This is a genomic window from Ancylomarina longa (assembly GCF_003996985.1).
Classification (GTDB): Bacteria; Bacteroidota; Bacteroidia; order Bacteroidales; family Marinifilaceae; genus Ancylomarina_A; species Ancylomarina_A longa.
The window spans coordinates 1-230,686 of sequence record NZ_RJJX01000003.1 but is presented as its reverse complement, the minus strand read 5'-3'; the positions used below and the strand labels follow the sequence as shown (position 1 = coordinate 230,686).

Below are 230,686 nucleotides of genomic sequence, written 5' to 3'. Positions count from 1 at the left end.
ATAAAAACCTGTGCTCCGCCATATCTTGAAAGCTGTTCATGAGGAATGGTTCCTTTGTAAACAGGCACCTTAATTAAATTTTTCTTAGCAGCGTCAATACCTTTTGCAATAGCGGTAGTAACCTCATTTGCTTTACCAAGTCCCCAACCTACTAATCCATTTTCATTTCCTACAACAACAATTGCAGAAAAACTAAAGGTTCTACCACCTTTTGTTACTTTAGTAACACGATTAATTGCAACAAGCCTATCTTTAAGCTCTGCATCGCTAGTTTTAATATTTTTGATATCTGCCATAATTATTAAAATTCAAGGCCACCTTTACGAGCAGCATCCGCTAAAGATTTAATTCTACCATGGTATAGATAACCATTTCTATCGAATACAACACCAGTAATACCCGCAGCTTTTGCTTTTTCAGCAATTGCTTGTCCTACTAGTTCAGCTTGTTCTAATTTGGTCACTTTTTTCTCAGTAATATCCTTTACCAATGAAGTAGTTGCAACCAAAGTTTTTCCTGATATATCATCGATCAACTGTACTGAAATCTGCTTATTTGAACGAAAAACTGACATTCTTGGTCTTTCGGCAGTTCCAGAAATAGACTTACGAATTCTTCTTTTAATTCTAAGTCTTCTTTCTTGCTTAGTTAAAGCCATAATTTACTATTTTAAGAAATTATTTACCCGCAGATTTACCAGCTTTTCTTCGAAGCTGTTCACCAACAAATTTAACACCTTTACCCTTGTATGGTTCTGGTTTTCTAAATGATCTAATTTTAGCGGCAACCTGTCCTACTAATTGCTTATCGCAACTCTCTAGTGTTATAATAGGATTTGCACGCTTCTCAGTTACTGCAGTAACTTTCACCTCTGGAGCAATTTCCAAATGGATCAAGTGAGAATATCCAAGAGCTAACTCCAAAAGTTGTCCTTTAGAAGTAGCACGGTATCCAACACCTACAAGTTCTTGCTTAATAGTGTAACCTTCAGAAACACCGATTACCATGTTATTCATCAAAGAACGATACAAACCATGCAAGGCTTTATGTCTTTTCTGTTCAGATGGTCTTTCCAATACAACTGTATTAGCTTCTACAGAAATTTTAATATCTGCATCAACTTGTTGTGTTAATTCACCCTTAGGTCCTTTAACTATTACTGAATTATCATTATTCACCGTTACGCTTACTCCGGCAGGCAAATTGATAGGTAATTTTCCAATTCGTGACATTTCTAATCCTCCTTAATTAATAAACGTAACACAATATTTCACCACCAACATGCTTCTGACGAGCTTCTTTATCGGTCATAACACCTTGAGAAGTTGAAAGAATTGCAATACCTAAACCGTTAAGTACTCTCGGTAATTCAGCAGCACCGCAATATTTTCTTAAACCAGGTTTACTTACCCTTTTAAGATTTTTAATTGCAGAAATTTTTGATTCTGGGTGATACTTCAAGGCAATTTTAATTACTCCTTGAAGACCGTCATCTACAAATTTGTAGTTAAGGATATACCCTTTATCCTTAAGAATTTTTGTCATTTCCTTTTTCACGTTTGATGCTGGCAGCTCAACTACTTTGTGATTTGCCATAATCGCATTTCTTAAACGTGTAAGAAAATCTGCTATTGGATCTGTCATTTTATAAAAAAATTAAATTGATCCCGATTGCTCGGGACAATATTTAAAGAAATTTGTTCTTTTTCACCAAATTTGGTTACCAACTTGCCTTTTTCACTCCAGGAATAAGACCAGAAGAAGCCATCTCACGAAAAGTGATACGGCTAATACCGAATTGTCTCATATATCCCTTTGGGCGACCAGTAAGTTTACATCTATTGTGTAAACGCACAGGTGATGAGTTTTTTGGCAAACGACTAAGAGCGATATAATCACCTTCCTCTTTAAGCTTAGCTCTTTTAGCAGCGTATTTCTCAACTAATTTCTGACGCTTTACTTCGCGAGCTTTCATTGATTCTTTAGCCATCGTCTTATTTTTTTAAATTTTTAAATGGTAATCCAAATTGCTTTAATAAAGCATAAGCTTCTTCATCAGTATTTGCAGTGGTTACAAAAGTAATATTCATTCCCATTATTTTGTTGATTTCGTCCAAAACAATTTCAGGAAAAATAATTTGCTCTTCAATACCTAATGTATAGTTACCTCTACCATCAAGTTTACTGCTGATTCCTTTAAAGTCGCGAATACGTGGTAACGCTACACGAACTAATTTTTCAAGAAATTCGTACATACGTTCACGACGCAATGTAACTGTTGTTCCAATTGCCATGCCCTTACGCAGCTTAAAGTTCGAAACATCCTTTGTTGAAAGAGTTTGAATAGCTTTCTGTCCGGTAATAGCAGTTAGTTCGTTAACAGAAAATTCGCTAATTTTCTTATCAGCGATTGCCTGGCCAACACCTTGGTTAATTACAATTTTTGTAAGTTTAGGTGCCTGCATTACAGTCTTGTAGTTAAATTCCTTCATTAAAGCAGGAACAACTTCCTCTGTATATTGTTTTTTAAGAGTCGGTATATAGCTCATTACTTAATCTCCTCCCCTGACGTTTTTGAGTATCTAACTAATTTATTGTTATCGCCCATTCGTCTGCCAATACGAGCAGCTTTTCCTGTTGAAGGATCCTTCACATTTAAATTAGAAATGTGAATTGGGGCCTCTTTTTTAACGATACCTCCTTGAGGATTCTCAGCATTAGGTTTTGTATGTTTTGAAATCATGTTTACACCTTCAACGATAGCTCGTTGTTTGTCAACAAGGATTTCTAATACTTTACCTTCCATACCTTTTGATTCCCCAGCATTTACAATTACGGTATCACCCTTTTTAATATGTAACTTCATTGTTCTAGGTTTCAAAGATTATAAAACTTCTGGTGCTAGAGAAACTATTTTCATATTAGTATCTCTTAATTCTCTTGCAACAGGTCCAAAAATACGGGTTCCTCTCATTTCACCAGTGGTGTTCAACAATACACACGCATTATCATCAAAGCGAATATAAGATCCATCTGGTCTTCTAATCTCTTTTTTGGTGCGAACAACTACTGCTGTTGTTACTGTTCCTTTTTTCAATTCGGAACTAGGGATCGCGTTTTTAACGGTAACCACAATTTTATCACCAATTGAAGCATAACGTTTTTTGGTACCGCCTAACACACGAATACAAAGAACTTCTTTGGCTCCGCTGTTATCTGCTACTAATAGTCTACTTTCTGTTTGTATCATGATTACTTAGCTCTTTCTATTACTTCAACTAATCTCCAACTCTTATTTTTACTTAAAGGTCGGGTTTCCATGATTTTTACGGTATCACCTTCATTACAGGTATTTTCTTCATCGTGAGCAGTGAATTTATTGGTTTTGTTCACAAATTTACCGTAAATCGGGTGTTTTTCTTTTGTGTGAACCGCAACAGTAATGGATTTTTCCATTTTGTTACTAACCACAATCCCGATACGTTCTTTTCTTAGATTTCTTTCCATCACTTAAATTACTTTTCAGTTAATTGCCTTTGACGTAACTCAGTCATAAGTTTGGCAATGTTACGTCTGCTTTCCTTGATTTGCAAAGGATTCTCCAAAGGTGAAATAGCGTGATTTAATCTGAAGCGAGTCAATGCAGTTCTTTCTACATCCAACTTTTCTACTATTTCCGGTGTTGTTAACTCTTTAATTTCTGAATTCTTCATGATTAATCATTTGAATTTTCAACATAATCACGTCTTACGACAAACTTTGTAGTAACAGGTAACTTTTGAGCAGCAAGACGCAATGCTTCTTTCGCAACCTCGTAAGGTACTCCCTCACATTCGAATAACATTCTTCCTGGTGTAACAGGAGCAACGAATCCTTCTGGAGAACCCTTACCTTTACCCATACGAACCTCTGCAGGTTTCTTAGTGATTGGTTTATCCGGGAAAATACGTATCCAGATTTGACCTTGTCTTTGCATATATCGGGTCACTGCCACACGAGCAGCTTCAATTTGGCGACCAGTAATCCATTTTGATTCAAGTGCCTTGATTCCAAAAGATCCGAATGCCAATTCAGTACCACGACCGGCATTTCCTTTCATTCGTCCCTTTTGTTGTCTTCTAAATTTTGTCCTTTTTGGTTGTAACATCGTACTAATTATTTAGAATTTAAAGACTACTTCTTTTTTCTTCTATTAAAACCACCTTTACCTTTAGGGCCTCTGCTATCACGCATTCCTGCGTTTGGAGTAAGATCGGGTTTACCATAAATTTCTCCTTTACAGATCCATACTTTAATACCAATTAAACCATAAGTTGTCAAAGCTTCTGCCTGACAATAATCGATATCAGCTCTTAAGGTATGAAGAGGTGTACGTCCTTCTTTATACATTTCAGAACGTGCCATTTCGGCTCCATTCAAACGGCCAGAAATCTGAACTTTAATTCCTTCGGCACCCATTCTCATAGTAGAAGCAATAGCCATCTTGATTGCTCTTCGATAGGCGATACGTCCTTCGATTTGACGAGCAATATTATTAGCAACGATTACAGAGTCCAATTCAGGACGCTTAATTTCAAAGATGTTAATTTGTACTTCTTTGTCAGTAATCTTTTTTAACTCTTCTTTCAACTTATCTACTTCCTGACCACCTTTACCGATAATAATTCCCGGACGAGCAGTATTGATAGTAATAGTGATTAATTTAAGAGTTCTTTCGATAATGATTTTAGAAATACTTGCCTTAGCTAAACGAGCATTTAGGTACTTTCTAATTTTGGTATCTTCAACAAGCTTATCGCCGTAGTTTTTTCCGCCAAACCAGTTAGAATCCCATCCTTTGATGATTCCTAGTCTATTACCTATTGGATTTACTTTTTGTCCCATTCTAACTATTCTTTAGTATTATCGGCTTCAGCAGTTTTGCTACCCAATAATATAGTTACATGATTTGATCTCTTTCTAATTCTATGTGCTCTCCCTTGAGGAGCTGGTCTAAGACGCTTAAGGATTCTTGCTGAATCAACGCAAATTTCTTTGACGTACAATTCGCTATCCTCAATTCTTTGCCCTTCATTTTTTGCTTGCCAATTGGCTATAGCAGAAAGCAATAGTTTTTCTACGCGATTTGATGCCTCTTTCGGACTGAAACGAAGCACATCTAAAGCTCGATTCACCTCCATACCTCTTACCATATCGGCAACAAGTCTCATTTTGCGAGGCGAAGTAGGAACGTTTTTCAAGCTAGCAAAAGCTTTGCTCTTTTTTTCCTCCTTTATCTGGTTTGCTCTTATTCTTTTTCTTGCACCCATTTTTACAAATTCAAAATGTTAATTAAAACCTTTAACATGCTTATCGTTTTCGTTTGTCAGCATGTCCTCTAAAAGTACGAGTTGGCGCAAATTCACCTAATTTATGACCTACCATGTTTTCAGTTACATAAACAGGAATGAATTTGTTTCCGTTGTGAACGGCAATCGTGTGACCTACGAAATCAGGAGAAATCATAGAACGTCTGGACCAGGTTTTCATTACTGATTTTTTCCCTGATTCATTTTGCTCCAATACTCTTTTCTCCAATTTGAAATCGATAAAAGGGCCTTTTTTTAATGAACGACTCATAACAATCTAATTAATCAAATTACTTTTTCCTTCTTTCAACAATATACTTATTCGAAGCTTTCTTCTTAGCTCTGGTTTTGAAACCTTTAGCTAAAAGACCAGTTCTGGAACGTGGATGTCCACCTGAAGATTTACCTTCACCACCACCCATTGGGTGATCTACTGGGTTCATAACAACACCACGAACACGAGGTCTTCTTCCTAACCAACGAGTACGACCAGCTTTACCACTTCTCTCCAACGCATGGTCGGTATTAGAAACAGTTCCGATTGTAGCTTTACAGGTTACAAGAATCATTCGAACTTCTCCCGAAGGTAATTTGATCATTGCATATTTTCCTTCTCGTGAAACGAGTTGGGCATATGCTCCAGCGCTACGAGCCATCACAGCACCTTGAGAGGGTCTTAATTCAATATTATGAATTATTGTACCTAATGGGATATCAGATAATGGCATTGAATTTCCGATTTCAGGAGCTACTTTTTCTCCAGAAAGCAAAGTTTGTCCAACTTCCAATCCAATAGGTGCGATAATGTAACGTTTCTCCCCGTCAGCATACACCAGTAATGCGATGCGTGCAGTACGGTTTGGATCGTACTCAATCGAAACTACTGTGGCAGGAACACCATCTTTGTCTCTTTTGAAATCAATAACTCGATATCTTCTTTTGTGACCACCACCTATATATCTCATTGTCATCTTACCGGTGTTATTTCTACCACCAGTTTTTTTCATTGGTCTTAACAATGATTTCTCAGGTTTGTCTGTAGTTACCTGCTCAAAGGTATTTAAGATCTTATTTCTTTGACCAGGAGTTACAGGTTTTAATTTACGTACAGCCATTTTCTATTTAAATATTGCTATAAAAATCTATATTATCACCTTCAACTAAAGTAACGATCGCTTTTTTGAAAGAAGCAGTTCTACCTTCAATCATACCTGCTTTGGTTTGACGGCTTTTCTTTTTACCTTGATAATTCATGGTATTAACCGCTGCTACCTTAACATTGTACATTGATTCAACTGCTGCCTTTATTTCGATCTTTGTCGCTCTACGAGACACAACAAAACCAAAGCGATTCAATTTTTCGCTTAGCTCAGTCATTTTCTCAGTTACGATTGGCTTAATTAAAATATCCATTTTTTTAAACTTAGTTTAGTTTAAACATTTCATCGAGCCCTTTGATCGAACTCTCTACAAATAACAATGTTGAAGCTTTCATTATGTCATAAGTTGCAAGATCTGAAACACGTACAACCTCAACATTCTTCAAATTACGAGAAGACAAATATATGTTTTTATTATCTTCAGATAAAACCAAAAGAATCTTTTTATCAGACACTTTAAGTTTATTCTGCAAATCTGTAAAACTTTTTGTCTTTGGAGCTTCGAAATTGAAATCTTCAACTACCATTAAAGCATCATTCTGAGCTTTGATTGTTAAAGCAGATTTACGAGCCAACTGCTTTAGTTTCTTATTCAATTTGAAACCGTAGTTTCTTGGACGTGGACCGAATACTCGTCCTCCTCCTCTGAATACAGGCGACTTAATGCTACCGGCACGAGCTGTACCAGTACCCTTTTGTTTCTTAATCTTGGCAGTACTTCCAGAAATCTCAGCTCTTTCTTTCGATTTGTGAGTTCCCTGACGTTGATTTGCCAGATATTGTTTAACGTCTAGGTAAATAGCATGTTCGTTTGGTTCAACTCCAAAAACTGAGTCATTCAACTCTAGTTTTCTGCCTGTATCTTCTCCAGATGTATTTAAAATAGCTAATTCCATTACTTTTCAATAATTACGTATGAACCTTTAGACCCTGGAAGAGATCCTTTAACTAATAATAAATTGTTCTCAGGGATTACCTTAAGAACCTGAAGGTTTTGAACCTTCACAGTGTCTCCACCTGTGCGTCCAGCCATTCTCATGCCTTTAAATACGCGAGCTGGATACGATGCAGCACCAATAGAACCGGGAGCACGCAAACGGTTATGTTGACCGTGTGTCGCTCCACCTACTCCGCCAAACCCATGACGTTTAACTACCCCTTGAAAACCTTTACCTTTTGAAATTCCGCTTACATCTACATATGCAGACTCTTCGAAAATATCAACGGTTACGGCATCTCCTAATTTGTACTCAGCTTCGAATTCAGAGAATTCAACAAGCTTTTTCTTTGGGGTTGTGTTTGCCTTTTTAAAGTGCCCATCTAGCGCCTTAGTTGTTCGCTTTTCCTTTTTTTCATCAAAAGCCAACTGAAGTGCTTCGTAACCATCAGTATCAATAGTTTTGATCTGAGTTACCACACATGGACCTGCCTCAATGACAGTGCATGGAATATTTTTTCCCTCGGCACTGTAAACGGAAGTCATTCCGATTTTTTTTCCAATTAATCCTGGCATTTCTCTTTACTTTTTAAATAAATCTAACAGTTTATCAAACTTTGATTTCAACTTCTACACCACTAGGCAATTCTAGTTTCATCAATGCGTCAATTGTATTTGCAGTAGAACTGTAAATATCAATCAAACGTTTAAATGAAGATAGTTGAAACTGTTCTCTTGATTTCTTGTTCACAAAAGTAGAACGAAGAACAGTAAAAATTCTTCTGTGTGTTGGAAGTGGAATAGGACCGCTAACAACAGCACCTGTAGCCTTAACTGTCTTAACGATCTTCTCAGCCGATTTATCAACCAAATTGTGATCGTAAGATTTCAGTTTAATTCTAATTTTTTGGCTCATCTTATTTAGATATTATACGATGATATAATTATAATAATTCAACTTTACCCTTGGCAGTTTCAACCACTTCCTTAGCAATACCTTTTGGCACCTCTGCAAAATGAGAGAATTCCATTGAAGAGTTTGCACGACCGGAAGATAGGGTTCTCAAAACAGTAACATAACCAAATTGTTCGGACAATGGTACTTTAGCATTCACAACTCTTGCTCCATGCTTAGATTCCATACCTTCAACCTGCCCCCTACGTTTGTTCAAATCGCCGATAATATCTCCCATATATTCCTCTGGAGTAACTACCTCAATTTTCATGATAGGCTCAAGAAGAACTGGAGAAGCTTTAGCACAAGCGTGTTTGAAACCAAGTTTAGCAGCAAGCTCAAACGACAATTGATCTGAGTCAACTGGATGGAAAGATCCATCAAAAAGTGTCACTTTCAAACGGTCAACTGTATAACCGGCGAGTACACCATTTTTCATAGCTTCGATAAATCCTTTCTGAACAGAAGGAACATATTCCTTAGGGATATTACCACCTTTGATTTTATCAATAAATTGTAATCCATCACCTTCAAAATCATCATCTACAGGACCGATTACAAATTGAATATCAGCAAATTTACCACGACCACCAGATTGCTTTTTAAACACTTCTCTGTGTTCAATGTCAGCGGTAATAGCTTCTTTATATGCTACTTGTGGTGCACCTTGATTACATTCCACCTTAAATTCACGTTTCAAACGGTCAATGATAATATCAAGGTGAAGTTCACCCATTCCAGAAATTACAGTTTGTCCGGAATCTTCATCGGTTTTAACCTGAAAGGTTGGATCCTCCTCAGCCAATTTGGCTAAAGCCATACCCATTCTATCCAAATCTTTCTGAGTCAAAGGCTCAACAGCAATTCCAATTACTGGATCTGGAAAATCCATTGATTCAAGCTCAATAGGAGTTTCTTTCTGACAAAGAGTATCCCCTGTGCGAATATCTTTGAATCCAACACAAGCGCAAATATCACCAGCCTCAACACGATCAATAGCATTCTGCTTATTGGAGTGCATTTGGTAGATACGAGAAATACGCTCTTTGTGACCAGTTCTCACATTGTACACGTAAGAACCTGCATCAATAGCACCAGAATACAAACGAGCAAAAGCTAATCGACCAACAAATGGATCAGTAGCAATCTTAAACGCCAATGCTGCTAAGGGCTCTTCTACACTTGGTTTGCGATGAACATCCTCATCAGTACCTGGGATTTTACCCACAATGTCTTCAACATCTAATGGTGATGGTAAGAAAGCGATTACAGCATCCAACAAACGTTGAACACCTTTATTTTTAAATGCAGAACCACAAAGCATAGGAACAATATCCATTGCAATAGTAGCCTTACGTATAACGTCAATCATTTCCTGCTCAGTAATTGATTCAGGATCTTCAAAGAAACGTTCAAGTAATTCCTCATCCTGCTCGGCTACAGCTTCAACCAATTTTTCTCTCCACTCTTTAGCCTCAGCAACCAAATGATCTGGAATCTCTTCCAAGGTATAATTGGTTCCATTCTCATCATCATACCATACAACAGCTTTCATTGCAATCAAATCGACTACACCTCGAAAACTATCTTCAGATCCAATAGGAATTTGGACAGGAACAGGATTAGCTCCTAATTTTTCTCTTACCTCACGAACGGCTTTGAAAAAATCTGCACCAGAACGGTCCATCTTATTTACAAAACCCATGCGTGGAACTTTATATTTATCCGCTTGTCTCCAAACAGTTTCAGATTGAGCTTCAACACCACCCACTGCACAAAAGGTTGCAACAGCACCATCCAAAACACGCAATGAACGCTCTACCTCAACAGTAAAGTCAACGTGACCCGGGGTGTCAATAATATTAATCTGATATTTTTCATCATCGTAATTCCAGAAACAAGTTGTTGCAGCTGAAGTAATTGTAATACCTCTTTCCTGCTCTTGCTCCATCCAGTCCATTGTAGCAGCACCATCATGTACCTCACCAATTTTGTGAGAAACTCCGGTATAATACAAAATACGTTCCGTAGTTGTAGTTTTACCGGCGTCGATATGAGCCATAATACCAATGTTTCTGGTAAAATTCAAATCTCTCTTTGCCATTTTCTTCGTCCTCTAATTGCTTAACAATTATTAAAATCTAAAGTGAGCAAAAGCACGGTTTGCTTCAGCCATTCTATGAGTATCCTCTTTCTTCTTGTAAGCTCCACCTTCCTCATTAAAGCCAGCAATAATCTCTGCAGACAATTTCTCTGCCATTGATTTACCGGATCTTTTACGTGCAAAAAGTATCATATTCTTAATAGAAACAGATACTTTTCTTTCTGGACGAATTTCCATTGGAACCTGAAATGTAGCACCTCCTACACGACGACTTTTCACCTCCACCGCAGGAGTGATGTTCTCTAATGCTTTTTTCCAGATCTCAAGAGGAGATTTCTCTAATTTCTCAGTTTTTGCCTTAACGATTTCCAAAGCGTCGTAAAACACCTTAAAGGCAAGATTCTTCTTACCGTCAACCATCAAGTCATTCACAAATCTTGTCACCAAAACATCATTAAATTTTGGGTCTGGTAACAAAATCCTTTTTTTAGGTCTTGATTTTCTCATTTTTTTTAGTTTACGAGTCAATTCGTATGTTAGCTGCCCAAATGCGTCTTCAACAGTCTCACGACTATTTACTCAACCTAGTGGGAAAAACACATAAACTATAACTCCTACAGTTACAAACTAGATTTCAATTACTTTTTCTTTGGTCTCTTTGTACCATACTTTGAACGTCTCTGCATACGTCCCTCAACACCTGAAGCATCTAAAGCACCACGAACTAAGTGATATCTTACACCTGGAAGGTCTTTCACACGTCCACCTCTAATTAATACAATAGAGTGCTCCTGCAAATTGTGGCCTTCTCCTGGAATATAAGCATTCACTTCTTTTCCGTTAGTCAATCTAACACGTGCTACCTTACGCATAGCTGAGTTAGGCTTCTTAGGTGTAGTTGTATACACACGAACACAAACCCCTCTTCTTTGAGGACAAGAATCCAATGCCGGAGCCTTGCTTTTCTCTTGAAGCTTGATTCTTCCTTTTCTAACTAACTGTTGAATTGTAGGCATATTAACAATTACTTTTTTAATTAAATATATTTTAACAAATTGGTTTGCAAAGGTATTATTTATTTTATAAAAACCATAGCTACACTATCGTATTTTATAAAAATCCCCTTTAAATCAGCGCACAAAGGTATGAAAAGCCTTTAAATAAGACAAGTTCTTACTAGCCAAAAAATTAAGCAATTTCTAATATTTCTTCCAAACCACCATTACTCGCAGTAAAACAGAGGATAAAAGTAAAAATACAACCAAAAAATAACCTTATCAATTCTTTTTGTTCATTTAAGAGTTTAATGTGTATTGTATCTTATAAAAAAGTTAATTAATTTGGGAGTCCTTAAAGCCAATAACAGGATACCAATTTCTTGTTATTAGAAAATTGTTTATAAACCCCAAAAAAAATACCATTATGAAAGTGTACCCTTCAAATGAGATTAAAAACATCGCCCTCATTGGCAACGCGGGCTCGGGTAAAACTACCCTTGCTGAATCGATGTTGTATGAAGGCGGTGTTATTACAAGACGTGGAAACGTGGAAGATAATAACACCGCTTCTGATTATAACCCAGTAGAACACGAATATGGTAATTCCGTATTTTCAACTGTGTTGTACACAGAATACCTAGGTAAAAAAATCAATTTTGTAGATACTCCGGGAGCCGACGACTTTTCTGGTGGAGTTATTTCTGCATTAAACGTGGTTGATACCGGGCTAATGGTTATTAATGCACAGCAAGGTGTAGAAGTTGGAACTGAAATCATTGGAAGAAGAGCTGCAGCCTTGAACAAGCCATTAATTTTTGTGGTCAATCAACTTGATCATGATAAAGCAAATTTCGAACATACAATAGAATCGGCGAAGGTTAATTTTGGTCATAAAATTTGCATCGTTCAATACCCCGTAAACGTTGGCGTAAATTTTAATGCGGTGGTTGATGTTTTAAAAATGAAAATGTATCAGTGGGGAGCCGAAGGTGGTGAACCAGAAATATTAGCCATTCCTGATACTGAAATTGAGAAGGCAAATGAACTTCATAATGAACTTGTAGAGTCTGCTGCAGAGAACGATGAAAACCTAATGGAATTGTACTTTGATAAAGGTACATTAACAGAAGATGAAATGAGGGAAGGGATTAAAAAAGGCATGATTGTCTGTGATCTATTTCCTGTTTTTTGTGTTTCAGCTAAAAAAGAAATGGGTGTTCGAAGACTAATGGAATTCATTGGAAATATAGTTCCTTTTGTTACTGAAATGCCTGCGATTCCAACTATTAGTGGACGTGTAGCTAAATGCGACTCTAATGCTGCAACATCTCTTTTTATTTTTAAAACTTCCATAGAACCACATATTGGAGAAGTTAATTATTTCAAAGTTATCTCTGGTAAAATTAAGGAGGGTGATGATTTAATTAATGTTAATAACAGCACAAAAGAAAGATTATCTCAGCTTTATCTAGTAGCAGGCAGGAATCGGGAACGAGTACCAGAATTGGTAGCGGGAGACATCGGGGCTACCGTAAAATTAAAAAATACAAAGAACAATCACACACTTAACGATAAGGATTGTGATTTCACCTACAAGGATATTGAATTTCCTGAACCTAAATTTAGAACTGCTGTTAAAGCAAAGGAAGAATCTGACGATGAAAGGCTAGGCGAAGTTCTTCATAGAATGCATGAAGAAGACCCAACAATTCTCATTGAATATTCTAAAGAATTAAAGCAACTGATATTACATGGACAAGGAGAATTTCATCTAAACACGCTTAAATGGAGACTACTTCACAATGATAAATTAGAAATCGAATTCCTGACTCCGAAAATTCAGTATCGGGAAACAATTACCAAGCAAGCACAGGCTAATTATCGACACAAAAAACAGTCAGGAGGTGCAGGCCAATTTGGAGAAGTGCATATAATAATTGAACCATATGAGGAAGATATGCCATCTCCAACGTTTTACAACGTTAATGGCAAGGAACTAAAAGTAAATCTAAGAGGTACCGAAGTAATCGAACTTGATTGGGGTGGTAAACTTGTATTTTGCAATTGTATTGTTGGTGGTGCTATTGATGCGCGTTTTTTACCTGCAATTTTGAAAGGCGTTATGGAAAAAATGGATGAGGGTCCACTTACCGGATCCTATGCAAGAGATATCCGAGTTGTAGTATATGACGGTAAGATGCACGCTGTGGATTCCAATGAAATTTCATTTAGATTAGCCGGTCGTCATGCTTTTAGCAATGCCTTTAAAAATGCAGGGCCAAAGATTCTTGAGCCTATATATGATATAGAAATACTTGTTCCTGAAGATCGTATGGGAGATGTAATGAGTGATTTACAAACCCGTCGCGCCATGATTATGGGTATGGAAGCAGAGAAAGGATTCCAAAAAATTCTAGCAAAGGTTCCTTTGAAAGAAATGAATAGATATTCCACATCTTTAAGTTCTTTAACTGGTGGACGAGCACAATTCTCTATGAAATTTGCCTCCTATGAAAAAGTACCAGGTGATGTTCAAGAGGAATTATTGGCTGCTTACGAAGAAGAAACAGCAGAAGCTTAGCATTTAACCTATTTGCAATATAGAAACCGCCTTATTAGAGGCGGTTTCTATATTTTACCTCAATTTAAATCCATTATAGAAATTCGTATTGTTTACGGACTATTGGAAATCCCACAAATCTCATTTCATCTTTATTTTTTAATCTGATGAAATATTTTAGAAAGCAGTATCTAATATTTTTTGATTGAAATAAATACTATCTTATTTTCGAATCAACATAAAAGATCCCTTTTTGGTATATTTTTTTGTAGGTTCCTCCCGACCAGTTGCAGTAATCACATAAAAATAAGTACCTGGAGTTGCCCATTTTCCATTAATCTTACCATTCCATCCTTCATTAGGATTTTTCCATTCAAAAATAACTCTACCCCATCGATTAAAAACTATGGCATGAAATTTATTTAATGATTGAGATTTAATGCGCCAAACATCGTTTTGACCATCTCCATTTGGTGTAAAAACATTTGGCACCTGAACCAAAGAAGTATCAACAACTATAGGTGTTGAAATTGTAAATTCATCCTTACATACATCTGGACCTTTATCAGATTTCACAACTAATTTGATAAAATAATTACCAGGATGCAAATAAATGTATTTTTCCGGATTTTTCTCTAGAATAATACCATCCACCAACAAGCTATCTTCCAAGGGAACTTCTGTCGGAATATCTTCAAAATCTTTATATAAAAACCATTCGTAATCCGTTGCGTTTAAGGCTTCATAATTTATAGTTACTTCTAAGGGAGCCTCCCCTTTTTCAGGTGTTACAGAAAACATAGATTCAGCAACATAGGTTTCACTTAAAATAGACGGAGAAATAAACACACAACCATACTGATCAATGACTGTAATACTAAATGTTTTTTCCCCTTCAAAAGCTTTTAAGTCAATAAAATCCTCTAACGAACCAGAATAATTATTCAACGCTTTTCGTTGAATCTCTTCTCCATTTCTTGTAAGCGAAAATACAATCTTATCCTCTACAGGCACATCCATTGGTGTTGTAGAAGGAATATCCAAATATTGCAATTTCACCGGAGCAAAAGTGGACGTAAAATGAATCCCAATACAATCCATCAGACTTAAATTAAATACAGGATTTGAATTTACATTATTTAGCACCCATACTTGATCCTCATGAGATTCGCTCGCGTTATCAATTACTACCCTATATAATCCATCATTGAGATTCGTAAGTATTGATTGAGTCTGATTATTTTCAACCAAAACGGGGATGGTAAAATCAGAAGTACTACTATCCCATTTTGCCCAGGTAAAAGTCCAACCAGATGTTCCATCAGATGATTCCGCTTTTAATTCACCTGCACCAGCTCCCATATTATCACAAAACACATAAATAGAATCCTGAGCAGTATTTGTATATTGCGTTACTGATTTAAAATCAGCATTTGAAGCAGATATTTGTGAAAACCCAGGAACTGCCCAAACAGTAATTATCGCAAAAAGTAATCCGCGTAAACTTATTATAGAATAAAATAAATCTAACTTGAATCTCATCTTCATATAGGTATATTTTAAGGATATTTCTTGATTTACAATATTAAAAAAATTAAGCCGTTTTCTAAGCTCGAATCAATTATCTTACGAGTTTATTCTTAAAAAGAATCGAAATTTAAGCTTCATGTACTATTTTTGACACTTAAAATTAATGGTAATGATAGATAAAATAGAATATTTAAATGAGTTAAATTCAGTACAGAAAGAAGCCGTTGAAAATATTTATGGCCCTTCACTTGTTATTGCTGGTGCTGGATCCGGGAAGACAAGGGTGCTAACCTATCGAATAGCTCATCTACTACAACAAGGAGTTCGCCCCTATTCTATTCTTGCCTTGACATTTACCAATAAGGCAGCTAGGGAAATGAAAGATCGAATTGCTGCGATCGTTGGTTCCAAGCAAGCACATAATCTCTGGATGGGAACCTTCCATTCCACTTTTGCTAAAATTTTACGTTATGAGGCGGAACACCTTGGATTCGATTCTAATTTCACCATTTACGATGCTCAGGATTCCCGAAATTTATTTCGAAGTATTATCAAAGAAATGCAGCTGGATGATAAAGTTTATAAACCAAATGAAGTCCAGAATAGAATTTCCTCAGCAAAAAATAATTTGGTAACTGCAAATGCATATGCCCAAAATGCTCAAATTCAGAAAATAGATGCTAGTGTTCGTCGTCCCAGAATATTTGAAATATATAAAAAATATAGCCAAAGATGCCGACAAGCTAATGCAATGGATTTTGATGATTTACTCTTACAAACCAATCTGTTATTTAAAACAAAACCGGAAATTCTGGCAAAATATCAGGATAAATTCAAGTATATTTTGGTTGATGAGTATCAGGATACTAATTATTCCCAATACTTAATTGTAAAAAAACTAGCTGAAAATCATAAAAACGTGTGCGTAGTTGGGGATGATGCACAGAGTATATATTCGTTTCGAGGTGCAAAAATTGAAAACATACTAAACTTCAGAAATGATTATCCTAATTATAAACTATACAAACTAGAACAAAATTACAGATCCACACAAAACATTGTTAATGCTGCCAATAGTATCATCCATAAAAATAAAGGTCAAATTAAAAAAATTTCCTTTTCGGATAAGGAATTTGGTGATAAAATAAAAATAATAAAAGCATTAACGGATCACGAAGAAGGATATATAATTTCAAACGACATCTTCGAAACCAGGATGCGCGAACATATAAATTATAAGGGGTTTGCCATTCTTTATCGAACCAATGCACAATCTAGAATATTCGAGGAATCTCTTCGTAAACTGAATCTCCCCTACAAAATTTATGGTGGTTTATCCTTTTATCAACGTAAGGAAATAAAAGACCTATTGGCCTATTACAGGATGACTACCAACCCCTATGACGAAGAAGCAATCAAAAGGGTGATTAATTATCCGAAAAGGGGAATTGGAGCGACAACCATAAATAAATTACAAGAAGCAGCTACTCAAAATGATAGCAGCATGTGGGAAGTTATTACTGAATTAACCCACAGACCCTATGGTTTAAATACAGGAACAATTTCAAAATTGATGAAATTTACAAACCTAATTTCTGGTTTTCAGTCACAGCTGGATAAATTAACTGCTTTCGATCTGGCTAAGCATATCGCAGAATCTACCGGTATCATTAGAGAACTTTATAACGACAGGTCACCGGAAGGGGTATCCCGGCATGAAAACATTCAGGAATTACTAAACGGTATTCAGGAATTCACCCAAAATGCATTGGAGGAAGGTCAGGAACTACAACTAAACAATTATTTAGAGGATGTAGCTTTATTAACCGATCAGGATAATGAAAAGGACGAAGATCGTGATAAAATAAGTTTGATGACTATTCACGCTGCTAAAGGCCTTGAGTTCCCCTACCTGTATATTGTTGGTTTAGAGGAAGAATTATTCCCTTCTCAAATGGCAACAGGTACCCTACCTGAATTAGAGGAAGAAAGACGATTATTTTATGTTGCACTTACCCGCGCAGAGCAAAAAATTACCCTTTCCTTCGCAAAATCCAGATACAAATGGGGTAATATGAGTTATCCCCGCCCAAGTAGATTTATTGGTGAAATTGATGAATCCTATGTGGATTTCACCTACGATCAAGCTCCAGAATTTGCAAATAATGGAAATGAATATACATCAAGTGAAACAGAATATGAAACTCCTGATGAACCAAGTCGTTTTCAAAAAAAGAGGAGTTTTTCCACTAAACCAAAACTTAAACAGGCAGGAGCTCGTATCAAAAGAAACAATCCTTTAAGTGATGATCCTAATTTTGAGCCTTCCAACCCAGCCTTAATTCAATCAGGAATGGTGGTAGAGCATCAAAGATTTGGAAAAGGCAAAGTATTACAAATTGAAGGAAGTGCACCAAACATTAAAGCAACCGTATTTTTTCAAACTGTTGGACAAAAACAACTTCTTTTAAAATTTGCAAAACTTAAAATTATAGGATAAATCATTAACAATTTGTATTGAAGAAAGAAAACACATACATTTGCAGTGAGTTCTAAGGCTTTCTGAATTTGCCGTTTACCTTAAGGCTATTCATTAAAATTTCTTTTGTTCTTCATAGTAATAACCAATAAGATCTTAGTCTCTCCAAATTATTAATATTTAAACTTTTCAATTTCGTTAAGGTAACCGACTGCTGATAATCTGACAGATGTGAGATTTATTTGTCTTTATGAAATTTGATATTACCAGAATAAACAACATTTAAATAGATGGATTATAATTCAAACAGGAAACAACTTGTACTTCCTGAATATGGACGAAATGTTCAGAAGATGGTTGACTTTGCAATGACCGTTGAAGACAAGGAGGAAAGAAATCGTGTGGCTAAAAGTATTATCGCTATAATGGGTAATATGTACCCTCATCTTAGAGATGTTAGTGATTTCAGACACAAATTATGGGATCATCTTGCAATCATGTCAGATTTTAGCCTTGACATAGATTCTCCATACGAGGCACCTACAAAAGAAAAACTTGCCGAAAAGCCTGAATTATTGCCTTACAGTAACCAGAGGATCAAGTATCGTCACTACGGGCGTACCATTGAATTATTGTTGGAAAAAGCAATAGAAATTGAAGAACAAAAGGAAAAAGACGCTCTCATCCAAATGATTGCCAATCATATGAAAAAATCATATGCTACATGGAATAAGGATAGTGTACCTGACGAAAAAATATTTAAGGATATTGTTGAATTATCCAAAGGGAAACTTCAAATACCTGAAGAACTTAAATTAAGGGAAAGCCGAGAGAAGGATTACTCACAAAAAAATAAAAAAAGAAAACCTTCCCGACCCGATAATCGGAAATTCAGTAAAAGTAAATAATTTCAAAAAACCGGTTTTATACCGGTTTTTTTTGTGCAAATCCAGTAGGTCACATGCTTTTTTGATTATATTTTATACTTATCTTTAAGTTCTCATTCACACCAAAACATTTAACAAATGAGCACATTCGAAATTATAGGAGGTCAACCATTAAAGGGTGAACTCACACCTCAAGGAGCAAAAAACGAAGCTTTACAAATTCTTTGCGCTACCCTGTTAACAGAAGAAAAAGTAACCATTCACAATATCCCTAACATTCTTGATGTTAATAAATTAATAGAATTATTATCTAATTTAGGAGTGAGTGTTTCTCAAGAATCTAAAAACTCCTACACCTTCGAAGCAAAGGATATTCAGTTAGAATATCTCAATTCAGCTGAATTTGCCCGCAAAGGATCTTCCTTACGAGGTTCAATAATGATAATTGGTCCCCTATTGGCTCGTTTTGGAAAAGGATACATTCCTCGTCCAGGTGGAGATAAAATTGGTCGCCGCAGATTAGACACCCATTTTATTGGGTTTGAAAAATTAGGAGCCAAATTTCATTTCAATCCGGGTGAGAATTTTTACCGAGTAGAAGCCGATCAACTAAAAGGAGCTTATATGCTGCTTGACGAAGCTTCTGTAACCGGAACTGCAAATATAATTATGGCTGCCGTTTTGGCGCAAGGTACTACGACCATCTATAATGCAGCATGCGAACCATATATACAGCAATTGTGTCGAATGCTTATCCGTATGGGAGCAAAAATCTCTGGAATTGGCTCCAATCTACTGGAAATTAAAGGAGTAAGTTCACTTACTGGGTGTGAACACCGCATCCTTCCAGATATGATTGAAATAGGTAGTTTCATAGGTTTGGCTGCAATGACCAGATCTGAAATTACGATAAAAGACGTTGCCTTTAAAGAATTAGGAATGATTCCGGATGCATTCCGCCGTTTGGGTATAAAAATAGAACTTCATGGGGATGATATTTTTATTCCTAAACAAGATAAGTATCAAATTGAGACTTTTATCGATGGCTCCATTCTTACAATAGCCGATGCGCCTTGGCCAGGTTTAACACCAGATCTTTTGAGTGTATTTCTGGTGGTAGCAACTCAAGCAAAAGGCAGCGTTTTAATTCATCAGAAAATGTTCGAAAGCCGATTGTTTTTTACGGATAAATTAATTGATATGGGTGCTCAAATCATTTTATGTGATCCACATCGTGCTACTGTAATTGGACTAAATCAGGAACAGCGACTTCGTGCTACAACTATGGTATCACCCGATATTAGAGCTGGTGTTGCACTGCTGATCGCAGCATTATCAGCCGATGGAACAAGTACGATTCACAATATTGATCAAATCGATAGAGGTTATGAAAATATTGATCTGCGATTAAATGCAATCGGTGCTAATATCAAAAGAATCAACCTTTAACTATTTATTAACATTTTAAATAAACAGAACTTTATAATTTAGACCTAAATTAAAATCGTAAAAATTAAAAAGTATGAAACGATTAAAATACACTCTAATATTCTTCTCCATTTTCATGTCCATATCCGTTTTTGCAGCTACAAATCCTGCAATTAAAGGAACCGATATGAAAGAAGGTTTTGAAGTAGGGAATAGACTCCCAAATATAAGTGCAAAATCAATGTACGGAAAAACTCTAGAACTAAATGCACTAAAAGGGAAAGTAGTTTTAGTGGATTTCTGGGCTTCCTGGTGTCCTCCTTGTAGAGCTGAAAACCCCAGAATGGTTAATGCCTACAATAAATTTAAAGATGAAAATTTTAAAAATGGAAATGGATTTACCATTTTCAGCTTCTCTCTGGATACAAAATTAGCCAATTGGAAAGCTGCAATTACAAAAGACAAACTTATCTGGAATAATCATGTAAGTGAATTACAAGGATGGCATTCCCCTACCTCGAACAGATTTGGGATTAATTCAATTCCAGCAAATTTTCTGATTGATGGTGATGGCATTATTCTAGCGAAAAATCTACGTGGTGAAAAATTGGAATTGGTACTTCAATACTATGTGAAAAAATAATTGCATCCCAAATAATATAAATAGGGCTGTTGAAAAAGGAAATTCCTTTTACAACAGTCCTACTATTTTTTGATCTATCTATCAATTTACTAAGACTATATTTCTATTAATTGACACATTCATCTGAAAAAATGAAAAATTTACAGTTCCAAATTCTATCTTTGTGCCAATTTGTCGTAAACCAACCTATTGGCAGGTTATTTGCAAACAAATGCCAAGAATAATATAAAAATGAAAAAATCATTGAAAGATGACAAAAGATACAAGCAAATCTAAAAAAGAAAAATTGAAAGAAAAAGATTTAGAAACTACTGCTGAGAAAGTTGTTGAGGATACAAAAACGCAGGAAGAGCCACAAACAGAAGAAAAAAAAGACAAGAAAAAAAACAAAAAATCAGCAAAAGAAAAAAAGGCTGACGAAATGGAAGAGCTTGGAAATAAACTTCAGGATATTAGTGATAAATACATTCGCTTATCGGCTGAATTTGATAACTACCGCAAAAGAACTTTGAAAGAGAAAATGGAGTTAACAAAATCTGCTGGAGAAAAAATTTTAATTAATGTTTTGCCGGTAATTGACAACTTTGAACGAGCACTCGTTTCTATTGATGATACGAAAGATGTTGAGGCAATAAAGGAAGGTATCCATTTAATATATAACAACTTTAAGGATTTTGTCACCCAAAATGGAGTGAAGGAAATCGAAACTGTAAATAAAGAATTTGATACTGACATTCATGAAGCTATCACCAAAATCCCTGCTCCATCAGAGGATTTAAAAGGAAAAGTTGTGGACTGCGTTGAAAAAGGATATTACCTAAACGACAAAGTGATACGTTTCTCGAAAGTTGTTGTTGGAGAATAAGAAAACCTATATCAAAATCTAAGCTGGAAAAAGATGTCGAAAAGAGATTATTACGAGGTGTTGGGCGTTTCCAAAACTTCCTCAGAAGCCGAAATAAAAAAAGCATATCGCAAGAAAGCAATTCAATTCCATCCGGATAAAAACCCGGGGGATAAACAGGCCGAAGAAAATTTTAAGGAAGCTGCAGAAGCCTACGAAATATTAAGTCATCCTGAAAAACGTCAACGTTACGATCAGTATGGTCACGCAGGTGTTGGAGGTGCTGCCGGTGGTGGATTTGGTGGTGCAGGCATGAGTATGGAAGACATATTCTCTCACTTCGGAGATATTTTCGGAGGTGGTGGATCTTTCTTTGGTGGCGGATTTGGCGGCGGTGGACGTAGTTCCAGAAGAGTAAACCGAGGAAGCAATTTGAGAGTGAAAGTAAAATTGACGCTAAAAGAAATTGCCGAAGGAGTTGAAAAGAAAATTAAAGTCAAAAAATACGTAGAGTGTAAATCCTGTAATGGTTCTGGTGCAAAAGATGGCTCATCTTTCTCTACCTGCTCATCTTGTAATGGTTCCGGTCATGTTACCCGAATTCAAAATACCATTTTAGGACAAATGCAAACCAGTTCAACCTGTCCTACTTGTAATGGAGAAGGAAAGATTATCACCAATAAATGTACAAGCTGTGCTGGAGAAGGTATCGTTCGCGATGAAGAAGTGATCACCATTAATATTCCTGCCGGAGTTGCCGAGGGAATGCAATTATCGGTTAGTGGAAGAGGAAATGCAGCTCGCCGTGGTGGTGTAAATGGGGATTTATTAATTCTGATACAAGAAGAAGAACATCCGGAATTAGTTCGAGACGAGAACGATCTTTTATATAATTTATTCATTAGTATTCCTGATTCTATATTAGGAACTGCAGTGGAAATCCCTACCATTGAAAGCAAGGTTAAAGTAAAGATAGACAATGGAACACAACCTGGTAAAATTCTTCGTTTACGAGGAAAAGGTTTGCCTGATGTGAATGGCTATGGCAGAGGAGATTTATTAGTGAAAATAAATGTTTGGATTCCCAATAATGTGTCAAAAGAGGAGAAAAAAATCCTCGAAAAGCTACAAGCTTCAGAGTCCTTTACACCAAAACCAAGCATTCATGATAAGAGTTTTTTTAAAAAAGTTCGTAACTTTTTCGACTAGATATTAATTGCATAAAACATTAGAAAGCTGTCTCCATATTATAATTGGAGACAGCTTTTTTTATGCCTTTTTCGAAAAGAGGAAACAATATCCCTAAAATTTATATATCTGTATATTATCTAGCTAACAATTTCCATTAAGCATTTAATTAACAACAATAATCTGCACCTACACTTCTTTTCAAATTTACGTTAATGCACTAAATTGCAAAACACATCCTAACAAACACATCGATAAAAACTAAAACAATATCCTGTTCATTCGTCTTTACATCGATTTTTTATGTTGAGATTCTCAAAATTCCGTACTTTAGAGCTACTAAATTTAAAGTGTCCCTAACCAAAACTATTTTCCATGACATTTTTCGAGACAAAAGAGGTGGTAAAGCAATATGCAGGACATACCGCTCTGAATAAAGTAAGTATTTCTGTGCCAAAGGGAAGTATCTTTGGCCTATTAGGACCAAATGGTGCTGGAAAAACCACTCTCATTCGAATCATTAATCAAATTACCGGTCCCGATTCTGGCGAAGTTTTTTATAACGGTAAACCTTTAAGTACAAATGATATTCAACGTATAGGTTACCTTCCCGAGGAAAGAGGTCTTTATAAAAAAATGAAAACCGGAGATCAAGCCGTTTATCTTGCTCAGCTTAAAGGAATGAGTAAGAAGGAGGCAACAAAAAAACTAAAAGTATGGTTTGATAAATTCGACATACTCCCTTGGTGGGATAAAAAAGTAGAAGAGCTTTCCAAAGGGATGCAGCAAAAAATACAATTTATAGTCACCATCCTGCACGAACCTGAATTATTGATATTCGATGAGCCTTTTAGTGGTTTTGATCCGATCAACACTAATTTGCTGAAAAAAGAAATCCTGAACCTTCGCGATAAAGGTGCAACTATCATTTTTTCTACTCATAATATGGGTTCCGTTGAAGAGATATGTGATCATATCGCCTTAATCAATAAATCTGAGAAAATACTCGACGGTCCTGTCGATCAAATTAAGAAAAGATACAGAACCAATACTTATAAACTAAGCTATACCGGAGAATTTGACAAACTAGATCAAATTCTCAATTCTGATTTTGAAATTGTAGATCGCGAAAAAGGAATTGAATGCAACACTCTAAAAATCAAACTTCATAATGGCTCTAGTTCCAACGACCTTTTAGGTCTGCTTTTACCATATCTCAATATCGTATCATTTGCGGAGATCATTCCTAGTATGAATGATATTTTTATCAGAGTAGTAAAAGAGAGTAAAAAATTCTAACCCAAACGCCTATTTATCATGAATAAAATTTTCATTATCATACAACGTGAGTACCTTTCTCGTGTTAAGAAAAGATCCTTTTTAATTCTTACTTTTTTAACTCCTTTATTGATTGCCGGAATCTATGCCTTTATGATCTGGATGATCATGAAAGATGATACAGAAAAAAGAACGATAGCTGTAATCAATAACTCCGAATTAGTTAAACCTGTAAAAAGTGAAAATTTCACGACCTTTAAATATCTTCAGAACGTCTCATTCGAAGAGGCTAAAAAAAATATGACTGCGAATGGGTACTATGCTCTATTGGTTATTCCGAAGGATATTTTAAAGAGTCAAACAGCCGAATTATTTTCTTACAAACAGGTAACTATCGAGGTAAAATCAGATGTTGGCGGACAAATTCGCGATCATATCGAAAAAATTAAACGCTCTAAGATTATTGTAGAATCGAATATACCTGATTTAGAGCAAAAGCTTGCTGCTACGCGAACTCCTATATCGATGCGGACCATAAAGTTTGGAGAAGGAGGACAAGTTAAAGAAAGCTCAACCGAAATTGCGATGGCAATTGGATTTATTTCCAGTTTCATCATTTACATGTTTATATTCCTATATGGAGTTCAGGTAATGCGTGGTGTAATTGAAGAAAAAACAAACCGCATCGTAGAGGTTATCATTTCCTCTGTAAAGCCTTTTCAATTGATGATGGGGAAAATCATTGGTGTTGCCATGGTCGGACTAACACAATTCATCATGTGGGTAGTACTTAGTGGAATTATTATAACTATCGGAACGGCAATAATTCTTCCTGGTATTGATCTGGATACTTTGCAGCAAGCAAAAACATTATCGGAATTACCACAAGGTGCAGGTTCCTTAAATCCAGACCAATTTAAAATGGCACAAGAACTATTAGGAACCTTTGATTTACCATATGTTGCAGGAATTCTAGGTGCTTTTATTTTCTTTTTTCTAGGCGGATATCTACTATATTCAGCCTTATTTGCTGCAGTAGGTAGTGCTGTTGATAATGAAACAGAAACTCAGCAATTTATGCTACCAATAACCATTCCCTTGATTTTGGCAATGTATATTGGTTTTGCCGTTGCTAAAAATCCGGAAGGCAGTTTGGCTTTTTGGGGCTCTATCATTCCATTGACCTCTCCTATTGTTATGCTGGTGAGGATTCCGTATGGAGTACCAATATGGGAATTGCTTCTTTCTATGGGAACACTTATCGGTACTTTCCTATTTGTTACATGGATTGCAGCCAAAATCTATAGAGTCGGAATCCTAATGTATGGGAAAAAAGTTTCCTACAAAGAAATCTGGAAATGGTTAAGATATCACAACTAAATAAAAAAAAAGTAGATATTAAAAATGCCTCTCTTACGGAGGCATTTTTAATATTTAGTTAGTCCAATTATGGTTTGGCAATATTTTTGAAAGACATCTTTATCAATGGAACTAGAACAAGTAATACAGGAGGAAAGTTTTTACTATCTTCGATTTTTAATAGCATGTTCCATTATTAGGAATATTTCATAGGGAAATAACATTCACTCAAACCTTTAACTAATACAAATGCAAGCAAAACGGATCGCCGTAATAGATTTAGGAACCAATACTTTCAACTTATTGGTTGCAGAATGGACTGGAGAGAGGAAACCTAAAATCCTACATCGATCAAAATATCCAACGAAGATAGGTAAGGGAGGAATTACCAAGCATAAAATAACTGAAAAAGCAATATTGCGAGCAAGACATGCTTTTGAGGAAATCACCTGTATCACCAAGGAGTTTGAAGTTAGCCAATATCTTGCTTATGCAACTTCTGCAATTCGCTCTGCAGAAAATGGTGCTGAATTTGTCCAGATTATAGAACAGGAATTCCATATTGAGGTGGATATAATTTCTGGTGATCGGGAAGCTGAATTGATTTATACTGGAACCAGAAATGCTTTGGAATTGAATCACGAGCCCATTGCCATACTGGATATTGGCGGAGGTAGTAATGAAATCATAATTGCCAATAATGAAAAAATATTTTGGGAGAAAAGTTATCCTCTGGGAATGACTCGATTGTTGGAACAATTTGTTCCTTCTGATCCTATATTGAAAACAGAGCTCCTATCTATTGAAGCTTATTTAAAAGAGCAACTTTACGATTTATTTGATGCTCTGGAGCTGCATAATGTGAAAACCTTAATTGGTTCGTCTGGGTCGTTTGACACTTTAAAACAGATTTTAATTGCAGGTGGTCAACCTCTGAATGGCTCACCTGATACACAATTTGAAATTAAGCTGAAGGACTTCTTTAGATTACATCAAAATTTTCTTGCTTCTACACTTGAGGAAAGAAAAGCTATGCCTGGCATGGATCCAGTTCGGGTGGAGTTAATGGTTATTGCCAGTATTTTTATTCACTATCTGGTAAAAGATGCTGGATTTAGTAAATTGTACCAGTCCTCTTTCGCGTTAAAAGAAGGAGCATTATTCGATTATATCGAACAGCACATAAATACCGATACACAAAACAATTCAATTGAAGTAAAAAAATAAAAATGTCCAAAATTCTAATCATCGACGATGAGCGAAGCATTCGCAATACCCTAAAAGATATTTTAAGCTATGAAAAATATGAAATCAGCTTGGCTGAAAATGGCCTTGAAGGTATCGAACTAGCTAAAAATGATGAATTTGATGTCATTTTATGCGATATTAAAATGCCCCAAATGGATGGAATTGAGGTTTTGGAAAAGATACAGGAGCTCGCTATTGACACCCCCGTAATCATGATATCCGGACACGGAAATATCGACACTGCTGTGGATGCCATCAAAAAAGGTGCTTTTGATTTTTTAGAAAAACCACTGGATTTGAATCGCATATTGATTACAATCCGTAATGCTATGGATAAATCGAAGCTGATTATCGAAACAAAAGTTCTGAAAAGAAAGGTGAGTAAGAAATACGAGATGATTGGCGAGTCGGAAGCAATTGAACGAGTGAACCAAATGATAGATAAGGTTGCGCCTACCGATGCTCGTGTTTTAATTACAGGATCGAATGGTACAGGCAAAGAATTGGTTGCTCACAGAATTCATGAGCAAAGTAATCACTGTAAAGGTCCGTTTATTGAGGTTAACTGTGCAGCTATACCTTCAGAGCTGATAGAAAGTGAGCTTTTTGGTCATGAAAAAGGTTCCTTCACCTCAGCACATAAACAACGCAAAGGCAAATTTGAGCTGGCAGATGGTGGCACACTATTTCTGGATGAAATTGGCGATATGAGTCTATCGGCACAAGCGAAAGTATTGCGTGCATTACAGGAAAACAGGATAACTCGTGTTGGTGGCGACAAGGAAATACAGGTAAATGTTCGGGTCATCGCGGCAACAAATAAAAATCTTTCCGAAGAAATAAAGCAAAATAAATTCCGCGAGGATTTGTATCATCGCCTGAGTGTTATTTTAATTGAGGTTCCTTCTCTTAACGACAGGATTGAGGATATTCCTCTCTTGGCAAATCATTTTGTGGAAATGATATGCGGAGAAATGGGCTTGCCAGCTAAAAATATAAATCAGGATGCAATACGTGAGCTTCAAAAAATTAACTATACTGGAAATATACGCGAATTCAGAAATATCATCGAAAGATTGATAATACTAGGTCAAGAAAGCATTAGTGTTACAGATGTGAAATCTTACACCAATTCATCCAATTAAATATGAGAACAGAATCTGATTTTATTGGGCAAAGAAAAATATCCAAAGAAGCGCTTTGGGGAATCCATTCGCTTCGTGCCAAAGAAAATTTCCCTGACACAACTCCCTTTCATAAAGAATGGTATCAGGCAGTTGGAACTGTGAAGCAAGCGTGCTATCAAACCTATTTGGGATTTTTAAAGGCGATGCAGGATAAATTTCCCGATCAGACAGTTTCCTTTCAATTGCTCGATTCAGATTTGATGCGATTACTAGTCGATGTAGCGCAGGAAATCAGCAATGGAAAGCATTTTGAACATTTTATTGTATCTGCCATTCAAGGGGGAGCAGGAACCAGTATCAATATGAATGTAAATGAAATTATTTGTAATCGTGCTTTGCAACTATCGGGCAAATCATGTGGGGATTACGAGGCTATAGATCCCTTCGAGCATGCCAATGTTTTCCAATCCACCAATGACGTAATCCCCACATCACTTAAAGTGGCAATTATGCAATTGTTACAAGATTTGGAAACATCTATTAACAGCTCGCGGATGCTGGTTGAAAAAACCGAAAGTAAATTCCGAAATGTTCTTCGCCAGGGATATACACAAATGCAAGCAGCAGTTCCCTCCTCCTACGACAAGTTATTTAGCACCTACAATAATGCTTTGTCGAGAGACTGGTGGCGAATTTCGAAATGCTTTGAAAGAATTAAGGAAGTTAATTTAGGAGGTGGAGCAATTGGAACAGGATTATCTATTCCTCGCTTTTTTATCATGGAAGTAGTACCAAATCTGCAAAAATTAAGCGGATTACCTGTCACCAGATCCGAAAATCTAAGCGATGCTACCGCTAATCAAGATGGATTTGTGGAGGTACATGCTATTTTAAAAGCACATGCTGTAAATCTGGAAAAGATGGTAACTGATCTTCGATTACTTGGTTCTGATTTATTTGTGAACAGAGAGGTACAGCTTCCTCAGAAACAAGTTGGCAGCTCTATTATGCCTGGTAAGGTAAATCCTGTGATTCCGGAATTTATCATTAGTGTCGCACATCAGGTTTATGCCAATGATATGCTGATCAGTAATCTTGCCGGTCAGGGGTGTTTAGAATTAAATGCTTATATCCCCTCTATTGGAAATGCCATACTCTCCAGCATTAAATTATTAATTGCAGCGAACAAATCACTAGGGGAACATTTGTTTAAAGAATTGACAATAACCCCAAATCCGGTGGAGGAAACCATACTGAAAAATCCTTCTGTAGCAACTGCTCTTTCTCCCTATATTGGTTATCATCAAGCATCAAAACTAGCCAAAGAGATGAAAGTGTACCAAATTTCGATTGTGGAAGCAAATGCGAAATTGAAGCTAATCCAAGAACAAAACCTATTACAACTATTACAGCCCGAAGAATTACTAAAACTAGGATTCCGCATAGGAGAAACACTATAACTGATTAAAAATGCCTAGAGAAAGACGCCCACATATTGGAATTTTTGGAAGAAGAAACAACGGAAAAAGTACGCTGATAAATTATTTGGCCGGACAGGATATTGCCATCGTTTCTGATGTTGCAGGAACCACTACAGATCCGGTGAAAAAATCTTTAGAGATAACTGGTTTTGGACCTGTAATCCTTATAGATACAGCTGGAATTGACGACACGGGTGAGCTTGGAAAAAAACGAATACTAAAAACTACACAAGCGATAAAAACCATTGATTTAGCAATTTTAGTAATCACAAAAAATAATTATGGGACATTTGAACAAAGCTTAATCGATCAGTTTAAATTTTACGATATTCCCTTCCTTTTTATTCACAATAAAGAAGATTTAGAAGTTCTTCAGGTAAAAACCAAGAGTTTATTAGAAAATCAGGGTAGCAAACAGATTCTCCGTTTTTCCTGTCAGGATGCAAATATAGAGCCAATCGTTCAGGCTATAAAAACTTCTATACCAGAATCAGCATTTACCACTCCATCACTTTTGGGAGGATTAATTTCTTATGGCGATATTGTCCTTCTCATAACACCGATTGACGTTGAAGCGCCAGAGGGTAGATTAATTTTACCACAAGTCCAGACAATTAGAGACATTTTAGATAACGATGCTGTTTGTATTGTACTTAAAGAAAGAGAAGTCGATGGCTTTTTACGTAATACCGGCATCAAACCTAAATTAGTAGTAACCGATAGTCAAGTATTCCTAAAAGCTGATGCTTCTATTCCTTCGGATATCCCACTCACAAGTTTTAGTATTATGCTGGCTCATTTCAAGGGAAACTTTTCCGCCTATTTAAATGGCACTCCAAAAATTTCAGCATTACGAGATGGAGATAAAATCCTATTATTGGAAAGCTGCACCCATCATACCTCTTGCGATGATATTGGAAGAGTGAAGATTCCCCGCTGGATTTCCAATTTCACTGGTAAACAACTGGAATTTGTGGTAATTGCCGGTCTGGATGAAATACCTGGTGCCATTAACGATTATGCGCTTCTGATTCAATGTGGTGGCTGCATGATTACGCCAAAACAGATTAAGAACCGACTACAACCAGCAATTGATGCAGGAATTGCTGTGACTAATTACGGAATGGCAATCGCCTATGTGCAGGGCATCTATGAGCGAGCTGTTGCACCTTTTGCCAAAATAGAAGATTCTTCTTTAGATTATCTGTAAGACATTAACATGTTTTTTTATTAAAAATTTAGCCGGAATTTAAACATATATATATTCCTACAAAATATATATTTCCAAGTAAAAAAAGTTGTCATTCAAATTAAAAACATCCTGAATATCCTTCAAAACACGACTGCTAATAGAATTAATTTAAACGCTCAACAAAATATAATATCTGCCCGGACAATCGCATTTAAAAAATATAAGCATGTAATATTTCGGTGCACTGCATCTTTTGACATAAAATATTAAGCTATAAATATTGCGTAAAGCTATTGCCTATTAATAAATAAAAAAGCAGTACAGATTTACGCGTTACAACAATATTGTTATTTGATGAATTAAAGATATGGAACATCGAAATATTAAAGGAATAAAATAAATTTGTTTGCTCTGAGCGAAACCCTTGATTTTATTAGTCCCGAGGCAAGTTTATGCATCCCATTGACAATTTTACCTGCCCCTCAGCAGTTTGATGGCTCCACTTGGTAACTTTATGCCTTCCCCAGGGAGTTATAGGTCTATAAATAGTAATATATTAACCTCAATTGGCAAATTGACATACCATAATGCTAATATATTACAATTAACACAATGAAATATATAAAAACCTAAGGGTTTATAAGGAGTTCGTATGATTCAAATAAAACTTTTATCGATTTTTCAGCTCCAGGAGACAGGGCAATTTCAATAAAAAAATATAAGTATGTAATATTTCGATGGACTGCATCTTTTGATATAAAATATTAAGCTATCAATATTGCGCAATGTTGTTGCCTATTAACAAATAAAAAAGCATTACAGATTCACTCATAAACAATATCTTTGTTTAATGAATTGAAAATGTGAAATATCTAAATATTAAAGGCCATAAAATTTAAATGCGTTTACCGTGTAATATCTGCTTCAAGCTAATGTATTTTGTAATTTACACTCCGTTCTTTAAGGTAATCGAATATGAAATCGTAGCAGCCTTCCTGTTCCCCAACAAACTCGGGTGGATTTATTCCTTTACGGGAGAACTTGCCTTGTAGTAAAAGATTTGCCACAGCGGTGCAGGTGTAACCCGTAGTTCTTGCCATTGAAGTCATACCTGTTGCCTCATCAAATTCATCATACAAATCATATACAAATCGCTTGCTTAATCCACTTTTAGAGCCTTCTACCTCTATCCTCATCACAGTAAATTCCCTTTCGCCTGGTTTCAATTTCCATTGCGAGAATAAAAGTTTGGAAGTAAGATCAATTGGCTTGATTGTCCTTCCATTTACCTCTATCTCTTGATCCGAAAAGTAACCCGTATCGCGTAAAACGCGCAAATATTCTATCGTTCCCGGATAACGGAGTGTTTTTTCTATCATATTGGGGACTTTCATGGTTCGAATCAAGCTACGTAAACCATCGGAATTCCATGCTTCCAAAGTTCCTACCTCATCAAAAGATACCAATTCTGGATCGGACAGAGCCTCACGAGTTACCAATTTTCCGCCGAGCACATATCTGGCCGGACGTGTATATTCTTCGATCACATCAATGGGAGAAAAAACGGCTTTATATTCCCATGGCCATTCTCTTTTTAATGGCAAGCCACCAACCAGACATTTAAAATTTTCCACCTCCATTTTATGGTGATGATAGCCCAAAATAATATTCCCCATACCTGGAGCTACCCCACAATCGGTAACAATGCACACTCCATTATTTTTAGCCAAATCATCCAACTCAAAAGAATCCTCAGGGAAAAAGGAAATATCAACCATATTTTTACCGGCCTCTATTACCTCACGTACCGTAGAAAAACCCATGAATCCGGGTACTGCACCAATAACCAAATCGGCATCAGCAACCAGCTTACGAATAGCTCCTTCCTCGTTCAGATTCGCTTTTTTAAGCTTGATATTGGGGTAAGCTTTTAGACTTTCCAATGCTTTACCATTCTGATCAATAGAAGTTACATCAAAAGATTTACTTAAATCAATAGCAATGGTTTTTCCAACCAATCCTGCTCCTAGTACAATGATTTTTTTCATATTTTAAATTTTATCATAACAGACTGGTGATGCCTAAGAATATAAAGGTGCAGTCTGCTTTATAATGAACATGTCGCTATAATTTACAAAGAGTTTCAGAAACAATCGCATGATTTTTCAATTTTGACGAATTGCTTTGGCGAGAATCAAAATGCATTGCTATAATTATTATCTTTACTAAGCTTATCATGATAAGCACATCACCATTACAACCCTTAAGTTGTTTGAAAAATATACCTATCCATGAAAAAACGATTAATTCTTTGCCTTGCTTTTACTTTATTGATCTACCTATCCCATGCCCAGAATCGAGATTTTGTGCTAAAAGGTCAGATTGAGGGAATTCAGAAGGAAATACTTTATCTGTATAAGGATACAGGAGAAAATCGAGAATTAATGGATTCCGTTATCACTCAGAATGGAGCATTCCAATTCTTCGGGAAAATAGCTCAATCTATTGCCGTAGAATTACAGCTGTCGAAATTTCGGAGAACCCGCTTTTTTATATCACCAGGAGAAATGAATCTGCTTTTACCATTGAATCAACTCAAGTACGGATTTGTCACTGGCATTTTACATGGCTCCAAAGCACAAGACAGATTTGAAGATTATCAATCGAAACTCCATCAAAATCAACTTCACCTTCATAAAATTTCAAAAGAACTGGAACTGCCTGAAGTTAAAGGTGATTCTATTCAAACTGCTAATTTTCTATCTCAATACAAAAAATTAGATAGCTTTAAGCAAACATATTTTTATAAATATGCATCTTCTCCAGTTATTCCGTATTTAATTTATCAGGATTTTTTCAAATCAAAATGTAGTATTACTGACATTAAGGATTACCTAACAACCTTAAATATTGCTAATCCAAAAGGTTTGTATGTGCGCAACCTTAATAAACGAGTGCGTATGATAGAGCAACTTAGAGTAGGAGCACAGTTTCCAAATATAAATGCCCGAACTCTCAACGACGATGTGTTTTCTCTTCAGGAAGAGAAAGGGAATACCATCCTGCTCTATTTTTGGAGAGCATGGACAGAGGAGAATAATCAGAAATACCTTGAGGAACTAAAGAAACTGACAATCGCCTTTCCTAAACTTAGGATCGTGAGTATCATTCGCAATTCTTCCTTTAACAGGATACCTATTCCGGAAACGGATTTGAATGAACGCTGGAAGCCAAAACCAATGCATCTTTTAAATATTACAGAAATAGAAAGTTTGGATAAGAGTCTGGAAATAGTTCGCTATTTGGATCGTCGCTTTCATGTTTTTATAATAGATCCGGAGGGAAAAATAGAATATCATCAAGATCATTTTGACCCTAAATTGTTGCAATCCGAATTATCCAAACAGCTTTCAAATAAGAGATAGTTATTATTCTGAAACGATTAATTATATTTATTGCTCTAACTATTAAAAACGAATATTAAGATATATGCCCGATAAATTACTGAAAACCAAAGCCAATTTTGGCACTCTACCTGTATTTTTGACTGCTATTTCTACCATATTAGGAGCTATTTTATTCCTTCGGTTTGGTTGGGCAGTGGGAAATGTGGGCTTTATTGGTGTAATTGGTATTATTATTCTAGGACATTTAATTACCATTCCTACTGCGATGGCTGTTGCCGAAATTGCAACCAATCAAAAAGTATTGGGCGGTGGAGCCTATTATATCATCTCCCGATCTTTTGGCCTTAACATTGGTGCTGCTATTGGCATTACCCTTTATTTGTCACAAGCTATTTCTGTCGCCTTTTACGTGATCGCCTTTGCCGAGGCATTCGATCCATTAATTCAATGGATTGCTACCCATTGGGGATGGTTGATTTATGACAAAAGATTGATTAGTATTCCCACGATGGCACTTCTATCGGCTTTGTTTTTATATCGCGGTGCCAATTTGGGAATGAAGGCCTTATATGTTGTTGTTGCAATATTGGGATTGTCTTTAGTCTTCTTCTTTATGGGATCTCCTGTTGATGCTCCTACCTCACTGGTTATGGATGCCAAAATCGCTAACCCGAAAGGATTTTTCTATGTTTTCACCATTATATTTCCTGCGTTTACAGGATTGGCAGCAGGACTTGGCTTATCCGGTGACCTAAAGAATCCGCGGAAATCCATCCCCAGAGGAACCATTTGGGCTACCATTGTTGGATTGCTTATCTATCTGTTGGCTGCATACAAATTCACCATCTCTGCCAATCCGGAAGACTTAGCAAGCAACCAGTTAATCATGAGTAAAATTGCGGTGTGGGGACCGATCATTCCTATTGGTCTGGCTGCGGCGGCTATTTCTTCTGCTTTGGGATCTATTATGGTTGCACCTCGTACGTTGCAAGCAATTGGTATCGACGACATCTTTCCGCAGCAAGGATTGAATAAATGGTTGAAAAGTGAAAGTAAGAAAAATAATGAACCAATAAATGCATCAGTCATCTCTATTGCCATAGCTTTCTTTTTTGTTATTATCGGTGATGTGGATTTTGTTGCCCAGATTATTTCAATGTTCTTCATGGTGACTTATGGTGCTATATGTTTGATTTCCTTTCTGGAACACTTTGCTGCAGATCCCTCCTACCGCCCTTTGTTCCGATCTAAATGGTATTTTTCCCTAACAGGAGCAATCCTTTCCTTTTGGATCATGTTTCAAATGAACATGAGCTACGCCATTTTGTCGCTTTTAATTATGGGCGGAATCTACTATGGAATTAATGTCTCCACAAAAGAGCCACGCGGTTTGGCAAAATTATTCCGGGGAGTAGTTTTTCAGTTGAGCCGACACTTACAGATATTTGCACAGCGTGCAGAAAAGGGAGACAGAGAAATTAGCTGGCGTCCATTTGCAATCTGCATCTCCCAGGACTCCTTTAAAAGAAGATCAGCTTTTGATTTGCTCCGATGGATCTCCTATAAATATGGTTTTGGAACCTACATCCATTTTCTCGAAGGATATTTAAGCGAGGAAACGAATCTGGAGTCGAAGCAAATAATGAATCGGTTGATAAATCTTGCTTCAGGGAGTAAAAACAGAGTTTATCTGGATACCATTATTAGTCCCTCCATGACTTCGGCCATAGCCCAGGTGATGCAATTATCCGGAATATCCGGACACGGGTACAATTCCATTTTATTCGAGTTTTCGAATACAGAACCTGAACGCCTCAACTATGTAATCGACAATTATAATTTACTGGAATCTACTCATTTCGATGTATGCATTCTCAATACTTCCTATAAGGGCTTTGGTTATCATCGCGAAATACATGTTTGGATTGGTGTTGGTGATTTAGAAAATGCCAACCTCATGATTCTGCTTGCTTATATTATTCAGGGACATCCGGATTGGAAAAAAGGCACAATAAAGATATTCGCAATTTATCCTACCTCAGAATTGGATAAGCAAAGAGATAAATTACTGGCATTAATAAAATCAGGCAGGTTACCAATTTCACCCAAAAATATAGAATTGATTAGTGCAGACCATGCAAATAGAAAACAAGTTATCATGCAAAATTCTATAGATGCTGATCTAAGTATCTTAGGATTTAATCATGAAGATATTGATAAAGAGGGAATCGATTTATTTACTGGATTTAAAGATATGGGCAATATTCTTTTTGTGAGTTCCTATAAGGAGATTAATATTAAATAATGCAAGATTTTATAACAATAACAGATGACTTAGGAAGAGAGGTGACCATCCCCTTTCCTCCCAAAAGAATTCTCTCGACGGTTCCCTCTACTACAGAATTTTTATTCGATTTAGGTTTAGAGGGGAAAATTATTTCGCGAACACGCTTTTGCAAGTATCCTAAAGGAAAAATCGAAAAACTCCCCAATATTGGTGGGCCTAAAGATTTGTATCTCGATAAAATCAGATTGCTTGATCCGGATTTGATTCTTGCCAATAAAGAGGAAAATAACAAAACTCAAATAGAGGCTTTGATGGAAGAATTTCCCGTGTATGTTTGCAAAGTGGGCAACTTTGAGGAAGCATTGCAGAATATCCTCAATACCGGCAAAATTACCGGAAGTGAAACAAAAGCTTTCGAAATAGCCAATCAAATTCGAGCAGGATTTGCAAAAATTCCGAAAATAGATCAGCCGTTGAAAGTCTTGTATCTAATTTGGAAAAATCCATACATGACCGTCGGAACAGATACATTTATAAACTCTTTGCTCGAAAAATGTGGACTTCTAAATATAATTTCTGATACAGAAAAAAGATATCCAAAGCTAAGCCCTGAAGAAATTCAAGACCTACATCCTGATGTAGTACTACTTTCGTCGGAACCATTCCCATTTAGCGCATCTCACCAATCAGAAATACAGAAGTTATTGCCAAATGCAAAAATAGAATTAGTGGATGGGGAAATGTTTTCGTGGTATGAATCGCACTTGCTAAAAGCAAGCAACTACCTTACAGAACTAATTCACAAATTGATTAAAAATTCATAAATATCGTTCTAATTGTTTTCACTCATGCCGTTTGGGCTCCTACTTTCTCCTACAGTCGAGAAAGTAGGCAAAGAGTCCGCCGACCCCAGCATTACCCACATGCGATTTGAATCCTAATCGGCAAAAACTCCCTACGGTCAAATCCTTGTGAGTAAATCATATAATCTTGGCACTGATAAGGCATGCTTGGGGCTTAAATTATAGTCTTGGGCATAAATCAACTCACCTTGGGACTAACAAACCCGCCTTGGACGGGGCTTGTAGCATTATTGCTTATTTTTTCCTGCTAAAGTAAGCTCTCGAATACAATCCTGCTTTTTTTTCATCTTTCCGGAAAGCATACTTACCGTAAGCACAAATTTCGTCAAGCAATTACTTTAAAATAAATACAAACTCTGTCGCGCATATCCTTGGCAGGGCTAACACAAGTGTAAAATACAAACGATTTATTCTTACCCACACAAACACTCCTTAGTACCTGTACAAATAAAGTCTAATAACACGTAGTACACTCTATTGACAAAGCTCGCTCCAACCATATCTCGATAAGAACTACAAACTTTCAAAGAAAAAACTAATGCGTTTTCCTTGTTTCCCAATTAAACAATCGGATATTTCTTTCTACTTTTGCTTTGTACCTAAAATTTTTTGAATGGAACGTATTGCTATATTTCCGGGGTCTTTCGACCCATTTACTGTTGGTCACGAATCTATTGTTACCCGGGCTTTGCCTTTGTTTGATAAGATTATTATATCCATAGGTTATAATGCCGAGAAAAAACAATTTTTTCCTATTGAGAAAAGAATACAATGGATTAAGGAAGCTTTTCACCACAACCCTAAGATTGAAGTGGAAACCTTTGGCGGACTTACGGTAAAATATTGCCAATCGAAGCATGCGAGCTTTATTCTACGTGGTTTAAGAACAGCTGCAGACTTCGAGTATGAAAGAGCAATTGCCCAAATCAATAAAAAATTGGCGCATGATCTGGAATCTATTTTCCTATTGACAACTCCGGAGCATACTATGATTACCTCAACCATTGTTCGTGATATTATTCGACATGGTGGCGACGCCTCCCAATTTCTTCCAATAGTAACAGATCCCAATGCCTATCAACTAAAGCCCTCAAATAATGAATAAACTCCCCAGAATTGTCAAAATTTTAATTGTATTTGCGATAGTAGCTGCCCTATGGATGATTCTTGCTCCCAATTACTTACGCACAAGCTTGGTATACTGGTATGCCAATATCGACGATTATAAAATTTTTGAAAATAATTCGGTAAACGTAAAGGATGGCAAAGACTGGGAAGAATCGGATTCTTACAATCACTATCAATTAGATTCTGTTGATCGAGCCTATTTAGAAAATCACGAAACAGTTGCCTATCTGATTATTCAAAATGGGGAAATTTTATACGAAGAATATTGGGACGGATATAACAGCACATCGCATTCCAATATTTTTTCGGCTACTAAAAGCATTGTTAGCTTATTAATTGGAATTGCTATTGATGAAGGAAAAATTGGTTCGGTAGATGATCGTATTGGAAAATATATCCCTGAATTTTCTGGAGATAATAGAGGAAAAATATCCATCCGAAACCTTTTAACCATGAGTTCTGGTTTAGATTGGGATGAGGCATATAGCAGTCCTTTTTCCATTACCACAAAAGCTTATTACGGCAAAAAATTACGGGAAGTAGCTACCCAACAACACCTCGCTGAAAAACCCGGAGCCCGATTTCATTATCAGAGCGGAAATACCCAATTGCTTTCCTTTATTGTTGAAGCAGCTACCGGGGAAACCATTTCTAAATATGCCGAAGAAAAACTTTGGAAACCTCTCCAGGCGACTCAAACAGCCCTGTGGAGTGTGGATAAAAAAGATGGAGATGAAAAAGCATTTTGTTGTTTTAACACCAACGCCAGAGATGCCGCTCGTTTTGGGCAACTGGTACTGAATCATGGCAATTGGAATGGGAAACAACTGATATCCGAAAGCTACCTTAAAGAAGCCACTAAAGCTGCCTCCTATCTTTTAAACGAAGAACAAACCAAACCTTTAGACTTTTATGGATTTCAATATTGGATTCTTCCTTATAAGAATATGAATATCCCTTATATGCGTGGTCACCTAGGACAATATATTTACAGTATTGCGGAGAAAAATGCGGTAGTAGTACGTTTTGGTAAATTAAAAGACAAACAAAAGGCGGGTCAGATTACGATGGATATTCCCAAGTATGTTGATATCGCATTAAAAATACTTCAATAGTATAAACCTCAAGTTATATCCGAATGAGAATTCTTATTTTCCTGACAGTAATTTTTGCTAATATCAACATTTCTATTGCTCAAAATGTTAAGATCATTGGAAGTGCACCAACTTATGCCGGTGCTCATCTTACAATCATGTATCATGAAGATGCATTTACTTTCACGCCAAAAAAGATGCTCGATTTTACGGTAAATGATGACGGAAAATTTGAAATTCAACTACAATTAGATAACACTAAATTGGTTTTTATTCCTTTGGGGATATACAAAGGATTTCTGTATTTGGAGCCTGAAAAAGAATATGAATTAAAGTTCCCGCCCAGAAAAGATTTAAGTCCGGCACAAAAATTAAACCCTTACTTTGAGCCCGACGAGTTAATGCTTGGTGTTGCGAATGCAGGTTCAAATGAATTAAACATGCTGATTCGCAAGTTGGACGACAGCATGGATACTTTTATCAATCAGAAATTTGGGTTTATTTATCGCAAAAAAGAAAGATCTGCAGGAATTGCATTTATCCAACAATTAAAATCAGAATATAAATCTGAAAAAAATGTATTTTTTCAGGATTACTTGCATTATCGAATAGGATTTCTGGAGTTTTTGGCTAATCCAAATGCCTTCAACTTTATAGAAGAAAAATATTTTAACCATAAAGAAATCCAATTAAATAATCCAGCTTACCTGAGCCTCTACAAAAAGCAATATGGTAATTTCCTGAATGGATATTTTAATCAGAAAGAAATCACTGCCTTAAACCGGGCGATGAAAACGAAACCTTCTTTTCCGATAATATCAGCCTTAATGGCAAAATATCCTGCCTATGCAAATATGCAGTTTCGGGAAATGATTATTGCTACCTCAATATTTGATTCCTATAGCCGCAAATTTATCGGACGAGAAAAAACACTGGAGATTTTAAAGGATATTAAAAATTCAAGCATGATAGAATACAATCAAAATCTATGCGCTAATTATATTGCAACAATAACACATCTTCAAAAAAATTATCCTGCTCCCGATTTCTCTATTGGCAATTACAAATTGGCAAATTACAAAGGGAAATACTTGTATCTTAATTTCTGTAACACCCAAAGTTTTCCATGCGTGCAGGATTTTAAGGAAATAACTAAACTGAAAGATCGCTTTGGAGCACAAATTGAATTTCTAAGTATTGCATGCGATTGGGATGTGACTCATTACTATGATTTTGTTTCTAAAAACAAATATAGCTGGCCAATTATCTATCTTGGCAATCAGCAACAATTAATACAAAAATATAATGTGAAGGCCTTTCCAACCTATATTCTTATAGATCCAAAAGGAAACATTGTAAAAGCTCCGGCTGCAGGGCCTAAAGAAAATATCCAATTAGAATTTATCAGAATTGCCCGAGATGCAGCACGGAAAGCTTTGAAGAACTGATTTTATTTACAGTACTCCTCTGTACTAATTACATGTGCAAAAGGATACGATAAAGCGGACATAAAAGAGGCGTGAACTTTTGATGCTTCAACTTTAGTACCTTTAAAATCCATATCAATTGTTGCACAAGCATCTTCTATCAAAGTACATTTATACCCCAAATCAAAAGCAGCTCGGACAGTTGTGTCAATACACATATGACTCATCGAACCACAAATAACTAGTTCATCAATCCCATTCTCCCGGAGATGATTCTGCAAAGTTGTTTCCCGAAAACTATTAGGATAATTTTTCTTTACAATTATCTCCCCTTCAAATGGTTTAACCATCTCATGTATTTCAACACCCAAAGATTCCGGAATAAAAAATGGAGCATTCAGATCTAATGCAATGTGCTGAATATGGAAAATTGACAGCTTTTCTTTTCTGCACTTCTGTAAAATCATATTAGCATTTTGCCCGGCTGCTTCCATGCCAACTAACTCCATTTTTCCATTTGAGAAATAATCATTTTGAATATCCACTAATACCAATGCTTTACTCATAACATACAATTTTTAATTTGGAAAAACTCAAATTACATGAGCATCCACGTTTAATTGAATAAAATTTACAATACAAAATTCGATTAAAAAGAGCTTATAATTCTTACCAAAATAAAATTATAAACTACCATTCTGATAATCTTGTCGATAAATTAAAGGTGTTAGTCCGGTTTGATGTTTGAAAAATCGATTTAAATGATTTGCTTCGGAGAAATTCAATTTTTCGGATATCTCACTAATGGAAAGTTCAGAATAGATAAGTAAATTTTCGATTTCGAAGAGTAATCGATCTTTTATCAACTGACTGCTTGTAAGATTAAATTGTATTTTAACTGCCTTATTCAATGTTATCCTACTGATTCCCATCAACTCAGCATAATCCTCTGTTCTTTGTTTCTCGCATATGTATTTTTCCAACAATTGCTTGAATTGATATGCGTAGTTATTTATTTGAGTTTTAGTGTCCAATTGATAATGTAAAGCATAATCACGATTAATTCGGATAAGCAAAAAATAGAGCAAGGAACGAATCAGGTGTTCACTATCACATTTATAATCCAACAGCTCTTCTTTAATTTCCTGATTGATTCTTTTTACTTTATCAAACAGCACATCATTAGCATTTAATGCCAAGGGTGTTTGCAATTGGTAGAAATACTGCAAGCGAAAAGTGAAGAGTTTATCGGAAAAGAAATCATTTAAAAAGTCCTCTTGAAAAATGAGATATTCCGCATGAATATCGTTAGAATTTAGAAACCATTGCCGCCGCTGAAATGGAGAAATGAAAATAATTAAACGATCCTTTAAATTAATATGTTTTTGATCTAATATCATATATCCATTTGCCTTTGAGAATATTAATATCTCAAAATAATCCGTATTATGCATCTCACCAGTTGCATAATCAGATGGAAAATGATCGTAGGTTCCCATATTCATCGATAACTCTACACCACAGGCTTTTCTTTTGAAATGGAAAGTTTTCATAACAATATGCTACAAATTAATTTTCATTTATCACCTCCAGGATAGAAGTGTAGGTATTCGACTTTAACACATCTAAATTATCGGACGAAAGCCATTTTACCTCCTGAATATCTTCTTCGGTTTGCGGAACTAATTTTTCCGAGCCATTATAAGCCATCTCGTACCAATAGGTTCTTTTCAAAACAAACCTGCCTTTCATCCAATAGGTATGATAGGTGGAATTCAGTTCTTTTAGGATTTTTAGATCGGAAATACCACACTCCTCCTCTACTTCGCGAACGGCAGCTTCTTCAACAGATTCTCCTTTTTCCACCTTGCCTTTTGGTAAATCCCATTTTTCTAATCGATAAATTGCCAATACTTGTTTATCTGAATTAAAAACTTTTCCTCCTGCTGCTTCGATATATTTAAAACACGATTTAAAGTGTTCAAATAATTGTTCCTGGTCCTCGCCAACAATAAAAATCGCTTCCATCTGCTCGTCTTCGTCGAACTGAAGAATAAGCCCCTCCAAAGAGTCTCCCTCCATCCAGGCATATACCATTCCGTGGAAATTAAGACTTTCACTCTTATCCCCTAAAAAAATAAGTCGATCTTTAAAAAATACTTTATACATTTGCGATAGATTTTTACAAGGTGTAGGAAAACATAATGGTTTGAATCCCCGTGTTTTAAATTCTATTAACAATCCATAAATCCATTGAAAGAATGCAAAATACAGCTAAACAAGTCGCTGAATATTTGTTGCAAATAAAAGCAATAAAACTAGAACCAACAAACCCGTTTACCTGGGCTTCGGGATGGAAATCACCAATTTATTGTGATAATCGTAAAACGCTTTCCTACCCTGAAGTAAGAACCTATATCAAAAAAGCATTTGCTGAAACAGTAAAAGAAAAATATCCGGAGGTAGAGGTAATTGCAGGTGTTGCAACCGGTGCCATAGCGCAAGGAGCCTTGGTTGCAGAGGAAATGAACCTTCCAATGGTGTACATTCGTTCCTCGGCAAAGACTCATGGAATGACCAATCTGATCGAAGGTGAAATAAAAGCCGGACAAAAGGTAGTGGTAATTGAAGATTTAATTTCTACTGGTGGAAGTAGTCTCAAAGCTGTTCAGGCTTTAAGAGAAGCAGGTTGCGAAGTTTTAGGAATGGTAGCTATTTTCACTTATGGTTTTAAAACTGCTCAAGATAATTTCACTAAAGCTAATTGTAAATTGGATACTTTAAGCGATTATAATATCATGATTGACCGCGCTCAAGAAATTGGATACGTAAAATCTGGAGATGTTGATCAATTAAAAAAATGGAGAAAAGATCCGGGAAACTGGAGTTTGTAAGCTCATTTTCTCATTAAAATAAATTAATAAAAAGAGAGTATTCGTAGTAGAATACCCTCTTTTATATTCTACAAGAAGAAAGTTAAATGGCAACAACAAAAATAATTAGCGAGGTAAAAAAGATTCCGCATACCGTTGGAAATGTGTATGATTTCCTTTCAGATTTCAGGAAAATTGCAAAAGTATTTGAGATGGCTGCGGACAATCCTCAAATTCAGGAGCAGATTGAAGCACAAACTAAGAAAAAACTAAACATTAAAGAGCATATCGAGCATTGGGATGCAACCGAAGACAATTGCACTTTCGTGATCAAAGGCTTTGGAGAAGCGGGACTACAGTTCGTTGAAAAAGAACAGAACAAGACATTAAAAATGACTGGTTATGGTAGAACTCCTTTCGAATTTTATATTTGGATTCAATTGGTTGAAAAAGACGCTTATGACACCAGAATAAAATTAACGGTACATGCCGAATTAAATCCGATGATGAAAATGATGCTTAAAAAGAAATTGGAAAAAGGAATCGACCAGTTGGCTGAGGGACTTACACAAATTCCATATCATATGATTCAAAATCTGGAATAATATTAAAAATGAATCAAAAACTGTTGAAAAATACAACAGCTTTTTTTGTTGCTTATCAATAATTCAATACTTTTGTTTTTGAATGATCTTAGATAAAAAACATAAAATACTTGCATGGTTCTTGTCATTGGCCTTTATCCTGCCAATTTTAATCAAGAGTCAACATATGATGTTCCCCAACCATGAACATCATTCTATTTTTGATCATTCCGATAGCTTTACGGAAGTCTGTCAAATTCAGATTTTCGATTATTTCTTCTTCACTACTGCAGAAATAATTAGTGTACCTCCTGTTGCAGAATTTGAATATCATATTTATAGAACAAAGTCTCCTTTAAATTCATGCTATGAGAGAGCATATGGATACAGTCTGAGAGCACCTCCTATTCATTTTTTTAATAAAGTTGTTTAAAAATTCAGAGTAATTTATACCATAATTTTAGCTATACATCAAAATTAGCTTTTCTTCTAAAATCAACCCATTACTCTCGAAAATCCTAATAATTTTAAACAACATCAATCACAAACCAATCTTTTTTAAGAAGATTTTGGCGGCTTATTTTGAATAAGTAAAATTAATTGACGACAAGCTTGTAAACTTCTACCTCTTATGGCTTTAGATGTATTAAGCGCAGGCAATTCAATTTTTTCCGGCTTCGAAATTGTGCTTATAATTTATTGCAGAAGAAATCTCAATCTGCTATTCAAGACTTAATAATGGAGGATTTATGCAAAAAATCCGTCTTCTTATAAATTGGATTGTCCTATATCATTTAACATCTCATTATTTTACAAGTTTAAGACAATATAGTAGCAACATGATACGATATATATTGGCAATACTATTATTATTGCCGCAATTTACTTACGGACTAAATGAAACTAAAAACAATAAATTAAGTGGTTGCATTACAGATTTTGATAATGGTGCTTCTCTTCCGGGGGTAAGTATTTTTATTCCTGAATTGCAGAAAGGTACCGCAAGTACAGCAAATGGAAAATATCTTTTAGAAAATCTACCTAAAGGGAGAATTACAGTACAGTTTTCTTTTGTTGGATACGAAACGGTTATTAAAACCATCGATATTAAGAAAACACAATCGAAAATGAATATTCGTATGCCTTTTACTTCAGTAACTACGCAAGATGTAGTCGTTTCTGGTGGTTTTCCTTCGGCACAACACGAAAATTCAATCAAAATCTCTGTTCTGCCTAAAGCTGAATTAAAACTATTGTCTTCTCCATCAATGGGTGAAAAACTTGCAAGTATTCCCGGAGTGGACATTATTTCCAGAAGTCCGGGAGTAAGCACCCCGGTTATTCGTGGCTTATCTTTAAATAATATCATATTTCTAAATAACGGAGTACGATTGGAAAATTTCCAGTTTTCGCCAGACCATCCTTTTTTAGTAAACGATCAGGGCGCGGATCATATCGAAGTAATTAAAGGACCCGCCTCCTTGCTATACGGATCGGATGCCATGGGTGGTGTTATTAATATTTTACGCGAAAAACCAGCTTCGGCAAATACACTAAATGCGGATTTCACAAATGAATATCATAGTGTGACGCATGGATATAGTACGAATGTAGGGGTGAAATCCTCACAAAAAGAAAGATTTTGGATGATACGTGTAAATCAGCAATCGCATAAGGATTATAAAGATGGAGAAGGAAACTATATTCCTAATACACGATTTAATTCCAAAGGCTTACAATTGGGACTAGGAATAATTAAGGACTTTGGTAGTTTTAAATTATACTACGACTATTTAAGTCCCAAACTTGGTATGACGAATGGCAAATCTATTGGATTGGTAAATACAGAAAATAGAAAAAGCCATGCATGGTATCAGGATTTAACACAACAGATGATTTCATCCAGAAACCGTTTATTCTTGGGAGATTATAAACTGGAATTAAATGCAGCATATCAATTTAATCAACGCAGGTTAAATGGTGATCCCAAATCTGAAATTTTTCGATTGGTAGATATGGATTTAAAAACATTTACATACGATGCTAAATTGTATTTTCCATGCACAATGGGTTCTGATTTTCTAATTGGTTTGCAAGGTATGCACCAATCTAATACCAATCAGGATGCTCCGAATCATATTATACCCGATGCACAAATAGATGATTTTTCAGTATTCTCTTTAATTAAGAAGAAAATCAACAAAGTAGCGCTTCAATTTGGATTACGGTATGATCATCGTAAGCTATATGTGCCGGAACAAGAAGCCGGAGGACATACGCATTCATCATCACAAACTGGATCCGAAGAGAGAATTGTTTCGATTAATCGAAATTTCAACAACTTAAATACCTCGTTAGGAGCTACTTTTAATTTATCGGAAAGTTTACTTTTACGCACCAATTTTGCTACCGGGTATAGGGCTCCAAATTTGGCAGAGCTTTCCCAGCATGGTTTACATGGAAATCGTTTTGAGGAAGGTAATGCTAATCTCGATCCACAAAAAAGTCTGGAATCCGATTTGGGAATTCATTATCATACACACAATCATAATATTGACCTATCCTGGTTCTATAATAAAGTCTATAATTACATCAATTTAGCACCTAGCAATGAACCAGCTCCCGAAGGAAGTGGATTTGTATATAAATACGGGCAGCAAGATGCAAAATTGTATGGAGGGGAAATAGCTGTTAATATCGCTCCCTTACCTTACTTAAAATTCCATACCGATTTTGCTATGGTAATTGCCAAACAGGATGATGGAGAAAGATTACCATTTATTCCGCAACACAAGCTTAATACTTCACTTCGTCTATTTGGTAAAGGAAACAATATTTTCCATGCCCCATTCTTGAAATTGTCATGGAAACATGCCTTCGATCAAAACAATCCGGCACAATTCGAGACAAAAACTAAAGCCTATGATTTAATTGGAATTCAACTTGGTTCTGACTTTAAATTGGGTAAATATCAGGCAAATTTATTGCTTAGCGCCGATAATTTATTCAACGAAGAATATATAGATCATCTGTCAAGTCTGAAACCATTGAATTATTACAATCCCGGAAGAAATATTAATGTGAAATTAGGATTTAGATTTTAAATTGAGAGAGGTGAGTTAAAATAAGAAGCTCACCTCTTTAAAATTATAAATTCTTTCTTGATCTCCGACCAAAATTCTTAGTTGACCCAGTGCGGAAATACCTGCAATTTCTCCAATAAACAATCCATTATCATCCTTAAATTGATGTGTTTCGTTTATCCAATACAAAGATTGCAAGTAATTTTCTTCCAAAAGATTTGTTTTGCCATCCACGAGCTGATAATATCTTGTTTCGATACATACTAACAGTTTCCCTAATTCAACTTCTATATCGTATTCTTGATTTGTGAGCAACTTTAAGGATATGGGATTGGGAGCATCAGAATAAAAGTTTTCCTGATTTATATTTAAACCAATCCCACAAATACTATGATTTAATGTAGCTCCCATAATTGAATGTTCGATTAAAATACCAGCGATTTTCTTATTCCCTACATAAATATCATTCGGCCATTTTATGGATACATTTGGCAGATAATATTTCAAATAATCTGCAACTCCAAGGGAAATGAGCATCGAAATTTTAAATTGTTGATCGATGGGCAGAAAATCTGGCATTAGAATAATACTAATGGTAAGGTTTTTGCCACTTTCACTTTCCCATACATTTGTGTGCTGTCCTCGGCCTTTTGTCTGATTTAATGCCAAAACGACAGTACCAGCTGACGAATTATTAGTTTTCATCAATTCCATGGCAAAACTATTAGTGGAATGTAGCTCGTTTTTACGAACAATTAAGTGGGGCATAAATAGTTTTCGTCTCATGAAATTTGCTTTAAGCTTTAAGTAGGAGACAAAAATAGTAAGATTGAAGCATAGGTAGAAGACATATTCATAAATTAAAGCAAAAAATGCTCTAAATTCTGAAGCAAATCAGAAAACAGATTTAATAGGAATAAAAAAAAATTATCTTTGTAATTAAAATATAAATATGACAAAAAAGAAGGAAAATACATCAGAAGTTCTTGTTGATACCATTATAGAAGGGTTAAAGGAGAAAAAAGCTGTTGATATTGTCAAAATTGATTTACGAAACATTGAAAGTGCTGTTTGTAAATATTTTATCATTTGTAATGGTACTTCTAATACTCATGTTTCTGCTTTGGCCGATTCGGTTGAAGATTACGTTAGAGAGCAGATTAATGAGAAAATATGGAAAAAGGAAGGTCAACAAAATGCACAGTGGATCCTTTTAGATTATGCAGATGTAGTTCTTCATATTTTCCAGCAAGAGTATAGAGATTTTTACCGTCTTGAAAGTTTATGGGCTGATGCCACTGTTACACCAATACAGGAAGCATAGCTAATTCAATAACCTTTAACTTATAAGAATGACTGAAAATAAAGACCAAAATAATAATCCTTTCTCAAAAGGGAAAAATGGCAATAATTTACTTAAATCACCCAAATTTAACGCTTACTGGATTTATGGCTTGATTGCCGTAGCATTCATCGCCTTAAATCTTCTGAATATCGGACAAAATCCGAAGGAGACAAGCTGGCAGACTGTTAAAAACAAGATGATTAAAAATCAGGACGTTGAAAGAATCGTTGTGGTTAGAAATTTGCTTGAAGTAAATGTGTATTTAAAAAGTGAAAGTCTTGATAAATATCCTGATCTTTTTGAAAGTAGCTTTGACTCCCCTTCAAAATCAGGACCGCATTATACTTTTCCAATTGGTTCAATTGAGCAATTCGCAAATCAATTGGAGTCCGCTCAGTCTAACATCTCTGATCTGAATAGGATTGAACCTGAATATACGACACAGCAAAACTATTTTTCTGATTTTCTGGGTTGGATTCTTCCTTTTGCATTAATCATTGGGATATGGTTCTATGTATTCCGCAGAATGAGTAAAGGTTCAGGAGGTAGCGGAGGAGCTGGTAACATCTTCAATGTTGGTAAATCTAAAGCTAAAGTTTTTGATAAAGAATCTAATATCAATATAAACTTTAAAGATGTAGCTGGTCTGGCTGAAGCGAAAGAGGAAGTAGAAGAAATTGTAGAATTCCTAAAACATCCTCAACGATACACTAAATTGGGCGGTAAAATACCGAAAGGTGCATTGCTTGTAGGCCCTCCGGGAACAGGTAAAACATTATTGGCAAAAGCTGTTGCCGGCGAGGCTAATGTACCTTTCTTTAGCATGTCAGGATCAGACTTTGTGGAAATGTTTGTTGGTGTTGGAGCTAGCCGCGTTCGTGATTTATTCAAGCAGGCCAAAGAAAAATCACCTTGTATAGTTTTCATCGATGAGATTGATGCCATTGGTAGAGCTCGTGGTAAGAATCCAAACATGGGTTCGAACGATGAACGTGAAAACACTCTCAATCAACTGCTCACAGAAATGGACGGTTTCGACACGAATTCTGGTGTTATCATTCTAGCTGCTACCAACCGTGCAGATATTTTGGATAGAGCCTTGATGCGTGCAGGTAGATTCGATCGTCAGATTCATGTAGAATTACCTGATTTAAATGAGCGTAGAGAAATATTCGAAGTGCATTTACGTCCTCTAAAATTAGATCCAAAAATTGATCCTGCATTTTTGGCAAAACAAACTCCGGGATTTTCAGGAGCTGACATTGCCAATGTATGTAACGAATCAGCATTGATTGCTGCTCGAAGGAAAAAAGATCTAATCGAAAAACAAGATTTTCTGGATGCTATTGATAGAATTGTAGGTGGATTAGAAAAGAAAAATAAAATCATCTCCGTTGACGAGAAAAAAACAATTGCATTTCATGAAGCAGGGCATGCTACTATTTCCTGGCTTCTGGAATATGCTCACCCTTTGGTGAAAGTTACGATTGTTCCTCGCGGAAAAGCATTGGGAGCAGCATGGTATCTTCCTGAAGAAAGGAGTATCACTACCAAAGAACAGATGTTGGATGAGATGTGTTCCACCTTAGGAGGCAGAGCAGCTGAGGAATTAACATTTGAGAAAATATCTACAGGAGCACAAAACGATTTGGAAAAAGTAACCAAACAAGCAATTGCAATGGTTTCGATATTTGGTATGAGCGATAAGATTGGGAATGTAAGCTATTACGATTCAACTGGTCAATCGGATTATTCTTTCTCTAAACCATATAGTGAAAAAACTGCTGAATTGATCGATAAAGAAGTTAAAATTCTAATCGATGCAAGTTACAAAAGAGCCAAACAAGTACTTCTTGAGAATAAAGAAGGACATAGAAAACTAGCTGAATTGTTACTGGAACGCGAAGTTATTTTTAGTGAAGATCTGGAAGCAATTTTTGGAAAAAGAAAATTTGGATCTCCTAAGCTCGAAGAAGAAATTAAACAAATTCCTAAGAAAGAGGAATCAAAGGAAGAAAATGACACCGAAAGTAAAGCTGTATAATTAGCTTGAAGTCAAATTATAAATAAGCCAAATTTCAGCTACCAAACTGTTATTTGGCTTATTCCTTTTTAACAAAAAAATGAAATTTAATTTCAAATCACAGGAGAGTTTAAATCCCATGTAGTGCTTCTACTCTAAGCTCACAAAATAAGTCCCCAAAAAATACTATTTTTGTTGCGCCTATACTTACGCATAGAAGCTGAAATTCTATTTCAGTAATAACTAATAATTTATTTCGAGTGGGGAACTTTGTCAAACGAACATTTTTTGGAGCTATATTCGCAGTTGTGCTCATTGCGGGAATCACTTTACATACCATAGGATTTTTAATCGTCTTTCTTGCAATTACACTGTTAGGAACATTTGAATTTTATCAATTGGTTCGCAAAGCTAATTGTTCTCCTCAGATTATTCCCGGAATGATAGCTGCCACAATACTATTTGTGGCCTGTTACCTTAATGCCAGATTCCATCAAAATATACTCTTTTTACTATTCACGCTTTCGGTTGTGAGTATCCCAATTATTGAATTGTATCGGAAGAAGGAAACTCCTTTTACGAATATCGCCTTTACCATTATGGGATTGGCATATATTGCACTTCCCTTTTCTCTATTCAGTTATATGACTTATCCTTTTAGTGATAACCGTTTCCATTCTGAAATTGTCTTGGGTATTTTCCTTATGGTTTGGGCAAATGATTCGGGTGCCTATTTGGTAGGCGTTAATTTTGGAAAGCATAGATTATTTGAAAGGATATCTCCTAAAAAATCATGGGAAGGAAGCATAGGAGGAGCCATTGTAAGTCTTATAGTTGCATATATCTGTTCCATTTTCTGTTTCGATTTAAGTCTGTGGGAATGGTTATTTATGGGTGCTATTGTTGTTGTTTTTGGATCATTAGGAGATTTGATAGAATCGCTACTCAAAAGAAGCATTCAAATAAAAGATTCGGGAAATATACTTCCAGGACATGGTGGTATTCTCGATCGTTTTGATGCTATCCTACTAGTTTCCCCTGTTGTTTTTGTGTTTCTACAGATAATCCATGAATATTTTCGCTAATTTTGGTCTAAATTTTAATTTAAGAATATGACAATTCACAAGGAAGGATACGGAATTATTAGGACTTTTTTCTTAATTCTGGCAATACTGGATGTAATACTTTATTTTGCATTTGGCACTGGACTTCTTTTAAATATATTACTCTTTCTTAGTTTGGCATTTTTTCTGCTAATCGTTTCTTTTTTTAGAGTACCTAAGCGAGTACCTGTTGTTGGAGATAATCTTGTTATGGCTCCTGCAGATGGTAAAGTTGTGGTAATAGAAGAAACTGTGGAATTAGAATATCTCAAGGACAGAAGAATACAGGTTTCTATCTTTATGTCGCCATTAAATGTGCATATTAACTGGTATCCCATTAATGGTGTTATTAAGTATTTTAAGCATCACAGTGGATTATTTCTAAAAGCATGGTTGCCAAAATCATCTACCGATAACGAAAGAACCACTATAGTAATAGAAAAAGACAGCAAAACTACCATCTTAATGCGCCAAATTGCCGGTGCTGTTGCTCGCCGCATTGTTTCCTATGCCAAAGAAGGCGAATCGGTAAATCAATGCCAGCAGGAAGGATTTATTAAATTTGGTTCCAGAGTGGATTTATATTTACCATTGGATACCAAAATAGAGGTGGAATTAAATCAGGAGGTGACCGGTTCGCAAACCATCATTGGGAGATTAAACGAATAGCTTACTTCAAACTTGCCGACTTAAAAATTTGTAACTTCATGCTACAATTTTAAAGCACAAGTCATGGCACACAATCTCCGAATTACTTTAACAGCGCTTTTATGTGTTTGTGGATATACTATAGCCGCACAACAAAACAATGTTCCTAACTATTTAAGTACTGATCTTACTTTTGTTTGGGAAAGTAAACCTATTCTCGAAATTCCGGAATCGGTATTTTACGACGCCGAAAATCAATGCCTTTACGTTTCAAATATTAAAGGATCTCCATCAAATCAGGATGGAAATGGTTACCTCTCCAAATTAAATCTACAAGGCAAAATTATACAACAAAAATGGGTTAGCGGCATGGATGCTCCCAAAGGAATAGCCAAATACAACAATTACCTTTATGTAAGTGATATTAATGATTTGGTAGTAATTGATATTACCAAACAGAAAATTGTAAAAAAATATCACGGCAAAGAAGCTAAATTTTTAAACGATGTAACAGTAGATCCCCAAAAGGGAATTGTGTACGTTTCGGATATGATGCAAAATTGTATCTATCGATTAAAGGATGATAAGTTTGAGAAATATCTGGATAGTGAACAACTAAATCATGTAAATGGTTTATTTTTTGAAGATGATTTCCTTTATGCTGGTGTGATGAATCAGATTCTAAAAATTGATCCGAAAAGCAAACAAATTAACACCCTTGTTGATGATACCGGAAATATTGATGGATTAATCGGTATCAATAAAAACGAATGGATCATTTCTGATTGGACAGGAAATGTACAACGCATTCAATCCGGTAAGATTACAAAATTACTAAGTACTGCCGATCAGCAAATAAACGCCGCCGATCTAGGCTATATTCCCGATCAAAAAATCATTTTAGTCCCGACCTTTCACAATAATAGAATTGTTGCATATCAAATAAAATAAGAAATGAATTTAAATATTAAAGATCAACTTTTTATCGTCTGTGGTGCTACTTCGGGCTTCGGACTGGCTACTTTAAAAAACTTAGTGGCTGATGAAGCCAAGGTAATTACAATAGCACGCGGAGAAGAAAAATTATTAGAATTACAGAAGCAATATCCAGCTTTGATAGAACCATTTTGTGCAGATATTACGAAATCAGAAAATATAGCGCTACTCCATAAGAAAATTGGAGACAGAAAATTATATGGTGTTTTTATCAATGCGGGAGGACCGCCAGCAATGAAAACCCTGGAGACTAAATTGGAAGATTGGGACAATGCCTACGCTCAATTATTACGCTGGAAGGTAGAAATTACACAAGCCTTGGTTCCCTTAATGATAAAGGAAAATTATGGTAGAATGGTATTTTTGGAGAGTTCATCGGTGAAACAGCCAATTGAGAATTTAGTGTTGAGCACTTCTCTTCGCCTGTCGGTTGTTGGATTTGTAAAAACCCTATCACAAGAAATTGCGGAAAGCGGCGTTTGTTTGAATATTCTAGCTCCAGGCTATCACGAAACACCAGCAATTAAACGCCTATTGGAGAAAAAAGCAGAACAGGATAAAATTTCTCCGGAACAAGCCAAAGCCAATATTGCATCCGGAATACGAATGAAGAAAATGGGAAATCCTGAGGATTTAGGACAACTGGCCGCATGGTTGCTCTCCCCGGCTTCGGGATATATCAGCGGACAAACCATTAGTGTGGATGGAGGTCAGATTTTGGGAATACATGGATAAGTAAAAATAAAAAAGAGTAGAAAGCGATGGAGATCCTCTGCTTTCTACTCGTTATTCTGTTTCGCTGATATATGTGAAGAAAATAGCCTGAAATTTTATCTTATCTCTATATCAGAACCTTTTGAATTGAATACAATAATTCCTGTTGTTTTAATGTAATTCTCCTGATCCACTCCCCAATATCCTAATGATTCAGCAGCTGATTTTAATCGTTGGTACCGATAGGAATCTTTACGTAATTTTTTACGCATAGCAGGACTCATATATTCCAAATTCATCTCTAGGGCACAAGTATCCTTTTGATTGGTAATAACCAAAGACTTCCGGTCTTCCTTTTTCGGGTTTTCCATATAATTCTGATAGGCAATCAGCTTATTTATATTGTTTTGATAATGTACCAACTGTAAACTATCTATCTCAAATTCCTGATCGCCGGTAGCAGAAAAAGTATGTAATATATACTTACCATTCCCCTTAAGAATTTTCCCATAATTAAAGTCAGAATCATTAATATCAGGGAACAATAAATAAATTTGCTTTTCAGCTAAATCGATAGAATCGCCAAGGATAGGATGCAACACTACCACATTTTTTTGTGCGTAACTATTTATAGATAAAATAATCACCGCAAGGATTAATAATAACTTGTACATCGTTATGCTTTTAAAAGGATAAAAAAAATCGAATGGGAAATAAATTTTCTTCAATTTAAAATAACTATACTAAACATACAATTTTACTTCTTTTTAAATCATACTAATAAATAAAAATACATTTAGAACAGCAACAATTCCCCCTAAGGTGTATAAAATGATTTTCGTTGAAGTGGTATTCTTATATTTGCCCATTACCTTTCCCGAAGAGGTAAGATAAACCTGCATAAAAATGGTGAAGGGCAGCTGTATACTAAGTATCATCTGAGAAATGATCAATCCTTGAAATGGATTTGTGATCAGAAATATAATTCCCAATGCCAATAAAAGAGAGATAGCCACCCCAATACGGGAGTGATTGTCCTTAATATCGTAAGGCTCGTTGTACATGCCTGCAAATATACTACCACCGGCCATTCCCGAAGTAATAGTAGAAGCAATACCCGCGAAAAGTAAGGCTACTGCAAATATAATAGCTGCATGTCCCCCGACAAGCGGTTCCAATAATTTCTGAGCTTGTTCCAATTCCGATACCGAAGTGTGAAATTTAAAGAAGGTTGCTGCCGCCAAAATGATCATCGCACTATTGATTGCCCAACCAATAAGCATGGAGAACAGCGTATCTAAAAACTCATAATTGAGCTGTTTCTTAATCACCTCATCATCCTCACGATTCCACTGCCTGCTTTGTATAATTTCGGAATGCAGGAATAGGTTGTGAGGCATTACTACTGCACCCAGAACACTCATAATTACGATCATTGATCCTTTTGGAAAGGAAGGTGTAACCCAGCCAATCATTGCAGAACTCCATTCCACATCCACAAAGGATAGTTCATATAAAAAGGCCAATCCAATGATGGAAACAAAGGCGATAATCCATTTTTCAATCAAACGATACGAATTGGTAAACAACATAATGAAAACAAAAATGGTCACCAGTATAGCACCTACCCTAACCGGAATTTCAAACATCATATCTAGTGCAATTGCTCCCCCCAGTATTTCTGCCAGAGAAGTGGAAACCGAAGCAAACATTGCCGAGGATAACAAAAACTTAGAATAGACCGGTTTTAAATGCTTTACCGCAGCTTCAGAAAGACAAAGTCCCGTAGCAATTCCCAGGTGAGCTACATTGTGCTGCAGGAGTATCAGCATGATAGTAGATAGCGTTACCATCCACAAAAGTGCGTATCCATAATCGGCACCGGCAGCCAAATTTGATGCCCAATTACCAGGATCAATAAAACCTACTGTTACTAATAAACCAGGACCGATGAATTTAATGATATCTAAACCACCATATCGGGGTTTATAGCCTTTTCGGTCAACATTCTTAAATATTCGAAACATATTATGCTTGAATTGAACAATCTAGGATTGGTTAATTTTAATTTGATGCTGTAAAATTAAGTTTATTTTAAACTATTGGAGCAGAAGTTGGATGAAAATACCCACGAAAATTGAAATACGATAAGGCTGTTGCACAAACAATCTCCTCAAAAAAAGTCAAAACAAGCTAGTCGGCATCGCAGTTGCTCCTTTTTGTGCAAAAAATGACAAGTTATCATCGTAGTTGCTCTTTTTTGTACAAAAAATGGCTAGTCGGCATCCTAGTTGGCTCTTTTCGTACAAAAAATGACTAGTTGCCATCGCAGTTGCCCCTTTTTGTGCAAAAAATGACAAGTTATCATCGTAGTTGGCTTTTTTTGCACAAAAAATGGCTAGTCGGCATCGCAGTTGTAATTTTTGCACTTTATCACTGGGTATAATCGCGGAACTGTGTTACTTCTAAAGGAAAAATGCAAAGATGATGCGAATCCTATATGAAAAGTGAAAGGAGATCGACCCTATTTGACCAATCTTCCTCACCTCCTGCAGCTAATCACTTATCCTATTAAATTTGATTTAACCCGATAGTGTTCTTTTCGTAATCTTTTCACACTCAAAATTTTTATACTTTGTTCTCCAGTTAGCTCATTAATTTTCTTTACAGCTAGTTTACTCTTCTTTTGATGTTCCGGAAAATGACAGGATTTATATTTCTTTCCACTGTCGCAATAACACTTATCATTTCGTTCCACTCTAATATAGTAGAACTTTTCCTCCTCTTTGGAGTCCATCAATTTTAAAAAGCGATTTAATAGTCGTTTCATAGTTTTAGAATTAATAGTGTGCGGAAGATAGATTCGACTATTGCGCAGGATAGAAAAAATCTTTTTTATACTTTATGATACCATCTTGCAGAATTAATCTACAGGATTTTTCATAGCTGATATATATAATAAAATTCTTAAATTCCTTTATGCAATAGATTAGGAATCAATATTCGAACCTTAATGTACAAGTAATCTAGCATGGAAACAATTGAAATAATGTATGGGCAGAAAATGGCGGTAAAATTATTACTTAATTATTATCGCCAATAGAGTATATCATTACTGGATTACAAGTTTAATGTATCTCCAATTCGAGCTGGCATTTACTCTCCAGATTATTAGCAGCATCCAACAGATTCTTAAAAAAGAGATCCATATCTGCTTCCAAAAGTTCTCCATTGGTAATCACCAGGCGGATAGCCAGACTTTTTCGAATATATCCGTAGTTGACAATTGATTTCCCACTCTTTCGTAATTGTTCCCTCAAATCGAGATTAAATTGATTTAAATCGGTCTTGAATTTTGGCACATAACGGAAGCAAACTGCAAAGGATTGACGCGGTACCAGCATTTCCAACTGAGGATGATCGCTAATCTTTTTGGCTGCATAAATTGCCATATTAATTAGGTTATCGATTCGTTTCTGATAGTTTTTCAATCCGAAATATTTCCAGGCAAACCACAATTTTACAGCATCTACTTTTCGACCACATTGAATCGATTTTTTACCAAGATCCTCTATCTCATCAATATCATGAAAAATATAATCGGCATTAATATCAGTAATATTATGCTGAAGCGTTCCTCTTTTTTTCACCAATAAAGCGGAACATATCAAAGGGATATTCATCAATTTATGAGGATTCCATGCAAAAGAATCCGTCCTTTCAATACCTTTCATTAAAGCCTTATACTGATCGCTTAATATTAAAGAACCACCAAATGAACCATCGGCATGAAGCCAAAGCTTGTATTTTTTACAAATAGCGGCAATTTCATCTAATGGATCGTAGGCACCTAATAGCGTAGTAGCACAAGTTGCCGCCACGAAGAATGGCTTTTCATTTCTCGCTATGGTCTCGAGAATGTTTTTCTCCAATTCTGCAGGAATCATTTTCCCGGTTACATCGGATTTAACTTTAACAACATTTTTAGAGCCAATTCCCAAAACATTAGCAGCAGTATCAAAAGAATAATGCGCCTGTTCGTTCACAAAAGCTTTTAGTTTCACCTTGCGGTCGTAACCCTCGAAACGACTGTCGGGCAGAATTCTGTTACGAGCCGAAAACATAGCAATCAAATTGGCATTACTCCCTCCGGTAACAAATATACCATCACCATCGGAATAGCCAGTATAGCTATTCATCAGCGCAATCATTTCCTTCTCGATGCTGGTTGCCACCGGGGCAACCTCGTAGGTGTACATCGAAGTATTTGCCAAAGTGCTAAATATTTCGCCTATAAAAGCAGGGAAATTGAAGCCGGAATATAGCTGATTTAAAAATTGCTTGTTTCCCGTATGAACCGAATACTCCAAATATTTATCTAACAAATCGAGAAATTCATTTTCCGATACTCCCGCAGTATCTACTGTGAAATGAATAATTTTATCTAAGTCGGCAGGAGTTCTAAACTTTACGATAGGAGCGTCTTGGTCTTTATTAGCAGCTATATAGTTCTTTATTTTCACCAAGGCTTCGCTAAGAATGTCGGATTCTTTCATGATTATATATTGTATTGTTTTTTATAGTAGAAAGATAAGTATTTTGGTACACAGAGAGGAGCATATCATGAGGAAATCAAGTCTATCTATATGGTCCTAGAAATTGGAAAACATCCCTTAATATTTAAAATCTTTACCACCATCATGCTCAATAGTTACTCCCAAAGCCAGAACCAGACGATTCACAAAATTAAAATAGGCCACCACCAAACTGGCATCGAGAATAGCCTGGTCGCTACAACCTGCTTCGCTAAGCGGAATCGTAATATCAGTTTCAACAGCCTTTTCAGGATATTTTGTAAGAATATCGGCATATTGACACAGCTTCTTATCCCTGGCAGAAAGATCGAGTTTATTAAAATCTGATTTTAGAATTTTTATTTTTTCCTCATTTTTCCAATAATGATTTAAGGCCTCAGCATGATGGATTTGGCAATAGGAACACTGATTTGCTACGGATACAATTACAGCCATCATTTCGCGTTGAGAACGGGTTAATTCCGATTTACTAAACATGATCTCTAGGTATAGTTCCATATGTTTTACGATGCTTTCGGGTCGTAAACTTTGAATCATGTGCACATCAGCAAGCTTGCCCCTTTTTGCAATTAATTCATCGTATATTTCTTTCAGCCTACCATTTGCTTCGGGATACGGAATAACTTTAATTCTACTCATTTTATTTTTGATATAGATTTAGAATAAAATCCTGAATTGAAAGGAATAAGTTTGTCTAATAGCATTACTTTAAAAATAAAGAAGCCCGTAGCAAGAGGTGAAAAACAACTTACTCCGGGCAAACCAATCCTAACGAAATTCTATTTTTTATTTCGTTTACCCAATTCCAGAAAATTGTCAGAATTGCGATAGCCTGCAGTCTGAGAGGAAAAGCTACCATCAGAATTAAAAAATAGAAAGCTTGGATAGGCACTAACCCTATATTTTCCAGCTAATACGCTTCCTTCACCATGCTCTGCATCCAGAGAAACGTTAATAAAAGAGGCATTGTAAAAAGCCGCAACATCCGCATCAGTAAAAACATTAGCTTTCATCCTACGACAATAACCACACCAACTGGTAGATATATCTAAAAAAATTGGTTTGTTTTCCTGCTTTGCCAATTCTACAGCCTGCTCCCACGAACCTGTGAAAAATGTAATCCCCGAATTGCCCGCAGTATCCGATTCCTTGTCTGCGTATTTTGCAGCAACAAATATCAATAGAATGATACCTGCTGCAAGAATTGCTAATTTTTTCATATCGCAATATTTATTGTTTAAGTATTTATTTTAATATTCTGCTTTCACAGTCACTTCTACTGTTTTAGCAACATTTGTCGAGGGTTTTCCCTTTACAAATGAGATTCCATAATCAACAAGTGTAAGGTTGAACTTACTATCTACGGTCACTTGATTCCCTTTCACTGTAACCGTACCCTTTTCCTTTATTTTTTGACTTACTCCCTTAATAGTTAAATCCCCTTCAACCATGGCTGGATAAATTCCGTCTTTCGTAAAGTCAATCTCATTAAGATTGGTGATTTGTGCTTTTAGTTTTGCCTTCGGAAATTTTTTAGTGTTTAAAAAGTTACCGCTGTTGAAATGCTTTTGCATCAATGCTTTTTCAAATTCGAAACCCTGCATGGGAACCGAAAAAACAACTACTCCACTTTCCGGATCAATTGTACCAACTGCTGCGTAGTTATTAGCTTCGATATCTTCGACAGAAGTATGAGAATAAAACTTAAAATGTGTTTTGTAGCTAACCAATTTTTCTGCCTGTAAGGCTAGAGTGGAAAAGATAAAAATCACTACCAATCCGCTAAATAATATGCTGTTTTTTTTCATTTTCGTATTTTTTATAAGTGTTATATATTTTTATTTAATTAAATCACATTTTTCAAGGATTGCATTTTCGTAAAGTTCTAAATCGGGATCGAAAGAAACTCCGGAACGTATCACCCCTTTAATGGTATGTATTTCTCCCATCTTAACACTGGTAACATGAGGGTTGGTGTCTGTAGTAAAAGCGCAGCGAACTCCTGCTTCATCCGATTTATTTTGAAGCAAAATAACTTTTTGACCTTTAAAATCTTCGCTTATTTTCTTTACGGTTCCTGTTATTTCCAAGACTTTAGAATCTCCATCTTCGGCAAGATATTTCTCATCTGCAGCATCGGAACTCTTTAGATATTCAACAACCAATTCGGTACTACTCAAACTATAATCTGTGGAAGTTTCCTGTACATTTCGGTGTGGCATATTAAAGAGATAAAGCATAACTCCGCCACCTGTGAGCAAACCAACAACGATCAGGATTGCTGCAATTTTTATGATTTTTTTCTTTTTTGGATTCATGATATAATGCTTGAATAAATTTTTAATTCACCCAAACAGTCGTATCATTTTTGAATCCTGACAAAAAAGATTAAAAAAAATGAAAAGAAGATAATTTTATTTAGAATTAGGAGAGAGATGCTTTTCGAAAATGTCAATTAACTCCCTTTTTGTAATACTCCCTTTGTGCGAAAAAAGAATTTCCCCTCGACGATATAATACCAAATAGGGAACACTATTCATCTTTAATTCTTTCATCAGTTGTTTACTGGCATCCGAATTAATTTTTAGGATTTTTAGTTTCTTATGATAATTCACTTTTAAACTATCTATCATCGGCATCATCTTGCGACAAGGGCCACACCAGGGAGCGTAAAAATCAATAAACACAAGCGAATCCGATTCTATCCATCTTTCAAATGCTTCCTTTTTCATTTGATGATCTAAATCGGGTTTAGCATCAGGAGATTTTTCTACATTCAGATTTTTCAGATTCCACTCCATAATGCCATGCTCCAGATTAAACACTTGCAGATACGCATTATCCTTTAATATTCTGGCAGCTCTATTGCTTCGATATCCTGTATTGCAGTATAAATAAATGGGCTGATCTTTGGGAAGTAAAAGAAGTTTCCTTTTGAAATTCAATGCATAATAATTAAGCTGTCCGGCATTCTGTATATGTCCATTCTTATATTCATTCAACGTACGAACATCAAGCAATATGGCCTGTTCTTTCTGGATTTGTTTCTCAAATTCAAGTGCATCCAGTTGATTAATACCTTCCTTTTGCCCACAGGCAGAAAAAAATAAAAGAATAGGAATAAATAGTGTTATTGCTTTGTGCATCATTTTATAATTTAACTGCTGTAAGCTTATTTAAATCAGAGGTATTTCTCAATCAACAAAGGCTGTTCCCATTTAGTATAGAATTCCATTATTACCCCTTGTATTGGAAAATAGAAATTGGATATACCTATTTCTTGCTATTAGCCAATACGGAGGAGTAGAGAGAAACACAAAAGGGTACGAAAAAAGTAAGTAAAACTCTGTCTACCCTAATTTCGCGATAATGTTCGAAACTAAACAATAGTGGGTTATTAATCATATTTAAAATTACACCAACTAATAGGGCAACTTTAACGGCTCTCCTCAGGCTATCTTTTTCCCTGGCCAATTCGATGTATTTTATGACCTTAGTTCGCATAATTCTGATCTAATTTATCGGTAATTTTCTTCTTAAGGCTCTCTAACCCTTCTAAATTCTTCGGATTTTCACCCATTTTTGAAATTCCTTTTTCGATGATGATACTTTCCTTCTCGTAATTAGCACATGCCGAACACATCATCTTATGCAATTGGAGTTGGATTTTTTCCTTGCGTGATAATTTCAAGTGAAATCTTTTTTCCATTAACTCCGTTGCTTTATAACAAGATAGAAGAAAAAAATGCATGAGTCTTTTCATAGAAATAGTTTGTTTCGTTCATTAATTATGCTGGTACCAATTGATCTCAACACAATTTCGAACTTGTAATTTTGCTCTGTGAACAATTTGCCAAAAATTGGTCGTACTTAAATCTAATTCCTGACAGATTTCAGCACCTTTCTTTTCAGAGAGATATTTTAATTGAAGACAATGATTCCAGACTTCAGGCAAAGCATGCATACATTCTTGTAATACTTTTTGGAAATCATCATCATCCAATAACTGCTCCTCTTCCTCGAACCAATTTTTCGGACGCTTCTCCTTTTTCCAATCTCCATCTTCATCAAAGAAACCAGAAAACAGATTGTTATCAAGAGTTATCGGTTGACTATTCTTCTTTCGGTAATAATCAATTATTTTGTGATTTAAAATGGCAAAAAGCCAGGTTTTTGGAGCGCTATTTCCTTTAAAAGATTGAAGTCTTTCGGCTGCAGCAAGGAATGTTTCCTGTACCAAATCTTCAGCCGTTACAGCAGAACTTGTTTTATAAAAAGCCCATTGGTATAAATCATCTGTAAAATCATTAACCCAGGTTTTTAATTCCTCTTGCTTCATACCTTGTTTATTAAAGCCATCTTATCGGCCATATGTGTATAAATTAATCCTCAAAATATCTTAATTCCATTCAGAAATATTAATGACAACAAGATGGTGTTTGTACTGCTTGTCCTGTTTGCATTGGAGGAACAACTAATTTTTTCGCCGGTGGACTTAAATATGGAATTCCGAGACTCAATCCTCGAAGGATAAACAAAATTCCGATGAATACGATAGCATAAGGAATTAATCTGGTGATTTTTTTTCTCAACTCCAGGGTAATCATATTTCCGACTAAAGAAACGGCAAGCAACATAGGAATAGTTCCCAAACCGAAAACAAACATAAAAAGACTTCCACTTACAGAGGAACCAGTAGCTATTGCCCCAGCTATTGCAAAATAAACCAAACCACAGGGTAATAATCCATTCAATAAACCAATGAGGAACAAGGAGGTGTAACTACGTTGTGTAAATAGTTTGCCAAGTGATACTTTCACTTTCCCGACATAGGAAAATACACCTTTACTGGAATTAAATCTATTTTTGTAAATAGAGGGTGTAATTACACTAAGGATCATGATGGCACCCATAATGACAGACACCCATTGTTGAAAGCCACTCATCACCATACCTCTGCCCAGCAATCCGAAAAATGCACCCATGATAGCATAAGTAATCGCCCTTCCTACATTATACAAAACACCACCTGATATTCTTGCAAGCCAGGAATTAGTTTTCAATGGGATTGCTATGGCAATTGGCCCACACATTCCCACACAATGAAAGCTCCCTAATAGTCCTAATGTTAATGCTGAAAGATAAACCATCCTCTTTGTTTTCTATTGCTAACTATCTGCTATTTATTTCGCCAAATATATTCCCTCTTCTTTATAGTAAGGGATATTCTTATAAACCCAATCAATTTTTACTGTATATCTGCCTTGATGCATATTCTTTGAATCCACAGTTTGAATTCCATTTTCATCAAGAGCAATTTTATACTGCAAATCCTGATTGGAATCAGCAGGGCGATAAAAGATGATATTTCCCTCTATATTGCTGCGCATTCCTTCGGGAAATTGAATTTGTATTTTTCCTGCCTCCTGACTTACAGTTACCGGAACCTTTAATTCCTTCGAGTTTTTTATTTTATCAATCTGATCCTGATATTTCACCTCCTTTGGATAGTAATTTTTAGATACCAGATTAATATTTTGTGTGGTACTAAAACCTACAAATCCTAGTATGCCAATAACATATATCGATGCTACAAATCCCAACTTTGTTCCCCAATTTAATTTTTTCATTTCCTCTCCATTAAGATCACTAATTTATTTATTCGGGCCAACAAAAGTAAGTTGGACATCCTCAATTAAATCTTCTCCAGCAAAAACTCCAATTGTGATTGGAATATTGTCACTGGAGACTTCATTTTCAGATAGAATTGCAAAAAATACACCTTCCTGAATAGAACTTGCCGCAGCTTTCGATTCCTCACCTATAAGCTCAATTTGCCCCTCATGATTTAGGATTTTAAAGTGAATAGGTATTTCGTGTGTGGTTTTATTAACCACCTTAAAGTTATACATATTACTAATGTATCCTTCCTTTTGATTTTGATACATCAAACCCGGAGTTCGCAAGATAATCGCTTCCAATTCAGATCTGGACGCGAACAAACCAATCACAGCACTAATCAGGGTACAGAGTACCATGGTATAGGCAATTTTCCGAATTGGCCAGTTCTTCTTCTTCCCTTCGGCAATATTTTTTTCAGAGTCGTAACGAATTAATCCTTTCGGACTACCAATCCAATCCATCACAGAATTACACTCATCAATACAGGCAGAACAATTGATACATTCCAGCTGTGTTCCGTTGCGAATATCTATTCCTGTCGGGCAAACGTCAACACATTGATAGCAATCAATACAATCCCCTTTTTCATCTGCTTTTCTATCTTCTCCTGCTTCCAAAGAAGCTCGTTCCTCACCTCTCTTATAATCGTAAGCTACAAGAATCGTATTGGAATCCAACAGCACCCCTTGCAATCTGCCATATGGACAGATCATAGAGCATACCTGCTCTCTCAATTTGGTGAAAACAAAAAGCATCACTCCCGAAAATAGTACGGCAACAGTAAAACCAGCACTATGTTGTGCTATCGGATCCTTCATTATTTTCCATAATTCATCTACTCCAATAATATAGGATAAAAATATATTGGTGATCAAAAAACATATAGCATAGAAGAGGATTAACTTTACACTTTTCTTCCAGAACTTATTAAAATTTAAAGATTGAGCATCTAATTTACGCTGTTGCTGTGGTGTTCCTTCAATCAAATATTCGATTTTACGAAAAATAAATTCTAAGAATACAGTTTGAGGACAAGCCCAACCACACCATATTCGTCCATAACTCACCGTGAAAAACACTATAAATACAAAAAGCGTAATCATAGAGTAGAGAAAAATATGGAAATCCTGAGGCCAAAACCTAACCCCAAACAAAATGAATTTTCGCTCTAATATATTAAGCAATAAAAATGGCTCCCCATTCAATTTTAAAAAAGGCAAACCAAATAGTATTAAGAGCAATGTGTAACTCACAATATTTCTATACTTATATAGTTTTCCTTTTGGTTTTTGGGCATATACCCACCTTCGTTTTCCTGTTTCTTTTAGCGTTGCTAACTGATCACGATAGGTTATGGGATTTTCTGGAGCCATGTTTTTTTCTTCAATTCTTGTATGGAAGAAAGATTCAGAACTTGTCATCCTCCTTGACCATTACAATAATGGTATTTTAATTAATTGAATAATCCTGCAAATTAATTTAGTGTTTTATTCTACTAACTCACCTTGAGGAGCTTTCCCATTTGGTGGATTGCTACCTTGAAGACTTAAAACGTAACTAGTCACCTGCAACATTTGTTCCGGGGAAAGTTGATGTTGCCATGCTAGCATTCCTTTCAACGGTTTTCCGACTTTAATAATGTGATATACTTCTGCCACACCTCCTCCATTCAACCAATATTTATCAGTTAAATTCGGACCAATAGCATTACCCTCCCCAGCTTTTCCGTGGCAAGCAATACAGTTTTTGCTATATATTACTTTACCTGCATCCAAACTGGCAGCATCACTTAATATGGACAAGTTATTTTCGTCGAATGCCTGCTTTGGCTTATTCGCTTCCGCCAATGCCATTTCTTTATTGTATTCATCTATTTGTAAATCATCTCCAAAAACATGATAACGAAACATGTAAACGGCAGCAAAAATAATACTTAGATAGAATAAATAGCGCCACCATGTAGGCATTGGATTGTTCAATTCCCGAATACCATCGTAATCATGATCACTCATGAGATGTTCATTTTCTTCAAGAAATTTATCTTTATTATCCATTTTTATCAATTTAGGGTCAATGATTATTATTCCTATTTGAAGAGGATGTACCTTCCTCCTCTTCCAGAGCATAACTTGCCATCTTTGTGAAGAAAGCTTTATTACTTTTTTTGTATGCCCACCATATCATGCCCACGAAAAACAGGAAAAATATTAGTAAAGAGATACTAGGAAAAAAGCCTACATCTGAGATGCCTTGTAAATAATGACTAACTAATTTCATTGTGTTCTATTTTTACTTTTCAAATATTAATTATTCTCAATTTAACTCTAAATCCTATTCTGGGTTATTCTTTCTAATCCTAGGATTTAGAGCTTAATTTTCAAATTAAAATGCTCCTACAAAGCACAATTATTTCTTTGTTGAAATATCTTTACCCAAGCGTTTTAAATAGGCAATTACAGCAATAATTTCTTTATCACTAGTAACATCTACACCTGATTTTTTCAAATCTTCGGTAATTTCAATAGCTTGTTTTTTCAAATCATCATTAGCTATCTTATCATAGTTTGCAGGGTATGGTTCCTTGTCATAAGGAACACCAAGTGCAGTCATAGCACGAATCTTTGCTGGAGTGGATGAAATATCCAAATCATCCTTTATCAACCATGGATAGGCAGGCATAATGGATTGTGCATTCATTTTTTGCGGATCCAAAAGATGGTTGTAATGCCAGACGTTGGTCTTATACATTTTACCTCCGGGAACACCCTCGCGAGCTAAATCAGGACCAGTTCTTTTTGAGCCCCAAAGATGTGGATGATCGTAAACAAATTCACCTGCCTTGGAGTACTCTCCGTAGCGCTCTGTTTCAGAACGGAAGGGACGAACCATTTGAGAATGACAAGTATTACAGCCTTCCCGGATATATATATCTCTTCCTTGAAGTTCAAGCGGAGTATATGGTTTCACACTATCAATAGTTGGAATATTCGACTTTATTAAATAGGTTGGAATAATTTCGAATGCTCCACCAATTAAAATGGCAACAGTTGCTAATATCATAAATTGAACCGGTCTTCTTTCCAACCAACGATGCAATCCTTCTCCAGATTCTCTTTTAGGATTACTGTGAAGTGCAGGAGCCGAAGCTTTCTCGTTATCTACAAAACTTCCTTTCGTTGCCGTTTTTAGCAAATTATAAACCATTAGGAATAAACCTATAAAATACAAAGCACCGCCAAGTACCCTTGCGTGATACATGGGAACTATTTGAGTTACTGTTTCTAAAAAGTTAGGATAAGCTAAAAATCCATCTGATGTAAATTCTTTCCACATTAATGTTTGAACCACCGCACCCCAATAAAGAGGCAATGCATAGAATATCATACCCAAAGTACCTAGCCAAAAGTGAGTGTTGGCTAATTTTTCGGAATAAAGCTTTGTTTTCCACATTTTAGGGAATAGATAATACAACATCCCGAATGTCAAAAATCCATTCCATCCCAATGCCCCAATATGAACGTGTGCAATCGTCCAGTCGGTATAGTGAGTCAAAGAATTAACCCATTTTAAAGACATCATTGGACCTTCAAAGGTAGACATACCGTAAGCTGTAACTGCAACAACCATGAATTTTAGGGTTGCACTGTCACGAACTTTATCCCATGCTCCGCGGAGTGTTAATAAACCATTAAACATTCCTCCCCACGAAGGAGCAATCAGCATAATAGAGAAAGCAACACCTAAGGATTGAGCCCAATCTGGCAATGCAGTATAAAGCAAATGATGAGGACCTGCCCAGATATAAAGAAAAATCAAAGCCCAAAAGTGAATAATCGATAATCGGTAAGAATAAATAGGGCGATTCGCAGCTTTAGGTAAAAAATAATACATTAAACCCAAATAAGGAGTAGTAAGGAAAAATGCGACTGCATTATGTCCATACCACCATTGAACTAATGCATCTTGAACTCCTGCATATACCGGGTAACTGTGCATCCAGCTATAAGGTAACTCTATCGAATTACCAATATGAAGAACGGCAACCGTCACAAAAGTTGCAATATAGAACCAAATGGAAACGTATAGATGATCTGCCCTTCTTCTGAGAATAGTTCCAAACATATTCCAACCAAAGATCACCCAGATAATTGTTATGGCGATATCAATAGGCCATTCCAATTCCGCATATTCTTTACTGGTTGTGATTCCCAACACAAAAGTTATTGCGGCTGAAACAATAATTGCTTGCCATCCCCAAAAATGTACCCAGCTAAGCTTATCGCTAAACATGCGAGTTTTTAACAAGCGCTGCAAGGAATAATATACAGCAGTAAAAATTCCATTCCCTACAAATGCAAAGATTACAGCATTGGTATGTATAGGACGGATACGACCAAAAGTGGTGTAAGCCAATTTAAAATTAAAAATAGGCAAGGCAAGCTGAAGTGCTGCCAAAAGCCCTACCAACATTCCAACTACGCCCCAAAGTATGGTAGCATACGCGAAATATTTTACGATTTTATTATCGTACGAAAAATGTTGTGTTTCCATTAAATTAAGATTTATGGTTCTTCTTTGCAGTTATTTTATTCTCTTTGGTTTCCTTATTTTCTTCTTCCTGATCATCAAATAATATTCTTACCGAAGGAGAATAGGAATCATCATATTGTCCTTTCTTAACAGCCCACAGAAAAGCAATTAGAAACCCACTTGCTACCAACATGCTAATACCAATCAAAACAAACAATACACTCATCTTATTTAGTTTAGTTGAACTGATTTTTTTACTGATGGATAGATATCTCTTCCCTTCAGTTCTGGTTCTGTAATATTTTCTTTTTTATTTTCCTCTATCTGTCGAAACAAAACATTGGTGCTAAAACTTGTAAATACTACAATCGAAATAGAGCTTATTGGCATTAGTAATGCTGCAACAATCGGGGATAAGACACCCTGCACAGCAAAATACAGTCCAACAAGATTATATAGAAACGAAAGAAGAAAGCTAATTTTTACAATTAGTACACTCTTTCTGGAAATAGAGAGAAAGCGTTGCAATTTTGCAAAACTTGATGATTCCAAAATTGCATCGCAAGCAGGTGAAAAATGATACACATCATCCGCAATCGAAATACCAACGTTACTACATTTTAATGCACCGGCATCATTCAAACCATCACCAATCATCAGTACTCTTTTATTTTGATTCTGTAGCTGAAGAATATAATTCAGCTTATCCTGCGGCGATTGTCTAAATCGAATATTATTCGAATTAGGAAACAATTGTAATAGATTTTCCTTTTCCGACTCATTATCTCCTGTAAGAACGTGAAGGTCATACCTCGACTGAAGACTCCCAATCAATTTATTCAATCCTTCGCGATATTGATTACTGAGGCTAAAATATCCCTTCAGTTTATCATCCACAGCCAAATAGACCTCAGTACTTAAAGACTGACTTGCATTGTCATTTCCAAAAATATATTTTGCAGATCCTAATTTTATTTGTCGTCCGTTTACTATACCAGAAATACCAAGAGATGCTATTTCCTCAAACCCCTCGACTTTTGCAGGAATAATTTGATGGAAATGATCATACAAACTTGCACTTAAAATATGAGTCGAATGTCTGGTTAATGACTTTACTGCGATTCTTTCCTCCATGGAAAGTGCATCTCCAATAAATTGTATTTTTACTTTATCCGATTGAGTAATAGTTCCTGTTTTATCAAACACAATTGTGGTAATCGAATTTAATTTTTCACTGACGAAAGCATTTTTCAAATAGAATCCTAATCGTCCCATTAGTCTCATGGTGTTGCCAAATGCAAATGGAGCCGAAAGTGCTAATGCACAAGGACAAGCAACAATAAGAACCGAAGTGAAGGAGAAAATTGCTTTAGAGGAATCATAAATCAGCCAATAAATTCCAGCAAAAAGACTAATTGCAACAATTGATATTGTGAAATATTTACTGATTTGATCAATTATAGAATTCAACTTGGAATCCTTTTGGTTTTTATAATCAAATTGATTCCATAGTTGTGTTAGCCGACCTTGAACAACCTCTTTTTCTATCGTCAGCTCAATGGCACTTCCTAATTGTTTTCCCCCGGCAAAAATCGGATCTCCAGGCAATTTACTTACCGGGGTAGATTCTCCGGTTACAAAACTATAATCTACCTGAGCTTCCCCTTTTGTCAAAATACTATCAACGGGGATTAATTCCTGATTTCGAATCAAGATAATGTCACCCTTTTGTAATTTATCGAGAGGAGTACTAATCTCCTTACCATTTTCCATTTTGCTTACTGCAACCGGAAAATAGGATCGATAATCCCTTTCAAAAGAAAGTGCTTGATAGGTTCTGTTTTGGTACCATTTACCAATGAGCAAAAAGAAAATAAGACCAGCAAGCGAATCCATATATCCTGGTCCACTACTAGAAAAGATTTCATAGCCACTCTGAATAAACAAGGTGAGAATTCCCAAACTAATAGGAACATCGATATTAACAAAGCGATGCTTTATTGCTTTAAAAGCTGATATTAAATAATCATTACCGCTGTAAAAAAATACGGGTAGAATCAGCAGGAAATTCATTATCCCAAAAAATTCCTTAAAATGATTTTCCAGAAATTCATGCCCCGGCACATATTCCGGTAAGCTTAAAAGCATAATATTACCAAAACAAAATCCTGCAATCCCAATCTTATAAAGGAGATTTTTGTTGGTGTTTTGATTTTGTTTTTCCTGCAATTTATCTAATGTGATTTCAGGAATATAATGAATCGAAGAAAGGAGTTCTGCCAATTCTCTTATACTTATTTGATCTGCGTTAAAGGTAATGGCAACTTCCTTTTTTATGAAGTTAACTATTGACTTTAAAACGCCTTTATTTAAAATATTTAAATGTTCCAATAACCAGATACAGGAGCTACAATGAATAGCCGGAATATAAAAAGTAACCTTCCTTATCTGTCCTTCCGAAAACTCATACAGTGGTTCAGCGATTTCGGGATCATCCAAAAAGGTGAATTTCCCCTTAAATTGCTGAGTATCGATCCTAATCCCTGGATTGGTGTCAAAATTATAATAAGAGCACAAGTCATTTTCATGCAGAATTTGATAAACAGTAGAACATCCATTGCAACAAAAGGGTTCGTCATTCCACATTACCGGATGGGAACCACAGTCGTCGCCACAGTGCACACAGATGTTATTTTTTGTTTCTTCCTGCATTTTTTTCATCTTGCCTACCCGAAAATATTAAATATTAGTTGGTTATGAAAGATTCAACTCTGGTATATATTCTTGTAGCAATTACAGCTATTCATTTTTTGTTTGGTATAGATTATCTTCTTTATAAATTGGAAGGTGGCTCTAAACCGCCAAAAAAGAATAAGGATAATACCAACTAATTGTTTACTCCTTGTTTTGAGCTAATCGTGGAATTTTAATCATCTGAAATAGCACAAAGAAAATCACTCCCCAAATAACAAATACGCCACCAATATAACTAACCATTATCCAGATGGGAGCATTCGCTCTTGTTCCCCACATCGCTCTTTCATCTAATGGATTGACCGGAATAGTAGGAACTCCCAGGCTCACAATTTGTGATTTCTCCAAATTCCCATAAAAAGCATCATCAGTGAGTTTTACTAAAAGATCGACATGCCCTTCGCGATCGCCCGGTAGATCGTAAGGGAAAACAGTCTCCACCTTACCATTATCATCGGTATAAGCATCCTCCCTGGAGATATCTAAATAGCCAAAGTTTCGTTTCACTAAAAAACTCATTTCAATTCCATGCAATCCAACACGTTTCCCTTTTTTAGTCATTCCGGTTAGATGAGCAAGTATATACTTGCTACTGTCCTGAATTTCCAAATCTAGTTTTACATCTGTCACCTCTGGATTTTTCACTTCTGCAAGTTTTTCACTTCTTCTATTACTCTTATCAAAAGATCTTAAATAAGTTATTACCATCCATTTGTGTTCGTCATTTAACGTTTTTTCAAATGTTGGCATGGCGCCATTACCCTTATTTATTTTATAATAAATTTCACCATCAGTTTGAACTAGAAAATCCTGAGAACCAATATCCGTAGGTGAAATAGGCACGAGGTGAATCATGTTTCCCTTGCCAGGATCTCCATGACAAGTTTTACAGTTAATATTAAAAATTTTCTTCCCGGAACTAATGTTTTTCACATTAGCATCATAAGGATTATGCTTTTTCTTAGCGGAGGAAGGCACACCCCAATCTTCTGCCTGAACCGTAAAATTCGATAAGCTTAAAATCAGAATTAGACAAGTAAGTAATTGATATATATTTTTCATTGTTTAATTATTCTTGATTAGTCTTCAATTTTCACTTCAATTCCTCTCTGTTCTGCAATTTCACAAATGGGAACTACCGGGAATATTTTCGCCAAAACAGTAATGATTAGCAAGGCTAAAGCAAAACTTAGAACCGTAACGGCTATTTCAATACCGGTTGGAAAATAATGAACAAAATTTTCCGGAACATTTTGAATTGGAAGATGAGGGTGTAATAGCGTTGGGATTACGATCACATATCTTTTAATCCAAGCCGAAGCCAAAACAAATATAGAAATCAACATCAAGGGAAGTGGCTTTCGGAATTTTTTCATGAGAAGAAGAATAATAGGAATAACATTCCCTAATAGTTGCGAACACCAAAATAGAACAGCCCAATGTCCTGTAAATAATTCTTTCAAATGCACATCATCTCCGGTTTTCATTTTATATCCGGGAACTAAAAATTCATTCAGGTTAAAGTAAAGATATACAAGGCAAACAGCTACCATCAATTTCCCCATATAATCGAACTGAACATCAGTAATATAATCCTGAAGTTTATAGTTGATTCTAAAAAAGTACATTGCCATTACCAATGCAGCTGCCCCGGCAACGAATGCACCGGCAACAAAGTAGGGTCCAAAAATGGTAGTATCCCAACCATTACGCAAAGTAGCTGCAAACAACCATGATGTAACGGTGTGAATAGCCAAACCAACAGGAACAATCAATACCATTAATGTCTTAATCATGCGGTGAAGATGCTTGTGCTGACTTGGGGTATTAATATATCCCAAAGACAAGACGTTATAAATCTTTTTCATGATAGGTGAAGCTTTCTTCAGCTCATTTTTACAAATGGCTAAATCAGGAATCATTGGTAATATCAATAATAAAAGACTTATCATGAGATAGGTTGTAACTACTGTTATATCCCAAAGTATTGGCGACTGAAAACGACCATGAATAATAACATTGGCAACTCTGTCAGGCCTACCCATATCCATAATGATTACCAATCCGGAAACAGCAACAAAAGCTACAGCTATCATTTCCGATATTCGTGAAATAGGCGTAATCCAATCGATTCGTAATAATCCCAAAATGGAGGAGATTAACATACCCACTAAACTAACAGCAACAAAGAATACAAAATTGGCGATATACAGTCCCCAGGAAACATAGTCCCGCATCCCGGTAACACCTAAACCATCTCTTAACTGAACAATATAGGCCCAGCCACAAACGGCTATTACTGTGACTAAAAAAACAATCCAAAGCTCTAATCCTTTGTGGTTTTGCAATGGATGTAGAATGTCTTTTTTTATTTTTTCAAATGAAAGTGTAGTTTCTTCCTGTTTTGGTAAGTCATTCATATGATTATTCTATTTAGGGCAAACAATTATCTATTTAATTTTCAGTATTTTTTCTAATCTGTATAAAAATTTTAATGCAGATTTTCTTCATTTAATAAGTCGCCATTAAATTTAAATGCACGATTTTTCGGAGGTAAATAGTAAACCCTGGGTTTTGTTCCTAATTCCGGCATTAAAGTATATCCGGCATTTTCCTCAATCAATTTGGAAAAACGAACAGTTTCATGAGTAGTTCCATTGGTAACTGCATCTTCATTTCTATCACCAAAATAATATACTCCGTTAGGACAGGAAGACACACAAGAAGGAAGTTTATTCACGCGCAATCTATCGGCACTAAACAAACATTTACTCACAGTTCCTTTTTTCTGTGGTACATTCGCTTCAATATTGTAGGTAAGATCCTTATATTTTTCAGCATCTTTAGGCTCAGTCCACTGGAAAATACGAGCAGAATAAGGACAAGCAGCAATACAGAACCTGCAACCGATACATCTTTCATTGTCTATCAAAACAATACCATCCTGACGTTTAAACGTTGCATCTACAGGACAGACTTTTGTACATGGAGGATTGTCGCAATGCTGGCAAGGTTTAGGCATGAAGTAAGGTGCAGTATATTCAGCATCCTGCATTTGCAATACATTAATATGATGCTGATCGGGTCTAAGCTGATGATGATTTTGACAGGCAGCCATACATTTTCTGGCATTACGACATTTACTAAGATCAATTACCATCACAAACGACTTCCCAGGAATACCTTCACGTCCACGTTTTTGCAATTCATTCAAAGGAGCAGTTACCGTTGGTCGTAATTGATTTTTATCTACCTGAACCAATTGTCCGTCTTGTGTAAGTAAATTCACCATTTCTGCTGGTTCTTTAGCAGCCGCTTTAGCTGCTCCCAACAATGAAAAACTACTTACCACACCAGCTGCGCCAACCGTAACGCCCAAGTTCTTCAGGAATTTTCGTCGACCATTTTTTGATGAATCTTCTTTCATTATGATATTAAGTTAGTTTTTTATTTCTCCTATGTTTTTATTCCTACAGATATGTGGAATAATAGAATCGAAAATTTTATCTGAAACCATTCTAAATAGAATTCTCTTTTCTCCCTGTTTAGAGTTGTTTAGTCCTATTTATTTAGATGCAATTATGTTCTGTTGAAAATTATCGGTAAAATCAAATATAAAGAAATAATTCGAATTGCAAGACATGATGCATTAGAGTCTGTAATGCTTTGATTTAATTGCGCTTTCACTAATAAAAGGATTAAAGAATCTTAAAACCCTGAAAACATGAAATTTATATATAAATCGGAGACAAATAATCATTTTGAGCTATCCTACAAGATTTCCGAAAACGATTTCACAACTCCTGATTAATAATCTTGCTGTATATCCCATAAAATCAATGATTAATGCTTTTAATATTCTACTTAAATTGAATTTTTAATAAATTGACATTTAATTACTTATAGATTTTTTGAATTACTATATAAAATCTTTCTATGAGGAATTTACCTGTCTACCTAAGAGAATTCTTACTTTTGATCCAGCAAATGCACTATAGATGGGAGATGAAGATATTTATTAATACTCTTTACTTGGAGAGAAGAAAGGAATACTCTAAATTAGTTTTGTTCATCAACATTTCATAAGTTAATACAACAAAATATCTTTTGATTCCTCATTTTAAATATTACGTGAATAAAGGCAATCAGAATGTAATCATTTGAAGTAATTGTAACATGAGTAACAATCAAATAAGATCAAAAAACCTATTTCGTGTTATATGGCAATTCTATTTAGAAGGGTTCAAAAATCAAAAAGAATGGAGTCGCCAAGTATGGTTAGTAATTTTAATAAAATTATTTATCCTGTTTTTTGTAATGAAATTATTTTTCTTCCCGAATTTTTTAAAATCAAAATACAATAACGATCAGGAGCGTAGTGAATATGTGATTGATCAATTAACTAATCCTAAAAATCAATAATATGGTAGAACATTTTGATCTGTCTCTGGTAGATTGGTCCAGAGCACAATTTGCTTTAACAGCATTGTATCATTGGATATTTGTTCCGTTGACACTTGGTTTGGCATTTATTATTGCCATAATGGAAACCATTTACTATAAAACAGGTGATTCACAATGGAAAAAGATTACTAAGTTTTGGATGACTCTATTCGGGATTAATTTTGCCATTGGAGTGGCAACCGGAATTATTCTTGAATTTGAATTTGGTACCAACTGGTCCAATTATTCCTGGTTTGTAGGAGATATATTTGGTGCTCCACTTGCTGTAGAGGGAATTATGGCCTTTTTCATGGAGTCAACATTTATTGCTGTCATGTTCTTTGGTTGGAATAAAGTGAGTAAACGATTTCATTTAGTTTCAACATGGTTAGTAGCAATAGGTTCTAATTTATCGGGCTTATGGATTTTAGTAGCGAACGGATGGATGCAAAATCCAATTGGCATGAAATTTAATCCGGACACAGCAAGAAATGAAATGATGAACTTCTGGGATATTTTATTCTCCCCAACGGCTGTAAACAAATTTCTTCACACACTTTCCTCATCCTACACTTTAGCTGCCGTTTTTGTACTAGGGATAAGTGCCTGGTATTTGCTAAAGAAAACAAACATAGCTTTCGCTAAGAAAAGTATCATTATAGCTGCTGTTTTTGGACTGACAAGTTCATTATATACTGTTTTAACCGGTGATAATTCGGCTCGGGAAATCGTGAGAAATCAACCCATGAAATTTGCCGCTATAGAAGGACTATATGATGGTTCCGCCGGAGCAGGACTAGTTGCATTTGGAGTGATGACCGAAAGCCCGAATGGGAAGCACAAAAATATGAAAGATTTTAATTTTAAAATCGAAATCCCTAATATGCTTTCCTATATGGCATATTTAGATGGTAAAGCTTTTGTTCCTGGCATAAATGATATAATTAATGGATTTACCGATAATGATGGCATAGTTCATCCTTCGGTAAATGAAAAAATAGCCATAGGACAAAAAGCAATTGCTGCCTTAAGGACTTTTAAAATAGCAAAAAAAGCAGGAGATCTAACGTTGGCGGAACAAGCTCAAAAAGATTTGGAGGCAAACTTTAAGTATTTCGGTTATGGCTATTTTAATGATCCTTACGATACCGTTCCTCCAATCTCCATGTCCTTTTACAGTTTTCATACAATGGTAGGTTTGGGGATGTGGTTTATTCTTCTTTTTATCCTCAGTTTGGTTTATATATACAAAAACCAAATTGCTACTAAAAAATGGTTTCTTCGGGCTGCAATTTGGAGTATTCCGCTAGCTTATATTGCTTCGGAATGTGGCTGGATCGTTGCTGAAATGGGTCGCCAGCCCTGGGTTATACAAGATTTGATGCCTACACTTACTGCCGTTTCCAACATTGATGCGATTTCTGTTAAAATTACATTCTTTTTATTCTTGTTTGTATTTACGGGATTGCTGATTGCTGAACTCAAGATCATGCTAAAACAAATTAAAAACGGACCAAACCACGGAGGAAAATAATCATGTTTGAAAATTTATCACATTTGGCGTTACAACAATATTGGTGGATTATCGATTCGCTATTAGGAAGTTTTCTGGTTTTTCTACTCTTCGTTCAAGGTGGGCAAACCTTAATCTATCGTCTCGGCAAGACGAAAATGGAGAGAACAATGATTGTTAATTCCTTAGGAAGAAAATGGGAATTCACATTTACTACATTAGTAACATTTGGAGGAGCCATGTTTGCTTCATTCCCTCTATTTTACTCGACTTCATTTGGTGGTGCTTATTGGGTGTGGATGGCTATTTTATTTTGCTTTATCATTCAGGCAGTATCCTATGAATTTAGGAGTAAACCTTCAAATGTTTGGGGAGCAAAAACATTTGAAGTCTTTTTATTTATTAATGGTCTATTGGGAACTATCTTATTAGGAACAGCTGTAGGCACATTCTTTAATGGTGCAGAATTTACCGTTAATGATATGAACCAATCGCAGTGGGCTACCTCTTTTGGCGGATTAGAAGCAGTATTAAACATTAGTAATGTGGCTTTGGGTTTAACGGTATTCTTTTTGGCTAGACTATTAGCTAGTTTATACTTTATGAATAACATTCGGGAGGAGAATATATATGCTCGTTCCAAAAAGCAATTACTATATTCCGGAATTCCATTTTTGATCGTGTTCCTATTCTTTGTGATTCGTTTATTGTTGATGAAAGGATTTGCAGTGGATCCAAATACAGGTTTTATTTCGATGGAACCTTATAAGTACTTGCACAATTTATTGGCTATGCCAATTGTTGCAATTTTATTCTTAGGTGGAGTTGTAGGTGTTCTCTTTGGATTAATAAAAAGCTATCTGTCTGAAAAATATACCAAAGGAATTTGGTTTGCAGGAGGCGGAACCATAATGGTTGTATTTTCGCTTTTCTTAATCGCGGGTTTTAATAACACTGCCTTTTATCCATCTGTTGCAGATCTGCAATCTTCCTTAACTATTCAAAACGCATCGTCCTCTCATTATTCGTTAACTGCAATGAGTTATGTGTCCTTGATGGTGCCTTTTGTTCTTGCATATATTATATATGTTTGGAGAGCAATAAACAATAAACCAATAGACTTGGAAGAAATGAAGTCTGAAGAACATTTGTACTAAACTAAAATTTAAGATCATGTATATATCATCAATCATATGGCTATTAACATGGCCTGCACTGATTTTCATCAGCTATAAACTTGTCCGACTGAGTTTGAAAAAGTTCTCAGATCAGCTAGAGAAATAATAATCTTATTCACTCTAATTTCGTTTATATAGAACTATATCGCGAAAATAAATTGGCATCTCCTGGAGATGCCAATTCTCTTTTGGTAAGATTCTATAGTGTCATTTAAAAGTGTATTTTTGTGCCAATTAAATATCAAGCAGTAATATTAGTCAGCCTAAATTGTTTTTCATGAGTGAACTGGGAAATATAAAACCATTGAATGAATGGTTTAAGAAATTGGATACAACTCCTGTTGTAATCAGTGGACCGTGTAGTGCAGAATCAGAAGAACAAATGATTGCAACAGCGAAAGAGTTAAAAAAAATAGAACAAGTAAAAATCTTTCGTGCTGGTATCTGGAAACCACGAACTCGTCCGAATACATTCGAAGGAAGAGGATTAGACGCTTTGCAATGGCTGAATGAAGTGAAGCAAGAAACAGGTTTACTAACTACCGTTGAAGTAGCTTCACCCAAACATGTTGAAATGTGCCTAAGGCACAATGTTGATATTTTGTGGATTGGAGCCAGAACCACTTCTAATCCTTTCTCGGTACAGGAAATTGCAAGCGCTTTACAGGGAATGAATATCCCGGTAATGGTGAAAAATCCAATTAATCCTGATATTAATTTATGGATTGGAGCTCTTGAAAGAATTAATAAAGCCGGAATTACCCGATTGGCTGCTATTCACCGCGGATTTTATCCTTTTGAGAAGACCATGTTCCGAAATATTCCGAAATGGGAAATTCCAATTGAATTAAAATCTCGTTTTCACAATTTACCTATCCTTTGTGATCCTAGTCATATAGCAGGAAAACGAAAATATATTGCGGAAATGGCTCAAAAGGCGATAGATTTAAATATGGATGGATTAATGATTGAAAGCCATATTTGTCCGGAAGAGGCCTTAAGTGATTCTGAACAGCAATTAACACCCGCGGACTTAGATCAAGTATTAAGAGGCTTGGTTTGCAGATTGAATTGTGTGGAGGACGCAGAAGTGGATCGTCTCGAAAATTTCAGAGATCAAATTGATTCGGTAGATGCTCAATTGATTGAACTCCTTGCTCAGCGCATGAAAATTGTCGAAGAAATCGGAGAATACAAACATGAAAAGAACATGAAAATTCTTCAACTTCAAAGATGGGAAAAGGTTCGGGAGAGAGGAATTGAATTAGGAAAAACGCTTGGTATCTCGGAGAGCTTTATGGTTCAGCTTTTAAGAATGATTCATAAGGAGTCAATTCTGAAACAAAATGAAGTAATGAACAGAAAGTAAACTTTCCACTATTTAAAGGGATAGCTCATTTTTAAACAATATTTTCTTCTATCCTTACGTCCTTTTCAGTTGCCTCAAAATCAGCTATCCTCATTTTATTATTTCAATTTCCACAAATAAAAAGAGACTGCTTCTATCCCATTTAGACCTATCACCGACCTATCTGACAATTAATTATTCTGTTTGTTTCTGCGAAAGCAATCCTGAAATAGATGTGTCCGGCCAAAAGCTTCTTTTGTCTCTGAAAAGTATCCATACCGAGATAGCAAATTAGTTTCCGTCCTGTTTTATCCCTTATTGGGAATTATTCTATATTACTTTAATATATAACTATTGTTAATACTACGATTGTATCTTCAATTATTCTGTTTAATTTAATGGCTCTAAAATTAATTTTAATACAGAAAATGAAAAAACTAACTATTATTATTCTATGCCTATCCCTATACAGCTCCTCACTGTTGGCGAAAAATTTCAAATACGGAAAGATTTCCAAAGAAGAAATGGAGCTTCAAACATGTCCTTATGAAAAGGATGCGGTTGCGGTCTTTCTTTATGATAGCAGAGTTACGGACATCAGCTATTCTAATATTAAATACTATTATCACGTAAGGATAAAAATTTTAAAAGAGGAAGGATTGAAGTATGCTACTATAAAATTGCCGTTTTACAGAAAGGATGGAATAGAGAATATAACCAGTGTGAAAGCGCATACCATTAATTTCGATAAAAACGGAAAGAAAGAAATTACAGATCTTAGCAGAGACGCTATATACACCGTTGATGCAAACGAAAATTATGGAGAAGTACGTTTTAGTTTGCCAAATGTGAAGGTTGGATCTATTATCGAATATAAATACACCAACAACTCCACCTTCTTTTCCTATCTGGATACCTGGTATTTTCAGTCGGATATTCCCGTTTTGTATAGTGTTTTACATGTGAATATGCCTGAAAGCTTAAAATACAATCTGATAATGTTTGGGGATCAGTTATCTGCTAAATATGGTAACATAAGCAGCAAAGAGTGGGTTTTAGAAAATATGCCTTCCATAAAAAAGGAGAGTTTTATAAATAATTATCTGGATTACGTAGAGCAAATTCGATTTCAATTATCAGGATATTATACTCGTGATAAATCTTCCATTGGAGGTTCTTTAATATATAAGGATTCGATGACTACCTGGAAAGATTTAGCAAAAGAGTATCTGGAAAAAATCCATTTTTTGGAAAGAAGAGGATTTGCCAGAAAGCAACTGGAAAACCTATTGGATGGCAGTGAAAATAATTGGGAAAAAATTGAAAAAATATATGATTTTGTGAAAGACAGGGTCAAGTGGGATGAAAAATACCGATTGTTTCCTAAAAAATCACCTCAAAAGGTTTTGGAAGAAAAAATAGCCAGCGATTCCGAAATTAATTACCTGCTGGTTCTTCTGCTTCGCGAGGCCGGAATTAATTGTAATCCTGCACTTGCAAGAACAAATAATAGAGGACTCATACAAAAAGACTATCCACTTCTTAGTCAGTTCAATCATGTGATGGCTGAAGTAGAATTGTACAACAAGAAATTCTTTCTCGATGCGACTTCGGCTTATCGTCCCTACGATTTATTGGCAGAGAAAGATTTAAATTATCAAGCCTATGTCTTAGATAAGACAAAACCACAATGGGTAGTAATAAAACCATATTCCAAGAATTCACAAAGTTTATATCTGAACTATGATTTCTCTGATTTATCAAAGCCTGTTTGCAATATGAAAGTACAGGAAACAGGATATTATGCTGCCAATAGCAGACAAAAAATTAGTGAAGATGGAATAGAGAATTGGGTGAAAAGGATAATTGATCCGGAGAGATATAGTGTAGACTATGATTCCATTCAGATTCAAAATGCAAATGCACTAGATAAAGCCTTATTGATTTCCGGAAAAATGGATATGGATATAGATTGGGAGGATGATTCAGATATTAGCTATTTTTCTCCATTCCCAGAAAAAATAATTCAGAATCCATTTGTAGCCGAAACGCGACAGTACAGAATCGATTACAACTACAAAAGAGCAAACTCTATTCATATAAAAATTCAATTACCTGAGAATTACACTTTCGAAGATTATCCAAAATCGAAGACGGTGAAACTTCCATACGATAGCGGGAAATTTGAACTTATGACTCAATTAAGCGGGAATATCTTACAAATCAGAACTACTTTTAAGCTTAACAATACTTCATTCCCCAAAGAATACTATTCAAATCTAAAGGAACTGTATGTACAGATGAATAAAATGCTTCGTTCCCAAATAGTAATTAAAAAAACAACTAATCTTAGTATCAATGAATAAGCAAATAGAGACTGAAATCAGCGCGGAAGAAGTACCCGCACAATTAGCATATCCTAGCATTAAACAAGGATGGGGAATGCTGGGTTATTTTATTCTAATCACCCTTTTGTACAGTATTCCATTGGGTGTAATCCAACTTTCCGGAATTGATATCCAACATGGATTTTATTTATTGATGAATTATTCCATTCCGATGATCCTTTTGATCTGGCTACTTCGTTTTTTCTGGAAAAAAAATCCTGAAAATGGAAGGTTCCTTAGTTTAAAGCCCTTTCCTCTTATAATCCTGCCTATGGTTGTTTTAATGACCCTCTCCTTTATCTGGATAAATAGCGAAATAACCAGCTGGGTTCCCATGCCCTCGTTCTTGGAAAATCTATTTAAGGAAATGATGGAACCAAATATCTGGGGATTTTTAACTGTTGCCGTTGCCGCTCCTATCCTGGAGGAAACTCTCCTGCGAGGGATTGTATTGGAAGGATTGCTAAAAAACTACAATCCTAAAAAGGCTATTATTTGGTCGGCATTATTTTTTGGAATACTGCACTTAAATCCATGGCAATTTGTAGCTGCTTTTATTGTGGCTTTGGGAATTGGCTATTTATACTGGAGAACTCGTTCTTTATGGCTATGCATCTTCATCCATTTTTTGAATAATGCCACTGCATTTTTGATATATTTTTTATATCCTGACACAACTGATACAGCAGATTTATTTGAAATTGGAACAATCAACAGAGTGCTTATCTTCGGTTTGGCTATTTTTATCCTTTGGTTAGTCTACCGATATTTCGAAAATTATTTTAAATCTTCGACAGCAGAATCTGCATCTAAAATATAGAAATCACAGTTTTATATAGCGATTTGGGTATTAAGGTTTGATTTGCTCCTAAGCATCAAACATTAATGCCCATACTATTTTCAGGAAATTAAGAGATAATAATATCGCGCTAAGGCAATAAATTACTTTCGGATGATCCAATTATCTATTAAAGAGAATAGAATGTAAACAAAAAGAATCATTGGAATTACCAGCCACTGAAGCAAAATAGCCAAAATAAACAAGCTAAGTAAAAACAGATAACGAATCTGATTCTCCTTCCAACTCAGACTTTTAACCTTGAGTGCGAACATCGGAATTTCAGCTACCAATAAGTAGGAACAAATAATAATTGCTGCAATAATCACATAAGGATTCGATAACCAACTCTCTATTATTGGGTAATTGCCATAAAATAATACCAATGGTAAAGATGCCCAAAACATAGCATTTGCCGGGGTGGGAACTCCTATAAAAGATGCAGTTTGTCGGGTATCAATATTAAATTTTGCCAAACGCAAGGCGGAGAATATAGGGATGATAAATGCGGAAAGCATGATAGCCATCTGCGAGAAACTTAATTCTGCCGGATTAAAAGCAAGGGAAGCATCTCCTAAAACAGAAGCCTTTAGATAGGAAAAGGCAATCATACCTGGAGCAAATCCAAAACTAACCATATCAGCCAGCGAATCCAGTTCTTTTCCCATTGGCGAATACGCTTTTAAGGCTCGTGCTGCAAGGCCATCGAAAAAATCGAAAACTGCTGCAAGTAAAATAAGAAAAGCAGCTGCTACCAAATGGCCTTCAAAAGCCATTAAACTAGCTGTACATCCCGAAAATAAATTTAAACAGGTGATGGTGTTGGGTACGTGTTTGATAATTCCTTTTGCCTGACTCATGAATTCTGATTTTGTTTTGCCTGACAAAAATAAGGGAATTTTCTCAATCTCTTGTTTCCTCTTCCCTACAATCATCTTTTAATAAAAATTGAAGTTCCTGAATACAGATGAATCGCTACAAAATGAATCGGCAGTAACAAAACCAGACGAATCTCCGACAAGAATGCTTAAGATTCAAAAAAATACTATTTTTACCCTACACAGAAAAAACAGGTATGCCCAGAATTTTAGCACTCTTATTGTTTATAGGTATCACTTATTCGTCATTCGCACAAACAACAGCTCCTACCTATAGTAATGAATTTCTTTCCATTGGTGTGGGAGCACGTTCTTTTGGAATGGGGGATGCCAGCATCGCTTCGCAAAAAAATGCAGAAGCTGCCTTCTGGAATCCAGCCAACCTGGTTGAATTAGATCACAAATTCGATATCTCGGCTATGCATTCGGAATATTTTGGGGGATTATCTGCCTATGATTATCTGGGATTTGCCATGAAAATAAATGCGGAGAGTGCTATCGGTCTAAGCCTGATTCGATATGGTGTGGACGATATTCCCAATACGCTGGAACTAATTGATAAAGACGGAAATATCCGATACGACAGGATAAGTACCTTCTCTGCTGCCGATTATGCTTTTTTAATTTCCTATTCGCGAAAAACCGGTATCGAAGGACTTAGTCTTGGTGCTAATGTAAAACTAATTTATCGGCATACCGGTAAATTTGCTTCGGCATATGGTTTTGGAATAGATGCCGCGGCAAGTTATCGCAAAGGAAACTGGCGATTTGCAGCAGTAGTACGCGATGCCACAAGTACCTTTAATGCATGGATTTTTAATACCAGCGATTTGGAAGATGTATTTGCAGTTACGGGGAATGAGATTCCGGAGAATTCAACGGAATTAACACTTCCCAGATTGATTCTTGCTGCTAATCGAAATTTTAAAATCTCAGATCATTTTGCCTTGATGGCCGAGCTGGATACTGATATTACCTTTGACGGCAAACGAAACGTCCTACTGCGAAGCAATCCCATAAGTATTGATCCTCATCTGGGTGTGGAAACATCTTACAATCAGTTGATATTTCTAAGAGCCGGTATTAATCATCTGCAACAGGAAACCGACTTTGATAATAGCAAAACATGGACTTTTCAGCCTAATTTGGGTTTAGGCATCCATTACAGAGGTATTCGTCTGGATTATGCACTTACTGATATTGGCGACCAGTCAGTTGCAAAATATTCTAACGTAATTTCACTAGCCTATTCCTTCGATTAGTCGCAAAAAGTAGCTTGGCGGAACAAGAAAGTAGCTCGGCGGAACAGGAAAGTAACTTGGCGGAACAAGAAAGTAGCTCGGCGGAACAGGAAAGTAACTTGGCGGAACAGGAAAGTAGCTTGGCGGAACAGGAAAGTAGCTCGGCGGAACAAGAAAGTAAGCTGGGGGAACAGAAAAGTAGCTTGGGTGTAACCCTTCGGATATATTCAGGATATATTCATGGAACTGTGTCTGATCATTTTTATTAGTATTTTCTGTTTAAAAGCGACATTATCCCGCAAAGTGTGTAAGTGATCCTTCCAGGCTTAGACTTTATCGAAGTCTAAGCTCACCTCCAATTTTCCACTCTTATTTTACTCAACATTTAATTTGGACTTATTAATTTTCTTTTTACCGCCTTACCTACTGCCAGCAAAAAATTCGAAACAAAGCTATATTTTGTTTAATCTTTTCATCAGTAAAAACATTGTTTAGAACCAGTAAAAATAGCTAACAGAACTATATTTTTCAAAATAACACCTAATTCTAAATAGCTAACTATCGTAAAAAAAGACAATTAACCATAAGCTCCATGCGATTATTTTTCTATATTTATAAGAGATGGAAAAAATGAATCCTTTGGTTTCAAATTACCCTTTTCTTCCCAAGCACCTTAAATAAATTATGGAGGACCTACAATGAAGTTAAAACTTGCCATTTGCCTTGCCTTTCTATTTCAAAGTTTAATTCTCTTCGCCCAAAAAAACAAAGATCTGTATTACGATTTTGAAGTTGGAGTAATCGAGCATCTTAACGACACCATTCCCAACGATATTCAGTTAATCAACGAAAAAGGAGAAACCGTTTCCTTAAAAGCTCAGATTGACAAGCCTACAGCTCTAATATTTGTCTATTTCAGATGCCCGGGTATCTGTAGTCCACTTATGGATGGATTGGCAGATGTAATTCAAAAAAGCGATTTAAAACTTGCCAAAGATTACCAGGTACTTACGATCAGTTTTGATCCATCTGAAACAACAGATCTGGCCGTGAAGAAGAAAAACAATTATAAATCCCTAATTACCGGACAAAACACACAAGAAGGTTGGCAATTTTTTACTGCCGATAGTGCAAATATTGCCGAGGCTACAAAAATGATGGGATTTCGTTATAAAAAAACAGGCAATGATTATACTCATGCTGCAACTGTGATCGTGATCAGTCCCGAAGGAAAAATCACGCGCTATCTGAACGGAACTTATTTTCTGCCATTTGAATTTAAACTGGCAATGCTAGAGGCTTCGAAAGGTCAAGCAGGACCTACCATCAACAAAATTTTACAATATTGTTATTCCTATGATCCTGTTGGGCATGCTTATGTCTTAAATATCACAAAAATAACAGGAGCCATTATTTTGTTAATGGGGCTTATTGTATTCCTGTTACTGATCATCAGAAAACCTAGAAAAAAAATACATTCCTAAATACTTACATTTTATGTCTGAGACTGTTCTTCAACACAATCAGGTAAGCTACCTCGAATATCAAGGAAGATTTAAGGGACTGTTTGCCTGGATTTTTTCAACAGACCACAAGCGAATCGGTTTATTGTATTTATATAGTATGCTTGTGCTGTTTAGTGTGGCCGCTACATTAGGCCTATTAATGAAAATTGAATTAATTGCTCCGGGCAAGACCATTATGGATGCCCAAACTTATAACAGCTTTTTTACGCTGCATGGAATCACCATGATTTTTTTAATTGTAGTTCCGGGTTTGCCAGCAGTATTTGGTAATTTCTTTCTTCCCATCATGATTGGAGCAAAAGATGTGGCATTCCCAAAATTAAATCTCCTTTCCTGGTGGATCTACATTTTAGGTGCTCTAGTTGTACTTTCTTCACAATTTATTGGTGATGGACCTCCAGATACCGGCTGGACCTTTTACGCTCCCTATAGTTTCCGAACTGGTACCAATATGCTACCAGCTGTCACAGGGGCTTTCATTCTGGGATTCTCCTCCATAGCAACAGGATTAAATTTTATCGTTACCATTCACAGAATGCGTGCTCCGGGAATGGCATGGATGAAAATGCCTCTATTCCCCTGGGCCTTATATGGTACTGCCTGGATTCAGGTGTTAGCAACCCCTATTGTTGGAGTTACCTTACTGATGATCGTACTGGAAAGAACCTTGCAAATTGGATTTTTCGATCCTGCTTTAGGCGGTGATCCTATTTTATACCAGCACCTTTTCTGGATTTATTCCCATCCGGCAGTTTACATCATGATTTTACCGGCAATGGGAGTCATTTCTGAGATTATACCAACATTTGCCCGTAAAACCATTTTTGGCTATAAAGCGATTGTAGTTTCTACTCTTGCGATCGCATTCGTTGGTTATTTTGTTTGGGGACATCACATGTTTACTTCAGGAATGAGCGGAACTGCACTTTATACTTTTTCAATCCTAACCTTTTTGGTTGCAATACCTAGTGCTATCAAAATATTTAATTGGGTAGCAACATTGCATAAAGCATCCATCGATATTCAAACGCCATTCTTGTGGGCACTCTGCTTTCTGTTCGTTTTTATGATTGGAGGTTTATCAGGAATGGTATTAGGTGCTCTTTCTGCAAATGTCCATTTACATGATACGGCATTTGTTGTGGCACACTTCCATTTTATTGTATTTGGCGGAACAGGATTTGCTTTTTTTGGTGCTTTGCATTACTGGTATCCCAAGATGTTTGGCAGAATGTACGATAAAGGTTGGGCAAATATCGGATTAGCCATATTCTTTACCGGTTTCAATACACTCTACTTACCTATGTTTTATTTGGGTATGATTGGTATGCCTCGCAGATATTACGATTATGTGGAAGAATTCCATGGTCCTAATATCGTATCCTCTTTCGGCGCCATGTTAATGATTGCTGGTCTAATTATTATTATCACAAATTTGATCCGATCCGCAAGGAAAGGAGAAATTGCAGAGGCTGATCCCTGGAAAGGCAAGACTTTAGAATGGTCTATTGCCAGCCCTCCTACCCTGGAAAACTTTGATGAAATTCCTGTTGTAACCAAACAACCTTATGACTATGAATGATCACGTACACATCGACGAACATCGGGATGACGAAGGTGCCAAAACTGGCATGTGGATTTTTATATTTACGGAATTGCTTTTATTCGGAGGTTTGTTTATCGTTTACTCGGTTTATCGTTATTTAAACCCATTGGCATTTCATCTTGCCGCACACGAATTAAGCACATTTACCGGAACCATAAATACTGTGATTCTATTAGTAAGTAGCATGACAATTGCCATGTCAATTAGTGCGATTCAATATAAAAACAAAAAGTTGACCCTTATTTTAATGGGGGTTACTTTGTTCCTGGCTTTTCTTTTTCTGGTAAATAAATACTTCGAGTGGAGTGGTAAAATTTCTCATGGTATTTACCCCGGTAGCACTATTTTGCAAGAAGCCAGTAGAGGAGAGATCTTGTTTTTTGGTTTGTATTATACAATGACAGGCCTTCATGCTCTTCATATTATTATTGGTATGGCATTTATTGGATATGTCATGCGTCTGGTTGCCAAAGATAAGATTCAGCATGATAATTTTATTATTCTGGAAAATAGCGGTCTCTATTGGCATCTTGTCGATTTAATCTGGATTTTCCTATTCCCATTATTTTATCTGATCACCTAAACAAATCTCATGGAAAAAGAACAACATCCTCACATCGTACGGTATCGAACCTATGTTTATGTCCTGATTGCATTGCTTTTCATGACCTTAACCTCAGTTGCCGTCACTCATATCTATCTGGGCCCTTATACCGTTGCTACTGCTCTCCTGCTAGCTACCTTAAAATCAACTTTGGTGTTATTGATATTCATGCACCTTAAATTTGATAAGAAATTTTACAGCTATATGGTAGCAGGTGTTTTTCTGTTACTTACTTCTGTTATAATTATTACATTCTTAGATTATTTATATCGCTAGCCTATGTTTTCGCAAAAAATACCAGATGCCTCAAATTTTGTAAAAGGAGTGGATACCTCATTCATGGTTATTTTGGGAATTATTTTCTTTTTTCTAATAGCTATTACTGCAACTATGATATACTTTGTTTTTAGATATCGAAAATCTAAAAACCCAAAGGCAACTCAAATTCATGGCAGTGTTAGTCTGGAAATTACATGGACTATCATACCAACAATATTGGTAATGGTAATGTTTTACTATGGTTGGATTGGATATAAACCGATGAAAGAAGCACCAGAAGATGCATTCACAATCAAGAGTATAGGACGAATGTGGAATTGGCAATTTCAATATGAAAATGGGAAACAAACTGATACACTTTACGTTCCTTTAGATCGGGCAGTTAAACTGGATTTAAAAGCATTGGATGTTATACACAGTTTATACATCCCGGCTTTTCGATTAAAACAAGACTTAGTTCCCGGCAAGAAACAAATGATGTGGTTTATTCCAGGTAGAGTTGGAGAATATGACTTATTCTGTACTGAATATTGTGGATTGCAACATTCATCCATGCATACTTCCGTTGTGGTGATGCCACAAGACAAATTTGATAAATGGTATATCGACACCACTCGTGTTGCTACGCTAATAACAGACAAGCCCGGAGCACTTGGCCATCTTATCGTCAAAAAGAATGGTTGCCTTGCTTGTCATTCACTGGATGGTTCCAAATTGGTTGGTCCATCATGGAAAGGTCTATTCGGCAAAACTGAAGTGGTGATTACTCAAGGTAAAAAAAGAGAATTAATAGTTGATAGCGCCTATATTCACAATTCAATACATAACCCCAATAGCGACATAGTAAAAGGCTTTAAAAGAGGCTTAATGCTATCTTATAAAGATGATTTAACAGATGAAGACATTGATGAAATTATTAAGTTTATGAAGACACTTTCGGAATAAATTACTGCTATCGCCTTCTATAAGGAATATACTTATTCATCAAATCTATTAATTGAAAATAAATATTCACGATTATTACTATAATACAAACTATAAAGATGCTGAAATATGAATATAAGGGCTAAAATATCAGTTCTCTACGAGCTTGGAAAAGTGAAGATTGCCATTCCAATTTCCTTTTCCTGTTTTACGGGTTATATTCTGTTTAAACCAGAAATTAGCTGGAATTTGGTCTATGTTATATTTGGAATATTTTTTATTGTGGCTGGCGCCTCTGCTATTAATCACATACAAGAATATAAAAAAGATGGAATGATGAATCGAACCAAATTCAGGCCGATACCGGCTGGTAGGATCAGCATCCCGGAAGCTATTCGATGGAGTGTTTCCTTTCTTCTAATTGGTTGCGGATTGCTTGCATGGGGTGGAAATGCAATAAGTTTATGGATTGCGATCTTTTCTATTTTTTGGTACAATTTAGTTTATACTCCTTTAAAACAAATTTCTGCTTTTGCTGTAGTACCAGGTGCTTTAAGTGGTGCATTCCCTCCAATTATAGGTTGGGTTGCGGCTGGTGGACATCACTTTGCAGCTCCCATTCTTGCGCTGGCTTTCTTTTTCTTTATTGGTCAAATACCACACTTCTGGTTGTTACTTCTCCTTTATGGTGAGGATTACAAACAAGCTGGATTCAAAGTTTTGATAGATGTTTTCAGCAGAAAACAAATTCATAATATCACCTTAATTTGGATGCTTGCAACTGTGGTGGTTGCACTCTTACTTCCTGCTTTTCAAGTAATTTCCTCGAAATACTTAATGTGGATCCTACTAGCTTTTTCCTTATGGATCATTCCAAACAGTTTTATCCTCCTGAAACAAATGGAAAGAATTTCTGTGCGTAAACTATTCCTAAGACTTAATTTATACTTTCTTATCGTAATGATCATGATAAGTTTAGATAGGTTTTATCTCTGATATTTTGACATTTCAACAAGAAATCTTACTTTATAATTCAAATAAAAATTAACCAAAATGAAAAATGTAATAATATTGATTTTCGCTTTTATCTGCTTCTCTGCTTGTCAGTCGAGTACAAAAAAGGAAAACCAGAAAACGAAGCCAGAAAAAATACAGGTGGTACAATATGATAAAATGGAATTAAACGTAACTGGTATGACTTGTACAGGTTGTGAAAACACGGTAGAAAATGGCTTAAAAAATATGGACGGAGTGATTGAGGTGAAAGCTTCCCACAAAGACAACAAGGTCATTCTCAAAGTAGAAAAAAACAAAGTTAATCGTGATGAAATATCACAAAAGATTGAAGCGGTTGGCTATAAAGTTGAGGAGTAATCTTAATCTTTCTGCATTTCAAAAACATCTCTTAAAGAGATGTTTTTTTTGTTAAAAGTCTTTTTTATTAGCATATCTAACAAGAAAAAAGACAGGAATAATAATCCAAAGAAATAAGGTCATCGATGAAATAAGAATTCCATTTAGCGCACCAAAAAACTTATAAAAGACAGCTCCAGTATATCCCATAAGTGCAGAAGTATCCAAAAAAAGCATAATTAAAACTCTTCCTAAATCTATTGGATTAAATAGAGTAAGAATGATAGCCAAATTTTCGGTTGGATAGGATTCAAACCATATCAGTATTAAAAGAAATATCCCATCGTAAATAACTGACATAAATAACCAGATAAAGAGAGCAAATCCAAATCCTTTTATCCTATTTTCAAATCGAAGTGCTACCCAGTAGCTCAATAAGGAAAAAATAAATCCAAGTAGTAATCCCACCCCCATAAGAACCAAAAAGTTACTTAGATACTTACTTCCTATCACTCCCCAAAAGATGAAAGGCAACCCTACTCCAATCAAAAAACTAACTGTTAAGGAGATTGATAAGCCTAAATATTGACCGAGAAAAAAAGACTTCCGCTTGATAGGTTGTGCTAACAACAATTCAGCAAATTCTCTGGAATTATATAGATAAATGGCTCCAAAAACAGTTGAAACCAAAGGTATCAACATCAAAATCACATTCATCATACTAATAATGGCCTTGGTTAAATCGCCACTCATATATAAAATTGCACTGGTAATAACCAAAAAGAATAGCAGATAAACTAAACTCCACGTACTTCTTATCAGATCAAAAAAACTGTATTTAAAAATTTTAAACATTTCTTTTCTCCATTAGGTTAGTAATTGCCTTTTCCAAATTACCTGAACCATTTAATTGATTCAACTCCTCCACCGATCCTTTAAAATATATTTCCCCTTCCAACAAGAAAATAATTTCATCAGAAATTTCTTCTACCAAACTCATGATGTGTGTGGTAAAAAGGATAAGCTTATCCTTGTCTTTTTCTCGCTCCAAAAGCTCCTTTAGTCTGGTAATCGCTACGGGATCAAGACCAACAGTAGGTTCATCTAAAATAATGACAGGGGAGTCAAACATAAATGCAATCAGCATATTTACTTTTTGCCTTGTTCCGCCGGATAAGTTACGCAAGGCCTTATTCATCTCTTTTTCTAATCCGAAAAACTGAATTAAGTAATTATCATCGGCATTTTGCTCGCGAATATCTTTAATGAGATTTAGGAGCTCTTTTATTTTAAGGTTTTCTGGGAATCTAGCTATTTGTGGCAAATAGGCAATCTTTTTACGATACTCCCATTTCCCAAGAATAGATTCTCCATCAAAACGAATATCGCCAATTTGAGGTACTACCAATCCCAATATCGACTTTATAAGCGTTGTTTTCCCAGATCCATTTGGACCTAATATGGATATTATCCTTCCTCTTTCCAGAGATAGAGAAATGTCTTTTAAAATTAAATTCTTACCATATGATTTCTGGAGGTTGAGTATTTCAATCATACACAAAAGGCTTTTTAGAGGGTTGGTGATCCATTAAATAGTCAGGAGTAAGTACCGGACTTACTTTTTCTGCAAAATTTATGATATCAATAAGTAAACTTCTCATTAAAATACTAGAGGAAGGAATTTTCCCAATAATTCGCGAGAAAAGTTTTACCGGACGATAGGGAACATCACCAATACCATTTTTATCCAAATCATATCCCGTATATAAACTCCAATAATTTCCATCGTACTTATTGGTCGTTGATCTTCCAAACACAGATAACTCGAAACTATTATTCAAAAAATTATTCCTACTGAATTGATTCTCATTGCTACTCCCATATATTTTTAAGGCCCAACCATTTTGATTAAAAATATTTTCAAAAATCTTTATCCGGTTAGACCCCTCCATATAGATGCCTGTTGTATTGGTATTGAAATAATTCCTAATAATTTCACTATCCGTAATATCTTTCAAAAGTAAACCGTAAGATGAACTTCCCCAGTTATACTCGAAGTGATTATTTTTCATGATGATATACTTAGAAAACATCACTGCCACTCCTGCTCCGTTAGACCGAAAGGTATTAGCTATATATTGGTCATGATCAGAAAACATGAAATGTAATCCGTATCGAATATTATCAACTACTAAATTCTCACGAACAATACTTCTATCAACAAATTCCAGATAAATACCATCCCGGTGATTTCTTGTTTCATTCTTTTCAATCAACATATCTCTGCAATACCATAAATGAATGGCATTACCAGTGGACATTTCATCCTCTTCTTCGGTAGGATTTCTTTTGATATAATTATTACGGATGATACAAGTACTGGAATTCTTCAGCATAATTCCAAAAAAGCTATTTAGTATATGATTATTTTCGAACTTGCATCCCTCTTGCTTGTTCACCTTAATTGCAGCAAAATCATTCACGTAGTTCACATCTACATTCTGCAATTGCAACCCAATAATATTAACACTATCCGATTCTATGGTAAAAATCTCTTCTCTCTTGGTATTTTCTATTACAGGATAATCGATTCCAATAATCGTTAAGGGATGTTCTATTAAAAGCGGAGGTTCTTTATAACTACCAGCTTCTACCCAAATGGTATCTCCTGCATGACTTTTTTTAATCGCAATATGAAGAGAAGATAATGAAGAATTAAGTCTTACCTTTAATACTTCAGCTTTTAGCAGAGCTGAATACAGGATCACAACCAGAATGAATAAGTATCTTCTCAAATCGATTTATTTTAAAGATTTAAAACCACTGTATAATTCCTTCCAACCCATTACTTCTCCTCCCAACTTTTTTTGCGTTGCAAGTGCAGCATCTTTCGATTTGAAAGCGGTTAGATACATTCCCATCGGACTCGGCAGATTTTTAGAATGTAAGAAATAACAACTTTTTGCTGGCATCAGTGCACCTGGCTCATCATATGGGGTTACCATCACTAAAGCTGTATCCTTTACGTCAAATTCATCTTGCTGTAGAAAATCGATCAAGCATTCAACCGAATCAAACTTATAGACTTTTGATGTTTTAGATACCAATTCCGAGCCGTATTGCTTATCCATGATCATCATTCTACAATAGTGACACTCATCGTGACCATAATGAATAACTTGTTGTTTTGGCTGACAAGAGATCAATATTGGGATAAAAATCCATAATAATTTGTTCATTTTTTCCAATTTTTCCAGTTGAGACTATAGGATAAGATATTAAATATCATTGAAAGAACAAGAAATAAAGACCCATAATAAGGAAGGGAGATGGCCTTAAAATTCAATAACATTTTTGAACCAAATACCGGAGGCTGATATACCATTCCCGGAATTTTTATTGGAGCAGTTGGAGATAAATTATGTCCGTAATTAAATTCCCATAAATAGAAATCATAAATCCCTAATGCACCTAATATCATTAATATAACTCCCCAAAAGACGAATAACTTGCGCTTCTTGGTAAAGGCAATACCAATTCCCAATAATACCATACCGATAATTACAAAAGGGAAATAGGTTAGTTCAGGGATAGAATCAGGTTTAATGAATTCCATTCCTATATAATGGTTTAAAATATTAATATTTTGCAAGGTGCTTGGAGTATCACCGGTTATTTGATTAATCCAAATATACATGTTCACACCATTCGGATATTGAGGTGCTTCGAGACGGATCTTCCATAAAGGAGAAAAGAATAATCCCAATAGCATAACTGCTGCCAGAATCATTAAAATTCTTGATTTATTTTTCATTTAGTTAATATTTCTATCATAATGGATTTATTCACTTAATTAGACGAAATAAATTGTAGCCGGAAGAACTCTTAATCTTCTTCCGGCTTAGAATCGTCAAGAATATTTATTCTTCAAAATCTCCTACGCTCCACTTAATAGGAACCTTTGAATCTTTTGGTGAAACTCTTACATATCCCTGCATCTCCTGATGCAGAGCCGAGCAAAAGTCAGTACAATAGAATGGGAATACGCCAGGACGTTGTGGCTTCCATAGTAATGTTTCTGTTTGACCAGGCATAACAAGAATCTCAGAATTTTTGGCACCCATAACTCCTAAGCCATGAGGTACATCCCAGTCCTGTTCTAAATTTGTAAGGTGAAAATATACTTTATCTCCAACCTTCACACCTTCAATATTATCTGGAGCGAAATGACTTCTTATCGAACTAATATAAATATGAACATTGTCTCCTTCTCTGGTTACTTTGGCCTCATCTTCAGAACTAATATGATATGGATGTTTATTATCCGTTAGTTTATAATATTTAACGGAGTTATTTTTTATAATTTCAGCTGGTATAGCTTGAGCATAATGAGGTTCTCCAATTGTTGGGAAATCAAGTAATAATTTCATTTTATCACCTGATATATCAAAAAGTTGAGCTGCCTGACAAAGTTCAGGCCCTGTTGGTAGATAACGATCCTTAGTGATTTTATTTAAGGCAACTAAATACTTACCGAATGGCTTTTTAGAATCTCCTCCAGGAATCATTAAATGGCCAATAGAATAATATACAGGAACACGATCTAACACCTCCCAAGTTCCTAATTTCCATTTCACAACCTCCGAAGAGATAAAAAAGGAAGTATAAGCATTTCCTCTACCGTCGAATTCTGTATGCAAAGGTCCTAATCCACTACTCTTAACCGAACCAGCATGCACAGCTTCATAATTTATAATGGGAATGCCATCCACTTCATCGTCAAAATTATCGTCCTTAATAGCCTGTAACATTTTAGTGAACGAATGCACCGTAATATCTGATGATAATTTACCATTACCACAAATATATTCTCCCGATGGATCCACATCAACACCATGAGGTGATTTAGGTGTTGGTAAATAATAGATTAAACCTGGGCATTCTTCCGGTATTAAAACCTTCACTTCCTTAAGCATTTCGGATTTTGCTGAATGTGTAGCATCACTGTATGTATTATGCGCATAATTTGCAGGAAAGGTTTTAAATCTGCCGGCAGCAAGATATTCTTCTGCTTTTTTCCAATTTACAGCAGCGATATAATCCTTATCTTTTTGAGAAGCTCCGATTTCAAGTAGCGTATTACTTTCTTCTGTATTATAACTAGTAAAAAAAGTCCAACCGTGTGATTTTCCTTTTCCGGAATGAGCCAAGTCATAATCATATCCGGGAACAAGAATTTGAAATGCAATACTCATTTCTCCATCCTTACCAACTTTTATATAACTCAAAGCTCCTTTAAAGTTTTCCTTATAGCTTTTTAAAGCAACGTCTTTTTGAGGAATAGGTACACTAAAGCGTGTTCCTGCAACCAAATATTCAGAATTTTCTGTAATAAATGGAGAACTATGATTTCCACTACTATTGGGGATTTCCAGAATTTCAACAGTTTCGAAAGTTTTTAGATCAATTCTGGCAATACGAGGGGTATTATTTCCATTGATAAATAACCATCTGCCATCGGGTACTCCATCCGTTTGAGATAATTCAGGATGATGAGAATCATCCCAAGGAATAAAACCAAAAGAAGTATTTAGCATTGGTTTTGTTTCTTCATTAAATCCGTAAGCTTTCTCCGGATCTACTGAGAATACAGGAATTACCTTTAATAACCTACCAGAAGGCAAACCATAAACACTTACCTGACCACTAAATCCTCCGGAAAAAAAAGCATAAAATTCATCATACTGTCCAGGAGGGACATAAACCTTTGACGCGACATCACTATCTCCAAATGCACCCTTTGATTGTTTGTTCGATCCACTTTGGCAAGCAGTAAAAACAAAAGCCACAACGAATAGGAAAGCTATTCTCTTAAAATAATATTTATTCATAATAGTAAGAATTAAATTAGTATGCAATTGATTGAAAATTCAATGATAGTACTCTACTTCATTACTATATTAGTTTTCGCATTACTCCACACTCTTCCTACATCAACAAATCTTTCAAAATAGAGTTACAATTCTTTAGGAAAACCCAATCCCTCCCCACAATAAACATATGAATCAAAAAGTTACGCAAATAAACACCTAGAATCAATATATTTAAGAGAGTTACTAGTCTTTTTATCTGATTAACACAATTTCCATCAACCTCCCTTACTCAGAAACAATGAAAACTACGTAATTTGATTTAGTTTTTTAATTCAAACATTTAAAATTTATCTCCAAACATGGAAACGAATTTTAATATTTTTACAATTATTTAATTGTTCTAAAGTATTCAAGAACCTTTCTTGCCTCCTCTGTGGTCAGATTTTGATCTGCCATAGGAGAAACATATCTCTTAAGTAATTCTTTTGCTATTGGATCATTGCTTACCATTTCATTAGGATTCAAAATCATATTCATAATCCATTCAGGAGTTCTTCTATCGAATATTCCTAAAGGTGCCGGACCAATATATCTCTTAGTTGGTTTGTGACAGCTAGTACACATCTGCTTATAAATTTTTTCACCTTCTTGAGCCATACTAAGATTTAAGGTTCCAAGTTTCACAGATTTTACAGAACCTATTCCTTTACTTCCGGAATATAGCTTTGCTAAGCGTGCTTCAAATTCGGCATAACTTTCTTTTGGACTGGTTTTAGCAACTGCCAGAGTCCGTTCTCCTAATTTATGACCTTGTAGCTTCACTTTAATATATTCAATTATTTTCCATCTGTCTTTTTGTTTTATCTGAGGTCCATGCGCTCCCATAACTCCAAAACCAACGGTAATAACATGAAATATTTCACCTCTTGGTGTATTTTTCAGGATATCTGTAACCAAACTTCTTGGTTGATATGGATATTTGCCACTTGTAAATAAAAATCCTTTTCCATTCCCCTTTAAACCATGACAATTGTAACAATAGATTTTATATAATTTTTTCCCCGCAGCAACATCTCTAATCTTCATTTTATCAGGATTAAAAACGGTTCTTCCTGCCAATGCCCTATCTTCCAATGTCTTTTCGAAATGATAAGGAATTATTTCCCGAGGTATAGTGCCCGGGGGTGGCAAACGAAGCGATTGTCCATCCTTAAAGTTTGGGTTTTCGGAATATGGTTCAAATGCACGAGATTGCACCATATCAGGGAAATAAGAATATCCCGGATGATTTCTATCCTTATCACAAGAAGTGAAAATTCCAAAGGAAAACAGAAGCGTTAGTAAATAAGAAATATATTTTCTCATAAGGTTGGATTTTTAATAGTGAATCAGGTTTCGTAGTGGAAGCTTTCTTCTAATAAAGGGTCATTTTTACTTAACAAGGGTGCCTTTGCTAGAGAAGAAAAAACAACATAAAGAAATCCTCCCAGATAAAGACAAACAAAACCAATTTCAACAACACCTATTTGAGCCGTTTTTCCGATTGTTCCAGGAATAACGAGCATGTAAATATTCAACCACTGACCACAGAGCACCACAATTGCCATTACAGTTAACCATTTCAGGTTTCGCTTCGAATTCCTTGTCATCAAACCAAAAAAAGGAATGACAAAATTAAGGACAAGAATGGTAAAAAATAATATAGTGAAATCATGTAATCGTGGTGCAAAATATGCAGTTTCTTCAGGAATATGGCTATACCAAATCAATAGATATTGAGAAAACCACAGATACATCCAAAATATACTAAAGGCGAATAAATATTTACCCATATCATGAATGTGTTCTTTATTAATAAATTCAAGATATCCTTTTATTTTTAGGAAGCTTATCATGAGAATGATAGTTGCAATTCCTATTTCGAATAATCCAATAAAAACAAACCACCCAAATAAGGTACTAAACCAATGTCCATCAATCGACATGATCCAATCCCAACTCATAGCAGAACTTGATAATGCAAAAAACACCATAAAAATGGCAGCAAGGAACTTACCTCTTCTGTAATATCGCAAATCGGAGATAGTATCCTGTTGTAAAGAATTCTTTCTCAATAAATAAGTCAATCCAATCCATCCTAAAAAGTAAACTGCCATTCTTATAAAAAAGAACGGAATATTCAGATAAGCTGCTTTACCCTCCAAAATAGGATCGTGCAATCCTTCATGTGACCAGTGATATAAATCATGCATTCCAAAATAAAGTAAGAACATTAGAGCTGCAGCGATTGGCAGGAAACTGGTTAAGGCCTCTGGAATACGTTGTAAAGCAGTATGCCAACCGGAATAAGCAATTTTATGAAGTGCTTGGAAAACTCCACCAAATAAAGCAATAAATAAAAAAAACAGATTGTTGATCAAAATATTTGTCCACAATTCCTGTCGACTTGGAGTATTGATAAAATATCCAACAATTAGCAGCAAAATACCAATTCCTACTATGGACATTATCCAATATTGAGTTTTTCGTGTGAATGTATAATTATTAGCCATTTTTATATGCTTTTGTTAATTTACAATTCAATCTCTTTCACTTTTATATCCTGTGCTTCTTCCTTCGATAAAATATCTTTCACCTTTCCGTCCTGACTTCCTGATTCATCCAAATCAACAATGATAACAAAATGATCATCAGTGATACGTTCATCATGTATTGTCTTTTTTGCTCCAGGCCCCAATTTTGATCGAATTAAAAAAGCGAATACCATCCCAAAAGCCGCAAACAATACAGTGAGCTCAAAAGTTATTGGGATAAAAGAAGGAATAGCAAAATGAGGCTTTCCTCCTATAAATAATGGATAGTCAACTGTAAATGCCCAAGTTTGAAATCCAAAAGCCACCATTGTTCCAATAGCTCCGGATATAAATCCAACAGTAGGAATGAGTGATTTCTTAAATCCCAAAATAGAATCCAACCCATGCACAGGGAATGGAGTCAATACATCCTGAATGGAAATATTATTTTCCTTAAGGTCTTTTGCTGCTCTTAGAAGATTTCCCTCATCTTCAAAATATGCTGATATATATCTTCTCATAATGTTCAGTTTTTATCAGATTTAGGATTTTTTTCGCCTGAACTTTTTAACACTCCTTTAACTTCGGCAATTGCGATGACAGGAAATACCCTGATAAACAAAAGGAAAAGTGTGAAAAACAGACCTAAGGTTCCTATAAAAATCCCCACCTCAACAATAGTAGGCTTATACATTTCCCAACTAGATGGTAAATAATCACGATGTAAAGAGGTTACAATAATCACAAAACGCTCAAACCACATTCCTATATTGATAAAAATGGATAAGATAAAAGTAAACACAAGGCTACGCCGCAATTTTTTAAACCACAATAACTGAGGAGATATTACATTACAGCTCATCATGATCCAATATGCCCACCAATATGGACCTGTAGCTCGGTTCATAAATGCATATTGTTCGTACTCCACACCAGAATACCAAGCCATAAAAAGCTCTGTTAAGTATGCAATTCCAACAATTGATCCAGTGGCTATAATAATCTTATTCATCGATTCAACATGCCCTACCGTAATGTAGTTTTCCAGATTTAAAACTTTCCGGGTGATAATCAATAGTGTCAACACCATAGCAAATCCTGAGAAGATTGCACCTGAAACAAAATAGGGTGGAAAAATAGTAGTATGCCAACCTGGTATCACAGAAGTGGCGAAGTCCATGCTCACAATACTATGTACAGATAAGACTAAAGGAGCAGCTAAACCGGCTAGAATTAAACTTATTGATTCATGCCTTTGCCAATGTTTGGCAGATCCAGTCCAACCAAAACTTAATAATCCATAAATCCATTTCTTTAGTTTGGATTTTACCCGATCACGAATTGTGCCTATATCAGGAATTAAACCAACATACCAAAAAAGTAATGATACTGTAAAATAAGTACTTATTGCAAAAACATCCCAAAGTAATGGCGAGTTAAAATTCACCCAAAGCCCACGAGTATTGGGATAGGGAAATACAAAAAAGGCCAGTAAAGGCCGACCCATATGAATTAAGGGAAACAATCCGGCACATATAACTGCAAACAAGGTCATGGCTTCAGCAGATCTATTAATACTGGTTCTCCATTTTTGTCGGAACAATAACAATATAGCAGAGATAAAGGTACCCGCATGACCAATTCCAATCCACCACACAAAATTGGTGATTCCCCAACCCCATCCGATAGTTTTATTCAGTCCCCATGTTCCGATTCCTTCCCAAATGGTATATCCTATCATGGCTAAACCAAATAAAAGAGCCGAACCCGTTAATGCGATTCCTGCATACCAAGCCTTACCTGGTTTTCCTTCAATAGGAGCCGCAATATCCTGCGTTATTTTTTTGTAAGTCTTCTGTCCTCTAATTAGAGGTTCTCGAATAGGCGACACGTACATAAGCGTGAATTTAGGTTTGATTCGATATTTTATTTCTAATCTTCGTCAAATAGCTCACCGAAGGAAGTGTATGAATCTCTTCCAGTAAATGATAATTTCTTTTACTGGTTGTTTCCTTCACCAATTGACTTTCCTTATCATTTAAGTCTCCAAATATGATTGCTCCCGACGGACATGCCTGCTGACAAGCAGTCTTTATCTCCCCATCCTTAACCGGCTTTCCTTTCAATTTGGCATTTAATTTACCATCCTGAATCCTTTGCACACACATGGAGCATTTTTCAATCACTCCTTTGGCACGAATCACGACATCAGGATTAAGAACCATTCTTTTCAAATCAATAGTCATCTCAGCAATATCGTGTAAGTTGTTTGGAATGGAATCCGCTTTTGTAAAATCAAACCAATTGAAACGACGAACTTTGTAGGGACAGTTATTTCCACAATATCTGGTACCAATGCAACGGTTATAAGCCATTTGATTTAAACCTTCGCTACTGTGAGTAGTTGCAGCGACAGGACAAACATTTTCGCAAGGGGCATTATCGCAATGCTGACACATTACCGGCTGAAAGAATACCTCCGGATTGTCTTCATTTCCTGAAAAGTAACGATCGATACGTATCCATGACATTTCGTGAGCACGAATCACCTCCTTTTTGCCTACAACAGGAACATTGTTCTCCGACTGACAAGCCACAGAACAAGCTCCACATCCAACGCAAGAATTCAAATCAACAACTAATCCCCAATGATGATCCGGAAAATTAGGTTTCTCGTATATTCCTGCATTATCAAATTCATGATCCACTTCATTGCCTGCAGCAGGATTATTCAAATATTCGCTCAATGTTGCTTCCTTCACAATAGCTCTCCCCTCCATGGAATGATGTGTTTGTGTCATAGCTAACTCATATTTCTCACCTGTCTTTTGAAGCTTTACATTTCCTGTTATATTCTGGCGGGTCTGCCCTGAAAAGCTTATCCATTCCGCAACGTTAACTCCTACATTCTTTCCAACAACACCACATACAGTTCTTCCATAACCAGAAGCTATGGCAATTGTATTATTAGCTTGACCCGGTAAAATGTAAACAGGAAATTTGGCTTTGGAATTGAGTTCTACAACATCACCAGTTTCCAAGTCTAATTCGGCAGCTTGTTTTGGAGAAATCGTAAGATAATTGTCCCAGCATACTTTTGTAATTGGATCTGGTAACTCTTGTAACCAAGGATTATTTGCCATACTTCCATTCCCTATAGCTATCGACTCATACACCTGTAATTCCACACCATCACTCGCCGATAATTTTGAGATTTCACTCATCAATTCATCCATATTTTGATGGCTGAATTTAGTATCAAAAACAGAGTCAGTCTTAGGCTCAAAAACTCCTTTTTGCAAGGTATGCTGCCAAAAAGAAATAAAATTTGGATATGCAGCCTGTAGCGGATACATATTCTGCTCCCAGTAATTTTGAATATATTTTAAATAATCTGTTTCCTTCCCCATCCAAGCCAATAAACTGGACTGAAATTGTCGTGTATCAAATAAAGGTCGAATTCCTGGCTGCATTAGACTATAGCGGCTGGTTCGTGGTTCCAAATCGTTCCAGCTTTCTAAATAATGATTATCTGGAGCGATATAATTGAATAGATCAGATGTTTCGTTGGGTTCTTTGCTTAAAGCTACCGAGAAAGGAAGTTTTTTTATCGCTTGAGCCAATTCAGATCCTTTGTAATAATCAAATACAGGATTCACATCATAGCAAAGCAAACCTTTCACCTTACCGGATTTCATATCGGATAGTAAGTCTTCCATATCCTCATCTTTGGCTTGCTTAGTTTTTAGCTGTTTATCTACTCGCAGCGTAATTCCATAATTTTCTAATTCAAAATTGATGGCATTAACCAGCACTTGCTTGTCTATATCGTTCTCCCCTGCTAACACCAATGATTTCCCTTTGTTTTTCCAAAGCTCCTTTGCCAATTCTTTTATGTCTTCTGAAGAATCCGTCAATTGATAATTATCCTTATCCTTTAATATCAGTATTTCATTATATAATTGAGCCATCAATAAAGCTTGTTCGGATGGTTTCACAGTAATCCGATAATCAGCATTACTACCGGTTAAGGATAATCGGGACTCATACTGAATATGCCGGGACATGCTAGTATTAGCATCGCTTAATTTGCGTTTCTTACTATACTGACGAATATGCTCCACCGAATCGAGCCAATTGCCCAAAAAATCAGCATCAAAACTTACAATCAGATCGGCATTATCAAACCGATATTCAGAGATACCAGTCTTATCGAAACACATTTCATTTGCCTGAATCATTGCCGATGAGGAACTACTGTCGTATTGTATCCAATCGATGTTGGGATAAGCCTGTTGAAAAGCCTTAATTATTTGTCTGCTAGATGGGCTGTAAATACTAGGCGTTAGTAGAACAAGTTTTTCATTACTATTCTTAAATGCTTCAAGAGTCTTCCTAATTTCCTGATCTAACTCCTCCCAACTTGCCTTCGTATCTTCAATTTTTGGAAATTTGTATCGGTTGGTATCATACAAACCCAAAATAGAAGCTTGCACTCTGGCACTAGTTCCCCCATGACTGACAACCGATAAATCATTACCCTCAATTTTAATAGGCCGACCTTCGCGTGTTTTAATCAGAATACTGCAATAATCACTACCATTAACATAGGACGATGCGTAATAATTTGCCTTCCCTGGAGTAATTTCTTCAGGCTTGATAAGGTAAGGGATAGCTTTCTGAACTGAGTTTTCACAACTTGCCAGCACCGTGCTAATTGCCAAACTATAACCACAAAGCTTTAAAAAGTCTCGTCGATTGGATTTCGAAGCAGACTGATCCCCGTCAAAAATATCCAGAAGCTGTTCCAGATTACCTTTAGGTATATCATTTTTTGAATGAGTATCAGATTTTGTATTTCGTTCAGCAAGGCTTTTCCAATGTTTCTTCATAGGTAAACAATTATCAAAAATGAGACGATGAAAGCTTAATGACTATATTCTTATACTAATAATGGCAACGAGCACATTCTCGTCCACCAATATCTTTGACTCGCACGGTGTCGATAACTCCGGTTGCTAAATCCTCATGCAGTTTTTTAAATCCAGAGGAATAGTATCCGTTGGTTTGGAAGGCAACCGCAGTTTTGTCGTGACAATCCAAACACCATCCCATGGATAAATCATTAACCTGCCTCACTACATTCATTTCTTCGATAGTCCCATGACATTCCTTACATTCTCTTTTTCCTACATTCACATGTTGTGCATGACTAAAGAATACATGATCGGGTAGTTGATGAATACGAATCCATTTTATCGGCGTATTATTTTCGATGGCAACATGAATTTTGTTAATCTCGAATTTACCTGAGTTCGTTCCCTCTCGTACTATCATATGACAATTCAAGCATAAACTCACATGAGGAATACCTGCTGATTTACTATCATCAACCATTGTATGACAATACCGACAATCAATTTTATTATTGGTTGCATGGGTTTTATGAGAAAACTTAATTGGTTGGTCGGGTGCATAATTTTGCTTACGTCCTAATGCCATAGCTCCTTCTGTTAACATCTGAATTTGATAAGCAAAGGATAGCATAAAGATCAAAATCGGAATAAACTTATATTTGATCTTTTTAGTGAAGAACAAATCAATAAGAGACAGGGTAATTAATGCTCCCAAAAACAAGAAAATTATAATGCTATTAATGTTAGGCTTTCGGGTATAACTACTATTTTCCTTTATCTCGCCCAGATAGGTTTTAATATATTCCAACTCCTCATCCGTAAAGGTATAGTCAACATGAGATTCTGACATTTTTTTACCCAATGGATTTAAAAGCACCTTTCTGTAATCACTTATGGGTTTATCGGCAAAGGTTCCGGCTATATCTCTGGCAGAAGGATTCCAGTTAAAGGTGTCGATGTATTCCACATTGTGACAGGAAATACATGCTTTGGTACTCGTTGGTACACGAGTCAATCCTTTGAACAGTCGTTCCCCTCTCAGTTTTGAAGTCAAAAAGTAGGCTACATGATGTCCTTCTTGCTTGACTTGTTCCACCGAATCTTGTGGATTTGCGAATAATGCATAAGGACTGATCAACAGAAAGTTTAAAACCAGGGCAAAAAGTAATCTGTATAGTTTACTCATAGGTCGGGCTTTTAGTACAGATAAGGTTATATAATAGACTAAAATGATTTGTTCTATTCCTTGTGCTTGCTTTTCCTATCTTCTCCCAGCAATCGTTCTATCCAAATTTTCAAAAAGCAACAGAGACTAGAATCCTCTCTAAGTGACTCGCTCTCTATCAAATATAACAATTAAAACGAATAATTCACATCAATACTCTAAGTGAAAGCGAAATGTCACACAAGCCAATAACAGATAAACGTATCTTTTACTAAGGTTTTAAGCACTTCCGTGATATTAAAAAAAATGAAAAAGAATTTGCGCCTGCTAATTTGTGTCCTCTTATTTTAAAAGCTGTAATCAAGCACACGATCAAACCTCATCGCAAGACCGATTTGCAATATCTATAGTATCTTTACCAACCAATTATTAAGGCAAAACCACTGGTTTGAACCGAACCAATCAATCAGATAAAAGACAGAAATTCGAATGAATTTTGAAGAGATAAAAGAGAAATTACAACAATATAAATCAGAGGGAAAAAAGATGTTTACAACTTCATCTTTTCAATCTCATAGCTTAGTATTACTGCATATTATTAGTCGAATAGATAATACGATTCCAGTTTATTTTATCAATACCGGATTTTTATTCCCGGAAACCATACGGTTTAAAGATGAAATTGCCGAGCAGTTTGGTTTGAATATTATTGATGCCAAATCAGCAGTTCCGAAAGCGCAACAAAAAGATGCCAAAGGAAATTTTCTGTTTACTTCGGATCCTGATTATTGTTGTTTTCTTAATAAAGTACAACCACTGGATGGATTATTGGCCGATCATGATATTTAGATTAACGGCGTTCGGGCCTTTCAGTCAGCTGTGCGTAAAGCAATGGAAGTAGAACAAGCAGCACCTCATGATGTGATTCGTTTTCATCTGATATTGGATTTAACCAAACCGGAAAATTACCGCTAGATAAAAGAATATAATCTACCCCGACATCCACTTGAAGCGAAAGGATACGATAGTATCGGCTGCGAACCTTGTTCTCATAAAATGGTTTTGGGCGACGAACGAAGTGCCAAATGGTTTGGAATGAAAAAAAACAGAATATGGCCTAAATACCGATTTGGTAGTAAAGAAAGGAAAGTAATAATTTTATCTAAAGCACAGGTTTTGTATCTTAGATAGCAAGCTAAGAAAATAGAATTAGAGCTTCGCGGATGGCTTATCCGTAACTCTCCAAGCACAATAACCAACACGATATTAAAAAATAAACAGACACACGATGAGAGTATTGATTACAGGTGGAGCCGGGTATATCGGAACCGAGCTTTGCATCCAATTAAATAAGAATCCTGAGGTAAAAGAAATTACGATATTCGATAATTTAAGCCAGGAAAACTATAATTTATTCCTCCATTCCCAGATCAAACCAGGAAAAGTAAAATTTGTGAAAGGAGAATTGCTGGATTCTAGAACGCTGGATAAAATCATTAAAAATATTGATGTGGTTTATCATTTGGCAGCCGAAAAATCGGATAACGATAAGTTGCATCATTTGCACGAACAAGTGAATAATTGGGGAACTGCAGAACTAATTTATGCCATCGAAGAAAGTGATGTAAAGCAGTTGATTTATGTGAGTTCTACCACTGTTTACGGATATTCTGATCAGGAATTTGATGTGTTTTCGATAGCGGAACCAAGCACCTCACTCGGAAATTCGAAGTTACGCGGAGAACAGCATGCCGAACGTATCATGTCAAAAATCAATACCCAAATTATTCGTTTGGGAAATGTATTTGGTTATGGCGTGAGCATGAAAATGAACGGAATTGTGAATAGGCTGATGTTTGATTCTCATTTTGTAGGAAGAATTTCGGTACATGGCAGTGGTAACCAAAATCGACCTTTTATTTCTTTGGATAAAACCGTTGACATTCTGGCCAATCTGATTGGCGGAAAAGTAGATTCCAGCGTGTATAATTTGGTAGATTACAATAAATCGATCATGGATGTAGTAGAAGTTTTACAGGCTCAAAATCCTGATATGGAAATGATATTTACCAATCAGCATTTGGAATTGCCACAACAAAAAGTGGTGCGGGATGAAAGAATCATGAAACTTTATAAAGGCGATGACTTGAGCTTTGAAGAAGAATTAAGGATTCTTAAGGGTCATTTCAAAAGCTCTAGTATTTAGATAAGGTTACGATAAAATATATCTGAAAAGTTGATCCTGATTTGGAATCGACTTTTCTTTTTTATCACCAAAATAGGGATATTTACTAAACTTCTGCTTGACACATTTTATGGAACAAACTCCAAAATCAGTATGGAAAATTAGAAAAGCAAACTAGGGAAACAACTTCTATTTTTGATTTTAGTCCTTACACGTCGTGCTAAGTCATTTTCTGCCTTGTAAATTCGCTTTGACCATTGTGCTAAATCATTTTCTGCCTTGTAAATTCACTTGACCATTGTGCTAAGTCATTTTCTGCCTTGCAAATTCACTTTGACCATTGTACTAAGTCATTTTCTGCCTTGCAAATTCGCTTTGACCATTGTGCTAGGCCATTTTCGTGCTTGCAAATTCGCTTGACCGTCATATGAAGCCATTTTTGAAGTTATTAAATCGCCCTGATCGTCATGCAAAGCCATTTTTGAAATTTTTAAATCATTCTGATTGCCATGCGAAGCAAAAAAAAAATATTTTTTTTCTAACCGTCAATCGGAGCCATTTTTCAAAAATGGATAGAAACACATCGATAAAATCACTAAGCATCAGAAACTATTCTTTGCTATAATATCGCCGTGCTTGGCTTATTTGAGTTATGCTTTAACAAAAAAAAAAGCATAACTCTCTCTAAATATTCTTGGTTAATTTATTTACAAAACGATACCTGTTAAAAAATTCCTTGCCAATAACCCTTAAAATAGTGTAGGCAGGAATAGCCAGCATCATACCAATAATCCCGGCAAGGCTACCCGCCATGATGATTACAATAAAAATCTCCAATGGATGTGCATTCACGCTATTGGAATAGATTAATGGCTGAAACAGAATATTATCAATAACCTGAACACAGGCGAACACAATGGCCATATATCCCAAAAGAGGTAATATCTGTGTATAAAAATCGGCATGTAAATTGGTGGCCAAACCGATGATAATTCCAAAGGTGGCTCCTATAATCGGACCGATATATGGAATTACATTCATCATTCCGGCAAACAAGCCTATCACCACTGCAGTACTAAAGTTAACGCCAACAATAGTTAGCCCCATGGTAACTAAAAATCCAACCAGGATAACCTCAAAAAATAGTCCTACGAAATATCGCATAAGCAAATTTTTAATAGAATCTAACACATGACGAACGCCATCCTCGTGCTTGGCAGGAACCAGGAGTACTACTCCTTCGGCAAACAAACTGCTATCCTTTAAGAAAAAGAAAGTAATAAAGGAAATGGAAAACAATGCGATAAAAATATTCCCCAAAGTACCGGCGAGCGAACTAAAAATAGAAGATATATCAGAAACTTTTATGAAGGAAGAAAAACTTTTTACGAGAACGCTTTTTAGATGAAATGCTTCGCCTTCGGTAGAATATTTAGCAATAACTGCTTCCAAATTCTGTATCGGTTCATTCAGACTTTGCATAGCAGCATTCACATCAATATTCGATAAATCCTTGGCTTGCGATGCTATTAGAGGTATAAAAGTCCGAAAAAATAAAACCATCACAAACCACAAAAGCAGTAAAGTAAGTCCAGCAGATAATGCAGATGGAAACCTCCAGTTTTTAATCTTTAATTTATTTAAGAAATCGACCACCGGCCTGCCAATAAACGATAATACAACAGCTATTAAGATATAGGCAACGATATTACTAAAATACCAAACCATGAGCCCAAAAAGAATCAAACCCAAAGCAACCAATACATATTTTCCTTTTCCGTTCATACCAATAGATTTGTGAGACAGCAATTTTCTTACGAAGTTTAAATGTAAGAAATTTTATAGTATTCATTTAACCCAATTTAAAAAAGGCTCCCGTATCGGAAGCCTTTTCACTACAAATGCTATAAATTTATTTATATGCTCAAAGGATTATCAACCTTTTGTTTCATTAAGGCAATATCCAAAACCTCCATAATCTCATCTACAAAATGAAAGGTCAAACCTTTTAAATACACATCCTTTATCTCTTCGATATCCTTTTTGTTCTCATTGCAAAGAATAATTTCTTTGATTCCGGCGCGTTTGGCTGCCAATATCTTTTCTTTGATACCACCCACAGGAAGCACTTTTCCTCGTAGTGTGATTTCTCCGGTCATTGCCAGATTTTTTTTCACTTTGCGCTGAGTAAAGATAGATGCCATTGCCGTTACCATAGTAACACCAGCCGAAGGACCATCCTTAGGAATCGCTCCTTCCGGTACGTGCACGTGCAGGTTCCATTCGTCAAAAGCTTCCTTTCTAATCCCTAATGTATTGCAATGCGCTCTTAAATATTCCTGAGCAAGCAATGCCGATTCTTTCATCACATCACCCAAATTACCCGTTAGGGTTAATTTCCCTTTGCCTGCCGACAAACTGGATTCAATAAACAGGATCTCTCCTCCTACTGATGTCCATGCCAACCCGGTTACCACTCCGGCAAATTCGTTGCCCTGATATTTTTCACGACTAAAAGTTTCTGTTCCTAAGAATTCTTTTAGATCTTCCACTTTCAAATTAACATCATACTCTTCCTCCATAGCTACTTTTCTAGCCACTCTTCGCATGATTTTTGCAATACGCTGATCCAATGCACGAACTCCGGATTCACGGGTATACTTATCAATCACCTCAGCCAATACCTTCTTCGATATCTTAATGTGCTTTGAAGTAATACCATGATTCTCCATTTGCTTTGGTAACAAATGTCTTTTTGCTATTTCAATTTTCTCCTCCTGAATATAACCGCTAACGTCGATCATTTCCATACGATCCCGCAATGGAGCTGCAATAGAACCCAAATTATTTGCGGTTGCTACAAACATCACTTTGGATAAGTCGTAATCTACCTCCAAAAAATTATCGTGGAAAGAATTATTTTGCTCCGGATCTAATACCTCCAATAAAGCGGAAGATGGATCTCCTCTAAAATCACTACCTACCTTATCAATTTCATCCAGAATAAAAACGGGATTGGATGATCCTGCTTTTTTCATTCCCTGGATTATCCTACCAGGCATGGCTCCAATATAGGTTTTACGATGTCCTCGAATCTCTGACTCATCATGCAATCCTCCTAAGGACATTCTGACATACTTACGGTTCAAAGCTCTGGCAATGGATTTTCCTAATGAAGTTTTACCAACTCCCGGAGGGCCATATAAGCAAAGGATAGGTGACTTTAGATCTCCTTTTAATTTCAATACCGCTAAATGTTCAATAATCCGATCTTTCACTTTCTCCAAGCCAAAATGATCTTTATCCAACACTTTTTGTGCATGCTTCAAATCAAAATTATCCTCGGTATAATCATCCCAAGGCAAGTCGAGTAATTCCTGTAAATAGTTTAATTGTACAGAGTATTCTCCAGCCGCAGGATTCAATCGCTCTAACTTTTTCAGCTCCTTCTGAAAAATTGCGGCTACTTCCTCCGTCCACTTTTTCTCTCTTGCTTTTTCTTCTAATTCAATTACATCCTGCTCGTTCGGACTTCCACCCAACTCATCCTGAATGGTTTTCATCTGCTGATGAAGAAGATATTCACGCTGTTGCTGATCCATATCGGTTTTCACCTTGGATTGGATATCGTCTTTCAACTCTAAAACCTCCACCTCTTTCACCAATATTTCAAGTAACTTCATGGCTCTTTCCCTGATGTCACCATACTCCAGTAATTTTTGCTTACGCTGATGTTTCATTTCAGAGTTACTGGAAATAAAATTAATAAGGAAGGAAGAACCTTCAATATTTTTGATGGCAAATGTCGCCTCATTTGGAATATGTTGCGAATATTTAATCACTTTAATTGCCATATCCTTAACCGAAGATACTAAAGCTTTAAATTCGTTATCTTCCACTTCAGGGCGAACATCTTTCAGCGTCTTGATTTTAGCCAAGTGGTAGGGAGTTTCACTAACAAACTCCTCAATCTCGAAACGCTTTTTCCCTTGTAATATTACTGTGGTAGAGCCATCAGGCATCTCCAAAATCTTGATTATCTGTGCAACCGTACCAATTTTATTGATATCCTTAGCATTTGGTTCCTCTACATTAAAATCAATCTGAGAAGCAGCCCCAAGCATTCCCTTATTGTTGTAAACTTCCCGAACCAGTTTCAGAGATTTTTCCCGTCCAACGGAAATAGGTATCACAACACCTGGAAATAACACCGTATTTCTCAATGGTAAAATTGGTAGTGTTTCCGGAACTTGTAAATCATCCAGTGCACTTTCATCCTCATCCGTTATTATCGGAATAAAATCAGAATCTTCATCCATCATATTCGTCAAAACTATATCACTTATATTGAATTCAATCTTTCTACTCATTATCTATATTGTCTTGTTACTAATTTATAAAGGAAGTTAAATATCATCATATCAGGTGACAATTTGTCTGTTTTCCTGCAATTGTAATATCCGATCTCTACTTGGCAATAGCTATGCCAAAATAAATAAGAGCTTAAATAAATCTCTATTTAAGCTCTTTCTCCTATAAATATTTAGCTTTTAGAAAGACTCTCTATATTTTTTTGTGCTTTCGAAAATGTGAGATATGATATCTTTATCCACATCACTAAATTCGATACTTCTTCTTTGCATTACCAATTTGGCAACATCAAAGGAAGCATTCAAACGATATTCTCGGAACCCATGATTCCCTCCCATTGCAAATGATGGAATAAAATTTCTTGGAAATCCGGCACCATATACATTACAGCAAACACCAATAACAGTTCCGGTGTTTAGCATGGTATTGATTCCACACTTCGAATGATCCCCCATGATAGTTCCACAAAACTGCAATCCTGTAGGCTCAAACCTCTCTGATATATAGCTCCATAGCTTTACATCAGAATAGTTGTTCTTTAAATTAGAATTATTGGTATCCGCACCTATATTACACCACTCGCCCAATACGGCATTCCCCAAAAATCCATCATGTGCTTTATTAGAATATCCAAATAGAACCACATTGTTTAATTCTCCTCCGCACTTACAATAGGGGCCAAGCGTGGTGGCTCCATAAACTTTAGCTCCCATTTTCAATACAGCATGTTCACACATTGCTAATGGACCTCTCACCAGGCAACCTTCCATTATTTCGGCATCCTTATCAATATAAATCGGTCCATCTTGTGCATTCAGACATGCAAACTCCACTCTGGCACCTTCCTCTAAGAAAATATTCTCTTTTCCCAATACCTGAACTGTATCGCTAATCACCTGTGATTTTCTTCCCTTGGTTAGCAAATCAAAATCAGCTTTCAATTCCTTGTCGTTACTGGTGAAAATATCATAAGACTTAAATATCCTTGTAAATTGACCGGAATACACAAGCCTTTTTTGGCTTCTTATTTCTTCTTTCAATACCAAATTAATATCTGCTGATGGTAGGTGAGCAGCCAAAATAATATCATCACTCACTAAATATTCCCCTACTTGTAGTTTCTGGATGACATCTTTCAAATCGGCATTAGGAAGCACAGATCCGTTAATGAGTATATTATTGGGAGATACCTCCAGAACATATTTTTGAGAGAGGTAATCTTTGGTTAAAAAACTTAAACCTGCTTGAAGGTATTTTTCCCATTTCTCCCGAATAGTTAATATCCCTACGCGCATTTCCGCAACCGGACGTGTAAAGCTTAGGGGTAGCAATTCGTCCCATGCTTTATCATCAAAAAGAATATAATTCATTGTAGTAGTAGATTTAAATCTGAAAAAAGATTCTCTTCAGATTTTATGTACTGTCAAAAATAAAAAAAAGCCCCGAATAATCGGAGCTTTTTATATACTATTGTGTTGGAGCTTATTTTCTGTTGTCCATGTGTTTTTTGTATCTGTTCATGAACTTGTCTACACGTCCAGCAGTATCCACCAAAGTCATCTTACCAGTATAAAATGGGTGAGAAGTACTAGAAATCTCTAATTTTAGCAATGGATATTCAACACCTTCGAATTCAATTGTTTCTTTAGTGTTTGCAGTGGATTTTGCAATAAAAACAGTTTCATTTGACATGTCTTTAAAAGCTACAAGACGGTAGTTTTCCGGATGTATTCCCTTTTTCATTTTATCTTCCTTTAAGTTTCTTATAATCTTCTTCCAATGGCTTGCAAAGGTAGATATTGTATTGAATTTAGCAAAGCATTTAATAAATTATTCTGCACTTTCTTTTACATTTTTCGATTTTAGCTTATTCACCCTGTTTTCCAGAGGAATAATGGGTGCTCTTTTAAACGGTTTTTTCGAATCAAAAAGGTATCGATAGGTGTAATGAGTCTTCATTCTCACCCCTCCAACCGACTCATAAATCGAAATCATCTTCGGATTAAAATCCCCCACCCAAGATAATTCCACCTCTTTATAATGAGGTTTTGTTTTCATCACCTTGTCCATATGCCAAAAAATGGCCGACTCCACACCAAACCTCTGATATTTTGGAACCACACCCATTATTGTAATTCTGGCTCGGGTAATGGTTTTTCGCTTGAGGTAATACAAAAACTTTAGTTTGTTCCACCAATGGAATTTACCATTTAGCTTCGTAAGAATTTGGTTAATATCCGGCATCATTACAAAAAAAGCAATTGGCTTTCCTTCATAGTAAGCAAACCAAATAAATTCCTCTTCAATAACACCTTTACCTTCCTTAGCAACTTTTCTTAAATCATTCGGATCTATAGGCGAGAAGTTATCATGAAATTGCCATGCATCATTATATACGCTAATAATATCTTGTATATATTTTTCAGCATTATCGTAACGGAAATGTTCGAATGAAAAACCCGGTTTCTTCGCAACCCAGCCTGCAATTTTCCAAAATCTTTCTGGAAACTGTTTCGTCATATCCAAATGATAGCTGTACTGCTCATAGTAGACTTTAAATCCATATTCCTCAAAAAAGGCTTTATAATATTTCTGATGATAGGGCATTCCATAGCTTTGCGGCATGTATCCATCAACCAAAAGCCCCCAATGATTATCATTCTCAGAAAAATTTATTGGACCGTCCATTGCCTCCATTCCTCTTTCCTGAAGCCAGCCTTTTGCTGTATCAAATAAAAGGAATGCTGCCTTTTTGTCATCGATACATTCAAAAAATCCACATCCTCCGGTTGGTTGGTCAAAAGAATTGGCCTTTCGAGTATTGATAAAAGCTCCAATCCTTCCAATTATCTTTCCTTTATCGTTCTCCAACACCCATCGTGTTGCTTCTCCATGATTAAAGAAGGAATTATGCTTGGGATCGAATATTCCCTCAATTTCTCCATCCAGCGGACAAGCATAATTAGGATCATTTTTATAAATGATTCGAGCTAAATCTAAAAATGCCTTACGGTGTTTATGATCTGAAACTTCAACTATATTCACGTGAATTGTATTTTTTAAGACTTGAGATAAGAAAATTAGTTTCGGCTAGCCAATTTTGATAATAAACGCAATAGTTCAACATACAACCAAACCAAAGTTACCATCAATCCAAATGCGGCATACCATTCCATATATTTAGCTGCACCTGATTGTGCTCCCTTTTCAATGAAATCAAAATCTAAGACTAAATTTAAAGCTGCAATAACTACTATGAACAGGCTTATTCCAATGCTCATCATGCCAGAGCCATTCATGAAATCAAAACCGACACCAAACATACCTAAAATCCAATTAAGCATGTAAAAAACAAATATTCCACCAGTAGCAGCGACTACACCCGCTTTAAATTTTTGAGTGACTTTAATCATTCCCGTTTTATAAGCAAACAACATTGCGAATAATGTAGCAAAGGTTAATCCTACTGCTTGCATCACAATTCCAGGATAATAAGCATTCATCATGGCTGATAATCCGCCTAACATTAACCCTTCGCACAATGCATAGAGGGGTGCTGTATAGGGAGACCAAACTGGCTTAAATGTAGTGACTAAAGCCAAAACCAAACCTCCAATTGCACCACCAATCAGCCATGGCATAATTGCAGGGTTCATTTGTCCTGGTATACTTGAATCGTAAAATAAACCCCAGGTGTAACTAGCTGCCGCAACCAGAAAGAATAACAATAAACCGATTTTATTCACGGTTCCATTTACCGTCATGCTTTCTTCATAACTACCCAATCTGGAGGTATCAAAAACTTTCTCGTTTAATACGGGATTCGAACTTTTTGTTAATTGCATATGTTTCAATACTTAATAAAGAAATTAGAAAACTCTAATAAATTACACGCATCAAATTTACTTTGTTTAATTTTCTTTTCCTAAATCTTAATTGTTAATCCTCGTTAATAGATTTCCTAAATCATCCTCTCAATTCCAGCTCATATTGAAGATTTTCCCATATCTCCAGCCAATTCTTATCCTTAGATTTTAAATGCAATACCAACTTGCTAATTTTTTCAGCAAGTTTATTATTCCGACGAACTATTTTCCCTAAACATCGAGCAAGCTGATTCCGATAATAACTATCCTCGATATTTTGAGGCAATATATCCACAAACTGCTCTAAATAGGAATCGTACTGATTGTCCTTTCTCATTGCCAGCCTTCCGGACAGCATGATTGCACAAAGTTCTTTCTTCCGATTCTTGGATTGAATCCAATCTTTCCCTAAGTCTTCAACATCAGACAAATTAACAAATAAATTCATACTCGCCTGCTCTAACAATTCATTGAAATCCATCTCCTTAAGCCATCTGTCTAGCTGTTGAGTATTTACAAGATTTGACTCCTCCAGTAAGGTCGCCAAAATCTTAGTTTCCCGGAAACCTTTTGCCCAAAGTTTATGAGCCAACAAATGATTTGGAGTGTAATCCGCAGCTATTTCACGCAGATTCACGATGCCTGCACCAACTGATTTTTGGTATGTCAGTCCCAAATTTTTCATCTCCTGGTGAGTTTCCCCGTTTCTTAATATTTGTATTTTCTTAAAAATATTCTGAAATTGATCTTCTATTTCCTGATCATCAATAAAAAATTCCATTTGTATAAAATTGGTTAAGTGTCTGCAAAGTTAGAGTTTATAATATTTTGAAGATATTTTTTTCATTTTTTTTCAAATTATTCTTGGAGAATAATTAAAGATTTCTCTATATTTGCACCGCATTAGAGCAAAAATGGTGATTGTAGCTCAGTTGGTTAGAGCGCTGGATTGTGGTTCCAGAGGTCGCCGGTTCGAAACCGGTCTTTCACCCAAAATAAAACCCAGATAGTTGATTTTCAACAATCTGGGTTTTTTCTTTCCTCTTAATTCCTTCTCAAACCCACAGCTCAAGCAGAATCTAACCAATTTAATTCAGGAGTAAAGCTATTCTTTTGTAAGACCATCCTCATTTGGAATATAATCAAGAATATCAGCGGGCTTACAATCTAATTCCTTACAAATAGCCTCCAGAGTAGAAAACCGAATCGCTTTTGCTTTACCACTTTTAAGAATTGATAAATTTGACACGGTAATCCCAATGCGATCAGCAAGCTCTTTTGAGCTCATCTTTCTTTTAACAAGCATTACATCTAGATTTGTTATTATAGGCATACCAAAACATTTTAAATAGTCAATTCTGCATCTTCTTTCATATTCAACCCAACCTTATATACTTCAGCTATCACAAAAATCATTAGTGATCTAATTACTCTAGCAAGAATCTTAAAATCCGGATTAACATTTACAGTCTGATTCAACACCTGAAAATCTGAAATTAAAAATAATGAAAAAATTAATGATACAAGAAATTGATATATTGCTAATCCCAACATAATAAAACCAACCATTCTTATTCTTTTATAATTCTCAATACAAAAATAGTTTTCCCTTCGACTGTCCTCTTTCAGAGAATTAAAAATATCCTTAAGTTGTTTTATCCCCAAAACAGACAGACCTCTAATAATAATATTATCAATCAAGACCCAAATTCCATATGCAATATCATTTGATTTATAAACATCAGGTATCACAACAAAATTTAAAATCCCATTAAAATGATCTCCTCCCAATAAGGAATAGGAACTTTAGGCATTAACAACGCCATTCATTAAAAACCTAAGACTTATATCATCTCCAAAGACTAATTTCGCAACAATGGCTATACTTGTTCCGATTAAGAAAAAGACACTGATAAAATATCCAATACTGAAAAGGATCTGAAAGAATTTGATAATTCTATTATTATTTTTCATATCTATATTAGTTTAATTACGAATTCAAATATAAATACACATTTCACCTTTAGCAACATTTTATTATTGTTTTTCGATAATTTATATATCTTTTTCAATAACAAACTAAGGATACAACAAAAAATATTACTCAAAACATTTAGGTTTTATTTCTAATTATAGATCAGAAGCTACTCAATTATTATCCGTATTTTCGGCACAAAATTTCCAAGCTAAAATTCGATGAACAAGAAATTTCTATTGATATACGGAAGCATTATTCTATCCATGTTATTTTGGAGTTTTTCCTTTGTGTGGGTAAAAATTGTTTATACCGTATATAATCCAATAACTACGGTTATTCTGCGTTTGATCATATCCTCATCCCTTTTATTTTTAATCGGTAAGGGATTAAATCGAATTCAAAAAATTGATAAAAAAGACAGAACACAATTAATGCTGCTGGCATTTTTTGAGCCATTCCTTTATTTCATGGGGGAAAGTTTTGGTCTCAAATTCGTTTCCTCTACACTGGGAGCGGTTATCATCTCCACAATACCTCTATTTTCGCCAGTGGCAGCCTACTTTTTTCATCGCGAAAAAATTGGAATCATGGGTGTTGTCGGCATCCTGATTTCAATATTAGGTGTGGCAGTCATTATTTTCAACAGAGACTTCAATCTAATAGCCTCTCCGTTGGGAGTAGCACTTATGTTTTTGGCGGTCGGGTCGGCTATCGCTTATTCTATTGTCTTGAAAAATCTAGCAGCAAAATACAATCCGATCACCTTAATATCCTATCAAAACTTAATCGGCATAGTGCTCTTCCTGCCCTTATTCTTTATTTTTGAATTTCAGGATTTCATACATGCAAAGCCTACTATAGATGTGTTGATCTCCCTATTTGAGCTTGCCATATTTGCTTCTTCATTGGCTTTTATATTCTTTACCTACGGATTGAATCACATTGGAATCACAAAGACCAATACCTTTATCAATGCAATTCCTGTTTTCACAGCAATTTTTGCATTTTTTGTACTCGACGAAATCCTCAATTTTCAGAAAATCACAGGAATTGCAATAGTAATTAGTGGTTTGTTCTTATCCCAAACCAAGTTGAATTTTTTAAAAGTCCGAAAAAAATAAATGAGCAAAATTAAAATCGACATAGAGCAATTAAAAATAAAGGCAAAAAATAACGAGGCTAACACGAAGGAGTTTTTTGCAAAATTGAAAAAGAAAAAACCAAAACAATTGGATTCAATTGTCCAGACCTTGCATAATGAAGTATTTGAAGAATTAGATTGTTTAGAATGTGCCAACTGTTGCAAAAGTATTAGCCCGATTATCATTGGTAAGGATATCGAACGTCTGGCAAAATACCTAAGACTAAAACCATCACAAGTAATTGATCAATATTTGGAATTAGATCATGAAAATGATTATGTATTTCGTCAAACTCCTTGCCCATTTCTGATGCCTGACAATTACTGCATGGTCTATGAAAATCGGCCGAGAGCTTGTAGAGAATACCCTCACACCGATCGAAAACGCTTTTATCAGATCCTAAATCTCAGTCTAAAAAACACTCACTATTGCCCTGCCGTTTACGAAGTTGTAGAACGATTAAAAAATAAAAAAGAACTGTTATAACCGTTCAATAATCGATTCGGATTTCTATCTTTAGCAAGCATAAACCCAAAAGTTGCATGAATAAACCTGCAGTAATCCTAACTTTTTCACTCCTCTCCTTTCAAATTGGATTTGCACAAACAGGCGGAGAAAATATATACGAGTTCCTTAATTTAGGAAGCTCGGCAAGAGTAGCTGCATTAGGAGGCGATCAGGTTGCACTAAGTGATGTATCTGCGGATTATGCATTCTACAATCCCGGGGCTTTACATCCTGAACTTGATCAGGAAATAGCATTAAACTATGTGAGTTATTTAGCCGGTATCAAATATGGCTATGCCTCTTACACGAAAGATTTCAAAGCTATTGGAACATTTTCATTGGGAATCCATTACGTAAATTACGGCAAGTTTATCGAAGCGGATGAATTTGGCTCTATTACCGGGAATTTTAAAGCCTCCGATTACGCAATATTACTAAGCTTTGGTCGAAAAATAAATAAATATTTAAGCATTGGAGCTTCAATCAAACCGATATACTCTTCCCTTGAAAAATACAATTCGTTGGGATTGGCAACTGATCTTTCTGTGATTTACGACAGCTCCAATAAGAGATTCAGAACTTCCATAGTTGCCAGAAATTTTGGTTATCAAATTAAGACTTATTACGGTTCTCACCGTGAAGACTTACCCTACGAGGTTTTGATAGGTATGAGTACCAAACTTCAACATGCGCCCTTTCGTTTTGCGCTAACCTATCGTCATCTCGAAAAATTTGACTTAAGTTATGAGTCGGAGCCAGATAATTCAATCGAGAATTTCACCAATACCACGACCTCAAAAGATCAATTCTCTGATAAAATTGTGAAACACCTCATTTTGGGAGTCGAATTCCTTCCCTCCGAAAACTTTAATCTTAGAGTAGGATACAATTTTCAAAGGCGCTCAGAATTAAAAGTAGAGGAAAAGACATCCACCGTTGGATTTTCATGGGGCTTTGGTTTTAAAGTTTCCCGCTTTCGTATCAGTTATGCTTCAGCAAAATATCATTTAGCAGGTAGTAGCAATCTATTTTCTATCAGTACCCGATTAAGCAATTTTAATTTCTGATAATTTCATTCCTAAACACGCATTGCAATCGTTTTCAGGGAAATGTCTATCCTGCAAGAACAGTTTTTTAAAGTAAAATCTAATTTATTGATGGATTTTCTTTATACTTTTGTAGCCAATTGCACAAAAATTTCGAGCAATAAATAGAATGGATAGACCTGATAAAAACCTAATTATAGCCATTGATGGACATTCGTCATGTGGCAAAAGTACCGTTGCCAAGGATTTGGCAAAAAAGATTAATTACACCTATATCGATAGTGGAGCAATGTATCGTGTTGTCACACTTTTTGCCATGAGAAATGGACTTATCCTTGAAGATAAGGTGGATGAGAACAAACTAGCACATTTTATTGACCAAATTAGCATCTCCTTTCGCTATAACGAGAGTAAACAGCGCCATGAAACCTACATGAATGACGAATTGGTAGAGGACGAGATAAGAAATATGGAGGTGTCGGACAAAGTCAGTTTCATCGCCAAAATTAAATTTGTTCGGGAAAAAATGGTGACACTACAACGAGACCTTAGCAAATCAGGAGGTGTTATTATGGATGGCCGGGATATCGGCACCGTAGTTTTTCCTAATGCCGATCTAAAAATATTTATGACTGCAGATGTAGAGGTGAGAGCTATCCGCAGGTATAAAGAGCTAAAGGAAAAAGGAGAAGATATCTCTTTAGAGGCAATCCGTGAGAATGTGAAAAAACGTGATTTTATCGACGAAAACAGAGAGGAAAGCCCCTTACGAAAAGCTGAGGATGCGATTATTCTAAACAATAGTCAACTCAGCCCGGAGGAACAGCTGGATTGGATTATTGAGAGGATGAAGGAGATAAAAAAAACAAGTAAGCTAGGATAATGAAGATTGAAATAGATCCCAATGCAGGTTTTTGTTTTGGTGTGATTAATGCCATTCAGAAAGCAGAAGAAACTTTAAAGAATCAGGAAGAACTTTATTGCATTGGAGACATTGTTCACAATAGTGCAGAAGTTAAAAGACTAAAGAACCTGGGACTTCAGACGATTAACAGCAATGAATTTACCAACCTATCAAGTAAAAGCGTGCTGTTTAGAGCGCATGGAGAACCTCCTGTTTCGTATAAAAAAGGAAAAAAAAATAAAATTGATATTATTGATGCTACTTGTCCTGTAGTATTAAATCTTCAAAAAAAAGTGAAAAAAGCTTACCGGGAGATTCAAAAATTAAACGGACAGATTGTCATTTATGGTAAAAAAGGACATGCCGAGGTAAATGGCCTTGTAGGACAAACCGAAGGAAATGCAATTGTCGTTTCCACATTAAAAGACTTAAAGTCGGTAAATCCTGAATTACCAGTCGTTCTGTTTTCACAGACAACAAAAACGATAGAAGGTTTTAATAAAATAGCGGAACGATTAAAGAAAACAGGCAAGAGTAGTGTGGAAATACACGATACCATATGCCGAAAAGTATCGAATAGAGTACCCCTTATAAGTAAATTTGCAAAAAAACACGATGTCGTGATTTTTGTAAGCGACAAGAAAAGCTCCAACGGAAAATTGCTTTTCGATGTTTGCACTAAAGCGAATAAAAGAAGTCATTTTGTATCAGGAATTGAGGATTTGGATACTAATTGGTTTACATCAGATGAATCCATCGGAATTAGTGGCGCAACATCCACACCGGAATGGTTAATGTCTGAAATTAAAGAAAAGATCAAACTTGAAATTAAAAGTAATATTAGCATGTCAAGAATTAAAAAAATAGGTGTGCTTACATCTGGAGGTGATGCACCTGGAATGAATGCTGCGATACGTGCAGTGGTTCGTACTGCCATCTATAACAATTTAGAAGTAGCCGGAGTAAAACAAGGCTACGAAGGTTTAATCACAGGTAATTTTGTAGCATTACAATCTCACGATGTAAGTAACATCATTCAAAGAGGAGGAACAATTCTTTGCTCGGCCAGAAGCCAGGAGTTTAGAACTGAAGAGGGAAGAAAAAAAGCTCACGAACAAATGATCGCCAATAATATAGATGCCTTGGTGGTAATTGGTGGTGATGGTACCTTTTCCGGTGCCCGCATTTTTTCTCAGGAGTATGAGATCCCTATTGTTGGTATTCCCGGAACAATTGACAACGACTTGTATGGAACCGATTATACAATTGGTTATGATACAGCTATCAATACAGTAATTGAAGCCGTTGACAAGATTCGTGATACTGCCAGTGCACACAATCGTCTGTTCTTTATCGAAGTAATGGGACGAGATGCTGGTTTTATCGCTTTAAGAAGTGGTATCGCAACCGGTGCTGAAGCTATTTTGATTCCGGAAAAAGAAACCCATGCAGACGAATTGCAAAAGTATTTGGAAAAAGAATACAAGGAACACAAAACCAGTGGTATTGTAATTGTTGCTGAAGGAGATAAATCAGGTGGTGCTTATACTATCGCGAAGGAAATCGGTAAACAACATCCCGAATATGATATCCGGGTTTCTATTCTGGGACACATGCAACGTGGTGGTTCTCCATCCGCTTTCGACCGTGTAACTGCATCCACTTTAGGGGTAGCAGCTGTTGATGCTTTATTAGATGATCAAAAAAGTATCATGGTAGGAATCGTGAATGGTGAGGTAACTCATGTTCCGTTCAATAAAACAATCAAAAACAAGAAAAAAGTGAAGGAATCATTGGTTAACATTAACGATATCCTTTCTATCTAAAGCTTTGTAAAAACCGGGTTTTGTTCCTAATTGTTTTGCATATTGATTGAGATTCACTTCTTGGGATTCTGATCAGATCCGCTAACTTTGAGGAAAATGCATTATCAATGAACAAAACTCCTGTATTTGCAGATCTTATTCTACCGCTTCCATTGGCCGGAATTTTCACCTACTCCATTCCGCTGGAGTTAAAAAATGATGTGGCCATTGGGAAAAGGGTAGTTGTTCCTTTCGGAAGCAAGAAGCTTTATACCGGAATTGTAAAAAAAATTCACAATTCTGCTCCTCAGGATTATACCATTAAAGCAATACTTGCCTGTCTTGATGAGGAACCCGTCCTCAATGCATATCAATTTCAATTTTGGGATTGGATTTCTCAATATTATCAATGTCCGCTTGGCGATGTTTTTAAAGCAGCAATTCCTTCAGGATTAAAACTGGAGAGTCAAACCAAAATTACTAAAATAGAGGAATTTGAAGCCAAAAGTCCACTTAGCAAAACCGAGGAACAAATACTACAAATCCTTTCCCATTCAAAAGATGTAAGTATTTCGAAACTAAATCAGTCTACTGGATTAAAAAATACATTGCCACAAATAAAAGCGCTTTTAGAAAAGGGTGCCATAGAAGTGGAAGAACAAATAACCAGAGGCTATAAAGAAAAGAAACAGGAATTTATTCGTCTAAGCAATAATTTCTCCGAAGAGCAGATGGGAGAAATCATGAATGAATTGAAAAAAGCTAAGAAGCAACAAGAACTTCTACTCTCCTATCTGAATCTATCGAAACATTTTTTTGAAACCGCCCCATTAAAGGTTGGTGTAAGCGAGCTCCTAAAATCTGTAAATAGTTCCAGAAGCATCCTAAAATCGTTGGTTGAGAAAAACATCTTACAATTTTACTACGAACAAATCGACCGAATAGATTTCTCTGCTTCCGAATTATCAGAATCAAAACAATTGAATGAATATCAAACCAAAGCTCTGGCAGAAATTCATACTCAATTCAAAGAAAAAAACTGTATCCTGCTACATGGGGTTACCTCCAGTGGCAAAACAGAAATCTATATCCACTTAATTGAAGAGCAGCTAAAACTTGGCAAACAGATTCTGTATCTCTTACCGGAAATTGCACTCACCACTCAAATCATCAATCGTTTAAAAACAGTATTCGGAAATAAAGTTGGTGTATATCACTCCAAATTTAACGATGCGGAACGAGTTGAGATTTACAATAATGTCAAGCAGAACAAAACCGAAAATTCGTATCAGATTATCCTGGGTGTGCGTTCCTCCGTTTTTCTTCCCTTTCAAAATCTGGGGCTAATAATTGTGGATGAAGAACACGAAAACACTTACAAACAATTCGATCCGGCCCCACGCTATAATGCCAGAGATGCAGCCCTTTACCTATCTCATCTGCATCAGGCAAAAACCTTATTGGGAACTGCAACGCCATCCGTAGAGACCTATTATAATGCACTAAATGGCAAATATGGCTTGGTGCAACTTTTTCAAAGACACCAGAATATAGAGTTACCGGAGATTATTCTTTCTGATATTAAGGAAGCCCGAAGGAAAAAACAGATGAAGTCTATCTTTTCTCCGGAATTATTACAATTGATGGAAACCAGTTTGGCGAATAAGGAACAAATTATTCTGTTTCAAAATCGCCGCGGTTATGCTCCCTATCTGGAATGTAAAAGTTGCGGCTGGGTACCTCAATGTCCCAATTGCTCGGTAAGTCTTACCTATCATCGTTACAATAATCAATTGATTTGTCATTATTGCGGACATGGGATTCATCCTCCTACCAGCTGTGAGCATTGCGGATCGACAAATTTGGAAGATCGTGGTTTTGGTACGGAGAAAATAGAAGAAGAATTGGAAGTTTTGTTCCCGGATGCACGAATCGCCAGAATGGATTTGGATACTACCCGAAAAAAACACGCCTACGAAAAACTGATTTATAAATTTGAAAATAGAAATCTGGACATTCTGGTAGGAACTCAAATGGTTTCGAAAGGATTGGATTTTGACAATGTGAGTTTGGTTGGTATTCTAAATGCCGATTCCATGCTTAATTTTCCTGATTTTAGAGCTTATGAGCGAAGTTATCAAATGATGGCACAAGTATCAGGACGAGCAGGAAGAAAAAATAAACGGGGTAAGGTGCTTATTCAAACCTACACGCCAGATCATCCTATTCTGCGCAATGTGATAGAGAATGATTATGCAGCTATGTATGCCAATCAAATAGAGGAACGACAAGCATATGCCTATCCTCCTTTTTATCGATTAATTCAGATTGTACTCAAACACAAAGACCAAAATTTGGTTAATAAAGCCGCAAACTATCTGGCTAAATCGCTACGTAAAATATTCGGTGTGAGGATATTTGGACCACAAGCTCCAATTATCAATCGCATTCAAAACACCTATATCGTAAATATTTTACTCAAGATTGAGAAGAAATCTTCCCCGGCAAAAGCCAAATGGATATTAAATCAACAAGCGAATTTTTTAAAGGAGATTGACCAATTCAAATCCATTCAAATTTATTTCGACGTGGATCCTATGTAGTTGCAAATTTTTATATCCGATGCTTGCGAGTACACTTCCTTTGCCCTATGCTGTTGTTCTAATTCTGAATTTAGAACATCCGTGTCACTGAGATTGCCATTATATTCACAGATTTGCGCTTCCGTGACAAAGATATGGTCTTCCGTAACACATAGATTGCCGTCATATTCACAGATTTACGCTTCCGTGACACAGATATAGTCTTCCGTAACACATAGATTGCCGTCATATTCACAGATTTGCGCTTCCGTGACATGAAGATTGCCTTCCGTAACACAGGAAATGCCGTCCGATTCGTTCGGAACAAGAAACCGGTGATTCGGAACCCCAAAAGTTTGATGCGGAAGTACAAATTGTTGATACGGAACAATGGGAGTCTGTCACGGATTAACCACCTGCTGATTCGCAGCAAGTTTTTTGTGATGATGAAAAGCTGCTAAGAGAAGATACTACTCGCCCTTCATAAATTGTAAAAACTACAATTATCTTTTTGAGGATCTGCAACTCGAAAACTCATCTAAAATAAAAGTTAAGCCTGATTTTAAAATCTAAAATGTTAAAAATACATAAGGAATATGCGAATCATTCGGTAACAAACGAATTTGTTTATCTTTGTTTAATCATTCAAAAATCAATGGATAGTGAACCAAATTGAATTAGAACAAATATTCGAAAGTTTTTCAAATTTTAATGTACTGATTATAGGCGACGTAATGGTGGATGCTTATGTTTGGGGAAAGGTAGAAAGAATATCTCCGGAAGCACCAGTACCAATTTTATCCTGTGTAAATCGGGAAAACAGATTAGGTGGTGCAGCCAATGTGGCATTAAACATCAAATCGATGGGTGCAAACCCAATTCTATGCTCGGTAATTGGGAATGATGAAAAAGGAAAGATATTTCTCGACCTATTGTCGGAGATACAAAAAGAACCAATTGGTATTACCTGTAGTGATCATCGCAGAACGACTGTAAAAACAAGATTTATTAGCGATAATCAACATCTCATCAGAGTAGATGAGGAGAATACGCACGAATTGGAGAAAGCCATTGAAACTGAATTTATCCTTCAGATAAAAAATTTGCTGGAAAAGGAGCAAATACACGCGATTATTTTTGAGGATTACGACAAGGGAGTGATCACCCGCAGATTAATTGAGGAAATAACCAATTCGGCAAATAAATTAAAGATTCCTGTTTTGGTCGATCCGAAGAAAAAGCATTATGCCGACTATAAAAACGTTAGTCTGTTCAAACCTAACTTTAAGGAATTTGTGGAAGGATCGAAACTTGATCTGGAAAAGGGAGATATAGAAGCATTGTACCGGGAAGCCAAGCATTTTCAGAATAAGATGGGAATTGAGAAATTATTAATCACTTTATCCGAATTGGGTGTTTTTATCAGTAATAATAAAAGCTACGAACACATACCCGCAGTAGTACGCGAAATAGCTGATGTTTCCGGTGCCGGAGATACCGTAATTAGTGTGGCTACCTTGTGTTTGGCAGCAGGAATGAAATCAAAGGATATTGCTGCCATGTCGAACCTGGCTGGCGGAATAGTTTGTGAGATTCCGGTGGTTGTACCAATCGATAAAAATCAGTTGTTACAGGAAAGTATTAACCTGTTTGTGAAAGCTTAATTTTTTTCTAACACTCGCAAATCGATTATGAAAAATATTGATCTTTAAGCACTTCATGTTTCGGGAATTTTAAATATTCACACTAAAATATGTTGATAATTTCACAGCCTGCGATACAATTTTAGGCTTACTCAAAATTTTAAATGTCCTTTAAAATTGTATCTTTGAGACGACATCAAAAATTTAATTTAAATCCTTGTAATACGAATTGTTTATGGCTAAAATAATTGCATTGGCAAACCAAAAAGGAGGAGTTGGAAAGACTACTACCGCAATTAATCTTGCATCGAGTCTGGCTGTATTAGAATATAAGGTTTTGTTAATTGATGCCGATCCACAAGCGAATTCCACCTCCGGAATTGGTTTTGATGTTCGTTCCATCGATAAGAGTATTTATGAATGTATTGTTGATGGAATAGATCCCAACGAAGCTATCTTAAATAGTGAAATTGAAGGTTTTGACATCATCCCATCCCACATTGATTTGGTAGGTGCTGAAATTGAAATGTTGAATCTTGCCAACCGGGAAAAAATCTTAACCAAAGTACTTGAAAAACTAAGTCCTGATTATGATTTTATTTTAATCGATTGCTCCCCATCATTGGGACTTATTACTGTAAATGCATTAACGGCAGCAAATTCTATTATCATTCCGGTTCAATGCGAATATTTTGCATTGGAAGGTCTGGGTAAACTTTTAAATACAATTAAAATCATTCAAAGCCGTTTAAATCCTGATCTGGAAATTGAAGGATTTTTATTAACGATGTATGATAGTCGTTTAAGATTATCCAACCAAGTGGTGAGCGAAGTTCGCAAGCATTTTCAGGAAATGGTTTTTGAAACAATAATACAACGAAATACAAAACTTGGCGAAGCTCCTAGTTATGGAAAGCCTGCAATTCTTTATGATGCAGACTCGGTAGGAGCCGTTAATTACTTAAACATGGCACGTGAATTATTGCAAAAAAACGACATGACCAAAATAAGTAATCAGGAAAAAATCATTAGAGAATAACATAGCTGTATGGCAGCATAAATTTGAAAGTGTAAGATGGCAAAAAAGAGCGTACTAGGAAGGGGATTAGGAGCACTAATTGATGATGTAGAAGAAGTTCAGGCAAACATGGCAGAACGAGATATGAGTAATGAAATTGACATCACTAAAATTGAAGCCAATCCTTATCAACCAAGAACCAAATTTGATGAAGCTGCGTTGAACGAACTCGCCCAATCCATAAAGGAATTAGGTATTGTTCAGCCTATTACTGTTCGTAAAATCCACAATAACTCCTACCAGCTTATTGCCGGAGAACGTAGATTTCGTGCAGCTAAGATTGCCGGATTAACAAAAATACCAGCCTATGTACGACTAGCCGAAGATGATAAAATGCTGGAGTTGGCTTTAGTGGAAAATATCCAACGCGAAGATCTCGACTCTATTGAAGTTGCCATTAGTTATCAACGATTAATTGATGAATGTAAACTAACTCAGGAAAGCTTATCGGATCGTGTTGGAAAAAAACGCTCTACCATTTCCAATTATCTACGTCTTTTAAAATTGCCTGCCGAAATTCAGAAAGGTATTCGCGAAAAAAGAGTTTTAATGGGTCATGCCCGCGCATTGGTTAATGTGGATGATCCAAAATCACAATTGAAAATATTCGAATTAACCGTTCAAAACGATTATTCTGTTCGTAAAGTAGAAGACCTGGTTCGATCTATAAACAGTAAGGAAGAAGAGGAAACTAAAGTTGCTCCCAAAACTACCTTACCCAAAGAATATGACTCCTTAAAAGATCATCTGTCGAAACATTTTGATACTAAAGTTGATCTGAAACGCACCAAAAACGGTAAAGGGAAAATTATTATTCCTTTTAAATCGGATGATGATTTAGAACGGATACTTGCCGTGATGGATCAAATGAATTCATAAACAATTAAAAAACATCTCGATTTGAATAAGCTACGCCCACTTTTCATCATTGGGTTGATGTCTGTTATATTATTTTGTTTTAACACAAAAACACTATTTGCTCAACACTTTACAGCAGATACAATACAAGTGGAATCACCCGTAAAAGTGCATTCCCCTCATAAAGCAACCATGTACTCTCTTATTTTTCCTGGATTAGGACAAATCTACAATAAGAAATACTGGAAAGTTCCTATTCTTTATGCCGGAATTGGAGCTACTTTATACGCTATCAATTGGAACACTAAGAATTTTAAAAAGTATAAAGAAGCTTTTGGAGACTTTTCTCAATATTACAATTACAAATACCAAGCTGAAAATTTAGAAACTCCTATTGAGAAACCTACATCTAATAGCTATGAAGATCTGTACAATGCTGATTTTGTGGAAAGTACATTGAATTTTGACAACTGGTTTAAAACTCAACTACAAAATAAAAAGGATTCATTTAAGCACGATCGGGATCTTAGCTATATCATTTTAGCAGGAGTTTACGTATTAAATATCATTGATGCAGCAGTGGATGCTCATTTTACAAATTTTAATGTAAATAGTGATTTAACAATTAATGTGGAACCCGCTGTTAGCTATTCCGCATTTTCAGGAAATTCAGTAGGTTTTCAATGCCGGATAACGTTTTAAGAAGAGAGAGAGAGAACATGAGAAGAAAGATCTATTTTTTACCTGTTATTTTATTAGGAGTTTTGGCTTGTAATACAATCAAGCAAACCGCCAGCAATCAAAGTGTAAAATCAGAAAAGCCAGTTCAAGCTGTTGTGCTTTCGGATATAGATTCCACAGAAACCCTTTCTGCTGATCCTGATCCGATTATCGAAAAAGATAGCTTAGAGTTTCTAAAGATACATCCGGTTGATGTTCGATATGACTTGCAAGACACAATAAACACAACTTTTAATAGCAATTTAGATAGCTTACTTCACTTATGGTATGTGAAAAACACTACCAAAACATTGCATATTCATGACCGTGGAAATCCTTATATTCATTCAAAAATTGCTGATTCTGTTTATATAAAAAGACTGGGAAATATTCCTTCTCTTATTGATTTATCCTACAATAAAATTGTTCGTAATTATATTGAGTTGTACACCAATAAAAGAAGAAAACAAGTAGAATTGATGATGGGAATGTCGGAATATTATTTCCCCATTTTTGAAGCTATTTTAGATAAGGAAGGTCTCCCACAGGAATTAAAATATTTGCCAATTATAGAATCAGCCTTAAATCCTAAAGCATTATCAAGAGCAGGAGCAAGTGGATTGTGGCAGTTTATGTACGGAACGGGCAGAATGTATAAGTTAAATATTAATTCTTACGTAGATGAACGTAGAGATCCTGTAAAATCAACCTATGCCGCTGTTAAATATCTAAAAGACATGTATCGGGTTTACGGCAATTGGCAATTGGTGATTGCTGCATATAATTGCGGTCCAGGTAATGTAAATAAAGCTATTAGACGAAGCGGCGGAAAGAAAAACTATTGGGATATCTACTATCGACTACCAAAAGAAACCAGAGGTTATGTGCCTGCCTTTATCGCAGCAGTTTATACTTTTAACTATAACAAGGAACATCAACTTTATCCTCAGGCATCCAATTTTCCAATTGCCTGCGATACTTTACTAATTGATGAAACCCTGCACTTTGATCAAATTTCTAAAGTAATTCATATTCCTAAATCGCAGTTAAGAGAATTAAACCCACAATATCGTGCGGATATCATTCCTGCGAACAATAAAGGATATGCGCTGAAAATTCCAATGGAATACACTTCCAAATTTATTGATTTACAAGATTCCATATTTGCCTATAAAAAGGACTATTATTTTAGCCAAAAGGATAAGGTGGTAAATCCTCGAGACAGATACCAGAAATACGCTCATGTCGCACCAAAAAATAAAGCAAAAGTATTCTACAAAGTGAAACCCGGTGATGCAGTTGGATTAATTGCCTCGTGGTTTCATGTAAGAACTTCTAACTTCAGGTATTGGAATAATATTCACCGAAATCTTATTAAAGTTGGACAAAATCTGGTAATATATGTTCCTAAATCAAAAGCCTCCTACTATAAGAGTTTCAACAGAATGAGCTATGCTCAGAAGCAAGCAACCTTAGGAAAAACAGTTTCGAAAAGGAGCAATACTGCAAGTTCCAAGCCTAAAGTATCCACAAAATACAATGCTTCCTATGTATATTATACCGTTCGCAGGGGCGATAATTTTTGGACTATCGCAAGGAAGTTTCCGGGTATATCCAACTACGATATAATGAGACTCAATAATATTAAGAATGCCAAAAGTTTGAGAATAGGTCAGAAACTAAAAATAAAGCCCAGAAGCTAACAGCATTTTATATAACACAAAAAAAACGAAGATTACTCTTCGTTTTTTTTGTGCTTATTTCTGATGCGCAGGACTGCGGATACTTTGTGCTTATATCAAGAACACAATCGCTTTATCTTTTAGGAATCAGCTACAAATCCTCCTACCCTTACCAGCAAATTTGATTTGCTAGTACTATCAAATAGGAATTACTAGTACTACCAATTTTGATTTACTGGTACTGGCAAATTCAATTTACCAATGCTACTAAATTCGTTTTATCAGTGAGTGCAATTAAATTTAGATACAGATAATATTCTGAAGAATATACCCACAGAATAATATCTATTTCAATGCTGTCCGATTAAAATTCAGACAGAGGTAGATAAAGATAATAATATTAGATTTTAAAATTGTATCGCCACCTACGGGGCTCTCTTTATTGTTACGAATTTGTTTCTACCATACTATCGCTCCTAAGGGAGCTAAAAACAATCCCAGAGGGATGGAAGTATAGTAGATATCAATTTATTGCAAAAGCAATAAGTACCGTAGGTACGACAGAAAATTTAGTAGAACACAATTTAACCGGACACCAGTGTATCTATTTAATAAATCCAGGTTTCATCCTTTTATTCCGGCGGCGTCTCCGTCTTTCAAATCGAATCAAACCATAAACTATCATTAAAATTAAAGGCAAAAGAAAGTTGATATATTTTATCAAGAAAACTTTACTGTCTGTCATTTCATTCAGCGGTCGGGAGGAGACTCCCTTTGTTCTTAGGCTCATTAAGCCAGAATCGTCCGATAACCAATCTACAGCATTGGCAATAAAATTGATATTATCTTTTTGTATTGGAATTCGTGAGCTTCCGGTACCATTCACCATAAAATTACCATCTCCAACTAAACATATTTTAGCTTCTTTATCACCCCCCATAGGACCTTCTAAAGTGGCAGCAATGGTTAAATCCGGATATAAAAAATCCTGTGCTCTCCATACTCTTCCAATATTAAAACTAATTGGAGCTCTTAATTTCCCGGAGATTTTAGAAGTAAAGCCCAGAGGCTGATATCGCAAAGTAGAATCTCCAACATAGGTGATCGGGCTGGCAAATTGAAGGATCATCGTTTCCAGGCCTTCCGTAATACTATGATTCGCAAAGCGAGATATTACAGGTAAAAAGGGGAAATTAATTTGCTGAGGATAGGAAAAGAAACCTTGTTGATGAACGGTGACAGTACCACACTTTTTATCTACAATAAATGAATTCTCCACATATAATCCTTTTTTCTCTAGCCATTTTTCCAAACCGGTATTTACCTCTACTCCAATACCATCATTCAACAAACCATTCACCCTTTCGATGGCAATAAAAATACTCCCTCCGTGAGCTAAATAATCGTCTAATCGTCCTAATTGAGTAGAAGAAATAGTACCCATTGGTCCTATCAACAGAAGCGTTTTATATTTATTTAAATCCGGCTCTGATAATAGATGAATAGGCTTTATATCGTATAAAACGGATAACTCCTTCATCGCCTGATCTAAAGATGCCAAACCAGGCTCGCCATGACCAGTTATATATCCAATTTCAGGTTTAACCCGAATTGTTAGTCTTTTAATTAATGTTGAAAGCGTATATTCCATAGATATTCCGGGCTTTATCAATGGGATTACTTCAGACCGGTCACCAACTTGAATCATCATGCCAAGAAAAACACGCTGTACTTTCAATTGATCCTTCTCCCTCACTTCCAATGGTACCGGATTAATTCCTGCATCTAATGCTTGTTGTTCCAACTCCTTATTTTTGTTAGGATTGATGTATTCAAAGTCAATTTTCTTATTACTATACTGATTGTATTCGGTTAATAGATTTTTCAAATCAAGTACACTTCTATTAACATCAGGAGGCAAATCGCTTGAGACGTATAACGTGATTATTATCGGCTTATCCACCTCCCGAAGAATTCGCTTGGTTGATCGGTCTAAAGTATATCGCTTATCTTCGGTGAAATCAGCTCTTATAAAGTAAACCGAGGAAATAGCATTCAGAAGAATGATTAATCCTCCCACAAAAAATACACTATAAAATATGCTAGTCTTATTCTTCATAATAACAATAATAAGCTAAAGATTTCTGTTGGAAAGTATCGTTTTTGAACAGAATAGACAGAAAAAAGAAATCGAGAAAAAATATATTAAATCCTTAGTGTCCACAACACCTCTGGTAATCGATTCAAAGTGTGTGGATAAACTCAGATAACTGAAAAAACCACCAAAAAAACCTACGAAATTAGATGCTAGCACATCGAAAATAATATGGAAGAATATACCTATCGACAGAGCACTTAAAGAGGCAATAATTGGATTAGAAGCAATACAGCTTGTCAAAATACCAATACTAATATATACCATACTCATTAACAACAAACCTATATAGCCAAGTAGGATGGCTGAATGATCTACCGGACCAATCGCCCAAAGTGTAAAATAGTAAAGTACTGTTGGGGCCAGAGCAATAACTATCAGAAAAAAAGTGGATAGGAATTTCCCCAATATTAAATGCCAATCGCTTACAGGCTTTGTTAGCAATAACTCCAAAGTTCCTGCTTTTAGTTCTCCGGCAATGGATTTCATAGTTAGAACCGGGATAAATACAAACAAACTCCAGTAAGCAACAGTAAAAAAAGTATTTAAATTTGCCTGTCCAACGAAAAATATGTCTGCACCATAAATCCATGTAAAGAATCCACTAAAGCCCAAAAATATCAGGATTAAAACGTAGGCAGTAAGGGAGTCAAAAAAAGTATTCAATTCGCGCAAAGCGATGTGTAGAATTTGCTTCATATAATACTAGTGAAGAGTTAGTTCTCTAAAAATATCCTCCAATTTAGTTTCTGTTGGAGTAAGTTCTGATATATATAAATCGTTTTTTACACATGTATCAAATATTGATTTTACTGAAGAACTGTCCGGCTTGGATTGTATCTCAAACAAATTTTTATCTACGTCAATAAAATCAACACTTTCAATAGTTTCAATCTGAAATAGGAGATCAAAAATATCCTTTACCTCACCTCCTTGTATTCCCACCTTTAGAATCTCATTTCCCGCTGCTTGCTTTCTAAGCTCTTCTGCTGTTCCATCTACCACTATTCTTCCATTATTAATAATCAAGATACGATCACAGGTTGCTTCTACTTCAGCCAGAATATGAGAACTTAAAATTACTGTTTTCTCCTTTCCAATCCGCTTAATCAATTCCCTTATTTCGACAATTTGATTTGGATCCAGACCTGTTGTTGGTTCATCCAGAATAAGTATTTCGGGATCATGAATAAGGGCTTGAGCCAATCCAACTCTTTGCTGATAACCTTTGGATAGCTCTCCAATTAACTTGTGTTTTTCTCCTTCGAGACCACAGGTACGAACCATATCCAAAATGCGCTCGGGAATCAGGTATTTAGGTACGCTATGGATCTTTGCAATAAACTCCAGGAAATCAATAATATTCATTTCCTGATAAAGAGGATTGTTTTCGGGAAGATAGCCAATATTTTTCTTGATCATTTCAGGATGCTCATGAATAGAATATCCCCCAACAAGAATATCCCCTTCCTCTGGTTTTATATAGCAAGATATCGCTTTCATTGTCGTTGTTTTTCCAGCTCCATTAGGACCTAAAAAGCCAAGTACTTCACCCGCTTTTACGCGAAAAGAAACATTATCAACAGCCTTTTGCGGACCATATCTTTTTGTTAAATGTTCAACAACAATATCCATAAAATTCGAATGTAAATTTGCATCCTAACAAATTTAAAAAAATTCTCTGTTCAAAGGCTATTGCCAGAGGATTTAACAAAAATTAACAATGCCTTAATGAAAAGCATTAAGGAATAAACTATTTTAGAATTTTTAATACTTGAAGATATGATAAAAGCCCTGATTTTTGATATGGATGGCTTGCTGATTAATTCGGAAAATTTTTGGCAGGAGAGCGAATGCAAAATTTTCAACTCTATTGGAATATCTACGAGTGAAGAAATGTTTGAGCCATTTATGGGTAAGAAAATAGATGAAGTAGTTGATATAATGTGGACAAAACACAAATGGAACTCTCCCTCAAAAACAGAAGTGGTTGGTGCAATAGTTGAGAATGTAATTCAGCTTGTTATAGAAAAGGGAGAAGCACTTCCGGGAGTAGTAGAAACGCTAAATGCATTAAAAGAAACTTCCTTTAAAGTAGCTTTAGCATCCTCTTCGAAAATGAAGATAATTAATGCTGTATTGGAGAAATTAATGCTTCGGGATTATTTTGAAGTTGTACACTCCGCCGAATTTGAAACCTATGGAAAACCTCATCCCCAGATATTTATAAGCACAGCACAAATGTTAGATGTTAATCCTTCTGAGTGCATTGTTTTTGAGGATTCCTTAAATGGAGTGATCGCTGCTTTGGCTGCAAATATGAAATGTATTGCAATTCCAGAGCCTACTGCCTCCAATGGCGACAAATTTATTATAGCCGATAAAATTCTGAATAGTTTAAACGATTTTAAAATCAGTGATATTAATAATTTAGAATAGAATTTTTCTTTAACTAAATCACAAGCTGTTAACTTAGTAGTATCCCAACTTAAGATATTTATAGTAACTAACCTAGAGAATCACCTTATCAAGTATTTTAAAAAAATCCTGCAATTCTAAATTCCCTGATACAATTTTATAATTCGCCTGTTCATAGAATGGCAATCGAATCATCAAATGTCTCTGGATATATTGCAGTAATTCTTCTTGGGATAAATTCTTAACCAAAGGACGTTCCGTCTTCGAACTTGTGACTCTATCTCTTAATAATTCAGGAGATCCTTCAATGTATAAGGTTAAACCCATACCATTCATTTCCTCCATATTATTATTAAAACAAGGCGCTCCTCCACCAGTAGCAACAATAATATTTTGGTAGTCTGCAATAGAATGTAAGGCTGCTTGCTCTTTTTCCCGAAATCCTGACTCCCCGATATTTTCGAACAATTCAGGAATGCTAGCCTTTTCCCTTTCTTCAATTAAAGAGTCCAGATCAATGAATCGAAATCCGTAATGGTCGGCAATTAACCTTCCCCATCTTGATTTACCACATCCCATATACCCAATTAAAAAAATTCTCATTGCAGAAATATATTTCAAGCCTCAGCTACTTAGGTAACTAAGGCTAATATCAATTTTATTTTTCAGAATTAATGTCGTTCTGTTTATCAACATCCGGTTTCTCCAAAACCAATTCTTCCGAGTTCTCCTCTCTTGGTAAAGGATCGAGTTCTACAATCTTTTTAATTTCATATATGCTCAAACGCTTTCCTCTAGCCTTATGAGATTTAACACCGATAAAATCAATACCTTCAACAATATCCTTAGGTCTGTCCTCATTTTTACCACCATAGGTAATTTCAAATCGAGGATAGGATTCATCTGTTAAGCAGATTAATTTATTATTTGGATTTTCCCCAATGAAATCAACAGTTTTCCCGTTTCCTTCCATGGTAAATCGTTTCAAATAATAATACTCCTGATCTGCATCGTAAAATACTGCGGACCAAATCTTTTCCGGATCATATTTTTCGATAATGCTAATATTATCGGCGTAATGATTACTTAAATCAAAGCTTGTAAAATGAAATGATGCTGGTTTGCTAATGATCAAGATTTTATCTTCTCCCGAAAATTCTCCAATAAAATCTCCCCTATGATCTGTATTTAAACGCAAAACATCCGGATCAAACCAAATTTTACGACCTCCCAAAGTAGAAACTCCTTCGTGCTTAAGGGTAATTTTATGCACATCATTTCTGGTTAGAATATTCCCCATTGATGCACGACCTTTCACTGCTAATTCGGCAAAATCAAATTCGAAATTTAATTTTTTCAGTCTTGGCTTTGGCTTCAGAACTATCCTAATTACCTCTGCTTCTCCATTTGGATTCGCGCTAAAATAAATCACTCTGGAACCTGTAGTTTCTTTTGTTAGATTATATTCTTTATCTCTGGTTATACTAGTGACAGGAAATCTCTTCACATAAGAATTTCCTCCGCGACCATCCCGGTAAGCAACATTAAAAATTGTTCTTTTATCATTTTTACGGAAAATTGCGATGTGTAAAATATTCTTACCTATGAATAATTTATCAGCCACTTTTGTTACAAAATAAGTCCCGTCTTTTCTGAAAATAATTACATCATCAATATCTGAACAGTCACAGACATATTTATCTTTCTTTAATGCAGTTCCTAAAAATCCTTCTTCATAATTTACATAGAGTTTTTGATTAGCAACTACTACTTTCGTCGCAACAATATTCTCGAAACTTCGAATTTCAGTTTTTCGCTCTCGTCCCTTACCAAATTTCTTCTTAATGGCCTGAAAATATCTAATAGTGTAAGGTATAATGTTGGCAATATGAACATTAATCTCCTCAATCTCTGATTCTATGGCTTTAATAAGATCCATAGCTTTGTCCATATCGAATTTAGATATCCTTTTAATTTTTATCTCTGTTAGGCGAACAATATCATCAGGGGTTACTGCACGCATTAAATTCTGTGTAAATGGTTTTAAACCCTTATCGATTGTTTCGAGAACAGACTCCCAAGTTTCACATTCCTCAATGTCACGATATATTTTATTTTCTATAAAAATACGTTCCAAAGATGCGTAATGCCAAGCCTCTTCCAATTCCTTTTTTCGAATTTCCAATTCAAGTTTAAGCAAAGCTACTGTATTGTCGGCAGATCGTTTTAAGATCTCTGATACACCTATGAATTTAGGTTTGTCATTTTCGATAATACATGCATTTGGAGAAATAGATATTTCGCAATCCGTAAAGGCATAAAGAGCGTCTATCGTTTTATCCGAAGAAATACCACTTGCCAGATGAATCATTATCTCAACATCCGCAGCGGTATTATCATCAATTTTTTTAATTTTTATCTTCCCTTTATCATTTGCCTTGATAATGGAATCAATTAGAGATGTAGTGTTTCTACCATAAGGAATTTGTGTAATTTTAAGCGTTTTGTTATCCTCTTTCTCAATTTTGGCTCTCACTTTTACCGCTCCACCACGCAAACCATCATTATAACGGCTCACCTCAATCATCCCTGCAGTTGGAAAATCCGGATACAACACGAATTCTTCCTCTCTCAAATAGGCGATACAAGCTTTAATTAATTCATTAAAATTGTGAGGCAATATCTTAGAGGCCAAACCAACTGCGATTCCTTCTACTCCTTGTGCCAATAGCAGCGGAAATTTTACAGGAAGCGTAATTGGCTCCTTATTTCTACCATCGTAGGAAAGTTTCCAATTGGTAGTTTTTGCATTGAAGACAACTTCCAGGGCAAATTTAGACAAACGAGCTTCAATATATCTGGGTGCTGCAGCAGAATCACCGGTAAGGATATTCCCCCAGTTTCCCTGCATATCAATCAACAAATCCTTTTGACCTAGCTGAACAAGAGCATCCCCTATGGAAGCATCTCCATGCGGATGATATTGCATCGTATTACCAATTATATTGGCTACTTTATTATATCTACCATCGTCCAAGCGTTTCATAGCATGCAGAATTCTGCGTTGAACGGGTTTTAATCCATCATTCACATAGGGAACTGCACGCTCCAAAATTACATAAGAGGCATAATCCAGAAACCAATTTTGGTACATGCCTGAGAGGTAAGTCACGTTTCGCATAGCTTCAGGCTGTGCACCATTTAACTCTTTTTCCTCTTCCTCCGGATTTTCCATATCATTTGTCTCTTCACTACTCATAAAGAAATTTGGGTTTATTTATTAAAATTTAGAGATCAGTTTGGCTTACACTTCATCTTTTTCCACGACGAGATTATCAATGATGAACTCCTGCCTGTTTGGGGTGTTCTTGCCCATATAAAACTCTAACATACCAGACACAGAATCATCCTTCTTCATCACTACCGGATCCAAGCGGATATCTTTTCCAATGAAATGTTTAAATTCATCCGGTGAAATCTCCCCTAAACCCTTAAATCTGGTTATTTCGGGATTGGCTCCTAGCTGCTTTAGTGCTTTTTCTCTCTCCTCTTCAGAGTAACAATAAATGGTTTTACGCTTATTTCTCACTCTAAATAAAGGAGTTTGCAGAATATACAAATGTCCTCCCCGTACTAAATCAGGAAAAAATTGCAAAAAGAAAGTGATCAGTAATAAACGAATATGCATACCATCAACATCCGCATCCGTTGCAATTATTACATTATTGTAACGAAGTCCTTCAATTCCATCCTCAATATTCAAAGCTGCCTGCAGCAAATTGAATTCCTCATTTTCGTAAACTATTTTTTTGGTTAAACCATAAGTATTTAATGGTTTACCTTTCAGACTAAATACTGCCTGAGTATTTACCATCCGCGATTTTGTGATGGATCCACTTGCTGAATCCCCCTCCGTAATAAAAATGGAAGTATCTGACTTTTGTTCGTCTTTAGAATTAAAATGGATGCGGCAATCCCGTAGTTTTTTATTGTGCAGATTCGCTTTTTTGGCTCTCTCCTTAGCAATCTTTTTTATACTGGAAATTGCTTTGCGTTCCTTCTCTGATTCTAATATCTTCTTGTGCAGGATGTCTGCAACAACTGGATTTTTATGCAAAAAATTATCCAATTTAGAGGTTACAAAATCCATAATGAAATTCCGTACAGAAGGACCATTAGGACCTATATCTTTGGAGCCAAGCTTTGTTTTTGTTTGAGATTCAAAAACCGGTTCTTCAACCTTAATGCTTATCGCTGCAATAATTGAAGTTCTAATATCTGAAGTGTCAAAATCTTTCTTATAAAAATCACGAATAGCTTTAACTAAAGCTTCCCGAAAAGCTGCTAAATGAGTTCCTCCTTGAGTTGTGTGTTGTCCATTAACAAAGGAATAATACTCTTCTCCATACTGACGGCCATGAGTAAGTGCAATTTCAATATCCTCCCCTTTCATATGAACAATATCATACAATCCTTCCGAATTCATATTTTCGTTCAACAAATCCAGCAATCCATTTTTGGATAAAAATCTCTCTCCATTAAAAAATATGGATAAACCGGCATTTAAATAAACGTAATTCTTAAGAAGAGTCTCAATATATTCAGAGATATATCTAAAATTAAGGAACATTTCTTCGTCCGGATGAAAAGTGATTTGAACTCCATTTTTTTCATCAGTAGTTTGGATTTCATCATCTTGTATCAGAACTCCTTTTGAGAATTCGGCTCTTTTCACCTCCCCATCCCGGAAGGATTCAATAATGAATGGGTCTGATAAAGCATTTACCGCTTTAATTCCGACTCCATTTAATCCAACTGATTTCTTAAAAACTTTCGAATCGTACTTGGCTCCGGTATTCATTTTCGAAGTAACATCAATCACTTTGCCTAAAGGAATTCCACGCCCGTAATCCCGAACGCAAACTTTTCTATCCGTGATACTAACTTCTATAGATTTCCCTACGCCCATGGCGAACTCATCAATAGAATTATCAATTACTTCTTTTAATAAAATGTAAATCCCATCATCATGAGAAGATCCGTCTCCCAACTTCCCGATATACATACCGGGACGTTTACGGATATGTTCTTTCCAATCAAGTGTTCGAATGCTATCTTCAGAATATTTTGCTGTCATGTAAAATCAGGTTTTTACAAATATAGCTAAAAGAACGATTTCTTATAAAGGAGTTTATCAACAGCTTGTTAAATTGCCCTAAAATTGGGCTTTATAAAAATATTCTTGAACGCTTATTCTATTATAAATCAAGAAATACCATTATTGTGATTCGTAATGATTCCAAATTACTGATTTATGAAATCGATTACTTTATTCAACTTTCGCTTAACATTAATCTGTTAAATAAGGAGAGAGAAGAGGATAATTCAATAACCTAAGCAAGTCTAAAACATGCCATATTTTATCAATTTTTTAACTACAAGACAAATGGTAAGAATCTCCGCAGCACTTACAGCAATCAGTAAATATACTGACGAATAATTTAGTTTCGCACGAATATTGCTGGATTTTCTTGAGTCAACGCTTCGCTTGGATACCCACCATTTGGTTAAACGAAAAACGGCATATCCGATAACTAAACCGAGAATCATTCCTCCCAGAACATCACCAGGAAAATGTACTCCTAAATATACTCGGGAATAGATAATTAAAAGTGACCAACAAAACGCAAATATTGTATATAAGCGATTTTTAAACAATAAAGAAGTTAGCATTGCAAAGCCAAATGTATTGGCAGCATGGGACGACACAAAACCATATTTCCCACCCTTATATCCGCTAACCAAATGTACCATATTGCTTATAGTTGGATCGTGGCTGGGACGTAATCGTTGGAAAATATTTTTAAAAAGCTGAGTGGAAATTTGGTCACATAAAAAAATCATTAGAAACAGACCTATGATCCACCATAATGCTTCTTTCCCCTTGAATTTATAAATTTGATAGAGAAGTACTATATATAAAGGAATCCAGAATTCCTTCCTGGTAAAAATCATCATCACAACATCCCAGAAGTGTGTATGATAACTGTTAAGCCACAATAATAATTCCTTGTCGATTTGTATGAGGGTTTCCATAGTATATCAAATATTACTCATTAATAGCTTTCCAAATCATATCCTTTAATTCGGCAAGTCCTTTTTGAGCAATGGAAGATATAAAAACATAAGGTATTTCCGGTAAATCTTGTTTGATTTCTGTTATTAATTCCTCATCAAGCATATCCGATTTGGTAATAGCGAGAAGCCTTTGTTTATCGAGAAGTTCGGGATTAAACTGTTTCAACTCATTCAAAAGCACTTGGTATTCCTTATGTATGTCATCACTATCCGCTGCCACCATAAAAAGCAAGACGGGATTCCGCTCAATATGACGTAAAAAACGCAATCCCAGACCACGTCCTTCGTGAGCTCCTTCAATAATACCAGGAATGTCGGCCATAATAAATGATCGGTCGTCGCGATAAGCAACTATCCCAAGGTTAGGAACCAAGGTAGTAAAATGATATTCTGCTATCTTTGGTTTAGCTGCCGAAACAACCGACAATAAAGTAGATTTCCCAACACTTGGGAATCCAACCAATCCTACATCAGCAAGAACTTTCAATTCCAATATAACGGCTCGTTCCACACGCTCTCCACCTGTTTGAGCATAACGGGGAGTTTGATTGGTAGAAGAACGGAAATGCCAGTTACCCTGACCGCCACGACCACCTTGAACCAATATTTTCGTTTCCCCATCATCGGTAACATCAAAAATAACTTCTCCGGTTTCCGCATCACGTGCTACAGTTCCCAATGGAACTTCAATCACCTCATCTTCTCCATCATAACCGGTACTTCTACTTTGACTACCAGAACCAGCATCACCTGCGAAAATATGGCGACTAAATTTTAAATGAATCAGTGTCCACAACTGAGAATTCGCACGAATAATTATGTGACCTCCACGACCGCCATCTCCTCCATCAGGACCACCTTTCATAGTCAATTTATCACGATGAAGATGGGTGGATCCATTTCCTCCGGCACCAGAACGGCAAAATATTTTTACGTAATCAACAAAATTAGATCCTGACATAATTCTTTAAATTTACAGCTATTTAAGCTCAATATTTGCCAATTTATCAGCAAATAACTTTTCAATTAATTGGGATATTCGTTCTAAAATCTCCTTCACAGACCCCATCCCATCAAGTGACTGATATACACCTTGCTTTCTATAAGAATCAGCTATTGGTGCGGTAACCTCAGAATAAATTCGAAGTCTTTTCTCAATTACTTCGCGACAACTATCATCAGGACGACCCAATGATTCCCCTCTTGTTAATAATCGTTGAATCAGTTCTTCCTTTTCAACTTTTATTTCAATTACCAAATCAACTGCGCTATTTCGTTTGGTCAAGAGCTCTGCAAAAACAGGTATTTGCCCAACATGACGAGGAATTCCATCGTACACAAAACCTTTCGCATCTTTATGAAAATCCAAAAATTTCTCGACAATACGATAGGCCAGTTCATCTGTGAAAAAATTCCCTCCATCAATCAATCTCTTCGCTTCCAGACCTTCTGGTGAAGCTTTTTTTATTTCCTCCCGACAAACATCACCGGTGGAGAGATGAACCAAATTAAACTTTTCCTGCAATAATTCAGACTGCGTTCCTTTGCCGGAACCAGGAGGTCCAAACAATACAATATTCAACATCTGCTCTAGTCTATTACAGTGTAAATATCCGGAAGATTTCTCCCCACTCCATCATAATCTAATCCACGTCCTACGATAAAATCATTAGGAATTTCCATTCCCACATAGTTTATTTTCACATCGCGAATTAAGGCTTTAGGCTTAAAGAGCATGGTTGCAACCATTATTTCTTTTGCATTATAATCCTGAATCTGTTCCAATGTATTGGAGATAGTTATACCTGTATCCACAATATCTTCCAATAAAACAACGGTTCGATCTTTTAGATCTTCCGTAAATCCCATCAACTTTTTAACTTTCCCTGTGGTACCCATTCCGTCATAAGAGGATAATCTCATAAAAGTAATTTGAGCATTCTCAACAGTAATTTGCTTCATTAAATCAGAAGCAAACATGAAAGATCCGTTTAGGATACAAATAAACAAAGGTTCTTTCCCTTCTAAATCTTTATTCATTTTCTCCGCCATTTGGGCAATTACCTGGTCCAGTTTCTCTGCAGGAATTGACACTCTAAATTCTCGATCCAGAAGTTTTACAGTTTTCATTGATTCTATTATTTTATATTTGTGGAATACCCTAAGATTATTGTATGGAAAAGCATACAATCCATGAATTATCCTAAATTATCAATTGATTGTTTCATCATACTTTAAATTCGGGAAATAAAAAATGTTTTAACTCCAAGGTGTAACATACATATTTTTTTATCAATTTTACGCTAATAATTAGCGCCTAATGCAGGTTCACATGATGGAATTAAAACAATTCCTAAATTTGCTGCAAAAATACAATTTTTTACCATTTTATTTATTAAATCCACGAATAAAACCATATGAAAGCGAAAGTTAGTATTATCATGGGGAGCACTTCTGATCTTCCCGTAATGGAAAAAGCAGCAAAAATTTTAAACGATCTTAAGGTTCCTTTTGAAATCAATGCCTTATCTGCACATCGTACGCCAGAAGAAGTAGAAGTATTCGCGAAAGGCGCTTACGATAGAGGAATTAAAGTAGTGATTGCAGGAGCCGGTATGGCAGCCCATCTTCCTGGTGTAATATCCGCCATGACCCCCATTCCGGTTATTGGCGTACCAATTAATGCTACCCTCGACGGGATGGATGCACTTTTGAGTATTGCTCAAATGCCTCCAGGCATTCCTGTTGCAACTGTAGGTATTAATGCTGCCATGAATGCAGGGATATTGGCAAGCCAGATTATAGCTGTAGGGGACAAAGCCTTGCAACAATCTCTAATAAGCTTTAAGGAAAGTCTGAAATCAAAAATTGTAAAAGCAAATGAAGAATTATCTAATTTAAAATACGATTTCAAAACGAACTAATAAACATTATTCAATACGACTAAAAATCTACACTCCATTATTATGGTATGTAGATTTTTTATTTTAACTTAACATCCGGAAGTTTATTTTAATTTACTAAAAAATCAAAATCAACAACAATAATCAGTCTCGCAGAAGCTACAAAGTAAATTTCCTGATAAACACTACTGCGAATACTGCTAATAAATTCAATATCCGGACGATTCGCACATAAATTTATTCACTATTTTTATTTAAGCATAGGTAGTGTGAAATCATCTGGATAGGTAATAAATACAGGATGAACAGAATATTTTTACTTCTACTATTAATTTCCCCACTACAGTTATTTGCTACCAATGAAAACCGAGTAGCTGGCGCCAGATCAGATGCCATGGGAAAAGCCTCTGTAGCCATCGTTGATATTTGGAGCGGATTTAACAATCAAGCCAGTCTCGCCCGGCTAACTCAGAAATCATTTGGAGCCTATTATAAAAATCAATTTGAGATAAAAGAATTGAGCACCAAAGCCTTTTGTGCTAATATCCCTGGCAAATTCGGGACTTTCAGTATGAACTACACCCAATTTGGTTTCGACTTGTATAAAGAATCGAAAATTGGTCTTGCCTATTCACGAGCTTTAGGCAAACATTTTTGGGTAGGACTTCAGTTCGACCAATTAAGGAAAGATCTCCAGCGAGAATATGGATCTCAAACCAGATACACCTTTGAAATAGGTTTACTAGCAGAAATTTTTCCTGATTTTTATCTTGGCATGCATTTATATAATCCGGGACAGGTAAAATTTAGAACCTGGGATTACGATGATAAAATCCCCACCATTGCAAGATTCGGATTTTCGTGGAAATTAAGCAATGGCAGCATTCTGACTTCAGAAATCGAAAAAGATATAGATTCAGAACTACGAATAAAGGCTGGAATAGAATATCCTATCAGTCCGAGAATTTTTCTGCGTGCCGGAGCTTCTAATCAGCCTAATTCCATCAGTATGGGATTTGGTTTTCATTTTAAACATTTAATAACAAACATCGCATTTTCACGCCATCCCGTTTTAGGCTACACACCTTCAGCAGATCTTAGTTTCCAATTCTAAAATCAACCTATGCGCTACTTACCATTCTTCTGCCTATTGCTTTTTTTCTTGTCGGGTATTTTTCAACTGAGTGCACAAAATACAGTATCTCAAAATGATTTAATTGAAAGTATTATCGAGAATATTGCTGCACAAAATGATGAAAATCCAGACTACACCGAACTGTTAGAAGATATTCAGCATTTGATTTCACATCCAGTCAATCTGAATACTGCAAGCGCTCAAGATCTGGAAAAATTATATCTTCTTAATCCATCTCAAATTGGAAATCTATTAAAATATCGGGAAAACAATGGTCCAATTTTAAGCATATATGAACTTCAACTGGTAGCTGGTTTTTCGGCAGAATTATTACGAAAACTAGAAGCATTAATTACTCTCAAATCTCCTGAAAAAGGAAATTTTAATCGGAAAGCCAGAACCAGACAAGTCCTATTACTAAAGACAGAACGCAATATCCAAAATGAATATAGCTACTCCACTACTAATTCTAATGCCAGATATCTCGGTAATCCCTGGAAATACTATACCCGTTACCAGCTAGAAAGTCAAAACCTAAAGCTGGGATTCACCGCCGAAAAGGACAAAGGAGAAGCGTTTTTTGCAAAGGACAACAAATCGGGCTTCGACTTCTATTCTGCTACCATGGAGTACAAGTCCAAAGGAATCATTCAGCAAATTAATTTGGGCGACTATCAGGTTAAATTTGGACAAGGAGTCAGCATCTGGTCTGGATTGGCTGGGAAAAAATCAGCCTTCACTACCAAAAATGCCTATCAATCTCAGGGAATTAGACCCTATCATTCTACCGATGAGAATCAATTTCTACGTGGTGTTTCCTTGCTTTTGCAACCAATTAAAAATAGCAGATTTGCTCTTTTCATTTCCCAAAAGAAGAGAGATGGAAGTCTGCAAACAGATAGCACAGGAAACTTTATTAGTAGCATTATAAATACCGGCTATCATCGAAATAGAAATGAAATAAACAAACGGAAAATACTGCAAGAACATTTAATAGGCAGTTACTTTCTTCTCGATCTCACCAGTATTGAACTTGGCTTTTCCTTTATTCAATCTGCCTTCGATCCCGAAATTCTTGCGAACGATGCAGCATATAATTATTACATTTTTCATGGCAGTAAAAATCACAATTTCAGTTTCACCTATAAAACAAATATAAGCTCTATCTATTTGTTTGGCGAAATCGCCAGAAGCAAATCAGGTGGCATTGGAATACTACAGGGAGCTAATATTGAAATTCATCCTCAGTTAAATTTTGAAATGATCTATCGTAAATACGATAAGGACTACCAAGCTCTTTATGCCAACGCATTTGCCGAACAATCCAAGACCCAAAATGAAGAAGGTTTCTACATAGGCATAGATTTTCATCCCTTTCCTAAATGGAATTTGAAAGCTTACTACGATCAGTTTGAATTTCCCTGGTTAAGATATACTGCAAATGCACCTGGAAATGGTCATGAGTACTTCTCTGAGATCGATTTCAATCCTAAGCCAAATACAAATATCTACTTTAGATACAAACAAGAAAGTAAACCAGAGAATGATCATTCGGAAATAATCACACAACCTGTTCCCATTCATAAAAGTCAATACAGAATTCACCTTTCTTCAAAATTAGATGAACACTGGGAAATCAGAAATCGTCTGGAAATATCCCGATATAAAAAAGAATCTCTTAAAGAAAGTGGCTTTCTGATCTATCAGGATGTAATTTACCATGCCCTAAAATTCCCGCTGACAGCAAGTGTTCGCTATGCCTTATTTGACACAGACAGCTACCAATCCAGAATATATGCATACGAAAATGACATTCTATATGCTTATTCGATTCCGGCTTACTATTTAAAAGGTTCGAGGTTCTATTTCAATCTCAATCTGAAAATTGACAGATCTTTAACCTTGTATACAAGATTTGCCCAGACAAAATATGCCAATCTTGATAAAATTGGTTCGGGCAGTACTAAGGTCGCAGGTAATACTAAATCTGATTTTAAAGTACAGTTAAGGATAAAGATTTAGGAGACATTTTCGATTTTAAATATCCTTTACTACATTCGAAACTTGAAAAGAAAATCATGATGAGAAAAATAATCAATCCTTTTAATAACACCGAAAATGGAACCTGCTTTGGCTGTTCCTGTGACAATGAACAAGGATTACAAATGGAATTCTACGAAGAAGGGGACTATATCCTCTCCGACTGGAATCCAAAAAAACATTTATCCGGATTTAAAAATGTGTTGCATGGAGGAATTCAAACCACCATTATGGATGAAATTGCCTGTTGGCTTGTATTTATTAAATGCGAAACCAGTGGCGTAACTACTGCTCTAAATGCAAAATTTAGAGGTACTGCCTTTACAGATCAGGGAAATCTTACCGTAAGAGCAAAGCTGATTTCCAAAGACAAAAAATTTGCAAACATACACGCCGAAATTCTTAATCCCCAAGGCAAGCTGTGCTCCGAAGCCGAAGTTCAATACATGATCTTTCCTCAGGAAATGGCTAAAAAGAAATTTCATTATCCGGGAATCGAAGCTTTTTTCGAATAAGATTGAAACGGCTCAGCAGTTACAATTTTTTAGTAATGCCGAAACAAAGAAAAGCCCAACGATAAATTCAATTCGATGGGCTTATTGTATGCATTAAATCAGTTTATAAATCTATCAATTCGGAATTATATTTTTCCCAACGCTGTTGTTCCATCTTCATAAAGCGTCCAAATTTATAGGGAACATCTATGGAGATATCCATTTCCTTTTTACTTTGGGGATGAATAAATTGTAAACCGACAGCACAAAGGAATAAACCTTTTCCCCTAAGAATTTCCCCTTCGGTTCCATACATCTTATCTCCCAGAATAGGCATACCCAAAGCTGCCATGTGAATTCTTAATTGATGCGTACGGCCTGTATTAGGAAATAAATCCACCATACTCAAAAACTGATTTCGAATAGAACGTACCTTGTTTACCAATTGGAAAGAAGTAACTGCCTCTTTACCGTCAATATCCATATCTATTATTCCTTTGTCCTGAAGATTACCAATAACCACCGCCCGGTAACGTTTCTTTATTGTTCTGTTCTCAAATTGATCTCCCAGATGCGCTATCGCTTCAGCGGTTTTCGCAATTAGAAGTAAGCCACATGTTGGACTATCGATACGATGAGCCGGACGAAAAACAGGCAAAGCATTTGAACTAAGCGATGGTCTTAAATTAAAAGGAAGTGCATTTTGAACCGTACGAAACTGATTTCCACTCACACAAATACCTCCGGGCTTATTAATAATTGCAATACTCTCATCCTCATAAACAACATCAAGACGCAGTTTATAGATTTTACTTGGGGGTAATTCTAAATCAAAAAGCTCAATCTTTTGTCCGGGCTTCACCCATAATCCTGTTGAAGCAACTACTCCATTAACATGAATCATTCCTTTTTTAATGGCTTTTTTAATTCCCTGGCGAGTGGAGATTCCGGTAAAAATAGTTGGTGCGTATTCTTGAAGACGAATATTCCCGATACCTTCGGGTACAAGGTGAGCTTCGATTATTTTCACGTTTTTGGAGTATTAATTTATTCCAAAATTAAAACAAAATCCTAAAAGAGAAGAAGGTTTTTCATTTTTCCCTATAATTAGAAAATAATCCAATCTGAATAAAGATAATAGCCTGAATAGCTGGCTACTTTTTATCTATTTTTAATGAAAAGAAATTAATCTAATAGTAAGAATCCAAGCAGCGCAAACCTTTTAAATCGTTAATATTTCTACAAGCTTTTCATGGGGTAGAAAGCAAAAATATTTTGTATTTTAAAAATTTTACTACTTTTGCGGCTCATTACAAAGAATCATCTGGGAAACTGGTAATTCCGTAGTCGCAAACAAAATAGTTTTGCATACGGCCAAAAAACGAAAGGATGAAAAAAACAAATGCAGCCCGCATTTTAGATCGGGCAAAAATAGAATATGAGATTATTGACTACGAGGTTGATCCTATTGAGTTAGGAGCAGAGCGTGTAGCCGAAAAAACTGGTCAGCATATTCGTTTCATCTACAAAACGCTTGTCCTAAGCGGCGATAAAACAGGAGTTATTGTTGCTTGTATTCCCGGAGCATCAGAACTCAATCTGAAAGCCATTGCACAAATTAGCGGAAACAAAAAATGTGCTATGATTCCCATGAAAAACATACAGGAACTTACAGGATATATTCGCGGTGGTTGCTCCCCCTTAGGGATGAAAAAGCAATATCCCAGCTTTTTAGATCAGAGCGCCATAGATTTGGAGTATATCTATATTAGTGCCGGAATTCGTGGAAAACAATTAAAAATTAATCCACAAGAATTACAAAAACTCAGTAATGCAATAGTTGGCGAGATAGCCAGCACTAAAATCTCAACAAAATGCTAAAATACAAAGCAATTATTTGGGATTACAACGGCACACTGCTCGATGACTTATCCATTGGTGTGAAGAGTATCAATAAGATGTTACTAAAAAGAGGACTTCCCATTTTAAGTGCCGAAAGATACCGCGAAGTATTCACCTTTCCGGTAAAGAAATACTACGAAAATGTAGGGTTTGACTTTAAACGGGAAAGTTGGGCAGAAACAGCAAAGGAATTTATTGCTCATTACACTTCCCTACTGGCAGAGAGCACTATTTTTCCCGAAGCCATGAATCTTTTATCGCATTTTTCGACACAGGGCAAACGACAGTTCATCCTGTCGGCGATGGAACAGCGCATGCTCGATCAATCTACAGAACAGGAAAAAATCCAAACCTATTTCGATGAGATTTCAGGAATAGATAATATTTATGCCAGCTCGAAGATTGAGAACGGCAAAAAGCTCCTACAAAAATTTGAGCTTAGTCCAGGAGAAGTATGCCTTTTAGGAGATACCAGTCACGACTATGAGGTGGCTAAAGAATTAGGCTGTGGATGTATTTTGATTGCCTCGGGCCATCAATCATTCGAACGTCTCAAAAAAACAGGATGTCCTGTTATCATCAATCATTTAAACGAATTAAAAAAGAATTAAACAACCATTTTTATATATTTTATAATCCTAATTATCTATAAACAATCATTTTAAGATGAAAAAACTATTAGTAATCGTCGCCATCTTAGCTGCTTTTTCAGTTAACGCACAAAACTTTCAGTTGCACCGTGATTTGAACAGAGATCAATTCACTTCAACTTTTGAGATGTTTAAAATGGACTCGTGGGGTAATACCTTTACCTTCGTTGATTTCGACTATGATGCTGAAAATGGAATTAACCAGGGTTATTTTGAGATTGCTCGTGTAATCAAAACAGAAAAAATGCCTATTGGTATTCATATTGAATTTAATGGTGGTGTTGGTAGTGCCGAAAATCCTGACATGAATATTGGATACACCATCAACAATGCATGGATTTTTGGTTTGAATTATGCCAAAGGAAATGCAAAATGGGGTTACTCAACCTACGCTGGTTACAAGGCATTTAAAGGAGCCGGAGAAGCCAACTTCCAAGTAACAGGCACATGGTATGTGAACCTATTCGAAAACAAAGTTACCTTATCTGGCTTTGCTGATCTTTGGACAGAAAATGGTTTAACCGACAAAACAGTTTTCTTAACAGAACCTCAATTCTGGTATAACGCAACTAAAAACATTTCTCTTGGTGGTGAGGTTGAAATTTCCAACAACTTCGCAAATTCTAATGAGTTTGCAGTTCGCCCAACCCTGGCTATTAAATGGAATTTCTAGATAAAACTAATTATAAACAACCATGTTAGATAAATTTTTTAATATCACAGGCAGCAAATCCACTCTCCGTACCGAGATTATTGCTGGTATCACCACCTTTATGACCATGGCTTATATTTTAGCAGTAAACCCTGCTATTTTAAGTGTTACCGGAATGGATAAAGGTGCTGTATTTACCGCTACTGCCCTTTCTGCACTATTTGCCACTTTAGTAATGGCTTTGGTTGCCAAACTTCCTTTCGCTCTTGCACCGGGAATGGGACTAAATGCCTTTTTCGCCTTTACCGTTGTTTTGGGTATGGGGTATAGCTGGGAATTTGCCTTAACAGCTGTATTCCTGGAAGGTATTATCTTTTTAATTCTAACCGCTTTTAATGTGCGGGAATTAATTGTAAACTCCATTCCCTTAAACCTGAAACATGCTGTTTCGGTGGGTATCGGTTTATTTATTGCATTTATCGGACTAAAAGGTGCCGGCGTTATTGTTGATAATCCGGCAACTTTAGTTAGTCTTGGTGATATGAAAAGCCCAAGTGTAATTGTAGGATTAGTTGGTATCCTGATCACAGGTGTGCTTTTCTCGAGAAACATTAAAGGTGCTTTACTAATTGGTATTTTATTTTCTGCTATTCTTGGTATCTTTTTGGGAGTAACCAAGCTTCCTGAAAACTATCAGTTCATCAGTCTTCCTCCTTCCTTATCGCCTATCTTCTTCAAATTCGACTTTTCGAAAGTATTTTCCATCGATATGTTGGTAGTACTATTCACCTTCCTTTTTGTAGATATGTTCGATACTGTAGGAACTTTGATTGGAGTAGCTTCAAAAGCAGATATGCTTGACGAAGAAGGTCGCGTACCAAGAGTAAAACAAGCCTTATTCGCCGATGCAATCGGAACTTTTGTTGGTGCAATTCTTGGAACTTCAACCGTAACTACCTATGTTGAAAGTGCTGCCGGAGTATCAGCAGGTGGTAAAACAGGAATGACAGCTCTAACAACTGCAATCATGTTTGCATTGGCTCTGTTGTTTGCACCGCTTTTTATCATGATTCCAAGTGCTGCAACAGCTCCCGCTTTAGTTATTGTCGGATTATTTATGATGTCGCCAATAATGAAGATCGACATGGATGACTTTACCGAAGCAATTCCAGCTTTCTTAACCATTATCATGATGCCATTAACTTATAGTATTGCTGATGGTATCGTATTTGGTATGCTATCATTTGTGGCATTGAAACTATTAAGCGGACGCTACAAGGAAGTTCGCCCGGTGATGATCGTAATCGCCATCCTATTCATCGTTAAATTCTACTTTGCTTAAAACCACTTTTTATATTGTGGTGCCATTCGATAATTGTATATCTAGCTGATCTTTTATCAAGGCATTAAAATAAGTAGCTTTTATATTTCTATATTCAAAACCCTTTTCGTGCTGATGCGAAAAGGGTTTTTTCTTTTGTAACCATTCCTTTGTTTGCGGCATTAGGGAAATGTTGTTTAAATCTTTTCTTGCCTTATTTACTAATCTTAATAAAACAATAATAACTTAAGACTCCCTTAATCCTTACGTTTCCTGAAACCTTATATGTCACAGGTAAAAGTTTCTTATCTATTTAAACTTCAGAATTAATTCGAAGTCAGTTCTTACACTTGAAAATTAGAATTGAAAAATTTAGATTTTAAGAATTAGAATGATAGTGCTTTTTCAGGTGCTTACCAATAAACGAAATCAATACCTACACATGGAAAGAATTAATAAAGTGGCCGAAATAACCTTAATCTTTTGGTTAATGAAAATTATTGCAACAACCTTAGGAGAGACTCTTGGAGATTATTTAGCAATGACTTTAAACCTTGGATATTCAACAGGTCTGATTATAACTCTCGTTTTCTTTATAGTAGCTCTTTACATTCAGTTATTCACAAAAAAATATATTCCAGTATTTTATTGGTTAGTAATTATAGCAACTACAACATTGGGAACTGAAATATCTGATTTTCTTGACAGAAGTTTACATTTAGGCTATACCCTTGGAAGTTTATTATTGTTTACGTACTTAATACTTACTCTATTTCTTTGGAACAAAAAATTTAAGAATTTAAATGTGTATCCTATTTTTGACAAGAACAAAGAAATATTTTATTGGCTTGCTATTCTATTTTCAAACAGTTTAGGTACTGCCTTTGGAGATTATTTAAGCGATGTAATCGGATTAAGTTTTTTACATGGAGCAATGGTTACAACAGCAATAATATTAATTGTTGTTTTATTGCATTACACAACAAAGCTTAATCGTATTATGCTTTTTTGGACTGCTTTTATATTTACAAGACCGTTTGGAGCAACTTTTGGTGATTTTTTGACGAAACCAATAGTAAATGGAGGCTTAGATTTGGGAACATTAAATTCTTCATTAGTTTCAATAGCTCTAATAACAGTACTAATAATAGTTTCACATAGAAAATTAAACAAGAGAATAATGGAACAATACTCAGTTCAATAGGGTAAATCACCTTCAAAACATTAGTCGAACAGAAGCCTCACCACCCCAGAATGCCGAGATAAACTCAGTATAAACCAAACGGATCCTGTATACGGTGCTTCATTAAGTTGTAGTAAATAAAAAATCACGTTTAATTAGCGTGATTTCTTTATAAAACTACCAGAGCAAATAGTTGTGAAAGAATTTATAAACAACTCAACTAACAGTTGGTGGCAAAAAAAACCTCTACTCAAACTCTTAAAATTTCATAATATAATCTGGAGATAGTTCTAATTTCAGTTTAAGCACTCGAACTACAAGCTTACTTCAGCTAGGTTGACTCAATTCTATCTTTAGAAAAAAGCATTTTCAATTTTTATGCAGCCTTAAAACAGCTAAATTTAAATCCTAAATGAATAGTCAGATGAGTTTTTAAACAGACTGCCGTTGTAGCCAAGTTGGAGAGAAATATTAAACATATATATTATATGAAAAGAGGTAATGAATTTAAATAAAAAAACGGTTATCTCAACAACAACCGTTTTTTGCTTTTATATTATGTACGCGATTATTTTATAACTAATTTTTGGCAATAATATTCATCCCTCATCGTAATATTATCCCACACCTTTTCTCCATTAAACCAAACTTCTTTTTTTTGATATCCGTTTGCATGATTATAGGTTGCTTCAAGGGTATCAGTTCTTGATTCATTCCATTGTACATAGGTAATTGATTTATCCAAATCAGGATCACAATTCATATAAACACGTAAAATAGTACCTACATTTTCTTGTTCTAATGCTATACAACCATATGGTGCTGCTAAATTCCCTTTATAGAATAATACAGGTTCACCATTTTTTACATAAAACAGTTTTATTTCATTTACATCCCAATTATTTTCTGTGGTAACATCAAATAAATTTCCATCATTTGCATTCACCACTAAAAAATCAAAATAAGCATCAACAACTGTAGCATTGGGGCTATCCATATTTTCATTATTTGAGCAAGAAAATCCAAGTATTAGTATTAATGCTATTACAAGTATTCTTTTCATATCAATTAAGGTGTTAGTTAAAAACTATGTAAAAAGGTACAAAATTGTTTAAATACGAGTCAAGTTTTTTATATAATAACGATATAAAAAGCTGAAATCTAATAGTCAGCTGAGTTTGCGTAAAATAAAACTCAAATAATTTTTTTTTGCTTTGTTAGATTATCTGATAAGGTAAATAAAAGGTTTGCTTACTTCTAAAATTGTATGTTTAAGCTATATTTAAATCCTAAATGAGTAGTCAGATGAGTTTTTAGACAGACTGCCGTTGTATATAATAGAGAATAAGCAATGAAAGAGAATCAAAAAATTTCCATTAACTCCACTGTTTTGTATGTTATTGCATTTTTGCTAACAACAATAATTCATGAGTCTGGTCATGCTATTATAGGACTCCTAAATGGTAGTGAGCCTATTCTTCACCATAACTATGTAGAACACCTTGGTATTAATCAGTTGTCAATTTTCCAAAAAGTATCAATTTCACTAGCCGGGCCGTTATTCAGTCTTGTGCAAGGTTTAATAGTTGGATTGTTTTATTTAAAAATAAAAAAACAATCATTTTGTAAGCTTTTCTTGTTATGGTTTTCAGTATTAGGTTTCTCTAACTTTTTTGGATATTTAATGACAGGACCAATTTTTAAAATGGGAGATATTGGTAAAGTTTTTTTACTTACAAACATTCCATTAGTGATGCAGATAATTATTGCAATTATAGGATGTGCGATTTTGTTTTATATAGCCTATAAATTGACAATTCCCTTTTTGCAATTTAGTTATAAACAAGAATGGATATCTGATCCAAAATCAAGAAAAGACTTTTCCTTTAATATTATCATACTTCCCTGGATTATAGGATCATTAATTGTAACAATTTTATATCTTCCCATAATAGCTATTGTAAGTATAATATATCCATTTACAAGTGGAATGATTTTTATTTTCCCTTGGCAAAATGCAAAACGAATTAATAATTTAAAACCTTCAACGAATATTAAAATTGGGGAATACTCAGTTTTATTATATCTGTTAATGCTTATTTTAATAGTAGTATTTAGAGTTTTTCTCGCTCCTGGAATTGTATTATCCCGATAACTAACTGTATACAATCGAGTAAGTCACCGCTAAGCAATTAGCTAAGCGAAAAGCCTCACCACCCCCGAATGCCGAGATAAACTCAGTATAAATCAAGCGGATCCTGTATACGGCGCTTCGTTAAGTTGTAGTAAATAAAAAATCACGTTTAATTAGCGTGATTTCTTTATAAAACTACCAGAGCAAATAGTTGTGAAAGAGTTTATAAGCAACTCAACTAACAATTGGTGGCAAAAAAAACCACCTTATACCGCAAGCCGGCGTTGTGGTTTAGCAATTTACACCAGCCCAGATAACAAATTCACAAATATAAAAAGCCCACCTACAAAAACTGCAGATGGGCTTTGCGCATCAAAATAGCACTTTGGTAATCGTTAAAAACATAGGTAAAGAATTTATCCCTAAGCACACTTAATTATTATTCACTAATAGCCTCCTGATCGGCTTCCTTCTCAATTTTCTAATAAATAACTTTTGCCTTATCGAAAAATGACTTCCCTATTGCTATTAAACCTAAATATTTGCATTTTTATAGCGTTTTCACCTAAGGGTACTAAGTTGATGTCACTCGAAAACTTTATAGTGAATTGAAATTTTACTGATTTATAAAACTTAATCGTCACCTTCATGGTTAATAAAAAACGATCAGTAGGCAAACCGAATCACTTATCTATTATCAATACTTCAAAAAAATGAGAAATAGTGTGTGGTGCAATTATATCAATTGAAAAGACTGCATAGACATTATCTGAAATATCATAAACAATGAATTTAGAAAAAATCAAAAATTCAAATAAAAGAGCAATTAGTGCAATTGTTAATATTCTGCCAATAACTTTTGGTATTTTATTATTAATAAGCATTATCACCAATATAACTCCCGGATCGTTTTATAAAAATTTATTTACGGGAAACTTATTATCAGACTCTTTAATAGGAGATATACTTGGTAGTGTTTTTATAGGAAATCCGATAACTGGATATATAGCTGGCAATGAATTATTGAAAAGTGGTGTAAGCCTGGTTGCAGTTACGGCATTCCTTGTAGCATGGGTTACCGTAGGTGTAATTCAATCACCTGCTGAAGCAAAAGCACTAGGAAATAAATTTGCAATATTTAGAAATATTTGCGCTTTTTTCATGGCAATAATTGCAGCACTTATTACCGTATTTATTGTAGAAATTTATTAGTATGAAAGAAAATATGGGAAAGATTAAAAAATCGAAGAACACACTTACAAAGTGGTATTTCTTTATTCTTGTTTTATTAATTTATAGTTCTATTTCTGTTTTTTCTCCGGATAAGATTATGCCAATCTTACATTCATTTATACAGATACTTATTCAAATCATACCTGTTTTCCTCATCGTTTATTTCATCCTGTTTTTAACAAATCTATATATCAATAATAAGATATTACAAAAATACATGGGAGAAGATGCAGGTATCAAAGGTTGGATCATCTCGATAATCGCAGGTATTATTTCTATGGGCTCAATTTATGCATGGTATCCCTTATTAAAGGACTTACAATCAAAGGGTGTTAAAAATAAATTCATTGTAACATTTCTTTATAATAGAGGAATAAAACTACAATGGTTACCAGTTTTGATACTATACTTTGGCTGGGTCTATAGCATTACATTACTCATTGTAATGGCTATTCTGTCAGTTTTTCAGGGGATTATTACAGAAAAACTAATTAGCCTATCAAATGCGAGTTCTGATTAACATGGCAATTGATAACTAATTTTATAAAATCATTCAGAATGATTTAATTAAAAATATCCTTAACCCACACTTACCGCAAGCCGGCGTTGTGGTTTTGCAATTTACACCAAGCCAAGTAACAAATTCGTAAATAGAAAAAGCCCACCTACAAAAACTGCAGATGGGCTTTGCGCATCAAAATAGCGCTTTGGTAATCGTTAAAAACATAGGTAAAGAATTATCATCCCTAACCACACTTAATTATTATTCACTAAGGGCCTCCTGATCGGCTTCCTTCTCATTTTCGTTGAGCGAATGCGACAAACGTGCATTTGCCATGCTCTTCGAAATATGATTGTTCAGCTGATCGACTAATTCGCCTAAAGCAGGATTATTTATTGCAGTTTGTTGCAATTCAATCATACTAAGTAAGGCTCTGTTAGCCATGATTAAAGGCTTTTGGGTATTTTCCAGGGAGTTGGTGTTTCTATCGGTTTGTTCCACCTGCTCCTGTATTAAAGCTTTATATCCCAACTGATCCTTATTCATTTCGTTCAACCAGTCTTCTGCCTTAATTTTGGCAATAAACGGGTGGTAGGCCTCGGACATTAAATCTGCAATCAGATTATCCAGTGCAGCCGATTCCTCGGCATTGGCCATACGATACAATTCGGATCCGTGGTGGGCGACCAGCTTTTCAATTTCCTCGGCCGCTTCGAGCCATGCCCTGCTCTTGCGATACTTGCAAGCAGCAACATAGCTTTTAAAACCAATGAAGCGATCGTCTCTTTCCTGATCGGCCTCATTTAATTTTGCAGTATAAGGATTTACTTTATCGCGTGTAACAGCAGATTCATAATTGGCGAATTTGGCTTTTACAATGTCTAAAAAAACTTGTAAGCCAAGTTCTGCAACCGGCGCTTTCTCTACAATACTAATAATATCCTTTATCAAGGTTAGTAAAGCATTGTGAGAAAACAAATAATACGAAATCTTCTTCATATGAAATTGTTTTAATGATTAGGGAAGTAAACAGTAAGGACTAGCAGAATTAGGCGAATTGACAGTCATAGCTATTTTTAAATTTGAAAAAGGTCCTCTCTCATCAAGCGAAACAGTTTTTCGGCTTGAAAAATCACCTTGTTAGGTGATCAAGTAGAATTTTCATCTTAAAAAAGAATCTTTCTCTACGGTCGAGACAACTTCTTTGCTTAAAAACAAGCCATGCACACCTACAAGTCTATATTTCAAGTTGGGAAACAGACTTGTTGATAGATCTAAGCGAATTCTTAAGCTGAAAAATGACTTCATTCAACAGTCGAAGCTGATTTTTAGTCTGAAAATTCATTTTGCACGACGTGCAAAGCCAATTCACAAAAATCCGAAAATATCTCCCTCCTATTCTCTTCCTTTTATTGATGATTTGATTTGGTTAGGTTGGCTTCTTATGTATGTTTTACAATTTATCAAAGAACGATTACAAACATGAAATTAAGTAAAGTATTTTAAAAAATAAACTGTCAAATGTGTCAAGTTTGCCAAAATCAAAATTTAGAATAATTCTACATAAGTAAATACAACCGATAAAATGAACAATTCGCATAAGGGAAAAGGCAGAAACGCTACAGATATTAACGATCAGGATATTATAGATGAATCTGCAAATGGAATTTGGTACCACACACGAATCCATAAAAACAAGGAATAACCTCCGGACTATAATTTATCGTTATACCATAAATTTATTTTAAGATCTTAAGAAAAAAGGTAATTTTAGATGGGTTATACAAATATCAACCGATACTTCATATTATTTCCTTACAGAACCATTGTTTATAAAAAAGACCCCAAACATGACGAAGAAATTACTAAATAGAAAAAAAGAAAACCCCAGCATACCCGTTTTCACGGGGATAAAATACACCGATGAGCTTAGTCTGCAACTATTCAAGTATAACAAGCTGGAATATTTTGAGGACGCAAATTACAGCAATAAAAAATTTAAAGGATTTGAGGAAATTAGCCATCAATACTGGCTTAATATTGATGGATTACACGATACCGATCAGATAAAAGATATCTGTTTTAAACTTGGTATTCATGATTTGGCAATTCAGGATATTCTTGATGTAAATCAACGAACAAAGTTTCAGGAATATAACAAATATTTGTTTTTCACCTTAAAGTCTATCCTCCCAACCCAAAACAAAATTCTGGAACAAGAACAATTAAGCTTTATTTTAGGATCTAATTTTCTGGTATCGTTTCAAGAAAAAAAAGCAAACTATTTCGACCATGTTCGGCAACAACTAAGAAATAATAAAGGAATTATTCGAGAGCGTGGATCTGATTATTTACTTTATCTATTGCTTGAATCCATTTTGGACAATTATTTTAAAACCATTAATGAAATAGAAAATAAAATTGAAAATCTTGGTTTTTCTGATATCAACATCGATCCTTCGCCACAATCCCTAAAAACTATTGAGCTGTTTAAAAGACAGGTGCATCAAATTAAAAAAACTATTACTCCGATTAAAGAATTTGTTGACAGAATTGAGAGGGAGCAATTTGGCTTTATCGATGAAAAACACATTAAGTATTACTACGAATTAAAAGACCTATGCTTGTCGCTCCTTGATCAAAGCGAACAAATATCTGTTCGTTTAGAAAGCAATACCAATCTATACTTTTCTATTCAAGGATACCGGATGAATCAGGTCATGAAAATCCTTACTATTGTTGCTACCATATTTATTCCTATAACTTTTATTACTGGTATTTATGGTATGAACTTTAAATATATGCCTGAGTTGAACTGGGAATTGGGATATCTTTCTGCATGGATTCTTATTGTTGTGATTTCCATAGCTATGTTGCTTTATTTTAAAAGAAAAAATTGGTTCTAAACTTGAAAGTCTGGCGATTATCGACATTCTACCCAATTAAAAGAGGTGAAAAGGAAGTTATCGGCTAGCAATACACATTGAAAGGCATAAATTTAAGATTCATTGCGTTAAAAACAGATCAGATCCTGCTAGTTGTCTAAATTCAAAAATGAATCTCTACTATTCCTGCAAATGCAAACCAACTCATTTGACAGAGTATTTTCATGCATCTATATCCTTTTTCACATCACTCGTCAAAACTATTTTAGTCCTGATCTCGTAGAAAACAACATGTTACACCCCAAAAAAGGAGAAGATATGAGCGTGGGAAAGGGATTGTGTTGTATCGTAGGAGTTTTATTGGTGCTGGTTGCTTGTGATGATTCAAAGCAAGAATTGGATGTACAAATAATAAATCCCGTAAATATTGAGGAAAATGCAATGATAAATTGCATTCTGGAAGATGTAGTAAATGAGGTTGAATTCAATTTAATGGCAGCCGGGGAGGGAATGAATACAAAAGGGGATTCTGTTCCTCAGGTAAAAATAAGCAGACAGGAAGCACAGGCAAGTCCCAGTTCCATCATACTGGATTATGGCACAGGCAATCAGAAAGACTATCTGGGCAGGGAGAAGAGAGGAAAGATATGCAACGAGATTTCGGGCAGATATGATACCGGAACATGCAAACAGGAAATCCATTTCGAAGATTTCTATATCAACGATTTAAAAATTAACGGTAGCATTGAGGTGCAGAGCACTGGATTTAATGATAACGATCAATTGAGTTTTACCATTAACTATCAGGATATTGTTTTTGAATCGACCAATGGCAAAACCTATACCATTAGCGGCTCTAAAACCAAAGAATGGGTGGTGGGTTACGATACTCCTTCCAATCCGTGGGACGATCAGTTTCTGGTAAGCGGTAGTGGTTCTGGTATCGATTCGGAAGAAAGAGCCTATCATTTCGAGTTATCAACACCATTGTTAATAAGTCAGTCGTGTGAGTTTATTCTGTCGGGAGAAGTAGCATTTACAGTAGAGAACGATAGCTGCACCTATAATTTTGGAGATGGACTGTGCGACAATAAAGGTTCCTATGAGGTAAATGGCAGTAGAAAGAACTTTGAATTTGGAAGATATACCTTTCGGTACAACTACTAGTAAAGAATTAAACCAAAAACTTATGAGGAATCGATATTTATTTTTTACGATTCAAATAAGTGCAAGCAAATGCAGAGCACAAAAAAACCAGGTTCTATGAATGAAGCTTCTGCTGCTATGCGAAGCAGGTAAAACTTTATTTTAGTTCCTGGATATTTATTTCATTTCAAGTAGCAGGCTTTTGAGTTTTTACTACAGTAGTAAGCCTAAACTTTTTTAGTCATTTCTGAGACACATGAAATATTAAATTGATTAATTTATTTTAATCGCTCATCCACAACAGGAACAAGAAAAGCAGTAACGTAGAGATCTCCATCACTTCGAAGCGAATGCAATTTACCTGCAGGGACAATAAAGGTTTCCCCTACCTTTAACTCTATTTCCTCATTTTCTAATACTCCAAAACCAGAGCCCTTTATACAATAAAATATTTCATCTTGTTCGGCATGTTTATGGAGCGGAACTTTTTTATCTGAAGGGATATGATACACAAATTTCTCAACAGATTCTTTAATAGCATTTAAATCCATAGTAATATTAATTGTTGTTGATAAAGAATTACAAATATCGGATAATTAGTCAGCTTAGTCTTAAATATCCAATTTAAACAATCCAGCCCTCCTGTTGGAGAAACCAGATCGTAACTATTCGATAGTGAATTAAGAATATATTTCTTCTAAATATTCCTCTACAGAAGTGGATTTTCTTCCAATTAATTGCTCGATTAATGAATTGGTTTTATCAAGTTCTCCATTACCTATCGCCAATGAGAATCCTGCAAACAGTTCTATATATTCTTCAGGTACACCTGCTTCAGTCAATGTCTTGGTGAATTCTTCATTGGAAGGCGAATAATAACGAATTATTTTTCCTGAAATGTTAGAAATAATAGTAGCTATTTCATCATATGAATATGCCTTATCTGCTGTAAGATCATATTCTTTATTTTCATGTCCTTCTGTAGTAAGTATGTGTGCAGCAACCTCTGCCAAATCCTCTCTCAGAGTAAAAGCAGCTTTCCCTTCGCCTGCAGGCAGATAAATTGTCCCAGTCTCCAAAACTTTTTCACCAATAAAAATCGGAAGCATATCCATGTAAAGATTATGCTTTAGTATGGTGTATTTCATTCCTGAAACTTTTAACCAATTTTCGGTAATTATATGATCCTCCGTTATAAATGAAATTGGCGAAGTTTTAGTTTCATTTTCACACAGAAAACTAGTGTAAACGATATGCTTGATCCCAGCTACTTTAGCAGCATTTACTACATTTTCATGTTGTTTGGAACGGTTCAACATATCGTTCCCTGACACAAAATAAAGCTTATCGATCCCTTGAAATGCTTGTAGAAGCGAATCGTAATCATTGTAATCACCTATTCGCACATCAACACCAACTATTTTTAGATTCTCCAATTTTTCAGCATTTCTACCCAATACAGCAAGGTCTCCTGGTTTTATCACTTTCAATAAATTGTGGATAACAGATTTACCTAAATTACCTGTAGCTCCTGTAATTAAAATTTTACTCATTTTACTTCGTATTTAATTGTAATTCGAATATTGGTTTCCAAATTAAACTAACTTACTTTGGAGGCTTCAAAGGTAAACAGCTTGTGATATTCAAACAAGAAGGTACTTTAAAGTAAGGCACTTACCTTAAGGTAACTATTGCTAATAGTCAATTAAATAAGATGGAAAATAATTTGAATAAATATTCGGATGTTAAGAATTGTCCTATAAGAACGGTGTTAGACAGATTTGGAGACAAGTGGTCTGTTTTAGTTCTTCTAATTTTAGGCGAAGTAGAAAAAATGCGATTCAATGAGCTACTAAGAACAATGGGAGATATATCGCAGAAAATGTTGACTGTAACACTGCGTACACTTGAAGCAGATGATCTGGTTAAGCGTACTATTTACCCTGAGGTTCCACCAAGAGTTGAATATGAAACCACAGAAAGAGGTAAATCCTTACTTAAGCACATTCATGGTCTGGCAGGTTGGGCTGAAGAAAACAAATTGGCAATTCTGGAATCTAGAAATAAATTTAAGGGATAATTACTTCCTAACAATTTTTTGGAGGATCTCCTATTCAATATTTCCAATTGATCTGCATCAAACAATTTCAATTCAGTACCGACATAAAAAAAAGCCCGTAAGGGCTTTTTATATATAAAAGGGATTTTGAGAACCTAAAATCAATGATTTAGGCTAACAGAATCAAATTTAATAAAATGATTTTAAAACAAGCATAATCTCATCATAAAATTTATCATGAGATGATTAAGCATTCGATAAATACAGCAAATTACTGTTCTACGTGGCTGCCTTTAATCGGACTTGATTTATCTGGCAATATCAGGTTTAGTACCACACCAACAATAGATGCCAATCCGATACCTGCCAAAGAAAAGTTACCGTAAGAAATCTGGGCTCCTCCAATTCCAACAGTCAACACAATGGAGATAATCACTTGATTTCTGGTTTTACCAAAATCGGTATTTGCATCGATTAAAGTCTTAATGCCGATGCCAGCAATCATTCCGAATAATAACAACATGATTCCGCCCAATACTGCTTGAGGTATGGTTTTTAGAAAAGCACTAACTTTTCCAATTAATGAAAAAGATATCGCGGTTACTGCCGAAATTCTTAATATTCTGGGATCGGTAACTTTGGTTAAGGCAATTGCTCCAGTAACCTCCGAATAGGTTGTATTTGGTGGTCCGCCCATAAATCCTGCAAAAGCAGTTGCAATACCATCTCCCAATAAGGTGCGGTGTAATCCCGGATCTTTCACAAATTTCTTGTTGGCAACACCGCCAATGGCATACATATCGCCAACATGTTCAATAATTGGTGCGAAGGCAACAGGAACCATATATAATACTGCACTCCAATTCAACTCGGGGCGAGTAAAAGATGGTAAGGTGAACCATGCGGCTTCCTTTATTGCGGTGAAGTCCACTTCTCCCAGGATCACTGAAATAATATAACCAACTACAATACCTGAAAATATTGGAATCAACTTCATCATTCCCTTGCTATATACTACTATCAGTACTGCTGTTAATAAGGCAACAGTGGCAATTGCCCAATTGGTTTTTGCCATATTTACTGCAACAGGAGCTAAGGAAAGTCCGATAATCATGATCACAGGCCCAACAACAATGGCAGGGAAAATTTTCTCGATCACTCGCAATCCCCACACCTTTATCACCATGGATACAATACCGTAAACCAGACCTACCGCTATCAATCCCGATAAGGCTCCTGGTAAACCATACAGTTTGGTTGCTGCCACAATTGGAGCGATAAATGCAAAACTACTGCCCAAAAAAACAGGAACCATACCTTTGGTGATTAAATGAAAAATCAAGGTTCCGATTCCTGCAGTGAATAATGCAACGGCGGGGTCTATTCCGACTAATAAGGGGACGAGTACGGTTGCGCCAAAGGCAACAAATAAGAACTGTACACCCAGAACAATTCGTTTTGTGGGACTCTGAAGGTCCACAACTTCTTGAGATAGGATCATAAAATGGTTTTAAATTTCACAAATTGGCGCAAATATAGGAAGGATATTCAGGATGACAAAACTTATAAAATCGATCGCTGAAAGGTATTTAAAAAAGGGTGCATAGGTGTGAAAGAAAATTTATTAGAACACAGATGACACGGATCAAACCAATAAACACAGGTTTTTCAGGGAATATTCACTTCGGGAAAGACATTACGAAATTCGGATTCTAAGTGTAAATCAAGAAAGGAATAATCACCACTATTAAAGCTGCTATATTTATTCGAATTATGAAGAAAATAATATTGCACCCTTTCCCCTATCGGGATTTTCCCTAAAAGAGAAAAAAATCCTAATTGAAGGGATTAGATTAATAAGATGTTACCTAAAATATTTGGGGCAAGAGATTTAAAATGGATAGCAGATTACGGTGCGCTGCATCTTTTACGGAATATGATTACAAAAAGGCTATAAAGATTTTGGTACTCCGTACCTCAAAATCAGCTTTTGTTTAAAGAGCAATAGCGTTGTGAAATATTTATAGAAATTATTGATAGAGATGCTTTAAAGGTGCAGCGCACCCTAATATTAAGAATTTAATAGATCGCGAATCTTTCTTGAATATTCACATGGTAAATGCATTTAGTTAGAAGAGATTGTAATGTACCGGAAGATGTTGGACTAAATAAATAATACATGAATTTATACTACTCAAATTTAATATCGCGTACCATTAGTTGTGTTTCGGTTTTACCCATGTACTCGTTTTCCTGAAGGGAATAACAAACATCAAAAGGAACACCGCTAGATAATTTTGGATAAAATTTCCCCATAGAAAAAGCAATTCCACCTTTCACATTGCCTTCCCGGATATCATCAACCACAGAGAGTTTTAAATGCTCTTTATTTCTGCCAACCGGGCGACTGTATCCATAATCAACCACTTTTTCGCTTACAAATACCGGAGTCATATTTTTAGGACCAAAAGGTTCAAATTGTTTCAATACACGAAAAAACTTAGGGGTAATATCGGATAATTTGATAACTGCATCCACATTTATTTGTGGAGTAAGCATGTCGTGCGTTATATTTTCGCACACATATTCTTCAAATCGCTTTTGAAAAGCACCAACATTTTCAATCTTCATGGTTAAGCCGGCAGCATATTTATGCCCACCAAAGTTTTCCAACAGATCACTACATTCCGAAATGGCATTATACAGATCAAAGCCTTCAACAGATCGGGCACTTCCGGTAGCGAATCCATTAGATTCGGTTAGAATTACGGTTGGCTTGTAATAGGTTTCTATCATTCGAGAAGCAACAATGCCTATCACTCCTTTGTGCCAATCCCTATCAAATAATACAGTGCTCTTTTTTTCGAGCAATGCTTTATTGGAGGCTACTCGCTGCAAAGCCTCATCAGTAATACTATGATCTAATTCTTTTCGATCTTCATTCAACCCGTCAATGGTGTCCCCAATCAGGGTAGCCACATCCTTTTTTTCTGCCACTAATAGCTGCACTGCCCGATTTCCCGACTGAATTCTTCCTGCTGCATTAATGCGTGGTCCAACTTTAAAAACAATATCATTCACGGAAAGATCTTTGTCTACTCCAGCTAAATTGATAATGGTTTTCAGACCAACTCGTGGACTATTATTCAACTGCTTTAAACCAAAATAAGTTAGAATTCTATTCTCGCCGGTGATAGGGACAATATCAGAAGCAATACTCACGGCAAGCAGATCGAGAAGAGGAATAAGATCTCCAAAAGGCCAGTTCATTTTTATAGACAAGCCTTGCATCAGCTTGAAACCTACTCCACATCCCGAAAGGGCATCGCAAGGATAAGTGCAATCTTCCCGTTTAGGATCGAGAACGGCTACTGTCTGAGGTAAGTCATCGCCAGGTGTATGATGATCGCAAATGATAAAATCGATACCTTTTGTATTGGCATAGTCGATTCTCTCCATTGCTTTGATACCGCAATCCAGCGCAATTACCAGACTCACATTATTTTCGGCGGCATAATCTATTCCTTTGGTAGAGATTCCATATCCCTCGGAATAACGATCGGGAATATAGTAATCGATAAAATCGAAACGAGATCGGAGATAAGTATAAACGAGTGCCACCGATGTAGTTCCATCTACATCATAGTCGCCGTAAATCAATACTCGTTCCTGCTTCTCCATTGCTGAAACAATACGATCTACCGCTTCCGTCATATCTTTCATCAGAAAAGGATCTAGTAAGTCATCAAGACTGGGACGAAAAAATGCTTTCGCCATATCGAAATCAGTAATTCCTCTTTGCACTAACAAATTGGCAATCACCCGATCCACTCCTAATGACTCCATCAGCGAACAAACCGTTTCTTCATTTTCAGGCTCATGAATTACCCATCTCTTTTCCATATAATAGAATTTAGCTAGCCAAATTAGTCAATTTCCAGCTTCATATCAAACAGATTGGCAATATGATTTTTCAAATTATGTTTTACTTCTTCAATATCAAGCTCTTTCCCTAATTCTTTTTGCAAAGATGTTACTCCCTTATCCACAAATCCACAAGGATTGATGTAGTTAAAATATTTAAGATCGGTATTTACATTAAAGGCAAATCCGTGCATGCTAACCCAACGACTGATGCGAACGCCAATAGCACATATCTTGCGAACTCTGGGAGTATCGATATCCAACCAAACTCCGGTTGCTCCCTCTAAACGAGTCCCTTGTATCCCATAATCAGCAATACAGTTGATTACTGCTTGTTCCAGCGTATCGATATATTTTTTTATTCCCATATCAAACAGCTCCAGATTCAGAATTGGATAGCCAACAATCTGACCCGGTCCATGATAGGTAATATCGCCGCCACGATTTATTTTATGAAAACTTGCTTCTTTTGCCTGAAGCTGAAGCATATCCAGAAGTAAATTCTGCTCTTTTCCACTCTTGCCTAAGGTATATACATGTGGATGTTCACAGAATAGAAGATAGTTGTCGCTAAAATTTTTCTGATCGACAGGAAGATCAGCATTTTGCTGACGAGATTGAAGTACTTCCTGAAATAAATTCTCCTGATAATCCCAGGCCTCCTTATAATCAATCGAGCCTAAATCTCTAAATATTGTCTTATTCATCTTGTAAAAGTAGCTTGCAAAGTAAAACAGGCTTATCTGTTAGTAAGATAAGCCTTGTGGTTATTTTATAACTCGTTTTAAATTCAGAGCATTTACATGTCGCTCTGCATGGTAGGAAGATCGCACCAAGGGAGTACTTTCTACAAAGGTAAATCCTTTTTCAAGTCCCACCTCTTCGTATTTTTTGAAAGTCTCTGGTGTAATATATTCTTGCACCGTTAGGTGATTGCGAGTAGGCTGAAGATACTGACCAATTGTCATCACCTTTACCCCAACAGCAAGCAAATCATCCATTACCTGATATATTTCCTCTTCGGTTTCGCCTAAACCAAGCATTATTCCTGATTTTGCAACTATTCCAGCGTCAGCAATTTGTTTTAATACTTGCAAACTTAAATCGTATTTTGCTCTACTCCTCACCTCACCGGTTAAGCGTCGTACGGTTTCCATATTATGGGAGATTACTTCCGGGTTTTGATCAATCACTCTTTGGATATCTTCCTGCTTTCCATTAAAATCGGGAATTAATACCTCAAGCGTAGTCTCGGGAGTTGTCTCCTTGATACAACGAATTGTTTCTGCCCATATTCCAGAACCGCCATCGTCCAAGTCATCCCGGTCAACCGATGTAATCACGGCATGTTTTAACTTCATCAGCTTAATGGAACGTGCCAAGCGGATTGGTTCATTCCAGTCGGCAGCTAAAGGTTTTCCTGTTGGAACATTGCAAAATTTACAAGCCCGGGTACAGATATTTCCCAATATCATAAAAGTGGCAGTTCCATTTCCCCAGCATTCTCCAACATTCGGACATTTCCCACTGGAACAAATAGTATGCAAACCATGCTCCTGTACAATGCCATTTACATAGGCATAATCATCCCCTTTGGGCAATTGTATTTTTAACCAATCCGGCTTTCTTTTTATCTTCATTTTTTCGTCTTTTTATCACATCAAATACTGCTTGTTCCATGTACAATTTTACAAGAGCTTCTTTCTTGTATTAACCGATAAATCAAAATCGTGAAACCCACAGTAAGCGCTAAAATAAATTCTGCATTTAGATTTACACCAAACGCATGCAAAGGTATTCGAAACCTTTTAATTAAGGATGAATTTCATCATGTTTTTAAGCGGTAAAACGCTCAACACTATTCTTAACCATTCTAAATACTGTGGATTTTCATACAATACTAAGAAATAAATACTTTAAAACAATGCGTGGCAAAATAGCTTGCATAGATATTAATCTGAATCACTAAATTGGAAAGTATAAAAGCAATATATTTCCGACGAGCTTAAGGGAATTTCTACATATTCACATTCTCAATGTACACGAATACAGTTCTCTGCTTAAATAATACTTAAAGCTAATGCCAACCTTTGCGTACCTAATTTTGTACTCAATTGCATGCTTGAATACACATATTGCACAGATTATTATATCTTTGCACCCGAATAAACTTTATCGAGAATAAAATGAATGCGTTAGAACTTAGTGAACAAGAAATCATTAGAAGAAATTCCCTTAAGGAAATGCAAACTTTGGGTATTAACCCATTCCCTGCTGCACAATATAAGGTAGATACCTACTCCTCAGAAATACTTGAGAATTACGATCCTGAAAAGAACAATTACCAGGAAGTTTGTATTGCCGGTAGAATCATGAGTCGCAGAATCATGGGAAAGGCTTCTTTTATTGAACTTCAGGATTCGAAAGGAAGAATTCAGGTTTATATTACAAGAGATGATATTTGTCCGGATGAGGATAAAACTCTTTATAACACTGTATTCAAAAAGCTATTGGATATAGGTGATTTTATTGGAATTAAGGGATACGTGTTCAAAACTAAGGTAGGTGAAACATCTATTCATACTACCGAAATGACTGTTCTTTCAAAATCAGTACGTCCGCTTCCTATTGTGAAGGAAAAAGATGGTAAAATATATGATTCGTTTAGTGATCCTGAATTGCGTTACCGCCAGCGTTACGTTGATCTAATTGTGAATCCTCACGTGAAGGATGTTTTCATCAGCCGATCAAAGGTCATCAACTCCATGCGAGAGTTGTTTAATGGCAATGGATATTTAGAGGTGGAGACACCAATACTGCAAGCGATTCCAGGTGGAGCATCGGCTCGTCCGTTTATCACTCATCACAATGCTTTGGATATTCCCTTGTATATGAGAATTGCAAATGAGCTTTACCTGAAACGACTAATTGTTGGTGGGTTTGAAGGTGTTTATGAATTTGCCAAGGACTTCCGTAACGAAGGAATGGATCGCACTCACAATCCCGAATTTACGGTAATGGAAATCTATGTAGCCTACAAGGATTACAATTGGATGATGGATTTTACCGAGCAAATGATTGAGAAAGTTGCCATGGATCTTCATGGTACTACTAAAGTTACGGTTGCCGACAAGGAGATTGACTTTAAACGTCCATTTAAAAGAATCTCTATGATAGATTCGATTAAGGAACATACCGGAATCGACATTAATGGAATGAATGAAGAACAGCTTCAAGAGGTTTGTAAAAAACTAGATATCGAAGCTGATGAAACCATGGGTAAAGGAAAATTGATTGATGAAATTTTCGGAGAGAAATGCGAAGGAAATTACATTCAACCAACCTTCATCACCGACTATCCTGTTGAGATGTCGCCGCTTTGTAAAAAACACAGAGAGAATCCAGAGCTTACCGAACGATTCGAATTGATGGTAAACGGAAAAGAACTTTGTAATGCCTACTCTGAATTAAACGATCCAATTGATCAATTGGAGCGCTTTCAGGATCAGATGAAATTAAGTGAAAAAGGAGATGACGAAGCCATGTTTATTGATATGGATTTTGTTCGTGCACTAGAATATGGTATGCCTCCTACATCTGGAATGGGAATCGGAATTGACAGATTGGTTATGCTCATGACAAATTCGGCATCCATACAAGATGTTTTATTCTTCCCACAAATGAGACCGGAGAAAAAGGCCGATCGTGATGGCGATGATAAATTCGTAGATTTAGGAATTGCAAAAGAATGGGTACCAATCATCCGTAAAGCTGGCTTCCACACCGTTGCAGCTTTGAAAGAAGAAAAGCCAAACAAATTACATCAGGAAATTTGTGGTTGGAATAAAAAATTAAAAATGGGATTGAAAAACCCTAGTCAGGACGAAGTAGTTTCCTGGTTATCTTAGTTCGAAATAACAAAATATAAAGATATCGGAGGCTTGGGATTTTTCCCTTCCTCCGATATTTATTAAATTAGAGAGCTGTAGGTTACAGAAATATTTCTCTTAATACTTCACTTTATCCACATCTTTATGAATGAAACGTCGAGAATTGCTATTATTGGAGGTGGCAGTTGGGCAACTGCAATTGCAAAAATCCTTCGCGAAAATAATTTGGAAATCAATTGGTACATGCGAAATCCGGAAACTATCGCAAAGTTTAAACAATTAAGCCATAATCCAAGATATTTGACAGGCGCTGAATTTGATGTTGATCACATTCAATTCTTTAATGATATCAATGAAATAGTACTTCAATCTGATGTACTCATTTTCGCAATTCCGTCAGCTTTTCTAAAAAGTGCACTTAAGAATCTCACCGTTAGTCTGAAAGAGAAATTCATAGTTTCGGCGATAAAAGGTATTGTGCCGGATGAGAACATGATAATCGGAACATTTTTCCATGAAATCTATCAGGTTCCTTTTGATAGTATTGGTATTATTTCCGGTCCGTGTCATGCTGAAGAGGTGGCAATGGAAAGATTATCCTATTTGACAATTTCTTGTTTGGATACCAAAAAAGCCAGAGTGCTTGCACTAAATTTGGAATGCTCGTATATAAAAACTACCATTTCAGATGATATTTATGGTACTGAATATGCCGCAGTACTAAAAAATGTTATTGCCATTGCTGCCGGCATCTGTCACGGATTACGCTACGGAGACAACTTTCAGGCTGTACTAATATCAAATGCAATTCAGGAAATTAAACGCTTTGTTGATACGGTACACCCAATCACCAGAGATATTAAAAGTTCTGCTTATCTGGGTGATTTACTGGTTACCTGCTATTCACAGTTTAGTAGAAACCGCACATTTGGGACTATGATTGGGAAAGGCTATACCGTAAAAACAGCTCAACTAGAAATGCATATGATTGCTGAAGGATACTATGCTGTCAATTGTATCAAAGAAATTAATGATGAATATAACGTTCACATGCCAATCATGAAGGCAGTGTACAATATTCTATACGAAAAAATTTCTCCGGCAATAGAAATTAAATTATTAACAGAGGATTTACGCTAAAATCTATTTTTCGAAGTATTTTTGAATAAAATATTATCTCTGTTTAGAAGCTTGGCGAAATTGCTTTATCATTAAAAATTAACTAAATACAAATATTTATTTTTGCGATTGTCGTTTTATTCGGAGGGGAATCGGTTCAGACTATCGGGGAAATAAAAAAATTAATTTGAACAAAATGGAACACATTAAGTTGGACATTGAAAAATCTCTTGGCTTTGTTACTAAAAAAGAGGTTTTTAAATTTGAGGAAGAAAGCAAAAAACATTTGATTTCCCTTCAAAAAGGAACCGGCAAAGGAAATGATTATGTGGGTTGGGTAGAATTACCCTCTCAAATATCTGAGAAAGATTTAAATGATCTGGAAGCAACTGCGAATTCACTAAAAGAGAGAATTGAAGTTTTGGTTGTTATCGGTATTGGAGGATCCTATCTGGGAGCTAAAGCAGTAAACGATGCATTGGCAAATAATTTTGATCATCTAAGTCCTAATGAAAACCCTATCGTACTTTATGCAGGTCAGAATATCAGCGAAGACTATCTTTTCGAACTAATGCAAGTTTTAAAAGAGGTAGAGTTTGGTATCTGTGTAATTTCCAAATCGGGAACTACAACAGAACCAGCTATTGCTTTTCGCCTGTTAAAAGAATTGCTTGAAAAAAATGTTGGTAAAGAGGAAGCTCGCGAAAGAATTGTTGCAATTACTGATGAATCCAAAGGAGCCTTAAGATCCTTGGCAGAACAAGAGAATTACAAGACATTTGTTATTTCTGACAATGTAGGAGGCAGATATTCTGTACTTACACCTGTTGGATTGCTTCCTATCGCTGTAGCTGGTCACAATATTAAAGAATTGGTAAAAGGTGCTCAATCTATGCAAAACTACTCTGTAGCAGCTGCATTTGATGAAAATCCAGCTTTACTTTATGCTGCAACCCGAAATGCATTGTATGCTAAAGGGAAAGGCATCGAAATTTTAGCCAATTACAATCCAAAACTTCATAACATAGGGGAATGGTGGAAACAATTGTATGGAGAAAGTGAAGGCAAAGAGAATAAAGGAATTTTTCCTGCTAGTGTTGATTTAACAAGTGACCTTCACTCGATGGGACAATATATTCAGGAAGGCCAACGCAATATTTTTGAAACTGTTATTTCCATTGCACAATCAAATCATTCGGTTTTGATTCCAGAAGACAAGAATAACCTGGATAAACTCAATTATCTGGCAGGAAAACATGTTGATCAAGTGAATAAAATGGCTGAACTTGGAACTCAACTGGCTCACGTTGACGGAGGTGTTCCAAATTTACGAATCGAGTTACCCAGATTAAATGAATTCTATCTTGGGGAACTTCTTTATTTCTTCGAATTGGCATGTGGTGTAAGTGGTTATATTTTGGATGTGAATCCATTTGACCAACCCGGAGTGGAAGCATACAAAAGCAATATGTTTGCCTTGTTGGAAAAACCAGGATTTGAAGAAGCAAGCAAAAAAATTAAAGAACGACTGTAAAGGATTTTCACCTCATAAAAAAAGACCGTTATTAATAACGGTCTTTTTTTATGTATCTAATTTTTCTGTTTCTTAGCCTCGTAATAGATTCGAATCCTTTTCCCAAAATACTGTCCTGAAAAAAATGCTATTACCATTACAGGATAGGTGTATAATTGAAATCCTAATCCAAATAAATACCGGAACAATACGACAAAAGGTATTGGTAAATGAATTGCTAAGAACCACAGAAAAGAAAATTTTTTAAAGCCATGTCGAATATAACCAAAAGGCATATTCAAGACAAAAGTGGCTAAAGCAGCAAATAATAAATTAATTTCCATCGAGACGAATATATTAAAATATTTTGAAACAAATTCTTTACCCGACATAACACAGAGGTGTTACGTTACAAGTCGATAAAAATCAAGTGTTTTAATTACATTTGCGAACAAATCAAGCAAATCAATGATTTTATCCGTTAAACTGAAGGGCAGTTTGCTGGCATTAATAGCCGCTATTAGCTTTTCTAATGTATATATTTTCAGCAAAATGGCTATGCAGGATATCAATCTTCCTGCGTTTGGATTGTTGTGGTTTGGCCTGGCGTTGATCTATAACCTATTCTATTACTGGTTTTTTACCAAACATAAATTTCCAAAAATACCAAGGAGATCTAAATATATTCTTCTTCTCATAGGATGCTCAGAGCTTGTATCTATTACGGCATTTTTCCTTTCTATAAAATTAAGCACTAATCCGGCAGTGGTTTCCTTTCTTGCAAATACCAGTCCTATTTTTGTAATGCTGATTAGTTTTGTTTTCCTTCGAATTAGATATAGCTGGACGGCAATTCTAGGAGTAGCAGTCACTTTATTTGGAGTAATTATCATGAACTGGACTTCAGTTGGATTTACCTGGGAATTAATTTTTGCACCATCTAGTCTTGCTGCTTTAGTGTTTGCATTCTTCTATGGAATAAGTCTGGTTTTAGCCAGAACTCAGATTCAAAAATTACCTGCCTTGATGATTACGATTTGCAGAACATTTTTTCTATTTGGCGGTTTTATTTTATACAATATCTATTTTCTGGAATTTCCGATTTATACCCGCAATTCTGTTTTATACATTCTTGTGGGATCCATATTAGGTCCTTTTCTGGGAATCGCCTTAACCTTTGCCTCACTTCGTTTCGTTGATGCTTCTATCACCACTTTAATTGGTACTTCGAGGAGCCTATTTATAATTATTGGGAGTTTTCTGTTCCTTAATATCCTGCCTCCTCAAAACCAGATGATTGGTGGAATTTTAACGATTCTCGGAATTTTAATTATTTCGATCGGGGATGCGTATTCCTTAAAAAACAAATAAAAACAGAAATAATGTTTTTAAGATAGGGCTTTCCTGATCTCTTCAAATAATTGAGCTTTATTAAACGGTTTGGTAAGATATCCATGGCATCCTGCCTGGCGACATTTATCTTCCTCTTCCTTTAATACAAAAGCTGTTTGCACGATAATCCTGGTATCAACAGCTCTATTTTTCAACTCCTCCAAACATTCCAATCCATCCTTTCCTGGAATATTCACATCCATAATTAATAAATCCGGATTGGTGTCCCTAAAACTATTCATCATCTCGACGCCATTCTCCGCATAGAAGATTTTTACATTTTCCCCATCAAAAAGCTTTTTTACATACAAAAAAGAATTATAATCATTCTCTGCAATCAATATGGTTTTTTGATTTAAATTCTCATAGGTAGCTCTCCCGATAGACTTAGATTCTTTCCCTTTTTCGTCCTCTGAAAGTGGTATCGTAAAGTAGAAAGTACTTCCCTTTCCGACTTCTGAATCGAACCAAATCTTACCTCCTAATAATCCTACCAGCCCTTTTGATATACTTAATCCTAAACCTGTACCATCTATAAAATCATCCTCATCTCCTTGCCTAAATCGTTCAAAAATAATCTCTTGTTTTTCCTTTGGAATACCTATTCCCTGATCCGATACAAATATCTGTACAAATGATTTATTTTCTACCTCCCGTACCGAATAACCAACTTCTATCCTACCTGAATTGGTAAATTTTATGGCATTACTAATTAAATTATCCAATATTTGCTGAGTTCTATTTCGATCGGTATTAATATTTAAAAACCTACGTTTTTTGTTGTCCTCCAAATACAAACTAACCTGTGGTTTATTGGATAAAATATCATCTCCTTTAAAGGCCTCTACACTTTCCTGCAACATCGCACACAGATTAAATGGAGATTTTTTAACCAAAACCTGATTCAATTCCAATTTTGAAATATCCACTACGTCATCAATAATTTGGAGCAATCTGTTGCCGGCATTTTGAATAATATTTACATATTGAAACCTTTCAACTTCCTCAAGACCCGAATCGACCAGCAGCTCAGAAAAACCCAAAATAGCATTCATCGGAGTTCGAATCTCATGGCTCATATTGGCAAGAAATATTGATTTTAATTTGTCGCTTTCTTTCGCTTTCTCTAATGCAGCTTTTAGTTTTTGCTCTGCCTTCTTTAATTCAGAAATATCCCGAGAAACCCCCAGTACTCCAATAATTTCACCATCCGCATCATACATCGGAGTTTTAATCGTTTCGGTAAGGATACGTTTGTCTTTGGTTACAGATTCTGCCCAGCACACAAATCGTATCTCCTTTTTGCTTTCAATTACCTCCAAATCCTTTTGATAATAAAAATCTGCAAGTTCTTTATTATACAATTGCACATCAGAAGAACCGATTAATTTATCTTCTGAAATAGAATTAAATTCTGCAAAATTCTTATTACAGGAAATATAAATTCCGTTTCTATCCTTCAACCAGATCATTTCCGGAACCGTTTCTAATAATGTTTTTAATCTTACTCTCTCATCATCAATTTGCCTAATCACTTCTTTTCTAGTGGAAATATCTCGCACTAAAGCCCATAATACTACTGGATTATCAGGTTCATCCATTAAAAGGTGAATACGTAGTTCAACCGGTACAACTTGTCCGTTCTTACAAATCATTTCCTTCTCATAAACGGATGAACTACCCTTTACCAAAACCTGATCTCTTATAATTTGATCGTCCTTTTTATGCCATATTTCAGGTGTTAAGTCTTTCCATTTAAAATTCAATATTTCCTTCTCGGAATATCCCATTAAACTGCGAAATGCAGCATTACATTCTACAATATTAGTACTTAGATCCATTGCTATAAATACATCATTCATACTATTATACAATCGACTGTACTTTTTTTCAGTAGTAAATAAAGCCTCTCTATTTTGCCAGTTTTCTAACTGTTTATTCATAAATAATCCTAAAACCATATTTCCCAAAGGATATACTGTCAATAGTGGAATAATGAGGTAAGAAAGCGTATTTAAAATTTTCTCCTGAGGTAATAAAAGTGTAGAAAAAAGCATTACAACATGCACCAACAAACCCATTAACAACAAATCAAACCATTGAGATTGATCTCCAATTCGAGGATTTATCTTTTTCCAATAAATACCAATAAGTCCGGAAGTCAGTATTACAGCAATTCCCATGTACAATCCCTCACCACCAATTGAAATACGATAAATTGCTGTAACCAGCATCGCAACAAGTGTTGGTATAGCTCCAAAAAATAAACCGGAAATTGAAAGAATTACAGATCTGGTATCAAAAACAAATCCCGGAGCAGTCTTTATACCCGAAATCATTAAAACAATTCCAATTCCACCAATAATAAGTCCAGAACAGATTTTATTTTTTAAGGAGATTGAATTCTTTTTTTTAATCCAAAGGTATTCGTATAAAATACTAAAGCAGATTAATATAGCCGTATTTTGGATTAGGCTTAATAAAATAGAAATATCCATAAATTAGTATAGTAGTTTCATTTTTAAAGTCATTTTTTACTACTCGATTTTCTTTTTGATTTAATCGGATAACAAAGTATTTTATACTTATAGGAAGCGATAAGGTTTGGGTTTTTGATGTGTTTTTTAAGATATACTGATGAAAAATTAAGTCCCAATACAATAATCTCAAACGGATGTTAAATTCAAAAAGAAAGGAGCAGATTTAATCCACTCCTAACTAATCCTACATTTAGATTTTATTTTATTCAACCATCTGCTTATCTAAATGATATTCTTTCACAAATTGATCTATTATCTGAGAGAGTTTGGGATCTCCAATTTCCTCTAGATCGTAATAAACACGAGTGTTAGGTTTATTAATCTTAATGATCCTATTCAAATCAATAGGAGTTCCAATAACCACTGAATCGCAATCACTATTATTAATTGTAATTTCCAAGTCTTTCAATTGCTGATCGGAATACCCCATTGCCGGAAGAATATTTCCAATATTTGGATATATTTCAAATGTTTCCTTAAGCTTACCAACCAAAAAAGGACGAACATCTATTTCCTCTGCAGCCCCAAATTTACGAGCAGCAATAGTACCAGCACCAATTTTCATCTCGCCATGAGTTAAGGTTGGACCATCCTCGACGATTAAAACCCGTTTACCACGAATCAATTCCGGATTATCAACCCTAATGGGAGAAGCACCATCCACAACGATTGCATTTGGATTTACCTTTGCAATACTCTCCCGAACGGTTTGAATTCCCTCAGGAGAAGCAGAATCCATCTTATTAATTACAACAATATCGGCCAATCGAAGATTTACTTCACCAGGATAATAACTCAATTCGGTACCTGGACGATGTGGATCGGCAACAGTAATTGTCAAATCAGGTTTATAGAAAGAAAAGTCATTATTTCCTCCATCCCAAAGAATCACATCACAACCATCTGGATCCTCCTCTGCTGCACGAACAATTGCCTCATAATCCACACCGGCATAAATTACATTTCCTCGTATTACATGAGGCTCGTATTCCTCCATTTCTTCAACGGTACATTGGTGTTTTTTCAGATCCTCAATCTTTGCATACCGTTGCACTTTTTGAGCAACTAAATCACCATAAGGCATCGGATGACGAATTGCAATCACCTTTAAACCTTTAGCCATTATAGCTTCAATCACTTTACGTGAAGTTTGAGATTTACCACAACCAGTACGTGTGGCCACCACAGCAATGGTTGGTTTATTACTTTTTATCATAGTATCTCCTGGACCTAATAATTTAAAATTAGAACCAGCAGCATTAACAATAGCACTTATACCCATCACTTTCTGATAGGAAACATCTGAATATGAGAAGACACAATCATCAATACAATAATCCTTAATCAATTTGGGGAGATCTTTCTCTGCAAAAATTGGAATTCCCTCCGGATATAAAACTCCAGATAGTTCTGCCGGATACTTTCTCCCATCAATATCCGGAATCTGAGCTGCTGTAAAAGCAACTACATTGTACTCTGAATTGTCTCTGAAATAGGTGTTGAAATTGTGAAAATCACGACCTGCAGCACCAATAATAATGACATTTTTTTTAGCCATAACTTCTCCTTTTTTCGTTAAAATTAAAATTAAATGTATTAAGATATAAATTAGGAACTTTATCAGAGATAATCTAATATACAAACACTTAACTTTAGATGATTTTGCGTGTTCCTTAACATTACGGTTTAATTTGACATTGACTTATAATCAATGTAACTTATTGGGTTTGAATACATCTTTTCGGAATTTACATCAATAATATTCTGGAATTCTATCCAAGCCTTAGCATCAGATTCAGCCTTCCTCTTTTTTTACTACATTTAGCCAATACGAAATTAGATTTATGAATTTTTTAGCTCATTTATATCTCTCTGGTGATTCAGAAAAAATAAAAATTGGAAACTTTATAGGTGATTACGTCAAAGGAAAAAAATACCAGAACTATCCTAAGGAAATTCAAAAAGGGATTCTCCTGCATAGAAGTATTGATGCCTTTACGGATAAACATCCGATGGTTTTAAAAAGCGCCAATCGCCTAAAAAAAGGCTACCAACGATATGGTGGAGTTGTTGTTGATATCTTCTACGATCATTTTTTAGCGAAGTACTGGGATCAATTCCATCCCATAGCTATGTCTAAATTTGTTAATAATACCCACGAAATTCTTATCCGTAATTATTTAAAACTCCCTAAAGAAGTAAAATTCTTTCTCCCATTTTTAATAAAAAGTAGAAGGTTAGAAAGTTATGCTGATTTGGAAGGTGTTAGTACAGCTTTAGATATCATGGCAAGAAGAACCAGCCTGCCAGATCAATCTGGATTTGCAATGCAGATTCTAGCAGATTACTATCAGGAATTTGAAGCAGAATTTCGCTCTTTCATGCCAGACATACTCGGGCATATCTCACAAAACCATAACATTAGCGTAACAACTCCAAACGATTGGCATCTAAACGAAGGAAGATAAATAAAAGAATGGTAAATGACCATAAGGAGGAACCACCATAACTAAAAAATGGCAAAGGAATACCTATAACAGGAGCGAGTCCAAGTGTCATCCCTACATTTACTGCCAGATGAAAAAAGAGGATACATGCTACCCCATATCCATAAACTCTGCTGAATGAAGATCTTTGTCTTTCAGCAAGAATAAGAAGACGCAGAATCAAGGTTAATAGCAGGAGAAGTACAACTGTTGCTCCAACAAATCCCCACTCTTCACCAACCGTACAAAATATAAAATCGGTACTCTGTTCCGGGACAAATTTAAATTTGGTTTGTGTGCCATTAAGAAAACCTTTCCCTGTAAATCCGCCTGATCCGATAGCAATTTTGGATTGTGCAACATTATAGCCTGCTCCATATGGATCGGATTCAATACCAAGCAGTTCATTAATTCTTGTTCGCTGGTGTTGTTCCAATACATTACTAAAGATGTATCCTACTGAAAAAGAATAGAACAAACTACAAAAACTAATAAGTATAATCCACGCCACATTGCGCAACTTCTGTTTGTATGTGAAAAATAGAAATGGAATTATGCACAAAACCATAGATACAATCACAATAAAATAACTGGAAAAGTGCAAATTAAGAATCTTGCCTGTAATCCAAATCAAAGAACTGAATGCACCCATAATTAAAATGCCAAGCCCAAAATTTTTCCATTTGAGACCAGATAGTTTAGCTGCAATCAAACTAACACTCAAAATCAGGAGTAATATGGTGAGTTTTGACCATAATAGTGTAAAGATAAAAAGCAAAGCAGCTAAAAACCCTAAGAACAAAACTATCCCAGACAATCCCTCTCTATAAAGAACTAATAAGAAAACACTATAAACCAAAGCAGAACCTGCATCTCCTTGCAATACAATTAACGCCATTGGTGTAAAAAGAATCAGTGAGGATATAAATAAGGATTTAATCTTATGTATTTTAAAATTGTATTGCGTGACATAACGCGAAATTGCCAGACAGGTTGCAAATTTTGCAAATTCTGCAGGCTGAAAACGAATAGCTCCGAATTCAAACCATGATCTTGCCCCCTTAACATCCCGACCAAAAATTAAAACTGAAATCAGTAATAAGAGCATAAATAAATAGGTAGGATATGCAAAAGCAGAAAAAAACTTACTTTCAATAATTAAAATAATAATAGCAATAAAACCAGCAGCACCAATCCATAACAGTTGTTTGCCATATCTTTGAGAGATATCAAAAATACTTTGATGCCCTTCATTATAAACTGCTGCATATATATTTACCCATCCTAAAAAAACAAGAAGTGCGTACAATAAAATTGTCCACCAATCTAAACTTTTTAATAAATTCGTTCTTCTAGTCATTTTCTTTCCTCTTGAAATCTGGGTAAATAAAACCGAACTATTCCTTTTTCTTATGAATTAAATCGGCCTCTATCATTCTTTTTTCTAACCATTTCTTTGATTGTGATATTTCTCCCCGCAAGTATTTTTCAATCATTAGTCCAGCGATTGGAGCTCCATAACGTGCTCCCCAAACTCCATTTTCTACATATACAACAATAGCAATTTTGGGATTTTCCCGAGGAGCAAAAGCTACAAATACAGAATGATCGTCGCCATGAGGGTTCTCGACCGTTCCCGTTTTTCCACAAACCCTTATTCCAGGTATAGCTGCTAATCTTCCAGTACTACCTTCTCCTCCGGAAATCACCTCTTCCATTCCATCTATAACAGGTTTGTAATAAACAGAGTCAATACTAGTTTGTTTGCGTTTCATAAATTTAGCATCGATTAACTCTCCATCCCCAAAATACTTAGCAATGTGGGGAATGTAATAATACCCCCTATTGGCAATTGTCGCGACCATATTTGCCATCTGTAAAGGAGTAATAAGCAACTCTCCTTGACCTATTGCCAAGGAAATAACATTTAATGCTCTCCAGTTTTCGCGTCGGTATTTTTTCTTATAATAATCAGTTGTAGGAATAAAGCCATTCAATTCATTTGGTAAATCCGCTCCTAATTTATTTCCAAACCCAAATGATAAAACATGTTTACGCCAAACTTTAAATCCATTTTGAACAGAGCCATATTTAGGATACTCCAAAATAGATCTAAATACATTCGCATAATAGGCATTACATGATAGTTGTATAGAATGAATCAAATCGAGAGGAGATGCATGTGAATGACATTTCATCGTAAAATTTCCAACATGATAACCATTATGACATTCGAATCTGGTAGCTGGAGTAATAACTTTCTCTTGCAATCCTATCAAAGCATTTATCAATTTGAAGACTGAACCTGGTGGATATAATGCCATCATTGACCGATCAAATAAAGGTTTCAGTGAATCATTTTGAACCAATCGTTTATAATTTTGATTCATAGCCCTACCTACAAACATTTCCGGATCATAAGCCGGACTGGAGATCTTTGCTAGTATCTCCCCACTATTAGGCTCAATTGCAACAATTCCACCCTTTTTATTGCTCATCAACAACTCACCATACTCCTGTAAACCAATATCCAAAGTGGAATATAGATTTTTACCAGAAACTGGTGGTTTATCAAACTTCCCATCTTTATAAGAGCCTTTTATTCTATTATAAACATCTACCCAAAATATTTCTACTCCTTTTTCTCCTCTTAATTCTTTTTCATAAGTCCTTTCAATCCCACTCTTACCAATATAATCCCCTTGCGAATAATAGGAATCGTTTTTCATTTCCTTATTATTCACCTCTCTCAAGTAACCCAATGCATGTGCTGCACTTTGTCGTGGATATTTTCTTAATGTACGCGGCTGAACAAAAAATCCAGGAAATTTATAAAGCTTCTCCTGCAATACCGCATAACGTTCAGATGACAGTTGCTTTAAAAAAATAGATGCTTTCCGATAGGAATATTTTTTTGCTTTCGCGATTTGCTTTAGCGCATCTTTCTTATCAATACCGAGAAGATTACACAAATCAATAGTGTCAAACTGTTTCACTTGACGAGGAATAATCATTAAATCGTAGGCTGCCTGATTGTAAACCAATAATTTCCCATTACGATCATAGATCAAGCCGCGTGCTGGGAATTGTGTAACTTGTCGCTGTGAATTATTCTCCGCAGACAGTTTGTAGGATTCATCGATTATCTGAAGATTTAACAAACGAATAATAAAAACAAGAACTACTAAAATAAAGATCCCTGCAATAACATATATTCGATTTGAGAAATTATTCATTACAATGAGTTAGTTCTATTTTTAAAAACTAAAAACTGAGAAATCACAATTATAATCAAGGAGAAAAATGAACTAAAAATTATTCGAAGCAAGGTTTCGCTAATATTCGAGAATGAAAATACTTCAATAAAAAATAAAAAACTGTGATGTGCCACAATTATTATCAACGCATATTTTAAAAACCATGTGAATCCATAATCAGATATTCCCGGACTTGTTCCTACTTCATAACCATCTCGTGTAGAAAAATAATTCAACACATAAGGACGAAGAAAGGCAGCAAAAACGGATGCTGATGCATGCATTCCTAGAGTATTAGTAAAGATATCTATACTAATTCCAAGCAGAAAAGATAATATCAACAACAACCATCCCGGAATTTCAAATGGCAGAAGAAGAATAAAAAGTACGTAGATGTATGGATTTACAAATCCACTTATCTGAATATTATTCAATATTGCAATTTGAATAAAGATAAGAACAAAAAACCTAAGTAAATTTTTTGCGATAGTATTCATTGCTCTTCTCCTTTCTCAAGCTCCAATTTCTCTTTTTTTAATAAGTCTCCTACAACTTTAACATAGGACAAACTCTTAAAATCATTAGATAATAACACAACGATCTGATGAAAATTACTTCCCGAGGACGGTTGAACCTCATCAACAGTACCCAGCAATAATCCTTCAGGAAATATAGAGGAATATCCACTGGTTAAGATAGTATCACCAGGTTGAATAGGCACATGAAATGGAATTTCATAAAGTCGCGCTCTTCTATAATCTTTACCATCCCAACTTAATGAACCAAAATAATTATTCTTTTTGATCTTAGCAGAAATTCTCAAACGATTATTGAGAAGAGATATGACAGTTGAAAAATTCCGGGAAACACTCTTTACTACACCAACAACACCTTTTTCCGTCACTACTGCCATTTCTGGTTTTATACCTTGTACTTCCCCTTTATCCAGAGTGATATAATTAAGCTGTTTATTGACTGAATTATTGATTATTTTTGCGGTTCGATAGATATATTGCTGCTGGTATAATGTATCATTGTACAAATAGGACGAATCCACAGACATTTTGAAAGATGCTGCCAGCAAATTATTTAGACGTGTATTTTCACGATTTAACTCCTCATTACTTGTTGATAAGGATAAATAATCTGTAACTGCTGCAATTTTCTCATAAATCCCACCACTAATAAAATTGCTTGAATTCAAAAATTGTGTTTTTTGATAATTGTTGTAATTAACCAACAACAACAAACTAAAAACTTCAATTACAATAAATAAAATCGTAAAATGAAATCTTACGATAAAATGTAATAGATTCTTCATTCAAATAATCAAATCCTGGTTATAACTACAATTACTCTCCCTTAGTATTATCTTCTCAAGAAGGAAAACTTATCAACATTTTTCAACGCTATCCCAGTACCTCTCGCTACTGCTCTCAACGGATCCTCTGCTATATGAAAAGGAATATTAATTTTATCCGTCAATCTTTTGTCCAGACCCCTTAGTAATGCTCCTCCACCAGCAAGATATATTCCCTTATTTACGATATCAGCATATAATTCCGGAGGTGTTTGTTCCAAAGCGCTTAAAATTGCTATTTCAATTTTTGAAATTGATTTTTCCAAACAATGGGCTATTTCCTGATAGGAAACAGGCACCTCAATCGGCAGAGCAGTCATTTGATTCGGTCCTTGAACACGAAAATCAGTTGGTGGTTCTTCCAATTCTGATAATGCAGAACCCACATGTATTTTAATTTCTTCAGCAGTACGTTCTCCAATTTTAATATTATGCTGATGGCGCATATATTCCTGAATATCCAACGTTAAATCATCACCGGCTATACGAATCGATTTATTCGTCACAATACCTCCCAATGAAATCACAGCAATTTCCGTTGTTCCTCCTCCGATATCTACTACCATATTTCCTTCCGGAGCTTCCACATCAATCCCAATTCCAATTGCCGCTGCCATTGGTTCATATATCATATAAACATCCCGACCTCCTGCATGTTCAGAGGAATCCCGTACTGCACGCATCTCCACTTCTGTACTTCCTGAGGGAATACAAATAACCATTCGGAGGGAAGGAGGAAACAATCGAGGTTTTTTATTGATCATTTTGATCATTCCCCGAATCATTTGCTCTGCCGCATTAAAATCTGCAATAACACCGTCTCTTAAAGGACGAATGGTTCTCAAATCCGCATGCGTTTTACCTTGCATTTGGCGAGCCTTTTCACCTATTGCAACCATTTTTTCGGTGCGGCGATCGAGTGCAACAATCGAAGGTTCGTCAACTACAATTTTATCATTGCTGATAATTATTGTGTTGGCCGTACCAAGGTCGATTGCTATCTCCTGAGTTAAAAATGAAAAAAATCCCATATGGTAGCTTTATAATTTTATTATTTCAGATTATTCAATTGTAAATTATTGAATAGATTTAACACATCATTGATGATAGAACGCAATTTACACATTACAAGTAAAACAGCACAATTACTTTCTAAATTAATATATTGAAATCCCACTTTCATCTAAGAATTAAATCTATTCCTTAACTTTTAGTAGAATAATTCCTATTTATTAATGCTTAAAATGCCTCATTCCGGTGAATACCATAGCAATTCCATATTTATTGGCTAAATCAATTGATTCCTGATCACGAATTGAACCTCCTGGCTGAATAATAGCTGTGATTCCAGCTGCATGAGCTGCCTCAACGCTATCGGCAAATGGGAAGAAGGCATCCGAGGCCAATACACTTCCCTGAATTCGATCTGCTCCTTGTCGAATAGCATTTTCCAATGCCCAGATTCTACTCACCTGACCAGGACCAACTCCGCAAGTTGTTTTATCTTTTGCTATAGCAATTCCATTTGATTTTGCATGTTTTACTGTTTTCCATGCAAACATCAAGTCTTCCATTTCTTTTTCAGATGGCTGTCGATCGGTAACGATTTTTAATTCTCCACCCAATAATTTCTGATCCATTTCCTGAATTAAAAAACCGCCCAAAACGGTTTTCCCTTTCATTGCAGAATAATCAGATTTTGAAATGTTTGCTAGTTCCAAAAGTCTCAGATTTTTCTTTTTTGTCAGGATTTTAATTGCTTCAATACTGTAGGAAGGTGCAACAATTACTTCCAAAAAAATACTACTCATAATTTCAGCTGTTGCTTTATCAATTTCCCTATTCGAAGCAACAATACCTCCAAAAATGGACACCGGGTCAGCATCATAAGCTTTTCGGAAAGCCTCCGAAATGGAATCAGCACTACCAATACCACAAGGATTAGCATGTTTCGCAGCTACAATCGTTGGCTCTTCAAACTCTTTCAAAGTTTCCAATGCACCATCAGTATCCCCTATATTATTATAGGATAATTCCTTTCCGTGAATTTTTTTCGCAGCAGTTAAAGTTCCTTCCGTTCCTTTTATTTGAGAATAAAAAGTTGCCTTTTGGTGCGGATTTTCACCATAACGAAGATCCTGTTTCTTCTCGAATGTTAAAGTTAGAGTTTGAGGATCAGATATTTTTAATTTGCTATTGAAATAACCAGAAATTAAGGCATCGTAATGTGCTGTATGTTCAAAAACTTTCGCTGCCAAATATTCTTTAGTCGCGGCTCTCGTTTCACCGGACTCCTTCAATTCTGAAATCACCTTTTTGTAATCAGCAGGATCGGTTATAACAGAAACGAATTTATAATTTTTAGCAGCAGCTCTCAACATTGTTGGGCCACCTATATCGATATTTTCAATTATTTCTTCATGACTTGCTTCTGCATTCAAAATGGTTTGCTTGAAAGGATACAAATTACAAACAACAATATCAATTGGCTCTATACCGAGATCATGCATTTGCTTTTTGTGATTTTCATTATCGCGAATAGCGAGTATACCACCTTCAACATTTGGATGTAAAGTCTTCACACGTCCATCGAAACATTCAGGGAATTTTGTCAAATCTGAAATATCCATGACAGAAATTCCAGCTTCCTTAAATTTAGCCGAAGTTCCTCCGGTTGAAATAATCTCCCATCCTAATTCAACTAATTCTTTCGCAAAATCAACTACATCTGATTTATCAAAAACACTGATAAGCACTCTCTTCATAATTCTTTTTTTTGGGGTAATTTTACATTTGAAATAAACCTATTCCCTTCCGGAAAATTAATCCCAGAACTAAACATAGACAACAAATTGATTATCAAATACTTGAATGTGTTGTGGAAATGTAGTGCAAAGTTAAGAACTTTGATAAAAAAAACGGCATATGAAAAAAAAGATTTTGTACTTCTTTTTCATAGCTATATTATATTAATAATTGAATCCTTTACGGCTACTCCATGATAAAAATCAACAAACCTATAATCCGTAAAAATATGCGCCAATCGAAAGATAAATTAATAAGCCTACAATATCATTAAGTGTTGTAACAAACGGACCCGTAGCAAGAGCAGGATCAATTTTAATTTTATGTAGAGACAATGGTATTAAAGTACCAAAAATGGATGCAAAAATAATAACGGAAAACAATGCAGCAGATACACTAATCGTTAGTGCATAAGAATCAGAGAATAAAGAATTATATAAAAATACAATAGAAGAGCAAGTTATCCCATTCACAAAAGCTCCCATAAGCTCTCTCATCAATCTGCTAAAAGTACTTTCCATTCCCAAGGATTTATTTGCTATTCCCTGAACGATTATCGCTGAAGATTGTACACCGACATTTCCTCCCATTGCTGTAATTAGTGGGATAAAAAACGCCATTGCTGGATTTATTCCCAAATCATTTTCATGAACAGAAATAACCAATGCACTACAAATACCGCCCATTAATCCGATCAACAACCAAGGCAAACGGGCTCTGGTTTGTAACCAAATTGAATCGTTTGATTCCACATCCTCACTAATACCTGATGCTAATTGGTAATCTTTCTCCGCTTCATCACGAATTACATCAACCACATCATCAATCGTGATACGCCCCATCAACCTTCCGATACTATCTACTACTGGAATAGCGATCAAGTCGTATTTCTCCATAATTCTAGCAACCACTTCATCACTCTCCTCAGTACGAACAGACATCGCATCAGGTTGATAGATATTACTTATTTTGGCCGAAGTAGAACTTAATATCATTTTTTTTAAGGATAAAGTTCCTTTTAAAACCCCGTCGTCATCCACTACATATACATAGTAAATTTCATCAATATCCTCAGCTTGTCGACTAAGTTCTCTCAAACAGGTAAGAACGGTCCAGTTCTCATTAACGATCACCATTTCTTTAGCCATCAAACCACCTGCGGTATCTTCATCGTAATGAAGTAAATCTACAATGTCTCCAGCCTGTTCAATATCATCTATATGAGAGAGTATCCCCTCCCGTTGCTCTTCGGATAAACTACCGATCACATCCGCAGCATCATCGGAGTCCATTCTATCAATGAACTTTTTGGCAATAACCTCAAGTGGTAAGATCTTTAAAAATCTATCCCGGTCATCATCTTCCAATTCAGCCAATACATCTGCTGCGGTATCACCATCCAAAAGAAGATATAGAAACTTTGCTTCCTCGATATTTAATTCATCGTAAATCTCAGCAATATCAGCAGGATGCAATTCTTTCATCAAAGCAATGGCCTCGGCTTCATTCTTATTTTCGATAATTGTTTTGAGAATATCGATATATTCACGAGTCAATTCAAATTGCATGATATTGATTTTTAAGGTCGTTATTTAATCCTGTAACAAATGCTCAATTTTATTGGTTAGATCAATGAACTGATCAACACTTAATTGTTCTGGTCTTAGAGCCATTATATCCTCTGCTAGTTTCCGATCCCCCAAGATAGGTTTCAATGAATTCCGCAACGTTTTTCTACGCTGATTAAATCCAGTCTTTACCACCCGGAAAAATAGGGACTCGTCACAGTTCAGCGCATTTCTGTTATTACGTTCCATTCGGATGACTGCGGACTTAACCTTTGGTGGTGGCGCAAAAACTTTTTCACTCACAGTGAATAAATATTCTATTTTATAAAAAGCTTGCATAAGCACACTTAAGATACCATAGGTTTTATTTCCAGGACAGGAACACATCCGTTCCGCAACCTCTTTTTGAATCATACCAACCACCTCTGGTATTTGATCTCGATGAGCTAGAACTTTAAAAAATATTTGAGAAGAAATATTGTAAGGAAAATTTCCAATAATAGCAAATTGCTCTTTAAACAAGTTAGAAAGATTATACTTAAGGAAATCCTCTCCAATAATCCGATCAGAAAGACCCGGAAAGTTCTCTTTTAGATAAGCTACCGATTCAGTATCAATTTCAACCACCGAAGTCTCGTAACGAGTTTCCTCTAACAGAAACTGTGTTAACACTCCCATTCCCGGGCCAATTTCCAATACCTTGGAGATATTTTCGGCTTTTAATCCGGCAACTATTTTTTTAGCAATATTAAGATCTTTTAAAAAATGTTGACCTAAGTTTTTCTTCGCCCGTACGTACCCCATAATTCTATTAATTAATCACATCCTGAATAGTCCTATATTTTAACAAAAATTAAAAATAATAGCAATTCAAGGGAGATTTGAAACATTTACTTATTTTTGTAGCTTAAATTTGCTCGGTAAATTTAGGACTTAATAGTCAAACTATTTGATATTGCTTGGGAAAAATAGTGCCGAATAAGCAATTCAAACATTTCTAACGATTAAAATATTAAAATTGAAGAAAAACCTGGTTAATATCATCAAATTTCTAATTTTCTTTTTCATTAGCGCTGCACTTTTTTGGTACTTATACAGAGGACAGAACGTTACAGAACTAATATATACTATAGAACATGAAGTTAACTATTACTGGATACTACTCTCCTTATTTTTCGGTTTACTTAGCCATATAAGCAGAACCATTCGCTGGAATATGTTAATTGAACCTCTTGGGAAAAAACCAAGAACCATAAATACTTTTCTAGCGGTAATGGTTGGTTATTTTGCCAATCTAGCATTGCCAAGAATGGGTGAAATATCCAGATGTGGTGTAATTAGTAAATATGAAGGTATTTCTTTCTCGAAATTAGTTGGAACTGTTGTTTTAGAAAGAGCTCTTGATATCATTATGCTTCTAATTTTTCTTTTAATAGCCTCTATCACCCAATATCCCATTATTACCAGATTCATATCAAATAACCCGGATGTAAGTGAAAAACTTTCTAACATATTTGCCTCTGCAAACACCCTATACGTTCTTCTAGTTTTATCTTTAATCATCTGGTTTCTTCGCAAAAGATTTAAGAATACAGCTTTATTCATAAAAATAGATCGAATACTACGTAATTTTATGGATGGTTTGCGAACGATTCGAAAACTAGAAAAAAAATGGTCCTTTATTTTCCATACAGTATTCATTTGGATCATGTATTACCTAATGACCTACATTTGTTTTTTCAGTTTTGGATTCACCTCTAACTTACCTGCTCTTGCAGGATTAACAGTTTTCGTTATGGGGAGTTTTGGAATGGTTGCACCTGTACAAGGTGGAATTGGCGCATGGCATTTTATGGTGATTGGAACCCTATTGATTTATCTACCAGGAATTTCAAACATAGAAAGTTTATCCAGAAGTTTTGCCCTTGTAGTACACGGAGCCCAAACTGGTATGATTATTATTCTTGGTGCATTATCAGTTATCGCTTTACCATTAGTGAATAAAAACAATATAAGTACAGCAAAACCTACTTCGATTGATGAATAAGCATTTCAAAATCATAGAGGTAAACACTCCTCAAACAAAGAAGGAGTTTCTTAGTCTACCAGTAAGGCTGTACCGAGAAGTTAAAAATTGGATACAACCATTAGATGCAGACATTGAGAATATTTTCATTCCTGAAAAGAATAAGATGTTCCAACATGGAGAATGTTGCAGGTGGATTCTTAAAGACAATAGCGAATTGGTTATTGGTCGTGTAGCCGCCTTTATCGATCAGAACACTAAAAACTTGAACGATCAGCCAACAGGAGGTATGGGCTTTTTTGAATGTATCAACAATAAAAATGCTGCGTTCACACTATTTAACACCTGTAAAGATTGGCTTCAAAATCGCGGAATTGAGGCAATGGATGGACCTATAAATTTTGGCGAAAGACATCAATGGTGGGGACTTCACACTCAAGGGGATCACGTTCCAGTATACTGTATGCCCTACCACCTCCCTTACTATCAAGAGCTTTTCGAATCTTATGGATTTCAAATCTATTTTAAGCAATTTACTTATCGCACAACTTTCGAAGTGGAGAGCATGAGTGAAATAATCAAATGGAAAGCGAATAGACTACTTTCCAACCCTGATTATAGTATTGTACATTTTGAAAAGAAAAATACGGCACAATTAATTAAGGATTTTGCCTACATCTACAACGAAGCTTGGGTGCGCGAAATTCCGGGTATTGAAGGAATTACAGAAAACAATACCAAGAGTCTTTTCCAATCGCTCCAGCCTATTATGCACAAAAAGCTAATATGGTTTGCATATCATCAAGGTGAACCTATCGGCTTCTTCATTATGCTTCCTGATTTAAATGAATATCTCAGACATTTAAAAGGAAAAATAAATTTATTTGGAAAATTGCGCTTCTTATTTTACAAATATCTTAAAAAAAATAAAAATGCTATTGGATTGATATTTGGGGTTATTCCAAAATTTCAAAAACGTGGAATTGATGCAGCGATGATATATAAATTTTCCAAATCAGGACTGGAGGCAAACTTCCCATTTAAGACACTAGAATTAAACTGGATAGGAGATTTTAATCCACGTATGATACACATGATGGATCATATAGGAGCAAAAATTTATAAAATACATCATACCTATCGGATATTATTTGATGAAAATAAAAAATTCAAACGCTCCAAGATTATATAATAAAAAAGACTGTTTTTGAAACAGTCTTTTTTAATTGTCCTAATATTAACAATATCTAAAATCATTTACGAAAGAACAATAACATTACAATCCCTTCTCTGAATGAAACATAATCCTCATTAATCGCATATCACTTTCCGAATAATCTTCTTCCCCTAACTCATCTAAAGCATCTTCAATATTATCTGTATCAGCTTCACTAAAATATTCAATCACCTCCTCTTGCCTGTCTTCATCTATCACATCATCAATATAATAACTCAAATTTAATTTTGTTCCTGAATAAATGATAGCTTCCATTTCTTTTAACAACTCCTCAAATTCCATCCCCTTAGCTTCGGCAATATCTTCCAAATCCATTTTACGATCAATACTTTGAATAATATAAACTTTAAATTTAGATTTATCCACAATAGAACGAACAACCATATCCTGAGCTCTTTCGATATCATTCTCCTCTACATACTTTGCTATCAATTCCACGAAATCATTACCAAAGCGTTTTGCCTTACCGGCACCAACACCTTGAATATGCGATAATTCCTCAATTGTAATTGGATAATGAATAGCCATATCCTCTAATGATGGATCCTGAAAAATTACATAAGGTGGCAAACTCTTTTTCTTAGAGACTTTTTTTCGCAAATCCTTGAGAATGACTAGCAAAGTTTCGTCCATTACGGCTGTCCCTCCACTCTTTGAAGCCTCAGAATCCACACTTTCAAAATCATGATCATCCGTCAACATAAAAGGAACAGGCTTCTCAAGAAAATTTATCCCAGCCTGACATAATTTAATTACACCATACTGTTCTATATCTTTTTCAATGAAGGAATGAATCAAAGCTCTACGATAAACCATATTCCAAAAATGATGATCTTTATCACTCCCCGAACCAAACATTTCCAATTCGTCGTGCTTATAGGTTCTGATTGCTGAGTTTTGTTCTCCGGTAAGAATATCGACTAGATGGTCTACCTTAAATCGCTCCTTAACAGCCTTTACCATCTGTAAAGCTTTAATCACATATTCCTGACCTTGAAATTCTTTCTTTGGATGAAGACAATTGTCACAATTACCACAATTCTCTTCAGTATGATTTTCTCCAAAATAATGCAACAGAACAGATCTTCTACAAACCGCTGATTCAGCATAGGATACTGTCTCCATTAGCAACTGCTTACCGATCTCTTGTTCTGCGATTGGCTTTCCTTGCATAAATTTCTCTAACTTCTGAATATCTTTATAACTGTAGAAAGTCAAACATTTACCTTCCCCGCCATCTCTTCCTGCACGACCTGTTTCCTGATAATACCCTTCCAAACTTTTGGGAATATCATAATGAATAACAAAACGAACATCAGGTTTATCTATTCCCATTCCGAATGCAATGGTTGCAACTACAACATCAACATCCTCCATCAAAAACTTATCCTGATTTCCAGAACGAGAAGCAGAATCCATTCCTGCATGATAAGGCACTGCTTTTATACCATTTACCTGCAATGTTTCTGCCAACTCCTCAACCTTCTTCCTACTCAAACAATAAATAATACCTGATTTTCCTGTATTAGCACGAATAAATTTAATTATTTCCTTTGTCGCGTTAATTTTAGGAAGGACCTCGTAATATAAATTTGGTCGGTTAAATGATGATTTAAAAACTTTTGCATCCAACATCCCAAGATTCTTTTGAATATCGTGTTGAACTTTAGGTGTTGCGGTAGCAGTTAAAGCAATGATTGGAGCATTTCCAATTTCATTCACAATAGGCCTGATTTTTCTGTATTCCGGACGAAAATCATGTCCCCATTCCGATATACAATGTGCTTCATCTACAGCATAGAAAGAAATCTTTATCTTTTTTAGAAATTCAATATTGCTTTCCTTAGTCAGTGACTCAGGAGCAACATATAATAATTTCGTTCTACCTTCTACTACATCCTCTTTCACCTTAATTGTTGCCGATTTCGACAAAGATGAATTCAAAAAGTGCGCAATTCCATCGTCTTCCCCAAAATTCCTCATCGCATCCACCTGATTCTTCATTAGTGCAATAAGGGGTGATATAACAATTGCGGTACCTTCTAATATTAAGGAAGGTAATTGATAGCACAATGATTTCCCCCCTCCAGTAGGCATCAGTACAAATGTGTCATTCCCATCTAATATATTTTGAATTACTGGTTCCTGATTTCCCTTGAAATGTTCGAATCCAAAATACTTCTTTAAATTTGATGATAATTCAAAGTTATTTCCCATACATTTATTTGATATGCTTTCCTTAAAATATTTTGCGGCTTGCTAAGGTAATCATTTATTGGCTACCTTCAATCTGATATTAATTTTATATTAGTATCAATATTCAAGTTACAAAATTTCGATACTTTTGTATTTTAAATTTAGATAAACACATGTACAAATCAAAACTCCAAACGCTTTTAACACTTTTTAATTGATGTTTCACATTTTAAATTTCGGAGTTTGATTAGCTTTGTACGAACAGAAAAACAGATAAGTTTTGAAGGCTGAATACGATATAAAACAAATTGCAATAAGCACCATTGAAGAGGAAGCAAAAACTATTAGTCAATTAAAAAACTATATTGATGGAGATTTTGTCAGTATTGTTGAATTAATACTCAACAGCTCTGGAAGAGTTATTATTACAGGGATTGGAAAAAGCGCCAATATTGCAAATAAGATAGTTGCAACACTAAACTCCACGGGAACATCTGCCATGTTTATGCATGCAGCAGATGCTATACATGGAGACTTAGGTATGATTCGTCCCAACGATGTTATCATCTGCATCTCCAAAAGTGGAAATACTCCCGAAATCAAAGTTTTAGTCCCGCTCATCAAAAATATGGGGAATTCTCTAATTGCATTGGTTTCTGGTCTGGATTCTTTTTTGGCTAAACAAGCCGATTTCATTCTGAAAGCAGTAGTTGAAAAAGAGGCTTGCCCGAATAATCTAGCACCAACAAATTCAACGACAGCACAGTTGGTTATGGGGGATGCACTTGCAGTTTCACTTCTTGAATGCAGGCAGTTTACAAGTCAGGATTTTGCAAAATATCATCCTGGTGGAGCTTTGGGAAAAAAACTATACTTAAGAGTTGAGGATGTACTTGTAAAAGAAAATCCACCTAAAGTTTCTATGAATGAAAATATTCGCTCTGTCATCCTTGAGATTTCCTCAAAAAGAATGGGGGCAACGGCAGTTGTTGACTCTGAAGATAAACTTATTGGAATTATTACGGATGGTGACCTTAGACGAATGCTTGAAAAAAACGATGAAATCAATCATTTAACAGCACAGCAAATCATGACTCCATCCCCTAAAACAACAGAACAGGAGACTTTGGCTATCAATGCTTTTCATCTAATGGAAAACAATAATATTACACAATTGGCGGTCATAGAGTCAGGGAAATACTTGGGTATGATTCATCTTCACGATATATTAAAAGAAGGTATTGTTTAACATTTCACTAGAACTAATTGTAACTATATGGTAACTGAGAATAAGGGAACGAATGAAAATCAAATGAGCTTTTTGGAACATCTTGAAGTATTAAGATGGCATTTGATGCGATCCATTATTGCTGTTATGGTTTTGGCTGTTGTTGCTTTTATTTTTTACAATTTCATTTTTGATGTAATTATTTTAGCACCCAAAAACCCTGAATTTTTCACGAACAGAATGTTTGCAAGGTTGTCCGACCTTACCGGTGTTGAATCGCTTAAAATAAATTCGAAACCTTTCCAGATAATCAATATTAATATGGCAGGCCAATTTGCTACCCATATTAGTGTTTCCATTATTGCAGGTATCATCGCAAGTTTTCCTTATATTTTTTATGAGTTCTGGTGCTTCCTCAAACCAGCATTATATGATAATGAAAAGAAACATGCGAGAGGATCTATTTTCTATACTAGCTTTCTTTTTGCCATCGGAGTTCTTTTTGGATATTATTTGATTACTCCTTTATCTGTTCATTTCCTTGGTTCCTATAGTATAAGTAGTCAGGTTCTTAATCAAATTAATTTAAACTCCTACATCTCTTCCATAACGTCTATTGTATTGGCAAGTGGTGTTATCTTTGAACTTCCTGTACTGATCTACTTCCTAAGTAAGATTGGTTTAGTTTCTCCTGAATTCTTAAAAAAATACCGCAAACACGCTGTTGTAGTAATATTAACTTTATCCGCAATCATAACTCCTCCTGACATATTTAGTCAAATATTAGTATGTATGCCTCTGGTATTGTTATACGAAATCGGAATTAAAATTTCAAAACGTGTTCAAAAAAAACAACTAGTTGCCTCTGAATAAACATTTACTCTAAATATTTGTATCTATCTTGTTTACTCACAGGTCTATTTTTAGTTCTGAAATCTATTCTCATATCATGACATTAAGCTTTAAGAAAGGATTATTCTGTTTATATATTCTTCTATTTACTGGTTTTGGCTATAATTCTATCGCACAATCCACAAAAATTAGGGGTCAAATTCTTGATGCGGAAACGAAGCAACCTTTACCATTTGTAAATATTGCCTTTAAAGGGACAACCATTGGCACCACTTCTGATTTTGATGGGAACTATTTTCTGGAAACAAGAACACCTTCAGATTCTCTTTACATTTCGTTTGTTGGATATAAAGCACAGGCTTTCGCCATTAATGAAGGACATTTTCAAACCTTAAACGTCAATCTGATTTCAGAAACATTTGACTTACAGGAGATTGTTGTGAAACCGGGCGAGAATCCAGCTCATATATTACTTCGAAAAATCATTGCAAATAAAGCGAAAAACAATCCAGATCGATTTAATTCCTATCAGGCGGAAACCTATACTAAAATGGAAATGGATTTAAATAACATTAAAGATGATTTTAAGAATAAAAAAATCATGCGCCAATTCCAATTCGTTTTCGATTATATGGATACTTCTGCAATAACAGGAAAACCCTATCTACCGATTTTTATTACAGAATCTCTATCTGATTATTATTTTCAGAAAAAACCCAAAGTGGAACGAGAAGTCATAAAAGCCTCTCAAATGTCTGGAATTAATGACAATGCTAGTATTGCACAATTCACAGGCCAACTACATCAAAATGTGAACGTCTATGATAACTTCATAAACATGTTCGATTTAGGATTTGTAAGTCCCATTGCTGATGGCGGTTTGCGATACTATAAGTATTATCTTACGGATAGTGCCTATCGCGAAGGCAGTTGGTGCTATCATATGTCCTTTAAACCAAAAAGAAAACAAGAACCAACATTCATTGGGGATTTTTGGGTTGCAGACAGCACTTTTGCTATACAAAATATTCAAATGCGAATTGCAAAAGGAGTGAATCTTAACTGGGTAAAAGATATGGTAAGTAGCACTGAATTTCAAAAGTTAAATGATAGCATATGGTTCACAAAGAAAAAGAATCTATTTGTAGATTTTATGCTTACCGGAAAAGATTCAACGAAACAAATGGGATTCTTTGGACGAAAAACCGTTTCCTTCAAGAATGTCAAATTAAATGTGCCCATAAAGAAAGAAATTGTTCGTTTGGACAATAATGTAATTGTTAAAGAAGATGCATTAAAACAGCCAAAAGAGTTTTGGGACAATGCCAGACCATTTAAATTATCCACCAGGGAATCAGGAATATACTCTATGGTTGATTCCATCCAGAATGTACCACTCTACAAAAATATAATTGATGTAATTCAAACTTTTGTAACTGGCTATTACGTGAAAGGTAATTTCGAATATGGTCCTTACTATAAATTATATAGTTTTAATGAGATCGAAGGTAATAGAATCATGTTTGGTGGCAGGACATCCAACGATTTCAGCACTAAAATAATGATAAACGGACACTTAGCCTATGGTGATAAGGATAAGAGACTAAAATACGGTCTTGGATTTATATACATGGTAAACAAGTTGCCGCGGGAAACATTTGGAATTCAATACAAACACGATATTTATCAATTAGGGAAAAGTCCTAATGCCTTTACCGAAGGCAATATTTTGGCATCTCTACTAAAAAGAAATCCAAACAATAAGCTAACCATGCTTAATCAACTTGAAACCCATTATGAAAAAGAATGGTTCCAAGGGTTTTCGAACACTATAAAATTTAGGTATCGTGACATAACACCAACAGAATTTGTTCCTTTTACTTCCCCTGGTATTAATGGAGGAAATCCGGTTTCCCATATCAAATCATCGGAAATAGAATTGCGCACCAGATGGACTAAAAACGAAAAGGTAGTAATGGGTGAATTCGAAAGAGTGTCTCTGGGAGGATCTATACCAATCGTAAACCTTTATATCACGATGGGAATGAAGAATATATTGGGTTCAACAAATGAATATTACAAATTAGATCTTAGCGTAGAACACACTCTCGAATTGCCTCCATTTGGAAATCTATATTATCTCATAACCGGAGGAAAACTATTTGGCAAAGTTCCCTATCCTCTGCTTCATCTGCACGAAGGTAACGAAACTTATGCCTACGACCCATTTGCCTTTAATATGATGAACTACTATGAATTCGCTAGCGATCAATATATTAGCCTTTTTTTGGAACACCATTTTAACGGATTAATATTAAACAAAATACCACTATTCCGAAAATTAAAATGGAGAACGGTCGTATCCGGAAAAGGATTGTGGGGTAGTTTAAGTGATAAAAACAATGGTTCCTTAGCTAACACTACTGCTTTAATGTACTTTCCACAAGGACTAACAGATGTAAGCAAACCTTATTTTGAGGCAAGTGTAGGGGTGGAGAATATACTAAAATTCATTAGAATCGATGCCATGTGGCGTCTCAATCATTTGGAAAAGAATCCTTATCAGGATTTTCAAAATTTTGGAATTCGAGCAATGCTTCAGATAAAATTTTAGCTTATTACAGTATAGTGATGAAAATATTGAAAGAAATATTTTCCGGATCTTTTCTATTATATTTGCACCATTCCAAAGCTAAACTATTCGAATCAACATGATTTTAAGAGCTGAAAATTTAATTAAAAGGTACAAAAGCAGAACCGTTGTTAAGGGTGTTTCTGTTGATGTAAAGCAAGGCGAAATTGTTGGATTACTTGGCCCCAATGGTGCTGGTAAAACCACATCGTTTTATATGATTGTTGGCTTAATTCAGCCAAACGGTGGGAAAATTTATTTGGATGAACGTGAAATCACTAATGAACCTGTATATAAAAGGGCTCAGCTTGGAATTGGTTATCTGGCACAGGAAGCTTCAGTTTTCCGAAAATTAAGTGTTGAGGATAACATTAAAGCTGTATTAGAAATGTCTTCCTTTTCTAAAAAATATCAGAAACATAGGCTAGAAGAAATGTTGAATGAATTCAGCCTTCAAAAAATTAGAAAAAGTTTAGGGATTCAACTATCAGGAGGAGAAAGACGAAGAACAGAAATTGCAAGAGCTCTTTCCATCAAACCAAAATTCATTCTATTGGACGAACCTTTTGCTGGTGTAGACCCTATTGCAGTTGAAGATATCCAAGAAATTGTGCGACACCTAAAAGACAAAAATATTGGTATTTTAATTACCGACCATAATGTTCAAGAAACCCTATCGATAACAGAAAGAGCGTATTTGCTATTCGAAGGGAACATTCTAAAATCAGGAACCGCCGAAGAATTAGCTGCTGATAAAGACGTGAGAAGAGTGTATCTTGGAAAGAATTTCGAACTTAGAAAACCAGTAAAATAAACCGTTACATCAAGGCTCTTAAACGTTGTAAGACAGCCTTCCATGAAGATCTTAATTTTTCAAATTAAATTTCTTTATTTTTTTTCAAACTGCTATTGCAAAATATAAAAAACCGCTCTATATTTGCACCGCAATTAATCCGCGGATGTGGCGTAATTGGTAGCCGCGCTAGACTTAGGATCTAGTGCCGTAAGGCGTGGGGGTTCGAGTCCCTTCATCCGCACAACAAAAAAATAACCTTAAACCGCCCTTGCTTGCGATACTAATTGTGTCGATGGTTGAGCGGTTTTTTTTTAATTCATAAGGTTTTATATTTTAATAGCTAAGAAATGAACATCACAAAAACCAACATTGATGATTTAAACGCTGTAATCAAATTACAGATCGTAAAAGAAGATTACGAAAGTCGTGTAAACGATGTTTTAAAAGACCATCGTAAAAAAGCAAATATCAACGGTTTCCGCCCAGGCAAAGTGCCAATGGGTGTTATCAAAAAAATGTATGGTACTCCTGTTTTAGCTGATGAAATTAACAAAATTCTTAGCCAGGAGCTAATGAAATACATTCGCGAAAATGATTTAAAAATCATGGGGGAACCTCTTCCTAACGAGACTGATCAAAAAGAAATCGATTGGGAAAAAGATAGTGAATTTGAATTTGCCTTCGATATTGCTTTGACTCCTGAATACACTCTAAATCTCAGCAAAAGAGATAAAATAAACTTCTACAAGATTAAAGTGGATGATAAAATGATTGAGAATGGTGTTCAAATGCACGCTCGTCGTTTTGGATCGAATGAAGCTGTTGAAGTTGTTGAAGAAAAAGAGCTTTTAAAAGGAAATTACGCACAAGTTGATGCGGAAGGAAAATTAATTGAGGATGGTATTGTAAGCAACGATGTAGCAATAACATTAGAATATATGGCTGATGAAGATGCCAAGAAAAAATTCATCGGCACAAAGAAAAATGATATTATTGTTTTCAATCCTGCTAAAGCATTCGCTAACAAAACCGATTTGGCATCTATGCTAAATATCTCCAAAGAGGAAGCTGAGACTTTAGATGCTGATTTCCAATTCACAATTACTGAAATCAATAAATTTGTTAATGCTGAATTGAACCAAGAACTATTCGATAAAGTTTTCGGAGAAGGCTCTGTTACTTCATTGGAAGAATTCCAAAATAAAATTAAGGAAGACATAGAAAAACAATTGATTAACGATAGTGACTATAAATTCTTGATCGATGCGAAAGAAAAATTAGTTAAGAAATCAAAAATGGAACTTCCTGAAGCATTCTTGAAACGTTGGATTATTGCAACCAACAAAGAAATGACTGAGGAACAAGTTGAAACTGATTTCACAAGCTACGTTGATGACTTCAAATGGCAGTTAATTAAAACCAGATTGACTGAAGAAAACGATTTGAAAGTAAGTGAAGAAGAAATTATGGAATTTGCTAAGAAGCAAGCATTGATGCAATTCCAACAATATGGAATGATGGACGTTCCTGAAGAATATCTTAACAACTACGCTCAACAAATGATGCAAAATCAAGACGAACAAAGAAAAATCTATGATCGTAAGCTTGATGATAAAGTAGTTGGATATTTGAAAGAAACTATCAAAATTGAAGAGAAAGAGTTAAGCACAGAGGAATTCAATAAGATGTTTGAATAATTGCTAAAATCTCTACGAACTATACTTAAACCACGCTTTTAGTAGGCGTGGTTTTCTTTTTTTGTCTAACAGCAGATTTTGTTAATCCATTTTTTTCAAATGGGGAAAATTTGACTAATTTAGGTCTACGAAATTTAAATCATATCTATATGGTACCAAAAGACGAATTCAAAAAGTTTGCCACTCAGCATAGAGGCATTAGCAGCCTTAATCTGGACAAATATACATCGATCAGCAACAGCTATATTTCACCAACAATTATTGAAGAAAGACAGTTAAATGTTGCATCAATGGATGTATTCTCACGTTTGATGATGGATCGAATTATTTTTCTGGGCGTTCCAATCGATGATGACGTAGCTAATATTATCATGGCACAGTTATTATTCCTGGAATCAACAGATCATACCAAAGATATCCAGATCTACTTCAATACTCCTGGTGGATCAGTTCATGCCGGCTTAGGAATCTACGATACCATGCAATATATCAAGTGCGATGTTGCTACAATCTGTACCGGAATGGCAGCATCTATGGGTGCTGTTTTACTTACAGCCGGAACAAAAGGAAAGCGATCCGCATTAAAACATTCAAGAGTAATGATTCACCAGCCAATGGGTGGTGCTCAAGGTCAAGCTTCAGATATTGAGATCACAGCTCGCGAGATTCTAAAATTAAAGAAAGAATTATACACTATTATAGCTGATCATTCAGGGAATACTTATGAAAAAGTTGAAAAAAATTCAGATCGGGATTATTGGATGACTGCCATGGAAGCAAAAGAATACGGAATGATTGATGAAGTTCTTTTACGTGAAAAATAGAGTAAAATATTATTAAACAAACCTAATGCAGAGTTAATCGTAAAATGTTTAGCTTTGCATTTTTAGTATAACAAATTAGAACCATGGATAAATGCTCATTTTGTGGGAGAGAAAAGAAAGATACCAATCTTTTGATAGCTGGGATCAGTGGTCATATCTGCGATAGCTGTATTGATCAGGCATATTCTATTGTACAGGAAGAATTAAAAAATCGTTCCGATCTTAACCTGAAAGAGATTCAGCTTTTAAAACCAATGGAAATTAAAGCTTTTTTAGATCAATATGTAATTGGTCAGGAGGAAGCTAAAAAATATCTTTCTGTTGCTGTTTATAATCACTACAAGCGATTATTACAGGAAAGAGACGAAGAAGATATTGAAATCGAAAAATCAAATATCATATTGGTTGGTGAAACAGGAACAGGTAAAACCCTTTTGGCGAGAACCATTGCCAAAATGTTACATGTTCCTTTTACTATTGTAGATGCTACAGTATTAACCGAGGCAGGTTATGTTGGAGAAGATATTGAGTCCATACTTACAAGATTATTGCAAGCATCGGACTATGATATTGATGCTGCAGAAAAAGGCATTGTATTCATCGACGAAATTGATAAAATTGCTCGAAAAAGCGATAACCCATCTATTACACGTGACGTATCAGGCGAAGGTGTTCAGCAAGGATTATTGAAACTTTTAGAAGGTTCTATCGTTAATGTTCCCCCACAAGGAGGAAGAAAACATCCCGATCAGAAAATGATACCTGTGAATACTAAAAACGTTCTATTTATTTGTGGTGGTGCCTTTGATGGCATTCAACGTAAAATAGCGCAAAGAATGAATACTCAGGTGGTTGKATTTAATGCAAGCAAAGAAAAAGAACAAATAGATCATAGCAATTTACTACAATATATTGCTCCTCAAGACTTAAAAGCTTTTGGCTTAATACCGGAAATTATTGGTCGTTTACCAGTTCTAACTTATTTGGAACCACTCGATAAAATTGCGCTTCGTAATATTCTTACCGAACCCAAGAATTCTATCGTTAAACAATATACCAAGCTTTTTAAGATTGACGATATAGAATTAACCTTTAAGGCTAATGCTTTAGATTATATTGTTGATAAAGCTGTTGAGTTTAAACTTGGAGCTAGAGGACTAAGATCAATTTGTGAAGCTATCATGATGGACGCGATGTTTGAACTTCCGTCCAGTGATGAGAAAAAAATCTTTATCGACAAAAAATATGCAAGCGATAAACTTGAAAAAGTTAATTTGAAACGCTTAAAAGTCGCATAAAAAAAACCGGATAATATCCGGTTTTTTTTATAATTGAAACTCAATATTAGCAGTTTCTCCTATTAAGTTCACAATATTATCACAATCATCAACGGGATCACCCGCACCAAATTCAAAAGTAGCCTCACCAACATTTGATAAAACAAATAACGCCTCGCCTCCAATAATTTGCTTACACAAATAAGCATAAATTAATCCATCATCACTATCAAAAGAAAAGCTTGCTCCATCAGGAGTTTCGCCTGATATACTTGTTGTAAATTTAAAGACATCATCTATATAACTGACATCATCTTCTTCGTCATTCAAAAAAACATACTTGCTATCTAAACCTAGAATATTGAATGCAATTTCAGTATTCTCCAAAATAAAGGTCAAGTCGGAAGATGTAATCGAAAAATCTTTACCTACAACATCTCCAGTAATTTCGAATGCAACATTACCTTTAATTTCATATCCACTGGCAAAAAAATCAGACAATGTAATTGTGAATAATTTCAGATTTTCATTCTCTGGAATTACTATTACTTTCCCTTTAAACCTACCACCATTAGAGGAACAGTAGGATGTACCATAATCCAATACAAGTGAATCTAATTTAGAAGTCAAGGTATTTCGATAAATCAAAGCCTTCAAACAGTCCGAAGTATTTTCCTTTATCGTATCCTGATCGAAATCCAGATTATTCATCAAAATCCCATTCACGTCCATTGATAAATCATTTGCTGCATTTTGAATTTGCAAAGCATTTTCTGCTGGCACAGAAAATACATCCAAAATAATCGCATCAGGATCGGCACCTGAAGAGCACGAGTTACTCATACAAATCACAGAGAGAGAGAACCCTAAAACCTTAATCCAATTATGATACATACTTATTTTCTTTTATAATCAATAAATGAATATGCATATTCATTTTTATCATCTGGAAAACAATCTTTTCTATCCGATATTTCCCAGTCTGCGGTATTTAGTTGAGGGAAATAGGTATCACCTTTAAAATTATGATGAACTAAGGTCAAATAGAGTTTATCCACACGTGACAATGCAGTTTTATATATACTGCCTCCTCCAATAATAAAAACTTCTTCTTGATCCTTAGATTTTTCTAAAGCCTCCTCCAAAGAATGGACAACAAGGCAACCAGCTACAGAATAATCAGCTTGATTTGTAATAATAATGGAGTTTCGATTTGGCAAAGGTTTACCAATAGACTCGAAAGTTTTTCGTCCCATAATGATTGTATGTCCTGTTGTAAGCTTTTTAAACCGTTGCAAATCGGCTGACAATCTCCAAATTAACTGGTTATCTTTACCAATTACATTATTTCGGGAAGCAGCTACTATTATAGAAACAATCATGAGTATTCTTGTTTAGTTAATAATTTCAATAGATTTAATTCTGATATTACTTTCGATCTTCCTTATCTTATTTAATTTTAAACGGAAATTGCACCCTTTATATGTGGATGTGGATCATAGTTATCCAAGATGAAATCCTCAAATTTAAAATTAAAAATATCATCCACATCTGGATTTATTTTCATCACGGGTAGTGATTTAGGATTGCGGCTCAATTGTAATTTGACTTGCTCTAAATGATTTAAATAAATATGAGCATCTCCAAGGGTATGAATAAATTCACCTGGCTGTAAATCACAAACTTGAGCCATCATCATTGTCAATAAAGCATAAGAAGCAATATTAAACGGAACACCTAAAAAGATATCTGCACTGCGCTGATACAATTGGCAAGATAACTTTCCATCTGCCACATAAAATTGAAATAAAGCATGACAGGGAGGCAAAGCCATATTTTCCATATCACCAGCATTCCATGCACTTACAATCAATCGTCGAGAATTAGGATTGTTTTTAATGTCATAAACTACCTGCTTAATTTGATCCAGAGATTCCCCGTTAACTTTTGGCCAGGATCTCCACTGATATCCATAAACATGCCCTAAATCCCCGTTTTCATCAGCCCATTCATTCCATATCTTAACTCCGTTTTCCTGCAGATACTTCACATTAGTATCACCATTGAGAAACCACAATAATTCATAAATGATAGATTTTAAATGTAATTTTTTGGTTGTTATTGCTGGAAAACCTTCACTCAAATCAAACCTCATTTGATGGCCAAATACACTCAATGTACCGGTTCCTGTTCTATCCCTTTTCTTATTTCCCTCATCGAGAACCTTTTCTAACAAATCAAGATATTGCTGCATATTTCAGATTCAAATTATTAGCCTTAAAGATACATTAATAATGGAATTTTAGCGATTGTAATATTAATACTCTAAAAATAGAATTAGGATCTCATAACGGAAACCACATCCTTTCCTCTTAAATCGATCTTCTTTCTAATTTCCAATTCCAGTCTGCGCATCCAAACTACAATAATGGCCCAAATTACTCTTGGGATTATTATCCATACCAATGGCACTCCAATTGCTGCGAATAACAATGGGTCTTCTAATTCTGAATGAGAAATTGCAATATGATGATTTAATAAATCCGCATCTGCCATTGACATTTGCCCTGATTCCACCTGTTCCATTATAATAGCAGAACCATATGCTAATCCAAGCGTATTTGCTACAATCCATGAAAAAGAAGTCCTTGTAGGAAGTCCCATTACAACCTGAAGCGGTTTCAAACCACGTGAAATCCATTTTATAATTCCAAAAAGCTCTAATATCTTTTGAAAGATCATCAAAACGGTGATTAAAACAATTACCTTGATTGTTAAAATCAAGGAAGCCTCTAACCAATTGGAAAACATCACCCAAAAGGTTTGACTTTCAAGGTGAATTTCAGAAACGGTATTTAAAATATCTATTGGTAAAAAATAATTTAGAGAAGCCCCTATTACAAAACTACTTATCAGCCGTAACAAAATCATCCTAATTACAGAAGATCCTGTTTTTTTAAGTACAGTTGTTTCTATCATAAATCCATGAGACACCAAACACATAACTGCAAGAATCGTAACCACTCTGCCATGTAATTCCAAACTTGTTATCACGGCTATGGCAGTATAAATATTCGTGAAAATACTGGTAATTAATACAAATGCTGATTCTCCGGGAAGCCCAATTAATTCAAACGCAGGAGTGAGACAAGAGGAAATTGCAGCTAAAACGCCAGAATAATTTAGCAATAACACAACAAAAGATACTGGGAGCATAATACTAAGCAACCACTTAGAGCTCGCAAATGCTTTAGGTAATGATTCCCTGACAGCTTGCTTCAAAAGATCTCCTACTATTTGAGCTTTCATTATTGTGAAAATTTAAATCGCTATTATTTAGGTAGCAAAAATACCTATTTTAACTTTTTCTACATCATTTTTCCAATTATCGTTTTCTCAATTAATTAAATAGACATATCATTTGAGTAAAAAAAATTTATGAATATTTTAAGAATCTATTTTTTTGACTAGTTTTGAGATCTTTGAAAATCAAAACAGCTTAAGTTTTAAAACTTTTCGAATTGATTTTCAAACCTACTACCAAACAACCTATAAACCGTTAGGATCTTACAATTACTAATCTATCTTAAAAACTACATTATGGGAATAAAGAATCGTCTGGTTTTAATGAATTTTCTTCAATTTTTTGTTTGGGGTTCATGGTTAATCACTATAGGTGGATATTGGTTTCAAACCAAAGGATGGTCAGGGACTGAGTTTGGTGCAATATTCTCTACAATGGGAATTGCATCCCTATTTATGCCTGCAATAGCTGGAATTATTGCCGACCGCTGGGTGAATGCCGAAAAACTTCTGGGGATATTTCACATGTGTGGTGCTGTAATCTTAACACTTTTACCTCAAACCAATTCTCCCAGCTCGATGTTTTGGTTGATGCTTGTTAATATGTTTTTTTACATGCCAACTATTTCCCTATCCATTACGGTAGCCTACTCCGCTCTTAAAAAATCAAATATGGATGTAGTAAAAGAGTACCCACCAATTCGGGTTTTTGGAACCGTTGGTTTTATTATTGCAATGTGGACCATTAGTTTACTTAAACTGGAAACCTCTGCAATGCAATTTTACGTGGCAGCAATCGCATCCGTTTGTCTGGGTTTTTATTCCTTTACCTTGCCTAAGTGTGAAATCAATAAGGGACCTAGAGAAAAATCAATCATCAATTCATTAGGATTGAATGCTTTTACCCTATTCAAAAATTCGAAAATGGCATTGTTTTTTATTTTCTCGATGCTTTTAGGAGCTTCTCTGCAATTAACCAATGCCTACGGAGATACATTCCTACATGATTTTGCAAAAATTGATATTTACAAAAACTTGATATCTGTCAAATATCCAGCTATCATTATGTCTATTTCTCAGATATCAGAAACTTTATTTATCCTAGCTATTCCATTCTTTTTGAAAAGATTTGGAATTAAAAAAGTGATGCTAATTAGTATGGTTGCATGGGTCTTTCGATTTGGCCTATTTGCATTTGGAAATCCTGGTGATGGTCTTTGGATGATTATCCTTTCGTGTATCGTTTATGGTATGGCTTTCGATTTTTTCAATATTTCAGGTTCTCTATTTGTGGAGACCCAGAGCGAATCAAGCATGAGAGCGAGTGCGCAAGGCTTATTCATGATGATGACTAACGGTTTCGGTGCAATCTTAGGAAGTTGGACTAGCGGGATTATTATTGATACTTTTTTTAGCGGTAACGGAGAACTTTTTAACTGGGAAGGTATCTGGATTAGTTTTGCTGTTTACTCTCTTATTGTGGCCATTTTCTTTGCCATTTTATTTAAACACAAACACAATCCAGCTCAACTTGGAATCATTTCTCATTGATATCTCCAATTTAAGAACACAAAAACGACAAGTATTACTTGTCGTTTTTGTGTTCTTAACTATATTTTCTTAAGACTAACTCTCTCGCCTACCGATTTCATCACGAATAAGCGATGCTTTTTCATAGTCCTCGTCGCGAACAGCATCTTCTAACATAGCACGAAGCTGTGAAATGCTATACTCGCTAAAAGGGCTAACTGCTGATGATTCTTGAGGCTCTGATTTCAGTGCACCTGTTATCGTAGGTTCATCTGGTTCGCCTTCAATACTTAGAACAATACCTGCCTTCTCAATAATTTCATTGGTTGTATATATAGGACATTTGAAGCGTAAAGCAATGGCAACTGCATCAGAAGTTCGCGAGTCAATTCTCACTCTATTATTTCCTTTAATGCAAATTAATTCAGAGTAGAAAATCCCCTCCTCCAATCGATATATGTTTACCTCAATAATCTGTACAGAAAAAGCTTCGGCAAAACTCTTAAAAAGGTCATGTGTTAAAGGACGAGGTGGCTCTAATTCTTCCAATTGTATAGCAATGGACTGGGCCTCTACGCCACCAATTATAATCGGAATACGACGATCTCCATCCTCCTCTGACAAAACAAGTGCATAGGCGCCAGTTTGAGTCTGACTATATGATAATCCCAGAACATTAAGCTTTATCTTACCCATATATAAAAAATTAATCCTCTATTTATCTGGCAAATATAAGAATTGTTTTACAAGCACATTAACTCTAAGCATACAGTGTAATTCTTAAAATTTGATTAACCTATAAGTAAAAGGTTCGATTACAAATCAGACTAAACATTCAAAAAAAGTCTAATTAAATATCTTTATAATTGAACATGGAAGACTTCAAATTTCAACAAGAACATCACCTATTTGTAGATTATGAAGATACATATTAATGACAAGTAAATCCAAAACTATTAATGGAAACTTAATCTTTACAATCAATTTACATCCTAAAGATATTATTCGTCTGTTAATTGTCGAAAAAAAAATACAGAAACTTCTATTAATAAGCTTAAAACTTTGTTTATCAATTATTCTTTTCTATTTTTGCATTCCGAAATAAATTTCTTCGGGGGTTTACCAAGAGGATTATTTTAATATAAAGATACCCACCCCCTGGAACAAATCGTAAAATTGGATAACATGTACGCAATTGTAGAAATCGCGGGTCAACAATTTAAAGTTGAAAAAGACCAAAAGATTTTCGTACACAGACTTAGAACCGAAGAAGGTGGACAAGTTGAGTTCGAAAAAGTTCTCCTAGTGGATAATAACGGAGCAATAGTAGTTGGTGCACCAACAGTTGAAGGTGCTAAAATTACTGCTAAAGTGATTTCCCACATGAGAGGTGATAAAGTTAAAGTATTCAAGAAAAAGAGAAGAAAAGGATACCAAAAACTAAATGGTCACCGTCAGGATTTATCACAAATCCAAATTGAAGATATTCTTGCTTAATCCTTAAAAATATTACAAAATGGCACATAAAAAAGGAGTCGGTAGTTCTAAGAACGGTAGAGAATCGGAAAGTAAACGATTAGGAGTTAAAATTTACGGCGGTCAGGTTGCTAAAGCTGGTAATATTCTTGTTCGTCAAAGAGGAACAAAACATAATCCAGGTGAAAATGTTGGTTGTGGTAAAGATCACACTTTATTCGCTCTTACTGATGGAACTGTTGTATTCAGAAAAAAAAGAAACAACAAATCTTACGTTTCTATTGAACCTATTGCTGAATAGTCAATTCAGCTCTAAAATATTTGAATCTCCTGCTTTATCTGCGTATAAAGACAGGAGATTTTTTTATTTTTATAGCTTATTATTTCACAGGTAAAATAATTTAAACAATTAAAAATGTTAAGCCTTAAATACATACAGGAAAACCAAGAGGAAGCCATTAAGGCACTTAAAATCAAGAATTTCGATGCCAGAGAAATTATTGGCACTATAATAAATCTTGATGAGAAAAGAAAAGCTAATCAATCCGAACTTGATGCTACTCAAGCAGAAATGAATAGTTTATCGAAAGAAATTGGAAATCTTTTTAAAAGTGGAAAAACAGAAAAAGCAAATTTAGCAAAAGCAAAAACTGTTGAATTAAAAGAGACTATTTCAGAATTAAGCTCTGAGAGTAATTCTATTCTTACCAATTTACGAGATCTTTTACTTCAAATTCCTAACATCCCTCATCCATCGGTACCTGCAGGTAAAGGCGAAGAAGACAATATTATTGTAAAAACGCTTGGTGAAATTCCAACTTTATCAAAAAATGCTCTTCCCCATTGGGAATTGGCAAAAAAGTATAATTTAATTGACTTTGAGCTTGGAAATAAAATTACCGGAGCTGGTTTTCCATTGTATCGTGGAAAAGGAGCTAAGCTCCAGCGAGCTTTAATCAATTTCTTTTTAGATTTAAATCGTGACGCTGGTTACGAGGAGGTTATTCCTCCATTGGTAGTAAATGAAGAATCAGGTTATGGTACTGGTCAATTACCGGATAAAGAAGGACAGATGTATCACGTAACCGAAGATAATCTGTATTTGATTCCAACTGCAGAAGTTCCAATAACTAATATTTATCGCGATGTTATTTTAAATGCAGAAGATTTTCCAATTAAAAATACTGCTTATTCGGCCTGCTTTAGACGCGAAGCTGGTTCCTACGGTAAAGATGTGAGAGGTTTGAATAGATTACATCAATTCGATAAAGTGGAAATTGTACAAATTCAACATCCTGAAAAATCATATGCCGCATTGGAGGTTATGGTTGCACATGTTGAAAGTATTATTAAAAAACTGGAACTTCCGTATCGTTTGTTACGCCTTTGCGGTGGTGATACCAGTTTTACCTCGGCATTGACTTTTGATTTTGAAGTTTATTCTGCAGCTCAGGATAAATGGCTGGAAGTTAGTTCTGTTTCCAATTTTGAATCCTATCAGGCAAATCGCTTGAAATTAAGATTTAAAGAGAAAAATTCTAAAAAAACTCAATTGGCGCATACTTTAAATGGAAGTGCTTTAGCATTGCCTCGAATTGTAGCTGCTCTATTGGAAAATAATCAAACTCCCGAAGGTATTAGAATACCTAAAGCATTAATTCCATACACAGGATTTGATATAATTGATTAAGCCTTTGAATAAATGACTTTATGGGAATAATATTTTAATATTGCACCGTAAAAATTAGAGGTATAAACAGTTATCAAAATAATTTTTGAAGTCCGGTTCTTTTCAACCGGACTTTTTTTTTATTTTTAGGAAAAAAATATTCAAAAAATCATTGTTTTGAAAAAATATATTGTAAGTATTATTCTAGTTATATCCTTAATTGGAACTACTAACTCTTTGGGACAGCAAAATATTCAAACTGCGAGTCAATTGGCATTTAAATATTTTCGGGATAAAGAATACAAACCAGCTTCCGTATTATTCCATGATTTGTTTACAAGTACTCAATCTAAAACTTATTTTAACTATTATATCGATTGTTTATTACATTTGAAGAATTATCAGGATGCTGAAAAATTTATAAAAAAACAAATTAAAAAACACCCGGGTGATAACAATTTTCAAATTGCCTTAGGATATGCCTACAAGCAAGCTGGCGATATAGATGATTCCAAAAATCAATACAATAAGGTAATTCAGAAATTAATTCCTGTGAAAAGTGCAATCACCAGTACTGCCAATTCTTTTCTAGGAAAAAGAGAATATGAATTAGCCGGTAAAACCTATCTCTCAGGAAGAAAATTAATCAATCAGGAAGATGCTTTTCATTACGAAATAGCAAATATCTTTTACTACCAAAAAGACTACAAAAATATGGTAAAAGAATATTTAATGGCTCTAGCAATAGATGAAAGTAAACTAAATTTAATAGAAAACAGATTACAATCAGCTCTTTTTCAGGATATAGACTCTAGTTTGGGCTCCATCCTCAAAAATCAACTACTCGAAAAAATTCAAAAATCAAGAAACAACATCCGTTTTAAAGAATTACTGCTTTGGTATTTTATGCAGAAAAAACAGTTTAGCGCGGCATTGGACCAAGCAATGTCTATTGATTTAATTCAAAATGAAGATGGCTCTAGGCTTCTCGAGTTAGCAAAATTAGCAAGCAGTAACAAGGATTACAAAACGGCATTACGATGTTATCAAATTGTAATCAATAAAGGAAATAAATCACCCCAGTATTTCAATGCTAAAATAGGAATTTTAGACACTCATTATTTTCAATTAAAAGACAATAACTCAGATTCCTTAGAAGAATGGCAAACGCTATCCAATCAATACGAAGAATTCTTTAATCAGCAAGAAATGATAGCAAAAGCTCCTCTTGCATTAATTAAATTCGCTCACATTAAGGCTTTTTATCTAAAGAATAATAACAAGGCAATTGAACTATTACAGAAGGCTTTGAGTACAAAAAATCTTAATACCAAAAATCGATCAAATATAAAAATGGAATTAGCAGATGTTAAGCTATTTAATGATGAAAAATGGGATGCGATATTATTATATGCTCAGATTGAAAAATCTAATAAAAATAATCCTTTAGGCTTTGAAGCAAAATTTAAAAAAGCAAAGGCTTCGTATTATATGGGAGAACTTAACTGGGCAAAGGCGCAATTAGACGCAATAAAAGGAAGTACCTCTAAATTGATAGCCAATGATGCTATCGCTCTTTCGCAATTGATTAGTGATAATACAACTCTGGATACTACAGAAACAGCTCTTAAAACATATGCAGAAGCCGAATTTTTATCTTACAAAAAACAGGATTCCTCAGCACTTCAAACGCTGGATTTATTGATTAAAAATCACCCGGATCATTCTCTCACAGATGAAGCATATTACAAAAAGGCTGAAATTTATCTTTCGGAAAAGAAGATAGAAAAGGCAATTTATAATCTTAATTTAATAGTCAACAAATACCCATATAATTCACTTGCAGATAAGGCCTTATTCCAACTAGGGACAGTTTATGAAAAACAATCTCAAAAAGAAAAGGCCATTAATAGTTATAAATTAGTATTAACAAAGTATCCTGATAGTATTTTTTCAATAGAAGCGAGAGATCGACTCCATAAGCTTCAGAGATAAATATTGATATCTTTGCCAGAAGAGTTGGATTTTTATTGGCATCAAAAGAAGGTGTTTCTAATTCAACCAACTGCTCTTTATAACAATTAATTTTTGAATTTATGATTATTTATAATACAAGCTATTTGCTGGACAATTTATTAGAAGAGAATTTTTGTGATTGGATGAAATCAAAATTCATTCCTCTGTTACAAGAAACCGGGACATTTAACAAGCATTATTTCTGCAAGTTAATGCTTGTTAAAGAAGATGGAGGTCTCACCTATTCTCTTCAATTGGTTTTCAAGGACCGTGACCATTTGGAAAAATATATAAATAGCTTTGAACCAAGAATAAAAGCCGTATTTCAAGCCAAATTTCAAAATCAAATCATCCGCTTTACATCGCTTCTGCAAGAAGTTTAATTCTGCAAACTTTGAAAACACAGCAAAAAGCATATCTATATGCACTTTTAGCCATTTTTTGTTGGTCGACCGTAGCAACAGCTTTTAAAATGGCACTCTATGGAATGGATTTCCTCCATTTGCTGCTGATATCCTCCGGGGTGGCAATGCTTTTTCTTGGCTTCTTACTTTTTATTTCGTCTCAACTAAAACCTACTCTATTAAGTAAACCCAAAGATTATTTACATTCTGCGATTCTAGGCTTACTCAATCCCTTTCTTTATTATGTCGTCCTCCTGAAAGCTTATGAGATATTGCCAGCTCAATTTGCGGTGAGCCTAAATTATATTTGGCCCATCACACTTGTATTACTATCCATACCTTTACTCCAACAAAAAATTGGGATCAAAAGTATAATCTGCATATTAATAAGTTTTACCGGAGTAGTAATAATCGCGAACAAAGGAAATTTCACTACGCTGCAAACTCCAAATTCATTTGGTGTGATTCTGGCATTGGGAAGTTCCGTATTTTGGGCTCTATTCTGGATATTTAACGTTCGTGACAAACGAGAAGAAAAGCAAAAATTATTTTTAAATTTTGCTTTTGGCTTCATTTATATTCTTATCACGATCCTTCTATTTTCAGATTTTCATATACCAGATAAGAGTAGCTTTATGGCGGCAATTTACATTGGATTAGTGGAGTGTGGAATCTCCTCAATACTATGGCTTAAAGCACTGAAAATGATTAGCTCTATGGATAAAATTGGCAATTTAGTTTTCCTCAGCCCTTTCCTTTCTCTCATTTTTATTCACCTAATTATCGGAGAATCTATCTATCTTAGTACACTTGCAGGATTAATTTTGATTATTTCCGGAATCGTTTTGCAAAAACTAATTCAAAAAAACAAAATCAATTGAATAAGGATAAAATCATCATGGGAATTGATCCCGGAACCAACTTAATGGGCTATGGATTAATTCGCATTGTAAATAGAAAACCGAAAATCTTGATCTCGGGATATCTGGATTTAAAGAAAATTGGCGATCCCTATATCAAACTACAGAAAATTTTTAGAAGAACACTCCAAATAATTGATGAATATCATCCCGATGAACTGGCTATTGAATCTCAATTCTTTGGTAAAAATATTCAATCTATGCTGAAGCTAGGAAGAGCTCAGGGAGTTGCCATTGCTGCGGCCTTACAACGTGATATTCCAATCTTTGAATACGCACCCCGAAAAATTAAATTAGCCATTACAGGTACCGGGACAGCATCAAAGGAACAATTAGCAGTTGTTATGCAGCGATTTTTCCATGCAAAAGAATTTCCGAGTAATCCTGATGAAACGGATGCCTTAGCAATTGCTCTTTGTCATTTTTTCCAAAGTAGTTCTCCCATTTTAAAAAGCAAAGCTACTTCCTGGGCCGACTTTGTGAAAAAAAATCCACATAAGATTAAAAAATAAGAAAGCCACAATAATTGCAGCTTTCTCTATGTCCATTTTCTAGTTTACGTTATTCTAAATTCTTGCGTATAGTAGAAGCTATCTCTGCCAATTCCTCAGCAGACAAATCCAATTTTGGATTCGCAAAATTTAAATCTCCAATCCTATTCAAAGGCACTAAATGAATATGAGTATGAGGCACTTCTAATCCGATTACTGCAATTCCTATCCGCTTACATTCTACACTTTTTTCCACTGCCTTTGCAACTTTTTTTGCGAACAGATGCAATCCATTTAAATCCTCATCATCCAAATCAAAAATGTAATCTACTTCTTGTTTTGGAATCACTAATGTATGGCCTTTGGCCAAAGGATTAATATCTAAAAATGCAAAATATCTATCGTCTTCTGCTATTTTATGGCAAAAAATTTCTCCCTGAATTATTTTTGTGAATATGCTAGCCATCTTATATTTATTTTGATGAATTTTAAAGAAGATTAAATAGAAATATCAATTACTTCAAAGGGTATCAATCCATTAGGAACCTGTATTTCTACTACGTCTCCCACTTTCTTGCCAATTAAACCTTTTGCAATTGGCGTATTAATCGAGAGTTTTCCTTGTTTAAAATCAGCCTCGGTTTCAGACACTAATGTATAAGTCATCACCGCACCATTTTTTTGATTCTTTATAGTGACTTTATTCATCATCTGAACTTTTGAGGTGTCGATTTTTGTCTCATCGATAACTCTGCTATTGGCAAGAATACCACGTAATTGCGCAATTTTTGCCTCTAACATCCCTTGTGCATCTTTGGCAGCATCGTATTCCGCATTTTCCGATAAGTCGCCCTTATCAATAGCTTCTCCAATTTGTTTCGAAATTTTTGGACGCTCAATAGTTTCGAGCTGTTCTAATTCTGCTCTCAAATTTTTTAATCCCTCAGCAGTAACGTATGAATAACCAGACATAATATTATCTTATTAAATTTTCCTTAAAATGCTTATGTTATGACCATTAATGATCTATAAAAACAAAAAGAATTCCGACATATCAGAACCCTTTAGGATACAAATATACAAATTTTCCTACTTAGTTATACCTCCTTTTACAACACGAGCACTTAATACCAAATCAAATTGGTTGTGATATACATCCTATACCGTATAAATGAATACAGCAATTAATAAAAGTAAAGTAATTTAAAGTTAGTTGTACTTACGATCCAAGATTTCCTTGTAAATTATTGCTTTGCGCCAATCTACCTCTTGCCATTCCGAATTATTAGACTCCTCCTCTTCCTCCTCCTCATGAAAAATAGTATGCAAATTTTCAAAAACACTCTCCTTGGGTTTTTCGGCAACTTTCTTTTCTTGCATTTCCATTTTATAGTCTGAAATACTTTTGTCCGTAAGTTCTACCTCTATTTGTTGTGACACCTCTTCCTCTGCATAAGGAATCGTAATCTCATTTCCCAAAAGAGCTTCCAAAACAGAATCCAAACCACTCTTAGGAACGGATTTTGACAATGTGCTAAAATCTCCCTGAGAAGGGGGAGGTGCACTAACTGCTGGCTTTTTCTTTTTGAGCAATCCAACCACAACAAATACTACCATTAGTAGTAAATATATAATGTTTCCCCAACTATCGTCCATGAGTGTTTTTGTAAATTAATTTAAAAACTTCGATATAATTCTTTCAAAATACTAATTCATTATATCTTGCGTTTCTTCAGAAAACGCTATTAAAATAAATATGAAACAATCAAATTTACTATATTTTTTCCTTTTACTCGGTTTTAGTTCTGTTTTTTGTTCTTGCAGTTCCAATTCCAACAATGATGAGATCGTCCCCTCTTGGCATATTAATTCAACTGTCTATCTTGATTTTTTCAGCGAACTCAATTCTGTAGGAAATGCTCTCTACTTTGATGCAATTGGAGGAGAATCGGTTGGCTACAGAAACCATGGAATTATTGTGGTAAAACTAAATAGTGGTTATGCTGCTTACGATGCAACTTGTACTCATGACGTAGATGTAGATGAACATGTTGAATTGGATGAAGATTATTCCGGAATATATACTTGTCCTATTTGTGGAAGCCAGTTTAATATTTTGGGTGGAGCCTATCCCCTGGATGGATCCGTAGCAAAATACCCTCTTAAGGTGTACAAAACGAGCTATTCCTCCTCAAGCCGCACTCTTCGTATTTATAATTAGAATTATTTTCTTCTTTATTGCACCATCTTTCTATAACAAACTAATTTTCACACGTTAAAAATATAAAAATCAGGATACAAACCAAATCCGCAGAATTCAAAATTTTCAAATATTAATTACATTAACGCTTGCTTCACTAAACAATAATTTCTAATTTGAGGAGGAATTAATCTAAAAACACGAATTTATTGTCCTATGTAACGAACCATCCACTCATTTTTCTAAAATAGAACAGGATAATTTTAATGGACAATGTTCCTTTATTTTTTGTGTTCTTCAATTTATAAAAATCGTGATTTGATTCATTCCATGTGACCTCACTAAGAAAAGCATTTACGTATGAAAAAAGCATTATTATTACTTGTTTTAGGGGTTTTTGCAAGCCCTCTGACAACTTTTGCGAGCGAGGCCGATTTACTGGTTCCTGATCTAAAGCAAAGCTATTTTAGTAGTTTTGGAGCAAATGGTTGGGATTTATTATTTGTTGGAATGACAATTATTGTTTTCGGACTATTATTTGGTTTGTATCAGTATTCACAAATCAAAAAATTACCAGCTCACTCCTCCATGTTAAAGGTTGCAAATATCATTTACGAAACTTGCAAAACTTACCTATTACAACAAGGTCGCTTCCTTATCATCTTATTTCTGATAATAGGTGTTGCAATTTTTTATTATTTCTTTGGATTAAGTCATATGGCTTTACCCAAAGTATTTCTAATATTATTCTGGTCGGTACTTGGAATCCTTGGCTCGTATAGTGTAGCCTGGTTTGGAATCCGAATTAATACGCTTGCCAATGCCCGAACAGCTTTTGCATCCTTGCGCAAAAGACCCTACGATGTAGTTAATATACCTTTAAAAGCAGGAATGAGTATTGGTCTTTTACTCATTTGTGTAGAATTAATCATGATGCTGATTATTCTGCTTTTTGTACCTGGCGAAAGTGCTGGTGCTTGTTTTATTGGTTTCGCTATTGGAGAATCTTTAGGTGCTTCGGCTCTGAGAATTGCCGGTGGTATCTTCACTAAGATTGCAGATATTGGAGCTGATTTGATGAAAATCGTTTTCAATATTGGCGAAGATGACCCAAGAAATCCAGGTGTGATTGCCGATTGTACAGGTGATAATGCTGGAGATAGTGTTGGCCCTACTGCCGATGGTTTCGAAACCTATGGTGTAACAGGTGTAGCACTGATTACCTTTATTATTTTAGCCGTTACAGGAGTAGAATTTCAAGCTTCCTTAATTGTTTGGATATTTATTATGCGACTTCTAATGGTCGTTACATCCGTTCTGTCCTACGAGATTAATTCTTATATCTCCAAAGCGATATATGGTAAATCTCTGGCTTTTAATTTTGAAGCCCCTTTAAGTTCTTTGGTTTGGATCTCTTCAATAGTTTCCATTGCCGCTACCTATCTGGCAAGTTACTTTTTACTAGCCAATATGAGTGGATTGGAAGGAACCGGACTCTGGTGGAAATTATCTACAATTATTAGTTGTGGTACGCTAGCTGCTGCTCTAATACCTGAGTTTACCAAGGCATTTACCAGTTCTAAATCCCGTCATGTTGAAGAAATAGTCGTTGCCTCCCGTGAAGGTGGTGCTTCTTTAAATATTCTATCAGGATTAGTCGCAGGTAATTTCGCAGCTTTTTGGACAGGCTTGGTAATCGCTGCGCTTATGGCCGGAGCATTTCTTATTAGCGCTATGGGATTGGCTGAATTCATGATTTATCCTTCCATCTTCGCTTTTGGTTTGGTTGCATTCGGTTTTCTTGGCATGGGTCCGGTAACCATTGCTGTTGACAGTTATGGTCCTGTTACGGATAATGCTCAATCTGTTTTCGAATTATCGAGGATTGAACAAATTAAAGGAATCAAAGAAGAAGTGAATAAAGATTTTGGTTTTGTACCTGATTTTGTAACCGGAAAACAATATCTCGAAGAAAATGATTCTGCAGGAAATACCTTTAAAGCTACCGCAAAACCTGTTTTAATTGGTACTGCTGTGATTGGAGCAACAACTATGATTTTCTCCATTATCCTGATACTAAGAAAAGCTGGTTTATTGCAAATAGAATTGACTGATGCTCCCGTTATTCTTGGATTCATTAGTGGTGGTGCCGTGATCTATTGGTTCTCGGGTGCTTCCATGCAGGCTGTTACTACCGGTGCATATCGGGCTGTTGAATTTATTAAGAATAATATAAATCTCGAAAAAGAAGAAGCGGATATTGACGATTCAAAAGCCGTAGTGAAAATTTGCACTCAATATGCACAAAAAGGAATGTGGAACATTTTTATCGTTCTATTGACAATCACGCTTTCCTTTGCTTTTATCAATCCAAACTTCTTTGTTTCCTATCTCATCTCCATTGCTGTTTTTGGATTATTCCAAGCCATGTATATGGCCAATGCAGGTGGTGCATGGGATAATGCCAAAAAAGTGGTTGAAGTAGATTTGAAAGAAAAGAATACTCCTTTACATGAAGCAACTATCGTTGGGGATACAGTGGGAGATCCTTACAAAGACACAACTTCAGTCGCCTTGAATCCAATTATCAAATTTTCAACTTTATTTGGATTATTGGCGGCAGAGATTTCAATAGAAATGATCAAGACAGGTCAGGCATTATTAGCACAAATCATTGGTTGGATTTTCCTTGCTATTGCCTTGGTATTTGTTTATCGAAGCTTTTATGGAATGAGAATTCCTAAGAAGGATACACAAAATTCAAAAAACAAAACCGCACACAAAATAGGTAATAAAACGGGGATAAATCATCAACAAGATGTGCCTGTGACCAATGAAAACATTTCAAAAAACTAAGCGAAATTATTGTGACAACAAACCCCGAAGATTACTTCGGGGTTATTTTTTGCTTAAAATTTATATCTACAACAAAGTATATTTGCTTTATTCTAATATCTTTATCGCTGCTTCCTTATCCTTAACAAGTTGAGCTTTTAGTTCATCCAAAGACGGGAAAAACTGCTCGTTTCGAATTCTCTGGTAAAAATGAATCGTAATATTTTTGTAGTAAATATTCTGCTGAAAATTCAGAATGTGAACCTCAATGGAACGGTTGTCCAATTGATTATTCACCGTAGGACGAACGCCAATATTCAACATTCCCATATAAATAGTATCATCTACATCTACCTTAACCGCATAAACTCCATCCTTGGGCACCAGCTTGTAGCTTTCCTGGGGATCAATATTTGCCGTTGGAAAGCCGATTTTGTGACCTAATTTTTTTCCATCTACAACATCACCTTTGATGAAAAAACGGTAGCCCAGATATTTATTGGCCGTTTGAATATCTCCCGCTGAAATTGCTCTTCTAATTTTGGTAGAACTCACATTTATAGCATCCATATTTAAAACTTCCTGCCGCTCAATCTTAAAATTCAGTTGATCAGCAAATAGCTTTAAATCTTCATATTTTCCTTCTCTGTTGTGCCCAAATCGATGATCGTATCCAACAACCAAATATTTCATCCCCAACTGCTTTACCAGAATCTGTTCTACAAATTCCACATACGACAATTGCGAAAACTCTTTGGTAAAAGGATAAATCACCAAGTGATCGATTCCTGCAGCTTCCAGCAACACCTTTTTTTCCTCTAAAGTATTAATCAGGCGAAGACCATTGTTCTCCCCACTTAAAACCAGACGAGGATGCGGATAAAACGTGAAAATTACGGTTTCCCCATTCACCTTATGTGCCAATTCCTGCAGGCGTTGAATCACCTTGCGATGCCCCAGGTGTACTCCATCGAATGTTCCTATCGTAACCACAGGATTACTAGCCGAGAAATTTTTTAGATCCGTATATATTTTCATTGTTTATTCTAATCAATTGTGAGATTCTCGATTTTGCTTCGTCAACATTCTAAATCATTAAACACCCTGTAAAACATTTCCTTTTCCAGGTAATCCCACCAACATGTGTATCGAGAGCAAAAATATGAAATTTTCGGGAACATGTAAGACTTCGGTTGTGGGATATGAAAAGCAATTGATCCTGAATAATGATTCTTTATGTGACAGCCTTTTTCAAAGCTTAAAAATTTCAGCATCCTCTATACCAAACAGAAATCTTCTGTTGTTTTGCTGCAAAAGAAATAATAATGAATATACAGGAAATTATTAGTAATTTTCGGCCTAAAGTTTCGTGAGAGCCATCCTTAAAAGGATATCATTATTGGATTTTGCTTAAATGATACTGATATTGTACCTAAATTATGAAAGCTAGTTATATGAAAAAATTATTGTTGGCCCTTCCCATCTTATTATTATGGGCCTGTAGTCAAAAGGATGTAGTAAAAATTAAAGGTAATATTAAACATGCTGAAGGTAAAACCCTTTATCTTGATAAACTACACGTTGCAAAAGCAGAAGTTATAGACTCCGTTAAAATTGATAAGAATGGAGATTTTAAATTTAAGGTGAAGAGTCTGCAACCTGAATTTTATCTTTTACGCTTATCCGATGGCAAGTTAATTACCCTCCTTACTGAAACCAATGAAAGAATAGAATTGGATATTAACGGGGAAAAAATGGCGAATGATTACACTATAAAAGGTTCAAAAGGTTCGCTTCTGGTAAAAGAATTAAATGACAAACTAACAAAATCCAAAAATCAACTTAGTAAGATTCGTAAAGAATTAGAGAACAAAAAAGGAGATCCTAATTTCTCCAGTATTTCGCAAAATTTATTAGCAAAGTATGTAAAAGTATTACAGGATCAGCACGAATATTCTGCCAAATTTATCATGAAGAATGCCACTTCTCTTGCTGGTTATATGGCATTGTATCAAAAATTGGATGATAAAACTTTCACTTTGAATGAAAATGCAGACATCCAGTATCTTAAAATCGTTGCTTCGTCGATGAAAGCTTTATATCCGGAACATGAATATACAAAGGCTATTCTGGCGAACTTACAGAAGATGGAAAAACGCCTGGAAAATCTCAAAATATCCAAATTGATTCAAGATAAAGGTTCTAATTATCCGGAAATTAATTTACCAAATACCAATGGTAAGGAAATTAAATTAAGCTCTTTAAAAGGTAAATTTATTGTATTGAGTTTTTGGGCTTCGCAGGATTTGAATTCCCGTAAGCATAATAGAACCTTGCGAAAGATCTACAACAAATACCATAAAATGGGATTGGAGATCTACCAGGTTTCTGTGGATCAGGATGCAAAACTTTGGAAAAAAGCCATTTCCGAAGATAAATTGAACTGGATAAATGTTTGTAATCCCAAAACAGGAAGTGGTGCTGCTGCCAGAAATTTTAATATTCAACAAATACCCTCCAATTATTTAATTGATAAGAAGGGAGATATTGTTGGAAAGAATTTATTTGGTATTGCTTTAGATGAAAAAATTGCCGAATATATCCGCTAGCAGCTGTTTTTAACCACAAGAAATAAATATTCAGAAACATCAAAAAACTCCGTAAGTCAGGGGAAATCGTATGAAGGAAACTAAAAAAATCTATTTTGCTTCGGATGTGCATTTAGGTGCACCAGCCTTAAATAACAATCGCGAACGCGAGATATTATTTGTAAAGTGGCTGGATCAAGTGAAAGATGATGCGGAAACAATTTACCTGATGGGTGATATTTTCGATTTCTGGTTTGAATACAAACGAGCGGTTCCCAGAGGATTTACCCGAGTGCTGGGTAAACTTTCTGAAATCACAGATTCCGGAATCACAGTACACTTTTTTACTGGCAATCATGATATTTGGGTGTTCGATTATTTACCTACCGAAGTTGGCGTAATTGTACATCGCGATATTGTAAAAACAGAAATACGTGGTAAAAAATTTTTCCTTGCACATGGGGATGGACTGGGACCATATGACAAGAGCTATAAACTGCTAAAAAAGATTTTTACTAATAAATTCTTACAATGGACCTTTGCCCGAATCCATCCCAACCTATCTATTTGGATGGCACATAAATGGTCTTCGCACAGTCGCTTGCGCGATGGGAAAATAGAAGCAGACAAATATCGTGGAGAGGAAAAGGAATGGTTGGTGCTGTTTGCAAAAGATGAATTAAAGAAGGAACATTTCGATTATTTTGTATTTGGACATCGGCACTGGCCTTGCAATATCGATTTAGATGGTAAAAGCAGATACATCAATACTGGTGACTGGATTACCCATTTCACCTATGCTGTTTTTGATGGCAAGGAAATGCTGGTGAAGGAATTTGACCAGACTATTAAATAAAAATCAGAAATATCGCGAATACTTTCGACTGTCCGAAATATCAGGAACAGCTTCGAAATATCATAAAACAAATCAAATGGAATTTTTATATCTCACTCTTGGAATTCTTATTGGAGCACTAATAAGCTGGCTATTTACCCGAAAAAAAGTATCACAACAGGAAGCTGTTTCCCGGGAAGAATTACTGACGCAAGAAAATACTTTTATCCATGAAAAAAGTGAGCTTTCCCACCAACAATCGGTTTTGGAGGAACGAGCCAATCACTTGCAAAAAGAAAAAGAAGAATTAAGCGAGGCTTTAAATCAGGAAAGACAAAAAAATGAAAACCTTACCAGATCGGTTTCTATTTCTGCCACCGAACGTAAAAATCTGGAGGAGCGATTGATAAATCAGAAACAAGAACTGGAAGAATTACAGAAAAGATTTACCACCGAATTTGAAAATATTGCTACTAAAATCCTAAAAGAAAACACCAAGGAATTTACCAGCTCCAACCAGAAGAATATGAGCGATATTATGGGGCCAATTAAAGAGAAACTAACCTCTTTTGAAAAAAAGGTAGAGGAAACCTACGATCGGGAACTTCGCGATAAGATTAGCTTAAAAGAGGAAGTAAAAAAACTATACGAACTGAACTCGAAGATTAGTGACGAAGCTAATAATCTTACCAAAGCCTTAAAAGGAGATGTAAAAAAACAAGGCAATTGGGGTGAAGTTGTTTTGGAACGTATCCTCGAACGATCTGGCTTAACCAAAGGAGAAGAATACGATCGGGAGGTGGTGATGCAAAACAGCGAAGGGCAAACCATTCGTCCGGATGTGATCATTCGCCTGCCCGAAGAGAAACATGTGATCGTCGATTCCAAAGTATCGCTGGTTGCCTACGAACGATTTGTGAATTGCAATGATGATTCCGAAAGGGAAAAATATCAGAAGGAGCACCTTACTTCTATGAAAGCGCATGTGAAAGAACTTGCGGTGAAGCATTATCAAAGTTCGGCATCCTTAAATTCCCCCGATTTTGTATTGATGTTTATACCGATAGAATCCTCTTTTGCTATGGCAGTGCAATACGATCACGAGCTGTTTGGCTATGCCTGGGATAATAAAATTGTGATTGTTAGTCCTTCTACCCTTTTGGCTACGTTGCGTACCATTGCCTCTATCTGGAAACAGGAACATCAGAATAGGAATGTATTGGAAATTGCCCGACAAGGTGGCGCTCTTTACGATAAGTTCGTTGGTTTTGTTGATGACATGATCAAATTGGGCAAGCAAATGGACAGCTCGAAAAACAGCTATCAGGATGCCATGAAAAAACTCTACGATGGAAATGGTAATCTGGTAAAACGTGCCGAAACCATTCGGGAGCTGGGAGCAAAAGTGAAAAAGAAACTCCCTCAAAACCTCATCGATAGAATGAACGATACCGATGTTTTGCAATAAGGCAATGCGGTAAAAATAATGGACTGATCCATACAGCTAAGACAATATAAACCCTCTTTTTCGAAATGTACCAATTCGGGAAAGAGGGTGTTTTTTTGCAACTCCCTAACGGAAAAACAGCATCGCGAGTATTTCAACCGATCAGGAATGATAAAAAAATAGCTGGAATGACAAGCTTTGCTTTGGTCGACTGTCTGCCGGAATGGGCAAACCTCCGCCCAATTTTGCAAGTGCTATTTCCTTTTGGTCAACTATCCGCCCAAATGGGCAAGATTCCGCCAAATTCTGCAGAAGCTATTTCCATTTGGTTAATTATCCGCCGGAATAGGCGAGATTCCGCCCAATTTAGCAGCTGGCATTTCTGTTTGGTCAACTGCCCGCCAGAAAGGGAGATACTCCGCCACAAAAGGCAGCTGGCATTTCCATTTTGGCAACTGCGTACCCGATTGGGCAAAGCTCCGCCACTTTAGGATCAGAATCCGCCACTTTAAAAAATATAATTTCCTTAGATTATTTCAACAAAATAAGACAGGACCAGATAACTTTAAATAAGCATAAGCTTCGGCTAGCGCTCAGTAAGCTGTCGATTGTAATTCCTGAGCGTAGCCAAAAGGCAATGTTTTTTAAATAGCAGCTTAGCTTTATTAAAGCTGCTTCAGGGCATTGCCAATCCATATTTTTAAGGTATCGACATTTTCAATTCCTACGGATAAGCGGATCACTCCTGGTAATGGATATTTCGCTCCCCAAACCGGTTCCACTGGCAATAAAATAGAATCTGCTTCGCCAAGGGTTGGTACCAAAGGGATATGATCTTCAAGAGCCGCCACAAAGGCATTGCATTTCTCTCTTTTCTCCTCCTCCGAATTTCCTTTAATATCGAAAGTTACCATTCCTCCGAATCCTTTATCACCAAACAAATCCACAGCCTCCTGATGCGTAGGATGCGATTTCAAACCCGGATAAAGCACATATTCAATCTTTGGATGTTGTTCCAGATACTCCGCAATTGCCATGGCATTCTGACAATGCTTTTGAAATCGTAATGGAAAAGTCTTGAGCTGTGTGCCCAATCGGTAGGCATCATCCGGACTTAAAAAGTGACCTGCCCATTTCCGATACTCTATTGCTTCTTTTAATAAATCCATATCATTTCCACACAACACTCCGGCGGTGATATTTCCATGTCCGCTCAAATATTTGGTAGCACTATGAATTACCAAAGTGGCTCCATCCAACAATGGTTTCCACAGTTCGGGTGTTCCGAAGGTGTTATCAACAATAATTTTCGTTTGATATTTCTTTGCCAGATTGAGGATTTTCTTCACATCAGCAACAATAAGCATAGGATTGGAAACTGCTTCGAAATAGATGAATTCGGGCTTAATCGCGATCAGCATACGTTCCAGTTCTGCCAAATCATATTGTCCTTTGGGTGCATAAAAGCGATGAACATCCAGATTTCTTCTCTTGATCAATACCGAGTCGATAAAGGAATTACTGCCTCCATAAATCTCATGAAAGAACAACCAGGGGCGTGTTTCTTTTCCTTTCTGAAAGATGGAGACAGCCAAATCGATGGCAGCCATTCCTGTTTCCACCAATAATGCCCATTTAGAACCTTCCAGTTCCATTATTTGCTTCTCGACCGCCACTACGGTAGGATTGCGATATCTGGAATAGATATAATCGTCGGGTTCGTGCGGATGATTGATTTCTGCCGCGAAAGCCTCCTTGGTGCGTTGCGAATTTTTCAGGTTAAAGCCTGCCTCCCGATAAAGCGGGGTGTGTGATGCGTTGATCTCTTTTTTATTCATCGGTTTATTATTTTCATTTTAAGGTCATTTCGTAACAATTATTAATACTCCCTGAGCAGGGAGTATTCCTAACATAAAGTTAACGCAATATATAATTTCAGTCCGTTCTACTGCCAGACATGAGCCCTGAAAGGGCTAAAGCAATAGCAACGGGCAAAATCCGTTGATTCTAGTGCAATTTGCTAATCAAGCCCCGAAGGGGCGAAAGCCTAATTCCAAATATATTTCTCATCAATGAAAGGATGACGGTTTTTTGTGCTAAAGGTGATGTGCACATAAACCTTTGATAATGATTGTCCCATAGATTTAATGCTTACGCCCTTTCAGGGCTAAATTCAACTAAATATTCTTTTTCATAGGGCGATGCCCTATGCTGATGATTTTTCCCTTTCAGGGAATAATTTATTTATTTCTCAAATATATACCATCATAGTTTTCAATTATCCCCTGCGTGTATTCTATCGGATTTATTATAAAGGGTAACACCATATATATGAGCAAGGCTAATGAGTTCCCCCTTCGGGATACATTTGTCCTGAAAGGACTAAGGCAATAGCAACGGGCAAAGCCCGTTGATTCTAATGCAATTTGTTAATCAAGCCCCGAAGGGGCGAAAGCCTAATTCCAAATATATTTCTCATCAAAATCAACATTGTATTTTCGAAGAAAAG

General features: G+C 35.5%; 215 protein-coding genes and 2 tRNA genes (1 of these 217 cut by a window edge). 103 read left to right on the top strand and 114 right to left on the bottom strand.

The genetic code is table 11. The features are described from left to right. The 22 genes from rpsE to rpsL all read right to left on the bottom strand — a co-directional run. Positions 1–296, bottom strand: partial view of a 30S ribosomal protein S5 gene (gene rpsE / locus DLK05_RS04325; protein ID WP_127342756.1) — the 5' portion only. Its footprint begins 217 nt before the window's first position; the window shows 296 of its 513 coding nt (coding positions 1–296); it begins with the start codon at positions 294–296; the stop codon falls past the left edge of the window. A gap of 5 nt (positions 297–301) precedes the next feature. Next, positions 302–658 (bottom strand): 50S ribosomal protein L18, encoded by a 357-nt coding sequence (gene rplR / locus DLK05_RS04320; RefSeq protein ID WP_127342755.1) that lies wholly within the window; start codon positions 656–658, stop codon positions 302–304. Positions 659–677: 19 nt separating this feature from the next. Then, on the bottom strand, positions 678–1,232 hold the full coding sequence (gene rplF / locus DLK05_RS04315; protein ID WP_127342754.1) for a 50S ribosomal protein L6: 555 nt from the start codon (positions 1,230–1,232) through the stop codon (positions 678–680). Positions 1,233–1,248: 16 nt separating this feature from the next. Beyond that, complete coding sequence (rpsH, locus tag DLK05_RS04310) at positions 1,249–1,644, bottom strand: 30S ribosomal protein S8 (protein ID WP_127342753.1); 396 nt, start codon at positions 1,642–1,644, stop codon at positions 1,249–1,251. Between the two features lie 76 nt (positions 1,645–1,720). Beyond that, positions 1,721–1,990: a 30S ribosomal protein S14 gene (gene rpsN, locus DLK05_RS04305; protein ID WP_054714054.1), complete on the bottom strand. Its 270-nt coding sequence runs from the start codon at positions 1,988–1,990 to the stop codon at positions 1,721–1,723. Positions 1,991–1,994: 4 nt separating this feature from the next. Next, complete coding sequence (gene rplE / locus DLK05_RS04300; protein ID WP_127342752.1) at positions 1,995–2,549, bottom strand: 50S ribosomal protein L5; 555 nt, start codon at positions 2,547–2,549, stop codon at positions 1,995–1,997. Next, a complete protein-coding gene (rplX, locus tag DLK05_RS04295; protein ID WP_127342751.1) occupies positions 2,549–2,866 on the bottom strand; it encodes a 50S ribosomal protein L24 in 318 nt (105 codons plus the stop codon). Before rplX ends, rplE begins: the two co-directional genes overlap by 1 nt. 18 nt (positions 2,867–2,884) lie before the next feature. Further along, positions 2,885–3,250 (bottom strand): 50S ribosomal protein L14, encoded by a 366-nt coding sequence (rplN, locus tag DLK05_RS04290; RefSeq protein WP_127342750.1) that lies wholly within the window; start codon positions 3,248–3,250, stop codon positions 2,885–2,887. A 2-nt stretch (positions 3,251–3,252) separates the two neighbouring features. Next, on the bottom strand, positions 3,253–3,507 hold the full coding sequence (gene rpsQ / locus DLK05_RS04285; protein WP_127342749.1) for a 30S ribosomal protein S17: 255 nt from the start codon (positions 3,505–3,507) through the stop codon (positions 3,253–3,255). A gap of 8 nt (positions 3,508–3,515) precedes the next feature. Continuing rightward, a complete protein-coding gene (gene rpmC, locus DLK05_RS04280; protein ID WP_127342748.1) occupies positions 3,516–3,713 on the bottom strand; it encodes a 50S ribosomal protein L29 in 198 nt (65 codons plus the stop codon). 2 nt (positions 3,714–3,715) lie between these two features. Next, positions 3,716–4,147 (bottom strand): 50S ribosomal protein L16, encoded by a 432-nt coding sequence (rplP, locus tag DLK05_RS04275; RefSeq protein WP_127342747.1) that lies wholly within the window; start codon positions 4,145–4,147, stop codon positions 3,716–3,718. Between the two features lie 26 nt (positions 4,148–4,173). After that, positions 4,174–4,884, bottom strand: a complete 711-nt coding sequence (rpsC, locus tag DLK05_RS04270; protein ID WP_127342746.1) for a 30S ribosomal protein S3 — start codon at positions 4,882–4,884, stop codon at positions 4,174–4,176. Between the two features lie 5 nt (positions 4,885–4,889). After that, positions 4,890–5,309 (bottom strand): 50S ribosomal protein L22, encoded by a 420-nt coding sequence (rplV, locus tag DLK05_RS04265; protein ID WP_127342745.1) that lies wholly within the window; start codon positions 5,307–5,309, stop codon positions 4,890–4,892. Positions 5,310–5,349: 40 nt separating this feature from the next. After that, positions 5,350–5,619: a 30S ribosomal protein S19 gene (gene rpsS, locus DLK05_RS04260; RefSeq protein ID WP_127342744.1), complete on the bottom strand. Its 270-nt coding sequence runs from the start codon at positions 5,617–5,619 to the stop codon at positions 5,350–5,352. Between the two features lie 19 nt (positions 5,620–5,638). Beyond that, the gene (rplB, locus tag DLK05_RS04255; RefSeq protein ID WP_127342743.1) at positions 5,639–6,463 is read right to left on the bottom strand and encodes a 50S ribosomal protein L2; all 825 of its coding nucleotides are present in this window, start codon (positions 6,461–6,463) and stop codon (positions 5,639–5,641) included. A 7-nt stretch (positions 6,464–6,470) separates the two neighbouring features. Beyond that, on the bottom strand, positions 6,471–6,761 hold the full coding sequence (gene rplW, locus DLK05_RS04250) for a 50S ribosomal protein L23 (RefSeq protein WP_127342742.1): 291 nt from the start codon (positions 6,759–6,761) through the stop codon (positions 6,471–6,473). 10 nt (positions 6,762–6,771) lie between these two features. After that, positions 6,772–7,404, bottom strand: a complete 633-nt coding sequence (rplD, locus tag DLK05_RS04245) for a 50S ribosomal protein L4 (RefSeq protein ID WP_127342741.1) — start codon at positions 7,402–7,404, stop codon at positions 6,772–6,774. Then, positions 7,404–8,021, bottom strand: coding sequence for a 50S ribosomal protein L3 (gene rplC / locus DLK05_RS04240; protein ID WP_127342740.1), 618 nt, complete (start codon positions 8,019–8,021; stop codon positions 7,404–7,406). Before rplC ends, rplD begins: the two co-directional genes overlap by 1 nt. Before the next feature lie 34 nt (positions 8,022–8,055). Continuing rightward, complete coding sequence (gene rpsJ / locus DLK05_RS04235; RefSeq protein WP_127342739.1) at positions 8,056–8,361, bottom strand: 30S ribosomal protein S10; 306 nt, start codon at positions 8,359–8,361, stop codon at positions 8,056–8,058. Between the two features lie 28 nt (positions 8,362–8,389). After that, positions 8,390–10,504: an elongation factor G gene (gene fusA / locus DLK05_RS04230; protein WP_127342738.1), complete on the bottom strand. Its 2,115-nt coding sequence runs from the start codon at positions 10,502–10,504 to the stop codon at positions 8,390–8,392. Positions 10,505–10,534: 30 nt separating this feature from the next. Next, the gene (rpsG, locus tag DLK05_RS04225) at positions 10,535–11,011 is read right to left on the bottom strand and encodes a 30S ribosomal protein S7 (RefSeq protein WP_127342737.1); all 477 of its coding nucleotides are present in this window, start codon (positions 11,009–11,011) and stop codon (positions 10,535–10,537) included. Positions 11,012–11,142: 131 nt separating this feature from the next. Then, positions 11,143–11,520, bottom strand: coding sequence for a 30S ribosomal protein S12 (gene rpsL, locus DLK05_RS04220; protein ID WP_127342736.1), 378 nt, complete (start codon positions 11,518–11,520; stop codon positions 11,143–11,145). A 406-nt stretch (positions 11,521–11,926) separates the two neighbouring features. On the opposite strand from rpsL, the gene fusA2 reads away from it, so the two are divergent. After that, complete coding sequence (fusA2, locus tag DLK05_RS04215; RefSeq protein ID WP_127342735.1) at positions 11,927–14,083, top strand: elongation factor G2; 2,157 nt, start codon at positions 11,927–11,929, stop codon at positions 14,081–14,083. Positions 14,084–14,284: 201 nt separating this feature from the next. On the opposite strand, the gene DLK05_RS04210 is transcribed toward fusA2, so the two are convergent. Next, the gene (locus DLK05_RS04210) at positions 14,285–15,610 is read right to left on the bottom strand and encodes a T9SS type B sorting domain-containing protein (RefSeq protein WP_127342734.1); all 1,326 of its coding nucleotides are present in this window, start codon (positions 15,608–15,610) and stop codon (positions 14,285–14,287) included. A 151-nt stretch (positions 15,611–15,761) separates the two neighbouring features. On the opposite strand from DLK05_RS04210, the gene DLK05_RS04205 reads away from it, so the two are divergent. From DLK05_RS04205 to hydF, 12 genes are all read left to right on the top strand, one after another. After that, complete coding sequence (locus tag DLK05_RS04205; protein WP_127342733.1) at positions 15,762–18,092, top strand: ATP-dependent helicase; 2,331 nt, start codon at positions 15,762–15,764, stop codon at positions 18,090–18,092. Between the two features lie 269 nt (positions 18,093–18,361). Continuing rightward, positions 18,362–18,979 (top strand): DUF4290 domain-containing protein, encoded by a 618-nt coding sequence (locus tag DLK05_RS04200; protein WP_127342732.1) that lies wholly within the window; start codon positions 18,362–18,364, stop codon positions 18,977–18,979. 117 nt (positions 18,980–19,096) lie between these two features. Further along, positions 19,097–20,407 (top strand): UDP-N-acetylglucosamine 1-carboxyvinyltransferase, encoded by a 1,311-nt coding sequence (murA, locus tag DLK05_RS04195; RefSeq protein WP_127342731.1) that lies wholly within the window; start codon positions 19,097–19,099, stop codon positions 20,405–20,407. A gap of 73 nt (positions 20,408–20,480) precedes the next feature. Next, complete coding sequence (locus DLK05_RS04190) at positions 20,481–21,029, top strand: TlpA family protein disulfide reductase (RefSeq protein WP_127342730.1); 549 nt, start codon at positions 20,481–20,483, stop codon at positions 21,027–21,029. Positions 21,030–21,279: 250 nt separating this feature from the next. Continuing rightward, entirely contained in the window at positions 21,280–21,894 is a 615-nt protein-coding gene (locus tag DLK05_RS04185) for a nucleotide exchange factor GrpE (RefSeq protein WP_127342729.1), read from the top strand. A 33-nt stretch (positions 21,895–21,927) separates the two neighbouring features. Then, positions 21,928–23,082, top strand: a complete 1,155-nt coding sequence (dnaJ, locus tag DLK05_RS04180) for a molecular chaperone DnaJ (RefSeq protein WP_127342728.1) — start codon at positions 21,928–21,930, stop codon at positions 23,080–23,082. A 354-nt stretch (positions 23,083–23,436) separates the two neighbouring features. Beyond that, positions 23,437–24,360 carry an ABC transporter ATP-binding protein gene (locus DLK05_RS04175; protein ID WP_127342727.1) on the top strand — a complete coding sequence of 308 codons (924 nt, stop codon included), beginning with the start codon at positions 23,437–23,439 and terminating at the stop codon, positions 24,358–24,360. Positions 24,361–24,378: 18 nt separating this feature from the next. Next, entirely contained in the window at positions 24,379–25,719 is a 1,341-nt protein-coding gene (locus DLK05_RS04170) for an ABC transporter permease (protein ID WP_127342726.1), read from the top strand. A gap of 228 nt (positions 25,720–25,947) precedes the next feature. Continuing rightward, entirely contained in the window at positions 25,948–26,925 is a 978-nt protein-coding gene (locus DLK05_RS04165; protein WP_127342725.1) for a Ppx/GppA phosphatase family protein, read from the top strand. 2 nt (positions 26,926–26,927) lie between these two features. After that, positions 26,928–28,091, top strand: coding sequence for a sigma-54-dependent transcriptional regulator (locus DLK05_RS04160; RefSeq protein WP_127342724.1), 1,164 nt, complete (start codon positions 26,928–26,930; stop codon positions 28,089–28,091). 2 nt (positions 28,092–28,093) lie between these two features. Continuing rightward, positions 28,094–29,533: a lyase family protein gene (locus DLK05_RS04155; RefSeq protein WP_127342723.1), complete on the top strand. Its 1,440-nt coding sequence runs from the start codon at positions 28,094–28,096 to the stop codon at positions 29,531–29,533. 10 nt (positions 29,534–29,543) lie between these two features. After that, the gene (gene hydF, locus DLK05_RS04150) at positions 29,544–30,764 is read left to right on the top strand and encodes a [FeFe] hydrogenase H-cluster maturation GTPase HydF (protein WP_127342722.1); all 1,221 of its coding nucleotides are present in this window, start codon (positions 29,544–29,546) and stop codon (positions 30,762–30,764) included. 911 nt (positions 30,765–31,675) lie between these two features. Here hydF and DLK05_RS04145 read toward each other — a convergent pair. After that, entirely contained in the window at positions 31,676–32,794 is a 1,119-nt protein-coding gene (locus DLK05_RS04145) for a saccharopine dehydrogenase family protein (RefSeq protein ID WP_127342721.1), read from the bottom strand. A gap of 243 nt (positions 32,795–33,037) precedes the next feature. Between DLK05_RS04145 and DLK05_RS04140 the strand changes: the two genes are divergently transcribed. The 6 genes from DLK05_RS04140 to DLK05_RS04115 all read left to right on the top strand — a co-directional run bounded on the left by DLK05_RS04140 (position 33,038) and on the right by DLK05_RS04115 (position 40,973). Continuing rightward, positions 33,038–34,171 carry a DUF4369 domain-containing protein gene (locus tag DLK05_RS04140; RefSeq protein WP_127342720.1) on the top strand — a complete coding sequence of 378 codons (1,134 nt, stop codon included), beginning with the start codon at positions 33,038–33,040 and terminating at the stop codon, positions 34,169–34,171. 64 nt (positions 34,172–34,235) lie between these two features. Continuing rightward, positions 34,236–36,458, top strand: coding sequence for an amino acid permease (locus tag DLK05_RS04135; RefSeq protein WP_127342719.1), 2,223 nt, complete (start codon positions 34,236–34,238; stop codon positions 36,456–36,458). Continuing rightward, the gene (locus tag DLK05_RS04130; protein ID WP_209319705.1) at positions 36,458–37,264 is read left to right on the top strand and encodes an ABC transporter substrate-binding protein; all 807 of its coding nucleotides are present in this window, start codon (positions 36,458–36,460) and stop codon (positions 37,262–37,264) included. The genes DLK05_RS04135 and DLK05_RS04130 overlap by 1 nt, the downstream gene beginning before the upstream one ends. A 652-nt stretch (positions 37,265–37,916) precedes the next feature. Further along, positions 37,917–38,408 carry a pantetheine-phosphate adenylyltransferase gene (gene coaD, locus DLK05_RS04125; RefSeq protein WP_127342718.1) on the top strand — a complete coding sequence of 164 codons (492 nt, stop codon included), beginning with the start codon at positions 37,917–37,919 and terminating at the stop codon, positions 38,406–38,408. Then, positions 38,401–39,546 carry a serine hydrolase domain-containing protein gene (locus DLK05_RS04120; protein WP_127342717.1) on the top strand — a complete coding sequence of 382 codons (1,146 nt, stop codon included), beginning with the start codon at positions 38,401–38,403 and terminating at the stop codon, positions 39,544–39,546. The genes coaD and DLK05_RS04120 overlap by 8 nt, the downstream gene beginning before the upstream one ends. Positions 39,547–39,569: 23 nt before the next feature. Next, positions 39,570–40,973, top strand: a complete 1,404-nt coding sequence (locus DLK05_RS04115) for a TlpA family protein disulfide reductase (protein ID WP_127342716.1) — start codon at positions 39,570–39,572, stop codon at positions 40,971–40,973. A gap of 2 nt (positions 40,974–40,975) precedes the next feature. Here DLK05_RS04115 and DLK05_RS04110 read toward each other — a convergent pair whose 3' ends face one another. The 3 genes from DLK05_RS04110 to DLK05_RS04100 form a co-directional block, all read right to left on the bottom strand. Continuing rightward, positions 40,976–41,518, bottom strand: coding sequence for a cysteine hydrolase family protein (locus DLK05_RS04110; RefSeq protein ID WP_127342715.1), 543 nt, complete (start codon positions 41,516–41,518; stop codon positions 40,976–40,978). A gap of 117 nt (positions 41,519–41,635) precedes the next feature. After that, positions 41,636–42,505 carry a helix-turn-helix domain-containing protein gene (locus DLK05_RS04105; protein WP_127342714.1) on the bottom strand — a complete coding sequence of 290 codons (870 nt, stop codon included), beginning with the start codon at positions 42,503–42,505 and terminating at the stop codon, positions 41,636–41,638. A gap of 16 nt (positions 42,506–42,521) precedes the next feature. Then, entirely contained in the window at positions 42,522–43,121 is a 600-nt protein-coding gene (locus tag DLK05_RS04100) for an NUDIX domain-containing protein (protein ID WP_127342713.1), read from the bottom strand. A gap of 92 nt (positions 43,122–43,213) precedes the next feature. Here DLK05_RS04100 and pyrE point away from each other — a divergent pair, with 92 nt between their 5' ends. From pyrE to DLK05_RS04080, 4 genes are all read left to right on the top strand, one after another. Beyond that, complete coding sequence (gene pyrE, locus DLK05_RS04095) at positions 43,214–43,846, top strand: orotate phosphoribosyltransferase (RefSeq protein ID WP_127342712.1); 633 nt, start codon at positions 43,214–43,216, stop codon at positions 43,844–43,846. An 86-nt stretch (positions 43,847–43,932) separates the two neighbouring features. Next, positions 43,933–44,430 (top strand): hypothetical protein, encoded by a 498-nt coding sequence (locus DLK05_RS04090; protein ID WP_127342711.1) that lies wholly within the window; start codon positions 43,933–43,935, stop codon positions 44,428–44,430. An 82-nt stretch (positions 44,431–44,512) separates the two neighbouring features. Further along, positions 44,513–44,842: a hypothetical protein gene (locus DLK05_RS04085; RefSeq protein ID WP_127342710.1), complete on the top strand. Its 330-nt coding sequence runs from the start codon at positions 44,513–44,515 to the stop codon at positions 44,840–44,842. A 406-nt stretch (positions 44,843–45,248) separates the two neighbouring features. Beyond that, a complete protein-coding gene (locus DLK05_RS04080) occupies positions 45,249–47,513 on the top strand; it encodes a TonB-dependent receptor (protein ID WP_209319704.1) in 2,265 nt (754 codons plus the stop codon). Between the two features lie 15 nt (positions 47,514–47,528). On the opposite strand, the gene DLK05_RS04075 is transcribed toward DLK05_RS04080, so the two are convergent. Next, a complete protein-coding gene (locus tag DLK05_RS04075) occupies positions 47,529–48,278 on the bottom strand; it encodes a biotin--[acetyl-CoA-carboxylase] ligase (protein WP_127342708.1) in 750 nt (249 codons plus the stop codon). 166 nt (positions 48,279–48,444) lie between these two features. Here DLK05_RS04075 and rsfS point away from each other — a divergent pair, with 166 nt between their 5' ends. The 6 genes from rsfS to DLK05_RS04045 all read left to right on the top strand — a co-directional run bounded on the left by rsfS (position 48,445) and on the right by DLK05_RS04045 (position 54,342). After that, positions 48,445–48,816 carry a ribosome silencing factor gene (rsfS, locus tag DLK05_RS04070; protein WP_127342707.1) on the top strand — a complete coding sequence of 124 codons (372 nt, stop codon included), beginning with the start codon at positions 48,445–48,447 and terminating at the stop codon, positions 48,814–48,816. A 28-nt stretch (positions 48,817–48,844) separates the two neighbouring features. Beyond that, positions 48,845–50,881 (top strand): ATP-dependent zinc metalloprotease FtsH, encoded by a 2,037-nt coding sequence (gene ftsH / locus DLK05_RS04065; RefSeq protein ID WP_127342706.1) that lies wholly within the window; start codon positions 48,845–48,847, stop codon positions 50,879–50,881. A 239-nt stretch (positions 50,882–51,120) separates the two neighbouring features. Next, positions 51,121–51,945: a phosphatidate cytidylyltransferase gene (locus DLK05_RS04060; protein ID WP_209319703.1), complete on the top strand. Its 825-nt coding sequence runs from the start codon at positions 51,121–51,123 to the stop codon at positions 51,943–51,945. A gap of 27 nt (positions 51,946–51,972) precedes the next feature. Continuing rightward, complete coding sequence (locus tag DLK05_RS04055) at positions 51,973–52,632, top strand: phosphatidylserine decarboxylase family protein (protein WP_127342704.1); 660 nt, start codon at positions 51,973–51,975, stop codon at positions 52,630–52,632. A 63-nt stretch (positions 52,633–52,695) separates the two neighbouring features. Then, complete coding sequence (locus DLK05_RS04050; RefSeq protein WP_127342703.1) at positions 52,696–53,562, top strand: NHL repeat-containing protein; 867 nt, start codon at positions 52,696–52,698, stop codon at positions 53,560–53,562. 3 nt (positions 53,563–53,565) lie between these two features. Next, positions 53,566–54,342, top strand: a complete 777-nt coding sequence (locus DLK05_RS04045) for an SDR family oxidoreductase (protein WP_127342702.1) — start codon at positions 53,566–53,568, stop codon at positions 54,340–54,342. Positions 54,343–54,437: 95 nt separating this feature from the next. Here the strand turns inward: DLK05_RS04045 and DLK05_RS04040 are convergent, their stop codons facing one another. The 20 genes from DLK05_RS04040 to DLK05_RS03950 form a co-directional block, all read right to left on the bottom strand. Beyond that, the gene (locus DLK05_RS04040; RefSeq protein ID WP_127342701.1) at positions 54,438–54,995 is read right to left on the bottom strand and encodes a hypothetical protein; all 558 of its coding nucleotides are present in this window, start codon (positions 54,993–54,995) and stop codon (positions 54,438–54,440) included. Positions 54,996–55,088: 93 nt separating this feature from the next. After that, on the bottom strand, positions 55,089–56,348 hold the full coding sequence (locus tag DLK05_RS04035; RefSeq protein ID WP_127342700.1) for an Nramp family divalent metal transporter: 1,260 nt from the start codon (positions 56,346–56,348) through the stop codon (positions 55,089–55,091). 536 nt (positions 56,349–56,884) lie between these two features. Next, entirely contained in the window at positions 56,885–57,151 is a 267-nt protein-coding gene (locus DLK05_RS04030; protein WP_127342699.1) for an SEC-C metal-binding domain-containing protein, read from the bottom strand. Positions 57,152–57,449: 298 nt separating this feature from the next. Continuing rightward, positions 57,450–58,877, bottom strand: a complete 1,428-nt coding sequence (locus DLK05_RS04025) for a pyridoxal phosphate-dependent decarboxylase family protein (protein WP_127342698.1) — start codon at positions 58,875–58,877, stop codon at positions 57,450–57,452. A 117-nt stretch (positions 58,878–58,994) separates the two neighbouring features. Then, positions 58,995–59,555: a peroxidase-related enzyme gene (locus DLK05_RS04020; protein ID WP_127342697.1), complete on the bottom strand. Its 561-nt coding sequence runs from the start codon at positions 59,553–59,555 to the stop codon at positions 58,995–58,997. Positions 59,556–59,695: 140 nt separating this feature from the next. Continuing rightward, positions 59,696–60,136: a thioredoxin family protein gene (locus tag DLK05_RS04015; RefSeq protein ID WP_127342696.1), complete on the bottom strand. Its 441-nt coding sequence runs from the start codon at positions 60,134–60,136 to the stop codon at positions 59,696–59,698. A 30-nt stretch (positions 60,137–60,166) separates the two neighbouring features. Next, the gene (locus DLK05_RS04010; RefSeq protein ID WP_127342695.1) at positions 60,167–60,724 is read right to left on the bottom strand and encodes a YceI family protein; all 558 of its coding nucleotides are present in this window, start codon (positions 60,722–60,724) and stop codon (positions 60,167–60,169) included. A gap of 30 nt (positions 60,725–60,754) precedes the next feature. Then, positions 60,755–61,234, bottom strand: coding sequence for an OB-fold protein (locus DLK05_RS04005; protein ID WP_127342694.1), 480 nt, complete (start codon positions 61,232–61,234; stop codon positions 60,755–60,757). 96 nt (positions 61,235–61,330) lie between these two features. Further along, a complete protein-coding gene (locus DLK05_RS04000; RefSeq protein WP_209319702.1) occupies positions 61,331–62,062 on the bottom strand; it encodes a thioredoxin domain-containing protein in 732 nt (243 codons plus the stop codon). Positions 62,063–62,189: 127 nt separating this feature from the next. Further along, positions 62,190–62,420 (bottom strand): nitrate/nitrite transporter NrtS, encoded by a 231-nt coding sequence (gene nrtS, locus DLK05_RS17985; RefSeq protein WP_209319701.1) that lies wholly within the window; start codon positions 62,418–62,420, stop codon positions 62,190–62,192. Further along, positions 62,410–62,625 (bottom strand): hypothetical protein, encoded by a 216-nt coding sequence (locus DLK05_RS03995; protein WP_127342692.1) that lies wholly within the window; start codon positions 62,623–62,625, stop codon positions 62,410–62,412. Before DLK05_RS03995 ends, nrtS begins: the two co-directional genes overlap by 11 nt. A gap of 75 nt (positions 62,626–62,700) precedes the next feature. Then, positions 62,701–63,255, bottom strand: a complete 555-nt coding sequence (locus DLK05_RS03990) for a sigma-70 family RNA polymerase sigma factor (RefSeq protein ID WP_127342691.1) — start codon at positions 63,253–63,255, stop codon at positions 62,701–62,703. 79 nt (positions 63,256–63,334) lie between these two features. After that, positions 63,335–64,066, bottom strand: a complete 732-nt coding sequence (locus DLK05_RS03985) for a sulfite exporter TauE/SafE family protein (protein ID WP_127342690.1) — start codon at positions 64,064–64,066, stop codon at positions 63,335–63,337. A 33-nt stretch (positions 64,067–64,099) separates the two neighbouring features. Beyond that, the gene (locus DLK05_RS03980; protein ID WP_127342689.1) at positions 64,100–64,546 is read right to left on the bottom strand and encodes a FixH family protein; all 447 of its coding nucleotides are present in this window, start codon (positions 64,544–64,546) and stop codon (positions 64,100–64,102) included. 24 nt (positions 64,547–64,570) lie between these two features. Then, a complete protein-coding gene (gene ccoG, locus DLK05_RS03975; RefSeq protein ID WP_209319700.1) occupies positions 64,571–66,019 on the bottom strand; it encodes a cytochrome c oxidase accessory protein CcoG in 1,449 nt (482 codons plus the stop codon). Between the two features lie 66 nt (positions 66,020–66,085). Beyond that, positions 66,086–66,652, bottom strand: a complete 567-nt coding sequence (locus tag DLK05_RS03970; RefSeq protein ID WP_209319699.1) for a cbb3-type cytochrome c oxidase N-terminal domain-containing protein — start codon at positions 66,650–66,652, stop codon at positions 66,086–66,088. 16 nt (positions 66,653–66,668) lie between these two features. Beyond that, positions 66,669–66,875, bottom strand: a complete 207-nt coding sequence (locus tag DLK05_RS03965) for a cbb3-type cytochrome oxidase subunit 3 (RefSeq protein ID WP_127342687.1) — start codon at positions 66,873–66,875, stop codon at positions 66,669–66,671. A 129-nt stretch (positions 66,876–67,004) separates the two neighbouring features. Then, positions 67,005–69,149 carry a cytochrome-c oxidase, cbb3-type subunit I gene (gene ccoN, locus DLK05_RS03960; protein WP_127342686.1) on the bottom strand — a complete coding sequence of 715 codons (2,145 nt, stop codon included), beginning with the start codon at positions 69,147–69,149 and terminating at the stop codon, positions 67,005–67,007. Positions 69,150–69,153: 4 nt separating this feature from the next. Next, positions 69,154–69,354: a cbb3-type cytochrome oxidase assembly protein CcoS gene (gene ccoS / locus DLK05_RS03955; protein ID WP_127342685.1), complete on the bottom strand. Its 201-nt coding sequence runs from the start codon at positions 69,352–69,354 to the stop codon at positions 69,154–69,156. Positions 69,355–69,359: 5 nt separating this feature from the next. Further along, positions 69,360–71,840 (bottom strand): heavy metal translocating P-type ATPase, encoded by a 2,481-nt coding sequence (locus DLK05_RS03950; protein WP_127342684.1) that lies wholly within the window; start codon positions 71,838–71,840, stop codon positions 69,360–69,362. 44 nt (positions 71,841–71,884) lie between these two features. Here DLK05_RS03950 and DLK05_RS17900 point away from each other — a divergent pair, with 44 nt between their 5' ends. Further along, a complete protein-coding gene (locus DLK05_RS17900) occupies positions 71,885–72,019 on the top strand; it encodes a hypothetical protein (protein WP_262707809.1) in 135 nt (44 codons plus the stop codon). A 4-nt stretch (positions 72,020–72,023) separates the two neighbouring features. On the opposite strand, the gene DLK05_RS03945 is transcribed toward DLK05_RS17900, so the two are convergent. The 3 genes from DLK05_RS03945 to DLK05_RS03935 all read right to left on the bottom strand — a co-directional run bounded on the left by DLK05_RS03945 (position 72,024) and on the right by DLK05_RS03935 (position 75,309). Further along, on the bottom strand, positions 72,024–72,944 hold the full coding sequence (locus DLK05_RS03945; RefSeq protein ID WP_127342683.1) for a c-type cytochrome: 921 nt from the start codon (positions 72,942–72,944) through the stop codon (positions 72,024–72,026). A 17-nt stretch (positions 72,945–72,961) separates the two neighbouring features. After that, entirely contained in the window at positions 72,962–74,302 is a 1,341-nt protein-coding gene (gene nrfD, locus DLK05_RS03940; RefSeq protein ID WP_127342682.1) for an NrfD/PsrC family molybdoenzyme membrane anchor subunit, read from the bottom strand. Between the two features lie 71 nt (positions 74,303–74,373). Continuing rightward, positions 74,374–75,309 carry a 4Fe-4S dicluster domain-containing protein gene (locus DLK05_RS03935; protein ID WP_127342776.1) on the bottom strand — a complete coding sequence of 312 codons (936 nt, stop codon included), beginning with the start codon at positions 75,307–75,309 and terminating at the stop codon, positions 74,374–74,376. A gap of 749 nt (positions 75,310–76,058) precedes the next feature. Here DLK05_RS03935 and DLK05_RS03930 point away from each other — a divergent pair. From DLK05_RS03930 to DLK05_RS03905, 6 genes are all read left to right on the top strand, one after another. Further along, entirely contained in the window at positions 76,059–76,304 is a 246-nt protein-coding gene (locus DLK05_RS03930) for a DUF4492 domain-containing protein (RefSeq protein WP_127342681.1), read from the top strand. 1 nt (position 76,305) lies between these two features. After that, positions 76,306–77,859 (top strand): cytochrome ubiquinol oxidase subunit I, encoded by a 1,554-nt coding sequence (locus DLK05_RS03925; RefSeq protein WP_127342680.1) that lies wholly within the window; start codon positions 76,306–76,308, stop codon positions 77,857–77,859. Between the two features lie 23 nt (positions 77,860–77,882). Further along, positions 77,883–78,995, top strand: coding sequence for a cytochrome d ubiquinol oxidase subunit II (locus tag DLK05_RS03920; RefSeq protein WP_235831948.1), 1,113 nt, complete (start codon positions 77,883–77,885; stop codon positions 78,993–78,995). 298 nt (positions 78,996–79,293) lie between these two features. Further along, entirely contained in the window at positions 79,294–80,385 is a 1,092-nt protein-coding gene (locus DLK05_RS03915) for a chorismate mutase (protein ID WP_127342678.1), read from the top strand. A 407-nt stretch (positions 80,386–80,792) separates the two neighbouring features. After that, on the top strand, positions 80,793–82,730 hold the full coding sequence (locus DLK05_RS03910; protein WP_209319698.1) for a transglutaminase family protein: 1,938 nt from the start codon (positions 80,793–80,795) through the stop codon (positions 82,728–82,730). Then, positions 82,723–83,571: a CPBP family intramembrane glutamic endopeptidase gene (locus DLK05_RS03905; protein ID WP_127342676.1), complete on the top strand. Its 849-nt coding sequence runs from the start codon at positions 82,723–82,725 to the stop codon at positions 83,569–83,571. The genes DLK05_RS03910 and DLK05_RS03905 overlap by 8 nt, the downstream gene beginning before the upstream one ends. Positions 83,572–83,693: 122 nt before the next feature. On the opposite strand, the gene DLK05_RS03900 is transcribed toward DLK05_RS03905, so the two are convergent. Beyond that, the gene (locus tag DLK05_RS03900) at positions 83,694–84,524 is read right to left on the bottom strand and encodes a CDP-alcohol phosphatidyltransferase family protein (protein WP_209319697.1); all 831 of its coding nucleotides are present in this window, start codon (positions 84,522–84,524) and stop codon (positions 83,694–83,696) included. Positions 84,525–84,664: 140 nt separating this feature from the next. On the opposite strand from DLK05_RS03900, the gene DLK05_RS03895 reads away from it, so the two are divergent. The 9 genes from DLK05_RS03895 (at position 84,665) to DLK05_RS17445 (ending at position 92,021) form a co-directional block, all read left to right on the top strand. Next, on the top strand, positions 84,665–85,729 hold the full coding sequence (locus DLK05_RS03895) for a putative type IX sorting system protein PorV2 (protein WP_127342674.1): 1,065 nt from the start codon (positions 84,665–84,667) through the stop codon (positions 85,727–85,729). A 14-nt stretch (positions 85,730–85,743) separates the two neighbouring features. Further along, positions 85,744–85,977, top strand: a complete 234-nt coding sequence (locus DLK05_RS03890) for a hypothetical protein (RefSeq protein ID WP_127342673.1) — start codon at positions 85,744–85,746, stop codon at positions 85,975–85,977. A 429-nt stretch (positions 85,978–86,406) separates the two neighbouring features. Beyond that, positions 86,407–87,192, top strand: coding sequence for an SCO family protein (locus DLK05_RS03885; protein WP_127342672.1), 786 nt, complete (start codon positions 86,407–86,409; stop codon positions 87,190–87,192). A gap of 13 nt (positions 87,193–87,205) precedes the next feature. Further along, a complete protein-coding gene (locus tag DLK05_RS03880) occupies positions 87,206–88,816 on the top strand; it encodes a cytochrome c oxidase subunit I (protein ID WP_127342671.1) in 1,611 nt (536 codons plus the stop codon). Beyond that, positions 88,809–89,423: a cytochrome c oxidase subunit 3 family protein gene (locus tag DLK05_RS03875; protein WP_127342670.1), complete on the top strand. Its 615-nt coding sequence runs from the start codon at positions 88,809–88,811 to the stop codon at positions 89,421–89,423. The genes DLK05_RS03880 and DLK05_RS03875 overlap by 8 nt, the downstream gene beginning before the upstream one ends. Before the next feature lie 9 nt (positions 89,424–89,432). Beyond that, positions 89,433–89,720 carry a cytochrome C oxidase subunit IV family protein gene (locus DLK05_RS03870; protein ID WP_127342669.1) on the top strand — a complete coding sequence of 96 codons (288 nt, stop codon included), beginning with the start codon at positions 89,433–89,435 and terminating at the stop codon, positions 89,718–89,720. A 3-nt stretch (positions 89,721–89,723) separates the two neighbouring features. After that, entirely contained in the window at positions 89,724–90,668 is a 945-nt protein-coding gene (coxB, locus tag DLK05_RS03865; RefSeq protein WP_127342668.1) for a cytochrome c oxidase subunit II, read from the top strand. A 108-nt stretch (positions 90,669–90,776) separates the two neighbouring features. Further along, complete coding sequence (locus DLK05_RS03860) at positions 90,777–91,643, top strand: protoheme IX farnesyltransferase (RefSeq protein WP_127342667.1); 867 nt, start codon at positions 90,777–90,779, stop codon at positions 91,641–91,643. A 57-nt stretch (positions 91,644–91,700) separates the two neighbouring features. Then, a complete protein-coding gene (locus DLK05_RS17445) occupies positions 91,701–92,021 on the top strand; it encodes a cation transporter (RefSeq protein WP_209319696.1) in 321 nt (106 codons plus the stop codon). A 51-nt stretch (positions 92,022–92,072) separates the two neighbouring features. Here the strand turns inward: DLK05_RS17445 and DLK05_RS03850 are convergent, their stop codons facing one another. From DLK05_RS03850 to DLK05_RS03795, 12 genes are all read right to left on the bottom strand, one after another. Continuing rightward, positions 92,073–92,855 carry an ABC transporter permease gene (locus DLK05_RS03850; protein WP_127342666.1) on the bottom strand — a complete coding sequence of 261 codons (783 nt, stop codon included), beginning with the start codon at positions 92,853–92,855 and terminating at the stop codon, positions 92,073–92,075. Continuing rightward, positions 92,848–93,555, bottom strand: a complete 708-nt coding sequence (locus DLK05_RS03845) for an ABC transporter ATP-binding protein (RefSeq protein WP_127342665.1) — start codon at positions 93,553–93,555, stop codon at positions 92,848–92,850. The genes DLK05_RS03850 and DLK05_RS03845 overlap by 8 nt, the downstream gene beginning before the upstream one ends. Further along, complete coding sequence (gene nosD, locus DLK05_RS03840) at positions 93,548–94,795, bottom strand: nitrous oxide reductase family maturation protein NosD (RefSeq protein ID WP_127342664.1); 1,248 nt, start codon at positions 94,793–94,795, stop codon at positions 93,548–93,550. Before nosD ends, DLK05_RS03845 begins: the two co-directional genes overlap by 8 nt. 6 nt (positions 94,796–94,801) lie before the next feature. Beyond that, positions 94,802–95,239: a nitrous oxide reductase accessory protein NosL gene (locus DLK05_RS03835; RefSeq protein WP_127342663.1), complete on the bottom strand. Its 438-nt coding sequence runs from the start codon at positions 95,237–95,239 to the stop codon at positions 94,802–94,804. Further along, positions 95,236–95,814 carry a hypothetical protein gene (locus tag DLK05_RS03830; protein WP_127342662.1) on the bottom strand — a complete coding sequence of 193 codons (579 nt, stop codon included), beginning with the start codon at positions 95,812–95,814 and terminating at the stop codon, positions 95,236–95,238. The genes DLK05_RS03835 and DLK05_RS03830 overlap by 4 nt, the downstream gene beginning before the upstream one ends. A 106-nt stretch (positions 95,815–95,920) precedes the next feature. Next, positions 95,921–97,891: a Sec-dependent nitrous-oxide reductase gene (gene nosZ, locus DLK05_RS03825; protein ID WP_127342661.1), complete on the bottom strand. Its 1,971-nt coding sequence runs from the start codon at positions 97,889–97,891 to the stop codon at positions 95,921–95,923. 369 nt (positions 97,892–98,260) lie between these two features. Next, entirely contained in the window at positions 98,261–99,238 is a 978-nt protein-coding gene (locus DLK05_RS03820; RefSeq protein WP_127342660.1) for a c-type cytochrome, read from the bottom strand. 23 nt (positions 99,239–99,261) lie between these two features. Beyond that, on the bottom strand, positions 99,262–100,425 hold the full coding sequence (locus tag DLK05_RS03815; protein ID WP_127342659.1) for a quinol:cytochrome C oxidoreductase: 1,164 nt from the start codon (positions 100,423–100,425) through the stop codon (positions 99,262–99,264). Between the two features lie 20 nt (positions 100,426–100,445). Further along, on the bottom strand, positions 100,446–100,967 hold the full coding sequence (locus DLK05_RS03810) for a DUF3341 domain-containing protein (protein WP_127342658.1): 522 nt from the start codon (positions 100,965–100,967) through the stop codon (positions 100,446–100,448). A 5-nt stretch (positions 100,968–100,972) separates the two neighbouring features. Beyond that, the gene (gene nrfD / locus DLK05_RS03805) at positions 100,973–102,343 is read right to left on the bottom strand and encodes an NrfD/PsrC family molybdoenzyme membrane anchor subunit (RefSeq protein WP_127342657.1); all 1,371 of its coding nucleotides are present in this window, start codon (positions 102,341–102,343) and stop codon (positions 100,973–100,975) included. Positions 102,344–102,353: 10 nt separating this feature from the next. Further along, positions 102,354–105,338 carry a 4Fe-4S dicluster domain-containing protein gene (locus DLK05_RS03800; RefSeq protein WP_127342656.1) on the bottom strand — a complete coding sequence of 995 codons (2,985 nt, stop codon included), beginning with the start codon at positions 105,336–105,338 and terminating at the stop codon, positions 102,354–102,356. 55 nt (positions 105,339–105,393) lie between these two features. Further along, on the bottom strand, positions 105,394–106,548 hold the full coding sequence (locus DLK05_RS03795; protein WP_127342655.1) for a cytochrome c3 family protein: 1,155 nt from the start codon (positions 106,546–106,548) through the stop codon (positions 105,394–105,396). Between the two features lie 468 nt (positions 106,549–107,016). Between DLK05_RS03795 and DLK05_RS17440 the strand changes: the two genes are divergently transcribed. Next, the gene (locus DLK05_RS17440; protein ID WP_209319695.1) at positions 107,017–107,376 is read left to right on the top strand and encodes a phosphoadenosine phosphosulfate reductase family protein; all 360 of its coding nucleotides are present in this window, start codon (positions 107,017–107,019) and stop codon (positions 107,374–107,376) included. 439 nt (positions 107,377–107,815) lie between these two features. After that, positions 107,816–108,733 (top strand): NAD-dependent epimerase/dehydratase family protein, encoded by a 918-nt coding sequence (locus DLK05_RS03785; RefSeq protein WP_127342654.1) that lies wholly within the window; start codon positions 107,816–107,818, stop codon positions 108,731–108,733. A 663-nt stretch (positions 108,734–109,396) separates the two neighbouring features. On the opposite strand, the gene DLK05_RS03780 is transcribed toward DLK05_RS03785, so the two are convergent. The 7 genes from DLK05_RS03780 to DLK05_RS03750 all read right to left on the bottom strand — a co-directional run bounded on the left by DLK05_RS03780 (position 109,397) and on the right by DLK05_RS03750 (position 117,730). Beyond that, positions 109,397–110,497: an AI-2E family transporter gene (locus DLK05_RS03780; RefSeq protein ID WP_127342653.1), complete on the bottom strand. Its 1,101-nt coding sequence runs from the start codon at positions 110,495–110,497 to the stop codon at positions 109,397–109,399. Between the two features lie 131 nt (positions 110,498–110,628). Beyond that, the gene (gene lon / locus DLK05_RS03775; RefSeq protein WP_127342652.1) at positions 110,629–113,082 is read right to left on the bottom strand and encodes an endopeptidase La; all 2,454 of its coding nucleotides are present in this window, start codon (positions 113,080–113,082) and stop codon (positions 110,629–110,631) included. 180 nt (positions 113,083–113,262) lie between these two features. Beyond that, a complete protein-coding gene (locus DLK05_RS03770) occupies positions 113,263–114,453 on the bottom strand; it encodes a GlmU family protein (RefSeq protein WP_127342651.1) in 1,191 nt (396 codons plus the stop codon). Between the two features lie 112 nt (positions 114,454–114,565). Then, positions 114,566–114,826 (bottom strand): type B 50S ribosomal protein L31, encoded by a 261-nt coding sequence (locus tag DLK05_RS03765; protein ID WP_127342650.1) that lies wholly within the window; start codon positions 114,824–114,826, stop codon positions 114,566–114,568. Between the two features lie 87 nt (positions 114,827–114,913). Next, entirely contained in the window at positions 114,914–116,128 is a 1,215-nt protein-coding gene (locus tag DLK05_RS03760) for an N-acetyltransferase (protein WP_127342649.1), read from the bottom strand. Between the two features lie 35 nt (positions 116,129–116,163). Further along, entirely contained in the window at positions 116,164–116,928 is a 765-nt protein-coding gene (locus DLK05_RS03755) for a Bax inhibitor-1/YccA family protein (protein WP_127342648.1), read from the bottom strand. Positions 116,929–117,049: 121 nt separating this feature from the next. After that, positions 117,050–117,730, bottom strand: a complete 681-nt coding sequence (locus DLK05_RS03750) for a DNA alkylation repair protein (protein ID WP_127342647.1) — start codon at positions 117,728–117,730, stop codon at positions 117,050–117,052. Between the two features lie 135 nt (positions 117,731–117,865). Here DLK05_RS03750 and DLK05_RS03745 point away from each other — a divergent pair. Further along, positions 117,866–117,941 (top strand) — tRNA-His (locus tag DLK05_RS03745). Positions 117,942–118,054: 113 nt separating this feature from the next. Here DLK05_RS03745 and DLK05_RS03740 read toward each other — a convergent pair. Next, positions 118,055–118,282: a helix-turn-helix domain-containing protein gene (locus tag DLK05_RS03740; protein ID WP_127342646.1), complete on the bottom strand. Its 228-nt coding sequence runs from the start codon at positions 118,280–118,282 to the stop codon at positions 118,055–118,057. A gap of 11 nt (positions 118,283–118,293) precedes the next feature. Further along, the gene (locus tag DLK05_RS03735) at positions 118,294–118,740 is read right to left on the bottom strand and encodes a DUF2975 domain-containing protein (RefSeq protein ID WP_127342645.1); all 447 of its coding nucleotides are present in this window, start codon (positions 118,738–118,740) and stop codon (positions 118,294–118,296) included. 405 nt (positions 118,741–119,145) lie between these two features. Here DLK05_RS03735 and DLK05_RS03730 point away from each other — a divergent pair, with 405 nt between their 5' ends. The 11 genes from DLK05_RS03730 to DLK05_RS03680 all read left to right on the top strand — a co-directional run bounded on the left by DLK05_RS03730 (position 119,146) and on the right by DLK05_RS03680 (position 132,915). Continuing rightward, positions 119,146–120,048, top strand: coding sequence for a DMT family transporter (locus DLK05_RS03730; protein WP_127342644.1), 903 nt, complete (start codon positions 119,146–119,148; stop codon positions 120,046–120,048). Continuing rightward, positions 120,049–120,555: a YkgJ family cysteine cluster protein gene (locus tag DLK05_RS03725; RefSeq protein WP_127342643.1), complete on the top strand. Its 507-nt coding sequence runs from the start codon at positions 120,049–120,051 to the stop codon at positions 120,553–120,555. Between the two features lie 56 nt (positions 120,556–120,611). Then, complete coding sequence (gene porQ / locus DLK05_RS03720) at positions 120,612–121,643, top strand: type IX secretion system protein PorQ (protein WP_127342642.1); 1,032 nt, start codon at positions 120,612–120,614, stop codon at positions 121,641–121,643. 148 nt (positions 121,644–121,791) lie between these two features. After that, complete coding sequence (gene cmk / locus DLK05_RS03715; RefSeq protein WP_127342641.1) at positions 121,792–122,505, top strand: (d)CMP kinase; 714 nt, start codon at positions 121,792–121,794, stop codon at positions 122,503–122,505. After that, entirely contained in the window at positions 122,505–124,352 is a 1,848-nt protein-coding gene (gene pfkA, locus DLK05_RS17895; protein ID WP_127342640.1) for a 6-phosphofructokinase, read from the top strand. The genes cmk and pfkA overlap by 1 nt, the downstream gene beginning before the upstream one ends. 107 nt (positions 124,353–124,459) lie before the next feature. Next, positions 124,460–126,934 carry a replication restart helicase PriA gene (gene priA, locus DLK05_RS03705; RefSeq protein WP_127342639.1) on the top strand — a complete coding sequence of 825 codons (2,475 nt, stop codon included), beginning with the start codon at positions 124,460–124,462 and terminating at the stop codon, positions 126,932–126,934. Between the two features lie 641 nt (positions 126,935–127,575). Then, entirely contained in the window at positions 127,576–128,577 is a 1,002-nt protein-coding gene (locus DLK05_RS03700) for a bifunctional heptose 7-phosphate kinase/heptose 1-phosphate adenyltransferase (RefSeq protein ID WP_127342638.1), read from the top strand. A gap of 214 nt (positions 128,578–128,791) precedes the next feature. Next, positions 128,792–129,595 (top strand): ParA family protein, encoded by an 804-nt coding sequence (locus tag DLK05_RS03695; RefSeq protein ID WP_127342637.1) that lies wholly within the window; start codon positions 128,792–128,794, stop codon positions 129,593–129,595. A gap of 36 nt (positions 129,596–129,631) precedes the next feature. Next, positions 129,632–130,513, top strand: coding sequence for a ParB/RepB/Spo0J family partition protein (locus tag DLK05_RS03690; protein WP_127342636.1), 882 nt, complete (start codon positions 129,632–129,634; stop codon positions 130,511–130,513). A 57-nt stretch (positions 130,514–130,570) separates the two neighbouring features. Next, complete coding sequence (locus DLK05_RS03685) at positions 130,571–131,194, top strand: DUF5683 domain-containing protein (RefSeq protein ID WP_127342635.1); 624 nt, start codon at positions 130,571–130,573, stop codon at positions 131,192–131,194. A gap of 17 nt (positions 131,195–131,211) precedes the next feature. After that, a complete protein-coding gene (locus DLK05_RS03680; protein WP_127342634.1) occupies positions 131,212–132,915 on the top strand; it encodes a lytic transglycosylase domain-containing protein in 1,704 nt (567 codons plus the stop codon). Positions 132,916–133,498: 583 nt separating this feature from the next. Here the strand turns inward: DLK05_RS03680 and DLK05_RS03675 are convergent. From DLK05_RS03675 to DLK05_RS03665, 3 genes are read right to left on the bottom strand one after another with little or no spacing between them, the layout of a single operon-like run. Further along, positions 133,499–135,013, bottom strand: coding sequence for a GldG family protein (locus tag DLK05_RS03675; RefSeq protein ID WP_127342633.1), 1,515 nt, complete (start codon positions 135,011–135,013; stop codon positions 133,499–133,501). A 15-nt stretch (positions 135,014–135,028) separates the two neighbouring features. Continuing rightward, positions 135,029–135,748: an ABC transporter permease subunit gene (locus tag DLK05_RS03670; RefSeq protein ID WP_127342632.1), complete on the bottom strand. Its 720-nt coding sequence runs from the start codon at positions 135,746–135,748 to the stop codon at positions 135,029–135,031. Between the two features lie 6 nt (positions 135,749–135,754). Then, on the bottom strand, positions 135,755–136,684 hold the full coding sequence (locus tag DLK05_RS03665) for an ATP-binding cassette domain-containing protein (RefSeq protein ID WP_127342631.1): 930 nt from the start codon (positions 136,682–136,684) through the stop codon (positions 135,755–135,757). Positions 136,685–136,831: 147 nt separating this feature from the next. Here DLK05_RS03665 and hxpB point away from each other — a divergent pair, with 147 nt between their 5' ends. After that, positions 136,832–137,488, top strand: a complete 657-nt coding sequence (gene hxpB, locus DLK05_RS03660) for a hexitol phosphatase HxpB (protein WP_127342630.1) — start codon at positions 136,832–136,834, stop codon at positions 137,486–137,488. A gap of 72 nt (positions 137,489–137,560) precedes the next feature. Here the strand turns inward: hxpB and DLK05_RS03655 are convergent, their stop codons facing one another. The 7 genes from DLK05_RS03655 to hpt all read right to left on the bottom strand — a co-directional run bounded on the left by DLK05_RS03655 (position 137,561) and on the right by hpt (position 145,735). Next, positions 137,561–138,070, bottom strand: coding sequence for a shikimate kinase (locus DLK05_RS03655; protein ID WP_127342629.1), 510 nt, complete (start codon positions 138,068–138,070; stop codon positions 137,561–137,563). Positions 138,071–138,125: 55 nt separating this feature from the next. Further along, the gene (locus DLK05_RS03650) at positions 138,126–140,726 is read right to left on the bottom strand and encodes a DNA gyrase/topoisomerase IV subunit A (protein ID WP_127342628.1); all 2,601 of its coding nucleotides are present in this window, start codon (positions 140,724–140,726) and stop codon (positions 138,126–138,128) included. A 45-nt stretch (positions 140,727–140,771) separates the two neighbouring features. Continuing rightward, the gene (locus DLK05_RS03645; protein WP_127342627.1) at positions 140,772–142,604 is read right to left on the bottom strand and encodes a DNA topoisomerase IV subunit B; all 1,833 of its coding nucleotides are present in this window, start codon (positions 142,602–142,604) and stop codon (positions 140,772–140,774) included. Between the two features lie 266 nt (positions 142,605–142,870). Further along, entirely contained in the window at positions 142,871–143,563 is a 693-nt protein-coding gene (locus DLK05_RS03640; protein ID WP_127342626.1) for a phosphatase PAP2 family protein, read from the bottom strand. A gap of 13 nt (positions 143,564–143,576) precedes the next feature. Continuing rightward, on the bottom strand, positions 143,577–144,566 hold the full coding sequence (gene obgE / locus DLK05_RS03635; protein WP_127342625.1) for a GTPase ObgE: 990 nt from the start codon (positions 144,564–144,566) through the stop codon (positions 143,577–143,579). Positions 144,567–144,584: 18 nt separating this feature from the next. Continuing rightward, the gene (locus tag DLK05_RS03630) at positions 144,585–145,190 is read right to left on the bottom strand and encodes an adenylate kinase (RefSeq protein WP_127342624.1); all 606 of its coding nucleotides are present in this window, start codon (positions 145,188–145,190) and stop codon (positions 144,585–144,587) included. Between the two features lie 5 nt (positions 145,191–145,195). Beyond that, positions 145,196–145,735 (bottom strand): hypoxanthine phosphoribosyltransferase, encoded by a 540-nt coding sequence (hpt, locus tag DLK05_RS03625; protein WP_127342623.1) that lies wholly within the window; start codon positions 145,733–145,735, stop codon positions 145,196–145,198. Positions 145,736–146,022: 287 nt separating this feature from the next. Between hpt and purE the strand changes: the two genes are divergently transcribed. The 4 genes from purE (at position 146,023) to DLK05_RS03605 (ending at position 150,198) form a co-directional block, all read left to right on the top strand. Beyond that, the gene (purE, locus tag DLK05_RS03620) at positions 146,023–146,529 is read left to right on the top strand and encodes a 5-(carboxyamino)imidazole ribonucleotide mutase (RefSeq protein ID WP_127342622.1); all 507 of its coding nucleotides are present in this window, start codon (positions 146,023–146,025) and stop codon (positions 146,527–146,529) included. 280 nt (positions 146,530–146,809) lie between these two features. Then, entirely contained in the window at positions 146,810–147,622 is an 813-nt protein-coding gene (locus tag DLK05_RS03615; RefSeq protein ID WP_127342621.1) for a PorV/PorQ family protein, read from the top strand. A gap of 9 nt (positions 147,623–147,631) precedes the next feature. Next, the gene (locus DLK05_RS03610; RefSeq protein WP_127342620.1) at positions 147,632–149,665 is read left to right on the top strand and encodes a ComEA family DNA-binding protein; all 2,034 of its coding nucleotides are present in this window, start codon (positions 147,632–147,634) and stop codon (positions 149,663–149,665) included. Between the two features lie 59 nt (positions 149,666–149,724). Continuing rightward, positions 149,725–150,198 carry a PaaI family thioesterase gene (locus DLK05_RS03605; protein WP_209319694.1) on the top strand — a complete coding sequence of 158 codons (474 nt, stop codon included), beginning with the start codon at positions 149,725–149,727 and terminating at the stop codon, positions 150,196–150,198. Between the two features lie 103 nt (positions 150,199–150,301). On the opposite strand, the gene DLK05_RS03600 is transcribed toward DLK05_RS03605, so the two are convergent. Continuing rightward, positions 150,302–151,207 (bottom strand): RluA family pseudouridine synthase, encoded by a 906-nt coding sequence (locus DLK05_RS03600; protein WP_127342618.1) that lies wholly within the window; start codon positions 151,205–151,207, stop codon positions 150,302–150,304. A gap of 359 nt (positions 151,208–151,566) precedes the next feature. Here DLK05_RS03600 and ybaK point away from each other — a divergent pair, with 359 nt between their 5' ends. From ybaK to DLK05_RS03575, 5 genes are all read left to right on the top strand, one after another. Next, the gene (gene ybaK / locus DLK05_RS03595; protein WP_127342617.1) at positions 151,567–152,058 is read left to right on the top strand and encodes a Cys-tRNA(Pro) deacylase; all 492 of its coding nucleotides are present in this window, start codon (positions 151,567–151,569) and stop codon (positions 152,056–152,058) included. Further along, on the top strand, positions 152,052–152,690 hold the full coding sequence (locus DLK05_RS03590) for an HAD family hydrolase (protein ID WP_127342616.1): 639 nt from the start codon (positions 152,052–152,054) through the stop codon (positions 152,688–152,690). The genes ybaK and DLK05_RS03590 overlap by 7 nt, the downstream gene beginning before the upstream one ends. Positions 152,691–152,745: 55 nt before the next feature. After that, on the top strand, positions 152,746–153,402 hold the full coding sequence (locus tag DLK05_RS03585; protein WP_127342615.1) for a DUF5020 family protein: 657 nt from the start codon (positions 152,746–152,748) through the stop codon (positions 153,400–153,402). Between the two features lie 22 nt (positions 153,403–153,424). Next, positions 153,425–154,723, top strand: a complete 1,299-nt coding sequence (locus tag DLK05_RS03580; protein ID WP_127342614.1) for an NCS2 family permease — start codon at positions 153,425–153,427, stop codon at positions 154,721–154,723. 469 nt (positions 154,724–155,192) lie between these two features. Continuing rightward, positions 155,193–155,906 (top strand): COG4705 family protein, encoded by a 714-nt coding sequence (locus DLK05_RS03575; RefSeq protein WP_209319693.1) that lies wholly within the window; start codon positions 155,193–155,195, stop codon positions 155,904–155,906. Between the two features lie 547 nt (positions 155,907–156,453). Here the strand turns inward: DLK05_RS03575 and DLK05_RS03570 are convergent. Further along, positions 156,454–156,948, bottom strand: a complete 495-nt coding sequence (locus DLK05_RS03570; RefSeq protein WP_127342612.1) for a hypothetical protein — start codon at positions 156,946–156,948, stop codon at positions 156,454–156,456. A gap of 288 nt (positions 156,949–157,236) precedes the next feature. Between DLK05_RS03570 and DLK05_RS03565 the strand changes: the two genes are divergently transcribed. The 3 genes from DLK05_RS03565 to DLK05_RS03555 all read left to right on the top strand — a co-directional run bounded on the left by DLK05_RS03565 (position 157,237) and on the right by DLK05_RS03555 (position 159,772). After that, positions 157,237–158,040, top strand: coding sequence for a hypothetical protein (locus DLK05_RS03565; protein WP_127342611.1), 804 nt, complete (start codon positions 157,237–157,239; stop codon positions 158,038–158,040). 765 nt (positions 158,041–158,805) lie between these two features. Next, the gene (locus tag DLK05_RS03560) at positions 158,806–159,231 is read left to right on the top strand and encodes a hypothetical protein (RefSeq protein ID WP_127342610.1); all 426 of its coding nucleotides are present in this window, start codon (positions 158,806–158,808) and stop codon (positions 159,229–159,231) included. A 1-nt stretch (position 159,232) separates the two neighbouring features. Continuing rightward, positions 159,233–159,772 carry a hypothetical protein gene (locus tag DLK05_RS03555; RefSeq protein ID WP_127342609.1) on the top strand — a complete coding sequence of 180 codons (540 nt, stop codon included), beginning with the start codon at positions 159,233–159,235 and terminating at the stop codon, positions 159,770–159,772. A 243-nt stretch (positions 159,773–160,015) separates the two neighbouring features. On the opposite strand, the gene DLK05_RS03550 is transcribed toward DLK05_RS03555, so the two are convergent. Then, entirely contained in the window at positions 160,016–160,753 is a 738-nt protein-coding gene (locus DLK05_RS03550) for a DUF6261 family protein (RefSeq protein ID WP_127342608.1), read from the bottom strand. Between the two features lie 851 nt (positions 160,754–161,604). Between DLK05_RS03550 and corA the strand changes: the two genes are divergently transcribed. Together corA and DLK05_RS03540 are read left to right on the top strand one after the other, a co-directional pair. After that, positions 161,605–162,660: a magnesium/cobalt transporter CorA gene (gene corA, locus DLK05_RS03545; RefSeq protein WP_127342607.1), complete on the top strand. Its 1,056-nt coding sequence runs from the start codon at positions 161,605–161,607 to the stop codon at positions 162,658–162,660. Between the two features lie 297 nt (positions 162,661–162,957). After that, entirely contained in the window at positions 162,958–163,806 is an 849-nt protein-coding gene (locus DLK05_RS03540; protein ID WP_127342606.1) for a hypothetical protein, read from the top strand. Positions 163,807–164,063: 257 nt separating this feature from the next. On the opposite strand, the gene DLK05_RS03535 is transcribed toward DLK05_RS03540, so the two are convergent. Together DLK05_RS03535 and DLK05_RS03530 are read right to left on the bottom strand one after the other, a co-directional pair. Further along, positions 164,064–164,336 carry a cupin domain-containing protein gene (locus tag DLK05_RS03535; RefSeq protein ID WP_127342605.1) on the bottom strand — a complete coding sequence of 91 codons (273 nt, stop codon included), beginning with the start codon at positions 164,334–164,336 and terminating at the stop codon, positions 164,064–164,066. 129 nt (positions 164,337–164,465) lie between these two features. Continuing rightward, positions 164,466–165,338: an SDR family oxidoreductase gene (locus tag DLK05_RS03530; protein ID WP_127342604.1), complete on the bottom strand. Its 873-nt coding sequence runs from the start codon at positions 165,336–165,338 to the stop codon at positions 164,466–164,468. Positions 165,339–165,499: 161 nt separating this feature from the next. Here DLK05_RS03530 and DLK05_RS03525 point away from each other — a divergent pair, with 161 nt between their 5' ends. Continuing rightward, complete coding sequence (locus DLK05_RS03525) at positions 165,500–165,865, top strand: winged helix-turn-helix transcriptional regulator (RefSeq protein ID WP_127342603.1); 366 nt, start codon at positions 165,500–165,502, stop codon at positions 165,863–165,865. 250 nt (positions 165,866–166,115) lie between these two features. On the opposite strand, the gene DLK05_RS03520 is transcribed toward DLK05_RS03525, so the two are convergent. The 4 genes from DLK05_RS03520 to lipA form a co-directional block, all read right to left on the bottom strand. Continuing rightward, on the bottom strand, positions 166,116–167,345 hold the full coding sequence (locus DLK05_RS03520) for a uracil-xanthine permease family protein (RefSeq protein ID WP_127342602.1): 1,230 nt from the start codon (positions 167,343–167,345) through the stop codon (positions 166,116–166,118). A gap of 689 nt (positions 167,346–168,034) precedes the next feature. Then, on the bottom strand, positions 168,035–169,747 hold the full coding sequence (gene recJ, locus DLK05_RS03515; protein ID WP_127342601.1) for a single-stranded-DNA-specific exonuclease RecJ: 1,713 nt from the start codon (positions 169,745–169,747) through the stop codon (positions 168,035–168,037). 23 nt (positions 169,748–169,770) lie between these two features. Then, positions 169,771–170,475 (bottom strand): lipoyl(octanoyl) transferase LipB, encoded by a 705-nt coding sequence (gene lipB, locus DLK05_RS03510; RefSeq protein WP_127342600.1) that lies wholly within the window; start codon positions 170,473–170,475, stop codon positions 169,771–169,773. Between the two features lie 60 nt (positions 170,476–170,535). Beyond that, positions 170,536–171,408 carry a lipoyl synthase gene (gene lipA / locus DLK05_RS03505; protein WP_127342599.1) on the bottom strand — a complete coding sequence of 291 codons (873 nt, stop codon included), beginning with the start codon at positions 171,406–171,408 and terminating at the stop codon, positions 170,536–170,538. A gap of 546 nt (positions 171,409–171,954) precedes the next feature. On the opposite strand from lipA, the gene lysS reads away from it, so the two are divergent. The 3 genes from lysS (at position 171,955) to DLK05_RS03490 (ending at position 176,311) form a co-directional block, all read left to right on the top strand. Then, positions 171,955–173,676 carry a lysine--tRNA ligase gene (gene lysS, locus DLK05_RS03500; protein ID WP_127342598.1) on the top strand — a complete coding sequence of 574 codons (1,722 nt, stop codon included), beginning with the start codon at positions 171,955–171,957 and terminating at the stop codon, positions 173,674–173,676. A gap of 126 nt (positions 173,677–173,802) precedes the next feature. Then, positions 173,803–174,798, top strand: coding sequence for an NAD(P)H-dependent glycerol-3-phosphate dehydrogenase (locus tag DLK05_RS03495; RefSeq protein WP_127342597.1), 996 nt, complete (start codon positions 173,803–173,805; stop codon positions 174,796–174,798). Positions 174,799–174,973: 175 nt separating this feature from the next. Beyond that, on the top strand, positions 174,974–176,311 hold the full coding sequence (locus DLK05_RS03490) for a glucose-6-phosphate isomerase (RefSeq protein ID WP_127342596.1): 1,338 nt from the start codon (positions 174,974–174,976) through the stop codon (positions 176,309–176,311). A 56-nt stretch (positions 176,312–176,367) separates the two neighbouring features. Here DLK05_RS03490 and DLK05_RS03485 read toward each other — a convergent pair whose 3' ends face one another. Then, positions 176,368–176,634, bottom strand: coding sequence for a hypothetical protein (locus tag DLK05_RS03485; protein WP_209319692.1), 267 nt, complete (start codon positions 176,632–176,634; stop codon positions 176,368–176,370). A 124-nt stretch (positions 176,635–176,758) separates the two neighbouring features. On the opposite strand from DLK05_RS03485, the gene DLK05_RS03480 reads away from it, so the two are divergent. After that, complete coding sequence (locus DLK05_RS03480) at positions 176,759–177,661, top strand: DMT family transporter (RefSeq protein WP_127342595.1); 903 nt, start codon at positions 176,759–176,761, stop codon at positions 177,659–177,661. A 17-nt stretch (positions 177,662–177,678) separates the two neighbouring features. Here the strand turns inward: DLK05_RS03480 and DLK05_RS03475 are convergent, their stop codons facing one another. Further along, a complete protein-coding gene (locus DLK05_RS03475) occupies positions 177,679–180,180 on the bottom strand; it encodes a PAS domain S-box protein (RefSeq protein WP_127342594.1) in 2,502 nt (833 codons plus the stop codon). A 244-nt stretch (positions 180,181–180,424) separates the two neighbouring features. Next, positions 180,425–181,780, bottom strand: coding sequence for a cyclic 2,3-diphosphoglycerate synthase (locus tag DLK05_RS03470; RefSeq protein ID WP_127342593.1), 1,356 nt, complete (start codon positions 181,778–181,780; stop codon positions 180,425–180,427). Between the two features lie 286 nt (positions 181,781–182,066). On the opposite strand from DLK05_RS03470, the gene DLK05_RS03465 reads away from it, so the two are divergent. Next, positions 182,067–182,690: an acyl carrier protein phosphodiesterase gene (locus tag DLK05_RS03465; RefSeq protein WP_127342592.1), complete on the top strand. Its 624-nt coding sequence runs from the start codon at positions 182,067–182,069 to the stop codon at positions 182,688–182,690. On the opposite strand, the gene rodA is transcribed toward DLK05_RS03465, so the two are convergent. From rodA to rsmA, 8 genes are all read right to left on the bottom strand, one after another. Beyond that, positions 182,644–184,068 carry a rod shape-determining protein RodA gene (gene rodA / locus DLK05_RS03460; RefSeq protein ID WP_127342591.1) on the bottom strand — a complete coding sequence of 475 codons (1,425 nt, stop codon included), beginning with the start codon at positions 184,066–184,068 and terminating at the stop codon, positions 182,644–182,646. The two genes, DLK05_RS03465 and rodA, sit on opposite strands and share 47 nt — an antisense overlap. A 37-nt stretch (positions 184,069–184,105) precedes the next feature. After that, positions 184,106–185,944, bottom strand: coding sequence for a penicillin-binding protein 2 (gene mrdA / locus DLK05_RS03455; RefSeq protein WP_127342590.1), 1,839 nt, complete (start codon positions 185,942–185,944; stop codon positions 184,106–184,108). After that, complete coding sequence (locus DLK05_RS03450) at positions 185,944–186,462, bottom strand: rod shape-determining protein MreD (RefSeq protein ID WP_127342589.1); 519 nt, start codon at positions 186,460–186,462, stop codon at positions 185,944–185,946. Before DLK05_RS03450 ends, mrdA begins: the two co-directional genes overlap by 1 nt. Beyond that, complete coding sequence (gene mreC / locus DLK05_RS03445; protein WP_127342588.1) at positions 186,459–187,286, bottom strand: rod shape-determining protein MreC; 828 nt, start codon at positions 187,284–187,286, stop codon at positions 186,459–186,461. Before mreC ends, DLK05_RS03450 begins: the two co-directional genes overlap by 4 nt. Before the next feature lie 47 nt (positions 187,287–187,333). Further along, complete coding sequence (locus DLK05_RS03440; RefSeq protein WP_127342587.1) at positions 187,334–188,356, bottom strand: rod shape-determining protein; 1,023 nt, start codon at positions 188,354–188,356, stop codon at positions 187,334–187,336. Positions 188,357–188,557: 201 nt separating this feature from the next. Further along, positions 188,558–190,090: a bifunctional phosphoribosylaminoimidazolecarboxamide formyltransferase/IMP cyclohydrolase gene (purH, locus tag DLK05_RS03435; protein ID WP_209319691.1), complete on the bottom strand. Its 1,533-nt coding sequence runs from the start codon at positions 190,088–190,090 to the stop codon at positions 188,558–188,560. Positions 190,091–190,342: 252 nt separating this feature from the next. Further along, entirely contained in the window at positions 190,343–191,698 is a 1,356-nt protein-coding gene (mgtE, locus tag DLK05_RS03430) for a magnesium transporter (protein WP_127342585.1), read from the bottom strand. 24 nt (positions 191,699–191,722) lie between these two features. After that, positions 191,723–192,502, bottom strand: coding sequence for a 16S rRNA (adenine(1518)-N(6)/adenine(1519)-N(6))-dimethyltransferase RsmA (rsmA, locus tag DLK05_RS03425; protein ID WP_127342584.1), 780 nt, complete (start codon positions 192,500–192,502; stop codon positions 191,723–191,725). A 214-nt stretch (positions 192,503–192,716) separates the two neighbouring features. Between rsmA and DLK05_RS03420 the strand changes: the two genes are divergently transcribed. Then, complete coding sequence (locus tag DLK05_RS03420) at positions 192,717–193,745, top strand: lysylphosphatidylglycerol synthase transmembrane domain-containing protein (protein ID WP_127342583.1); 1,029 nt, start codon at positions 192,717–192,719, stop codon at positions 193,743–193,745. Then, positions 193,738–194,916: a hypothetical protein gene (locus DLK05_RS03415; protein WP_127342582.1), complete on the top strand. Its 1,179-nt coding sequence runs from the start codon at positions 193,738–193,740 to the stop codon at positions 194,914–194,916. The genes DLK05_RS03420 and DLK05_RS03415 overlap by 8 nt, the downstream gene beginning before the upstream one ends. Positions 194,917–195,000: 84 nt before the next feature. Here the strand turns inward: DLK05_RS03415 and recQ are convergent, their stop codons facing one another. Beyond that, positions 195,001–197,178 (bottom strand): DNA helicase RecQ, encoded by a 2,178-nt coding sequence (gene recQ / locus DLK05_RS03410; RefSeq protein ID WP_127342581.1) that lies wholly within the window; start codon positions 197,176–197,178, stop codon positions 195,001–195,003. A gap of 259 nt (positions 197,179–197,437) precedes the next feature. Here recQ and DLK05_RS03405 point away from each other — a divergent pair, with 259 nt between their 5' ends. The 8 genes from DLK05_RS03405 (at position 197,438) to clpX (ending at position 206,484) form a co-directional block, all read left to right on the top strand. Continuing rightward, positions 197,438–198,406 (top strand): KpsF/GutQ family sugar-phosphate isomerase, encoded by a 969-nt coding sequence (locus tag DLK05_RS03405; RefSeq protein WP_127342580.1) that lies wholly within the window; start codon positions 197,438–197,440, stop codon positions 198,404–198,406. 27 nt (positions 198,407–198,433) lie between these two features. Then, positions 198,434–199,258 carry a twin-arginine translocase subunit TatC gene (gene tatC, locus DLK05_RS03400; protein ID WP_209319690.1) on the top strand — a complete coding sequence of 275 codons (825 nt, stop codon included), beginning with the start codon at positions 198,434–198,436 and terminating at the stop codon, positions 199,256–199,258. 76 nt (positions 199,259–199,334) lie between these two features. Next, positions 199,335–201,851 (top strand): DUF5686 and carboxypeptidase-like regulatory domain-containing protein, encoded by a 2,517-nt coding sequence (locus DLK05_RS03395; protein WP_127342579.1) that lies wholly within the window; start codon positions 199,335–199,337, stop codon positions 201,849–201,851. A 97-nt stretch (positions 201,852–201,948) separates the two neighbouring features. After that, complete coding sequence (gene lptB, locus DLK05_RS03390; RefSeq protein WP_127342578.1) at positions 201,949–202,683, top strand: LPS export ABC transporter ATP-binding protein; 735 nt, start codon at positions 201,949–201,951, stop codon at positions 202,681–202,683. A gap of 141 nt (positions 202,684–202,824) precedes the next feature. Next, positions 202,825–202,906, top strand: a tRNA-Leu gene (locus DLK05_RS03385). Between the two features lie 106 nt (positions 202,907–203,012). Next, complete coding sequence (gene tig, locus DLK05_RS03380) at positions 203,013–204,362, top strand: trigger factor (RefSeq protein WP_127342577.1); 1,350 nt, start codon at positions 203,013–203,015, stop codon at positions 204,360–204,362. A 149-nt stretch (positions 204,363–204,511) separates the two neighbouring features. Continuing rightward, the gene (gene clpP / locus DLK05_RS03375) at positions 204,512–205,186 is read left to right on the top strand and encodes an ATP-dependent Clp endopeptidase proteolytic subunit ClpP (protein WP_127342576.1); all 675 of its coding nucleotides are present in this window, start codon (positions 204,512–204,514) and stop codon (positions 205,184–205,186) included. An 83-nt stretch (positions 205,187–205,269) separates the two neighbouring features. Beyond that, positions 205,270–206,484 (top strand): ATP-dependent Clp protease ATP-binding subunit ClpX, encoded by a 1,215-nt coding sequence (clpX, locus tag DLK05_RS03370; RefSeq protein WP_127342575.1) that lies wholly within the window; start codon positions 205,270–205,272, stop codon positions 206,482–206,484. A gap of 27 nt (positions 206,485–206,511) precedes the next feature. Here the strand turns inward: clpX and DLK05_RS03365 are convergent, their stop codons facing one another. The 4 genes from DLK05_RS03365 to DLK05_RS03350 form a co-directional block, all read right to left on the bottom strand. After that, a complete protein-coding gene (locus DLK05_RS03365) occupies positions 206,512–207,357 on the bottom strand; it encodes a hypothetical protein (RefSeq protein WP_127342574.1) in 846 nt (281 codons plus the stop codon). Between the two features lie 2 nt (positions 207,358–207,359). Beyond that, positions 207,360–207,845 carry a dihydrofolate reductase gene (locus tag DLK05_RS03360; RefSeq protein WP_209319689.1) on the bottom strand — a complete coding sequence of 162 codons (486 nt, stop codon included), beginning with the start codon at positions 207,843–207,845 and terminating at the stop codon, positions 207,360–207,362. A gap of 77 nt (positions 207,846–207,922) precedes the next feature. Then, positions 207,923–208,717: a thymidylate synthase gene (locus DLK05_RS03355; protein WP_127342573.1), complete on the bottom strand. Its 795-nt coding sequence runs from the start codon at positions 208,715–208,717 to the stop codon at positions 207,923–207,925. An 83-nt stretch (positions 208,718–208,800) separates the two neighbouring features. Next, positions 208,801–209,772, bottom strand: a complete 972-nt coding sequence (locus DLK05_RS03350; RefSeq protein WP_127342572.1) for a nucleoside recognition domain-containing protein — start codon at positions 209,770–209,772, stop codon at positions 208,801–208,803. A gap of 291 nt (positions 209,773–210,063) precedes the next feature. On the opposite strand from DLK05_RS03350, the gene DLK05_RS03345 reads away from it, so the two are divergent. After that, a complete protein-coding gene (locus DLK05_RS03345) occupies positions 210,064–211,317 on the top strand; it encodes a nucleoside permease (RefSeq protein ID WP_127342571.1) in 1,254 nt (417 codons plus the stop codon). A gap of 75 nt (positions 211,318–211,392) precedes the next feature. Here DLK05_RS03345 and DLK05_RS03340 read toward each other — a convergent pair whose 3' ends face one another. Further along, the gene (locus DLK05_RS03340; protein WP_127342570.1) at positions 211,393–211,992 is read right to left on the bottom strand and encodes a bifunctional nuclease family protein; all 600 of its coding nucleotides are present in this window, start codon (positions 211,990–211,992) and stop codon (positions 211,393–211,395) included. A 489-nt stretch (positions 211,993–212,481) separates the two neighbouring features. Between DLK05_RS03340 and rplU the strand changes: the two genes are divergently transcribed. The 7 genes from rplU to ruvC all read left to right on the top strand — a co-directional run bounded on the left by rplU (position 212,482) and on the right by ruvC (position 218,293). Continuing rightward, positions 212,482–212,793, top strand: coding sequence for a 50S ribosomal protein L21 (gene rplU / locus DLK05_RS03335; protein ID WP_127342569.1), 312 nt, complete (start codon positions 212,482–212,484; stop codon positions 212,791–212,793). A 19-nt stretch (positions 212,794–212,812) separates the two neighbouring features. Next, the gene (rpmA, locus tag DLK05_RS03330) at positions 212,813–213,073 is read left to right on the top strand and encodes a 50S ribosomal protein L27 (RefSeq protein WP_127342568.1); all 261 of its coding nucleotides are present in this window, start codon (positions 212,813–212,815) and stop codon (positions 213,071–213,073) included. Positions 213,074–213,187: 114 nt separating this feature from the next. Beyond that, positions 213,188–214,462 (top strand): serine--tRNA ligase, encoded by a 1,275-nt coding sequence (serS, locus tag DLK05_RS03325; protein ID WP_127342567.1) that lies wholly within the window; start codon positions 213,188–213,190, stop codon positions 214,460–214,462. A gap of 156 nt (positions 214,463–214,618) precedes the next feature. Further along, a complete protein-coding gene (locus tag DLK05_RS03320) occupies positions 214,619–216,436 on the top strand; it encodes a tetratricopeptide repeat protein (RefSeq protein ID WP_127342566.1) in 1,818 nt (605 codons plus the stop codon). Positions 216,437–216,537: 101 nt separating this feature from the next. Continuing rightward, the gene (locus DLK05_RS03315; RefSeq protein ID WP_127342565.1) at positions 216,538–216,840 is read left to right on the top strand and encodes a DUF4286 family protein; all 303 of its coding nucleotides are present in this window, start codon (positions 216,538–216,540) and stop codon (positions 216,838–216,840) included. 11 nt (positions 216,841–216,851) lie between these two features. Then, the gene (locus DLK05_RS03310) at positions 216,852–217,742 is read left to right on the top strand and encodes a DMT family transporter (protein ID WP_127342564.1); all 891 of its coding nucleotides are present in this window, start codon (positions 216,852–216,854) and stop codon (positions 217,740–217,742) included. Next, positions 217,739–218,293, top strand: a complete 555-nt coding sequence (gene ruvC, locus DLK05_RS03305; protein ID WP_127342563.1) for a crossover junction endodeoxyribonuclease RuvC — start codon at positions 217,739–217,741, stop codon at positions 218,291–218,293. Before DLK05_RS03310 ends, ruvC begins: the two co-directional genes overlap by 4 nt. Positions 218,294–218,342: 49 nt before the next feature. On the opposite strand, the gene DLK05_RS03300 is transcribed toward ruvC, so the two are convergent. The 3 genes from DLK05_RS03300 to DLK05_RS03290 all read right to left on the bottom strand — a co-directional run bounded on the left by DLK05_RS03300 (position 218,343) and on the right by DLK05_RS03290 (position 219,928). Further along, positions 218,343–218,738: an HIT family protein gene (locus DLK05_RS03300; RefSeq protein ID WP_127342562.1), complete on the bottom strand. Its 396-nt coding sequence runs from the start codon at positions 218,736–218,738 to the stop codon at positions 218,343–218,345. Between the two features lie 32 nt (positions 218,739–218,770). Next, a complete protein-coding gene (greA, locus tag DLK05_RS03295; protein ID WP_127342561.1) occupies positions 218,771–219,244 on the bottom strand; it encodes a transcription elongation factor GreA in 474 nt (157 codons plus the stop codon). A 237-nt stretch (positions 219,245–219,481) separates the two neighbouring features. Next, complete coding sequence (locus tag DLK05_RS03290) at positions 219,482–219,928, bottom strand: hypothetical protein (protein ID WP_127342560.1); 447 nt, start codon at positions 219,926–219,928, stop codon at positions 219,482–219,484. A gap of 100 nt (positions 219,929–220,028) precedes the next feature. Between DLK05_RS03290 and DLK05_RS03285 the strand changes: the two genes are divergently transcribed. Together DLK05_RS03285 and DLK05_RS03280 are read left to right on the top strand one after the other, a co-directional pair. Continuing rightward, complete coding sequence (locus DLK05_RS03285) at positions 220,029–220,493, top strand: Rieske (2Fe-2S) protein (protein ID WP_127342559.1); 465 nt, start codon at positions 220,029–220,031, stop codon at positions 220,491–220,493. A gap of 339 nt (positions 220,494–220,832) precedes the next feature. Beyond that, positions 220,833–223,328, top strand: coding sequence for a sodium-translocating pyrophosphatase (locus DLK05_RS03280; RefSeq protein WP_127342558.1), 2,496 nt, complete (start codon positions 220,833–220,835; stop codon positions 223,326–223,328). Between the two features lie 87 nt (positions 223,329–223,415). Here the strand turns inward: DLK05_RS03280 and DLK05_RS03275 are convergent, their stop codons facing one another. Beyond that, entirely contained in the window at positions 223,416–224,345 is a 930-nt protein-coding gene (locus DLK05_RS03275; protein WP_127342557.1) for a bifunctional riboflavin kinase/FAD synthetase, read from the bottom strand. Positions 224,346–224,761: 416 nt separating this feature from the next. Between DLK05_RS03275 and DLK05_RS03270 the strand changes: the two genes are divergently transcribed. The 3 genes from DLK05_RS03270 (at position 224,762) to DLK05_RS03260 (ending at position 228,198) form a co-directional block, all read left to right on the top strand. Then, entirely contained in the window at positions 224,762–225,916 is a 1,155-nt protein-coding gene (locus tag DLK05_RS03270) for a TlpA disulfide reductase family protein (RefSeq protein ID WP_209319688.1), read from the top strand. A gap of 70 nt (positions 225,917–225,986) precedes the next feature. Further along, the gene (locus DLK05_RS03265; protein ID WP_127342555.1) at positions 225,987–226,751 is read left to right on the top strand and encodes a UDP-2,3-diacylglucosamine diphosphatase; all 765 of its coding nucleotides are present in this window, start codon (positions 225,987–225,989) and stop codon (positions 226,749–226,751) included. A 76-nt stretch (positions 226,752–226,827) separates the two neighbouring features. After that, on the top strand, positions 226,828–228,198 hold the full coding sequence (locus DLK05_RS03260; RefSeq protein ID WP_127342554.1) for a DNA recombination protein RmuC: 1,371 nt from the start codon (positions 226,828–226,830) through the stop codon (positions 228,196–228,198). A 644-nt stretch (positions 228,199–228,842) separates the two neighbouring features. Here the strand turns inward: DLK05_RS03260 and DLK05_RS03255 are convergent. Continuing rightward, the gene (locus DLK05_RS03255; RefSeq protein ID WP_127342553.1) at positions 228,843–230,015 is read right to left on the bottom strand and encodes a trans-sulfuration enzyme family protein; all 1,173 of its coding nucleotides are present in this window, start codon (positions 230,013–230,015) and stop codon (positions 228,843–228,845) included. Between the last annotated feature and the right edge of the window lie 671 nt (positions 230,016–230,686).

Excerpts from the sequence above, each read along its gene's own strand:
- DLK05_RS03695 (WP_127342637.1), top strand. The coding sequence starts at position 128,792 with ATGGCTAAAATAATTGCATTGGCAAACCAAAAAGGAGGAGTTGGAAAG.
- DLK05_RS03860 (WP_127342667.1), top strand. The coding sequence starts at position 90,777 with ATGAATATAAGGGCTAAAATATCAGTTCTCTACGAGCTTGGAAAAGTG.
- DLK05_RS03570 (WP_127342612.1), bottom strand. The coding sequence starts at position 156,948 with ATGAAAAGAATACTTGTAATAGCATTAATACTAATACTTGGATTTTCT.
- DLK05_RS03835 (WP_127342663.1), bottom strand. The coding sequence starts at position 95,239 with ATGAACAAATTATTATGGATTTTTATCCCAATATTGATCTCTTGTCAG.
- DLK05_RS03820 (WP_127342660.1), bottom strand. The coding sequence starts at position 99,238 with ATGAGAAAATATATTTCTTATTTACTAACGCTTCTGTTTTCCTTTGGA.
- rplB (WP_127342743.1), bottom strand. The coding sequence starts at position 6,463 with ATGGCTGTACGTAAATTAAAACCTGTAACTCCTGGTCAAAGAAATAAG.
- DLK05_RS03495 (WP_127342597.1), top strand. The coding sequence starts at position 173,803 with ATGAATGAAACGTCGAGAATTGCTATTATTGGAGGTGGCAGTTGGGCA.
- DLK05_RS03485 (WP_209319692.1), bottom strand. The coding sequence starts at position 176,634 with ATGGAAATTAATTTATTATTTGCTGCTTTAGCCACTTTTGTCTTGAAT.
- DLK05_RS03670 (WP_127342632.1), bottom strand. The coding sequence starts at position 135,748 with ATGAAGCAAATTCTACACATCGCTTTGCGCGAATTGAATACTTTTTTT.
- serS (WP_127342567.1), top strand. The coding sequence starts at position 213,188 with ATGTTAAGCCTTAAATACATACAGGAAAACCAAGAGGAAGCCATTAAG.
- rplV (WP_127342745.1), bottom strand. The coding sequence starts at position 5,309 with ATGGGTGCAAGAAAAAGAATAAGAGCAAACCAGATAAAGGAGGAAAAA.
- lipA (WP_127342599.1), bottom strand. The coding sequence starts at position 171,408 with ATGAAGATAAAAAGAAAGCCGGATTGGTTAAAAATACAATTGCCCAAA.
- DLK05_RS03345 (WP_127342571.1), top strand. The coding sequence starts at position 210,064 with ATGGGAATAAAGAATCGTCTGGTTTTAATGAATTTTCTTCAATTTTTT.
- DLK05_RS03360 (WP_209319689.1), bottom strand. The coding sequence starts at position 207,845 with ATGATTGTTTCTATAATAGTAGCTGCTTCCCGAAATAATGTAATTGGT.
- DLK05_RS03965 (WP_127342687.1), bottom strand. The coding sequence starts at position 66,875 with ATGAAATTAGTTAGTCATTATTTACAAGGCATCTCAGATGTAGGCTTT.
- DLK05_RS03770 (WP_127342651.1), bottom strand. The coding sequence starts at position 114,453 with ATGAATTATATTCTTTTTGATGATAAAGCATGGGACGAATTGCTACCC.
- DLK05_RS03560 (WP_127342610.1), top strand. The coding sequence starts at position 158,806 with ATGAATTTAGAAAAAATCAAAAATTCAAATAAAAGAGCAATTAGTGCA.
- DLK05_RS03585 (WP_127342615.1), top strand. The coding sequence starts at position 152,746 with ATGAAAAAACTATTAGTAATCGTCGCCATCTTAGCTGCTTTTTCAGTT.
- DLK05_RS03680 (WP_127342634.1), top strand. The coding sequence starts at position 131,212 with ATGAGAAGAAAGATCTATTTTTTACCTGTTATTTTATTAGGAGTTTTG.
- DLK05_RS03350 (WP_127342572.1), bottom strand. The coding sequence starts at position 209,772 with ATGAAAGCTCAAATAGTAGGAGATCTTTTGAAGCAAGCTGTCAGGGAA.
- DLK05_RS03605 (WP_209319694.1), top strand. The coding sequence starts at position 149,725 with ATGAGAAAAATAATCAATCCTTTTAATAACACCGAAAATGGAACCTGC.
- DLK05_RS03610 (WP_127342620.1), top strand. The coding sequence starts at position 147,632 with ATGCGCTACTTACCATTCTTCTGCCTATTGCTTTTTTTCTTGTCGGGT.
- DLK05_RS04000 (WP_209319702.1), bottom strand. The coding sequence starts at position 62,062 with ATGCACAAAGCAATAACACTATTTATTCCTATTCTTTTATTTTTTTCT.
- DLK05_RS03905 (WP_127342676.1), top strand. The coding sequence starts at position 82,723 with ATGAATAAGCAAATAGAGACTGAAATCAGCGCGGAAGAAGTACCCGCA.
- DLK05_RS03665 (WP_127342631.1), bottom strand. The coding sequence starts at position 136,684 with ATGGATATTGTTGTTGAACATTTAACAAAAAGATATGGTCCGCAAAAG.
- hydF (WP_127342722.1), top strand. The coding sequence starts at position 29,544 with ATGCCTAGAGAAAGACGCCCACATATTGGAATTTTTGGAAGAAGAAAC.
- greA (WP_127342561.1), bottom strand. The coding sequence starts at position 219,244 with ATGTCTGGTTATTCATACGTTACTGCTGAGGGATTAAAAAATTTGAGA.
- lon (WP_127342652.1), bottom strand. The coding sequence starts at position 113,082 with ATGAGTAGAAAGATTGAATTCAATATAAGTGATATAGTTTTGACGAAT.
- DLK05_RS04050 (WP_127342703.1), top strand. The coding sequence starts at position 52,696 with ATGGCACACAATCTCCGAATTACTTTAACAGCGCTTTTATGTGTTTGT.
- DLK05_RS04205 (WP_127342733.1), top strand. The coding sequence starts at position 15,762 with ATGATAGATAAAATAGAATATTTAAATGAGTTAAATTCAGTACAGAAA.
- DLK05_RS03525 (WP_127342603.1), top strand. The coding sequence starts at position 165,500 with ATGGAAAATAATTTGAATAAATATTCGGATGTTAAGAATTGTCCTATA.
- DLK05_RS03265 (WP_127342555.1), top strand. The coding sequence starts at position 225,987 with ATGAAGGAAACTAAAAAAATCTATTTTGCTTCGGATGTGCATTTAGGT.
- DLK05_RS03730 (WP_127342644.1), top strand. The coding sequence starts at position 119,146 with ATGAACAAGAAATTTCTATTGATATACGGAAGCATTATTCTATCCATG.
- dnaJ (WP_127342728.1), top strand. The coding sequence starts at position 21,928 with ATGTCGAAAAGAGATTATTACGAGGTGTTGGGCGTTTCCAAAACTTCC.
- nrfD (WP_127342657.1), bottom strand. The coding sequence starts at position 102,343 with ATGTACGTGTCGCCTATTCGAGAACCTCTAATTAGAGGACAGAAGACT.
- pfkA (WP_127342640.1), top strand. The coding sequence starts at position 122,505 with ATGAAGATTGAAATAGATCCCAATGCAGGTTTTTGTTTTGGTGTGATT.
- rpsQ (WP_127342749.1), bottom strand. The coding sequence starts at position 3,507 with ATGGAAAGAAATCTAAGAAAAGAACGTATCGGGATTGTGGTTAGTAAC.
- DLK05_RS17900 (WP_262707809.1), top strand. The coding sequence starts at position 71,885 with ATGAAAGATTCAACTCTGGTATATATTCTTGTAGCAATTACAGCTATT.
- DLK05_RS04010 (WP_127342695.1), bottom strand. The coding sequence starts at position 60,724 with ATGAAAAAAAACAGCATATTATTTAGCGGATTGGTAGTGATTTTTATC.
- rpsH (WP_127342753.1), bottom strand. The coding sequence starts at position 1,644 with ATGACAGATCCAATAGCAGATTTTCTTACACGTTTAAGAAATGCGATT.
- DLK05_RS03550 (WP_127342608.1), bottom strand. The coding sequence starts at position 160,753 with ATGAAGAAGATTTCGTATTATTTGTTTTCTCACAATGCTTTACTAACC.
- DLK05_RS04035 (WP_127342700.1), bottom strand. The coding sequence starts at position 56,348 with ATGTTTCGAATATTTAAGAATGTTGACCGAAAAGGCTATAAACCCCGA.
- coxB (WP_127342668.1), top strand. The coding sequence starts at position 89,724 with ATGTTTTCGCAAAAAATACCAGATGCCTCAAATTTTGTAAAAGGAGTG.
- DLK05_RS03615 (WP_127342621.1), top strand. The coding sequence starts at position 146,810 with ATGAACAGAATATTTTTACTTCTACTATTAATTTCCCCACTACAGTTA.
- DLK05_RS04015 (WP_127342696.1), bottom strand. The coding sequence starts at position 60,136 with ATGAAAAAATTAGCAATTCTTGCAGCAGGTATCATTCTATTGATATTT.
- DLK05_RS04135 (WP_127342719.1), top strand. The coding sequence starts at position 34,236 with ATGCCCGATAAATTACTGAAAACCAAAGCCAATTTTGGCACTCTACCT.
- DLK05_RS03935 (WP_127342776.1), bottom strand. The coding sequence starts at position 75,309 with ATGAAAGAAGATTCATCAAAAAATGGTCGACGAAAATTCCTGAAGAAC.
- DLK05_RS03800 (WP_127342656.1), bottom strand. The coding sequence starts at position 105,338 with ATGAAGAAACATTGGAAAAGCCTTGCTGAACGAAATACAAAATCTGAT.
- DLK05_RS04085 (WP_127342710.1), top strand. The coding sequence starts at position 44,513 with ATGATCTTAGATAAAAAACATAAAATACTTGCATGGTTCTTGTCATTG.
- lipB (WP_127342600.1), bottom strand. The coding sequence starts at position 170,475 with ATGAATAAGACAATATTTAGAGATTTAGGCTCGATTGATTATAAGGAG.
- purE (WP_127342622.1), top strand. The coding sequence starts at position 146,023 with ATGAAAGCGAAAGTTAGTATTATCATGGGGAGCACTTCTGATCTTCCC.
- priA (WP_127342639.1), top strand. The coding sequence starts at position 124,460 with ATGAACAAAACTCCTGTATTTGCAGATCTTATTCTACCGCTTCCATTG.
- DLK05_RS03655 (WP_127342629.1), bottom strand. The coding sequence starts at position 138,070 with ATGAGAATTTTTTTAATTGGGTATATGGGATGTGGTAAATCAAGATGG.
- DLK05_RS04200 (WP_127342732.1), top strand. The coding sequence starts at position 18,362 with ATGGATTATAATTCAAACAGGAAACAACTTGTACTTCCTGAATATGGA.
- DLK05_RS17445 (WP_209319696.1), top strand. The coding sequence starts at position 91,701 with ATGAAAAATGTAATAATATTGATTTTCGCTTTTATCTGCTTCTCTGCT.
- murA (WP_127342731.1), top strand. The coding sequence starts at position 19,097 with ATGAGCACATTCGAAATTATAGGAGGTCAACCATTAAAGGGTGAACTC.
- DLK05_RS03980 (WP_127342689.1), bottom strand. The coding sequence starts at position 64,546 with ATGAAAAAATTAAATTGGGGAACAAAGTTGGGATTTGTAGCATCGATA.
- DLK05_RS03740 (WP_127342646.1), bottom strand. The coding sequence starts at position 118,282 with ATGCCTATAATAACAAATCTAGATGTAATGCTTGTTAAAAGAAAGATG.
- DLK05_RS04020 (WP_127342697.1), bottom strand. The coding sequence starts at position 59,555 with ATGAGTAGAATTAAAGTTATTCCGTATCCCGAAGCAAATGGTAGGCTG.
- mrdA (WP_127342590.1), bottom strand. The coding sequence starts at position 185,944 with ATGAATAATTTCTCAAATCGAATATATGTTATTGCAGGGATCTTTATT.
- DLK05_RS03690 (WP_127342636.1), top strand. The coding sequence starts at position 129,632 with ATGGCAAAAAAGAGCGTACTAGGAAGGGGATTAGGAGCACTAATTGAT.
- DLK05_RS04140 (WP_127342720.1), top strand. The coding sequence starts at position 33,038 with ATGAAAAAACGATTAATTCTTTGCCTTGCTTTTACTTTATTGATCTAC.
- purH (WP_209319691.1), bottom strand. The coding sequence starts at position 190,090 with ATGAAGAGAGTGCTTATCAGTGTTTTTGATAAATCAGATGTAGTTGAT.
- rodA (WP_127342591.1), bottom strand. The coding sequence starts at position 184,068 with ATGACTAGAAGAACGAATTTATTAAAAAGTTTAGATTGGTGGACAATT.
- cmk (WP_127342641.1), top strand. The coding sequence starts at position 121,792 with ATGGATAGACCTGATAAAAACCTAATTATAGCCATTGATGGACATTCG.
- DLK05_RS04080 (WP_209319704.1), top strand. The coding sequence starts at position 45,249 with ATGATACGATATATATTGGCAATACTATTATTATTGCCGCAATTTACT.
- DLK05_RS03650 (WP_127342628.1), bottom strand. The coding sequence starts at position 140,726 with ATGAGTAGTGAAGAGACAAATGATATGGAAAATCCGGAGGAAGAGGAA.
- DLK05_RS03765 (WP_127342650.1), bottom strand. The coding sequence starts at position 114,826 with ATGAAAAAGGGAATACATCCGGAAAACTACCGTCTTGTAGCTTTTAAA.
- tatC (WP_209319690.1), top strand. The coding sequence starts at position 198,434 with ATGGTAACTGAGAATAAGGGAACGAATGAAAATCAAATGAGCTTTTTG.
- DLK05_RS03575 (WP_209319693.1), top strand. The coding sequence starts at position 155,193 with ATGAAAATTATTGCAACAACCTTAGGAGAGACTCTTGGAGATTATTTA.
- recJ (WP_127342601.1), bottom strand. The coding sequence starts at position 169,747 with ATGGAAAAGAGATGGGTAATTCATGAGCCTGAAAATGAAGAAACGGTT.
- DLK05_RS03850 (WP_127342666.1), bottom strand. The coding sequence starts at position 92,855 with ATGTTTAAAATTTTTAAATACAGTTTTTTTGATCTGATAAGAAGTACG.
- ftsH (WP_127342706.1), top strand. The coding sequence starts at position 48,845 with ATGACTGAAAATAAAGACCAAAATAATAATCCTTTCTCAAAAGGGAAA.
- DLK05_RS03285 (WP_127342559.1), top strand. The coding sequence starts at position 220,029 with ATGAAACAATCAAATTTACTATATTTTTTCCTTTTACTCGGTTTTAGT.
- rpmC (WP_127342748.1), bottom strand. The coding sequence starts at position 3,713 with ATGAAGAATTCAGAAATTAAAGAGTTAACAACACCGGAAATAGTAGAA.
- DLK05_RS03275 (WP_127342557.1), bottom strand. The coding sequence starts at position 224,345 with ATGAAAATATATACGGATCTAAAAAATTTCTCGGCTAGTAATCCTGTG.
- DLK05_RS04045 (WP_127342702.1), top strand. The coding sequence starts at position 53,566 with ATGAATTTAAATATTAAAGATCAACTTTTTATCGTCTGTGGTGCTACT.
- DLK05_RS03340 (WP_127342570.1), bottom strand. The coding sequence starts at position 211,992 with ATGGGTAAGATAAAGCTTAATGTTCTGGGATTATCATATAGTCAGACT.
- coaD (WP_127342718.1), top strand. The coding sequence starts at position 37,917 with ATGGAACGTATTGCTATATTTCCGGGGTCTTTCGACCCATTTACTGTT.
- DLK05_RS03930 (WP_127342681.1), top strand. The coding sequence starts at position 76,059 with ATGAGTAACAATCAAATAAGATCAAAAAACCTATTTCGTGTTATATGG.
- DLK05_RS04030 (WP_127342699.1), bottom strand. The coding sequence starts at position 57,151 with ATGAAACGACTATTAAATCGCTTTTTAAAATTGATGGACTCCAAAGAG.
- DLK05_RS03970 (WP_209319699.1), bottom strand. The coding sequence starts at position 66,652 with ATGGATAATAAAGATAAATTTCTTGAAGAAAATGAACATCTCATGAGT.
- DLK05_RS04155 (WP_127342723.1), top strand. The coding sequence starts at position 28,094 with ATGAGAACAGAATCTGATTTTATTGGGCAAAGAAAAATATCCAAAGAA.
- DLK05_RS04160 (WP_127342724.1), top strand. The coding sequence starts at position 26,928 with ATGTCCAAAATTCTAATCATCGACGATGAGCGAAGCATTCGCAATACC.
- DLK05_RS03395 (WP_127342579.1), top strand. The coding sequence starts at position 199,335 with ATGACATTAAGCTTTAAGAAAGGATTATTCTGTTTATATATTCTTCTA.
- DLK05_RS03475 (WP_127342594.1), bottom strand. The coding sequence starts at position 180,180 with ATGGATATTTCTATTTTATTAAGCCTAATCCAAAATACGGCTATATTA.
- DLK05_RS03440 (WP_127342587.1), bottom strand. The coding sequence starts at position 188,356 with ATGGGATTTTTTTCATTTTTAACTCAGGAGATAGCAATCGACCTTGGT.
- rplP (WP_127342747.1), bottom strand. The coding sequence starts at position 4,147 with ATGTTACAACCAAAAAGGACAAAATTTAGAAGACAACAAAAGGGACGA.
- DLK05_RS03750 (WP_127342647.1), bottom strand. The coding sequence starts at position 117,730 with ATGGAATTTTTTATTGATGATCAGGAAATAGAAGATCAATTTCAGAAT.
- tig (WP_127342577.1), top strand. The coding sequence starts at position 203,013 with ATGAACATCACAAAAACCAACATTGATGATTTAAACGCTGTAATCAAA.
- DLK05_RS03355 (WP_127342573.1), bottom strand. The coding sequence starts at position 208,717 with ATGCAGCAATATCTTGATTTGTTAGAAAAGGTTCTCGATGAGGGAAAT.
- DLK05_RS04170 (WP_127342726.1), top strand. The coding sequence starts at position 24,379 with ATGAATAAAATTTTCATTATCATACAACGTGAGTACCTTTCTCGTGTT.
- DLK05_RS03995 (WP_127342692.1), bottom strand. The coding sequence starts at position 62,625 with ATGGAAAAAAGATTTCACTTGAAATTATCACGCAAGGAAAAAATCCAA.
- DLK05_RS04025 (WP_127342698.1), bottom strand. The coding sequence starts at position 58,877 with ATGAAAGAATCCGACATTCTTAGCGAAGCCTTGGTGAAAATAAAGAAC.
- DLK05_RS03945 (WP_127342683.1), bottom strand. The coding sequence starts at position 72,944 with ATGAAAAATATATATCAATTACTTACTTGTCTAATTCTGATTTTAAGC.
- DLK05_RS03925 (WP_127342680.1), top strand. The coding sequence starts at position 76,306 with ATGGTAGAACATTTTGATCTGTCTCTGGTAGATTGGTCCAGAGCACAA.
- DLK05_RS03810 (WP_127342658.1), bottom strand. The coding sequence starts at position 100,967 with ATGAGAAGATATATATCAGCATATTTTGAAGATGAGGGAAATCTTCTA.
- obgE (WP_127342625.1), bottom strand. The coding sequence starts at position 144,566 with ATGTCAGGATCTAATTTTGTTGATTACGTAAAAATATTTTGCCGTTCT.
- DLK05_RS03845 (WP_127342665.1), bottom strand. The coding sequence starts at position 93,555 with ATGATTGAAATACTCAACCTCCAGAAATCATATGGTAAGAATTTAATT.
- fusA (WP_127342738.1), bottom strand. The coding sequence starts at position 10,504 with ATGGCAAAGAGAGATTTGAATTTTACCAGAAACATTGGTATTATGGCT.
- DLK05_RS03480 (WP_127342595.1), top strand. The coding sequence starts at position 176,759 with ATGATTTTATCCGTTAAACTGAAGGGCAGTTTGCTGGCATTAATAGCC.
- DLK05_RS04130 (WP_209319705.1), top strand. The coding sequence starts at position 36,458 with ATGCAAGATTTTATAACAATAACAGATGACTTAGGAAGAGAGGTGACC.
- DLK05_RS03520 (WP_127342602.1), bottom strand. The coding sequence starts at position 167,345 with ATGATCCTATCTCAAGAAGTTGTGGACCTTCAGAGTCCCACAAAACGA.
- DLK05_RS03675 (WP_127342633.1), bottom strand. The coding sequence starts at position 135,013 with ATGAAGAATAAGACTAGCATATTTTATAGTGTATTTTTTGTGGGAGGA.
- ccoS (WP_127342685.1), bottom strand. The coding sequence starts at position 69,354 with ATGAGTGTATTGTTTGTTTTGATTGGTATTAGCATGTTGGTAGCAAGT.
- DLK05_RS04090 (WP_127342711.1), top strand. The coding sequence starts at position 43,933 with ATGGCAACAACAAAAATAATTAGCGAGGTAAAAAAGATTCCGCATACC.
- DLK05_RS03885 (WP_127342672.1), top strand. The coding sequence starts at position 86,407 with ATGAAGTTAAAACTTGCCATTTGCCTTGCCTTTCTATTTCAAAGTTTA.
- DLK05_RS04075 (WP_127342708.1), bottom strand. The coding sequence starts at position 48,278 with ATGAGACGAAAACTATTTATGCCCCACTTAATTGTTCGTAAAAACGAG.
- rsmA (WP_127342584.1), bottom strand. The coding sequence starts at position 192,502 with ATGGGGTACGTACGGGCGAAGAAAAACTTAGGTCAACATTTTTTAAAA.
- DLK05_RS03315 (WP_127342565.1), top strand. The coding sequence starts at position 216,538 with ATGATTATTTATAATACAAGCTATTTGCTGGACAATTTATTAGAAGAG.
- DLK05_RS03725 (WP_127342643.1), top strand. The coding sequence starts at position 120,049 with ATGAGCAAAATTAAAATCGACATAGAGCAATTAAAAATAAAGGCAAAA.
- pyrE (WP_127342712.1), top strand. The coding sequence starts at position 43,214 with ATGCAAAATACAGCTAAACAAGTCGCTGAATATTTGTTGCAAATAAAA.
- DLK05_RS03895 (WP_127342674.1), top strand. The coding sequence starts at position 84,665 with ATGCCCAGAATTTTAGCACTCTTATTGTTTATAGGTATCACTTATTCG.
- rpsC (WP_127342746.1), bottom strand. The coding sequence starts at position 4,884 with ATGGGACAAAAAGTAAATCCAATAGGTAATAGACTAGGAATCATCAAA.
- DLK05_RS04115 (WP_127342716.1), top strand. The coding sequence starts at position 39,570 with ATGAGAATTCTTATTTTCCTGACAGTAATTTTTGCTAATATCAACATT.
- DLK05_RS04190 (WP_127342730.1), top strand. The coding sequence starts at position 20,481 with ATGAAACGATTAAAATACACTCTAATATTCTTCTCCATTTTCATGTCC.
- DLK05_RS03300 (WP_127342562.1), bottom strand. The coding sequence starts at position 218,738 with ATGGCTAGCATATTCACAAAAATAATTCAGGGAGAAATTTTTTGCCAT.
- ccoN (WP_127342686.1), bottom strand. The coding sequence starts at position 69,149 with ATGGAAACACAACATTTTTCGTACGATAATAAAATCGTAAAATATTTC.
- lptB (WP_127342578.1), top strand. The coding sequence starts at position 201,949 with ATGATTTTAAGAGCTGAAAATTTAATTAAAAGGTACAAAAGCAGAACC.
- DLK05_RS03755 (WP_127342648.1), bottom strand. The coding sequence starts at position 116,928 with ATGCAATTAACAAAAAGTTCGAATCCCGTATTAAACGAGAAAGTTTTT.
- rplX (WP_127342751.1), bottom strand. The coding sequence starts at position 2,866 with ATGAAGTTACATATTAAAAAGGGTGATACCGTAATTGTAAATGCTGGG.
- DLK05_RS03795 (WP_127342655.1), bottom strand. The coding sequence starts at position 106,548 with ATGAGTAAACTATACAGATTACTTTTTGCCCTGGTTTTAAACTTTCTG.
- DLK05_RS04120 (WP_127342717.1), top strand. The coding sequence starts at position 38,401 with ATGAATAAACTCCCCAGAATTGTCAAAATTTTAATTGTATTTGCGATA.
- DLK05_RS04110 (WP_127342715.1), bottom strand. The coding sequence starts at position 41,518 with ATGAGTAAAGCATTGGTATTAGTGGATATTCAAAATGATTATTTCTCA.
- rplF (WP_127342754.1), bottom strand. The coding sequence starts at position 1,232 with ATGTCACGAATTGGAAAATTACCTATCAATTTGCCTGCCGGAGTAAGC.
- DLK05_RS03685 (WP_127342635.1), top strand. The coding sequence starts at position 130,571 with ATGTCTGTTATATTATTTTGTTTTAACACAAAAACACTATTTGCTCAA.
- DLK05_RS03540 (WP_127342606.1), top strand. The coding sequence starts at position 162,958 with ATGAGCGTGGGAAAGGGATTGTGTTGTATCGTAGGAGTTTTATTGGTG.
- rpsJ (WP_127342739.1), bottom strand. The coding sequence starts at position 8,361 with ATGAGCCAAAAAATTAGAATTAAACTGAAATCTTACGATCACAATTTG.
- rplD (WP_127342741.1), bottom strand. The coding sequence starts at position 7,404 with ATGGAATTAGCTATTTTAAATACATCTGGAGAAGATACAGGCAGAAAA.
- porQ (WP_127342642.1), top strand. The coding sequence starts at position 120,612 with ATGAATAAACCTGCAGTAATCCTAACTTTTTCACTCCTCTCCTTTCAA.
- DLK05_RS03915 (WP_127342678.1), top strand. The coding sequence starts at position 79,294 with ATGAGTGAACTGGGAAATATAAAACCATTGAATGAATGGTTTAAGAAA.
- DLK05_RS04210 (WP_127342734.1), bottom strand. The coding sequence starts at position 15,610 with ATGAAGATGAGATTCAAGTTAGATTTATTTTATTCTATAATAAGTTTA.
- DLK05_RS03255 (WP_127342553.1), bottom strand. The coding sequence starts at position 230,015 with ATGAATAAAAAAGAGATCAACGCATCACACACCCCGCTTTATCGGGAG.
- DLK05_RS03415 (WP_127342582.1), top strand. The coding sequence starts at position 193,738 with ATGAATAAGCATTTCAAAATCATAGAGGTAAACACTCCTCAAACAAAG.
- rpmA (WP_127342568.1), top strand. The coding sequence starts at position 212,813 with ATGGCACATAAAAAAGGAGTCGGTAGTTCTAAGAACGGTAGAGAATCG.
- DLK05_RS03900 (WP_209319697.1), bottom strand. The coding sequence starts at position 84,524 with ATGATTGTAGGGAAGAGGAAACAAGAGATTGAGAAAATTCCCTTATTT.
- rplE (WP_127342752.1), bottom strand. The coding sequence starts at position 2,549 with ATGAGCTATATACCGACTCTTAAAAAACAATATACAGAGGAAGTTGTT.
- DLK05_RS03870 (WP_127342669.1), top strand. The coding sequence starts at position 89,433 with ATGGAAAAAGAACAACATCCTCACATCGTACGGTATCGAACCTATGTT.
- lysS (WP_127342598.1), top strand. The coding sequence starts at position 171,955 with ATGAATGCGTTAGAACTTAGTGAACAAGAAATCATTAGAAGAAATTCC.
- ybaK (WP_127342617.1), top strand. The coding sequence starts at position 151,567 with ATGAAAAAAACAAATGCAGCCCGCATTTTAGATCGGGCAAAAATAGAA.
- rplW (WP_127342742.1), bottom strand. The coding sequence starts at position 6,761 with ATGGATATTTTAATTAAGCCAATCGTAACTGAGAAAATGACTGAGCTA.
- rpsG (WP_127342737.1), bottom strand. The coding sequence starts at position 11,011 with ATGAGAAAATCAAGACCTAAAAAAAGGATTTTGTTACCAGACCCAAAA.
- DLK05_RS04145 (WP_127342721.1), bottom strand. The coding sequence starts at position 32,794 with ATGAAAAAAATCATTGTACTAGGAGCAGGATTGGTTGGAAAAACCATT.
- DLK05_RS03365 (WP_127342574.1), bottom strand. The coding sequence starts at position 207,357 with ATGTATCATAATTGGATTAAGGTTTTAGGGTTCTCTCTCTCTGTGATT.
- DLK05_RS03630 (WP_127342624.1), bottom strand. The coding sequence starts at position 145,190 with ATGTTGAATATTGTATTGTTTGGACCTCCTGGTTCCGGCAAAGGAACG.
- ccoG (WP_209319700.1), bottom strand. The coding sequence starts at position 66,019 with ATGACAAGTTCTGAATCTTTCTTCCATACAAGAATTGAAGAAAAAAAC.
- DLK05_RS03985 (WP_127342690.1), bottom strand. The coding sequence starts at position 64,066 with ATGGTTTATCTTTCAGCATTAACATTAGGACTATTAGGGAGCTTTCAT.
- DLK05_RS03280 (WP_127342558.1), top strand. The coding sequence starts at position 220,833 with ATGAAAAAAGCATTATTATTACTTGTTTTAGGGGTTTTTGCAAGCCCT.
- DLK05_RS03785 (WP_127342654.1), top strand. The coding sequence starts at position 107,816 with ATGAGAGTATTGATTACAGGTGGAGCCGGGTATATCGGAACCGAGCTT.
- clpP (WP_127342576.1), top strand. The coding sequence starts at position 204,512 with ATGGTACCAAAAGACGAATTCAAAAAGTTTGCCACTCAGCATAGAGGC.
- DLK05_RS03910 (WP_209319698.1), top strand. The coding sequence starts at position 80,793 with ATGAAAAAACTAACTATTATTATTCTATGCCTATCCCTATACAGCTCC.
- DLK05_RS04175 (WP_127342727.1), top strand. The coding sequence starts at position 23,437 with ATGACATTTTTCGAGACAAAAGAGGTGGTAAAGCAATATGCAGGACAT.
- DLK05_RS04040 (WP_127342701.1), bottom strand. The coding sequence starts at position 54,995 with ATGTACAAGTTATTATTAATCCTTGCGGTGATTATTTTATCTATAAAT.
- mgtE (WP_127342585.1), bottom strand. The coding sequence starts at position 191,698 with ATGCAATTTGAATTGACTCGTGAATATATCGATATTCTCAAAACAATT.
- DLK05_RS03465 (WP_127342592.1), top strand. The coding sequence starts at position 182,067 with ATGAATTTTTTAGCTCATTTATATCTCTCTGGTGATTCAGAAAAAATA.
- DLK05_RS03780 (WP_127342653.1), bottom strand. The coding sequence starts at position 110,497 with ATGAACGGAAAAGGAAAATATGTATTGGTTGCTTTGGGTTTGATTCTT.
- hxpB (WP_127342630.1), top strand. The coding sequence starts at position 136,832 with ATGATAAAAGCCCTGATTTTTGATATGGATGGCTTGCTGATTAATTCG.
- DLK05_RS04165 (WP_127342725.1), top strand. The coding sequence starts at position 25,948 with ATGCAAGCAAAACGGATCGCCGTAATAGATTTAGGAACCAATACTTTC.
- DLK05_RS03950 (WP_127342684.1), bottom strand. The coding sequence starts at position 71,840 with ATGCAGGAAGAAACAAAAAATAACATCTGTGTGCACTGTGGCGACGAC.
- DLK05_RS03530 (WP_127342604.1), bottom strand. The coding sequence starts at position 165,338 with ATGAGTAAAATTTTAATTACAGGAGCTACAGGTAATTTAGGTAAATCT.
- fusA2 (WP_127342735.1), top strand. The coding sequence starts at position 11,927 with ATGAAAGTGTACCCTTCAAATGAGATTAAAAACATCGCCCTCATTGGC.
- DLK05_RS03590 (WP_127342616.1), top strand. The coding sequence starts at position 152,052 with ATGCTAAAATACAAAGCAATTATTTGGGATTACAACGGCACACTGCTC.
- DLK05_RS03830 (WP_127342662.1), bottom strand. The coding sequence starts at position 95,814 with ATGAAAAATAAATCAAGAATTTTAATGATTCTGGCAGCAGTTATGCTA.
- DLK05_RS04185 (WP_127342729.1), top strand. The coding sequence starts at position 21,280 with ATGACAAAAGATACAAGCAAATCTAAAAAAGAAAAATTGAAAGAAAAA.
- DLK05_RS03815 (WP_127342659.1), bottom strand. The coding sequence starts at position 100,425 with ATGGCTAATAATTATACATTCACACGAAAAACTCAATATTGGATAATG.
- DLK05_RS03565 (WP_127342611.1), top strand. The coding sequence starts at position 157,237 with ATGAAAGAGAATCAAAAAATTTCCATTAACTCCACTGTTTTGTATGTT.
- DLK05_RS03450 (WP_127342589.1), bottom strand. The coding sequence starts at position 186,462 with ATGAATACTATCGCAAAAAATTTACTTAGGTTTTTTGTTCTTATCTTT.
- DLK05_RS17440 (WP_209319695.1), top strand. The coding sequence starts at position 107,017 with ATGAATTTTGAAGAGATAAAAGAGAAATTACAACAATATAAATCAGAG.
- rpsS (WP_127342744.1), bottom strand. The coding sequence starts at position 5,619 with ATGAGTCGTTCATTAAAAAAAGGCCCTTTTATCGATTTCAAATTGGAG.
- nrtS (WP_209319701.1), bottom strand. The coding sequence starts at position 62,420 with ATGCGAACTAAGGTCATAAAATACATCGAATTGGCCAGGGAAAAAGAT.
- DLK05_RS03875 (WP_127342670.1), top strand. The coding sequence starts at position 88,809 with ATGAATGATCACGTACACATCGACGAACATCGGGATGACGAAGGTGCC.
- DLK05_RS03535 (WP_127342605.1), bottom strand. The coding sequence starts at position 164,336 with ATGGATTTAAATGCTATTAAAGAATCTGTTGAGAAATTTGTGTATCAT.
- rplC (WP_127342740.1), bottom strand. The coding sequence starts at position 8,021 with ATGCCAGGATTAATTGGAAAAAAAATCGGAATGACTTCCGTTTACAGT.
- DLK05_RS03555 (WP_127342609.1), top strand. The coding sequence starts at position 159,233 with ATGAAAGAAAATATGGGAAAGATTAAAAAATCGAAGAACACACTTACA.
- DLK05_RS03490 (WP_127342596.1), top strand. The coding sequence starts at position 174,974 with ATGGAACACATTAAGTTGGACATTGAAAAATCTCTTGGCTTTGTTACT.
- DLK05_RS04055 (WP_127342704.1), top strand. The coding sequence starts at position 51,973 with ATGACAATTCACAAGGAAGGATACGGAATTATTAGGACTTTTTTCTTA.
- DLK05_RS03470 (WP_127342593.1), bottom strand. The coding sequence starts at position 181,780 with ATGGCTAAAAAAAATGTCATTATTATTGGTGCTGCAGGTCGTGATTTT.
- hpt (WP_127342623.1), bottom strand. The coding sequence starts at position 145,735 with ATGAAAACTGTAAAACTTCTGGATCGAGAATTTAGAGTGTCAATTCCT.
- DLK05_RS03880 (WP_127342671.1), top strand. The coding sequence starts at position 87,206 with ATGTCTGAGACTGTTCTTCAACACAATCAGGTAAGCTACCTCGAATAT.
- corA (WP_127342607.1), top strand. The coding sequence starts at position 161,605 with ATGACGAAGAAATTACTAAATAGAAAAAAAGAAAACCCCAGCATACCC.
- DLK05_RS03580 (WP_127342614.1), top strand. The coding sequence starts at position 153,425 with ATGTTAGATAAATTTTTTAATATCACAGGCAGCAAATCCACTCTCCGT.
- DLK05_RS04100 (WP_127342713.1), bottom strand. The coding sequence starts at position 43,121 with ATGTATAAAGTATTTTTTAAAGATCGACTTATTTTTTTAGGGGATAAG.
- rpsL (WP_127342736.1), bottom strand. The coding sequence starts at position 11,520 with ATGCCTACAATTCAACAGTTAGTTAGAAAAGGAAGAATCAAGCTTCAA.
- DLK05_RS03990 (WP_127342691.1), bottom strand. The coding sequence starts at position 63,255 with ATGAAGCAAGAGGAATTAAAAACCTGGGTTAATGATTTTACAGATGAT.
- DLK05_RS03290 (WP_127342560.1), bottom strand. The coding sequence starts at position 219,928 with ATGGACGATAGTTGGGGAAACATTATATATTTACTACTAATGGTAGTA.
- DLK05_RS03645 (WP_127342627.1), bottom strand. The coding sequence starts at position 142,604 with ATGACAGCAAAATATTCTGAAGATAGCATTCGAACACTTGATTGGAAA.
- rpsN (WP_054714054.1), bottom strand. The coding sequence starts at position 1,990 with ATGGCTAAAGAATCAATGAAAGCTCGCGAAGTAAAGCGTCAGAAATTA.
- rplR (WP_127342755.1), bottom strand. The coding sequence starts at position 658 with ATGGCTTTAACTAAGCAAGAAAGAAGACTTAGAATTAAAAGAAGAATT.
- DLK05_RS03640 (WP_127342626.1), bottom strand. The coding sequence starts at position 143,563 with ATGGAAACCCTCATACAAATCGACAAGGAATTATTATTGTGGCTTAAC.
- DLK05_RS03270 (WP_209319688.1), top strand. The coding sequence starts at position 224,762 with ATGAAAAAATTATTGTTGGCCCTTCCCATCTTATTATTATGGGCCTGT.
- DLK05_RS04005 (WP_127342694.1), bottom strand. The coding sequence starts at position 61,234 with ATGAATCCAAAAAAGAAAAAAATCATAAAAATTGCAGCAATCCTGATC.
- nosZ (WP_127342661.1), bottom strand. The coding sequence starts at position 97,891 with ATGAATAAATATTATTTTAAGAGAATAGCTTTCCTATTCGTTGTGGCT.
- rplU (WP_127342569.1), top strand. The coding sequence starts at position 212,482 with ATGTACGCAATTGTAGAAATCGCGGGTCAACAATTTAAAGTTGAAAAA.
- rplN (WP_127342750.1), bottom strand. The coding sequence starts at position 3,250 with ATGATACAAACAGAAAGTAGACTATTAGTAGCAGATAACAGCGGAGCC.
- DLK05_RS04105 (WP_127342714.1), bottom strand. The coding sequence starts at position 42,505 with ATGAAAACTTTCCATTTCAAAAGAAAAGCCTGTGGTGTAGAGTTATCG.
- DLK05_RS03260 (WP_127342554.1), top strand. The coding sequence starts at position 226,828 with ATGGAATTTTTATATCTCACTCTTGGAATTCTTATTGGAGCACTAATA.
- rsfS (WP_127342707.1), top strand. The coding sequence starts at position 48,445 with ATGACAAAAAAGAAGGAAAATACATCAGAAGTTCTTGTTGATACCATT.
- mreC (WP_127342588.1), bottom strand. The coding sequence starts at position 187,286 with ATGAAGAATCTATTACATTTTATCGTAAGATTTCATTTTACGATTTTA.
- recQ (WP_127342581.1), bottom strand. The coding sequence starts at position 197,178 with ATGGGAAATAACTTTGAATTATCATCAAATTTAAAGAAGTATTTTGGA.
- nrfD (WP_127342682.1), bottom strand. The coding sequence starts at position 74,302 with ATGAATGACTTACCAAAACAGGAAGAAACTACACTTTCATTTGAAAAA.